This is a genomic window from Microbacterium kunmingense (assembly GCF_023155745.1).
GTDB classification, from domain to species: domain Bacteria; phylum Actinomycetota; class Actinomycetes; order Actinomycetales; family Microbacteriaceae; genus Microbacterium; species Microbacterium kunmingense.
In genome coordinates, this window is sequence record NZ_JAKNUS010000002.1 from 1 (window position 1) to 228,676 (window position 228,676).

Consider the following 228,676-nt stretch of genomic DNA (forward strand, 5'->3'; position numbering starts at 1 on the left):
TGACCACGCGTCGAAAGACACGCCGCACCCCCGGCCCCCGCCACCCGGACGAAGAAGCGCCGCCGAGCAGCCAGCCCGGCGGCGCTTCACCCTGCCCACTTGACAGAAAGCCCTACATATCAGTCGACGAGCGCGGCGGCGAAGACGTGCGGGGTGAAACCGGTCAGATCACCGATTCCCTCGCCCTGCCCGAGGAGCTTGACCGGGATGCCGGTGCGTTCCTGCACCGCGAGGACGAAACCGCCCTTGGCCGACCCGTCGAGCTTGGTCAGCACGAGACCGGTCACCCCGGCGTGCTGCAGGAACGCCTCGGCCTGCATGAGCCCGTTCTGCCCGGTCGTCGCATCCAGGACGAGGAGGACCTCGCTGATGGGCGCCTGCTTCTCGATGACGCGGCGGATCTTGCCCAGCTCATCCATCAGTCCGCCCTTGGTGTGCAGTCGCCCTGCGGTGTCCACCAGGACGATCTCGGTTCCCGTGCGCTTGGCGTAGTCGATGGTCTGGAAGGCCACGGATGCTGGGTCCTGTCCCTCCTGCTGCGGCCGCACGATCGCCGCGCCGCCGCGCTCGGCCCAGGTGGCGAGCTGGTCGACGGCCGCGGCACGGAAGGTGTCTGCGGCACCGACGACCACCGAACGGCCGTAGCGCTGGAGGAATTTGGCGAACTTGCCGATTGTGGTGGTCTTCCCGACGCCGTTCACGCCGACGACGAGGACGACGGCGGGCCGCTCGGTCAACCGCAGTGTCGTGTCGAAGCGCGCGAAGTGTTCCTCCAGCGTCTCCTTCAGCATGCGCTGCAGGTCGCGCGGATCGGTGGTGCGGTAGCGGTCGACCTTCTCCCGGAGCTCGTCCACGATGCGCTCTGTGATGTCAGGACCGAAGTCCGCGGTGAGAAGAGCGGTCTCCAGATCGTCCCACGTCTGCTCGTCGATCGTGGGCTTGACGAACATGCCGCGCAGCGCGCGACCCAACGACCAGGAGCTCTCCGCCATGACACCAGCCTACGTGCGCGGGCGCGCGGGTCTTCAGCCGGCGACCCGCGCGCCGCGCTCGTCGTCGGTCGCCCGCGCGAGCCGCTGTCCCACGACGGCCGACACTCCGTCCTGACGCATCGACACGCCGTAGAGGGCGTCGGCGATCTCCATCGTCCGCTTCTGGTGCGTGATGACGATCAGCTGGCTGCTCGCCCGAAGCTGCTCGAAGACTCCGAGGAGCCGGCCGAGATTGGCGTCGTCGAGCGCAGCCTCGACCTCGTCGAGGATGTAGAAGGGACTCGGCCGCGCCTTGAAGATCGCCACCAGCAGCGCCACGGCGGCCAGCGATCGCTCCCCGCCGGACAGCAGCGACAACCGCTCGATCTTCTTCCCCACCGGTCGCACGGTGACCTCGATGCCCGTCGTGAGCGCATCGTCTGGCTTGGTCAGCTCGATGCTCCCCGAGCCCCCGGGGAACAGCACCGGGAAGACCTCGTCGAAGGCTCGCTGGGTGTCGGCGAAGGCCTCCAGGAAGATCGTCCTCATGCGCTCGTCGAGCTCTTCGATGATCGTGAGCAGGTCTTTGCGGGTGCGGCTGAGGTCGTCAAGCTGCTCCGTCAGGAACGCGTGCCGCTGCTCGAGGGCCGAGAACTCCTCCAGCGCGAGCGGATTCACGCGGCCCAGTTGCGCGAGTGTGCGTTCGGCGTCGGCCAGTCGTCGCTGCTGCGCGGCACGATCGAAGGGAATCCCCGGGGCTTCGGGGTCGGACGGATCGGGTATCAACTGATCCGGACCATATTCCGAAATCAGAATGCTCTCGTCGAGGCTGAGTTCCGACAGCGCGCGATCGCGGAGAGAACCGGCCTGGAGGCGGCGCTCGTGAATGCGCAACTCCAGTCCGTGCACGTCCTCGGTGACCGCGGACAGGCGCTCCCGCACCCGCGCGTCCTCATGCCGCAGATCAGCCAGCTCCGCGGTCACCGCCGTTCGGGCCGCTTCGGCTGCGGTGAGCTCGGCACGGGCCCCGCCCAGGGAGCGATCGACGGCATCCAGAACAGGAGGAATGCGGCGGGCCACATCGACGGCGGCGTCGCGCTGATGCTGCCTGATCACCGCCCGGCGAGCGGCCTCCACGGCGGCCGCCTGCTCCCGCTCCCGCTGCTTCTCCATCTGCACGACGCGCGATTCCTGCGCCCTGATCCGCTCCTTCAGGGTCTCCACGTCCAGGCGGGCGCGCATTTCGGTCTCGCGTGCAGAATCCAGCGCGGCCAGCAATCCATCACGGGATGAGGCGTCCAGAATGGGGCGGGGCGCCTCCAGCGCTGCGGTCAACTGCTCATGGGCGACCCGGGAGGCGTCGGAAGCGTCATCGACACCGGCTCGGGCCTGCGCGAGCGCGGAGGCCAGGCGCTCGGACTCGGCGACCGCCGCCTCGAAGCGCACGGTCGCCCGATTGACCTCCTCCGCCCGCGCCGACACGGCGGCGTCGTGTGCACGCATCGCCTGCAGGGCCGACCGCGCACGACGGCGCTTGTCCTCGAGGTCGGCCGTGCCCTCCGACCGCGCCTCCCGCAGTGAGTCGACGATGACGGCGAGCTCGTCCCGGCGTGTGGCCGCGGCGTCGCGCTCGGCCACGAGCTCCAGGCGCGAGCGGGATGCGCCCGTCCCCGCTCGGAGGCGATCGACCCGGCAGACCTCGCCGGCGCGGGTGACGATCGTGGCCCGCGCGTGCACCGGATCGGACAGCAGCCGCTCCGCCTCCTCGAGGTCGGACGCGATGACCACCCCGGACAGCAGTGCGCGAACACCCTCCGGAGCCGACACCACCGACGCGGCGCTCACACCCGGTCCGGAATGGTCGGCGCCGTCGGTGACGTCGCCGAAGGGCGGATCGGCGATGACGATGTCCACAGCTCCGGCGTCGTCGGCGACGACGGTCGCTGCGAGCCCGAAGCCCGCGGGCAGATCGGTGACGAGAACCGCCTCCGCCAGGGGCCCGAGCGCCGCGGCGACAGCGGCTTCGTAGCCGGCCTCGACGCGGACGGCGTCCCCCACCAGTCCGCGGATCCCCGCCCCTCCCCGCGAAACGATGTCCGCGGCGGTCGAGCGGATGTCCAGCGCGCGGTCGATGGCCGCCACCTGCGCGCTCAGGGCATCGAGCTCGCGTTCGGCGGTGTGCAGCCGTTCGCGCAGCCCCGCGAGCTCCTCCTCGGCGGCCCCGGCGTCACGTTGAGCCCGCTCGTACTCCGCGGCGTGGTCGGCAGCCGGCTCATCGTCTCCCGGCTGAACGGCGGCAAGCGCCGCTTCGGCCTCGTCTCGCCGGATGATGGCCGCCTGCCACGCACGCTCCTGTCGCTCGACGGCGGCGCGGACCGCCGCGAGCGTCGAGTCTGCCGTCTCGGCAGCCCCTCGCAGGGCCGTGATCCGCATGTCATGCTCCGAGACCAGCGCGCTCTGCTCGGCGATGTCGACGTCGAGGGCGTCCAGCTCCGCGCGGGCACGGGTCACCTCCCGCGCGGCTGCCGCGGCGTCATCCTGCGCTCCCGCCAGCCCCGCCGCGATCGCATCGATCTCCGCACGTTCGTGAGCGATCGCCTCCGGCGTGACCGTCACGCCTCCGCGGTCGGCGTCGTGCTCGGCCGAATCGGCCAGGAGCGACATCCGCTGGCCGGCGAGGGCGTAGAGCGACCGCAGTCTCTCCTGCACGCGCTCGAGTCCGTGCACCACCCGCCGCGCCTGGTCGACCGCCTCGGCGCGCTGGTCGCCCTCGAGGGCCTCGATGCGACTGCGAACGCTCTGCGCCTGATCCTGCAGGACCATCCTCTCGGCCATGCGCTCCTGCTCGGTGCGCACGTGCGCCGCCAATTCCTGACGCAGTCGCAGCAGCTCGTCGGCGAGGAGTCGGGCGCGTGCGTCGCGCACGACGGCGGCGATCGTCGCCGCTTCGCGGGCGACCTCGGCCTGTCGGCCCAGCGGCTTGAGCTGTCGACGAAGCTCTCCGGCGAGATCGCTCAGTCGGGTGAGGTTGGCCTCCATCGCCTCGAGCTTGCGAAGCGTCTTCTCCTTGCGACGTCGATGCTTCAAGATGCCGGCGGCTTCTTCGATGAACCCGCGGCGGTCCTCCGGCGTGGCCTGCAGCACGGTGTCCAGCCGCCCCTGTCCGATGATCACGTGCATCTCCCGGCCGAGGCCGGAATCGCTCAGGAGCTCCTGGACATCCAGCAGTCGACAGGTCTCGCCGTTAATCGCGTACTCGCTGGCGCCGTTGCGGAACAGGGTTCGGCTGATCGACACCTCGGTGTAGTCGATGGGGAGGGCGCCGTCGCTGTTGTCGATCGTGAGACGCACTTCGGCTCGGCCGAGCGGTCCGCGCGTCGCGGTGCCGGCGAAGATGACGTCCTCCATCTTCCCGCCGCGCAGGGTCTTGGCCCCCTGCTCCCCCATAACCCATGCCAGCGCATCGACGACGTTGGACTTGCCGGAACCGTTCGGGCCGACGATGCATGTCACCCCCGGTTCGAACGCGAACGTCGTGGGTTGGGCGAAGGACTTGAACCCTTTGAGCGTCACGCTCTTCAGGTGCATCGTCCACCTCCGGCCCTGCACGCCCGCGGCCCGGAGCGGCGCCGCTCACGTTACCGAACTCCTCCGCCGATGCCGGTGAGGCAGGCGGACGGCCGACGAACGCAGGAACGACACGCCCGGAAAATCCTCATTTCTGGCAATTCGCTTGACGAGCAGTACAGGATCGCGCTAGTGTCACTGCTCGCGTCCGATGTCGAAAGGAGGTCACCGATGATGCACATGATCGAACCGCGCCGCACGGCGCGTCGCTTCTCAGGGCTCACTGCGTCGGTGACCGGATTCGCCGGCGCCGTCACCCCCACCGCCTGCTGACCGGCTGAGGGGACAGGTCTGCCCGTCGGGCACCTGTCCGCCCTCGCCGCGCCGGGTGGCTTCTCCGCCGGCATCCCTCTTCTGCGCGTCCTCGTGACGCCACGCGGCATCCACGTCCGCGCACTCCTCCTCCGCACCCTGTGCCCGCTGCCTCACGAAAGCGAAAACCGCCATGTCCGCTCCCTTCCTCTCCGATTCCTCTCTCGATCACGATCAACGTCACCGACTCCTCGCCGACGTCGATCTCCTCCCGAGCTCCGCCGCCCCTTCGCGCCTCGAGCGCTGGGAGTTGCGCCTCGGGCTCTGGCTGCTGCTGCGCGCGGCGCGGCGTCGGTCAGCCTCCCCCGGCGACCGGGTGCGCGCGGCCGCCTTCGCGGCCGCCCGAGCGCGTTCCGAGCGGGAGCACGCCGCATGGCGCGCACTCGCGCTCGGCACCGTTCGCGTCTGACCGGTCCGGAGCCGTCCCGTACGGCTCCGGACCCCTTCGAAAGGACCATCCATGAACGATCACGCACCGGTCGGTGTCGAGATCAGGCCCCTGACCATCCCGGCTCGCATCGACGCGGACGACGCCGACGACTTCATCGAGATGACCCGGGTACGAAACCAGGTGTACCGCGAGATCTCAGGACACGATGACGAGCGCATCACCGCGGCCGAACTGCTGCCGCACTATCAGCCCGACGACTACGAGACACGGCTGATCTGGACGGTGCGCTCAGGCGGACGCATCGTGGGTCGCTGCGGTATCGACCTCCCCCACGAAAAGAGTTCCACGCTCGCCTTCTGGCAGGTGGAGCTGCTGCGTGAGGTGTGGGGTCGCGGCATCGGTTCCGCGGCGTATCGACTTATCGAACAGACCGCGCGCGAACACGGCCGCACCGTTCTGCAGTCGTGGGCCGAGCACCCCGAAGCCCCGGGACCACGCCTCGCGGCGCCGACCGGATTCGGCGAGATCCCCGAGGACCACGCGGCGAGGTTCTACCTCCGTCACGGCTATGCGCTCCAGCAGGTCGAACGCGCCAGTGCGCTGGACCTCCGCGACTCCTTCGACGCTCTCGAAGAGCTGTATCGCGACGCCCAGCGGGCTGCCGCCGACTATCGCGTCGTGCAGTGGTTCGCCCCCACCCCGGCGAAGTGGGTCGACGGGTACGCCTGGATGAAATCGCGCATGTCGACCGATGCTCCTGCTGCCGATCTAGAGTTCGACGAGGAGAGCTGGGACGCGGCACGAATCGCGCTTCACGACGCCCGGTACACCGACAGTGGACGACTGCTCCAGGTGACGGCAGCGCAGCACAGGTCGACCGGGGAGCTCTGCGCCTTCAACGAACTGGTCATCGGCGCCGATCGGACGGAGGCCTCGCACCAGGAGGACACCCTCGTGTTGAAGGCCCACCGGGGGCACCGACTCGGGATGCTCGTCAAGTGCGCGGGCCTGCTGTCATGGCGACGGCTCGTGCCGGACTCCCCGCGCGTCCTCACCTACAACGCCGAGGAGAACCGTCCGATGCTCGACATCAACGAAGCGCTCGGTTTCCGCCCGATCGCCTACTCCGGCGCGTGGAAGAAGGTCCTCGATGCCGCGGGCTGACACCGCGGGCAGAAGTGACTCGAGCGGTTGGTGAAAGACACGCGCACGATCGGACGGCCGCACCGGGGGCAGGGTTCGCCGGTGCGGCCGTAGGCGTTGAGCGAATGCGCGAAGTAGCCCGCCTGCCCGTTGACGTTGACGTACTGCGCATCGAAGCTCGTCCCGCCCTCGGCCAGGGCCTTGTCCAACACCGTCCGCACCTCGGCGAGCAGACGGTTGACTCGGCGGGTGGACAGAGTGTCGGCGGGCGCCTCGGGATGCAGGCGTGCAGCCCACAGCGCCTCGTCGGCGTAGATGTTCCCGATCCCGCTGACCACGGTCTGGTCGAGGAGGACGCGCTTGATCGCCGACTTCTTCCGGCTCAGGATGTCGCGGAACCTCCGGTCCCGGAACGCCGGGTCGAGCGGGTCGCGCGCGATGTGCACCACCTGCTGCGGCACGCGGACGAGATCGGAGCCGATCCCGCCGGGCGCACCGTCGGATGTCGGGAGGAGGGGGTCCACGGCGAGCGAGCCGAAGGTCCGTTGATCGGCGAAGACGAGGACGAGCTCGCCGTGGACGGGATGACGCACCTCGAACCGCACACGCTCGTGTCGCTCGGCCGGCGCGCCGGGAGAGCGAAGCAGCATCTGGCCGCTCATGCCGAGGTGACCCACGAGCGCGTCGTGGGTGCCGGCGAGCGGGAACCACAGGAACTTGCCGCGTCGCACGGCCGCCTCGACGCGCCGACCCGCGAGGGTCGTCTCGAAATCCGCCGCGCCTCCGCGGTGACGTGTGAGGGCCCGGGCATCATGGACGACCACACCCTCGATGACGGCGCCGCGCAGCGCCGGATCCAGTCCGCGGCGGACGACCTCGACTTCGGGCAGCTCAGGCATCGACGCCGGGCGCGTCGGCGGACTCGGACAGCTCGCGCCAGGCCAGGAGCGCCGCCGCCATCTCGGCGTGCTTCTTGCTCGACCCGCTCCCCCGGGTCTCGGTGTCCCCCACCCTCACCCGAGCGGTGAACACGCGGTCGTGATCAGGCCCGGTCGCCGAGATCTCGTAGGAGGGCGGGGCGAACCCGCGTCGGGCGGCGAGCTCCTGCAGGCTCGTCTTCGGGTCCACCGCCGCACCGTAGCGCTCGGGGTCGGCCAGCAGCGGCTCGACCAGGCGGAGGACGAGGGCGGTGGCGGCATCCGGACCGGCGGACAGATAGGCGGCGCCGATGATCGCCTCGGTGGCGTCGGCGAGGATCGAGTCCTTCTTGCGTCCACCCGTCAGTTCCTCACCGCGGCCGAGCAGGACGTGATCTCCCAGTCGGATGCGACGCGCCACCTCGGCGAGGGCGACGGTCGAGACCACGCTCGCGCGTCGCTTGGCCAGCTGCCCCTCTTCGAGGTCGGGATGCCGGGTGTACAGGCGCACGGTCACGGCTTGACCGAGGATCGCGTCGCCGAGGAACTCGAGTCTCTCGTTGTGGGGAACCCCGCCGTGCTCGTACGCCCAGGAACGGTGAGTGAGAGCCAGCAACAGAAGCTCGGGGTCGATATCGACCCCGAGCTTCTGTGTCAGTGCGTCCAGCGGCGGGTGCGCCGGCGTGGCGTCGGTACGGCGGGTCACCGAATGCGCAACGCCGATCAGACGTCGGCGACCTTGCGGCCCTTGTACTCCAGGAACAGCTCCGTGCCCTGCGAGTCGGTCACGACCTTCGCCTGGTGGGGACGGCTGTAGACGACCTTGCCGTTCTCGATCGTCTTGACCAGCGTGGGGGCCTCGGCCTTCCACTGCGCGCGACGCGAACGGGTGTTGGAGCGGGAGACCTTCCGCTTCGGGGGGTTACCTGCCATGGCTAGCTCTTCTCTGTGTTCTCAGCGCGGGGCGCTGGGTTCTCGTCGCGGTCCCGGGGCCCGGGGGCGTTGACCGCGTCGTGGTCGATGTAGTCCTGGAGCGCTGCCCACCGTGGATCGATCGGCTCGGCACTCGGTTCGGCGTCTGCTGCCCGCCGGACACCCGTGACCGGATCGAGGCCGGGGCAGTCCGGCTGACACACCGGTTGGAAGGGAAGCGACAGGACGACCGCATCCCTGACCAGAGTTTCAAGATCCACGTGGTCGTCTTGAACCTCGAAGTCAGTTTCCTCCGACCCAGAATACGCGAAAAGCTCCTGGAACTCGACTTCGACGCCCTCGGAGATGTCGCGGAGGCATCTCCCGCACACACCGGAGAAGGTCGTGGAGACCTCACCCGACGCAAGGATGCCCTCGTGAACGGACTCCAGGCGCACGTCGAGCTCGAGAGCCTCCGACTCCGGGACGGAGACGAGTCCTTCGCCCCATTTCTCGGGCACGCGCAGATCGAGACGGAACTCGCGCATCTCGCCGGGCCGGCGGACGATGTCTCGCACCGGGATCACGAAGGGTCCGTTCAGCCGTCTGGTCACGGGCGACCATGTTACCCGCCTCGCGGGCCCGGAGCTCAGCCCGACAGATCGTGCGCCACGAGGAAGCGGGCGACGGCGGGCGGTACGAACGGCGACACATCGCCGCCGAGCGCCGCCACCTGGCGCACCAGGGAGCTCGAGACCATGGCGTGCGCAGGGTCGGGCAGGAGGAACACGGTCTCGACGTGTGCGAGATGGCGGTTCACGATCGCCATCGGGGTTTCGTAGGCCACATCGATCTGCGAGCGGATCCCCTTCACCAGCACGCTGGCATCGACATCGGCGGCGTAGTCGACGAGGAGGCCGACACTCCAGGACGCGATGATCACCTCGCTGTCGATGTCGCTCTCGGCGATCGACTGCTCGAGAAGTGACAATCGCTGAGCGATGGGCAGCATCGCCTCTTTGTCGGGGTTGTGGACCACCAGCACGTGCAGCTGGTCGTACAGGCGCGCCGCGCGGCGGATCACATCGAGGTGCCCGAGCGTCGGCGGGTCGAACGATCCGGGGACGACGGCGATCCTGCTGTTCATGCGACAACCCTATCGACGGCCCGCGAACTCACCGGCCCGGGCGACCGGGGACCGCCCGTCACGTTCGCGCCAGCGCCGCGCGCTCGACGTTTCCGATGCGCCGTTCGATCGCCGCGGACAAGGCCGGATGCCGCAGCAGAGGCGGGTCATCCGCGATCACCGCCTCAGCCGCGTGCCGCGCCGCGGAGATCACATCGGCATCGCGGGCGACGCGAAGCAGACGCAGCGACGACCGTGCGCCGGACTGCAGGTCGCCGAGCACATCGCCCTCGCCGCGGAGTTCGAGATCGACCTCCGCCAGCTCGAAGCCGTCGAGCGTGGCGGCGACCGCTTCCACCCGCTGGCGCGCGAGCGAACCCGGCTCCGCCTCGGTGACGAGCAGACACAGTCCCGGCACCTCGCCGCGGCCGACCCGACCTCTCAGCTGGTGCAGCTGCGACACCCCGAACCGGTCGGCTTCGAGGATGACCATGGTCGAGGCGTTGGCGACGTCGACACCCACTTCGACCACCGTGGTGGCCACGAGGACATCGATGTCGCCACGCGCGAAGGACTGCATGATGTCGTCCTTCTGCTCGGACGGGAGCTTGCCGTGCACCATCGCCACCCGGATGTCGCGGAAGGCGGGATGGCGGGAGAGGAGGTCGACGACCTGGACCACACCCCATCGGGTGCGGCCGGACCCGTTCACCCCGGTGCGGGGTGCGATCTCCTCCGTCGCCGGCGCCGTCTTCTCGACGTCGTCGGGGACGGGGGGCGCCTCGTCGTCGACGAGATCGGCGTCGGCGTCGATCGCCGCGGTGACGATGAAAGCCTGACGGCCCTGCGCGACCTCTTCGGCCACGCGCTCCCAGACCCTTCCGAACCACGACGGTCGCTCGGCGAGGGGTGCGACGTGCGTGGTGATCCCCGCGCGCCCGGCCGGCATCGAGCGGATGGTGGACACGTCGAGGTCGCCGAACACCGTCATCGCGACCGTGCGCGGGATGGGTGTGGCAGTGAGGACGAGCACGTGAGGCGCCGAGCCTTTGGCGCGCAGTGCCTCGCGCTGCTCGACGCCGAACCGGTGCTGCTCGTCGATGACCACCAGACCGAGGTCGGCGAAGGTGGTCGAATCGCTCAGCAGCGCGTGGGTGCCCACGACGATGCGCGCCTGACCGGACGCGGCGCGCAGAGCAGCCTTCCGGCGAACGGCTGCGGGCAGCTGCCCGGTCAGCAGCGTCGGCATGAGCTCGGGGGCCAGTACCGGACCCAGCATGCGGGCGATGGATCGCACGTGCTGTGCGGCCAGGACCTCGGTGGGCGCGATGAGAGCCGATTGACCCCCCGATTGCGCGACCTGCAGCATGGCACGGAGCGCGACGAGGGTCTTCCCCGAGCCGACCTCGCCCTGCACCAGCCGGTTCATGGGCCATCCGCCGACGAGGTCTCGCTCGATCTGCTCGCCCACGGCGGCCTGGTCGGGCGTGAGGGCGAACGGCAGCGCCGCGTCGAAGCGCTCGAGAAGATCGCCGGGTGGTCGCGCGGTGGCGGACATCGCTCGTACGAACTGCCTCTGCTGGAACAGCGCAGCCTGGAGCACGAAGGCTTCCTGCATGCGGAGCGTCTCGCGGGCGAGGTCGACCTGCTCGAGGAAGTCGGGGCGGTGGATCCGCTCCAGGGCCGTGCGGGCGTCGAGAAGTCCGTGCGCGCGGCGCAACGGCTCGGGCACCGGGTCATCGACGGGGCCGAGGACGTCGAGGACCACACCGACGGTCTTGGCGACCAGGAAGCTCGGCACGGTGGCGGTGGCGGGGTAGATGGGGATCGGCAGGTTCGCCGTCGCCTCCGCGGTCATCCTCGCCGTCACCTCGTCGTCGAAGAGCTCGTAGACGGGATGGGCGAGTTGGTACTGACCTCGATATTCGCCGACCTTCCCGGCGAAGATCCCCCGGCGGCCGGGGGTGAGGTCGCCGGTGCGCCACGCCTGGTTGAAGAAGGTGAGGGTGAGGGTGCCGTTGCCGTCGCTGATCGTGACCTCGACCAGGGAACCGCGCCGATTGCGCATCGACCGCGTGGTGACGCTCTGCACCTCGGCGACGATCGTGACCGGCTCGCCCAGCGGGAGTGAGTTGATCGGCGTCAGCTCCCCGCGGCGCGCGTATCGCCGCGGGTAGTGCGAGAGCAGGTGCTCGACCGTTCCGATTCCGAACGCCCGCGCGAAGATCTTGGCGGTCTTGCCGCCGACGACCGCGTCCAGACGGGACTCGAGGGCGATCGACGGCATACCTCGAGTGTAGGGATGGGCGCCGACAGCGTCCGTCCCACTCTCGCGCGACTCAGCCGAAGATCTGCGACGCGATGTCGGAGAGGAACGCGCGGCCGTTGCGGTTGACCGGCGCGTAGTAGATCCACACGTCGTCGCGGGCCACGACGAACTCCTCCGTATCGGGGCCCGACCCGGGAAGCTCGCAGAACTGCGCACCGAAATCGTCGGAGACCTGGCAGGTGTACCCCTCCTCGGGGAGGGTCGCCACCGCGGCGGTCACCGCATCGGGGGCGGCGGTGCTGATGAGGACGAGCAGGCCGGTGGCGTCGCCGACGATCCAGTCGCAGCCCAGGACGAGTGTCGATCCTTCCGGCGCCGGGCGGACGAAGCCCTGCCCATCGCTTTGGAGCGTCATGTCGCCGACCATCTCCTGTCGGGACGCCTCGCTGCCGAGGTCCGTGCACTCGGTGGGGATCGAGGCGGTGGAGGTCGGCGACGAGCTGGGCGACTCGCTCGGGGAGTCCGCGGGGGAAGCGCTCGGCTCCGTGCTCTGCGTCGGGGTGGTCGTCGGCGTCGGAGCAGGCTCCGGCGCGCAGGCCGACAGCAGGCCCAGAGCCAGCGCGGCCCCGGCGATCACGGTCAGGGAACGGTGGCGAGTGGACATCGACGACTCCTGGGACGAGACGGGACACCGGTGGAATCCCGCCGGCACGCGCCATCCTAGGGACAGCGCACCACCGGAGGCCGCAGGCGGATCGTCGTGTCGCGCTCGGTATCGTAGGCGCGTGACCCGCATCATCTCCGGACGAGCCGGCTCGCTCGGCCTCGCGGTTCCCGATGCCGGGACCCGGCCGACGAGCGATCGGGTCCGCGAGTCGCTCTTCGGGGCACTGGATGCCGCCGACCTCCTCCGCGGCGCCCGGGTGCTCGATCTCTACGCCGGGTCCGGGGCCCTGGGGCTCGAAGCCGCCAGCCGCGGGGCGGCGACGGTCGACCTCGTGGAGAAGTCGCCGCAGGCCGTGACCGTGATCCGCAGGAACGTCTCCCGGGTCCAGACGGCGCTGCGCGGCTCTCCCGACGCCGCGCGCCTGGCCGTGCACCGCGCCGGTGTCGAGGCGTATCTGCGGTCGGCGCCGGTCGGTGTCTTCGATCTGGTCTTCCTCGACCCGCCCTACGACCTCCCCGATGCGGAACTGCGCACCGTTCTGGATCTGCTCGTCCCCGCTCTGTCGCCGCAGGCGACCGTGATCGTCGAACGCGGAGCCCGATCGGCCTCGCCGGTGTGGCCGACGGCACTCCGAGCCGATCGTCACCGGCGTTACGGCGACACCGCCCTGTGGTGGGCCGTCCGCGACGGAGGTCAGCCCGACGCGGAGTCCCAGTCGCGATAGGGGTCCCAGCCGCTGCGCCCGCGGTAGGGCTCCCCATCGACGAGGAGCGGGTGATCCCCCCGGGCGTGGACTGCCCCGACCAGCCGGAAGCCGGGAGCGGGACCCCGGGCGGCCGGGAAGGTCGCGAGGAGGGCGTGATCCTCCCCACCCGCCAGCGCCGTCGCCGGGTCCTGTCCGAGCGCATCGGCACGCAGTTCGATCGTCACGCGTGAGGCACGGGCGATGCGACCGGCATCCAGGGCCAGCCCATCCGAGACATCCATCATCGCCGTGGCACCGTGCGCCGCCGCCACCGCGCCGAATGCGATCGGCGGGCGCGGGCGCAGCTGCGCGCCGACGAGCGCGACATCGGCCTCGGTGAGACCCGAGACGGGCACCGGTCGCCCGTCCACGCGGAAGCGCTCGAAGAGGAGGGAAAGGCCCCGGGCCGCCTCCCCCATCGCCCCGCAGACAGCCACGACATCGCCGGGCTGCGCCCCGCTGCGGGTCACCGGTTCGACCCCCTCCAACACACCCAGGGCGGTGACCGCGATCGTCAGCGTGTCGGACACCGTGAGGTCTCCGCCCTCGACGGTGGCGCCGGGTGCCAGCTCGTCGCACGCCGATCGCAGTCCGTCGGCGAGTCGGTGGACGAAGGAGACCGGGGTGGTGTCGGGCATCGCCAGCGCCACGAGGAGGGCTGTGGGACGCGCTCCCATCGCCGCAATGTCGGCGAGGTTCACCGCGGCCGCCTTCCATCCCAGATCCGTGGCCGACGACCACGCGAGGCGGAAATCCGGTCCGTGCACGAGAGTGTCGACGCTCGCGACGATGCGGCCGCCCGGCACGGCGAGGACCGCCGCATCGTCACCCGGGCCGAGGAGCGCTCTGGAGGGCGCGAGGCGATCGAGGATCCCGGCGAGGATCTCGCCCTCGGTCAGGTCGCCGACGACGGGGTCCGGGGTGCTCACCCTCTCACCGTACCCACCGGCGGCGCGGGTTAGCCTGGAGGGGTGCGCCTCGCCCGTCATCGTCACGTTCTCGCCGGGCTCGCCGTCGGCGCGGTGCTGACGCTGACCTCGTGCGCGGCCACGGTCTCCGTTCCCCCTGCGGACCACGCCGACGACCCGCTGTGCGCGGAGATCACGGTCCGCCTCCCCGCAGAGGTGGACGGGCAGGAACGGCGGTGGACCGACGCGCAGGCGACCGGCGCGTGGGGCGCACCGACCTCCGTCATCCTCACCTGCGGCGTGGAGCCCCCGGGCCCCACCGAGGCGCGCTGCATCACCATCGGCGGGGTGGACTGGATCGTCGAGGAGAGCGATCCGCCCCGCTACCTCATCCGCAGCTACGGGCGGACGCCGGCGGTCGAGGTGTACGCCGACAACAGCGTCGTCTCCCCCAACGAGGTGCTCGCCACCCTCGGACCGATCGTGTCGCAACTTCCCCGCGAATCCGAGTGCACCTCGACCGAGACGCTCCTGGACTGACGCCGCTCAGCCGCGTTCGAGCGCCGTGTCGACGAGCTCGCCGATCAGCTCCGGATAGGTCATGCCCGAGGCGATCCAGCACTTGGGGAACATCGAGATCGGAGTGAATCCCGGCATCGTGTTCAGCTCGTTGACGAACAGGCCGTCGGGGGTGAGGAAGAAGTCCACCCGCGCCAGCCCCCGGCCCCCGACCGCCTCGAAGGCCCGCACGCCGAGATCCTGGACGGCGCGGATCTCCGCGTCGGAAAGGACCGCGGGGCACACGACCTCGGCGCCGTCGCCACCGAGATACTTCCCCTCGAAGTCGTAGAACTCCCTCGTGGTGAGGACGATCTCGCCGGGCAGCGACGCCCGGGGCGCTCCCCCACCACGTCCCTCGAGGATCGCGACTTCGATCTCGCGCCCGACGATGCCCACTTCGATCAGCACCTTGTCATCCTCGGCGAAGGCCTTCTGAAGCGCCGACGCCAGCTCGGTGTCATCCGTCACCTTCGACACCCCGACGCTCGACCCCGCCCGCGCCGGCTTGACGAACACGGGGTAGCCGAGCGAGGCCGCCTCCCCGCGCACCGCCTGCTCCTCGCGCGCCCACCGGGCGGGGGTGACCGTCGACCACGGCGCCACCGGGATACCGGCGGCCTGCAGCACGATCTTCATGAAGTGCTTGTCCATGCACAGCGCGGAGTCCAGGACCCCGCCCCCGGCGTACGGCAGATCGAGGGTGTCGAGGAAGCCCTGCACCGTGCCATCCTCGCCGTGGACGCCGTGGAGGATCGGCAGGACGACGTCGACCTCGCCGAGGTCGTCGATGCTGTCGTCGGAGCGTCGCACCCGCAGTCGCCGGTCGCCCCCGGCCTCCGGCCACAGGATGCGGGTGCCGTTGTCCACGACCTCGGGGAGCCGCTCGGCGTCCAGGGCGAACCGCTGCGGGTCGTCCACCTCGAGGACGAACGCGCCGGACCGGGTGATCCCGACGGGGATCACCTGGTAGCGGTCACGATCGATCGCCCGCAGCACTCCCCCCGCCGTGGCGGAGCTGATCGAGTGCTCGCTGGATCGACCGCCAAACAGCACCACCACCGCGGGCTTGTCCATTCCTGGTCCTCTCCCCTTGGGGTTCGTCATCATCGTCGGTCGTCAGATGCGGCGCGATCTCGCGGGGGTCCATCGTGCCGTCGAGCACCCGCTTGACCTGCTCCACGATGGGCATGTCGACATCGGCCTCGCGGGCGAGCTGCAGGATGGGTGCCACCGAGGCGAGACCCTCCGCGGTCTGCTCCATCTGCTTCACCACGTCCTGGAAGCTGTACCCCTGACCGAGGAGCCTTCCCGCCGTGTTGTTCCTGCTGAGGGGGGACTGGCACGTGGCGATGAGGTCGCCGAGCCCGGCCAGTCCCTGCAGGGTCTCGGGGTGGGCGCCCTGGGCGACGGCGAAGTCGGTCATCTCGACCAGGCCGCGCGTGATGATCGAGGCCTTGGTGTTCTCGCCGTAGCCGACGCCGTCGACGATGCCGATCGCCACCGCGATCAGATTCTTCAGCACACCGCCGAATTCGGTCCCGATGACGTCGGTGTTCACGAACGACCGGAAGTAGCCGTTGCGCGCGCGCCGCGCGACCGCGTCCGCGGTCTCCTGGCTGAGCGAGGAGATCACCGCGGCGGTCGGCTGCTCGCGCGCGATCTCGAGGGCGAGATTGGGACCGGATGCCACGGCGATGCGTGCGGGGTCGCAGTGCAGCTCCTGCTGGATCACCTGGCTCATCCGCAGCCCCGTGCGTCGCTCGACTCCCTTCATGAGCGAGACCACTGGCGCATCACCCGAGGAGATGAGGGGCCGCACCGCCTTGAGGTTCTCGCGCAGGGCCTGGCTCGGGACCGACAGGAAGATCTGCTCGGCGCCCTCGAGAGCCTCCGACAGGTGAGGGGTGGCCATCATCGAGCGCGGCAGATTGATGCCGGGAAGGTACTGGCTGTTGCGCTTGGCCTCATTGATCTCGTGGGCGAGCTCGGGTCGGCGTGCCCACATCATGACGTTCGCGCCGCCGTCGGCCAGGATCTTCCCGAACGTGGTGCCCCAGCTGCCGGCGCCCACGACCGCGACCCGCGGACGGTCGGCGTCGTGCCTACGGCTCAAGACGCCCCGTCTCCTTCTGCCCGTGGGCGGACGGGTTCCACCTCTCCGCGGGCGCGGGCCGGCCCCGCAGTCCCGAGAGCAGCTCGGCCACTCGGCCCATGAGCACATCGGTGGCGGCGACGAGGGTCGACGGCTGGGTCTGGGTGGCCGAGGCGGCGGAGAGGTCGATCGGCTCGCCGAAGACGACGCGCACCCGGCGGCGAAGCGGCCAGAGCCGGAGTTTGCCGTAGCGCGGCAGGATCTCCTGGGCCCCCCAGTGCGCCACCGGGATGAGCGGGATGCCGCCGGCCAGCGCGAGCCGCACGGCGCCGGTCTTCCCCCGCATCGGCCACATGTCGGGGTCGCGGGTGAGCGAACCCTCGGGGTAGACGATCACGCCCCTGCCGTGCTCGACGAGCATGCGGGAGCTCTCGATGGTCTGGCGCGCCCCGCCGGCCGAGGAGGACCGTGCGACGGGCACCATCCCGGCGGCCCGCAGGACGGCGCCGAGGACCGGAACCCGGAACAGGCTCTCCTTCGCCATGAACCGCGGGGCCCGTCCCAGGCGCCACACCGCGACCGCGACCACGAGCGGATCGATCTCGCTGCAGTGGTTGGGCGCGACGACGTAGGCGCCGTTCTTGGGCAGGTTCTCCCCGCCCTCGATCTCGATGCGGGCGAGGAGGCCCATCGCGGGGACGATGATCGCCGCCAGCGGCCAGAAGACGCTCGGGCGCCGCTTCTCGTCGGCGCCGGATCCCGGGGCCTGGGGGGTGGGAGTGCTCACCGGCTCACCCGATGACGCGGAAGTCGGCGCCGAGGGCGTCGAGCTTGGCTAAGAACTTCTCGTAGCCGCGGCGGATGATGCCGACGTTGCGCACCGTCGACTCGCCCTCCGCTGCCAGCGCCGCGATCACGTAGCTGTAGCCGCCGCGAAGGTCGGGCACCACGACGTCGGCACCGTGGAGCGGGGTCGGGCCGTTGATGACGGCGGCCTGCTCGAGGGCACGGCGCGGCACACGGCGACCCGGCATGTCGAGACCCTGCGGGTGCACCTGGATGTCGGCGCCCATCTTGTTCAGCGCGGCGGTGAATCCCAGCCGGTTCTCGTACACCGTCTCGTGGACCACCGACTGGCCGTCGGCCTGGGTGAGGGCGACGATGAGCGGCTGCTGCCAGTCGGTCATGAACCCGGGGTGGACGTCCGTCTCGACCATGACCGGGCGCAGGGCCTCGCCACGGCGGAACCGGATGCCGTCCTCGCGCACGTGGAAGGATCCGCCCGCCTTGCGGAAGACATTGAGGAACGTGAGCATCTCCTGCTGGCGGGCGCCCGAGACGAAGATGTCGCCGTCGGTGGCGAGAGCCGCGCACGCCCAGGAGGCGGCCTCGTTGCGGTCGAAGATGCACCGGTGGTCGTAGCCGTCGAGATTCGGGACGCCCTCGATGAGGATGACGCGGTTGGGCTCGTAGGAGATGATCGCGCCCATCTTCTGCAGCACCGCGATGAGATCCATGATCTCCGGTTCGATCGCGGCGTTGCGAAGCTCTGTGACGCCGCGCGCGCGGACCGCCGTGAGCAGCACCTGCTCGGTCGCGCCGACACTCGGGTAGGGAAGCTCGATGTTGGCCCCGTGCAGCCCGTCGGGCGCCGAGAGCCGGATGCCGCTGGGGAGCTTCTCCACGACCGCGCCGAAATTGCGGAGCGCGTCGAGGTGGAAGTTGATCGGCCGATCTCCGATCCGGCAGCCGCCGAGGTCGGGGATGAAGGCCTGGCCGAGGAGGTGCAGGAGGGGCCCGCAGAACAGGATCGGGATGCGGGAGGCCCCGGCGTGCGCGTCGATCTCCTCCATGTGGGCCGACACCGCCTCACGGGGGTCCAGCAGCAGGGTCCCCGGCTCGTCTCCGTCGTCTACCCGGACGCCGTGCACCTCCAGGAGGGACCGGACCACCTTCACATCGCTGATGTCGGGGACGTCCCGCAGCACGCTGACGCTCTGGCCCAGGAGAGCGGCCACCATCGCCTTGGTCGCGAGGTTCTTCGCCCCCTTGACGTCGACGACGCCGCGCAGCGGCCGGCCGCCGCGGATGCTGAGGATCTCACCGGTCGCTTCGGTCACGGCGATCTCATGCTCTCCGGTGGGCGATCCGGCATCGCTGAGAAGGGTCTTCATCCGGTGGTCCTCACTTCGGTGTCATCGAGGGTGTGGCGAGGGCAGGCGGCGTCGTGCGCCGTCCTCCCGGCTTACCGGACGGGTAGTGTCCGTGGGCGCCACGCCTCCCGGCGGGCCTCGAACTGCGCGATCCGATCTGCGCTGCGCAGCGTGAGCCCGATGTCATCGAGCCCCTCGAGAAGCCGCCACCTAGTGTAATCGTCGATCTCGAAAGGCACCTGGAGGGGCTCGGCGTCCGCGTCCGCCGCATCGCCGAGGGACGCCGTGCACTCGACGAGATCGACGGTCATCGTCACGCCCGGCCGCGCATCGACGGCCTCCCAGATGCGGTGCAGGTCGTCCTCCGAGATCGCGGCCGTCAAGAGACCCTGCTTGCCGGCGTTGCCGCGGAAGATGTCGGCGAACTTCGGGCTCAGGATGACCGAGAAGCCGAAATCGCGCAGCGCCCAGACCGCGTGCTCGCGGCTGGATCCCGTGCCGAAGTCGGGTCCGGCGACAAGGATGGATGCACCCTGGAACACCGGCTGGTTGAGGACGAACGCGGGGTCCTGACGCCAGTTGGCGAAGAGGGCGTCCTCGAATCCGGTCTTGGTGACGCGCTTGAGGTAGACCGCGGGGATGATCTGGTCGGTGTCGACCGCGGAGCGCTTCAGCGGCGCGACGATCCCGGTGTGCGTGGTGAATTTCTCCATGTCAGGCCTCCGCCCGGCTCAGCGTGTCCACGCCCGGCGTGCGGGACGTGCCGTCTTCGCCCTCGAGATCGCCGGGGCTGGAGAGCGTGCCGCGCACCGCGGTGGCGGCGGCGACGAGCGGCGAGACGAGATGGGTGCGCCCGCCCTTCCCCTGCCGCCCTTCGAAATTGCGATTGGACGTCGAGGCGCACCGTTCCCCGGGCGCGAGCTGGTCGGGGTTCATCCCCAGGCACATCGAACATCCCGCGAAGCGCCACTCCGCGCCGAACTCGGTGAAGATCTTATCGAGCCCCTCGGCTTCGGCCTCGAGGCGGACGCGCGCCGAGCCCGGGACCACCATCACGCGCACCCCGTCGGCCTTCTTCCGGCCCTTGACGATGGATGCGAAGGCCCGCAGGTCCTCGATGCGACTGTTCGTGCACGATCCCATGAACACGGCGTCGACGGGGACGTCCTTCAGCCGCGTACCGGGCTCGAGGGCCATGTACTCCAGCGCGCGCTCCGCGGCGGCGCGCTCGTTCGGGTCGGCGAAGTCGTCGGGCGACGGCACGACATCCGACAGCGAGACGCCCTGACCGGGGTTGGTGCCCCAGGTCACGAACGGCTCGAGCTCGTTCGCGTCGAGGAAGACCTCGGCGTCGTAGACCGCGCCCTCGTCGCTGGGGAGCGTGCGCCAGTAGGCGACCGCGTCCTCCCAGTCCTGTCCCTGCGGGGCGTGGGGCTTGTCCTTGACGTACGCGAACGTCGTCTCATCGGGAGCGACCATGCCCGCGCGGGCGCCGGCTTCGATGGACATGTTGCAGATCGTCATCCGCCCCTCCATCGACAGCGACCGGATCGCCGATCCGCGGTACTCCAGCACATAGCCCTGGCCGCCGTTGGTGCCGATCTTCGCGATCACCGCCAGGATGATGTCCTTCGCGGTCACGCCGGGCTTCAACCGGCCCTCGACCGTGATCGCCATCGTCTTGAAGGGCTTCAGCGGCAGCGTCTGGGTCGCGAGGACGTGCTCGACCTCGCTGGTGCCGATGCCGAACGCCATCGCACCGAAGGCGCCGTGCGTGGAGGTGTGGCTGTCGCCGCAGACCACGGTGATCCCCGGCATGGTCAGGCCGAGCTGAGGTCCCACGACGTGGACGATCCCCTGCTCTTTGTCCCCCAGCGGATGCAGGCGGACGCCGAATTCCGCGGCATTGCGACGCAGGGTGTCGATCTGCGTGCGGCTGGTGAGATCGGCGATCGGCTTGTCGATGTCCAGCGTCGGGGTGTTGTGGTCCTCGGTGGCGATCGTCAGGTCCAACCGGCGGACGGGGCGCCCCTCGGCGCGCAACCCGTCGAAGGCCTGGGGGCTCGTCACCTCATGGACCAGGTGCAGGTCGATGTAGATGAGATCGGGCTCGCCGTTCTCCCCCTTGACCACGACGTGGTCCTCCCACACCTTCTCGGCGAGGGTCCGGGGCCGATCGGGGATCGTGACGGGACCGGAGGCGGACGAATCGATATCGGACGTGCTCATTGCGTTCTCCTCGGGAAAGGGATCAAGCCCGCGACGAACTCCGCGACGAGAGAGGCCTGGTTACGAGGTCTCGCCGCGGCCGCTAAGGAGAAGGCGAGCGATCCGCACCGGCTCAGAGTACCACCGGGTGCCGCTCATGCGACTACCGCCCGCGGTCCGACGTCGGCGGGTCGCCCGCACCGCCCCGCGGACCCTTCTCCTCCGCCACCGTCGCCGCGGCCGCCTCCGCCGGCGTTCGCCCCGAACCGTCGGGGAGGTCGGCGGCGGGTCGGTTCGCCGCATCCGGGGTGGTGATCGGCTCGCCCTCGCGACGGGCGGCGATGAGGCTCGCGACCGTCGCGACCGTCATCGCTGCGACGATCACCCCGAGGGAGACCCACGTGGAGATGTCGGGTGCCCACTCGACGTGCTCGCCGCCGTTGATGAAGGGCAGCTCGTTCTCGTGCAGGGCGTGGAGGAAGAGCTTCACGCCGATGAAGGCCAGGATGAAGGCGATTCCGTAGTGGAGGTACTTCAGGCGATCGAGCAGGCCGCCGAGCAGGAAGTAGAGCTGGCGCAGACCCATCAGGGCGAACAGGTTCGCGGTGAAGACGATGAACGGGCTCTGTGTGATGCCGAAGATCGCGGGGATCGAATCGATCGCGAAGACCAGGTCGGTGAACCCGATCGCGACGAAGACGAGGATCATCGGCGTGAAGATCTTCTTGCCGTTCACCACCGTGCGCAGCTTCGATCCGTCGTAGCCGTCGCTGATGTCGATGAAGCGCCGGAGGAAGCGCACGATTCCGGTCTCGGCCTGCGCGTCGTCATCGTGCTTGCCGGGGAAGGCCTGGCGCCACGCGGTGTAGACCAGGAACAGACCGAAGACGTAGAAGATCCAGCTGAGGTTCTCGATCAGCACCGCGCCGAGCATGATGAAGATCGCGCGGAGGATCAGCGCGATGATGATGCCCACCATCAGCACCTCCTGCTGGTAGCGGCGCGGCACCGAGAACTGACTCATCAGCAGCACGAAGACGAAGAGGTTGTCCACCGACAGGCTGTACTCGGTCAGCCACCCAGCGACGAACTCCCCCATCGCGTCTCCCGACCCGGTGACCAGGAGCAGCACGACGGCGAACACCAGGGCGAGGGCGACGTAGAACACCACCCACAGCGTCGCCTCCCTCATCGAGGGGATGTGGGGGCGCTTGAGGATGATGAGCAAATCCGCCAGGAGGATCAGCGACAGCACGACCAGCGCGGTGATCGCGAACCACGTCGGGATCTCATAGGTCATGGGCCCCCACGATACCCGCCGGGCGGGACGGCCCCGAGCTCTGGCAAGTAAAGAAATCAGGTGTGAGACGATCCGGTCGCTCACGACACTTCCCGGGTGAGAGACAATGCGGATGCCGCGACGCGGCGGAAGGGGGACCGGTGACCGAGTCCACGGATGCAGCGCTCGTCGCGCGGGCTGCGGCCGGGAGCGAGATGGCCTTCCGATCGCTCTACCGCGCGTACGTGCGACCGGTGTACTGGGTCGCCCATGGTCTGCTCCACGACGCCTCCGATGCCGAGGACGTCACGCAGGAGACCTTCCTCGTGGCCTGGCGCAAGCTCCCTTCGCTCCAGCTCGTCGGCGACTCCCTGCTGCCGTGGCTGGTGACGGTGTGCCGCCTGCAGTCGGCGAACCGGATGCGGCGGCAGATGCGCGATCGTACGCGCGAGGTCCACGGCGACCTGGACGAGACCATCCCGTCGACCGTCGATGTCGAGCAGCAGATCGTCGATGCCGATCTGGTCGAGCGCATCCTCGCCGAGGTGGACACGCTGAGCGAGCTGGACCGGAGGATCTTCCGGCTGTGCGCGGCCGAAGGCTACGGCTACCAGGCGGCGGCCGACGAGCTCGGCGTCGGCCACGGCGTCGTCCGAAACCGCCTCTCCCGCATCCGCACGCGCGTGCGGACAGCCCTGAAGGAGAGCACATGAACACCGTCCCGCGCACGCCGCTTCCCGAGCTCGGCGAGGATCGGATCGACCGCATCGAGCGCGGCCTGTTCGCCGACATCGACGCGGAGCGAGCTGTCCGTCGCCGCAGGCGCCGCACCGGGTGGATCTCCGCCGGCGCCGCGGCGGCGGTGATCGTCGTGGCCGCCGCGATCGCTCCGGCGGTCGGCGGCATCGTCACACCTCCGGCATCGGAGGAATCGGCCGTCGCACCCGCCGGCGCGGACAGCGCCTCGCTGCCGCAGGGTCAGGACGCGCTCAGCACCGAGGCCGGGGCGGCGGACGATTTCGCGAGCGCGGAGGGCGGCGCCGGAGCATCCTCCTCCGACACTCCCGCGAACCGCGACATCATCACCAGCGCCTCGGTGAACCTCACCGTGGACGATGTGGCCACCGCCGCCGACGACGTCGCGGACGCGGCGGATGCGGCGGGAGGGTACGTGCAGTCGCAGTCCGTGGGTCGAAGCGGCGCTCCCCTCCCCGTCGATCCTGGGATCGGCGGTCCGGATATCGGCTATCCCGCGCCGTACGTCAGCGGGGAGAGCGGCTGGATCACCGTGCGGGTGCCCGCGGATGAGCTGTCGGTCTTCGTCTCAGACCTGTCGGGGATCGGCGAGGTCACCCAGTCATCCATCGACCGGCAGGACGTCACCGATCAGACCATCGACCTCCGGGCACGGGTCGAGGCCACCCAGGCGTCCGTCGACCGGCTGCAGGAGCTTCTCGCCCAGGCCGGCGACCTCGGCGACCTCATCGCGGCCGAGAGCGCGCTGGCCGAGCGCCAGGCGACGCTGGAGTCCTACCAGCAGCAGCTGGAGTCGCTCGAGGGACAGGTGGAGCTCTCCACCGTCTCGGTGTCGCTCTCGCCCCGCGTGGAGCGGGTGAGCGCCGACCCCGCCGGTTTCGGTGACGGCGTCGCCGCGGGGTGGAACGGACTCATCGCCACGATGAACGGTCTCGTCATCGCCATCGGCTTCCTTCTCCCCTGGCTCGCCGTCCTCGGCGTCGTCGGCCTGATCGTCTGGGCGATCGTCGGGGTCCGCCGCGCGGGGCGCCGGCGGCGCGACACCACAGCGGCGGCGTCAGATCAGCAGGACGGCACGGTCTGACTCCACCGGTCGGACGGAGCTCGGCAGGGAGAAGCCCCGGTGATGGGGGTCACCGGGGCTTCTCCCTGCCAGGGGCGGGCGCGGATGCGGGAGCGGTTCAGACCGCGACCGGAACCTCCGTGCTCACCGGCGCGACGACGGGGACCTCGCGCCTGTGCACCCACTTCTTCAGGGCGATCACGGCGAACGCCGACACGAGCACCCCGGCGAGGATGGAGAGCACGAAGCCCCAGACCGGCTGGATGGCGAAGAAGACGAAGATGCCGCCGTGCGGTGCGAGCGAGGAGACCCCGATCGCCATGCTCAGTCCCCCGGTCACGGCCCCGCCCAGCATGGAGGCGGGGATGACGCGGAACAGGTCGGCCGCGGCGAAGGGGATCGCGCCCTCGGAGATGAACGCCGCACCCAGCAGCCAGGCCGCTTTGCCGTTCTCGCGCTCGACCGGCGTGAAGAGGTTGCGTGCCAGCACCGTCGAGGCGAGGGCCATCGCCAGCGGCGGCACCATCCCCGCTGCCATCACGGCCGCCATGATGAGGTACGGCGAGGAGAACGGCTGCGAGGCGGTCGCGGCGGCGAGGCCCGTGGTGGCGAAGGTGTAGGCGACCTTGTTGACCGGGCCGCCCAGGTCGAAGCACATCATGAGGCCGAGGATCACCCCGAGGATGACCGCGGACGCGCCGTTCAGGCTGTTCAGCCACTCGGTGAGCCAGGTCATCAGTTGCGCGATCGGACGCCCGAGGAAGAGGATCATCAGGCCCGAGGCGACGATCGACCCGACCAGAGGGATGATCACGACGGGCATGAGCCCGCGCAGCCACCGGGGCGCAGGGAGGCGTCCGAGCCACAGGGCGATGAAGCCCGCCAGCAGACCGCCGATGAGGCCGCCGATGAAGCCGGCGCTCATCAGCACCGCCACGGCTCCGGCGACGAATCCCGGTGCAATGCCCGGTCGATCGGCGATGGCGAAGGCGATGAAGCCCGCGAGGACCGGGACGAGGAAGCCCATCGACGTGGCACCGATCATGAAGGCGACCGACCCCAGGTACTGGCCGAGCCCCCCGGCGGGCAGGTCCCACAGCGAGTTCTCGACGATGACGGTCGCCGCGTCGTCGGTCACCTGGTAACCGCCGAGGAGGAACCCGAGCGCGATCAGGAGACCACCGCCGGCGACGAACGGGATCATGTAGCTGACCCCGGTGAGGAGCCAGCGCTTGATGCGGGCACCGACGGATTCCTGTGCGCCGGTCGCGGTCGATGCTGCGGCGGCGGATCCGGACACACGCTCGGCTCGGGGATCGGATGCCGCGGCGACCGCTTCGGCGATGAGCTTCTCGGGCTGCTCGATCCCGCGTTTCACGCTCGTGCGCACGACGGGCTTGCCGGCGAAGCGCTGCGGCTCGCGGACATCGACGTCGACGGCGAAGATGACGGCGTCGGCGTCGCGGATGACCTCGGCCGGCAGTGCCTGGTAGCCGCTGGATCCCTGGGGTTCGACGACCAGATCGACGTCGGCCTTCCGACCTGCCGCCGTGAGCGCGTCGGCAGCCATGAAGGTGTGGGCGATGCCCGTCGCGCACGCGGTGACGGCGACGATCCTGGTCCGGGCCGCCTCGATGTTCTCGGGCCGGGCGGGAGTGGATGCCGCGGCAGCGCGGGCGACGCCGCTCTCGCCGATCGCCTCGCGGACGATCGCGACGACCTCGTCGCCGGTGCCGGCGCTGCGAAGAGCCGACGTGAAGCCGTCGTCCATGAGGCTGCGGGCGAGCTTGGAGAGCACGGCGAGGTGGTCCTCGGCCGCGTCGGCGGGCGCGGCGATGAGGAACACCAGATCGGCGGGCCCGTCGTCTGCCCCGAAGTCCACTCCGGGGGCCAGCCGCGCGAAGGCCAGCGACGGCTGGGTGACCGCCGCGCTCTTGGCGTGCGGGATCGCGATCCCGCCGGGCAGACCGGTCTCGTCCTTCTGCTCCCGCGCCCAGGCGTCCGAGAACAGCGCCTCGGAGTCGGTCGCCCGTCCTTCGCGGACCACCCGCTCGGCCAGAGCACGGATGACCGCGGCCTTGTCGGAACCGAGTCCGACGTCCAGGCTCACAAGGCCGGCAGTGATGGTGTGCGACGTCGGTGAAGACATCTTCGAGACCTCCTCTGGTCTGCTCACGGGGCGACGCCCGCGGGGTTGTGACGCTCGGCGACGAGCGCGGTGGCTCGGACCTCCCCGGCGGGAAGATCGGCGGGGGTGGGGATCTGTGTGCCGGGGAGGGACACCGCGGCAGCGCCGTACCGCACGGCGTGCCCGAGGCGGTCGGCGGGACCTGCGCCGGTGACCGCGGCGAGCAGGTAACCGGCCAGCGAGCTGTCCCCTGCGCCGACGGTGCTCACGGCGCGGGTGGGCGGAGGGGCGGCGTGCCATGCTCCCTCCGCGGTGACGAGGACCGCTCCCCGGGAGCCCAGGGTGACCAGGGCCGCGCCGACGGCGGCGGGAACGAGATCGGCGCCCAGACGCACCACCTCCGCCACGGGGTCGTCGGCGTCCAGCGCAGTGGGCCCCCCGACGAGCTCGGCGAGCTCGTCGTCGTTCGGCTTGATCAGATCGGGCCGACCCCGCTCGACGACGGCGGCCAGGGCGGCGCCGGAGGTGTCCACGGCGATCAGGGGCGCGCCGGGCGCGTCCCTGACGGCGTCGATGACGTCGGCGTAGAAGTCGTCGCCCACACCCGGCGGCACCGAACCTGCCAGCACGAGCCATCGGGCCCCGCGGCTGGCGGCGACGGTGTCGGCGATGACGGCGCGGCGGTCGGCGATCGTCAGGCGCGCACCGGGCAGGTTGACCTTCGTCGTCGTGCCGGCCGGATCGGTCAGGGCGATGTTGGCACGGACACGTCCGCTGACGGCGGTCGTGCGGGTGGGCACACCGGTCTGGCGGAGCAGCTCGGCGTAGGGGTCGTGCGGGTTCAGGGGCACCACGGCCAGGGTCGGGACCCCTGCGGCGACGACCGCCCGGGCCACGTTGACGCCCTTGCCGCCTGCGTCCTCGCGGACGGCGACGGCCTGCTGCACCTCGCCGGCGCGCAGACCCGTGGCCAGCGCCACGGTGCGATCCAGCGACGGATGGACGGTGAGGGTGACGATCATGCGGTCCACACCTCCACGTCGGCGCTGCGCAGGGCGTCGGCGAGCTCTCCCGACGGTGCGGCGTCGGTGACGAGGACGTCGACGTCGTCGAGCCCGGCGAATCGCACCAGGTACTCCTCGTCGACCTTGCTCTGGTCAGCGAGGACGATGATCCGGCGCGCCGCCGCGACGATGGCCCGCTTGACCGCTGCCTCTTCCGGATCGGGCGTGCTGAGTCCGAACGCGGCGGAGATCCCGTTCGTTCCGATGACCGCCACATCCGGACGCAGCTGGGAGACGGCCTCGACCGCGGCGGAGCCGACGGCGGCCGCCGTCAACCCGCGGACGCGCCCGCCGACGAGGGTCAGGGGCAGATCGGCGCGGGCACCGAGCTCGAACGCGATGGGGACGGCATGGGTGACCAGCTCGAGCCGCGCGTCGCCGTCGGCGGGCGTGCGCAGCGCGAACTCGCGCGCGAACGCGGCAGTCGTCGTCCCCGCATCGATGAAGATCGACCCACCGAGCCCCGCCAGTGCCTCGGCCGCCCGGACCGCGATCCGCGTCTTCTCCTCGCCGTGCACCGCACCGCGGACCGATACGGCCGTCTCACTGGTCCCCCCGCGGGAGGCGGCGACCGCGCCGCCGTGGACTCGCCGCAGCGCGCCGGCGCGCTCCAGGGCATCGAGGTCGCGTCGGACGGTTTCGGTGGTGACGCCGAAGTCGCGGGCGAGATCCACCACCGACACGCGACCCACCGTCAGCAGCTGCCGTTCGATCGCATCGTGTCGCTCCGTCGCGTACATCCGTCCTCTTCCTCAAGGTTTCCCACACAGTACAACATGCACCAACACATATCAACACATTCTGACGATCAATCCCACATTTCATCCCGACCCGCCTCCCTGCTCGCAACCCCGCGCAGTAGGGTCGTGGAGACCGCTGTCGGCAGACCCGCGAAGGAAACGCCGTGCCCGCCTCCCCGCCCGAGCCGCTCCTGGACGGCCGCTACCGCCTCGCAGATCTCGTCGGTGAGGGCGGGATGGCACGGGTGTACCGGGCGGAGGACGTGGTCCTGGGGCGCACCGTGGCCGTGAAGCTCCTGCGCCCGGGCGTCGAGGGAACGGCCTCGCCGGAGCGTGCACGTGCAGAGGTGGCGGCGCTTGCCGCTCTCAGTCATCCGGCGCTGGTGATGCTGCTGGATGCGAGCCTGGAACCCGGCAAGCCCGAGTACCTGGTGATGGAGTTCATCGACGGGGAGACGCTCGCCACCGCCCTGAAAGCGGGCCCGCTCCCCGCCGCGGAGGTGGCCGCTCTGGCGGCCGAACTCGCCGAGGCGCTGCACGTGGTGCACAGCGCCGGTGTCGTGCACCGCGACCTCAAGCCCGCGAACATCCTCGTCACCCCCTCTCCCCTGCCGCGCCGCCGGTTCCGAGCCAAACTCGCCGACTTCGGCATCGCCTACCTTCTCGACAGTGCGCGGATCACGACCCCGGGCATGGTGATCGGCACCGCCTCGTATCTCGCGCCCGAACAGGTGCGGGGAGCCGACCCCGCGCCGCCGGCCGACATCTACGCGTTCGGACTCGTGCTGATCGAAGCCCTCACCGGCACTCGACCCTTCCCCGCCGCGTCGGCCGCCGAGGCGGCGCTCGCCCGGCTGGGGGCCCCGCCTGTCATTCCACCCACTGTCGGAACGGCGTGGCGGGGGCTTCTGGAGCGGATGACCGCCCTCGACCCCCTCGGGCGGCCCACAGCCCTGGAGGTTGCCGTCGCGGCGGGCGACATCGCCGGGGCCGCATCCCTCGACACGCCCACCGCCGTCCTTCCGCCGGTGGTCGCACCGTCGCCGCGATCAGGTGAGGAGCCGACGGTCGTCCTCGCCTCCGCCGGAGCGTCCGCCCCTCCCGCTCCGCGTCGCCGTGCCCGCGCGGTCCTGTGGACGGCGGCAGCCGGCGGAGCCCTGGCCGTCGGGCTCGGCGCCTGGGCCGTCGTCGGCGCCAGCACAGCGCAACCGGCACCGGCGGCCACGACACCGGCCGCGAACGATCCGATCGAGGATCCTGCCACGACCCCCACGCCGTCCGACCCCGGGGTCGCCCCGGCCGTCGAACAGCCCGCGGGTCCGGCCGCACCGGCGGATGACGACGCGCAGCGCGACGCCGAGAAGGCCCAGCGCGACGCGGAAAAGGAAGCGGAGAAGGCGCGCAAGGAGGCCGAGAAGGAGGCGGAGAAGGAGGCGGAGCGCGCTCGCGAGGAGGCAGAGGAGCGCGACGGCTGAGCGGCCACACGAACCGGAGGCGCACGAACGCGAGACGCACGAAAGCCCCCGGGGAACCGAGGGCTTTCGTGCTGTTGGTGACCCCAGCGGGATTCGAACCCGCGTTACCGCCGTGAGAGGGGAATCGGCTCCCCCGGAACTGCGTACCGGAGCCCGTTCTGCCCTGTGTTTACAGGGGTTCCGCGTGCGTCGAGTGCGTCGCGGAAAGTCCCGTCGTCAGCGTTCGTTGCCAAAATGTTGCCACGTTTGCGCCCCTCTGGAGGCGGGTAATCCTCGTGCCTCTGTGCAGTTGTCGAGTATGCCGAGTAGCGAACTCATGTTCCCGAGCCAGCCTGTGGGAGGATCTCCACATGTTTGACGGCAGGTACCTCGACCTCGTGAACGGAGCCGAACAGGCGGCGGACCGGGCTGCCCGCACGGCGTGTGCGTGAAGAAGGCCGCACGAGCCGGGGAATACCGGCAGTTGCCGCGGGTCGTCTCGTGGCTCGCATCCAACCCGCCTTTGCACGAGATCCGGGATCGTTTCCCGACAGCATGGTCGCAGGCGTCCGAAGCGGTGGGTCGGGCGAGCGCAGGCGGACCAGGCGCGGTCGAGCAGCTGGTCGGTCGACTCGTCCAGCCGAGCACCAGGCCGACCGACCACCTGTCGTCCGAACCAGACCGTGTCCACCGGCGGGTGCGAGACCACGTCATCCTTCGATTGATCCGGGCAGCAAGCGTCGCGGCCGAAAGCGGTGTCACCGACGGCGGCCGCGTCCGATTCGGCCTTGTCAACGGATGGCTCCTGCAACGGGTGTTCTTCGAACGAGGGCTACGGCGGAAGCCGGTCTCGATCTGGGCGTACAGGGTCGCTTGGCGAGTTGCCTGGCAACGGCGCAGGTTGATGCCGCTCGTACGCTCGAAGGGGATTTACTGCTTCTACTCGCGGCCGTTCATCCGCGCCCTCCGCGGGCTGGCACAGGGACGCGAAGTGCTGGAAATCGCGGCCGGTGACGGAACCCTGTCACGGTTCCTGTCAGCCGAAGGCGTGAGCGCCCGTGCGACAGACGACCACGGTTGGGACAGCGTAATCGACTACGGCACCGACGTCGAGCGATCCGATGCTCGCGCCGCACTCCGAAAGCACTCGCCCCGTGTCGTCATCTGTTCCTGGCCACCGCCCGGCAACCCGTTCGAGCGGGCAGTATTCGAGACACGATCTGTTGAAACCTACGTCGTGATCACGAGCATCACCGAGACCGGCGCGAGCGACTGGCGCGCGTACGACTCGCAGCGTTCCTTCGACATGCGACACGACAAGCGCCTCAGCGACCTCGTCCTTCCCCGCGGATCCAACCGCGTACTGGTCTTCCAGCGGTGCGCAGGCTGATCGATCTGTTGGTGAAGCGCCATGCGACGAGCGCGGGAACGGCTCGGTCCCTCAAGCGCCGCCCGCGGCCGGTCTCCGGGGCCGGCCCGCCCGCACAGTGCTGAAGAACGCAGCCCACTTGAGCAGGAGCAGGACGACCGCGAGGCCGAGCATCGGAAAGCGGAACCAATTCGCGTCCGGCACGGCGCGGTGGAACGAGGCCGTGTAATGCAGGAACAGGAAGTATGCGGAGTGAAGGACCGCCAGGTAGAACACCACATTCGCTCCACCGTGCAGCCACTTCCAGGAACGCCCGCCCAGCAGCCGCACGGCACGGTCGGATGAGGTCGCGAGCAGCACCAGGAGCCAGAGTACGGCGACGAGGCCGATGAGGTTCGCCAGACCGAACCCAGGCTCGAGCCGGACCTCCCGCCCGAGCTGCGGCACGAACTCGTATCCCAGGAAACGCTGCACGCTCCATTTCGCCCAGCCGTCGATCACGAGAACTGCATGCAGCACGCTTGCCAGACCGGCCCAGATCCCCACTTGACGCCGCCAGTGCAGCATCCCGGCCGCCACCGCGGAGAGCCGCGCGGCAGGCCCCATGGCGAGCGCTGCGAAGAGCAACACCACCGCTGAGTCGCCGACCGCACGCCAGAGCCGCATGTCGGGCGTCCACTCCATGCGGCTCCACCAGAACAGCGCAGTGAGCAGCACGGCGATGATGCCGACCGAGATGTGACGTACCACCGTCGTCCCCGCACCTCCTGCCGTCGCGCTTCCGGCATCGCGGGACACTGGGTTCGCCGTATCGACCCTCGGGCGACCGCTGTTTCGTGTCATGGAAATCCTCCGATCTCGCGGCGAGTCAACCATCGCCGTACAGCGCCGCTGCCTCGGAACGGCGACCCCTCGGACGGGCGCAAGCCGCGATCGCCGGGCGGCCAAGCATCATCCGGTGCCCGGAGCTGCATGAGCGGATGTGTCGACCGGCCCACTTCTTGCTTGCCAGCACGGCTCCGACGACCAGCAGGATGCCCGCCGTCGGATAGCCGGCGACGAGGTCCAGCCATCCCGGCGGCTGTCCGGGACCGAATGCCTCGAGGTGTGCGAGCCAGTGCGACACGGCGACCAGCGCGCCGACCACCATCAGCACCTGGCCGGTGCGGAGAAACCTCTGCCTGCGCCGGTATTTCAGCTGCGCCTCGTTCAGTTCGGGCTTCTTGTTCTCCCTGGCCTTGTTGCTGTCGAGGGGCTTGCCGGAGTTGGAGATGCTCTCACTCATTGGAGTTGCCTTTCGTGTCCGTTGCTGCGAGTGCGGTTGCTGCGGGTGGGGTCGCGGACGTGTCCGTCGCCTGGCCCGTTGGCGGAGCCATGGTCTCGGGGCCAACCGCGTTCGTTCCTCCGGCGGAGCCCGGTCCGGCGGCAAGCCGACGCACACGATCGCGTTTGGCCGAGATCAGGATGATCGCGACCCCGACGACGGCGGCCGCCAGGGCCGTGAGGATGTTGATTTTCAGACCGAACAGGACGAACTCGGTCGGGTCCAGCCGGAAGGATTCGAACCACGCCCGGCCGAGCCCGTACCAGATGAGGTATGCGCCGACCGCCCAGCCGCGCCGGAATCGGATGCGCCGCTCGAGCAGGAGGATGAGCGCGAAGCCGAGCAGGTTCCAGAGCAGCTCGTAGAGGAAGAGTGGATGGAACAGCGTGTCGGCCGGCAGGCCCGCAGGGAAGGCCGGCTGATCGGGGTCGATCTGCAGCCCCCACGGCAGTGTCGTCGGAGTTCCGAACAGCTCCTGATTGAAATAGTTGCCCAGCCGGCCGATGGCCTGCGCAAGCAGCATCGCGGGGGCCACCGCATCGGCGAAGTCCACGAAGGAGACGCCGGCCCGTCGGGCGCCGATCCACGCGCCGACCGCCCCGACCATCACGGCTCCGAAGATGGCCAGGCCCCCCTCCCAGACGTACAGGGTCCGCAGCAGATCGGCACCTTCGTAGAAGTAGTCGCCAGGATGGGTGACGACGTGATACGCCCGCCCCCCGACGATCCCGATCGGCACCGCCCAGACCGCAATGTCGAGTGCGGCTCCACCGGGAGCTCCACGCCGCCGCAGTCGGAGGCCTGCGACCGCGACCGCAGCGGCGATGCCGGCGAGGATGAACAGTGCATAGAAGTAGATCCGGAATGGCCCGATCTGGAGAAAGTTGATGTCTGGACTCGGTATTGCGAATGGCAGAAGCATGGTCGCCTGGTTCTTTCCTGGTCTGTTTGCCGTCGACGTCGCGTCGTCGCAGCGCGTGAGCCGACGGAAGTCATCGGCTGAGCGCGTGATCGCTCGCTGGGCCGACGCGGATACTGCGCGTCAGGGGCTGCCCACATGTCGCCGGTCAGTGCCGGGCGCAGAGCAGCGAATGCCGGATCAGGTTCGGCTGATGCAGAGGGTGCTGAGCGGGGAGGTGCCGGAAATGAACTCTTGGAAGCGGTTCGCATTCCAGCCGGCACCCGACCGACGGCGAGCGGCGAGCAAGAGCAGGATCCGCACCGGTGATGGGACTCGCAGAAGCACCGTCAGCACCGCCAGTGCGCAGAACGCCGCCAGCACCGTGACCGTGAGTTCGCATTCCGTGCCGCATTCCTCCGGGAGGACCGGCGGGGTCCCCGATTCAGCCAAGGAACTGCTGGACAGCATGGACACCGTCTCGGCACCCATCACCGTTGACGCGGGATCGCCGGCGGCATGGGCCACCGCCGGCGTTGTGGGCGGCGCCGCGGACGTCACGACCGCATGCATCGTCAGGAGCCCGATCACTGTGGCGAGAACCGCGAGGACCGTCATGAACGCCCTACGACGCAATTCATGGTGGGCGAACCTGCGCACAGCACCCGTCATCGCACCTCCCGGCGGAGACCACTGTACCCCACGGAACCAGGCTGTCGCGGCAAGCGACACCGGGGCAGCGATCGATTCATATGGATCACTACGGCGGGCGCCGGCACATCGGATCGCCGCGAGCGGAGTCGATCCGCACTCATCTGGACATACCGGCGCCGCACGCTTCGGCCGTCGATCACATGGTCGACGTGTGTGCCGTACCCGCCGGTGGATGTGCAGTTCGGCACCCACCAGCGCTTCGTGAGGGTGCTCCTCACCGACCTACCCTGGCATCAGCACGCAAAGTGCGGAAGAGTTCGAAGCAGACCATGTTGTGCGGGATCCGGAAAACCGGAGCCGACGGAGGAGGAGGTCGACCGCCATGACGGCTGTTGCGCAGACGGTGGTGCTCGAGGCCAAAGGGATGTACCGGGGGTCGTCAAAGGCGGTGGTCGAAGCGGCCCTCTCCCGTCGCCCGGGCGTGACCCGGGTCGAGGCGAACCCGGTGTCGCAGACGGCAACCGTGACCTTCGACCCTGCGCGGATCTCACTGGCGGATCTTCGCCGCTGGGTGGAGGACTGCGGCTACCACTGCAGCGGGATGTCCGTTCCCGATCACCTCTGCGACCCGATGGAGCACGTCGACCATGGCGGGCATGCAGCACCCGCTGGAACCGGAACGGCGGTGACGGACGAGGACCACACTGCGCACGGACAACCGGCCATCGCACGTGCCGGAGGGACACAGCCGCATGCCGGCCACCCATCGTCTCCGGCCGCCCCTGCAGCTGCGACGGCGGGCACATCTGCGCACGCCGATCACGCCGTGCAGCCGACGCCCGCAAGTAGCGCACAGGAGGTGATGGGGCACGGCGGCAACGGCGCCGGCACGTCGATGGCGGACATGGTGCGGGACATGCGGAATCGCTTCCTGGTCGCCGCCATCTTCTCGGTGGGGATCCTCCTGTGGTCTCCGATCGGTCGGGACGTCCTGGGCTTCACGGTCCCGGCACCGTTCGGCCTCCGCGACGACGTGTTCTCGCTTCTGCTGTCGCTGCCCGTGATCTTCTACTCGGCGTGGATCTTCTTCGACGGCGCGTACCGGGCGCTTCGGGCCCGCACGCTGGACATGATGGTGCTCGTCGCCGTCGGCGTCGGGGCGGGGTGGCTCTACAGCCTCGTCGTCACACTGACGGGGGGCGGCGAGGTGTTCTACGAGGCGGCGACCGTCCTCGCGAGCTTCGTCCTGCTCGGCCACTGGATCGAGATGCGGGCGAGGGGCGGCGCCAACGACGCGATCCGAACCCTGCTCGAGCTGGCCCCGCCGAAGGCACTCGTCATCCGCGACGGCGAGACGATCGAGGTGAGCACATCCGACATCGTCCCGGGGGATCTGATGCTCGTGAAGCCGGGGTCCAAGGTCCCGACCGACGGAACCGTCGAAGACGGAGAGTCGGAGATCGACGAGTCGATGGTCACCGGCGAGAGCCTTCCCGTCTCGAAAGGCCCGGGGTCAGGCGTCATCGGGGCCTCGGTCAACACGACCGGCACGCTGCGGGTCCGCGCGACGAAGGTCGGTGCCGACACCGCGCTCGCGCAGATCGTGGCGCTGGTGCAGGAGGCGCAGAACTCCAAGGCGCCCGGGCAGAAACTCGCCGACCGCGCAGCCTTCTGGCTCGTGTTCGTGGCGTTGATCGGCGGCAGCGGCACGTTCATCGTCTGGCTGCTCGCCGGCGCGACGGTGCAGAGCGCGCTGCTGTTCGCCATCACCGTCGTCGTGATCACCTGCCCCGACGCGTTGGGGCTCGCCACACCGACCGCGATCATGGTCGGCACAGGTCTCGGCGCGAAACGCGGGGTGCTGTTCAAGAACGCGACCGCGCTCGAGTCGGCGGCGTCCATCGACACGGTCGTCCTCGACAAGACCGGAACCCTCACCAAGGGCAAGCCCGAAGTCACGGACTTCGTGACCGCCGGAATCCCGGAACGCGAGCTGTTGTCGCTGGTCGCTGCAGTCGAACGGGAGTCGGAGCACCCGCTCGCCGGTGCCGTGGTCGCCTACGCCGACAAGATGGGGGCGCCGGTGCTCACCCCGTCCGGCTTCCGGAACGTGCCGGGCCACGGCGCCGGCGCCGAAGTCGACGGCCGGCAGGTCCTCGTCGGAAACCGCAAGCTCATGGTGGCGGAGGGGGTCGACATCAGTGAGATCGAAACCCGACGTGATGAACTCGCGACGACCGGTCGCACTGCGGTCCTGGTTGCCGTCGACGGCGTGGGGGCGGGGTTCGTCGGCCTCGCGGACGCGGCGCGCGAGACGGCGCCGGCGGCGATCGCGGCCCTCCACGAGGCGGGCGCAGAGGTGGTCATGCTCACCGGCGACAACGAGGCGACGGCCAAGCGGATCGCGGCGCAGCTGAAGATCGACACCGTGATCGCCGACGTGCTGCCACAGGACAAGTCGGCGAAGATCGCGGAGCTCCAAGCCGCGGGCAAGCGGGTCGCGATGGTCGGTGACGGCGTCAACGACGCTCCCGCCCTGGCCAAGGCCGATCTCGGCATCGCGATCGGAGCGGGCACCGACGTCGCGATCGAGACCGCGGACGTCGTGCTGATGCGCTCCGACCCGCTCGACGTGCCGATCGCACTCAAGATCGGCAAGGGCACGGTCCGCAAGATGCGGCAGAACCTGGGCTGGGCGATCGGCTACAACGTGATCGCACTGCCCATCGCCGCGGGCGTCTTCTACCCCGCGTTCGGGCTGATGCTCAGACCCGAGATCGCGGCGATCTCGATGTCCGGATCGAGCCTGATCGTTGCGGTGAACGCCCTGCTGCTGAAGCGTCTTCGTCTCCCCCGAGCCGTGGACGCTCCGGCTGAAACCGGGCTCCCGCAGCTCGCCACCACGAACGCCTGACCTTCGCGCCGGATTCGGCACGATCGATCGAGAGGACATTCATCATGCCCGGCACGGATAGGAACACCGCGGCTGCCCCTCCTGCCCTGAATCCCGGGACCCTGAACCCGGAGGAACTCGCCCACATCGATGCCTGGTGGCGCGCGGCGAACTACCTGTCGGTGGGTCAGATCTACCTGATGGACAACCCGCTGCTGCGGGAGCCGCTGCTGCCCGAGCACGTCAAGCCCCGGTTGCTCGGCCACTGGGGAACAACCCCCGGGCTGAACTTCATCTATGCCCACCTGAACCGCGCGATCTCGGCGCGGGACCTGGACATGATGTACGTGATGGGTCCGGGGCACGGAGGTCCCGGCCCGGTCGCGGCAGCCTGGCTGGAGGGGACGTACAGCGAGGTCTACCCGCACATCTCCCAGAACGAGGCCGGCATGAAGCGGCTGTTCACCCAGTTCTCCTTCCCCGGCGGTATTCCCAGCCACGTGGCGCCCGAGACACCGGGGTCGATCCATGAGGGCGGGGAACTCGGTTACGCACTTTCGCATGCCTATGGCGCCGCGTTCGACAACCCCGAGCTGATCGTCGCAGCCGTGGTCGGCGACGGTGAGGCGGAGACCGGTCCGCTCGCGGCCGCGTGGCACTCGAACAAGTTCGTCGACCCGATGCGCGACGGCGCCGTGCTGCCGATCCTGCACCTCAACGGCTACAAGATTGCCAACCCCACGGTGCTGTCGCGGATCGACGCTGATGAACTCGACTCGCTGCTGCGCGGATTCGGGCACGAACCGCACTACGTGGAGGGGGACGACCCGGCGCTGATGCATCAGCGGTTCGCGGAGGTGCTGGACTCGTGCCTCGACAGGATCCAGGAGATCCGGGAGCACGCGCGGTCGAGCGGGGACAGCACCCGCCCGCGCTGGCCGATGATCGTGCTCCGCTCCCCCAAGGGCTGGACCGGGCCGAAGACGGTGGACGGACTCCCCGTGGAGGGCACCTGGCGCTCGCACCAGGTGCCGTTCGCGGAAGCACGGGAGAACGACGACCATCGGGCGGTGCTGGAGCAGTGGCTGCGCAGCTACCGGCCGGAGGAGCTGTTCGACGAGTCCGGCTCCCCCGTGCCCGAGATCCGCGACCTGCACCCGCTCGGCGAGCGCCGGATGAGCGCCAACCCACACGCCAACGGCGGGCTGCTGCTGAAGAGCCTGCACATGCCGGACTTCCGCGACTACGCCGTGCCGGTGGAGGTGCCGGGTACCGGCCAGACCGAGTCGACACGCGTCCTCGGGACCCTCCTGCGCGACGTCATGGCAGCCAATGACAGCACCTTCCGGGTCTTCGCGCCCGACGAGAACAACTCGAACCGGCTCGGCGCGGTGCTGGAGGCGACCGATCGGGCCTGGAACGCCGAGATCCTCCCGGGTGACGACAAGCTGGCGCCGAACGGCCGGGTGATGGAGATCCTGTCGGAGCACACCTGTCAGGGCTGGTTGGAGGGGTACCTGCTCACCGGCCGGCACGGCTTCTTCTCCTGCTACGAGGCGTTCATCCACATCATCGACTCGATGTTCAACCAGCACGCGAAGTGGCTCACCACCACGAACGACATCGAGTGGCGCCGGCCGGTCGCGTCGCTGAACTACCTGCTGACGTCGCACGTCTGGCGGCAGGACCACAACGGGTTCTCCCACCAGGACCCCGGGTTCATCGACCACGTGGTGAACAAGAAGTCCGATGTGATCCGGGTGTATCTGCCGCCGGACGCGAACACCCTGCTGTCGGTGGCGGACCACTGCCTGCGCAGCCGCCAGTACGTGAACGTGATCGTGGCCGGCAAGCAGCCGCAGCTGCAGTACCTCGACATGCAGTCGGCGATCGAGCACTGCACGAAGGGCGTCGGGATCTGGGACTGGGCGAGTTCGGACCAGGATGCCGAGCCCGACGTCGTGATGGCCTGCGCCGGCGATGTGCCCACCATGGAGACGCTCGCGGCGGTGGAGCTGCTCACCGCGCGCTTCCCGGATTTGAAGATCCGGGTCGTCAACGTCGTGGATCTGATGCGCCTGCAGGATGACCGCACCCACCCGCACGGGCTCGCCGACGCCGACTTCGATGCCCTGTTCACGACGAACACCCCGGTGATCTTCGCGTACCACGGGTATCCGTGGCTGATCCACCGGCTCACCTACCGCCGGACGAACCACAAGAACTTCCACGTGCGCGGCTACATCGAGGAGGGCACGACGACCACCCCGTTCGACATGTGTGTGCTCAACTCGATCGACCGCTTCAGCCTCGCCAGCGACGTGCTGGACCGGGTTCCCCGGCTCCGCGACGTGGGTGCGCACGCCCGGGAGGAGTTCAAGAACGCCCTCATCCGCCACCGCCAGTACATCCGCACCCACGGGGAGGACCTGCCCGAGGTGCGGGAGTGGCAATGGTCCCCCGCTGCCGGGACGACGAACGCGGTGCCGAACGAGCCGTTGCGGGAGCCGGTCTGAGATGACGGTCGCGACGCCTGGCATCCGCACCGGGTACGGCGCGGTGCTGTTCGTCGTGGACGGCGGGGAGGCGGAGCCCGGGGGCGCCTCGGCCGGCCTCCCCCGAGGCGTTCCCGACATCCTCCCCCGGCTGCGTGCGGGCGGAATTCCCGTGGCGCTCGTTCCGGGAGGCGGCGCTCGGCCCGAAGGGGCAGGCATCGAAGCACTGTTCGATCTGGTTGCGGCCCCCGCCGCATCGTCCGGCGTTCCGCGCTCGGGTCTGGAGGCGGACGCGCTCATCGATGCCTCGCGACGACTGGGGGTCGCACCCACGCGGGCGGTGGTCGTGGCGGACTCCGCCGCTGGGGTGCAAGCCGGGCGTGCCGGGAACTTCGGCCTGGTGGTCGGCATCGACGGCGCATCGAGCCGCGCCGGCCTGGAGGACGCCGGCGCCCACCTGGTGCTCGGGACTGCGTCGGAACTCGACCTCGGCGCGGCGAGGACCGACCCCTGGCTGCTCGTGTACGAGGGGTTCGACCCGGCGCACGAAGGCCACCGCGAAGCGCTGACCGCGCTCGGGAACGGCTACCTCGGCAGCCGCGGTGCGCATCCCGAACGACACGACGACGGGGTGCACTACCCCGGCACGTACGTGGCGGGTCTCTTCAACCGCACCGTGGTCGAAGCGCACGGACGGCGCGTCGAGGAGGAGCACCTCGTCAACCTTCCGAACTGGCTGCCGTTCGACCTGCGGATCGGGGACGGCCCATGGTGGTCGTCCGGGGAGATCCCGGCGACTGGTGAGCGCCGTGCGCTCGACCTGCGAAGCGGCGTGCTGACCCGCACCGTGACCCTGAGCGGCCCGCACGGACCGCTCACGATCGTGCAACGCTCCTTCGCCTCCATGCACGACCCCCACCTGCTCGCCCTCGAGACCACCCTCACGGCGCAAGGGTGGAGCGGCCGCGTGCGCGTCCGCTCCGGAATCGATGCCGGGGTCCGCAACGCGAACGGCGGGGCGGACGCCGACGCCACGAATCTTGCCGCACCGGTCTTCCGGCACATCGACGGGGTCCTTCTCTGCGAGGTGGAGACCGCACAGAGCGGGGTGCGGATCGCCCTCGCCTCCCGCACTCGAGTCACCGGCGCCGACGGCGAGCCGGGACGACGACCGGTGCACGACGGCTTCTCCGCTGCCGACGAGATCGACGTGGACCTGGCGGCCGACCGCCCGGTGCGGGTCGACAAGACGGTCGCCCTCGTCACCTCACGCGATCCGGCGATCGCATCTCCCGCGCAGGGCGCACTCGACCGCTTGCGCTGGCACGGCGAAGACCTGGCGCCGCTCCTGCTGCGGCATGAGGACGCCTGGCGTCGGCTGTGGCATCTGTTCGAAGTGTCCATCGAGGCGGACACGCAGAGCCGGCTGGTGCTCAACCTGCACCTGTTCCACCTGGTGCAAGCCGTGTCGCCGCATACCGCCCTGGTCGACGCCGGCGTGCCGGCCCGCGGCCTGAACGGCGAGGGATACCGCGGCCACATCTTCTGGGACGAGCTGTTCGTGGTGCCGGTGATCGGACGGCGGATGCCGGAGGTCGCCGCCGCCCTGCTCGACTACCGGTGGCACCGGCTCGACGCGGCCCGCGCAGCTGCGCGGGAGGCCGGTCTCGCCGGCGCGATGTTCCCCTGGCAGAGCGGCAGCGACGGCCGCGAAGAGACCCCGACGGAGCTCTACAACTCCCGCTCGCAACGCTGGATGCCCGACAACTCCAGACGGCAGCGGCACGTCGGACTCGCCGTCGCATTCAACGCCTGGGAGCACTTCCAGACCACCGGCGACCGGGAGTGGCTGGCGAACCGCGGCGCGGACCTGATGGTGGAGGTCGCGAGACTCTTCGCCTCGCTCGCAGCGCTCGACCCCGCTGACGGCAGATTCCACATCGACGGTGTGATGGGTCCCGACGAGTTCCACGACGGATACCCCGGGCAGCCTGGGTCTGGCGTCCGTGACAGCGCGTACACGAACGTGCTCGCCGCGTGGCTGTTCGCGCGGCTGGGCGACCTGCAGGACGAGCTCGGCGGGCACGCCTGGGAGACGATCACGGACCGCCTCGGGGTCAGCCTCGACGAGATCAGGCGGTGGACCGAGCTCAGCCGGAGGCTTGCGGTGCCCTTCCTTCCCGACGGGGTGATCAGCCAGTTCGCCGGATACGAAGAGCTTGCCGAGCTGGACTGGGACCGCTACCGCCGCACGTACGGCAACATCGGCCGGCTCGACCTCATCCTGGAGGCGGAGGGCGACGCCACGAACCACTACCGGCTCTCGAAGCAGGCGGATGTGCTCATGCTCGTCTACCTCCTCGGCGTCGAGGGCTTGATCGACCAGCTGTCGCAGCTCGGCTACCCGGCCACGATGGATGATCTCCACCGGACCCTCGAGTTCTACAGCGCCCGGACGTCGCACGGGTCGACGCTCAGCCGGGTCGTCCACGCATCCGTGTGGGCGGCGTTCGACCCGTCACGCTCCTGGGAGCTGTTCCGGGAGGCGCTCGTCGCCGACCTCGATGACACGCAGGGCGGCACCACCCGCCAAGGGGTGCATCTGGGCGCCATGGCGGGCACCGCGGACATCGTGGTGCGGTCGTTCGCCGGACTCACGCTCCGCGCCGGGGAGCTGATCTTCACCCCGCGGCTGCCGCCCCGCCTGCGAAGCGTGAGCTTCACGATCCACCACCGGGGTCACGGAATCACCGTGTGGCTGACCCCGCAGGAGCTGCGGCTGGTGTGCGCACCGAGCTCCGCCGCCCCCGTCGTCGTCGACGTCCACGGGACGCGAATGCCGTTGAGCGGCGGCACCGAGCAGGTGTTCGCGCTCGATCGGAGATCCTCGAGAAAGGAAGCGAAATGACCACTGTGCGCGTCGCCGTCAACGGGTATGGCGTCATCGGGAAGCGGGTCGCCGACGCCGTCCTGGCGCAGCCTGACATGGAGTTGGCAGGCATCGCCGACGTCGCCACCGACTGGCGCATCAAGACCGCCATCGGTCGGGCGCCGATCTACGCGGCGACGGCCGAGACGGCCGCCGGCATGGCCGACGCCGGCGTGGAGGTGGCCGGAACCCTGCACGAGCTCCTCCACTCCGCCGATATCGTGGTGGACACGACCCCGAAGCACGTGGCCGCGGGGAACGTCGCCCACTACCGGGAGCACGGCGTCAAGTTCATCCTGCAGGGTGGCGAATCGCACAAGACCACGGGGCATTCCTTCGTCGCCCAGGCGAACTATGCCAGCGCGATCGGGCGGGACAGCACCCGCGTCGTCTCCTGCAACACGACGAGCATCGTGCGGGTGCTCGGCGCCCTCCGCGACGCCGGTCTGCTGCTGCGCGCCCGGGGCGTCCTCATCCGCCGGGCCACCGACCCGTGGGAGTCCCACGAGGGCGGCATCATGAACACGTTGGTCCCGGAGCCGGTCATCCCGTCTCACCAGGGACCCGACGCGCAGACCGTCGTGCCGGATCTGGACCTCGTCACCATCGCGGCGAAGGGCGCCCACACCCAGACCCACAGCCACTTCTGGACCATCCAGCTGACCCGCCAGGCGACGCGCGAGGAGGTGCTGGACGCCTTCCGGAAGGCGCCACGGATCGCGTTCATCCGCATGTCGGACGGCCTGGTCGCCCTCAACTCCACCATCGAGCTGATGCGCGATCTCGGACGCCCCCGCGGCGACATGTGGGAGGTGGCGCTGTGGGAGGACCTCGTCACGGTCCAGGGGGACGAGCTCTTCCTGACCTATCAGGTGTTCAACGAGGCCATCGTCGTCCCGGAGACCATCGACGCCATCCGCGCGCTCACCGGGCTCGCGCCGGACGCCGCGGCATCGATGACGATCACCGACGCCACCTTCGGTATGCGCAAGGAATTCCTCGCCGCCGGCGGGGGGACCGCGTGACCTCGAGCAGCCCGCACGGCGAGGGCTCCGTAGCGCACCAGGGCGATGGCGGCGGGTCTGCCGGCGGCCCCCGCCGCTCGCCGGCGATGTGGGCGGTGCTCGCGCTGGCGGTTGCCGGGATTCTCATCTACCTGGTCGTCGACCATTGGCCGCACGTGCTCGCCAGATAGCGCAGGGCATCCGAGCCGGTGCCCCGGAACGGGATGACGCCGCCCTTCATGGCTCGCCTCCTTCCTCAAATGACAGCTACCGTATCAGGTAGGATTTGGAGTCCGACCGTGCGCGGGCGGACGAGTATTACCTGGAGGCGGGGACCGCCCTGGCAGAGTTCACGGCGGTCGAAGCCGAGGGCCGAGTGATCGGCGAGCTCGGACTGACCGCCGAGGAATACCGCCAGTGGGTCGACTGGATCAACCCGCTCACCGGGGAGTCGATGGGCCGACCCCGGCTGCGGGGCGAGGGCGGCCGAGGGTCGCCCCGGTTCATGGAGATGGTCGTGAACGTCCCCAAGTCCCTGACCATCGCGGCCGCCCTGCACCCGGAGGTGTCCGAGGCCCTGGACGCCGCCCAGCGGGACGCGGTTGCGGAGATCCGCTCCTGGCTCGGCCAGCACTCGGTCACCCGCGTCGGCTCGCGCGGGAAGCAGGAGGTCGTGCCGATCGAGCAGCTCGAAACCGTCGCCGTCTCGCACAAGACCTCCCGCGCGGGCGATCCCCACCGGCACATCCACTTCCAGATCGGGACGCGCGTGTGGGCGGCCGGTCGCTGGCGCGGGCTCTACACCGCGGCGCTGTTCCGGCAGCAGGGCGCGATCCGCGCCCTCGGCACGGCGGTCATCGCCGCGCACCCGCAGCTCGCCGCGGTGCTCGACGCGCACGGCCTCACCCTTGACCCGGTGACCGGGGAGGTCGCGGAGCTGGTGCCGTGGAACGCGGTCATGTCCAAGCGCGGGCAGCAGGTGGCGCGCAACCTCGCCAAGTTCGAGGCCGAGTGGGAGGCGGCGCATCCCGGCCAGGAGCCGGGGCCGGTGGTGCGCGCCAGGTTGCACGCGAAGGCGTGGGATCACGAGCGGCCGAGCAAGAAGCCCAGCGTGCTCGGCTCCGAGGCCGGCTGGCTGCGCGAGTTGCAGGAGGCCGGCTACACGCCGGACCTGCCGCGCGCCGCCGTGCAACCCCTGCGCACGTTGGACGAGCTGGCCGTGCAACAGGTCGCCTCCCGTGCGCTCGACCGCTGCGCGGCTGCTGCATCCGCATGGACGGTGCATGAGGTGCAGGAGCAGGTGGCGCGCATCGTCACCGAGGCCGGTGTGCGCGCCACCCGCGAGGAGCTGCGCGAGTTCATCAGCATCACGACCCGGCTCGCGGCGGACGACTGCCTCTCGATCCTGCCGCCGGATGCGCCACGGCTGGACCATGTGGCGCACCTCACGACGCTGCACGTCGTCGCGGTCGAGACGGAGCTGCGCGACCGACTGGCCGCGCGCGCCACCCGGCCGGCGCACGGCGCAACCCCGCGCGTGCCGGAGCCGGGGCTGGATGCGGACCAGGCGCGGGCCGCCGCCGCGCTCGCCTCCACCCGGCCGCTCGTCGTGGTGGAGGGCGCGGCGGGCGCGGGCAAGACGACCATGCTCGGTGCTGCGATCCGCGCCGCCGGACAGGAGGGCCGTTCGGTGCGGGTGGTGACGCCGACGAAGAAGGCCGCCGACGTCGCCGCCGTCGAGCTGGGCGTGCCGACCGACTCGGTAGCCGCGCTCGTCTACGACCACGGGTTCCGGTGGAACGCCGATGGGGTCTGGACCCGGCTGGCCGTGGGCGACACGGACCCGGTGACGGGCGCGACCTACCGCGGCCCGGCGAAGGAGAACCGACTGGCCGCCGCCGAGCGGGTCGTGGTGGACGAGGCGGGGATGCTCGACCAGGACACCGCCCTCGCGCTCCTGACCGTCGCGGATGAGGCCGGCGCGACGCTCGCACTCGTCGGGGACCGGGCGCAGCTCCCCGCCGTGGGGCGCGGCGGGGTGCTCGACATCGCGGCCGCGCTCGTCCCCCGCGTCTACTCGCTGACGAGCCTGCACCGCTTCGCGGACCCCGACTACGCGCAGCTCACCCTCGACCTGCGCGCCGGCCGCGACCCGGCCGGGCTGTTCGACCGGCTCCATGCGCTCGGACTCGTGCGGCTCCACGAGGACGCCGAGGCGCTGCGCGCCGCGGTCGCCGCCGAGCGGATCGACGGAGCCGCGATCACTGCAGCGACCAACGACGAGGCGCGCGAGCTGAACGCCCTGATCCGAGAGGACCGGGTGCGCGCGGGCGCGGTCGACGGCGCCCGCACCATCGACGGCGCGGACGGCCTGAGCATCGGCGCCGGCGACCTGATCCAGACCCGCCGCAACGACTCGGAGGTGGGCGTGGCGAACCGGCAGACCTGGATAGTCCAGCATGTCAGCGGCGACGGCAGCCTATGGGTGCGCGACGCCGCGAGCCAGCGCAAGCAGCAGCGCACCGTGCATCTGCCCGCCGAGTACGTGGCCGAGCACGCGCACCTGGCCTACGCCGCGACCGCCTACGGCGTCCAGGGCATGACCGCCCCCGCGTCGCACACCGTCCTGTCCGACGCGCTGGATGCCGCCGGCGTCTACGTCGGCCTCACCCGCGGGCAGGAGGAGAACCGGCTGCACGTCGTCGCCGCGGACCTCGGGGACGCGCGGGAGCAGTTCCAGGCCGCGCTCGAGCGGGACCGCGCCGACCGCGGACTGCGCGAAGCCACCGAGCGGGCACAGGCCGCCGTCGCCGGCATCGTCGCGGACGGGCCGGTGCGCGTCGTGAACGCCGAGCGCGCCCGGCTGACGGAGCGGATCGAGCGCGCCGAGCGCGAAGCGGCGAAGTGGGAGCGGGCCGTGGCCGCACTGGACGGCCAGGCGCAGCAGCATCGGGCCGCAGCCGACACCCAGCAGACGATCCTCGCGGGGGCCGAAGCCGATGCCGAGCGCGTGCGCGCCGAGGTCGTCGGCCCGCTCATCGAGCAGGCCACCGCCGACGGGACCGCCTACCTCGACGCGCGGGCGCGCATGCGGGACGCGGCCGCCGCGCACCGCGCGGCGCGCGGCCTCCGCAAGCGCAGCGCCAGCCGCGCGCTGACGACCGCCAGCGACGAGTACCGCGGCATCGAGACGGGCGGGCGACGACGCTGGGGCCGTCTGCCGGAGACGCCCGAGAGCGTCGAGCCCTGGGCGGCGTCCGTTGCGCAGCAGGAGGCTGACAGCGACTCCCGCGTGACCGAGACACGCGAACGCGCCGACGACGCGCGTCAGGAGCAGCAGCGCCTCACCGCACGCCAGGCGCAGGAGCGCGGGAACCTCCGCAGGCGGCTGCTCGGCGACCGCGCACCGAGCCGGCCCGGAGCCGAAGCCGCCCGGTGGCGGGAACGCGCCGAGGCCGCGCGCCGCGACCTGACCGCGATCGAAGCTCTGCCGCCCGTCGAGGCGGCCGCCCTGATCCAAGCCCGCTCCGAGCAGGAGCAGGCTCAGCGCGAGGCCGCCGAGCGCGCCCTGGCCGCACGCGAGGCCCGCGCCGCCCAGCTCCACGACTTCACCCGTCGCCCTGGCGAAGCCGGGCCGACGCCACCCGACCGCGGGCTGAGCCGGTAGGCGAGCATCAGGGAGCCGGAGGCCCGCCGAACCCGCCGCCGCTTCCTGCGCCGTCGGGCTGGACCAGCCCGAGCACGATGTACGCAGCAGCACCGAGCATCAGTCCAGCGCCGAGCGCGAGGACAAGGAACCCCCATCGCTGACGGCGCAGCCACCCGAACACCCCGGCCAGCTCCGCGACGGCCGCGAACAGGAACACCGCCGCCATCGAGAACGCGGCCCCGAACAGGCCGACCGGGATCGCCACGACCGCGACGCCGACCATGCCGAGCGCGACAGCCGGGCTCGCCCGGAACCTCGGCGCGGGAACGGTGGTCATAGCCCCCAGGGTACGCGCCGCTCCCCCTTGGGCCTACCCGCGGCGGCCGGGCGGGAGCAGTCCGCGCGAGCGGGTGCGGACGAGCCAGCCCTGCGCCGTGGCGTGGGCGACGCCGTTGATCTTCGCCATCGTGACCGCCGGGGCCGCGTCGCCCTGCGCGGAGAGCTTGCCGTACTGGAGCGCGACCAGCTCGTAGAAGTCGGGGGTTCGCTTCGGGTTGCCGAGCGGCTTGAGCAGATCCCGCTCGCTGACCTTCCGGCCCGAGGGCAGCACGATCTTCCCGCCGGTGATGGTCACCGTGCGCTTCATGGCGAACAGGCGCTCGTTGATCGCCGCCTCGATGCGCGCGGTCGGCAGAGTACGGAGGTCTTGACTGGAGACGGGATCGCCCGGCCGCCACGGGAGGTAGACGACCCCGGTGATGCGCACCTCCTCGGGCACGGCGAACTGCTGGCGCTGGAGACGGATGAACACGCGGGTCGCGGTCGCCGTGTGCTCGATGTAGCGCCAGCGGCCGTCGATCGTCTCGTTCTGCTCCGAGTCGAGCTGCGCCTGCCGGTCGGCCTCGGTCGTCGCCTGATCGTTGTAGCCCAGGAGCGCGTCGATCTGCGCGCTGGCGTCGTCCTCTCGCTCGCCGGGGAACCGGCTCGGCAGATGCCAGCCGTCCGGCAGATCGGCCGAGACGATCAGGCCGTCATAGGACTGATCGCCGGGTCTGCGCGGGGCTGCGGTCACATCCCGAGTGTACCGAGCGACACGAGCAACTAAAACTCTTGCTGTGATTGGCGTGTTGTGGTCTAATCTAAGACAACAGCAGCAATCGCGGCTGTGATCGTAGATGCGAAGGAGGCCGTGATGGGTCAGAGCGCATCGCCCCTCGACGCTCGGGAGCCCGAGCGCCTGTTCTACTCCGAGGAGGAGACGGCGGCGCTGCTCGGCATCCACCGCACGACGCTGCGCACCCTCGCCCTGGCGGGCCAGGCCCCGGTGGAGCCGATTCGGCTCACCCGGCACAAGCGCGTCTACCGCCGCATCGACGTGCAGCGCCTCGCGGGGCTGGAGCAGTAGGAGCCAGTCATGGGAAGCGTCGAGTCCTACGACACGGCCAAGGGCCGCCGCTACCGGGCGGCTGTACCGACGCCCGGACAAGAAGCAGACGCAGAAGCGCGGCTTCACCACCAAGAAGTCGGCCGAGCTGTTCCTGGCGACCACGGAGGTCGACATCGCCCAGGGCCGCTACCTCGACCCGTCGCGGGCGCGGGTGACCGTGGCCGAATGGCTCCAGACCTGGATCGCCGCCCGCGGCGACCTCCGGGCGACCACCCGCAGCCGGGTCGAGAACATCATCGCCAAGCACATCGTCCCCGAGCTGGGGAAGATCCCGATCGGCGACCTCACCCGCCTGCGGGTGCAGGAGTGGGCCTCGGCCCTCCCCGGCGCCCCGGCGACCGTCCGCAAGATCTGAACGTCCTCTCCGGTTCGCTCCGATTCGCGGTCGAGGACGAGCGCCTGCCCTCCAACCCCGCCGCCCGGCTCAAGCTCCCCAAGCCCACCAAGTCCCGCGAGCGGTATCTGTCCCACAATCAGGTCGCCGCGCTCGCCCAGGCCATTGACGAGATGAAGGACGGGCGAGAGTACGGCTACGGCCTCGTCGTCCTCGTGCTCGCATACTGCGGCCTGCGCTGGGGCGAGCTGTCCGGGCTCCGCATCCGCGACCTCGACCTCGACGCGAAGCACCCGCGCCTCACCGTCGAGCAGACCGTCGTGACCGACAAGGGCTACCAGCGCATCGAGCCGCCGAAGGACTACGAGCACCGCAGCATCCCGATCCCGGCGTTCCTCGTCGGGCTGCTGCGCGCGCAGATCGCCGGACGCCCCGGCGACGCCCCGGTGTTCTACGGCATCCGCACCGGCACCTGGCTGCGCAACCACGTCTACCGGGTCGGCTGGTTCGACACCGCTGCCGAGGCGGTCGGGATCAAGGGCCTCACCCCGCACGAGCTGCGGCACACCGCGGCCTCGCTCGCCGTCAGCGCCGGCGCGAACGTGAAGGCCGTCCAGCGGATGCTCGGACACGCCTCGGCCGCGGTGACCCTCGACGTGTACGCCGACCTGTTCGATGACGACCTCGACGGTGTTGCCACGGCGCTGAACCTCGCGGCGATGCAATCAGATGTTGCCAATCTGTTGCCAAAAGCCGCATAGCGCCCGTTCGAGCCTTTCGGCAGGAACTAGAAAACCCCCGGCTGACCGGGGGTTTTCTGTTGGTGACCCCAGCGGGATTCGAACCCGCGTTACCGCCGTGAGAGGGCGGCGTACTAGGCCGCTATACGATGGGGCCGTCAGCCAACCGTTCGATTATGCCATGGCCACGACGCCACGGACAAATCGAGCCCGACCTCTCGGCGACGCTTGCCGACGCCCCCGCGCACCGGTTGACTCGGGACATGCGAGTCACCAAGCACGAACATGCGACGCTCACCCTCGAGGACTCCGGCTCGACGCTGGTGATCGATCCCGGAGCCTTCACCGACCCCCTTTTCGACCTGGGCGAGGTCGCGGGGATCGTCCTGACGCACGAGCACCCCGACCACTGGACCGCTGACCATCTCGACCGCATCCTGAAGATGTCGCCGGGGACGCCGATCTACGGCCCGGCGGGTGTGGCCGCGGCCGCGGCGGGGTTCGACGTGATCGTGGTCTCTCCCGGCGACACCCTCCAGCTCGGACCGTTCCGCCTGCGCTTCTTCGGCGGGCAGCACGCGATCATCCACTCCTCCCTCCCCGTGGTCGACAACGTCGGCGTCCTCGTCAACGACGCGTTCTACTACCCAGGCGACTCCTACACGGTGCCCGGCGGCGTGGACGTCCAGCTGCTGGCTGCTCCGCTCGGGGCTCCCTGGCTCAAGATCGGCGACGCGATCGACTTCGTCCTCGCCGTGAAGCCCCGCCAGGCCTTCGGCACGCACGACATGACCCTCTCGGTGCTCGGCCGCGACATGCACCGCGGGCGACTGCGCTGGGCGACCGAGCAGAACGGCGGCGAGTTCTTCGAACTCGATCCCGGCGACAGCCTCGAGCTCTGACCGCCCGGGGAAAGGCCGCAGCGATGCCCGGCATGCCGTCGGCGGACATCGAGATCACGGCGGAGCAGGTGCAGGGGCTTGTGCGACGCCACCTCCGCTCGCCGCTCATCGACGACGCCCCGCCCCGCCGCGCCGCCACGGGATGGGACTGCGAGACCTGGCGCGTGGGCGACACGGTCGCCCTGCGTCTTCCGCGCCGGGCCGCTGCGGCACACGGCCTCGCCCACGAGCAGGTCGTGATGCCAAGGCTGTCGCGAAACCTCGCCACCGCGGGTGTGGGCGCGCCTGACGTGGTGTTCGCCGGACGCCCCGACGAGACCTTCCCCTACCCCTGGTCGCTGGTCACCTGGCACGAGGGCACCGCCGGACTCGAGGTGCCCCGCGCCGAGCGTCGCGCCTGGGCTGCACCCCTTGCCCGCGCGGTCGCCGCGATCCACCGCACGTCGCCGGGCGACCTCCCCCCGAATCCGGTGCGCGGGGGCGCGCTCGTCACCCGAGCGGAGAGCATCTCCGCTCGCCTGGCAGACCTCCGTACGGAGGCGAGGATCCGTCCGAAGGACGTGGATCTGCTCGCACAGCTGTGGGATGCGGGGCTGGCAGCGCAGGGGTGGCGTGGCGCGCCCACGCTCATCCACGGCGACCTGCACCCGAGGAACCTCATCGCCCGAGGTCATCAGCTGGTGTCGGTGATCGACTTCATCGACGTCGCCCCCGGCGACCCCGCCTACGATCTCGCCGTCGCGTGGCTGTGCTTCGACGCCCGCGGTCGCCGCGCGTTCATCGCGGGCATGGGCGAGGCCTTCACCGCCGAGGACTGGATCCGCGCGCGAGCGTGGGCTGCCGCCTTTACCGTGATCCTGCTTGGGCACAGCGACGATACGCCCGCGTATGCGGCCCTCGCGCGGGAGACCCTTGCCGAATTGCGCCCGGAATGACGAAAACCCCCGATGATCGGGGGTTTTCCGTCTTGCTGGGGTACCTGGACTCGAACCAAGAACAACTGAACCAGAATCAGCCGTGTTGCCAATTACACCATACCCCACCAGCCTCAGCCGAAGCCGTGCCGAGGGTCGAGTCTAGTCGACCACGCACGGCTCACCAAACCGAGAGCCGATGCCGCGCGTCATCCTCCGATGTGCTCGACCAGCCGGCCCAGGCGACGCAGCGACTCGTCCTTCCCGAGGAGCTCCATCGACTCGAACAGCGGTGGTGAGACGCGACGCCCCGTTATCGCCACACGCGGCGGGCCGTACGCCACGCGGGGCTTGAGTCCGAGCTCGTCCACGAGAGCCCGCGAGAGGGCGTCCTGTACGGCCGCCGCGGTCCACTCCCCCGCCGGCACGAGCTCGAGGGCTCCGACGCACGCCACGAGCACCTCGCCCGCGGTGGCGGGCAGAGCGCTCAGCGCATCATCGTCGTACGCCACCTCGTCGACGAAGAGGAAGCCGAGCATTCCCGTGACGTCGCCCAGGAGCGGCATCCGCTCCTGCACGAGCGGAGCGGCACGGCGCAGCAGCGCCTCCTGATCCTCGGACGGCGGATCGGAGATCAGGCCCGCGCCGGCCAGGTACGGGACGATGCGCGTGGCGAAATCGTCGGGCTCCAGCATCCGGATGTGATCGCCGTTGATCGACTCCGCCTTCTTCTGGTCGAAGCGGGCGGGGTTCGGGTTGACATCGGCGATGTCGAAGGCTGCGATCAGCTCGTCGAGGGTGAAGACGTCACGATCGGCGGAGAGCGACCAGCCGAGCAGGGCGAGGTAGTTCAGCAGCCCCTCGGGGATGAAGCCCTTCTCGCGCTGGAGGAAGAGATCGGCACGCGGATCGCGCTTGGACAGCTTCTTGGTCCCGTCGCCGAGCACGAGCGGCATGTGGCCGAAGCGCGGGATGAACGTGGTCACGTCGGCGTCGATCAGCGCTCGGTAGAGCGCGAGCTGGCGAGCGGTGGAGGGCATGAGGTCTTCGCCGCGGAGGACGTGCGTGATCCCCATCAGCGCATCGTCGACCGGGTTGACGAAGGTGTAGAGCGGAATGCCGCCGGCACGGACGACGACGAAGTCGGGGAACGATCCCGCGGGGAAGGTCACCTCACCGCGGATGAGGTCGACGTAGGTGAGGTCCTCGTCGGGGACGCGCAGTCGCCAGGCGGGCTCGCGGCCCTCGGCGCGGTACGCCGCCTTCTGCTCGTCGGTCAGGTCGCGATCGAAGTTGTCGTATCCGAGCTGCTTCGCCCGCCCTGCCGCTTCATTGCGTGCGTCGATCTCCGCGGCCGTGGAGTAGCTCTCGTACACCGCGCCGGAGGCGATCAGCTTCTCGAGGACCCCGCGGTAGATCTCGTGCCGCTGCGACTGACGGTAGGGCGCGTGGGGACCTCCCACCTCGACGCCCTCATCCCAGTCGATGCGCAGCCACTGGAGCGCATCGAGGAGCTGTCGGTAGCTCTCCTCGCTGTCGCGTGCCGCATCGGTGTCCTCGATGCGGAACACCATCGTGCCGCCGTGATGGCGGGCGTAGGCCCAGTTGAACAGGGCGGTGCGGACGAGCCCCACGTGAGGCAGTCCCGTCGGGGAGGGGCAGAACCGGACGCGGACGTCGGAGCCGGTGGCGGTCGTGGTGCGGGGATCGGGCGTGGCAGGCATCCGTGCCAGTTTAGGCGTCCAGCCGGGCCCGTCCGCGAAGGGCCAGCGGGGCGAGGGCGGAGGTCGCGATCACCGCGACCGACACCGCCAGGGCGAGGCCGCCGTACCCCATCCAGCCGAGGACGACCCCGGCGAGGATCGCACCGGCCGCGCCGACGAGGCTCATGAGGAAGTCGCTCAGCCCTTGGCGTCGCGTGCGGCGCGATTCCGCGGAGGCCTCCGTGAGAAGCGCCGATCCCGCGACGGTGGATGCGCTCCATCCGAGACCCAGGAGGACGAGGCCGACGGTCACCCAGAAGGTCGAGTCCTGGCCGAAGGACGCCGTCACGAGGGATGCGGCGAGGATCGCCTGGCCGAGGAGGATCGTGGGGATGCGACCGAGGCGATCGGCGAGGACGCCGAAGATCGGCGCCGCCGCATACATTCCGGCGATGTGGAGACTGATGGTGAAGCCGATGACGGTGAGGGTCGCGCCCTGGTGGAGGAGGTGCACCGGTGTCATCGCCATGACCGAGACCATCACGCCGTGCGCAGCCGCGATGGCGAAGATCGCGTACCGGGCGAGGAGGGGACGATCCGCGCGCGGCGCGATCGCCCCGGCGCCGTCGGCGCTTCGCCGAGTGACGAGATGCTGCGCGGTGAGCAACGGGTCGGGCCGGAGAGCGAGAAGGTACAGCAGGATCGCGAGGGACTGTCCGAGCACGGTGAAGACGTACGGTCCGGTGAGGGCGGGGAGGCCGAGGAGGTCGCCGATGGCTTCGCCCGGGCCGGTGAGGTTGGGGCCGAGGACCGCGCCGATCGTCGTGGCCCACACCACGATCGACAGGTCCCGCCCGCGGGTGGCGTCAGTGGCGAGGTCGGCCGCGGCGAACCGGGACTGCAGGTTCGCCGCCTGGCCCGCGCCCACTAGGAGGAAGGCGGCGAGGAGGAGCGGGAAGGATTGCGCCCCCACGGCGGTGATCACCCCCGCGACGCCGACGAGGGCGATCGCCATCCCCGCTGCCAGTGAGAGGCGCCGCCCGCGACGTCGCGCCCACGCGGCGAGCGGGACGGCGGTGAACGCCGTCCCGAGCGTCACCGCCGCCGCGGCCAATCCCGACAGCGACTCCTCTCCCGAGACCTCACCGGCGAGGATCGCACCGAGCGAGATCGTCGCGCCGAAAGCGATGCCGCCGAGGACCTGTCCCGCCGAGAGCACCCACACGGTGCGGCGCTGGATGGCCGCGACGGATGCGAGATCGCCCCCGAACCCGGGCACCGATCGCAGAGCGGACGAGCCCGCGGCATCCGGTCCGCCGGTCATCACCCCTCGCCGGCGGCGCGAGCGGTGTTGCGGAGGGTACCGAGCCCCTCGATCTCGACATCCACGGTGTCGCCCGCGGCGATCGGTCCCACGCCCGCCGGGGTCCCGGTCAGCACGACGTCACCGGGCAGGAGCGTGAAAGCCGCCGAGGCGTAGGCGACGATGTCGGCGACGGAGAAGATCATGTCGGTCAGCTGCGCGCTCTGCACGGTCTCGCCGTTGCGCCGGGTGGTCAGACGCGCAGATGCCGTGGGGTCGAATTCGGTTTCGATCGCCGGCCCGAGCGGGCAGAAGGTGTCGAACCCCTTCGCGCGCGACCACTGCCCGTCGTTGCGCTGCAGGTCGCGTGCCGTGACATCGTTGCCGATCGTGTAGCCGAACACGTGATCCAGGGCGCGATCGGCGGGGACGTTCTTGGTCACGCGCCCGATCACGGCCGCGAGTTCTCCCTCGAAGTCCACCCGTGCCGACTGCGGCGGCAGCACGATCGCGTCGCCGGGACCGATGACGGACGTGTTGGGCTTGAAGAACAGCAGCGGCTCGGTCGGCACGTCGTTGCCGAGCTCGGCCGCGTGGTCCTGATAGTTGCGACCGACGCAGACGATCTTCGAACGCGGGATGACCGGCGCGAGCAGCGTCACCGCGCCGAGCGGCACCCGCTCCCCCGTCGTGTCGAAGCCTGCGAACATCGGGTCGCCGGCGAGGACGACGAGTTCGCCGTCGTCGACGATTCCGTAGCTGATCGTGTCGTTGTGGCTGAAGCGGGCGACTCTCACCCGCTCAGCCTAGCGATCACCCTCGCCGCCGGACGGTCAGCCGTCGAGGCGCAACAGCCAACCGTGGCGGTCTTCCCGCCGGCCGTACTGGATGTCGGTGAGCTCCTCGCGAAGCGACAGCGCGAGTTCGCCCACCGGCTGCTCGTCGAGGAAGTCCTTGCCCTTCAGCACCCCGATCGGGGTGACGACGGCCGCGGTGCCGCAGGCGAAGACCTCCACGATCTCGCCGGAGGCCACACCCTCGCGCCATTCGTCGATCGAGACCGCGCGACCTTCGACATGGTGGCCCCGGTCGATCGCGAGCTGGAGGATCGAGTCGCGCGTGATCCCCTCGAGGATCGACTCCGACTGGGGGGTGACGATCCGCCCGTCTTTGTAGACGAAGACGATGTTCATTCCGCCGAGCTCTTCGACGTTGCGGTGCTCGTCGAGGAACACCACCTGGTCGCACTCGTTCTCGTAGGCCTCGGACTGCGGCAGGAGGCTCGCGGCGTAGTTGCCGCCGGTCTTCGCCGCTCCGGTGCCGCCCTTGCCGGCGCGGGAATAATCCTCGCTCAACCAGATCGACACCGGCTGGACCCCGCCCTTGAAGTACGCCCCCGCGGGGCTCGCGATCACGTAGTAGTTGACCTTGTGAGCGGGCCGGACGCCGAGGAAGGCCTCTTTGGCGAACATGAACGGACGCAGGTACAGGCTCTGGTCCGCGCCGCCGGGTACCCACGAGCCGTCGACGGCGATGATCTCGCGCAGCGACTGGATGAAGTAGCTCACCGGGAGTTCCGGGAGGGCGAGGCGTCGCGCGGAGCGCTGCAGACGTCGGCCGTTCTGATCGGGCCGGAAGGTGTGGATCGAGCCGTCGGCGTGGCGATACGCCTTGATCCCCTCGAAGATCTCCTGCCCGTAGTGGAGGACGGCGGCGGCGGGGTCCATCGCGATCGGGCCGTAGGGCTGCACGCGCGGGCGGTGCCACCCGCCTCCGACCGACCAGCAGATGTCGACCATGTGGTCGGTGAAGTGCGTGCCGAAGCCGGGGTTGGCCAGGATCGCGTCGCGCTCGGCCGGCGTCTTGGCCGCGAGGTTCTTGGTGACCGCGAACTGCAGCGGTGCGAGGCCGGTGTCGGGATCTGAATCGATGAGCGTCATGGGGAATCCTGAAGTCTGGGGCGCGGAGGTGTCCAGGTTACGCCTGGAGGCGTCCGACGATGTCGTCGCCGATCTGCGAGGTCGTTCGCGCGGCGCCGCCGCGGGCGGCGATGTCCTCCTCGACCGCGCGGGTGACGCGATCGGCTTCGGTGGCCAGACCCAGATGGTCCAGCATCAGAGCGACCGACAGGATGGCCGCCGTCGGGTCGGCCTTCTGCTGCCCGGCGATGTCGGGTGCCGAGCCGTGGACGGGCTCGAACATCGAGGGGAAAGCCCCCGTGGGATTGATGTTCCCGGAGGCGGCGAGGCCGATGCCACCGGTGACGGCGCCGGCCAGGTCGGTCAGGATGTCGCCGAAGAGGTTGTCGGTGACGATGACGTCGAAGCGGCGGGGGTTCGTGACCAGGAAGATGGTGGCCGCATCGACGTGCAGGTAGTCTACGGCGACATCCGGATGCTCCGCCGCAACCTCGCGCACGATGCGCTGCCAGATCGCTCCGGCGTGGACCAGCACATTGGTCTTGTGCACCCACGTGAGCCGCCGCGAGCGACGCTCGGCGAGGTCGAACGCATATCGGACGACGCGCTCGACGCCGAAGGCGGTGTTGACCGAGGTCTCGTTGGCGATCTCGTGCGGGGTCCCCCGCCGGATCGCGCCGCCGTTTCCCACATAGGGCCCCTCGGTGCCCTCGCGCACCACGACGAAGTCGATGTCGCCGGGGTCCGCGAGCGGGGTGACCGATCCCGGGTAGGTCTTCGACGGCCGGAGGTTGACGTAGTGGTCGAGCTCGAAGCGGAGCTTCAGCAGCAGTCCGCGCTCGATGTTGGCGTCCTTCAGCCGCGGATCCCCCGGCACTCCCCCGACCGCGCCGAGGAGAATCGCGTCGTGCGCCGCGATCGCGGCGAGGTCGTCATCGGTGAGGGTGTCACCGGTGTCGAGGTAGCGCCCGGCGCCGAGCGAGAACCGCGTCTTGTCGACGGTGACACCGTCGGTCGTGACGGCGTCCAGCACCTTCTCCGCCTCGGCGACCACCTCCGGGCCGATTCCGTCTCCGGGGATGACGGCCAGCTTCACCACACGCGACATCGCACTCCTGTTCATCGGAAGCCTCGCCCGACGAACGGGTCGGTCACGAGGCGCGGGACCCCTTCAGAGTAGTGGCCGCCACCACCCCGGCGACGACGACCAGTCCCGCCCCGATGAGCGCGGTGACGCTCACCCCCGCGGAGAACGCCTGCGCCGCCGCCGCCTGCACGGCCTCTCCTGCGACGCCCCCCAGATCCGCCGCGGCCTGCACGGCGCCGGCGAGGGTCTCCTGGGCGTCGACGGTCACGGCGGCCGGGATACCGTCGGGCAGCACCAGATTCGCCCGGTAGAGAGCGGTCAGCAGACCGCCGAGCACCGTCGTCCCCAACACCGCGCCCAGCTCGTACGCCGTCTCGGACACCGCGCTCGCCGCACCGGCCTTGGCCGGCGGAGCGCTGGCGAGGATCAGCTCGTTGGAGACCGTCTCGGCCGCGCCGATTCCCATGCCGAGCGCGACGAAGGCGAGGATCAGAAGGCTCGGCCCGGTGTCGTCGCCGGCAGCGGCGATGAGGAGGTACCCCAGCACCGAGAAGGCCAGTGCTGCCGGCACGACCAGCCGGGGCGCGATGCGCTTGGCGATCGGCACGACCGTCAGCCCCGCCACGATCATGGCCGCCAGCCCCGGGACGAGCGCCAGCCCCGCTTCCAGCGGGGTGAGACCCAGAACGAGCTGAAGATGCTGGGCCACGAAGAACAGGAACCCCACGAGACCGACCACGCTCAGGAGGTTCACCGCCAGCGCACCGCTGAACGTCCCCACCCGGAACAGGCGCATGTCGAGCATCGGGTGCCGCACGCGGAGCTGGCGCCTGACGAACAGCACTCCGAAGCCGACACCCACGAGGATGAGCACGGGCGCGGGCCCCGCGATGCCGTGGACGGCGAGCTCCTTGATGCCGTACACCACCGGAACCATCGTCGCGAGGGACAGCGCGATGCTGATCGGATCGATCCGTCCGGGGTGGGGGTCGCGACTCTCCGGGACGAGCAGGGGCGCGAGGATCAGCAGCGGGATGAGCACGGGGACGGCCATCAGGAACACCGACCCCCAGGAGAAGTGCTCGAGGAGGATGCCGCCGACGATCGGCCCGAGCGCAGACCCGGCCGAGAACATCGAGGCCCACACGGCGATCGCGAAGCGCCGCTGATCGCGATCGGTGAAGATGCTGCGCAGCAGGGACAGCGTCGAGGGCATCAGCATCGCGCCGAAGACCCCCATGCCGGCGCGGGCCGCGATCAGCCACTCGGCGCTGGGGGCGAAGGCGGCGAGGGTCGACACGGTGGCGAATCCCGTGGCCCCGAGCAGCAGCATCCGCCGTCGACCGAATCGATCGCCGAGGGTTCCCATCGTCACCAGCAGCCCCGCGAGGACCAGCGGATACGCGTCGATGATCCACAGCTGCTGGGTGCTCGAAGGAGCCAGATCGGCCGAGATCGCGGGCAGCGCGAAGCTCAGGACCGTGTTGTCGACCGATACCAGCAGCACGGGCAGCATCAGCACGACCAGCGCCGCCCATCCGCGCCAGCCCACCCGCCGCCCGGCGGCGTCGGCGAGTTCGATCTCCTGGGTGAGTGTGATCATTTCTATACCGTCCGGTCGGTATAGTAACAGAACGACGTCGTCCCCGTCGATACGATCGAGGCCATGAGCAGACCACCCCTCGCCCGCGAGAAGGTGCTCGACGCATTCGAAGCGCTGCTCATCGGCGAGGGGGAACGCGGCTCGACCCTCGACGCCACAGCTCGCGCCGCGGGGGTGTCCAAGGGCGGGCTGTTGTATCACTTCGCCTCGAAAGAGGCCCTCGAGCAGGCGCTCCTCGATCGGCTCCACGTTCTCGTCGATGCCGACGTCGCCGCCACCGCGGCTGCGCCGGAGGGGCCGATCGCCTACTTCGTGCGCACCTCGGTGATGAACGACGACGCCCTGGACCGGGCCCTGCTCGCCGTCGCTCGTCTTGCACAGGGCGGCAATGCCGCGGCGAGCGAGGCCCTGCGCGACGTCCGCGCCAAATGGGCCGATGTGCTGCGGCCGCACACCCGCGACGCCGCCGCTTTGGACCTGGTGATGCTCGTCAGCGACGGGCTCTACTTCAACAACGCCCTCGGAGGCGGAAACGTCCCGGGCCCGACTCCCCGCGGAGGGGCCCTGGACGCGCTCATCGCCCTCGTCGAGCGCTCCGCGGGGGTCTGAACCGTCAGGCCGGCGTGATGTCGATCTGACGGAACAGGTCGGCGCCGGTCGCGCGGCGCATCTCGTCGAGGATCTCATCGGGCACCGGCGAGTCCACGGTGAGGACGCTCAACGCACGGCCCGTGCCGTCGGGCTGCGCCACCTGGAGCGCTTCGATGTTGATGTCGGCGTCGCCCAGGTGCTTGCCGTAGATCGCCACGATGCCCGGGCGGTCGGCGTAGCGCATGACGACGTGATGGCGGGCGATGGCCACCTCGATGTCGTAGCCGTTGATGGCGACCACCTTCGGGATCATCCTCGTCCCGGCGAGCGTTCCGGCCACCGTCAGCACCGTGCCGTCGGACAGGGTGCCGCGCAGGACCGTGATGTTGCGGTACAGCGGACTCTCGGCCTCGACGATCAGGCGCACTTCGATGCCGCGCTGTTCGGCGAACAGCGGCGCGTTGACGTACGACACGTTCTCGCTGACGATGTTGGTGAAGATGCCCTTCAGCGCCGCGAGCCGGTAGACGCTGACGTCGTAGGCCGCGAGTTCACCGCGCACCTCGATGTCAAGACTGGTCAGCGCGCCGTGCGCGAGCGCCGTGAAGAACTGGCCGAGCTGCTCCACCAGCGCGATGCCGGGACGCACGAACGGATCGATCACTCCCCCGGCGACATTGACCGCGTCGGGCACGAGGTCGCCCTCCAGAGCGAGCTTGACCGAGCGGGCGACCGAGACCCCCGCCTTCTCCTGCGCCTCCTCGGTGCTCGCGCCGAGGTGAGGGGTGCCCACGACGTTCGGGAGGGACACCAGGCGCGCGGCGACGGAATCCGCCGCCGGCGGCTCGGTGGTGAAGACGTCCAGCCCCGCACCGGCGATCACCCCCGTGGTGAGCGCCGTGTACAGGGCGTCTTCGTCGATGAGGCCGCCGCGGGCGACGTTGACGACATAGGCCGAGGGCTTCATCAGGGCGAGCTGGTCGGCACCGATCATCCCCGTCGTCTCGGGAGTCTTCGGCATGTGCACGGTGATCGCGTCGCTGTGTCGCAGCACCTCGTCGAAGGGCAGCAGCTCCACCCCCAGCTGCTGGGCGCGCGCCGGCGTGACATAGGGGTCGTAGCCGACCACCCGGACCCCGAATGCGCGTAGGCGCTCCGCCACCAGCGCACCGATACGGCCGAGTCCGAAGATGCCGACGGTCTTCTCGAACAGCTCGACGCCCGTGAAGGCGCTCCGCTTCCACTGGCCCGCTGCCAGCGACGCGTGCGCGGCGGGGATGTGACGGGCAAGGCTCAGGATGTGACCGACCGTCAGCTCGGCTGCGGAGATCACATTGGATGTGGGGGCGTTGACGACCATCACGCCCTGGGCGGTCGCGGCGGTGATGTCGACGTTGTCCAGGCCCACACCGGCTCGGGCGACGACCTTCAGGTCGGGCGCGGCCGACAGCGCCTCGGCGTCGATGCGCGTCGCCGAGCGGACGAGCACCGCTCGCGCGTCGGCGAGGGCGGCCAGGAGCGCGGGGCGATCGGTGCCGTCGACGTGTCGGACGTCGAAATCAGGCCCCAATGCGTCGATCGTGGCGGGAGAGAGCTGTTCGGCGATCAGGACGACGGGCTTCGACACAGGGGCAGACCTTCGGTGCGGGCGCGAGCGGCGACGAGCGGCTGTGGGATGTCCCGCCGCACACGGGGCGGGCAGGTGTCAGCCTATCGCGGGTGATCCGCGGCCTCTGACCGTGTGACGACGCGGCTCAGCCCAGGAGCTGGGCCCCGTACGTGTACGCGTACGCGAGGACGTTCACCCACAGCACGGCCACGACGGCGAGGCCGACAAGCATCACCAGGGCGAACGAGCCGAGGGAGCGCCGGTACCCGACCGCGAAGGCGACGCCGAAGGCCAGGATCGGGAAGACGATGGCGAAGCCGAGGACCGCCCATCCGAGGGCGTTCAGGCCGAGCGGGCCCGAGGCCTGCGCCACGAGCAGGGTCACCGCGTTCCACACCACGTAGGCGTAGAAGAGGCCGAACGCACCACTTGTGGCGACGGTGACCCAGACCGGGCGTCGGCGGACGGGGGCGGGGAGAGCGGTCATGATCCGAAGGCTCCCACGACGATGAACGGCCACGGAACGAGCAGGACGACGCCTGCGGCCAGGAGCACCCATCGCAGCCATGCAGCCGCACGGCGGGTGAGCGTGTACACAGCGGTGAACCACAGTGCGGGAGCCGCGACGGCGAGGCCGACGGCCGCGGCGTTGGCGGTGGTCCACACCGGTGGGGCGATGCCGTCGCCCGAGACGAGGAAGGACGCGATGCCGTGGACACGGAGTCCCCCGATCACCCATCCGATCGAGTAGAGCAGGTAGACGCCGCCGATGATGCCCAGGGCGATGAGCGAGGCGTTGCCCATTGCCCCACCGGTGTCGGCGGCGCCCGTGTCGGAGATGTCCGACTCGTCGGCGACCGTGTCGCCGACGGTCGTGCCGGTGTCCGAGGAGGCGGCAGCCGGTTCCGTGTCCGGCGCACTCCCCTTCCCCACCGCCCGGTATCCCGGCGGCAGGACGGGGGCCGATCCCCCCGTCGGAGCGGGCGGGTCGACCGCGACAGGGTCGTCGTCGCCTTCCCACCGGAAGGCATCCTCCTCGCGCGATGTCACCGTGTCAGGCTACCGGGCCGCAGGCCCTCGCCACGCGACCGCGCCGCCGGACACGGAACCGGCGGGTCGCGAGGAACGCGACCCGCCGGTTCGGATGCTCGGAGGGTTCGAGGTGCGGCTCAGCGGGCCGCAGACCCTTCCGTGTAGTCGGCGTCGGTCTGCTTCCAGGCGAAGAGCGACCGGAGGCCCCGGCCCACCTCCTCGATGGGATGCTGGGCCGCCTTCTCGCGCAGCGCCAGGAACTCCTGGCCGCCGTTGTCCTGGTCGTCGATGAAGCGCTTGGCGAAGGCTCCCGACTGGATGTCGGCGAGGACGCCCTGCATGTTCTCCTTCACGTGCGGGTCGATCACGCGGGGGCCCGAGACGTAGTCGCCGTATTCGGCGGTGTCCGACACCGACCACCGCTGCTTGGCGATGCCGCCCTCCCACATCAGGTCGACGATGAGCTTCAGCTCGTGCAGCACCTCGAAGTAGGCGATCTCGGGCTGGTAGCCGGCCTCGCTGAGCGTCTCGAAACCGTACTGGATCAGCTGCGACACGCCGCCGCAGAGAACGGCCTGCTCGCCGAAGAGGTCGGTCTCGGTCTCCTCGGTGAAGGTGGTCTTGATCACACCGGCGCGCGTGCCGCCGATGGCCTTGGCGTACGACTTCGCCACGTCCCACGCCTGCCCGGAGGCGTCGTTCTCCACAGCGATGATGTCGGGGATGCCGCGACCGGCGACGAACTCGCGGCGGACCGTGTGGCCCGGCGCCTTCGGCGCGACGAGGATCACGTCGACGCCCTCGGGGGCCTGGATGTATCCGAAGCGGATGTTGAAGCCGTGCGCGAAGGCGAGGGTCTTGCCGGGGGTGAGCTTGTCCTTGATGTGGTCGGTGAAGATCCCGCGCTGGTGCTGGTCGGGCGCGAGGATCATGATGAGGTCGGCCCACTCCGCGGCATCCGCGACGTTCTTGACCTCGAAGCCCTCCTCCTGGGCCTTCTCGGTCGACTTCGACCCGTCCTTCAGCGCGATGACGACCTCGACGCCCGAGTCGCGGAGGTTCAGCGCGTGGGCGTGCCCCTGCGAGCCGTAGCCGACGATCGCGACCTTCTTGCCCTGGATGAGCGAGAGGTCGGCGTCGTCGTCGTAGAAGATCTCAGCTGTCATGGATGTTTCTCCTTGTCGTGGTCGTTTCGTCTCGCTTCGCTCGCTCAACGACCGGCGCGAGGAAGCCGAATAATGGTCAGCCGCGGAGGACCCGCTCGGTGATGCTCTTGCCGCCGCGGCCGATGGCCAGCAGTCCCGACTGCGCGAGCTCCTTGATGCCGAAGGGCTCGACGGCACGCAGGAACGCCTCGATCTTGCCCTTGTCACCGGTGATCTCCACCACGACGGCGTCGGGGGCGTAGTCCACGACCGAGGCGCGGAAGAGGTTCACCACCTCCAGGACGTTGGACCGATTGGCGTTGTCGGCACGGACCTTGACGAGCATGTGCTCCCGCTGGACGGATGCCGTGGCATCCAGTTCGACGATCTTGATCACGTTCACCAGCTTGTTCAGCTGCTTCGTCACCTGCTCGAGGGGAAGCTCGTCGACATCGACCACGACCGTGATGCGGGAGAGGCCGGGGACCTCGGTCACCCCCACCGCCAGGGACTCGATGTTGAAGCCGCGGCGCGCGAACAGGCCCGCGACGCGGGTGAGCAGACCCGGCTTGTCCTCCACCAGGAGGCTCAACACGTGGCTCGACATCTCACATCTCCCGCTCGAAGGCCGGCGAGTGGTCGCGGGCGTACTGGATGTAGCTGTTGCTGACGCCCTGCGGAACCATGGGCCACACCATGGCGTCGGCGCTCACGACGAAGTCGATGACGACGGGACGGTCGTTGGTCTCCAGCGCCGTCTGGATCGCCGCGTCCACATCCTCCGCCCGCTCCACGCGGATCGCGAGGCACCCGTAGGCCTCGGCGAGCTTGACGAAATCGGGGATGCGGATGGTGTCGTGCCCGGTGTTCAGGTCGGTGTGCGAGTAGCGGCCGTCGTAGAACAGGGTCTGCCACTGACGGACCATGCCGAGCGAGGAGTTGTTGATGATCGCGACCTTGATCGGGATGTTGTTGATGGCACAGGTGGCGAGCTCCTGATTGGTCATCTGGAAGCATCCGTCGCCGTCGATCGCCCACACGACGCGGTCGGGCTCGGCGACCTTCGCACCCATCGCCGCCGGCACCGAGTAGCCCATCGTGCCCGCCCCGCCGGAGTTCAGCCAGGCGTTGGGACGCTCGTACTTGATGAACTGGGCAGCCCACATCTGGTGCTGACCCACACCCGCGGCGTAGACGCCCTCGGGGCCGGTCAGCTCGCCGATGCGCTGGATGACGTACTGCGGTGCGAGGAGTCCGTCGGTCGTCGGGGCGTACCCCAGCGGGAACTCGTCGCGCAGCCCGTCCAGGAACGACCACCACTGGGCGATGTCGGGCGTCGCCTCGGCGATCGCCGCGCGGAAGGCCGCCTCGAGATCGGGCAGGACCTCCTTGAGGTCGCCCACGATCGGTACATCGGCCGCGCGGATCTTCCCGATCTCGGCGGGGTCGATGTCCACGTGCACCACCTGGGCGTCGGGGGCGAACAGCGCAGCCTTCCCGGTGACGCGGTCGTCGAACCGCGAGCCGAGCGCGATCAGCAGATCGGATTCCTGCAGGGCCAGCACGGCGGGCACCGTCCCGTGCATCCCGGGCATGCCCAGGTGCTGCGGGTGGGAGTCGGGGAACGCGCCCCGCGCCATGAGCGTGGTCACGACCGGTGCGCCGGTCGCCTCCGCCAGCGATCGCAGCTCGGCTGCGGCGCGGGCGCGGATCACGCCGCCGCCGACGTAGAGGACGGGCTTCTTCGCCTGGGCGATCAGCTGGGCGGCCGCCTGGATCTGCTTGCCGTGGGCCTTCGTGACCGGGCGGTACCCCGGCAGATCGATCCTCGGCGGCCACTGGAAGGGCGCTTCGGCCTGCTGCGCGTCCTTGGTGATGTCCACCAGCACAGGGCCCGGGCGACCTGTCGCGGCGATCTCGAAGGCGGCGGCGATCGCCCCCGGGATGTCTTCGGCGCGCTTGACCAGGAACGAGTGCTTCGTGATCGGCATCGTGATGCCGACGATGTCGGCCTCCTGGAAGGCGTCGGTGCCCATGAGGTTGGAGAAGACCTGGCCGGTGATCGCGACGACGGGCACGGAGTCCATGTACGCGTCGGCGATGGCCGTGACGAGGTTGGTCGCGCCCGGACCCGAGGTGGCGATGGCCACCCCCACCCTGCCGGAGGCGGACGCGTAACCCTCGGCCGCGTGACCGGCGCCCTGCTCGTGGCGGACGAGGATGTGCCGGATCTCAGAGGTGTCCATCAGCGGGTCGTAGACCGGGAGGATGGCGCCCCCGGGGAGCCCGAAGACATCGGTGACGCCGAGCAGTTCGAGGGAGCGGACGACCGCCTGTGCGCCCGTGAGCACGGGCGCGGAGGGGGCCGCGGTGCGAGCGGGGGGCCGGGGAATGGCCGTGGCGGATTCGGCGGGCATGCGGAAGATCCTCACAGAAGGGGGTGGAACGGATGCGGGAAGCGGGCCTAACCGGTGACTGCGCCCTCCGCAGCGGAGCGCACGAGTCGCGAGTACTTGGCCAGAACGCCACGGGTATAGCGCGGGGGAAGGGGCTCCCAGCCCTCACGCCGGGAGTTCAGCTCTGCGTCATCGACGAGTAGGTCGAGAGTGCGAGCCGCGATATCGACCCGTATCAGATCACCATCGCGCACGAAGGCGATGGGACCTGCGTCCACCGCTTCGGGTGCTATGTGGCCGATGCACAGGCCGGTTGTGCCGCCGGAGAATCGACCGTCCGTCAAGAGTAGTACATCTTTTCCGAGCCCTGCGCCCTTGATGGCCGCGGTGATGGCCAGCATCTCGCGCATGCCGGGGCCGCCCTTAGGACCTTCGTAACGGATGACGACGACGTCGCCGGCGGAGATCTGTCCGGCCTCCAGCGCGTCCATCGCGGCGCGCTCGCGCTCGAAGACCCGGGCCGGGCCCTCGAAGACCGCGACGTCGAATCCCGCGGTCTTGACCACCGCTCCCTCCGGCGCGAACGAGCCGTGGAGGATCGTGATGCCGCCGGTGGCGTGGATCGGGTCGTCGAAGCGGTGGATGACGTCGCCGTCGACCGGATCGGGATCGAGGTCGCGGAGGTTCTCCGCCAGGGTCTTGCCGGTGACGGTGAGAGCATCTCCGTGCAGAAGACCCTCGTCGAGCATCGCTTTCATCACGACGGGGATGCCGCCGTGGCGGTCGACGTCGTTCATCACGTACTGGCCGAAGGGCTTCATGTCCGCGACGTGGGGGACCTTGTCGCCGATGCGGTTGAAGTCGTGGAGGTCGAGTTCGATCTCCGCCTCGTTGGCGATCGCGAGCAGGTGCAGCACCACGTTCGTCGACCCGCCGAGCGCCATCGCGAGGGCGATCGCGTTCTCGAAGGCCTCCTTGGTGAGGATGTCGCGGGTGGTGATCCCCTGCTTCAGCAGGTTGACCACGGCTTCTCCCGACCGGCGGGCGAAGTAGTCGCGGCGGCGGTCCGCCGACGGCGGCGCGGCCGAGCCGGGGAGGCTCAGACCGAGGGCCTCGGCGACCGAGGCCATCGTGTTGGCGGTGTACATGCCGCCGCAGGCACCCTCGCCGGGCGCGAACGCGCATTCGATGCGCTTGAGGTCGGCCTCCGACATCCGCCCCGCCAGGCACGCGCCCACACCCTCGAAGGAGTCGATGATCGTGATCTCCTTCTCGGTGCCGTCCGAGAGCTTGACCCATCCGGGGGCGATCGAGCCGGCATAGAGGAACACGCTGGACAGGTCGAGCCGGGCGGAGGCCATGAGCATGCCCGGAATCGACTTGTCGCATCCGGCCAGCAGCACCGAGCCGTCGAGGCGCTCGGCCATCATGACCGTCTCCACCGAGTCGGCGATCACCTCACGGGAGACGAGGGAGAAGTGCATGCCCTCGTGCCCCATCGAGATGCCGTCGGAGACGGAGATGGTTCCGAACTGCAGCGGATACCCGCCGCCGGCGTGGACGCCCTCCTTCGCACCCTGCGCGAGGCGATCGAGACTGAGGTTGCAGGGGGTGATCTCGTTCCAGCTCGACGCGATGCCGATCTGGGGCTTGTCCCAGTCCTCGTCGCCCATTCCGACGCCGCGGAGCATGCCGCGGGAGGTGGTGGCCTCGATCCCGTCGGTGACGACGCGGCTGCGGGGCTTGATGTCGACGGCGGAGGGGTCGGGGATGTCGGAGCGCACCATGCTCGCAGTCTATTCCCGTCCCGCGACCCGCCGTTCCGCGAACTGACGCAGGAGGCGGGCGAGCGCGGGGATGTCGGGCACGCTGATCGTCGCGGCCGTCTCGCCGGCGCCGACGTGCACGCCCAGATCGTCCGCGCCGAGGCTGCGCAGGGCGTCCTCGTCGGTCACGTCGTCACCCGCGAACAGCACGGCGGTCGCCCCGACCCGTTCCCGCAACGTCGCGACGGCGGTGTCCTTGCCCTCGTGCCGGAAGGCGTACTCGACGATGTTGTGTCCGGTGCGCCGGCGCCAGTGCGGCGCCTCGCGGACGACCATGCCGTCGATCGCATCGCGTGCCCGGTCGGCGTCTTCGGGCGTTGCGAGCCTGGTGTGCACACCGAACCCGAAGGTCTTCGGCTCGATCCAGACGCCGTCGATGTCGGCGGTGATGGACTCCGCCCGGAGGCGCATGCTGTCGCGGAGGGCGGTGTCGTCGGCATCGTCCGGGGTCGTCGTCACTCCGCCCTCCGGACTCCAGAACTCCGCGCCGTGCGACCCGGCGAGCAGGATCGGGGAGTCGTCGCCGTGCTCGCCGATGACCCGCAGGTCGTCCAGGCTCCGTCCCGAGACGAAGGCGACGACGGTCTCGGGGGCCGCCGTCAGGGCGAGGACGGCCGCTCGGGCGTCCGCGGTCATGCGCGCGTCCATCGGCTCGTCCTGGAGGGGTGCGAGGGTGCCGTCGAAATCCAGCGCGACGAGGAGGCGCGGTGTCTTCGCAAGACGGTCGACACGGGCATGGGCGGGATCGCGTGCGTCCGCGGGGGTCGAGGTCATCGGGCTGCCCGCCGGCGCGAGACGTCGGCGAGGGCGTCGAGGAACTCCCGAGACCAGTCCTCGACGTCGTGCTCGAGCACGCGCTTGCGCAGCGCCCGCATCCGTCGGCCCTGCTCCGCCCCGGGCATCTCGATCGCGCGGACGATCGCGTCCTTCAGTCCGTCGATGTCGTGGGGATTGATGCGGACGGCGGTGCCGAGTTCGTCGGCTGCTCCGGCGAACTCGCTCAGCACGAGCACGCCCCGGTTGTCGACGCGGCTGGCGACGTACTCCTTGGCGACGAGGTTCATGCCGTCCCGCAGCGCCGTGACGAGCATCACGTCCGACGCGAGGTACAGCGCGACCATCTCCTCACGCGGAAAGGACTGGTGCAGGTAGCGGATCGCCGTGCGGTCCATGGTGTCGTGGTCGCCGTTGATGCGACCGACCGTGAGCTCGATCTCGTCGCGGAGCTGGATGTAGGCCTCCACCCGCTCCCGGCTGGGGCTGGCGACCTGGACCAGGGTGACATCCTCCGTTCTGACCCGGCCGTCCTCGAGGAGTTCACCGAAGGCCTTCAGCCGGTGCCGGATGCCCTTGGTGTAATCGAGTCGATCGACGCCCAGCAGGATCTTCTTCGGGTTCCCCAGGCTCGCCCGGATCTCTGCCGCACGCGCCTGGATCTCCGGTCGACGAGCCATCTCGATGTAGAAGTCGGCATCGATGGAGATGGGGAATGCGCGTGCGAGCGCGACCCGCTCTCCTCCGTCGGGCAGGGGCACCGTGATCCCACTGGCCTTCGTGTCCACGCGCAGCTGCCGACGAACGGCGCGGGCGAAGTTGCCGGCGTCCTGGACGCGCTGGAAGCCGATGACGTCGGCTCCGAGGAGTCCCTCGAGCACTTGGCGACGCCACGGCAGCTGCGCGAACAGTCCGTATGCGGGGAACGGAATGTGGTGGAAGTAGCCGATGGTGAGGTCAGGGCGCCGCTCCCGGAGGAGGCGGGGAACGAGCTGGAGCTGGTAGTCCTGGACCCAGACGGTGGCTCCCTCGGCGGCGACCTGGGCGGCTGCGTCGGCGAAGCGCTCGTTGACGGCGACGTAGGCATCCCACCACACGCGGCGGTAGCGCGGTGCGGCGATGACGTCGTGATAGAGCGGCCAGATCGTGTCGTTGGAGAATCCCTCGTAGTAGTTCTCGACCTCGTCGGCCTCCAGCCGGACGGGATGAAGGTGCGTGCCGTCGAAGTCGAACGGCTCGATGTCCAGGCCGGGCTTGCCCGCCCAGCCGACCCAGGCCCCACGGGTGCGGCGCATCACCGGCTCGAGGGCGGTGACCAGACCGCCGGGCGACTGACGCCAGCCGCCATCGGGGTCTCGATCCACCGGAAGTCTGTTCGCGACGACGACGAGCGGGGCTTCGGACACACGGACTCCTCACGAGGCGGACGACGTGCGATCCAGGCTATCGGTCAGTTCCGGGCGACGCCGCGGGGGCCACCCGGGGTTGTGTCAAGGCCCGGGTTGTGGCAGGCGGGCGCGATAGCGTGGGGCCATGCGCTCCTACCTGTTCGGTTCCGGCATCATCAGCGCCATCACCGGCGGCCTCGCGCTCCTGCGGGGGCTCCGCAACGGCGAGGCGTTCACGTGGCGCATGGCCCTGGCCTGGGTCAGCTGGGGCATCAGCCTCGCCCTGGCGGTGGGGACGATCGTGGACACCCGCCGTGCAGCGCGCGGGAAGAACATCGATCTCGACTCCCCCGTCAGCGGCCGGGAGGACAAGCTGATGAAGAAGCGCGCACGCCGCGGTCGGTGAGCTCGTGGCGCAGCGTGAGCATCACCGAGTGAGGATCAACGCGTCCCCCTGACCGCCGCCGCCGCAGAGGCCGACCGCTGCCGCTCCCCCGCCGCGGCGCACCAGTTCGTGGACCGCGTGGACGACCAGCCGATTGCCCGAGGCACCGATCGGGTGGCCGATGGCGATGCCGCCCCCGTGCGGATTGACGACCTCGTCATTCAGACCCAGTTCCTGCTGGGAGCGGACGACGACGGCGCCGAACGCTTCGTTGATCTCGACGATGTCGAGCGCGTCGGGGGCGATCCCCTGCCGGCGACATGCCTCGGTGATGGCGCGGGAGGGCTGGGAGTGCAGCGAGTTGTCGGGGCCGGCGACCTGCCCGGCGGCACCCACGACGGCCAGCACCTGCCATCCGTTCTCGTCCGCGTGCGAGCGCGAGGTGAGGATGACCGCTGACGCCCCGTCGGAGATCTGCGAGGAATTCCCCGCCGTGATGGTGCCGTCCTTCGCGAACGCGGGTCGCAGCGAGCCGAGCGTCTCGACGGTCGTGTCGGGGCGGATACCCTCGTCCGCCTTGACGATAACCGGGGCCCCCCTGCGCTGCGGCACCTCCACCGGCACGATCTCCGCGTCGAAGATCCCCGCCCGCTGCGCCGCCGCCGCGCGCTGATGCGACCGCGCCGCCACGGCATCCTGTGCCTCGCGGGTGATGCCCAGAGCGCCGTTGTGGCGCTCCGTGGAGGCGCCCATGCTCTCGGCGTCGTAGGCGTCGGTCAGCCCGTCGTAGGCCATGTGGTCGAGCACCTCGACCGATCCGTAGGCGTACCCGTTCCGCGAGTTCATGAGCAGGTGGGGCGCACGGGTCATCGACTCCATTCCGGCCGCCACCATCACGCGCGCGTCGCCGAGGCGGATCATGCGCGCGGCGTCGATCACCGCGGTCAGGCCCGACAGGCAGACCTTGTTGATGCTTCCGGCGTGAACCCCCCAACCGATCCCCGCCCCGATCGCCGCCTGGCGCGCGGGGTTCTGGCCGGCTCCGGCGGCGAGCACCTGTCCGACGAGGACGGCGTCGACGGCATCTGCGGACACGCCGCCGCGCGCGAGGGCGCCGGCGATCGCGGCGCTGCCGAGCTGCACCGCGGTGAGAGGCGCCAGCTGACCCTTGAGCCGCCCCTGGGCGGTGCGGGCGGCCGCGACGATGACGACGTCGTCGTGATTCATGCGTGCTCCTTGAGATCCTTCGAGATGATGAGCGGCGGCTCGGTCTTCGAGCGCACTTCCTCCATGCTCACACCGGGTGCGAGCTCGGAGAGGACGAGTCCCTCGGGTGTGACGTCGATCACCGACAGATCGGTGATGATGCGGTCCACCACCCCTCGTCCCGTCAGCGGCAGGGTGCACTCGAGCACGATTTTGGGCGAACCGTCTTTGGCGACGTGCTCCATGAGGACGATCACCTTCGCGGCGCCGTGCACGAGGTCCATCGCACCACCCGGGCCCTTGACCATCTTGCCCGGGATCATCCAGTTCGCCAGGTCGCCATGTCGCGACACCTGCATGGCGCCGAGGATGGCGGCGTCGATCTTGCCTCCGCGGATCATCCCGAAGCTGGTCGCGGAGTCGAAGAACACCGCCCCCGGAAGCACCGTGACCGTCTCCTTGCCGGCGTTGATGAGATCCGGGTCCACCTCCGCCTCCGTCGGGTAAGGGCCGACACCGAGGATGCCGTTCTCGGACTGCAGCACCACCTTGACGCCCGCGGGCAGGTGATTGGGCACGAGGGTCGGCAGACCGATGCCGAGATTCACATAGGCGCCGTCCTGCAGCTCTCGGGCAGCGCGCGCGGCCATCTGGGTTCTCGTCAACGCCACGTCAGCGTCCTCCCTCTCCATCCGATGCCGCCACCGTGCGCTTCTCGATCCGCTTCTCGATCCGAGTGCCGACCTCGACGACACGATGGACGAAGATGCCCGGAAGATGGATCTGATCGGGATCGAGCTCTCCCGGCTCCACGAGCTCCTCGACCTGCGCGATGCAGATCCGGCCGGCCATCGCCGCCAGCGGATTGAAGTTTCGAGCGGCCTTGCTGAACACGAGGTTCCCGGCGGTGTCGCCCCGGAGCGCATGCACCAGGGAGAAGTCCGTGACGATCGCCTCCTCCAGCACGAACTCGCGTGCAGAGCCGTGGACATCGAAGACCCGGACATCCTTGGGTGGCGAGGCGACGGCGATCGAACCGTCCGGGTGATAGCGACGCGGCAGGCCGCCGTCGGCCACCTGCGTTCCCACTCCGGTCTGGGTGAAGAAGGCTGCGATGCCCGATCCTCCGGCACGGAGCTTCTCGGCCAGAGTGCCCTGCGGGGTGAGCTCGAGCTCGAGCTCACCCGAGAGGAACTGACGCTCGAACTCCTTGTTCTCCCCCACGTACGACGACGTCATCTTGCGGATGCGGCGCGCCTGCAGGAGAACCCCGAGCCCCCAGTCGTCGACGCCGCAGTTGTTGCTCACGACGCTCAGGTCTGTCGTCCCCTGCGTAAGGAGGGCCTCGATGAGGGCGATCGGATTGCCCGAGAGTCCGAAGCCGCCGACGGCCAGGCTCGCGCCGTCGGGGATGTCGGCCACGGCGGCGGCCGCCGACGGGTAGGTCTTGTCGATCATGCGCTCTCCCTGTCCCGGCGACCGGCTGTCGTCGGACGGTCGCCACGTCCATGGTGGGCGGGGTTGCCGAGAGGAGGCCACCGGCCGCTTGCCATGTGGAGGATCTCGCGGGTACCGTCCACATCATGGACACCGTCCACTCTCGGGGCGTACCCGGCACCCAGGCGATCGGCCGGGCCGCACGGCTGCTGCGCCTGGTGACTGCCGCAGGCGGAGAGGGCGCATCGGTGACCCGACTGGCCGAACGTGCGGGACTGACCCGGCCGACCGCCCATCGAATCCTGCAGGCCCTGCGCCAGGAGGGGCTGGTCGACGTCGACGAACAGGGTGCCCGCTGGCTGCCCGGCCCGGAGCTCTATCTGATGGGAACCGTCGCCGCCGCGCGGTACGACGTCACCGACCTCGCCCGCGATATCGTGCGCTCCCTCGCCGTTCGCACCGAGGAGAGTGCCTTCCTGTCCGTGCGGCGCGGCGACGAGACGGTGTGCCTGCTCCGGGAGGAGGGAAGCTTCCCCATCCGATCGTTCGTGCTGTCCGAGGGGGTGCGCTTCCCCCTGGGCGTGGCATCCGCGGGACTGGCCATCCTTTCGTTCCTTCCGTCGCACGATGTGGACGCGTATCTGGATCGTCACCCTGAGCTCGTCGAGCGGTGGGGCGCTTCCCACGCCCCGGCGCGTCTGCGCGCTCGGATCCGGGAGACGAAGGAGCGCGGCTACGCGGTCAATCCCGGCCTCATCGTCGAGGGAAGCTGGGGCCTCGGCGCCGCCGTCTTCGCTCGCGACGGCCACCCGCAGTGGGCGCTGAGCCTCACCGGCGTGCAGTTCCGGTTCTCCCCGGACCGGGTGGCCGACCTCGGCAAGACGCTCCTGGCCCACGCGCACCAGCTCACCGCACGGATCGCCGCAAGCGGGCGCTGAGCGGATCACGTCGGTAGCATCGGCCACGCCGTCCGACGCGGGCACCGCGCCGCATCCGCTCGAGAGGAACCGACAGATGCCCGACCGCCGATTCGCTCCGCGGGCACGGCGCTGTGCGATCGCCTTCCTCATCGTGGCTCTGGTGGCGCTGGGCCTGCTGGCGCCGGGTCCGACGGCTGCGGCGAGCGGGACACCTCTCGTCGCCGGGACGACCGGAGGTGCCGAGCTCGATCCGCTGCAGCCGGCGGCGGGGGCGTACTTCGGCGCGGCGATCGATTGGGGCACCGACACCGCCGCGATCCACGCCGAGCGACTGGGCCGGACGCCGGCGCTGCTGGAGCATGTGACGCGTTTTCCCGCGAGCGACCAGGAGCGCACGTATCTTGCGCAGTTCCTCGCTCAGACGGTCGAGGTGGGCGCCCTTCCCGTCATCACCATCGAGCCGGTCGGCGATCTCGAGCGCTTCACTCCCGAGGACGCGGCGGCCCTGGCGGATCTCCTCGACGAGGCGTTGGAAGGCCGGCCCGCCGCGGCGGCCCGCGTCCCCGCCTCGGTGCGCTTCGCGCCGCAGATGAATACGCCATGGGTACCGTGGGGCATGAACCCGGAGGCGTATGTCGCCGCCTTCCGGCTGGTCTCCGAGACTCTGTCCGATCGGGACACGGAGCTTGCGATGGTGTGGTCGCCCGCCTCGGGACTCGGCTACCCTTTCGGCGCCGCTTCCCAGAACCCGCTCCTCGACACCGACGGCGACGGCGAGGACGCGACCGGCGACGATCCCTACGGTCCCTTCTATCCCGGCGATCGGTTCGTCGACGGCGTGGGGCTTGTCGTCTACCACGATCCGAGCGCCGGCGGAGCAGCCGTGAACGCGCTTCCGGACGAGGCGGACCTGCTTTCGCAGATCGACGGTGAGGGCGACGCCTCCTTCGCGACGCGGTTCTCCACCGACCGACGACCGCTGATGCTCGAGACCGCCGCCTTCTACAGCGCCGGCGCCGGAGGAGCGGAGGAGATCGACATCAAGCGGGCGTGGTGGCGACAGATTCTCGCGGCCATCCCCGAGGTCTCGTCGCTGGGCGCCGTGATCTGGCGCGACCTGGCGGTGAATCCGACCGGCGCCGGACGCTCCTCCATCGACTGGAGCCTGAGCGGACGCCCGGAGATCGCGGCGGCGTTCCGCTCGGACGCCGACGCGGGCGCCCTCGTCTTCGGACCGGTGTACGACCCGGTCGCCGTCGATGTCGACGCGCTCGCACAGGGAGGGGAGATCGGCGGCGCAGCGGGGTGGCTCGTCGCCGCCGCGGTGTTCGCCGGCGGCATCGTCCTGCTCCTCTGGGGCCTGCGACAGCGTCCCGGTGCACGATTCTGGTACGACGGCTCAGCCGTCCGCGACCTCCGGATCGACCTCCTGCGCGGGGTGGCCATCGTCTTCGTGCTGGTCAACCATCTTCAGCTCACCTCCCTGCTACAGGGCGCCACGCAGGAGGCGGTCGGCATGGTCTCCGGCGCGGAGTTCTTCGTGCTTCTCTCCGGCCTCGTCCTGGCCATGGTCTACCGCCCCAAGATCGCTCGGGAGGGCATCGTTCCCGCCGGCCGTCTCATCCTCCGCCGAGCGGGGAAGATCTACCTGGCGGCCCTCGTGATCGTCATCACCCTCGGTCTTCTCGCGCTCATCCCGGGTCTGAATGTCACGCCGGCGACCACCTTCACGGACGAGGGGACGGGTGCCGCGGGGACCGCGGCCACGGGGCGTGTCTACGATCTCTACGCGGGATTCGATCGACTGTTCCAGTACCCGGTCGACGCCTCGGTGTTCGCCGACATCCTCCTGCTGCGGATGGGACCGTGGCAGGTCAACATCCTCGGGTTCTACGTCGTGATGCTGGTGGTGTCTCCGCTGATCCTCTGGGCGCTCGCACGACGGCTGTGGCCGCTGGTCCTCGCCGTGTCATGGGTGGTCTACAGCATCCAGTTCTTCACCCGGATCCGCGTGCTGCCGTCCCAGTTCGAGGATTCCTTCCCTCTCCTGACGTGGCAGGTGCTCTTCGTCACGGGTATGGTCGCGGGATTCCACCGGCACCGCGTCGTCGAGTGGTTCGGCACCAGGCTCGGACGCGCGCTCATCGCTGTGTGCGCCGTCACCGCGCTGCTGCTTGCCCTGTGGTCGTGGAACAATCCCTACCTGTCCAGCTCTCTCGACCTCCGGTTGGATCTCGTCCCCGAAGCCTCTTTCGGCGCGGTGTACTCCGCCGCCTTCGAGCGCACCTACCTCGATCCGGGACGCATCCTCAACGTCCTGGTCCTGCTCGTGACCGCATACGGGTTGCTCACCGTGCTCTGGCGACCGATCGACCGCGCCGTGGGATGGTTCTTCACCCCGCTCGGTCAGACCACCCTGTACGTCTTCATCGTGCAGCTCATCCTCGTCCTGATCGTCGCCAACATCCCGGTCCTCTCCCTCGGCGACGTGTGGATCAACACCGCGGCCAACATCGTCATCCTCGCGCTCGTCTGGATCATGGTGAGGAAGCGGGTGCTCTTCGGAGTCATCCCCCGGTGAGGCCACGGAGCCGGAGCGCCGCGAGCGTCTCTTCGGCGACGACCGCACCGCCCTCGGGGGTCAGCACGATCGTGTAGTGGTTGAATCCCGCGACGTGGCGGTGGGAGATCGTCGGTCGCCCCGCGAGGACCGCCGAAAGATGGTCTGGCGGATACAGCCCCGGCTCCTCGTCTCGAAGGCCGCGCGGAACGGTGAGCATCCGGGTCGGGTGACGCAGCGCCTCCAGCGCCACCGGCAACGCCGATCCCATGGTCAGATCGACGGTGTCCTCGATCGTGACGGCCTCGCTCGTCGCCGGCCGCAGCGAGCCGTCGCCGCTGTCCACGAGGTCGTAGCGGAAGTAGTCCTCGAGCTCGGGGGTCCACGGGCCGCCGAAAGCGGGGTGGGCCCGCCAGAACCGCAGATACGCCGCCTCGTCGTCGAACCGCATGCGCAGCCGCTCGGCGGTGGGGCCGAGGATCGCGGCCACCGTCTCCTCCGCAGACAGCCCCTCGGGTGCGCGGAGGGGGAGCCCGCCGTCGACGAGGAGCAGGGAGTCGACGAGCTCCGGATGCCGGTGGGCGAGCACCACCGAGACGAAGCCGCCCATCGAGTGACCGACGACGACCGGTGCCCGCCTCATGGTCGCCGCCAGAACGAGGGCGAGGTCGTCGGCGTGACGGTCCAGGCCCGCGGGCTGTCCCGCGGTGCTGCGGCCGCGCCCGCGCAGATCGGGTGCGACGATCCTGATGCCCCGGAGATGGGCGACGGTATGCGCCCAGACGCGGTGAGACGATGTCACGCCGTGGACGGCGAGGACCTCACCGCGGACGACGTCGATCGGATCCCACACCCCCACGCGGAGCGAACCACCGGGAACAGGAATGTCCCGGGTGGAGTATCGATGGGGCGCCGGGGCGGTCATCGCGCCGTCCAGCCGCCGTCCATGGTGTACGAGGCTCCGGTGACCATCCCCGCCGCGTCGCCGACGAGCCAGCCGACGAGCGAGGCGACCTCCTCCGGTTCGATGAGCCGTTTGATCGCGGTCTCGGTGAGCATGATCTTCTCGACCACCTCGTCTTCGCCGATGCCGTGGACGCGGGCCTGATCGGTGATCTGGCGTTCCACGAGCGGAGTCCTCACGTAGGCGGGGTTGACGCAGTTGCTCGTCACCCCGAAGCGGGCGCCTTCGAGGGCCGTCACCTTCGACAGTCCCTCTAACGCGTGCTTGGCGGTGACGTAGGCCGACTTGAACGCGCTCGCGCGCAGGCCGTGGACACTGGAGATGTTCACGATCCGCCCCCACCCCCGACGCGACATCCCCGGCAACGTCGCGCGGATCAACAGGAAGGGGCTCTCGACCATCAGCCGCTGGATGTGTCGGAAGTCCTCGGGCGAGAACTCGGCGATGGGACTGACCCGCTGCATGCCGACGTTGTTGACCAGGATGTCGACGTCGAGCCGGACGTCCTCGAGCGCGGCGGTGTCGGCGAGGTCGACGATCCAGGGTTCGGCGCCCAGTTCCTCGGCCACGGCTTCGGTCTGATACACGTGATGGTCGGCCACGATGACGTGGGCGCCCCGGCGGCGGAACTCCCGCACGCAGGCCAGCCCGATGCCGCTCGCGCCGCCGGTGACGATCGCGCGCTTTCCGTGCAGGTCGGTCTCCGCCACGACGGGCTCCTTCGCTCGCGGTGCCGACGAACGCGGCACACGACCTCAGCGTAGGACGTCGGCTGGGCCGTGATCATCCCCGGCCGGAACAGCAAACGCCCCGGCGAACCGGGGCGTCAGAGGAGTTGGTGCGCCCCCAGGGACTTGAACCCTGAACCCACTGATTAAGAGTCAGTTGCTCTGCCGATTGAGCTAGAGGCGCGAACGCGGCCCGGCGGACGGAGACCAGCGAACCGAGGGTCAACATTAGCATCACGATGTCATCACGGTGAAATCGACCTCCCTGCGCCGCTTATCCTTGGACGTGTGACCCTGCCGCCCGCGGACAGCGCTTTCGACAGCTCCCCTCACGAAGATCTCTCGGACGATCTCGCCCTCGCCCTGCGCCTGGCAGACGTCGCCGACGCCGTGTCGATGTCGCGCTTCGACGCCGCCGACCTTGATGTGCGCACCAAGCCCGACGCCAGTCACGTGACCGAGGCCGACCTCGCCACCGAGCGCGCGATCCGCGAGGTTCTCGCCGCGCAGCGACCCGAGGACGACGTCTTCGGGGAGGAGTTCGGCTCCTCGGGCGTCGGATCGCGCCGCTGGGTCATCGATCCCATCGACGGGACGGCGAACTACCTGCGGGGCATCCCGATGTGGGCGACCCTGATCGCCCTCACGATCGACGGCGTGCCACGCGTCGGCGTCGTCAGCCAGCCCGCGATCGCCCGGCGCTGGTGGGCCGCGAGCGGCCTCGGTGCCTGGACGAATTCGCCGGGGGGCGACGTCCGGCGTCTCGCCGTGTCATCCGTCGACACCCTCGCCGAGGCGAGCGTGAGCTTCCAGAGCATCGGACAGTGGCGGGATGCCGGTGAGTCGGCCGCCCTGGAGAGACTGACCGCATCGGTGTGGCGCGATCGCGGCTACGGCGATGCCTGGCCCTACATGCTGCTGGCCGAGGGGCGCCTGGAGTTCGTCGCCGAGTTCGGAGTGAAGGAGTACGACGTCGCCGCGCTCGTCCCGATCATCCACGAGGCCGGCGGACGATTCAGCGACTTCTCCGGCGCCGACGCTCTGACGACCGGCTCTTCGCTCGCCACGAACGGCCTGCTCCACCGGACCTTCCTCGACCTGCTCCACTCCCCCGCCTCGGAGATCGATCGATGACCTTCGCCCTTCGCCGCCTCTCGGCCGGCGCCGCGGTCGTCACCGCGCTCCTCGTCCTCACGGCGTGCGCGGCAGGGACCGCCGAGGCCGAGCCCTCGCAGGCCCCGTCGCCGGTGGCATCCTCCCCGACCGCGGAGTCGTCGGCCACTCCCACCGAGACCCCCTCGGCCGCGGGCGAACCCACGTGCGAGGCGATCATCCCCGAAACGACCGTGGCCGACTACAACAGCGTCGGGTGGAGCGCCCAAGCCGCACCCTTCACGATCACGGGCGAGGAGATCCCCGGCGGCATCGAGTGCGTGTGGGCGAATTTCGACGGACCGGCCAGCGACCAGCTGCACATCTACGGGTGGGCGCCGATCGAGCAGTCCAGGGCCGACGAGGCGCGTGAACGGCTCCAGGCCGAGGGATGGACGGTCGAGGACGCGCCGGAGGGGGTGTACGTCACCGAACCGGCGGAGACCGCCGTGGCCACCGACGAGAACGGCTACGGGATCACCTACCTCTTCGAAGCCGGCGCCGTGAAGATCGCCGACACCAAGCAGAGCCTCCTCCTGATCGAATGGGGATGAACCCGCCGGCGCCCGTGTCGACCGAGGTGTCCTCGGGCGCCGTGACGCAGTTCGCGGTCCTGGACGCGCTCCTGGCCGGTGTCTACGAAGCGGGGCTGCCGGTGGGGACGGCGCTCGGGCACGGCGACTTCGGCATCGGGTGCTGCGATCGCCTGGGCGGCGAGGTCGTCATCCTCGACGGGGTCGCGTACGCCTGCACGGTCGACGCACCCCCGCATGTGATGGCGGACACCGACATCCTGCCGTTCGCGGACGTGTGCGTCGAGCCGTCGGCGGCTCCGACGCCGACGGGACCGGCCGACCTCACGGGACTGACCTCGCTCGTCGAGGCTGCCGTCGTCAGCCGGAACCTGTTCCACTCCGTGCGGGTGGACGGTCTCTTCCGTTCGGTGCGCGTGCGCGCGACCCGGCGGGAGCACTTTCCCCTGCGGCCCCTCGCGGATGTCGCCGGCGAGCAGGTCGAGACCGTCCTCACCGACGTCGTCGGCACGCTCGTCGGATTCTGGGCACCGTCGATCTATCAGGGCATCGCCGTTGCCGGACTGCACGTGCACTTCCTCTCCGCCGATCGGCGCGCGGGTGGGCATGTGCTCGATCTGGCGGTGCAGGATGCCGCCCTGCGAGTCGGCGCCTTCGCACGATTCACCCTCCTCCTGCCCACCGACCCCGCGTTCCTCGCCACGGAGCTCACGCACGACGATGATCACCGCATCGTCGCCGTCGAGGGGGGCGCAGCACCCGAACCCGAGGCTCAGCGGTAGGGGTTCGGCGGGTCGGCGACGCCCGCACCGCTCGCCGCCGCATCCTGACCCGCCGCGAATCCCCGGTCCCACGCGTCCCCGCGCTCCTCGAGATCGCGCGAGAGGGCATCGAGCCGGAGGACGCGCTGCGCGAAGCGCACCCACTCGCCCCAGGTCGCCTCGCACGGATCCTGCGGCGCGCCCGTCATCGTCAGTCGCCATCGTTCGGGCGCCTCCGAAGGCGCGAACTCCAGACGACCGACGCGACTCGGGTCTCGGCGGGGATCGGGCACGGTTGCCTCCTTGGGGCTGTGTCGAGGATGACCTAGTGAGGATCCCGGGGGCCGGATGGCCGGGGCTCGTCGATGAGGTCGGCCAGCGCGATCTCGGGGAGGGCGATCCACCCTTCGACGCGAGCGAGGTGCGCCAGGTGCGGGGGCACCGGCGTGGTGGCGCCGAGGGCATGGGCGCGGGCGTTCAGCCCCGCGACCACCGCGTCGAACGCATCGGCCGACCGCCGCATGGCGGCCTCGGCCGATGCGGGCAGGCGCAGCCACGGCGCCTGCGACATCAGCGCATCGAGGGCATCGCCGCGTGCCGCGGCGTCCACCTTGTATCCCGGCACCGCGATCCGCCAGAGGCGCAGCGCGGCCGCGGGATACACCTCCACGATGGCCCCCGCCCCCGATCGATCCACGGGCACGCCGGCATCCGCGAAGCGGGCGGTCAGCTCGGCGCACCGCATCGCGGTCAGCCCGAGCCGATCCGTCGCCACGCTCAGGGGCCAGCGTCCGGTGCGCTCGCGCACGACGCGGTCGGTGTGCCGGAACGCCAGGCGGCGACGCCACGGCAGTCCCGACTCGTCGACGGAGGGCGCTTCTCCCCGCGCGTGACTGCCGACGAAATCGACGAAGGCCATCGGCCAGCCCAGAGCGCAGTCGATGCCGATCGACCGCGCGTCGCGCGACGCACTGACGATCTCGGGGTCGTCGACGCCGACCTCGATCGCCGCGACCTCGGCGACGTCGCCCTGCCACTCGATCACGGCCATGGCTGTGCCTCGGGGGGATGCCGCGAGGTCCACTCCGACGGTCTGCACACGCCCACGGTACCGACCGAGTTCGCCGCCTCCGCGCCACGGGTGCCCGAAGGCGCGCTACGGTTTCCTCACACGCCCGGCTCGGCGATTCGGGAGGCATGAGACGGATGGGTTTCGACCACGCCATCGTCATCGGCGCAGGAATCGGCGGTCTGCTCTCCGCTGCCGCTCTGTCGCGTCGGTACGGCCGCGTCACCGTGATCGAGCGGGACAGGCTCCCCGAGGTGCCGCTGCATCGACGCGGCGTCCCCCAGGACGAGCAGATGCACGCGATCCTGGCGATCGGGCAGGAATCCTTCGAAGACCTCGTTCCCGGCGTCGCGGGTGAATTCTTGCGCGCCGGCGCAGCCTGGTACGACTCCCCGCGCGGGATCGCGAGCCTGAGCTCACAGGGATGGGCGGCCCGCGGGCCGAGCGAAGCGTGGATCTACGGCATCCGCCGGGTCGTGCTCGAAGACGCCCTCCGCCGCAAGGTCACCGAGATCCCCGAGGTGCAGATCGTCGAAGGGCAGGTCGTCGGGCTCCACGGGGGCACCTCCGAGCGGGTGGGGGGCATCGTCCTGAAGGGCATCGGGAGACCGCATCTCGAGGCGGATCTCGTCGTCGACGCCTCCGGGCGCACCTCTCACGCACCGGACTGGCTGGTCGAGCTCGGCTTCACCCCGCCCGCGGAGCAGGAGATCGTCAACACGGTCAGCTACTCCACCGCTCTGGTCCGGCTGCCCCAGGGGACGCTGCGCGACGACATCCAGGGGTATCTCATCCCTCCCCTGCCCGACAGCCCGAACGGCGCGGTTCTCCTGCCCTGTGACAACGGGCTCCACCAGATCGTGGCCCTCACCCAATCCGATTCGCCGCCGCCGGCGACCCGCGACGAGCTCATCGTCCATCTCGAGGATGTGCGCTCCCCCGTCGTCGCCGAGGTCGCCCGGGTCGCCGATTTCCTCGGCGACCCCAAACCGTTCCGCATCCGCGGGTCGCGGCGGCGCCGATTCGAGGACATGCCTGCGCATCCAGACGGGTTCCTCGCCGTCGGCGACGCGGTCCTGGCCCTGAATCCGATCTACGGACAGGGGATGTCGGTCGCCGCGGTCGAGGCCCGGATCATGCGCGACATGGTGGTCGAGGCGACGGATGCCGCGGGGCTGGCCGGTCGCATCCAGGAGGCCTTCCGTCCCACCCTCGATTTCGTGTTCGGCTCCGTGGTCCGAAGCGACGGCGCCTTTCCGAGCGCCATGCTCCGGGGCCTAGAGCGCCCCGTCCCCCCGACCTCGAAGGTGATCACGGCTCTCGCCACGGAGGACTGGAAGACCGCTGTGGCGCTGCGGTACGCCGGTCACTACTTCACCGCCGAGCCGTTGCAGGCCCCCGAGATCCGCCGTCGGGCGCGGGCCTGGGTGGCCAGCGGCCGGAAGCCGCGGAGGGCGGATCCCCGCGACATCCCGCGGGCCTTCGACGGCACGCCGCTGCCGCGATAGCGTCGGAGCCCAGAGCCCGGCACGGCGGACAGGAGGCGGCGGTGGAGCGGATCGATACGGTCGTGGTGGGCGCCGGGGTCGCCGGCCTGACGACGGCGAGACTGCTGCAGGCCTTCGGGCAGCGGGTGGTGGTGCTCGAGGCTCGCGATCGCGTGGGGGGCCGCGTCCATACCGTCCGCACCGCGGGACGCGTCACGGATCTCGGCGCGTCCTGGATCCACGGCGTCACCGATTCCCCGGTCGCCGCCGCTGCCGAGGCCTTCGGGATGCGGACGGTGGAATTCACCGTCGGAAGCTTCCAACCCGACGGCCGCCCGATCGCCTCCTACGCGCCCGACGGGACGCGATCCAACGACGCGGCGGCGGCAGCCTTCGCCGAGGACGTACGCGCCGTGGACCGCGCCCTCCTGGGCGTCATCGCCGCCTCGGGGCCCGGGGAGTCGTACCGGGACGTGACGGAGCGGGCGATCGCCGCTCGGGGATGGGACGCCGAGAGGGCGCAGCGTGTGAGGGAGTTCCTCGAACACCGGGCCGAGGAGCAGTACGGGGTGTGGATCGAGGATCTTGCGGCGCACGGGCTGGACGATGATCAGGTCGAGGGCGACGAGGTGGTCTTCCCCGACGGATACGATCGCCTGCCCGCCCACCTCGCGGAGGGACTCGACATCCGTCTCGAACACGTCGTGTCCCGGGTCCACTGGCACGGGGCCGGGGTCGAGGTGACGGTCGATGGGACCACGGACCGGTCGACCCTTTCGGCGGCCGCTGCGGTGGTCACAGTCCCCGTGGGCGTGCTGCACTCCGAGGCGTTCACGATCGATCCGCCCCTTCCTCCCGCCGTGGCCGCACCACTCGGGCGGCTGCGGATGAACGCGTTCGAGAAGGTCTTCCTCCGTTTCCCGACGCGCTTCTGGGACGACGGCGTGTACGCCATCCGTCAGCAGGGTGCGGAGGGTCGCCGGTGGCACTCCTGGTACGACCTGACGTCGCTGGACGGCGAACCGACGCTGCTCACCTTCGCAGCGGGGCCCACGGCCCGCGAGACGCGCACCTGGAGCCGCGAGGAGGTCGCGACGTCGGTGATGGCGCAGCTGCGTCGGCTCTTTCCCGGGGCTCCGGACCCGGTCGACGTGCAGATCACCGGCTGGCAGGACGATCCCTTCAGCCGCGGCTCCTACGCCTATATGACCGTCGGATCGGTCACGAGCGATCACGACGACCTGGCCACTCCGATCGGCAGCGTCCTGCACCTCGCCGGGGAGGCGACCTGGACCGATGACCCGGCGACCGTGACCGCGGCGATGTGCTCCGGACATCGCGCCGCCGAACGGGTCTTCGGCGGCGAGATCCCGATCGAGCGCCTCTGGAGCAGTCCGCGCTGATCGGGGCGCCGGTTCCTCAGGCCGGCTGGGCGAAGCGGGGCAGATCGAGGATCCCGAGTCGTGCCTCCTGGACCGCGGCGCACACCGCCCCGAGCGAGACGATATCCGCGCCCAGCGCGGACGCGACGATCTCGGGAGCAGGCAGGTGCAGCGTGTCGGCGACCGCACGTCGAGCGGCCTCGATGAGCGGCGCCGCGCCGTCGGCGACGGCCCCCGAGACGACCAGCAGGCGGGTGTCGAACAGACTCCCGAAGACACCGGCGATCACGGCGAGCGATCCGCCGATCTCATCGGTGATCCGGCGCGCGCCGGGGTCGCCGAGAGCGGCCGCGGCGAAGACATCCTTCCCCTGGATATCGGCGGGCGCCATGCTCCGCAGGACGCTCTCGGCCGGCAGGGTGCCCGCCGCTCTCGCCTCCCGCGCGAGCTCGACAGCGCGGTGACCGAATCCCCAGGCGCTGTCGACGCCTCGGACATGGTCGAAGGCCACCATCTCACCGGCGCCGCCGTGGGCTCCGGTGAGGAGACGCCCGTCCACCCAGACGCCGGCGCCCAGACGTTCGCCGGCCAGGAGGACCACGAAGTCATCACAGCCTCGGGCGGCCCCGAGCGTCCGCTCGGCGACCGAGGCGAGGGATGCGTCGTTGGCCACCTTCACCAGGGGGACCCACTCGCGGAACAGCCTGGCGAAGCCGGGGTTCATCCGCGTCCAGAACTCGGCCCGGTCGGTGGGCGAATCTCCGCGGGAGTCCACCGGCGCGGGAAGCCCCACACCCATCGCCGCGACCTCGGTGCGCGAGACGCCGGCGATCTCGAGTGCGCTGTCCACGACCTCGACCGCCGCCCGGCGCCTGCGGTCGGGTGCGTCGTCCTCGGCGTCCACGACGAGGTGCTCGACCGCCCGGGTCTGCCCCCGCAGATCCGACACCGTCGCGGTCAGATGACTGCGCCCCGCATCGAGCCCGACGACGAACGCGGCGTCGGCGCGGAACGCGAATCGACGGGCCGGACGCCCCTTGCGGTAGTCGCCCACCGCTCGCGCGTTGGGAAGTTCGGTGATCAGCCCGCGGGACACCAGCTCGTCGATCACGTCGATCGCCGTCGACCGGGTCACGGCCACGCTCTCCATGACATCGGTCGCGGTGAAGACGTCGGCGTCCCAGGCGTAGCCGATCACGCCGAGCAGGCTCGCACGGCGCGGCGGGACGGGGACCAGACCCGGGTAGGACAAGGGGTTGACCTTTCTGACGTTCCTTTGCATTATGGATGCCAGGAACTTGATTCGCGGCATAAATTTAATGCGGTGAGCAAGTGGCTGCCAACTCTGACGAAGGACGAAGACGTGCCTCCACGAAGCCCTGCCCGTCGCGCCGCCGCGACGATCTCCCTCCTCGCCCTCGCCGGCGCCCTCCTCGCCGGATGCTCGGCCGACGGCCGCGAGACCATCCGCTTCACCTTCAGCAAGCGTGAAGCCCTCGACTTCATGAATCAGCTGGTCTCGGACTACAACGCCTCGCAGGACCGCGTCCGGGTGGAGATGGACACGTCGGGTGTCGACGTGGTCTCCGCGAGCTTCGTCCGCGGGAACCCGCCGGACATCATGCTGGCCAACTACAACTACGAAGTCGCCCGGTTCGTCGACCGCTGCGCGCTCTCCGACCTCTCCGACACCGAGGCCGCCTCGACGATCCGCGACGACCTCGACGTGCTGATGGCGCAGTACGGCTCGTGCGAGGGTCGGACCAGCGCCCTCCCGTACTCGGTCATGGCGTCGTCGGTCATCTACAACCGCACGATCTTCGAGGAGAACGGCCTCGAGGTCCCGCAGACCTGGGATGAGCTCCTCGCGGTGTGCGACGCGCTCGAAGCGGCAGGTGTCACGCCGTTCTACGCGACCTTCAAGGACGACTGGACCGTCGCCCAGGGTTGGTACGACTACGCCATCGGCGGTTCGGTCGACGTCGTGGACTTCTTCAACCAGCTGGCCGAGGAGGGCGCCGATGTCGGCGCCGGATCGGCGGTCTCCTTCGAGGACCAGTTCGCCGAGCCGCTGGAGAAGATGGCGGAGCTCACCGCCTACACGAACGCGGACGCCGACTCACGCGCCTACAACGACGGGAATCTGGCCTTCGCGCGCGGGGAGGCGGCGATGTATCTGCAGGGGCCGTGGGCCCTCGCCGAGATCGCCAAGACCGATCCCGACCTCGACCTCGGCACCTTCCCCCTGCCGATGACCGATGACCCCGCAGACCTCAAGGTCCGCGTGAACACCGACCTCGCCGCGATGATCCCCGAGGAGTCGCGCCACCAGGACGCCGCGCGGGACTTCCTGGAGTTCCTCTTCCAGCCCGAGAACATCGAGGCGTACAACGAGTCCCAGCTGGGATTCACCCCGACCGAGGGGTCGCCACCGCCGAGTGATCCGCGCGTGGAGGGGATGACCACCTACTACGAGGAGGGGCGGTTCTACCAGGGACCCTCCGTGCTCGTTCCCAAGACCATCCCGGTCTTCAGCTACGCACAGGCTCTGGCTCTCGGCGCCGACACCGAGGCGACGCTGCGGACGATGGACACCGACTGGGCCCGACTGGCCTTCCGCTCGCCCCTTCCCTCGAGCGAGACCGACGCGCAGGGCGAGGAGGCCACGCAATGACCGCCACCGAGACGATCGTCGCAGGATCGGCGGCGACCCGCCGCTCCCGGCGGCGCGTGGAACCCATCTACTACCTCTTCCTCCTGCCGAGCCTGGTGCTGTTCACCCTCGCCATCACCGTGCCCGGGATCGTCGGGATCTTCTTCAGCTTCACCGACTCCATCGGCATCGGGTCGTGGAACTTCATCGGTCTGACCAACTACATCGCCCTCTTCAGCGACCCGGCGATCCTCCAGAGCTATCTGTTCACGTTCGGCTTCGCCACCGCGACGGTGATCGTGGTCAACGTCGTGGCGTTCCTTCTGGCGGTGGGGCTGACCTCCCGCATCCGTTTCCGCACGGGACTGCGCACGATCTTCGTCATCCCGATGGTGATCTCGGGCATCATCATCGCGTACGTCTTCAACTTCCTGTTCTCCAACTCGGTGCCCTCGCTCGGGCAGGCCACGGGGATCGGATGGCTGCAGGAGAGCCTGCTGGCCAATCCCGACCTCGCATGGGTGGCGATCGTGATCGTGACCGCGTGGCAGGCGATCCCCGGCACGCTCCTGATCTACATCGCCGGGCTCCTGTCGGTTCCCGGCGACGTCTACGAGGCGGCCGACATCGACGGGGCGAACAAGCGCCAGCAGCTCCTGCGGATCACGGTGCCCCTCGTGGCGGGATACGTCGTCATCAACGTCATCCTCGGCTTCAAGAACTTCCTCAACGCCTACGACGTCATCGTCGGCCTCACCAACGGTGGGCCGGGGACTGCGACGCGAAGCATCGCGATGAGCATCATCTTCGGGTTCAACAGCGGCGATTACGCCTACCAGATGGCCAATGCCACCATCTTCTTCCTCGTCGCCGTCCTCATCTCCATCCTCCAACTCTCCCTCACGCGCGGAAGGAAGGTCTTCCGATGACCACGCAACCCGCCCTGTCCGCCGAAACCGCCGAGGGCGAGCTCATCGCCGACCGCGAGAACCGTCGGAACCGTTCCGCCGATGAGCGCCCGAGCACGAAGACCCGCGGCCGCGTCGGTCAGGAACGCGTCAACTGGTCGACCACCGTCATCCTGATCCTCTGCGCCGTCACGGTTCTCCTCCCGCTGTACGTCACCATCTCGATGTCGCTGAAGACGACGGGACAGGCCGTCGACGGCAACGCCTTCTCCCTTCCGGCTCCGTTCAGCGTCGACGGCTTCGTCGAGGCATGGACCCTGACCCGGTTCCCCGTCGGCGCCGCGGTGTCGCTCTTCGTCACGGCGGGAACGGTGATCCTCACCATCATCCTCGCCGCCTTCGCGTCCTACGCGATCGTGCGCAACTGGGATCGCCGGCTCTTCCGCTACTCGTTCTTCTACCTGCTCGCGGCAATGTTCATCCCGTTCCCGGTCGTCGCGCTCCCCCAGATCCAGCTGACCGGTCGCGTAGGGCTGGACAATCCCGTCGGTGTCATCCTGCTCGCCACGATGTTCCAGCTGAGCTTCAGTGTGCTGCTGTTCACCGCGTTCCTGCGCTCGATCCCCTACGAGCTCGAGGAGAGCGCCCGCATCGACGGAGCCAGCACCTGGCAGACATTCTGGAAGCTCATCTTCCCGCTCCTGGCGCCGATGAGCGCGACGGTGGGCATCTTCGCGTTCCTCTACGCGTGGAATGACTTCATGATGCCCTCGCTGATCATCTCCGACCCCAACCTGCAGACCCTGCCGGTGAGGCAGAACCTCTTCCAGAGCCAGTTCAGCAACAACTACAACGTCGCCTTCGCGTCCTACCTCATGGCCATGGCGCCGGCGATCATCGCCTACCTCTTCACTCAGCGCTGGGTCATGGCGGGCGTCACGCAGGGCGCCGTCAAGGGCTGAGCCTCACCCCACCCATCACCCGAAAGGAACACCGTCCCCGTGACAACCGCCGGCACCCCCGCCCTCCAGACCGCCGACCCCCAGCAGATCGAGCTGCCCGAGTGGTGGCGCCAGGCCGTGGTCTACCAGGTCTACCCGCGCAGCTTCGCCGACGCCGACGGGGACGGCATCGGCGACCTGCCGGGGATCCTCTCGCGGATCGACCACCTGCGCGAACTGGGCGTCGATGCGGTCTGGCTGAGTCCGTTCTATCCGTCCGAACTGGCCGACGGGGGCTACGACGTCGCCGACTACCGCGACGTCGATCCGCGCCTCGGGACGCTCGAGGACTTCGACCGTCTGGTCGATGCGCTCCACGCCGCGGGCATCCGCATCGTCGTCGACATCGTCCCCAACCACACCTCCGATCAGCACGCCTGGTTCCAGGAGGCCCTTGCCGCGGGTCGCGGCTCAGCGGCCCGCGAGCGCTACATCTTCCGCGACGGCACGGGTCCGGACGGCTCAGAGCCGCCGACCGACTGGGTCTCGGTCTTCGGCGGACCCGCCTGGGAACGGGTCGCCGACGGGCAGTGGTACTTCCACAACTTCGCCGTGGAGCAGCCCGACCTCAACTGGGACAACCCCGAGGTGCGGGCCGACTTCGTCCGCACGCTCCGGTTCTGGGCCGACCGCGGCGTCGACGGATTCCGCATCGACGTCGCCCATATGCTGACCAAGGACCTCACCGAGCCGCTGCCCTCCCGCGCTGAGCTGGAGTCGCTCCCCCGCGACGGACATCATCCGCTCATCGACCGCGATGACGTGCACGAGGTCTACGCCGAATGGCGGGCGGTGTTCGACTCGTACGACCCGCCCCGGGCGGCGGTCGCCGAGGCGTGGGTGGATCCGGCGCGCATCCCGCTGTACGCCCGCGCGGAGAGCCTCGGTCAGGCGTTCAACTTCGATCTGCTCGAGGCTGATTTCAACGCCGGCCAGTTCAGCCGGATCGTGGGCTCGAACCTGTTGCTCGCGGCGGAATCGGGCTCATCGACCACCTGGGTGCTCTCCAACCACGACGTCGTCCGCCACGCCACTCGGTACGGGCTCCCCGACGCCGAGCGGGGCGAAGACGGGCGGCCGGTGCGCAAGCACGGCAACGAGTGGCTGCTCTCGGGCGGGACTACTCCGCAGCTCGACCGCGCACGCGGACTTCGACGGGCACGCGCGGCCAGCCTCTTCGTGCTGGGACTTCCCGGCTCGGCGTACATCTATCAGGGCGAGGAGCTCGGTCTGCACGAGGTGGCGGAGATCCCGGACGCCCAGCGCCAGGACCCGACCTTCTTCCGCAGCCCCGGCGAGGACATGGGCCGGGACGGATGCCGCGTGCCCCTGCCGTGGTCGGCGGACGAGCCTTTCTTCGGCTTCGGCAGCGGTGCCCCGCACCTTCCGCAGCCGTCCTGGTTCGCCGAGGCGTCGGCGTCCGCGCAGGCGGGCGACCCGACCTCCACGCTCACCCTGTACCGCGACGCGCTCGCGCTGCGCCGTCGCCTGCAGACGGCTGAGACCCTGGAGTGGATCGAGACGGGGCGGGAGGACGTGCTCCGATTCCGCCGGCCGAGCGGCTGGACGGTCATCACGAACTTCGGCACCGAGCCGTTCGACCTCCCCGAGGGCGCGGCACCCGTGTTGACGTCGGCCCCGTTGGACGGCGGACGGCTCCCGGGTGAGGCGACCGCCTGGTTCGACGCGCTCTGACCCGGAAGCGACGAAGGGCTCGGACACCGCGTCATCCGCGGTGCCCGGGCCCTTCGTGTGCGACAGCGGAACTGGTGGAGATGGGGGGAATCGAAAGAGGCTTTGGGCATGTGAACGACCCGCATTCGACGCCGAAAACCGCGGAATCCTGCCGCTGTCGAGGGCATGCGCCGACAGGAACATGCAAGAAGAATCGCCCACATTCACGGCAAATGCGGGCGATATGTGGGCGATCCGACGGAGGAGATTCTCAACATCGAATCTGTGGAGATCGGGGAGTCAACCGGGCCGCAAACGCCGCCGCGTGGCTGTTCCTCGCTCAGTCAAGGCTACGCCGCTCACGCTCGTGGATCCAGCAGGTCGCCGCGACGCAGAGGTCACATGCCCATCGAGGGGCCAGAGGAACGCGAGGGACTCGAGCCCGGCACGCGGTGGGGTCCCGTCATCCGTCGCTGCTCGTCCTGCTGCATGCGGTTGTAGGTCTCACGGGTGATCAGATCTGCAGCCAGCCCCTGCTGGCGCGCCCGAGCCATCATCCGGGTCGCAGTGCTGACGCTCACGTTGAGGTAGTCCGAGACGAACTTGAGCGGAGCGAGATTGATGGTGGATGCAATCCGGTAGAGGACGATCGCCTGGTCGCGAGCTTCGGTCGGCGTGCGATCGCTGTGTGCTCTCACGTCTGCGAGATAGGACGACAGCGGTTGGAACTCGCCGCCCTCTCGTGCGACCGTGACAATCCGGAACGCGGATGCCGCGACGAGCCACTGGACCCGCGCTTCGCGCAGCACCTGCGCCGTGACCTCATCGCCCTCGCCGACGCGGTCGACACGAACTGTCGCGGCTACCGCGCGACGCAGGGCGTCGTCATATTCGCCGTGGAGTCGGATGGCGCCAGGCACGCCGGGCTCACCCGTCACGATGACGTCCCAGGCAGTCGGGATGCTGATGCCATCGCCCACCTCGACTCTCTCGGGCGCGATCGACTCGACGACAAGTTCGGTCATGCGGCGAGTCTGCCATGCACAATTCTGGAGGGCAATGCGTGACGTGAAGAATTCATGTCGCGCATTGCTCAGTTTGGGTGTACGGTGTGCGCAAGTGCTGTCACACACTGCGCACAACCATGGGAGATGGAACGATAACCAGACATCGACGTCGCTCGCGTTGACGATGAAGGCTGCTGCAGAACTCGTCGGCGTGGACTACCGCACGATCAAGCTCGGCATCGACAGCGGGACGATCCCGACTGTCCAGCTGGGTCCCCGACGGATGATCCCGAGAGCCGCGCTGCTGCGGATCTTCGGCGTCGAGCCCTGACTACTTGGGTCAGCCTTCGCCGGCGAGCATACTCACCAGAAGGGCGATCATCAGTTCCTTCTCTTTCGGGTCGCTCATCGCGACCATGAGCGTGATCGCTGCCAGCGCGTTGTTGGAGATCCGCGCCACGCCGCGCGCGTCGTCGAGCACCTGGTTGCGGGCAAGGAAGTGCACGAACAGCGCCGCCGCGCTGCGCTTGTTCCCGTCGGTGAGCGGGTGGTCCTTCACGACGAGGTAGAGCAGATTCGCCGCCTTCTCCTGCACCGTCGGGTATAGGTCCACTCCCCCGAATCCCTGATAGATCGTCGCCACCACACCGCGCAACGCGTCGCCCCGTTCGCCGCCGAACAGCGCGTCGGCCGGAAACTCCGCCCCGACTTCGTCGATCACCGCCCGCGCCTCGTCATAGGTCAGCGTCCAGGTCGGCACATCGCCGTCAACAACGGGTATCTCGCCCTCGTCGTAGTCGCGGAGCGCGCGCAGGCTCGGCAGGTAACGCGCGACGACTTCTGCGACGCCAGCAACAAGCTGGTCCGTCGAGCGTGACAGCACCTTCACAAGCGAGTCGAGCTCCAGGAGCCGGCGCTCGTTGGTCGCGATTCCCTTCAGCATGTACCGCTTGAGCACATCGGTCGACCAGCGACGAAACTCGACAGCTCGCGCCGAGTTCGCCCGGTACCCGACGGCCAGCACCACGTCGAGGCTGTACAGCGTCACGGGACGGTCGGAGGAAGCAATTTGCACTTTCTGCAAATTGCTTTCGGCATCGACCTCGGCATCGCGGATGATGTTGCTGATGTGACGTGAGACGCTCGATCGCGCGATCCCGAACAGCTGCTCGATATCGGCCTGCGAAGCCCACACGGTCTCGCCCTCCGTGCGCAGCTCGAGGGACACCACACCATCCGTGGACTCGAAGATCTCGATCGCCGACCTCATTCGCCTAGTTCACCACGAGCGGCCGACAACGCAGAACGATCGCACCGGGTCTGTCGCTCCGACATCTGACGCCCCGTGGTCGGCGTCAGCGCGACAATCAGGACCAGCACCGTCAGATCGACATCCCGCGCCCCGCGCTCGGCGCAACCTGAGGCCCGCGCGCGAAGGCATCGTGTCGATCTCGAACCTGCGCAGCCCGTTGCATCTCTGCCCGGGCTGCACGCACGGCATCCTGCATCGTCAACTCCGTGCTGCCGCGCAGCATGCAAGTCGCGACGTTCGCGCGCGCGGCGCGGCCGGTGTGTGCGACAGCGACCACCTCGTTGTGCTCGCGTCCACGGGTAAGGCCGACGTAGAGGCCGGCGGCGTCCACGTCAGGGCCGACGATCGAAGCATCCACCGTCTCGCCCTGTATGCCGTGCACGGTCGACGCGTACGCGAGTTGCACGTGCTCGAACGCGTAGTCGCGTGTGACCTTGCGCACATCCCCGCTGTCGTTGACCGATCGCAGCAGTAGCGAGTCATCGGTGATCTTGCTGACGACCCAGGTGGCGCGATTCTCCACCCCCGTGCGGCGATCGTTGCGGCGCGTCTGCACGGTGTCGCCGACGAGGATGCGCTGCTCCCCCATGCCCCACGCGAGAACGGTCGGGTCCAGTTCCCCGCGATCGACCCGCCGCTGCTGAATCTCGTCGTTGAGCGCGCCGGCGTCGCTATTGGCGCCGGTAACGAGCGCGACACGCTTGCCGCGCGCCTGCCATGCGAAGTAGGCGTCGATCATCTGCCGATGGGCATCCTCCGCATGGTCGACTCGTGTCAGGTGCCCGCGTTCGTCCAGTCGGCTCGCGATACGCGCCGCGTGCTCGGCATCGTCGGGATGCCGCAGCTCGAGCGTGAGGGCCGCGTACTCGGCATCCGCGAATCGGTGCACCGCGTCGAGCTCGACCGCAGCGCCGGCGTGCCGGACGGCGGCAGCCATGGCGCCCACGTGCCCGACGGGAAGGGCTTGATAAGGGTCACCGACCATCGCGACGCCGACACCGCGCTCGTGGGCGAGCTCGGCGAGCGCGTTGACGACCTGCAGGTCGACCATGCCGGCCTCGTCGACGACGATGCGGTCCCGCGGGCGCAGGACGAAGTTCGTCGGGCCCCCGTAGTTCGATCCGGTGTCCGCATCCACGTCGCCGATCGATAGCCGATGCCACGTCGTGGCGCCCGCGGCATCCGTGCCCCAGCGGAATCCGTGATCCGCGAGGAGCGCGTGGATGCTGGTTGCGGCCGCGCCGACCTCGCGCGCTGCAACCGAAGCCGCCTTGCGCGTGGGCGCGACGACGAGCATCCGCCGCCGCTGCGCGCTCAGCGCGCGAAAGGCGATCCGCAGCATGGTCGTCTTGCCGGCACCAGCCGGCCCGGTGATGGCGACCAGTCCGTCGCTTCCGGCGATCGCGGCTGCGGCGACGAACTGCGCCGAGTCCAGTTGGTCGCACTCCGCGCCGGCCTGCTTTCGCAGTTCGGTGGGGAGGAGGGATCGTCCGGCCGTTGCGATTCGATCGAGCCGGTGCGAGAGGAAGATCTTCGACTTCATCGCTTCCGTCGCCATGAAGACCTTGACGTGCGCGGGGGCGTCGGCCCCGCCTCCGAGGTCGACCGACTCGCGCAGCGCTCGTGCGGTGACGTCGTCGATCACGTGATCGAGGTCGGCACGCGCGGCGACGATTCCACTTCGTGAGAGCGCGCGGATGGCACCGGCGCGCACGTCGAAAGCACTGAATCGCCCACCGGAAGCAACAGAGCGCCCATCCGCGTCGACGATCGCCATCGCCGCGAGCAGGTCCCGATCAAGCACCGCGGGGTCGACGTGATCGAGTTCGACCGTGTCGCGTTCCTGGAGCAGGGTCCGATCGATGTCGGCGATCTCGTCGCGCACGACGGCTTCCCACGAGCCTTCATCGAGGCCCTCGGGCTTATTCGGCCTCGACACCGCCCACGCGCGCCGATCGATCTGCGTCAGCACCTCCATACTGGGCGCGGATCCTCCGTGAGCCGACGTCCATTCAGCGATCAGGCGTGCGCGGTTGGCTTCGATCTGCGCGGACCGACGAGACAGCGGGCGCACGGCAGCGGCCAGCTCGGCGATCTCTCCATCGATCCCGATCGTGTAGCCGTGGCGGGCCAGCGCTGCGATCCAGTCAGGATCGGTGCGCGCCGCAAGCTCACCTTCGGCATTCACCACGGTGTGCAGCTTCATCGCAACCCGGGAGTCGACGTTCGACCACCTGCCGTCGGCGCCGAGCACCTTCACGTTAAGCCAGAGATGGCGATGAATGTGCGGGTCAAGCGCGCGCGAACGGCGGTGCTGCAACTCGACGACCTCGAGCCGGGTGAGGTCTTCGCGGATGAGCCCGTTGTGCCCGCGTCGGGCGTTGAGTTGCCGCTGCCAGGTGAGGAGGACTTGGTCTCTGAGCCGGCCCTGCAGCGCTTCGAACTCTCGTGCGAGCGCAGGATGCAGAAGCGCGGCGATGCTGTAGGACTTCGGGTGATTGATCGTTCCGTCGAGCACCAGGTCAGCGTCGGGACTCAATCGCTGACGGCCTCGTTCCTCCCCCGTGATCGGATCGTGGCCGGTCAGCCAGACGCGGAGTCCACCGGCGGTCAACTCGTCGCTCGAGATAGCACCGTTCTCCACGATGAATCTCGACACGGTCGCACCTGAGACATCGCTGTAGTTCTCGAGCGCTTCGACAGCGTGAAGGTGTGGGAGGTGAGCATCGCAGGTGCCCTCCATCGCGTACGCGATCGCGTGGCGGACCCCGCGGGAATCAGCACCCCGCTTCCAACGCTCCAGGCCACCTCTCATGGCGCCAGGGTACGACTCGTTTTCGCGATTATCCGGGCATTTTTGTGGGTTGTAGCCAAGTGGCGGTAGATGCAGATTTGTGCGTGCGGACCGGTAGCCCTCGTCCGTGATGCCTGCGTGCATCGTCATTCGCCAGGTGATCAGTTCGATGCTCGTCTTCGCCGTTCGGTCACCTCGTCGCGGCACTGCGTCGCGATGTGTCGGAGCCCCCTGTCTCGCAGCGGCGAGTCCGTTCGGAAGCCTAGAGCGATCATCTCGCGGTCGCGTTCGGTAGCTCGGCAGCGGGGAGGCCCACTCATTGCTCCAGCGAGGTGCCCGCAGTCGCCCGGAGCAGGGCGGGCACTCCATCGGCCGGGCTAGCAACGCGGCACTGGGACGACGCGGATTCGAACGGTGATTCGATGTCGCCGCGCCAGGCCTCGATTCCCTCGCGCATCGCGAGCGCAGCGATGATCAGTGCGGCGATCGAGTCGGCCCACGTCCAGCCGAAGAGCGAGTTCAGCAGCAGGCCGATCAGCACGGTGCCGGACAGGTAGATGCACAGCAGCAGTTGCTTGGCGTCTGCCTGGACGCTCTTGGACCCGAGTTCGCGGCCGGTCCGGAATTGGAACCACGCGAGTGCGGGCATGACGACAAGGCTCGCGACCGCGATACCGATGCCAAGCGGGCTGTGCTCAACCGGTTCGACGCCGGCGAGGGCGATGATCGCGTCGACGGTGACGTACACGGCAAGCGCGAAGAACGCGATGCCGATCGCCCGGACGGTCGGCTTCTCCCACCGTTCGGGATTCTTCCGGGTGAACTGCCATGCCACCGCCACGGCCGAGAGGACCTCGATGAATGAGTCCAGACCGAACCCGATCAGCGCAGCCGACGACGCGGCCGCACCCGCAGCGACCGCGATAATGCCCTCGAGGATGTTGTAGGTGATCGTGAACGCGACGATCAGTCGCACCCGCCGGTGCAGCGTCACGCGGCGATCAGCCGTGATCGCCGCGCTCATTGGACATCCTGCACACAGCAGCCAGGAACGGTACAGGCCGGGTCGATACACGGTGCGCTCTCGTCCACCGCGAGCGTCACTTCGAGCAACGAGGTCAGCGCGTGGGAAAGATGCGGATCGGCGATCTCGTACCGGGTCTGCCGGCCCTCAGGTTCGGCGACCACGATGCCACAGTCACGCAAACACACCAGGTGGTTGGACACATTTGACCGGGTCAGCTCAAGCTCCCGCGCAAGCACAGCCGTGTAGCTTGGCCCATTCAGCAGAGTCATCAGGATCCGTGAACGCGTCGGGTCCGCCATGGCCCTGCCGAGCCGGTTCATCACATCCACTCGCGTGGCAATAGTCAGCACGCGATGACTATACAGTTTGTGCTGACCTATCACGTAGTCGCACTTCAGCCGGCTGGCAGAGTGAATCGGCTGCACTTTCGTTCCGTTCTGCAAGCAAGGATGGAACTCGATGAACAGGAAGTACTCGCCGGAGATGCGTGAGCGTGCGTTGCGGGTGTTCGCGGAGGCGCGGCCGGAGCACCCGAACATGATGAGCGCGGTCCGTCATGTCGCCGGTCTGCTCGGGATGAGCCCGGAGACGCTGCGCCTCTGGCGGCGCCGCTACGAGGTCGACGCCGGCACCAAGGCAGGCGTCTCGACCGACGCCGCTCAACGGATCAAGCAGCTGGAGAAGGAAGTCTCGGAGTTGCGGAAGGTGAACGAGATCCTAAAGGCTGCGAGCGTGTTTTTCGCGAAGGAGCTCGACCGCCCCTGACCGAGATGATCCGGTTCATCGACGAGTACCGGGATCGCTTCGGGGTCGAGCTCATCTGCCGTGTCCTGCGACCGGCAGTGCAGGGCTTCCTCACCTCCCGCGGCTACCGCGCGGCGCGAAAGACCGCGCCCCGTCGGCCCGACAGCTGAAGGACGAACTGCTGGTGCCGGAGGTCGGAGGCTGCATGCGGAGAACTACGGCGTCTATGGGCGCCGTTCACCACGCGCTCCGACAAGACGACGCCGCTGCCGAGTGATCTCGTGAACCGAGGGTCCAGACACCTCCGTCTCCAGCTCTTCCCAAACTCGTCCCAAGCGGCCGCTGGAACAGCAAGAACTGCGGAATCTCGCGGGAGAGCTCCCGATTGAGAAGCGCGATCCCTCCGTCTTTGAAATCTCAAACGGCCAGATTAGCGCTAGTTTCCGTCGTCGAGCGTGACCGAGCAAAGCTCTGAAATGTCGGAAAGGGCTTTCATGGCGGAGACGGAAGGATTTGAACCCTCGGTCCCCGTGAGGGGACTCCACCTTAGCAGGGTCACCCGGCTCGAACCCCGGCAGCGCTTCGCATGACCCGTGCTACCGCGTAATCACGCGGATTTCCTGGCTTGATCGGGATCTTTCTGGCGGCGACTCGACCGCTCGCCACGCACTCAACACACCCGGCACTCAGGAGACCACACGACCCTCGGCATGCTCGGGGTCACCTGGGGGTCACCCGGCGCGAAACGCGACAGATCCGCCGAGGAAGCATATCTCCAGCATCGCGGGCGAGTTGCGAACCCCAACCACGCGGTCGATGACCGCCCCAACGATCCGCCGCCTGCGCCAGCAGGAGCGTAGCGCCACCCTGATGTAGCACCGATGGGTAGAACCGAGAACCTGTTCAGGGATAGATGCTGAGATGCACTCAAGGGTCGACGACGGGAGCCAACTGTGCCGATCACGTTCACCGCAGCACTCGTGCTGATCCCAGCACTTCTCTTCGCCGCGCGCTTCCTCAGCAAGAAACTGCCATGGGGGAAGTATGCGCGGCGCTCCTCGCGGGTCGACGTCACACTGCTGGTGATCGGCGTGATCGGGCTCATTCTGCACTGCGTCGCGATGTTCTACCGCAGCATCCTCGCCGTGATCCCAGGGACGGACGGCTACATCGCCGCCGTGAACGCCATGGGGCCTGCGAGCGTCGTCCTCTACGTCGTTCCCGCCCTGCTCGTGCCGATCGGACTCCGCCGACAGCACCCCGTGGCCCTCGTCATCGTCGCGGTCACCCTGGTCGCGGTGGGCGTGACGATGTACAACGGCGGGCCGCTCAGCATCCATCTCGTCACGATCGCCGCGGCCACCGTTGCCATCGCCGGCACTGCCGCGCTGCTGGTGAAGCGTCCGCCCGATCGACGCACGCCTGCGGTCGCTTAGGCCTTCGGCATCGTCAGCGGTCGGAGCGCAGCAGGCTGAGTCCGCTGTCGTCGACGACGAGGATGTCTCCGTTGTCGGCGATCGTGATGGCCTGCGCCGCGCCGTGCACGGCTCCGGTGCTCTGCCAGGCACTGCCGGCGGTGCTGGTCCAGATCGCGCCGTCGGTGTCCACGCCGACGAGTCGTTGGTGGTCGGGAGACGCGGAGATGGCATAGAGCTTCGGCGCGTCCGTGAGCGTTGCGAACGAAGCACCGCCGTCGGTGCTGAGCTGCAGCCCGTCGGGGGTGACGGCGAGGATTCCGCCGGTCGCGTCGACCGCGAGCCCGAAAGTGAAGAGGGTGGCGCCGGTCGGATGCCACGTGACGCCGGAGTCGGTGCTGGAGAGCAGTTCGCCGCTGTCGGTGGCCTGCCCGTACAGTGTGCCGTCCGCCGCGGCGGTGAGGGCGTGGAAGTCCTTCTCGCCCGTGAACGCCACCGGATCCCAGGTGATGCCGCCATCGTCGCTGCGGATGATGCCGAGGTTTCCCGCCCCCAGTCCTTCCGACGTGTCGCGGCCCGGGTGGCCGGAGGCGATGAGGTCCTCCCCCGACACCGTCAGCCCCATCGCGTCGAAGTCTTCGTCGCCGACCCGGTCACCGAGTTGTCCGTCGGGTGTCGCGGCATAGATTCCTTCGTGGGTTCCCAGCAAGTAGCCGTCGCCGCCCGGGGTGGTGACGATCGCGTGCACGTGGAGCATGTCGGTGGCGTGCTCGTCGCCGGTGGACGGCGGGTCGGCGGCCGCACAGCCGGTGAGAGCGACTGCGATGAGCGCGACGGCGGTGGCGGTCGCGTGAGGGCGGGTGATCATAGGCATCCTTTCGGGCCTCGAAGGCCGACGCGGGTTCAGCGGTCGATGACCACATCCGGGCTGAGGTCGAGACGGCGCAGCAGCTGGGCGTTGAGGGCCACGACGATCGTGGAGAGCGACATGAGGATCGCTCCCACGGACATCGGCAGCACGAAGCCGATCGGCGCGAGAATGCCCGCCGCCAGCGGCACCGAGATCAGGTTGTATCCGGCCGCCCACCACAGGTTCTGCTTCATCTTGCGGTAGCTGGCCCGTGACAGCTCGATCACCGAGAGCACCGAGCGGGGGTCGTCGCTGGCGAGGATGACACCGGCCGAGGCGATCGCCACATCGGTGCCCGCGCCGATCGCGATGCCGACGTCGGCCTGAGCGAGCGCGGGAGCGTCGTTGACGCCATCCCCGACCATCGCGACCTTACCGCCCTCGTCTTGCAGCTGCTTGACCTTCGACGCCTTGTCTTCCGGCCGCACACCGGCGAAGTATCTATCGATCCCCAGCTCAGCAGCAACCTACGCCGCGACGGCCTCGGCGTCGCCGGTGATCATTACGACCTCCACGTCGCGGGCGTGCAGCGCGTGGACCGTCTGGCGCGACTCGGGCCGGATCTCATCGGCCAGCCGCAGCGCGCCGGCGACCTCGCCGTCGATCAGGACGTGCAGGATGATGGCGCCCTCGTCGCGCCAGTGGTCTGCGACCGGCAGCTCCTCGCCGCCCTCCTGATCGAGCAGGTGCGGCCCGCCGACCTGCACGATGTGCCCGTCGACGGTCGCGCGCACGCCGACGGCCGGCGAGGACTCGAAGTCGGAGGATGCCGGCACGGAGAGGCTCTTGTCGCGGGCCGCAGTAACGATCGCCCGCGCGAGCGGATGCTCGGAGTCGGCCTCCGCCGCGGCGGCGAGGGCGATCAGCCGGTCTTCGTCGGTTCCCGCGGTGGGCTCGACGCCGGTGACGGCGGGTGCGCCTTTGGTGAGGGTTCCCGTCTTGTCGAACAGCACGGCATCGACCGTGCGCATGTTCTCGAGTGCGAGGCGGTCCTTGACAAGCACTCCGGCGCGAGCCGCGCGCTCCGTGGCGATGGACACGACGAGCGGGATCGCCAGACCCAGTGCGTGGGGGCACGCGATCACGAGCACGGTGATGGTGCGGATGACGGCGGCATCGGGCATCCCGATCATGCTCCACACCGCAGCGGTGATCGCGGCGGCGCCGAGGGCGAACCAGAAGAGCCATCCGGCGGCACGGTCGGCGAGGCGCTGCGCCCGTGACGACGAGTTCTGCGCTTCCGTCACGAGCCGCTGGATGCCGGCGAGCGCGGTGTCGTCGCCGATTGCGGTGATCTCCACCCGCAGGCCGGAGTCGGTGGCCACGGTCCCGGCGACCACCGGATCGCCGTCGCCACGGCGCACGGGGCGGGATTCGCCGGTGATCATCGACTCGTCCATGCTCGCCGACCCCTGGACCACGCGGCCATCGGCGGGCACCCGTCCGCCTGGGCGGACCACGACGAGATCGCCGACGACGAGGTCGGCCGGTGCGACGGTGACGGTGGAGTCGCCGTCGATCTTCTCGGCCTCGTCGGGCAGCAGTGCCGCGAGGGAATCGAGTGCGGAGGTGGTCTGCGCCAACGACCGCATCTCGATCCAGTGCCCGAGCAGCATGATGACGATCAGCAGCGCCAGCTCCCACCAGAAGTCGAGCTCATGGTGCAGCAGACCGAGGCTTGCACCACAGGATGCGAGGAAGGCGACGGTGATCGCCAGCGCGATCAGCAGCATCATGCCGGGCTTGCGGGCACGCAGCTCGCTGACGGCACCGGTCAGGAACGGCGCGCCGCCCCACACGTACATGACGGTGCCCAGAATCGGCGAGATCCATCCGACCCACGGGGCATCCGGCAACGGGTAGCCGAGCAGCATCGAGAACATGCCCTAGAACGCCACGACCGGGATCGCGAGGACGAGCATGATCCAGAACAGTCGGCGGAACTGGCCGACGTGGTCGCCGTGCCCGGAGTGGCCGCCGTGGCCGGAGTGACCGACGTGCTCCGAGTGCTCGCCACGCCCGGCATGGTCGTCGTGCGCGGGATGGTCGCCCTCGTGGTGGAGCTCGTCGACGCCGGCGGCGTGCTCGCTCTGAGCGGACGCATGGCCAGAGTCATGTTGACTCATGGGAATGTCCTTCCAGGAGTGCTTCGGTGGCCTCGGCTAGAGCCGAGCGGGGGTCCGCGCATCGTCGGCGACGGCCGACGAGCTCGACGGAATGGGACGGAACCCGCGCAGCCGCAGGCTGTTGGTGACGACGAAGACCGACGAGAGCGCCATCGCGGCGGCGGCGACCAGCGGGTTGAGCAGGCCCGCCATGGCGACGGGAATGGCTGCGACGTTGTACGCGAACGCCCAGAACAGGTTGCCCTTGATGGTGCGCAGGGTGCGCCGGGCCAGCCGCACCGCGTCGGCGACGACCAGCAGATCGCCCGAGACGACGGTGATGTCGCTGGCCGCGATCGCGGCATCCGTGCCTCCGCCCATGGCGATGCCCAGGTCTGCCGCGGCGAGGGCTGCGGCGTCGTTGACCCCGTCGCCGACCATCGCGACCGTGTGCCCCTGCTCCTGCAGCCGGCGCACCGCGTCGAGCTTGCCGGCCGGGGTGACGCCGGATCGCACCTCGTCGATGCCGACCTGGGCGGCGATGTGCCGGGCGGCACCATCGTTGTCGCCGGTGAGCAGCACCGGCGTCATGCCCAGCGCGCGGAAGCGGGCGATGGCCTCGACGCTGGTGGGCTTGACGGTGTCGGCCACCGCGATGAGGCCCAGCGGGCTCCCATCGCGGCCGACGGCGACGACGGTCGCACCGCCGTCTGCGAGGGCGCCGGCCTCCTGCTGCAGGTTGTCGTCGACGCGGATGCCCCACTGTTCCTGCAGCCAAGATGGGCGGCCGGCCACGACGAGCGAGCCGCCGACCATCCCCTGCACGCCGAGCCCGGCACGCGAGTCGAACGTGTCGGCGGGCGCAACCGCACCGACTTCGGCCACGACGGCCCGGGCGACGGGATGCTCTGATCCGGATTCGACCGCCGCCGCCGCCGAGGCGAGCAGCTCTTCGCCGCTGACACCGGGCGCGGGGCGAACGGCAGATACCGCCATGGTGCCGGTGGTCACCGTGCCGGTCTTGTCCAAGACGATGACGTCGACGTCGTGGGTCTGCTCCAGCACCTGCGGCCCGCGGATGAGGATACCCATCTGCGAGCCGCGTCCAGTGCCGACCAGCAGCGCGGTCGGGGTCGCGAGCCCCAGCGCGCACGGGCAGGCGATGATGAGGGTCGCCACGGCGGCGGTGAATGCGAGCTCCAGGCTGCCGCCGGCGATCATCCAGCCGACGAACGCGGCGATGGACAGCAGGATCACGACCGGCACGAACACCGCCGAGACGCGGTCGGCGAGGCGTTGCACCCGGGCCTTCCCGGTCTGCGCGTCTTCCATGAGCCGCCGCATCCGGGCCAACTCCGTGTCGGCACCGACCCGGGTGATCTCCACGACCAGGCGCCCGCCGACGTTGACCGTCGCCCCGACGACGCGGGAGCCCACCCCCACCTCGACCGGCACGGACTCGCCCGTCAGCATGCTCGCGTCGACGGCCGAGGACCCGTCGACGACCAGACCGTCCGACGGGATCTTCTCGCCGGGACGCACCAGCACGGTGTCACCAACGGCGAGCTGATCGACCGGGATGCACTGCTCCACGCCGTCGACCAGGCGCACGGCGTCTCGCGCCCCCAGCTCGAGCAGCGCTCGCAGCGCCTCCGACGACGACTTCCGGGCCCGCGCTTCCGCGTAGCGCCCCGCCAGGAGGAACACCGTCACCAGCGCGGCGACCTCGAGGTAGATCTCGTCACCCCCGGCCTGGGGAGCGCCGATCAGAGTGAAGGTCATCGTCATGCCCGGGACCCCCGCGCCGCCGAAGAACAGCGCGAACAGCGACCACCCGAACGCCGCGGTCACGCCGACGCTGATCAGGGTGTCCATCGTCGCCGCACCGTGTCGGGCGTTGATCGCGGCGGCGCGGTGGAACGGCCACGCGCCCCACACCGCCACGGGAGCAGTGAGCGTCAGCGCCAGCCACTGCCAGTACTCGAACTGCAGCGCCGGGATCATCGACATGAGAGCGACCGGCACCGACAGCGCGGCGCTGATCAGCAGACGCCGACGCAGCGAGACGAGCTCGAGATCCACCGGCTCGGTGCCGTCATCGGGGGCGTCGGCCACCGGCGGCGCGGGAAGCGCAGCCTGGTAGCCGGCCGACTCGACCGTCGCGATCAGCGCGGCTGGGTCGACGTCATCGCCGCGCACCCGAGCCTTCCCGGTTGCGTAATTGACGGTCGCCTCCACCCCGGGGAGCCTGTTGAGCTTGCGCTCGATGCGCGTCGCGCACGACGCGCACGTCATCCCGGTGATGTCGAGCTCGACATCACCCATGGTCATGACGTCACGCGCGCCAGGGTGTACCCGGCCTCTTCGACGGCTGACTGGATCTCGGCGTCGGCGATCGGCGCCGAACTGCGGATCTCGACCCGGGAGGCGCCACCGGCGTTCAGCTTCACCGAGACGTCGTCGACGCCCTCGATCGCCGAGAGCTCCTCGGTCACGCTGCTGACACAGTGCGAGCAGGTCATCCCCGACACGAACACCTCGGACGTCACTGCGCCGTCCATCGGCTTCGTCTCAGCGGATGCGGCGGCGGAGGGTGCGCAGCAGGCGCATCCCCCGCCGGCATCCTTCAGTCCCAGATCGATGCGGTTGTCGGTGGTCATGGTGTCTCCTTCATCGTCGGGGGTCTCAGGAACGCACAAGGCGGGCGATGGCATCGTTGGCCTCACGGATCTTCTCCGCCGCGACCGGGCCACCCTCGGCACTGGCTTCCGCCACGCAGTGGCTCAGGTGATCACCGAGAAGACTGAGAGCCACCGTCTCGAGCGCCCTGGTCGCCGCCGACACCTGCGTGAGGATGTCGATGCAGTACTTGTCTTCCTCGACCATCCGCGCGATGCCCCGCACCTGCCCTTCGGCACGTCGCAGCCTCTTGAGCAGGTCATCCTTGTTTGCCACGTAGCCGTTCAGATGGGCGACTATACCCCCCGTGGGTATGCACGTCAATGCTCCTTTACTCTACCCCGGCACGGTATGGCAAGGCCCGTGTGCCGATCAGCCGCCGAGAGGTAGCGTGCTGGCTTCATACATGGGCCAGCCTCCCTACTCGAAAGGACGCGTCATGCCGGAAGAACCGCAGCACACCGACCAGCAGGACCGGAGCGAGACCCGCAAGTCACGCGCGATGTACATCCGATTCGGCGCCATGATCCTCACCGCGGTCGTCGTGATGTACTTCGTCATGTTCGCCGGCTCGTGGGAATGGGGCCACATCCGTCTCAGCGAGAGCCGCATCTTCATGGCGATCACCATGGGCGGGACGATGGTGCTCATCATGCTCGCCTGGATGCTCGACATGTACAAGAACACCAAGGCGAACATCGCGATCATCGTCGCCGGAGTTCTGCTGGTCGGCGGTGGCATCTATCTGGATCGCAGCCAGATCACGGTCGACGACATCGGATTCATGCAGGGCATGATCCCCCACCACTCTCTCGCGATCACCCGATCGGAACGGGCTCAGATACAAGACGTGCGCGTCTGCGAACTCGCCGTCGCGATCAGTGAGGCGCAGAAGCGCGAGATCCTCGAGATGGATTGGCTCACCGCAGACATCCGGGAGAATGGCCTGGCTCTGACATCGGAAGACGCCCAGGCGCGCCCCGTGCCGACATTCGACGAACCAGCTGATCGCCAGTGCGCTGATCGCTGACTGGCCGGGCGTGTCCGCGCTGGCGACCGAGAGGCGTCGCGCAACGTCGGCATGGCCGGACTCAGCCCCGGTCGTGTCGACTCCGGACGTGAGAGTCGGCGCCCGTCGGCGATGATGTCGATCGCCCTTGCAGCGCCGTGCGATTACTCTGAACGCGAGGGGAGGTGAGATCTCGGTGATCGCTATCTCACAGCATCCGCGCCGCTCCGTTTTCGGGGCGGGCCGTTCTGTGTTCCTGCTCATCGTCCTCACTGCCGCGCTCGCGTTCGGACTGATGGCGATGCACGCGCTGAACACCCCCACCACTCATACCGAGCCTGCCGCGATATCGATGCCCGACGCGGGCTCCCCCTCGGATCCTCACGCATCATCGACCGACGCGGGCTGTGCGGACTGCGGCGGGCACGAGGCCATGCTGGCAATGGCGTGCGTGTTCGCCCTCCTGGCCGCGACGCTCCTGATTCTGCTTCCCCGCGTCGGCGTCAGTTGGGGTGTCGCGTTCGGCCGAGCCGGACCAGTCCCGATCACCGGCCGGATCCCGTCGACGCGGCCGCCGTCGCTTCTCGTTCTCTGCATCAGTCGTACGTGATCTCAGCCCGCTGATCTATAGGTCAGCCGAGCTTCCGCGTGCGATCGCCCCGATCGTGCGCATCACACACGACTGAGGAAAACCCCAATTGAAGAACCGCATTGCGGCGACCGCCGCAACCGCCCTTACCGCCATACTCGCCCTCGCCGGTTGCGCCAGCACCGCAACCGGACCGGGTGATATGCCCGGAACGGACTCATCGACATCCGCGGACGCCGACGCGAACAGCGCCGATGTGCAGTTCGCGATGATGATGATCCCTCACCACGAACAAGCTGTCGAGATGGCCGAGATGGTCCTCGCGAAGGACGACATCGACGAGCGCGTCGTGGCCCTGGCCGAACAGATCAAGGCCGCCCAAGGCCCGGAGATCGAGCTGATGGAGTCATGGCTCGATGACTGGGGCACCCCGATGGGGGACATGGACGGAATGGATCACGGAGGGATGATGTCGGACACGGACATGCGCGCCCTTCAGGATGCCACCGGCGTGGAGGCGTCGCGTCTCTTCCTGGAGCAGATGATCGTGCACCACGAGGGCGCGATCCAGATGGCGCAGACCGAGGTGGAACACGGTCAGAACGCTGATGTGATCGCCCTCGCCGAGAACATCATCGCCTCGCAAACCACGGAGATCACCACGATGGAGGAGATTCTCGCCACCCTTTGATTGTACTGGGCCGGTCAGACCTGGCCGGCCCAGTACATGGACAAGGGACTGCTGCCCGGATAGGTGACAGGTCAAAGCGTCACCTACTCGTGCAGTATTCCCGATTGCGGCCTTCTGACTTCCGGCGGAGTCACCTGCGGGTCGCCCAGCTCGATTCAGCACAAGAAAGCCCAGGCCAGCAGCCGGTGCGACACCTCACCAGATGGCCGCAGGGTGTTGCGCTCCGGGGTCACCTGGGCGGTCACTTGGCGCAATCGGCATGCGTTTCCGCCACGTTCTACATGTGGAATGCATCCGCGATAATGGCGCCTGACCAGGGATTTTTCTGCGGAGACGGAAGGATTTGAACTCTGAAGGTTCGACATTTCCAACATTTCGACGGCCACAGTCCCGCATGATTCCGCGGAATCACTGCTTTCCACGCTGTGCTCAGTGACGGTCGTTTGCGGTCGATTCTTCCCAAACGTTTCCCACGTGCCGGAGCCGTTCGGGCGAGCGATCCCGGGGATCTGCGGCCCGGCTACCACCCGCGTCGATCACGTCTCCGGCCACTCAGTGTTAGCCCGTGCGCGGCCGCAGGTCGGGACGTTCGTCCCGACCTGCGCCGTCCGTATCGGACGTAGGGTGGACGTGTCCTCGACACCCACCCAGGGTATGCGCGAGGTCATCGCAGGTCTTGGTGACCTGTCCAGAAGGAGTGGTGTTCTGATGATGTGGGATGACGGCGACGGCGGCTACGACATGGGCTTCGGGATGGGCATGGGCTGGGGCTGGGGTTGGCTGTGGGTCATCCTCATCCTGATCGGGATCGGGCTGCTGGTGTTCGTGGCGATCCGGCTGAGCACGCGCACGAACGCGGCCCCGCCCGCCGCCGCACCTCCCGCGGTCGGCACGCCGGCCCCAGGGGCTGAGGTGTCGTCGGCGCGGCGGATCCTCGAGGAGCGGTACGCGCGCGGTGAGATCGACACGGATGAGTTCAACGAACGTATGCGTACTCTCAACGGCGCATGAGCGGGGGGATCACACGCCGGCAGGCTCTGACGATCGGCGCTCTCGGTGTGGGCGCGCTCGGCATCGGCGCGACCGGGTTGGTGTGGACGACGGTCGGATCACAGACCTCCGGGAGCGGAACGGCGACCGCGACGTCGGGGGCGGCCGGGTGGGTCGAGCCGTCGGTGCTGGAGTCGGTCGACGGTGTGCTCGATGTCACGTTGCAGGCGGCCGAGCGGGAGGTGGAGGTCGGTGGCGCGTCGGTGCGGATGCTGACCTACAACGGCACCGTTCCCGGACCCACGCTTCACCTCCGTCCCGGTGATCTCCTGCGGGTGCGGCTGCAGAACGACCTCACCGACCCGACGAATCTGCACACGCACGGTCTGCTGGTGTCGGCATCCGACAACAGCGACAACCCGTTCCTGCGCATCGGTGCCGGGGAGAGCTTCGACTACGAGATCCAGCTCCCGGACGATCACCCGGCCGGAGTGTTCTGGTACCACCCGCATCATCACGAGCTGGTCGCCGATCAGGTGTTCGCCGGCCTGTACGGTGCGATCATCGTGGACGAGGAGGACTGGTCCCAGGCGCCGCCGCGGGTCGTGGTCGTCTCGGACGTGACGATCACAGATGGTGCGGTCGCGTCGGTGTCGGGAGTCGAGCGGATGCTGGGACGCACCGGCGAGGTGCTGCTGGTCAACGGCCAGCCCTCCCCGACGCTTCCCGCGCCCGCGGAATCGGAGCAGCGACTCCTGATCGTCAACGCGTGCACGAGCCGCTACCTCGACCTGCGACTGGGCGACCTGGACGCCCGGGTGCGCGGGATCGACTCACACCGCCGCACCCCACAGTCCGCGGATCGGCTGGTCCTCGCCCCGGGGAACCGCGCCGATGTCGTGATCACCACTCCCACAGCGGCGACGGACCTGGTGGCTGCCGCCTACGACCGAGGACAGGCGGGGATGGGGATGATGGGCGGCGGTTCCACGACGTCGCCCGAGGCTGTCGTGCTCACCGTGGTCCCGGATGCCGGAGCGACGCCCCCCGTGGTCGCCGACCCGGTCGTGAGTACCCGCCGCGACCTTCGCGAGACTGCGGTCGACGGCACGCGGACGCTCACGATGAGCATGGGCATGGGCGGCGGCGCGGGCATGCGGTTCCTGATCGACGGGCGCGCGTTCGATGCGGGCCGGACCGATCAGAGTGTGACGATCGGGACCGTCGAGGACTGGACGATCGTGAACGTGTCGCCGATGGACCACCCGTTCCACCTGCACGTCTGGCCGATGCAGGTCCTCCGCGCGGGAAGCGCCGACGTTACCGGTGTGGACGTCCGAGACGTCGTCGACGTGCCCGCGGGGACGTCGGTCACGGTGCGGATCGCGTTCGACCGGTTCCCCGGCCAGACCGTCTACCACTGCCACATCCTCGACCACGAAGACCTCGGCATGATGGGTGTCGTCGACGCCGCGTAACCCCGCGCTCGCCCCGCGGGCTCGCCCGCCGGGCGAGCCCGGCTACGATGGCTGGGTGCCGAAGGGGCAGCGGATGAACGAGCGGTCGAACGCAGCGGGTGGCGGCAGCGCCTCCCGCCGGTGGTTCGCCGTGATCGTGGTGTCGCTGCTGATGGCCGGGCTGGTCGGCATGCACGCATTGTGGACCGGGTCCTCGACAGCACACACCGAAACGACGTCGACGCTGATCGCGGCCGACTCGACAGGGGGAGGCCATGACGCCGCTGCCGTGTCGGCATCCGTGGCCGCGTCGGCACCGTTGTCGGCGCCGGCCGATCTCAGCGCCGACTGCGCGGGGTGTGCGACGGTCGGCAGCCATGATGTCGCGGCGATGTGCGTGACCGCGCTGATCCTCATCGTTCTGCTCGCCGTTCGAGCTCTGCCCAGAGAGGTGCGCATCGGCGTCGCTGCGATGGCCCTCAGCCGACTTGTGGGCGCGATGCGCGCGAGTGCGCGCCCCTCCTCGCCGGATCTGACGGCGCTTTCGATCAGTCGCACGTGAGGGGTGCGCCCGACTTGTCGGGCTCGCCTGGTCTTCGCCGTTTCGGCGCCACCCCTTCACCTTGATCAAGAGAACCCTCATGCACTTCCGCGTTCGCGCGGCGGTGGCCATTGCCGCTGTCGCCACCCTCAGCCTCACCGCCTGCACCGCACAGACCACCACCGCGGGCGACGACCACTCGTCCGCCCTGTCCACCCACGTCCACGCGATCATCACCGACCCGGCAACCGGCACCACGATCCTCGGCACCCACGACGGTCTCCTCCCGGTCGATGCCGACGGCGGCATCGGGGACCCGATCGGCGGGTACGAATTCGACGCGATGGGGCTCGCCGTCACCGGCGACGCCTTCGTCGCGTCCGGCCACCCCGGCGCGAACACCCCCGCAGAGTGGGGATCCCCGCACCTCGGCATCATCCGCAGCGACGACGCCGGCCAGACCTGGTCCCCCATCGCGTACACGAGCGAGAAGGACTTCCACGCCCTGACCGCCGGACCCGACGGCACCCTGTACGGGCTCTCGACCGACGAGCCGGCCGTTCTGACCAGCACAGACGGCGGTTCGACCTGGACAGCAGCGGGCGCGAACATTTCCGCGTACGCGCTCACCGTCGACGACACCGGCACCGTCTACGCCACCACCCCCGGCGGGGTTCTGTTCAGCGTGGACGGCGCAGTCACCTTCGCGCCCGTCCCGGATGCGCCGACACTTTATCTACTGTCGGCATCCCCCGACCACTCGACGCTGGTCGGAGTCGACGTCGAAGGCACGATCTGGACGAGCGCGGACGCCGCCGTATCGTGGGTCGAAGCGGGCAGCGCGGACGGCCAGGCGCAGGCGATCGCTCTCACCTCGTCGGGAGAGATCGCCGTGGCCGACGACAGCGGGCTCCGGCTCCTCGGCGGCGACCAGTGATCCGGGGCCTGCGATTCGGGAGGTGCACGTGAGCGAGCAGGACACGAAGATCAGTCTCGTCGGCTCGGTGGCGCTGGGCACCGGGGTGATGATCGGCGCGGGCATCTTCGCGCTGGTCGGGCAGGTCGCCGGACTCGCCGGCGACTGGTTCCCGGTGGCGTTCATCGCCGGCGCCGCCGTAGCCGGTGTCAGCTCGTACGCCTACGCGCGGTACTCGAGCGTGAACCCGTCAGCGGGCGGCATCGCCATGCTGCTGAAAGACGCCTACGGCCCGGGCGTGGTCGCGGGGTCGTTCTCGCTGTTCATGTACGTGTCGATGGTGGTCGCCGAGAGCCTCCTCGCCCGCACCTTCGGCACCTACCTGCTGCGACCCTTCGGGCTCCAGGACTCCGTCGTGCTGGTGCCGCTGCTGGGGGTCATCGCGATCGCGGCCGCGGCGGTGGTCAACCTCGTCGGCAACCAGCTCGTCGAACGCTCCGCGCTGGTCACCGCTGTCCTGAAGATCGTCGGGATCGCAGTACTCGCGGCGGCCGGGCTCATCGGCGCAGCCGCCACCGGCGCGGGGTTCTTCTCGGACGGCTCGGACAGCGGAGACGGCTTGCTCGGGGTGGTGGCTGCCGTCGCGCTGTGTGTCCTCGCATACAAGGGCTTCACGACGATCACCAATCAGGGCGATGACGTAAAGGACGCCAAACGGAACATCGCCCGGTCCATCATGATCTCGATCGCGATCTGCGCGGTGCTGTACCTGCTGATCACCCTGTCGGTCGGGGCAAGCATCGGAGCATCCGGCGCGATCGATGCCCGCGACTACGCCCTCGCCGAAGCAGCCCACCCGCTGTTCGGCGCGTGGGGCGTCGGCATCACCGTGGCCGTCGCCGTGATCGCGACCCTCTCCGGACTGCTCGCCAGCCTGTTCTCCGTGTCGCGCCTGTACGGGATGCTGCAGGACATGAAGCAGGCACCCGCGCTTCCCGCGCGGGTGCCCCACCAGCCCCTGCTGATCACTGCCGGGGCCGCGATCGTCCTCACCGCGGTGTTCGACCTAGGCCGTATCGCAGCGCTGGGCGTGTTCCTCTACCTCACGATGGACATCGCCGTGCAGTGGGGAGTGCTGCGACGGCTCCGCGACAAGATCATTGCGCACCGCTGGCTGCCCATCGCCACCATCGTGCTGGACGTCGCGATCCTCGCCGCGTTCACGATCAGCAAGGTGCAGTCCGACCTGCTCACCGTCGGCGTCGCGGCGGGCCTCGCCGCGGTGATCTTCGCCGCACAGGCATGGGTCGTCACCCGTCGGCACCGAACCGAGACGAGCGGCCGATGACCCGACGCACAACGACGACACTGCGGCGTCTCACCGCCGCCAGCGCTGCCCTCGTCCTCACAGCCTCCCTGGCATCCTGCTCCGACAACCCCCTCTCCGACCAGTACCGGGCGGGCGACAACAAGGGGTTCATCGCCGCCGACGGCTTCCGAGTCGTCGAGATCCCCACAGCAGACCGCAGTCGACCCGTCACGTTCCAGGGAGTGCTCGACACCGGCGACACCGTCACCAGCGACGAGTACGCCGGCGATGTCGTGGTCGTGAACTTCTGGTACGCCGCATGCGCGCCGTGCCGTTTCGAGGCGCCGGAGCTCGAAGCCGCGCACGAGGCGTTCGCAGACGATGACGTGTCCTTCCTCGGCGTGAACATCTACGACAGCGCCGCCGCCGCGACCGCGTTCGCCGACACCTACGGCATCACCTACCCCAGCGCCCTCGCGACCGTGGATGGGTCCGTGAAACTCGCATTCGCGGAAGAGACACCGTTGAACGCCGTCCCGACGACGATCGTGCTGGACCGCAAGGGCAGGGTCGCCGCCCGCATCATCGGCCAGCTCAGCAGCGCCTCGATCCTCAAAACGCTCATCTCCGAGACACTGGACGAATCGTGACCCTCGTCGACTCCGTCGCCGGCGGATCCCTGCTCGTCGCCATCCCGATCGCCGTGCTCGCCGGACTGGTGTCCTTCCTCTCCCCCTGCGTCCTTCCCCTGGTGCCCGGCTACCTCGGCTACATCGGCGCCGCCGCAGCACCCCGCACGACACACACACCCGCGCCTCGAGCACACCTCGACGAGCCGGACAGCACCACCGACGCGGAGTGCCACGACCCGACCGCGGCCGCCCCGGTATCCGCCGCTCCGACCCCGACCGCGACTCTCACGACCGGTCGGCACCGTGTTGTGATCGGCGTGGTGCTGTTCATCGCCGGATTCACCGTCGTGTTCATCAGCGTGGCTATGCTCGGCGGCACCGCCGGAAGGCTCCTCCTGGAATACGCCGACCCGATCACCCGCGTCCTCGGCGCGTTCATCATCATCATGGGCGTGGTCTTCATCGGCGGCCTCCGGTTCGCGCAACGCACCATGCGGCCACGCGTGCGCGGAAGGATCGGATTGGCGGGAGCCCCCCTGCTGGGCATCGCTCTCGGCATAGGTTGGACACCCTGCATCGGACCCACCCTCGCCGTCATCCTCGGGATGTCCTTCGATCAGGCATCCGCTGCACGCGGCGCGCTCCTCGGCCTCGCATACTCGCTCGGTCTCGGCATCCCGTTCATCCTCCTCACCTTCGGATTCGGCTGGGCGACCCGATCCGTCGGAGTGATGCGCCGCCACATCCGCCTGATCAACATCATCGGCGGCACACTCCTCATCGCGCTCGGCACGCTCATGGTCACGGGCCTGTGGACCGCGCTGATGTCGAACCTGCAAGGCGTGTTCTTGAGCGTCCCCCTCCCCATCTGACGACACAGCAGTCCCCGCACCCGACGTGGATCCCCTCCCGAGGGAATACCCCTAGGGGGTATCGTGGTTGGGGTGAGCAAGTCTTGTGAGGGACGAGTGGGCATCACCCATCCCACTCCACAGCGAGGGAGCACACCATGATCGACCCACACGCGCACCACCACCACGCGCGCACCACCACCGACCACCCAGACCCGGCGGCCAAGCCGACCGACGCGGCCGTCCACGACGAGCACGCCCGACACGGCGGCCATGAGGCGCACGCCGACCACGGTGCGCACGCCGACCACGACGCGCACGCCGACCACGGTGCACATGACAGCCACGGGGAGCATGCCGGTCATGACAGCCACGCCGACCACGGGGAGCATGCGGGCCATGGCGGGCACGCCGGACATGGCGCACATCATGTCGCCCAGTTCCGGCGGCTGTTCTGGATCAACCTGATCCTCGCCGTCCCGGTCGTGGCGTTCTCCGGCATGTTCGGGATGGTCCTGGGCTACTCGGTTCCCTCGTTCCCCGGAGCACAGCTGATCTCTCCCGTGCTGGGCACCGTGATGTACTTCTGGGGCGGCTGGCCGTTCCTCAGCGGCGCGGTCAGCGAACTCCGAGCCCGCAAACCCGCGATGATGCTCCTCATCGGTCTCGCGATCTCCGTCGCATTCTTCGCATCCTGGGGCGCCACCCTCGGACTCCTCCACCGTGAGCTCGAGTTCTGGTGGGAGCTCGCGCTGCTGATCGTGATCATGCTGCTCGGCCACTGGATCGAGATGCGGTCCCTCGCGCAGACCACCTCCGCACTGGACTCCCTCGCCGCGCTCCTGCCCGACGAAGCGGAACGCGTCGAAGGCGACCAGGTCGTCACCGTCTCCCCCGCCGACCTCCGACTCGGCGATGTGGTCGTCGTCCGCCCCGGCGGCAGCGTCCCCGCGGACGGCAGGGTCGTGGAGGGCCGCGCCGACATGGACGAATCCATTGGTCACCGGCGAATCCCGCCCCGTCAGCCGGACCGCGGGCGACACGGTGACCGCCGGAACCGTCGCAACAGATTCAGGCTTGCGGGTCGAGGTCACCGCTACGGGCGATGACACCACCCTCGCCGGCATCCAGCGGTTGGTCGCCGACGCGCAGAACTCGACCTCGAGGGCGCAGCGGATCGCCGACCGCGCCGCCGGCTGGCTGTTCTGGTTCGCGCTGGGTGCCGCCGCACTCACCGCGCTCGTCTGGACGCTCGTCGGAGACCCGGACACCGCGGTGATCCGGACGATCACCGTGCTGGTGATCGCGTGCCCCCACGCGCGGGGTCTGGCCATCCCCCTGGTCGTGTCGATCGCCACCGAGCGCGCGGCCCGCGGCGGTGTTCTCGTCAAGGACCGCCTCGCCCTGGAGAGCATGCGGACCATCGACGCGGTCCTGTTCGACAAGACCGGCACCCTCACCAAGGGCGAGCCGACCGTCACCGGCATCTCCACCGCCGATTCCGACTCCGCCGAGACCGTTCTGGCACTCGCGGCCGCCGCCGAAGCCGACAGCGAACACCCCCTCGCCAAGGCCATCGTGCGAGCTGCCCGCGAGAAGGATCTGACCATCCCGTCCGCTGCCGGCTTCACCTCGTCCCCCGCGGTCGGGGTGACCGCGACCGTCGAGAACCATGAAGTCCGCGTCGGCGGCCCCGCTCTCCTCGAAGAGCTCGGCCTCAACGAGATCGAGGATGCCGACGCGTGGCGAGCGGAAGGCGCGATCATCCTCCACGTCGTCCGAGACGGTCGGGCCATCGGCGGCCTCAAGCTCGCCGACGAGGTCCGTCCCGAGTCGCGCGATGCCGTCGACGCGCTCCATGCCCTCGGCATCGAGGTCGTGATGATCACCGGCGACGCCGAAGCCGTCGCCCACGCGGTCGGCGAGGACCTCGGCGTCGACCGGGTGTTCGCGCGCGTGCGCCCCGAGGACAAGTCCGCCAAGATCGCCGAGCTGCAGGCCGAAGGCAAGCGCGTCGCGATGGTCGGAGACGGCGTCAACGACGCGCCCGCCCTCGCCCGAGCGGACGTCGGCATCGCGATCGGCGCCGGCACCGACGTCGCCATCGCCTCCGCGGGCGTGATCCTCGCCAGCGACGATCCCCGGTCCGTGCTGTCGGTGATCGAGCTGTCCCGAGCGAGCTACCGGAAGATGAAGCAGAACCTGTGGTGGGCGGCCGGCTACAACCTCATCTCCGTGCCCCTCGCCGCCGGCGTCCTCGCTCCCATCGGATTCGTCCTCCCCGTGTCCGTCGGGGCGATCCTGATGTCGCTGTCCACGGTGGTGGTCGCCCTCAACGCGCAGCTGCTGCGGAGCCTCGACCTCACCCCGGCGAACAGCGCCCGCACGATCCTCGGCCGCTGACGCCACCCGGCGAATCACCACGCAGACGGCAACAGCGCTCCCCTCAGGCAAAGATCCCGGGGGGAGCGCCGTTCGTCGAGTCAGCCCGTGGTCGCCATCACTGAACAGCCCGCGGAGTCACCCCGTTGCTGTGGAGACCGCATCACCGACCCGTGCTCATGACGTGGACGCAAGGCTGTACCCGGCCTCCTCGACCGCATGCCGCACCTGCACCGCATCCACCGGCGCCGTGCTGGTCACGGTCACCGTCGATACGCCGCCCGCCTTCAGATCGACGTCGACACCGGAGACACCATCGATCGCGGACACCTCCTCGGTGACGCTGCGCACGCAGTGCGAGCAGGTCATGCCCTCGACCAGGAACTGAGCCGACACCTCGTCGCCCTCGATCGGCTCCGCAACGAGGGCGGCCGCGTCCTTGGTCGCAGTGCTGTGGGAGGTGGGGCTGCAGCACGCGCAGCCGCCACCGTTGGTCGACCGCAGTCCGAGGTCCCGCAATCCCTGTCCGGCCATGATGTGCTCCCTTCGCGAGCGTTGAGTGAATGTGAAATGCGCGCTTCTATGAGCGCACCAGGCGCGCGATGGCCGCGTTCGCCTCACGCAGCTTCTCCTGCGCGACCGGCCCGCCTTCGCCGACGGCTTCCGCGACGCAATGTCCGAGGTGGTCTTCCAGCAGAGTCAGCGCAACCGACTCCAACGCCTTCGTGACCGCGGAGACCTGGGTGAGGACGTCGATACAGTAGGCCTCCTCGTCGACCATTCGCGCGATCCCGCGCACCTGGCCCTCGGCCCGACGCAACCTCATCAGCAGCGCCTGCTTGTCGCCCGAATATCCGTGTGCCATCCCGCACCTCCGTCGCACCATCCAATATACCCGCTAGGGGTATGGGGTATAAAGAGGCGCGATTGGGCGGATCCGAGTCAGTGCCTGTTGTCGACGGAAACAGCCATTGCCGCATCCCACCCACGATGTGGGTATATCTAGATAGGTAGATATACATATGCCCTTGAGGAGCACACTGTGACGATGAAGACGACGCCCGTTCGCGGGAACGAGCCGATGGCGGCGGGCCAGGCGTCCGCCCTGGCCGAGTTCCTGCGCACCCTGGGCGACGCGACCCGGTTGCGGATCCTGACCGCCTTGGACGGCGTGTGCGTGCCGGTCACCGCGATCGTCGAGGCCACCGGGGAACGCCAGCCGACCGTGTCTCACCACCTGCGCATCCTGCGCGACCGCGGTCTCGTGGTCGGGGAGCGGCGCGGCGGCTACGTCTACTACTGCCTCGCGACCGAGGGCATCCGCGACGCTCTTGACGTCCTCCAAGGTCTGGCCGGCGGCGAGCCAGCCGAGTGATCTCGATCTCCCCCACCGCCGACCCCGAACACCAGCCGAAAGGGAACCATCCGATGACCGCCCAGATCTCGCCGACTGCTCTCACCGTCGACGGAGGCGTCGACCTGCTCCTCCCCCGTGAGACACCGCTGGAGGTACTGGACGCGTTCGTGGCCTCGTGCAACGTCGGCGCGTGCGGGTGCGGCGACACCTTCGTCTCGCGCATCACCAATGTGGAACTGCACGACGAACCCGGACGCCGCAGGGTTCGGATCAGCGGCGACATCACCCCCGACGAGGTCCTCAGCGAGCTTGCCACCACCTCGCTGTCGCAACAGTCCTGACGACCCGACTGCGACTCGAGACCACCCCTCAGAAGCAACCCACGAGGCCCCCCTTGTTCGACTACGCCCAGCCTCCCCGCACAACAGGCGCCTCCCCCGCCGCATCCCGCTCCGCAGCTGACTGCTCGCCCATCATGGCGGACTCCGCGCGCCGAGCACCCAGCGGGAAGCCCGCGGGCAGACGAGTGCCGCGACGAATCGCATGACCGCCGCTACGCCGCCGCCGCGCCTCGGATTGCGGGAGAACGCTCCGCAGTTCGCGCTGCTCGTCGCCGTGAACGCACTCGTCGGGGGCATGGTCGGTCAAGAGCAGACCGTCCTGCCGTTGCTCGCGCGCGACGTGTTCGGGATCACCGGATACACCATGGTGCTCAGCTACGTCGCCGTGTTCGGAGTCACCAAGGCGATCTCGAACTGGTTCGCCGGCACCCTCTCGGACAGATTCGGACGCAAACCGGTGCTCCTGGCCGGGTGGCTCGTCGCAGTGCCCGTCCCGCTGATGCTGATCTGGGCACCCGACTGGGGATGGGTCGTCGCCGCGAACGCGCTCCTCGGGGTGAGCCAGGGCCTGACCTGGTCCACGCGACCGTGGTCATGAAGATCGACCTCGTCGGCCCCCGCCAGCGCGGTCTCGCGATGGGACTGAACGAAGCCGCCGGCTACGGCGCCGTCGCCGTCTCATCCCTCCTGGCCGGGTACCTCGCCACCGAATACGGGCTGCGCCCCGCACCGTTCCTGCTCGGCATCGCCTACACCGCCCTCGCGCTCATCATCACCGGCATCTTCGTACGGGAAACCCACGGACACGCCCACGCCGAGGCCGCACAACTCACACCCGCCACCACCCGGCCCAGCCAGGACGCCGGCCTGACGCACCGGCGGACCTGGTTCCTCGCGAGCATCGGCGAACCCGCGCTCGCCTCGGCCAGCCTCGCCGGGCTCGTGAACAACCTGAACTTCGGCCTCTCATGGGGACTGTTCCCCCTGCTGTTCGCCACCCGCGACCTCCCCACCGCGCAGATCGCGATCCTGTTCGCGCTGTACCCGGGCGTGTGGGGCATCGGGCAGCTGTTCACCGGAGCCCTGTCGGACCGCATCGGCCGCAAGCACCTCGTCACCGGCGGCATGGCCCTCCAGGCCATCGCCCTGGTCATCATCGGCGCCGGCAGCAGCCTCACCGTCTGGGCGACCGGGACGATCCTTCTCGGCCTGGGCACCGCGATGTCTACCCCACCCTCCTCGCCGTCGTCGGAGACGTCGCCCACCCCACCTGGCGTGCACGTGCCGTCGGGGTCTACCGCGTCTGGCGGGACCTCGGCTACGCCGTCGGCGCAATCATCGGCGGAATCGTCGCCGACCTCCTCGGCCTGCAGGCCGCGCTGTGGGTCGCCGCAGCGATCTCCGCGGTCGTCGCCGCGATCGTCGCCGGGAGGATGTACGAGACTCTCTCCACACAACACCGCAACGGAGCATCGGCCACCTGAGCCCTCTGCGGTGCTCCCAACGCGCCCTCTCCGACGCCGATCCGAGCGCGCACGACGGAGCCTCAATCGTGCACCATCCTGGTCGTACCCCACCCACCTCTTCCGGGCACTACCCGAGGTCACCGGTCGCCCATCATGCAAATACCGACAGTTGTCCGCAAGACACGCTGGTGCAGCTCGAGCGCACCCGCCAGCGTCCGCGGTCGGCGCTACCCTGACCCCGAGGTCACCCATGGGAAGCATCACGGCGTACGAGATCGCGGCGGGCAAGCGCTACCGCGTGCGCTGGCGCGATGACCAGCAGAAGCAGGTCGAGAAGAAGGGCTTCCGCACCAAGAAGGACGCCGAGCTCTACCTCGCGCACACCGAGGTCTCGCGCTCGAACGGCTCCTATACCGACCCCGGTGAGGCGCGTATCACTGTCGGAGCGCTGGGCGTCGAGTGGCTGCGCAACAAGAAGCACGCACTCAAGGCTTCCTCGTTCAGCTCCTTGAACACGTCGTGGCGGGTGTATGTCCTCCCCCGCTGGGGCGACGTTCGGATCGGAGACATTCGCGCGTCGCACGTGGAGCAATGGATCCGAGAGCTGTCGGAGGGCACCGCGACGACGACGCGGACGAAGAGCGCGAAGGCCGGCGCAAGCCCCCGGTCTGCAAGCGTCGTCTATCGCGCGCTCGGCGTGCTCGCCGGCATCCTTGACACAGCTGTGCGCGACGGACGCATCCCTCGAAACGTCGCTCGCGGCGCTCAGAATCTGCCCCCGAAACAGTCCCAGAAGCCGCGTCGCTACCTGACCCACAGCGAGGTCGTTCGCCTCGCCGAGGCGACCAACAACGACACGCATAGGACGCTGATCCTTCTGCTCTCGTACTGCGGCCTCCGGTGGAGCGAAGCGATCGGCATGCACGTGAGCGACATCATCTTCCCGAGACACCGAATTCAGGTGCAGCGAGCGGCGGTCGAGGTCGAAGGCAAGATCGTGCTCGGCACACCGAAGAACTGGGAGCGCCGGCTGGTGCCATTCCCGGCCTTCCTGGAAGAGCCGCTGGAGCAGCTGTGTCGCGGCAAGCGCGCCGACGATCTGGTCTTCACCGATCTGCAGGGCAAGCATCTGCGCCGCGCGAAGACGCAGCACGGCGTGAACTCGTGGTTCACCACGGCGCTCGACCTCGCCGACATCGAGCGGCTGACTCCGCACGACCTGCGTCACACCGCCGCGAGCCTCGCGATCTCGTCGGGTGCGAACGTCAAGGCCGTGCAGCGGATGCTGGGACACAAGTCGGCGGCGATGACGCTCGACACCTACGCCGACCTTTTCGACGACGACCTCGCCGACGTGGCCGAACGGATGAATCAGGGTGGGCTCAACGCGAACGTCGCGCGGCTCTGGGAGACCTGACGGGGCGTTTCGTCTCGCTGCGCTCGCTCAACGACCGACGGCGCATGAACTGCAACTAGCGGCTTTCGGACACGCTTTTCGACCTATATGCGCCAGAAGCTTGTGGGCGATTTGTGGGCGACTCGGTATCGCGCCGCTCATCCACGGGCGAAGAAAAGCCCCGCGATCCCTACTCTCGTAAGGGATCGCGGGGCTTCAACTCCGTGACAGCGGCAGTGGAGATGGGGGGAATCGAACCCCCGTCCATCGCTGGGATACTGCGTCTTCTCCGGGCGCAGTCTGTGGAGACGTTCTACTCGGCCCCGACCTTTGTCACAGACACCTAAGTCGACAGGCCCAGCCTGGGAAGAGTCCCGCGTGACGTCCAGGCGCCGTCACGCAGCAAGTCCCCTAGATGACGCCAGAATCCGTAGCGGGAACACCTACGGTCTGACGGAGTTCAGGCTCGCTTAGGCAGCGAGGGCGAACTCAGTGCGCTTAGGTTCGGCACTTATTGGTTCGCAGAGATCGTTAACGAGATAACTCTGCATCCTCGGCCCGCTTCCCGCAGATTCACAGGCGATGTCGAAACCGATCATCCCCATGAACCCCTCGAGAGGGAGCCGCTGTCGCGCTGTGGAATTGTGATGCCCGGCCGTGTGCCGGCCGAGCACATCAGGATACAACGGATGACCGCGCCGCGCCATTCCGCCAGGATGGCGGCGCACCGGGTGCCTCTCCCCGGCGCACCGCCACCACGTCAGGCGAAGTCCAGCGCTCCACGGACGATCGAATCGCCCGAGTGGGTCGGGTCGCCGTCCACCGGCTCATCCGAGACGTCCACTAGGACGAACTCGCGCAGATCGACGGCGTCGGGCACGACGAACTCGCCGGTCTGTCCCTCCAGCATGCCGAGGCTGATGATCTCGGTGGCGTCTTCGGTGATCAGCCACACTTCGCGGTTGCTGTCGGGATCGACGTCGGCCTCCAGGGTCACCTCGATGACCCGCTCGTCGCCGCGTTCGACCACCACGGCGGATCCCACCGCGCCCGGGTGGTCGGGGAACGCCGTGAGCTCCGCAGAGGCCAGCTCGACGACCGTTGCCTGCCGGGTCAGCGCCCACCCGCCCACGACGACGCCCAGGACAGCGACGCTCGCGGCCAGGACGAACAGACCCCTGATGAGCCCGCTGCGTCGCCGCCGCGGCACCGGCGTCTGCGCCGTGCCGCCCGTAGACCGGGGCGCTCCTACGTCCGCGGGGTTCATCCGGGCGGTCTCGGCGGCGGGGTCGATCTCCGCGGCGGCAGCCGCACCGGAGGTCGCGGCGGGGGCGGAAAAGCCGAGTTCTTCAGAGATACGTGACCAGACGCGCTCGGGTGGGGACTCCAGGTCTTCCAGAAGGACTGTCGAGCGGCCTGCGACGACGGTGCGGGTCAGAGCGGAGAGCTCCACTGCGCAGCGCGGGCAGCTGCTGAGGTGATCCTGTTCGGCAGGGGTTGCCACTGGCTCTCCGATCGCGAGGAGCGTCAGGACTTCGGGATCGAGGTGCGACTCAAGATGCGGCATGGCTCACCTCCAATCGGGATCGCAGACGGGTAAGGCTTCGGCGGATATGGCTCTTGACGGTGCCGAGGGGCATGTTCAGGCGTGAGGCGATCTGCTGGTGGGTCAGATCGTCGTAGAAGGCGAGCTTGACCACTTCTCGGGCGTCGGGTTCCAAGCGGCTTATCTCATCGGCGAGAAGGATCGTATCGCCGATGTCCACCTCGGGGGCGTCACGACCTGTCGGCTCGGCATACCTCTCCAGCTCGCGCTGCAGGGCTCCGATCCGCGCGCGCGCCTCGTGGGTGTCGGCGATGCGGCGCCGGGCGATGGCGATGAGCCAGGTGGACACCCGCGCCTTGGCGGGATCGAAGCTCGCGCGCGAACCCCACGCGGAGACGAAGGTCTTCTGAGTGACGTCTTCCGCGTCGGTGCGGTCGCCGAGCGAGCGCAGCGCCAGGGTGAACACCACGGGCGACCAGCGCCGGTAGATCTCCTCGAGCGCCCTCTCATCCCCGTCGCGGAAGCGTTCGCCGACGCCCTCGTCGGCTGATCCCGGCGGGGAGACCGCCGAATTGTCGATGGTCATCGTGGCGCTCACTCCTGTACGGGGGTGGCGAGGGCCACCACATTGTCCTCGTAGCGACCGATCGAGGCGTCGAACGGTCCGCCACAGGTGATGAGCACCAGCATGGGGGAACCCGACCTGGCGAACAAGTCATCGACAGGCAGGTCCGCCTTCTTGTAGTAGGTGACGGAGTCCAGTCGGTACCGGGTGAGGTTGCCCGTGTCGTCGGTCACTTCGATGAGCGTTCCCTGCGCCAGGTCGCGGATGCGACTGAACGGGCCGATTCCGTAGCCCGGCATATCGACGTGGGCCGAGACGACCGTGCGCCCCTCCGGGGACTGCGGGCCGGGACCGAAGCGGTACCACCCGGCCACGGCGGGATCCTCAGGAAGCTCCATCGCCTGGTTCGCATCGACGCCGACCGGGATCACCGGGACGTCGATTCCCGCGTCGGCGACCGACACCCGCACCGGGGCCGGTACGACGGCGGCCGGTGCGGGTGTGGCCGGCGCCACGGGGATCTCAACAGAGGGGGTAGGCGCCGGGACCGAGATCTCCGGGGCGGGAAGCGAGGTGGCCGGCTGCGGCGCCGATTCGACCGACGCGGTGCCGCAGCCGGTGAGGGCGAGGACGAGCAGTGCCACCAGCGGTACCGCTCGCCTCGCCCTCATCATCCTTCTATCCTCGCTGATCAGCGTCCGCTGCGAGCACGGACGGCGACCACGGTGCCACCGGCGACACCGAGGGCGACCAGGAGGCCGGCGGCAAGCCACGCACCCTGCACGAGCGTGTCCTGCGCGGCCAGCTGGCCACCGGCACCCGACGGGACACCACCCGAGGGGCCACCGTGCAGTCCGTCGATCGTCTGGACGGCCAGCGCGAGGTTGCCGGCCTCAGCCGAGCCCCACGCGTAGACGATCGTGAGCGTTCCTTCGGCGACGTTGACGTCTGCCGGGCCGATGACCGGGTCGGTCGTTCCCTCCAGGGCGACCGCGGCCGACACGGTGCCGGCGGGCAGGTTCAGCGTGTCCTCGTTCGGGTTGGTGAGCCCGGTGATGACGGCGGTGCCGCCGGCGAGGATGTCGACGGCCGGAGCCGCGGCGACGTGGCGGACGGTGAGGCGGCCTTCGCCCGCAGCGGTCTGCGCGGTGTCGTTGACGAAGGGCGTCAGCGTCGGAGTGCCCTCTGCGCTGAGGTGGGCCACCGCCGTGTAGTTGACGCCGGCTTCCAAGGTGACGTCAGCTGCGAGGCCCTCGATCGGGGAGCTCGCGTCAGTCGCGTCAGGAGCCGTGATGGCCACCGCGTAGGTGCCAGCCGGCAGCGGCAGAGGACCGGCGAGGTCGCCGGGCTGGAAGTCGTCCAGGGTCAGCTCACCGTCGACCCAGACGTCGACGGGGGTGTCGGGGATGCCGTGCAGCACCGAAAGCTGAGCTTCGCCGCTCGTGCTCGCGTTGGCGGGAAGGGCAAGGCCCAGTGCCGCGACAAGGCCGACCGTGAGGCCGGCAACCATGGTCTTGCGCATGAAGATCCTCCTGGGGTGAGTGGCAGTGAAGGTCACCGCCTTTCATGAAGTACTTCCCCGCACCGCGCACGTTTGGATGCAGCAGCATGAGATTTTTCTGATTCCGCGTCGTAGAGTCACCCTCATGAGCGAGGTCGTGGTGACGGTGCACGGGGAACATGTGGCCCGGGTGGCCCCCGAGGAGGCCGTAGCCACCCTGGTGGTCCGCGCCGAAGGAGCGGCCCGGGAGCGCGTCGTTCATGACGTGTCGGCGTGGACGGCGCCGCTGCGGGATGAGCTCGCGACGGCCGAAGCCGAGGGGCGTGTCGCCCAGTGGTCGAGCGACGGCATGTCGGTGTGGGCGGAGCGGCCCTGGAACGCCGAAGGCAAGCGTCTCGCGCCCGTCTTCCACGCCGCCGTCACGGTGACCGCGACCTTCACCGACTTCGACGCCCTCTCGGCCTGGGCGAGCGAGGTCATCGCCCGGGAGGGGGTGCAGTTCTCCGGCCTCGAGTGGCGCCTCTCGCCGCTGACCAAGGCCGCACTCGAACGGTCCGTCGCCGCCGAGGCCGTCACCGTCGCCGTCGAACGCGCGACCGCCTACGCCCGCGCGCTCGGGCTGAGCGCCGTCAGCGCCGTCGAGATCGCCGATGCCGGGATGCTCAGCGACGATCGCGGCGGGCGGGGTGAGTCGGCGCGGCCGCTCATGGCGCGCGCGGCGTTCAGCGGCGACGCCGGCGGTGCCGACATCCGGCTGCAGCCGGCGGACGTGGTCGTCAGCGCCACCGTCGACGCGCGATTCATCGCGCGCTGAAGATCAGTCGCCGAGTCGATTGCGGGTGCGCATCGCCCGCTCCGCCTCGCGGCGATCCTGACGTTCCCGCAGGGTCTGCCGTTTGTCGAACTCGCGCTTGCCCTTCGCCACCGCGATCTCCACCTTCGCCCGACCGTCGGAGAAGTACAGACGCAGCGGCACGAGGGTGTACCCCCCGGCCGAGACCGCGTGGGAGAGCTTGACGATCTCGTCCTTGTGGAGGAGGAGCTTGCGGGTGCGCTTGGCCGCGTGGTTGGTCCAGTGCCCCTGCGAGTACTCCGGGATGTGAACGGCATCGAGGAAGGCCTCCCCGCCGTCGATGTAGGCGTAGCCGTCGGTGAGGTTCGCCCGCCCCTGGCGCAGCGACTTCACCTCGGTACCGGTGAGGACCAGCCCCGCCTCATAGGTCTTGTCGATGAGGTAGTCGTGGCGCGCGCGACGATTCGTCGCGATGACCTTCTCACCGCGTTCGCGTGCCATGCTCGCTCTCCTCCTTCAGGGCCGCGCGGCAGCATCCGATCATCCGGGTCGCGCACGGCAGCCCGCCAGTTTAGCAAGCTTCAGGTGCGAAGCCAGCGGCGGATGGCGAAGCTGGCCGACAGCGCTGCCAGAACGACCCCGATCGTGACGATGACGGGGATCACCACGGCGACGTCGCCGCCGTCGACCCAGGTCGTGACGAACTGGACCCGGCCGCGGAGCTCTTCGACGCCGAAATGCAGTCCCACGATGACCGTCACACTGGCGAGGACCGAGCCGATCAGGGCGGCGAAGACGCCCTCCAGGACGAACGGGGTCTGGATGAATCGGTTCGACGCGCCCACCATGCGCATGATCCCGAGCTCGCGGCGCCGGGCGAATGCCGAGAGCCGGATCGTCGTGGCGATGAGCAGGACCGCGGCGATGAGCATGAGCGCGGCGATGCCCACGGCGATGTAGGTCGCCACGGTCAGCGCCGAGAACAGCGGATCGAGGTACTGCAGCTGATCCTCGACGACTTCGACGCCCTCCATGCCCTGGAAGGCCTCGATGATGACGTCGGAGCGTCGATGATCGACGAGGTTGATCCGGAAGGTCTCGTTCAGCTGGTCGGGGGTGATGACGCTGGCGTAGTCCTCGCCGAGGAGGTCGATGACGTTCTGGTAGGCCTCGTCCCGGTTCTCGAAGCGCACCGCGTCGATGAGGGGCGCGATGGCGGGGCTGTCGAGCTGGCTCTGCACGGCGGCGATCTGGTCCTCGGTGGCCACCCCGCCGGCACACGTCCCCTCCTGGGTCGACACCGAGGTGCACATGCTGATCGCCACCTGCGCGCGGTCGGCCCAGAAGCTCTCCATCTTGCCGATCTGCATCTGCATGAGGATGGCCGCTCCCACGAAGGTCAGGGAGACGAAGGTGACGAGCACCACCGAGATGACCATCGACGCGTTGCGGCGAAGCCCCGTGAAGGCCTCGGCCAGCACCAGACCGACCCTCATGAGGTCGGTCCCACTTCATCGTCGCGATCGCGGCGGCCGAGCCCCAAGCGGTCGGCGACGCCGAGCTCGGCGACCTCCACCTCCGGGATGTCCTGGACGGGCACCGGTTGCGTCTGCGGCCGCGTGATCTCGCGCGGCGGGGCGGCGTCGGGCTGCCGGTCTGCGTCGGCCCGAGCGGCCGGAACCGCCACGGGCTCGGGTGTCAGGTCTCGGCCCTCCCCCGCCCAGGGCGGGGCGACGGAGTCGACCGGCAGACTCGTGCCGGCCATCGCCGCAGCTTCCCGCTGCAGTTCGAGCACCGCCGTCAGGGCCGCCACCGCCGCGGCGCCGCGCTCGGGTTCGGGGGCGAGACTCGGAATCGCCGAGGTGTCGCCGTACCCGCCATGGCGCTCGTCACGGACCATCTCGCCGTTCTTCAGCTCGATCACACGCCGCTTCATCTGGTCGACGAAACCCGCCTCGTGGGTGGCCATCACGACCGTGGTGCCGTTGGCGTTGATGCGGGCGAGCAGCTGCATGATGTCCACCGAGGTGGCCGGGTCGAGGTTCCCGGTCGGTTCGTCGGCGAGGAGCACCTGGGGCCGGTTCGCCAGGGCGCGCGCGATGGCGACACGCTGCTGCTCCCCGCCGGAGAGTTCGTGCGGGAACCGCTTCTCCTTGCCGGCCAGGCCCACCAGCGCCAGCACCTCGGGAACGGCCTGCTGGATGAAGGCGCGGGATGACCCGATCACCTGCAGTGTGAACGCGACGTTCTGGAAGACCGTCTTCGACGGCAAGAGGCGGAAGTCCTGGAACACCGCCCCGATGTGGCGGCGGAAGTACGGAACCTTGCGATTGGAGAGCGTTCGGACGTCGCGGCCGAGCACGACCACCCGCCCGTCGCTGGGAACGTCCTCTCGCAGGATCAAGCGCAGGCACGAGGACTTCCCCGACCCCGACGCCCCGACGAGGAAGACGAATTCGCCGCGGAGCACCTCGAAGTCCACCTTGTTCAGGGCAGGGCGGGAGGTGCCGCGATAGTGCTTCGTGACGTTCTCGAACCGGATCATGGCGTCACGAGCCTAAGCGGCGGTTCGCGCAAGGCGCCCAGCGACACCCGGCGCGGCGTCATCCGTCAGGCGTCGTCGTCCTTGCGCTTGCGCCACCGAATGCCGGCGGCGATGAAGCCGTCGATGTCGCCGTCGAAGACCGGTGCGGGGTTTCCCACCTCGTGGCCGGTGCGGAGGTCCTTGACGAGCTGCTGCCCGTACAGGAAGTAGGAGCGCATCTGATCGCCCCAGCTCGCCGTGATGGTGCCGGCGAGCTCCTTCTTCTTCGCCGCCTCCTCCTCGCGCTTGAGCAGGAGCAGGCGCGTCTGCAGGACGCGCATCGCGGCGGCTCGGTTCTGGATCTGCGACTTCTCGTTCTGCATCGACACCACGATCCCGGTGGGGAGGTGGGTGATCCGCACCGCCGAGTCGGTGGTGTTGACCGACTGCCCCCCGGGACCGGACGAGCGGAACACGTCGACGCGGATGTCACCCTCGGGGATGTCGACCTCGACGGCCTCCTCCATCACCGGGATCACCTCGACCGCGGCGAACGAGGTCTGACGCTTGTCGGCGGCGCCGAACGGGCTGATCCGGGCGAGGCGATGAGTCCCCGCCTCCACCGAGAGCGTGCCGTAGGCGTACGGCGCATCGATCTCGAACGTGGCCGACTTGATGCCGGCGCCCTCGGCGTAAGAGGTGTCCATCACCTTTACGGGATATTTGTGCCGCTCGGCCCACCGCAGGTACATGCGCATCAGCATCTCGGCGAAGTCTGTCGCATCGTCGCCGCCGGCGCCGGAGCGGATCGTGACGACGGCGGAGCGATCGTCGTACTCGCCGTCGAGCAGCGTCTGCACCTCGAGCTGACCGATGACGTCTTCCAGCTCGGCGATCTCGTGGCGGGCCTCTTCGGCCGAATCCTCGTCGTCCATCTCGTTGGCGAGCTCTACGAGGACCTCGAGGTCGTCGAGGCGCTGCTCGATGTCGGTGATGCGCTTCAGCTCGCTCTGGCGGTGGCTGAGGGCGCTGGTGACCTTCTGCGCCTTGTCCACGTCGTCCCAGAGGTCGGGGGCGCCGGCTTCTTCGCTGAGGCGCGCGATCTCGGACTCCAGGGCGTCGACGTCCACGACGGCCTTGATGTCGGAGAACGTGGACCGGAGGGCCTTGATGTCGTCGGACGGATCGAATTCGAGCATGACACTCCAGACTAACGTGGATGACCGTGCCAGATCTTCCGCCCCGCTCCCCCGGCGCGGCGGCGGTGCTCGGCCGCTTCGCGCCGATGATCTACGGGCCGACCCTGCTCTTCGCGCTGGGCGAGGGTGCGATCCTGCCGCTCATCCCGGTCATCGCCGCACGGCTGGGCGCCGACGTGGCCACGGCGGCGCTCGTCGCATCCGCCCTCGTCGTCGGGCAGCTCTGCGGCAACATCCCCGCCGGATACGCCGTCGCGCGCATCGGAGAACGTCTCACGATGGTCATCGCGGGCCTGCTCTCCCTCGCGGGCGTGGTGGGGATGGCGCTCGCGCCGGGGCTCGGTGTCTTCGCCACCTCGGTCTTCCTCATCGGCTTCTGTGCCGCGGCCTTCGGCCTCGCGCGCCACTCGTTCATGACCACCCGGGTGCCGCTGTCGTTCCGCGCGCGGGCCCTGTCGCTCCTGGGCGGCACCTTCCGGCTCGGGATGTTCGTGGGTCCCTTCGTCTCCGCCGGTCTCATCGCCCTCTTCGGCGGCGAGGCGGCGAGCATCTGGTTCTTCGGCGTGTGTCTCGCCGCCGTCATCGCGCTCGTCCTCCTCGGCCCCGACCCCGAGCGTGCACTCGTCATCGCCGACGCGCGCGCCGATGCGTCGCGTCCGGCCCCCCGCGCCGGCGATGGGGGCGGCGGTGAGACCGACACCGGTGAGCCGGTCGCCACGGGACCGGTGCCCGTACGGGGCGCCCACGGGCCGCGTGAGGGGGTGTTCCGCACGATGTGGCGCCACCGCGCCGTGCTGTCGCGGCTCGGCGTCGCCGCGGCATCCCTCTCCGCCGTCCGGTCGGCGCGGCAGGTCGTGCTCCCGCTGTGGGGGGTCTCGATCGGCCTGGATGCCCAGACGATCGCGCTGGTCGTGGGGGTCTCGGGCGCGATCGATTTCGCCCTCTTCTACGCCAGCGGCCAGGTGATGGACCGCTTCGGCAGACTGTGGGCGGCCCTCCCCGCGATGCTCCTCATGGGGGCGGGGTTCCTCGCCCTGTCCTTCACGCACGACCTCGCCTCCGCCGATATGTGGTTCGCGATGTTCGGGGCGGTGCTCGGGGTCGGCAACGGCCTGTCCAGCGGGATCCTGCTGACCCTGGGCGCGGACGCGGCGCCACCGGAGGATCCCGCACCGTTCCTGGGCTCGTGGCGCACACTCACGGACGCCGGTGGTGCGCTCGCACCCCTCGCCGTCTCGGCGATCGCAGCGGCGGCGTCGCTGTCGGTGGCGGCAGCGGTCATCGGGGTCGTCGGCTTCGTGGGAGCGGGGGCGTTCGCGCGCTGGGTGCCGCGGTTCGTGCCGCGTCCCTGACCTCCGGCGCGGTGGGCGTACCCTCGGGACATGGTCGTCGCAGGTCTCGTCTTCGCAGCTGTCGCTGCGCTCATCCACCTCTACATCTTCGTGATGGAGTCGCTGACCTGGACCAGCGCCCGCACGCGCGCGACCTTCGGCATCCGCAGCCTCGAGGAGGCGCAGACGACGAAGGCGATGGCGTTCAACCAGGGCTTCTACAACCTGTTCCTCGCCGTCGCGGCGCTTCTGGGCATCGTGCTCGTCGCCGCCGGCATCACCGTCGTCGGGGCGACGCTGGTCTTCGTCGGCACCGGATCGATGGTCGCGGCGGGCCTCGTGCTGCTGCTGTCGAATCGTCGGATGCTGCGACCCGCCGCCATCCAGGCGGTGCCGCCGCTGATCGCGATCATCCTGCTCGCCCTCGGGCTCGCCGTCTGACGGCGCGGCGCCGCGCGGGTCAGCGCAGCGCGGTGCGACTGGTCGCGGTCGCCTCGAGGGCGACCCCGTCGGGGACGAAGAGCGTCGCGACCGGGGGGCGCCACGTACCCGCGACCCGCACCCGGGCCGATGTGCCGTCGGGCGTGCCTGCCGAGACGATCCGCAGATCACCGCCCCACTGATCGATCAGGGACGTGGCGAGTTCCGCGACCTCGTCATCGGTGAGGAGGGCGCGCGGCTCGCCGTCGTCGACGACCAGCTCGAAGCCGTCGGCGCCCGCGAGGGCGGCCGCGTCGGCAGCGGCATCGACCCGCTTCTGCGCGAGGTAGAGACTCGTCGCGTCCACGCAGACGAGGACGACCACCAGCGCCAGGATCGCGTAGCCGAGCGTCAGGAGCAGGACGCTGCCGGTGTCGTCCGAGGACTCGGCAGAGCCGCCGGCGATCCGTCGCGCCTTCGCGATCATCCGCCCTCCCAGAAGCGCGAGACCCGCTGGGCGGCCGTCGCCTCGACGGGGACGGCGGCGACGCGGTCGAGCCCGAAGACAGGGGGAACGAGGGGAAGCGGGACGGTGCTGCGCAGGCGCACGAGGAGCGTCGCACCCGCCCGTGGGCACGCCGCGCCGGAGGGCGCGCACTCGACGGAGAGGTCGATCCGGCTGGGATCGATGCCGTACTCGTCGGAGACCGACGCCAGGACGCGCTCGGCGCGCCGGTCGGCGTCCTCGGGGTCGCTCGCGCCCGCGACGGCGCGGGCGACGTGACGAGCGCCTGCTTCCGCTCCGAGAGCTTGACTCTGGATGAGCCCGAGGGTGACCACGACATAGACGAGCGGAACGAGGAGGAGCAGACCGATCACGATGAACTCCAGCGCCGCGGAGCCCCGGTCGTCGGGGTCGTCGTCTCGTGTCCGTTCAGTCGAAGGACTCCACCGGAGCATGCGCGCTCACCTCCATCGCGCCGGGAAGACCGAGGAGGCCGATCACCGGAAGAGGCGCCCGCACGGTGACCTCGACCGCCGGGTACCCGAGGGCGGAGGTCTCGGCGACGGCGATGTCGCCCGCGTAGGCGGCGCCGACGGTGCGGGTGACGATCTGCGAGGTGCGGTCGACGCCGTCGCGCAGCGACGTATCCGCTAGGGCGGCGTGATACGCGCCCTCGACGGCGGCGTCGTGGACGACGTTTCTGACGTAGATGCCGAGCCCGAGCTGCAGGACGGCCAGCGTGAGCGCGGTCAGCATCACCCCGACCAGCACGAACTCCACCGGCGCGGAGCCGCGTTCGTCCGTGTCATCCGTCCTCGGGGAATCGATCCCCCGACGGATGCCGCGCGTCACCGCGATCACGTCAGAAGCCTGAGACCCGCTCGATGGCCTGCTCGAACAGTCCTGCGAGCGCCGGACCGGCGAGGGCCCAGATCACCACGACCAGCCCTGCGGTCATGAGCGTGATCAGCACCCAGCCGGGGACGTCGCCGCGCTCATCCCCCGTGAGCTCGCCGAACGCGGTTCGCGCGCGGGTCCAGCTTCGGCGTGCGAGCTCGCGCATACCGTTCTCCTTTCGTCGTGGGCGTCCCCGCCCTGTGATTCCGGGCGCGTGTCGGGTCGGGGTCATCCGATCCCCAACCGCAGGAGGAAGATCCCGGGGAACACCGCGAACAGCACGCTCAGCGGCAGGATGAGGAAGACCAGCGGCACGAGCACTTGGTATAGATTCTCCCTATGACCTCAACGCAGACACAGATGGCGGTGATCTACTGCCGCATCAGCGACGACCCCACCGGCCGCGCAGCTGGCGTCGATCGCCAGCGGGATGAATGCGCAGCGCTCGCCAATGCCAAGGGCGTCGAGGTCATCGACACGCTGGTCGACAACGACCTCAGCGCCACGACCGGGAAACGTCGCCCCGGGTTCGAGCGGGTCCTCGAGATGATCCGCGCCGGCCGCATCGACACCATCGTCGTCTGGCACACCGACCGCCTCTACCGGCTCCCCCGCGACCTCGAGCCGATCATCGACCTCGCCGAGGGGCGACGCCTCCGGTTCCTCACCGTCGAAGCGTCAGAGATCGACCTGAACACCCCCGCCGGGCGCATGGCTGCGCGCATCCTCGCCGCAGTATCGGCGAACGAGGTCGAGCACAAGGCGCAACGCCAACGGTCCGCAGGTGATCAGCGGGCGGCGCGTGGGATGCCCACCTCACGCCCCGGGTACGGGTACCGCCGTGTTGACGGTCGCGACGTGATCAACGAAGACGAAGCCGCGGTCATCACCGAGGCAGCACGCCGGGTGTTGAACGGCGAATCCCTCCGCTCGATCGCCGCCGACTGCAACATGCGCAAGATCCCCTCCCCCGCCGGCGCACCGTGGCAGCCCGTCACGCTCCGACAGCTCATTCAACGCCCGAGCCTCGCAGGGCTACGCACACACCGCGGGAAGGTTGTCGGAGACTTCGACCCCACCCTGCACCCAGCGATCCTTGACCGTGATACCCACGACCGTCTCGTTGCGTTCCTCACCGACCCGACACGGAGGACGGCAAACGTGGGCCACCCACCGAAGCACTTGCTGTCGGGCATCGCGATGTGTGGCCTGTGCGGTGACTCTCTGGGCGGGAAGATGAAGCGACTACCGCCGTGGACGCCGAAGCCGGGGCAGAAGTCGAAGCCGGTGAAGGCGGCGTACGCGTGCGACACCTGCCACAAGGTGAGGCGCCTGCAGGAACCTGTCGACGAGTTCGTGACCGAGGTGCTGCTGCGCAGGCTCGAGCGGGTCGACGCCGCGGAACTGTTCAGCACCGGCGACGCCGACGCAGCGAGGGAAGCACGCGACGCGATCGCCGCTGTCAACGCACGCCTGGCGTCCGCTGCGGACTTGTTCGCTGACGGTTCGATCGACGCGGCCCAGCTGGAGCGCATTACCGCGCGTGGTCGTGCAGACCGGGAGCAGCTCGAGAGAGAGCTCGCCGCGGCGATGCCGCCGGCCATCCCGATGGAGGCGGTCGGTGAACGTGCCCGGGAGGTGTGGGCCGTGCTGGACGCTGAGAGACGAAGAGCGATCGTGTCCGCGCTGATGCGGGTGACGATCATGCCGGCCGGGTCCGGCACCAGTTTCAACCCCGAACTCGTCCACATCGAGTGGGTGTCGGACGGGCCGTAGAGACTTGCGCTGTCGTCATTCGGAGATTCCGAATCAGCGACGGTGCTTGAGGAGGAGACACCTGTCTCCTCCAGACGTCGGAAAGAGTTTCCGACGTCAACAGAAAATGCCCCCGCCGACTGGACCTCGGCGAGGGCGGGCGATCACATCGAAAGGGAAATGATCATGAGCGACATTACCGAAGCAGAACTGCTGGAGGAGTACTTCCGCGAGAAGGCGGTCGACGACGCCAAGGAAGCCGCGTACGTCGCGGCGAACCCGGAGATCCTGGCAGCCAAGCCGCACTGGGCGGAGAGCTACTGGCTCGAGGTGTCCGCGGACGACCGGTCCGCGGCGGGTGAGTGGACAATCGAGTTCGGTGTTGGGTGGCTGCACCAGGACTTCACCTACGCTGACGGCGCGGTCACGACGTCCGGGGAAATTCGGGTGACGTTCGAGGACAAGCAGACCGGGGTTACGGCCGCGATGGTCCGGGAGTGGGCGACGGGGCTGACACGTGTGGCCGACCGTCTCGAAGAAGGTGCGGGGCGATGATCACCGCCGACATCGCCTCTTCAGCGGCTGAAAAGCTCGCCGAGATCAAGTCGGAGATCAACGATCTCGTGCGGCGCCGAGAGCAGCTGTTGGCGTCCGCGCTCGCCGAGCTCATTGCTCACCAGGTGCCCGCGCGGGTGATCAGCATGAAGGGCTGGACCGGGAACGCGTCGGCTGGTGACCGCGTCTACGTGCTGGATGCGTACGACAACGTCGGCCCACGACTGCGGACGCACACGAACCTGTTCAGCGTCGACTCGGCATACCGGAGGAACTGGGGTCCGGAGGCGTACAACCTCGGCGTCCTCGTTCACCGTGGCCTGCACGAGGTGCTCCTCGTCGACGGCACCGACATCCTCGCGGTCGCGATCGAAGAAGTCAGCGACGCCGACCACCGACGCGCGGTGCAACGACTCCGAACCGCCGCGCGCTACGACGGCATCCGTGTCCACGTCCGCGACCGCGAGGTGACGCTCGACGACGGGATGGGCAACACCCTGCACACGGGCGACGTCGAGTCCGCCTTCCACTGGTTGTTCAACATCGACCCGAACGAGAGGTGACCGACCCGGGTGCAGGTGTCCAATCTGGACAGGTGGAAAGACTTTCCACCTGGTGCGATGCACCACCTGTTCAAGACTGAACACCTGCATCCCCCTCCCCCGTGTAGCTCAACGGATAGAGCAAGGATCTTCTACATCCTTTGTGCTGGTTCGAATCCAGCCGCGGGGACTTGGCGACACGCCGTAAGTGGTGTGCTGCTCCAAAACGGAACACCACAACACTTAGACCGAGACCAGACCACAACACTTACGGAGGTCACCATGTCGAGAGGACCAGGCATCTGGCAACGACAGATCCTCGACCGGATAGACGCCGGGAAGGTCGTCATCCTCACCAGCCCCGACCACACCCACGCGGAACAGAACGCCATCCGTCGCGCAGCGAACACGCTCGAGGCCAAGGGTGCGCTCAAGATCATCGCTGAGCGGGTCGACGGTCGGTCACGTCTCGTCGCCTGCCCGGTCGATATGAAGACGCCGCCATTCCGGACCCTGACGGGTTTAGACGGCAAGAAGTACAGGACGAAATGACTCGCACGCCTGGCGCGACGAAGGCGCGCCTCCACCGATATCAGCAGAACCTTCCGAGCAGCCTGCAGAACAGCCCGCCGCTCGTGACATGGCGCCACGACGCATGCAACAGCCGCATCCTCCGCCTCTACCTCCTCCCGGCAGGATGGCTCCTCGTCAGCGACGACGTCCGCGTTCCCCTTGCTGAGTGGATCGAGCGCGCCGGCGTGGACTACACCGTCGACGACTTCCGAGAAGGTCGCGTCGCTGCGTTCAACAAGCGGGAGGTGAAGGGGCACGAACGCCTACTCCCCCATGACGTGGACGAGTGGCCCGCCGGTGTCTTCGAGATCGGATGCCGAAAGCACGGCTTAGGGACTTACCAGCTGAGCGATCTGGCAACCGACGCGCGGGAGGCTCGTGAGACACGCCGACGAGTTGAGCGGGCGAAGAGTCCGTCCCCCGTGTAACTTGTACTCCAAGACGTAGTGCCGCAAGGCCAACCACTCCGACGGGTTAGAGCGGAGAAAGCCCCAAGAAGGGCTGGTTGGTCATGTCCGAAGTTCTACAGGCCCGCTCCCGCAAAGCCGTCGCCGTTCGTCTCGGCGACGCACGCGCGGTCGAGGAAGCCTCACGGAATCTCGCTGCCGCAAAGATCGAGCAGTACATCCAGAAGGTCGTCGCCGAGGCGCCGCCGCTGAGCGCTGAACAGCGCGACCGGCTCGCGGGCCTCCTCCGCACCGCGGAACCCGCGGCCAAGGTGCTGCGCCGCCCCACCACCGTCAACGAGCGAATCATCTCGGGCGGTGACGTCGAGTGAGCCCAAATGAAAATCGCCCCGCGGCCAACGAGGCGATCTCCGAAAACAACAACCTCCCTCAGGATACGGCTGCTCATGGCGCGGTGAAGGAACTTTCTGCCTGGCTCCGCGGACGCATCTACGACGCCGTCAGGGCATGGCAGGACGCGGGATTCCCGGCGCGTATCGTCGCCACTCTCGGTGACTCCCCCGACAGCTGCTGCAGGTGCGGCGCTGCTTCACGGCGTCCCCTCCTCGTCACAGCGTCCACACCGGCCGGTCAGCTGCTGGTGTGCGGGATGCTCTGCCAGGCCTGCCACGAGCTCGAGGCGGTGACCCTGTGAGCGCGCCTTTCGACACCGCCTGGAAGGCGTACCACGGCGCCGGGTGGCCCGTACTCCCACTCCCTGCGGGGCAGAAGACTCCCCCCCCGACCGGGACCACCGGAACAGGTGGCCTCCGCCTCACCACCCAGCAGCTTGAGCAGCACGTCGGTCGTGGGCTCAACATCGGGGTGCGGATGCCGAAACACATCATCGGCATCGACGTCGACCAGTACGGCAACAAGCACGGCTGGGACAACCTCGAAGCGTTCCGAATCGTGCACGACCTCCCTCCGCTGCCCGCGACATGGCGGTCGACCTCGCGAGGCGTCGACAACCCGTCCGGGATCCGCTGGTATCGCGTGCCCGCCGGGTTCGTCACGTCCGGCGAGATCGTCGCCGGGGTCGAGACCATCCAGAATCACCACCGGTACGCGGTCGCCCCGCCGAGCGTCCACCCCGAGGGCCGCGCGTATCAGTGGGTCGACGACTCCGACACCGTCATCGAGGGCATGGTGCCGCCGTTCGCACTCCTCGCCGTCCTCCCCGACGAGTGGGTGCAGACACTCGACCCGCGCACCGCGGAGCAACGCGAGGAGACAGCGGCGCGAGAGAACAGTCCGCGGGCGCGAGCACTCCCCCACGAGCTCGCGGAGGCGTACCGGTCATGGGTCGACGGGCTCGATGACGACGAACCGTGCGGGCTGGTGGCGGGCATCACCAAGAAGGCCACCCGCGGGCTCAGCAGCGACGACGGACGGTCACGCCACGACCAAGCCCTCGCCGCAACGGCAGCCCTCGTCAAATGCGCCTCAGAAGGCCACCACGGCGTCAAACGTGCCCTCGCCGACCTCCGGGAAGCGTTCGTCCTCACAGTCACGGAGGACGGCTCACGAGAGCCCCAGGAGGCGGAAGCTGAATGGTTGCGGCTCTTTGCGAACGACGACTATCGAACGGCGATCGCGGGCGATCTGCCCGACCCGTGCGACGAAGACCTCCGGGAGCTGATCGGCAATCCCCCCACCTCTTCGGCCCCGGGTAGTTCGTCGCGTGACGACGATCTACGGACCTCCGCAGACGACGACCTCGAGGCAGACATCGCCGAACAGGTCCGCCGGCTCCTCGTCAACGCGGAAGCACGCACACGGTTCGACCAAATCAACGCCGGACGCAAACAGGCCGACCCGCCGCACGTGCAACGCCTCGACGCGTTCCTCGCCGAACCAGACGAAGACACCGCCTACCGGATCGACGGATGCTTCCCCACCGGCGGGAACCTCGTCCTCGCCGCCCAATACAAAGCGGGCAAATCCACCCTCGTCGGGAACCTGCTGCACTCCCTCGCGGACGGCACAGACTTCCTCGGCACCTGGGCAACCAACCCTGCCGCGCGGATCGTGCTGCTCGACAACGAGCTCGACCCCCGCACCCTCCGCCGATGGTTGCGCGCCCACCAGATCCAGCACCCCGAACGCATCGACGTCGTCTCACTCCGCGGCGCCCTCTCCACGTTCGACATCCTGGACGCCACCACACGGGCAACATGGGCGGAACGCATCGGTCACGCCGACGTCCTCATCCTCGACTGCCTACGCCCCGTCCTCGACGCGCTCGGTCTCGACGAGAACCACGACGCCGGGCGGTTCCTCGTCGCGTTCGACGAACTCCGCGCCGCCGCCGGTATCGACGAGTCCGTCATCGTCCACCACATGGGGCACAGCGGGGAACGCTCACGAGGTGACTCCCGCATCCTCGACTGGCCCGACGCCACCTGGAGGATCGTCCGCGAATCCGAAGACCCCGCCTCGCCGCGGTACTTCTCCGCCCTCGGACGCGACGTCAACGTGACAGAGGGGCTCCTGCAGTACGACCACGACACTCGGACGCTCACCTATGTCGGCGGCACGCGGCACCAGACGCGCGACGAGGGCGCCACGCTGCGAGCTGTCGACGCGGTCGCCGAGTTCGTGCGCAAGAGCCCCGGGTCATCAGGTGAAGCGATCAGGGCCGGAGTCGAGGGATTCGCGCGTAACATCCTCACCCGCGCACGAGAGATCGCCACCGAGCGAGGCCTCATCGAGAAGCGGGCAAGGGAAGGTCGCGGCGGCGGATTCGCCTACTACCCCCCAACCCCGCCTAACCCCGCCGCAACCCCGCCCGGCGGAGTTCCAAACCCCGCCAACCCCGTATATAAGGCGGGGTTGGGGTTGGAGAAGTTCGAACACGAACCCCGCCCGGACGAAAACGAGGCGGAAGCATGAACCAAGGCGACCGCGCATACCGAGCCCTGCACCTCGCGCTCGCGGACGCTGACGCACCCGAGTGCAGCGGCGACCCGCGCTTCATCCTCGAGCACCGCCAGCTCGCCCCTGACGAGGTCAAACACCTCAGGCTCACAGTCTGCGGACCCTGCCCCCTCCGGACCCTCTGCCGCGAGTACGGAGACGCCGCACGCCCACAGGCAGGCATCTGGGGCGGAAAGGTCTACCCGCCACCAAAACCCCGCACACGGTCGGAGGTCGACCAGTGAGCCGCCTCATCCCCAACGGCGCCGTCATCCTCACCCCCGACGACGCCCGCGTCCTGTTCCAGATCGCCAACCTCGGCGAACTCCGCAGCCGCTACCGCGTCGGCAACACACACGCCTACCAGCTGCTCACCGACATCACCCTCGCCGCCTTCACCCCTGCCGCACCCGGCAACGAACCGCGGCAAGAGACGGCATCCGAGAAGGCTGGATACATGACAGTCCCCCAGGTAGCGAGAGCAGCACGGCAAGCAGCCCGCACGGTCCGCCTCGCCTGCCAGAACGGGGACCTCCCCGCAGAGAAGACCGGCGGCGCCTGGATCATCCGCACCACCGACGCCCACACCTACATCACCGCCCACACCTGAGAGGAACCAACACCATGGCGACCATCACCGTCATCGAGAACCGGATCGACGAGATCCGCAACAAGGCCACCCAGATCCGGAACACCACCGCCCAGACGATCCGGGAGGTACGCGCCGACGCCCGCACCACGGCAGACGCGAAGAACGACGCCGTCGCCGAGCTCTCGGCCCGAGCGAACACCGCCATCCAGGCCGCTCACGACGAAGAGCTCGCGCTCCTCGACACCGAGATCACCTCGAGAGAGTGGGCTCTGTTCCGTGGCCTCGGCACCACCTCGGCCGACATCATCGCCCAGCGCGACGCGGAAGACCGTGCGCGCCGCATCGACACCGAACGGGAAGCCCGCGAGATCCTCGACACCGCGGTCGCATCCGCCGACCACAGCATGGCCCTCGCCGTGTTCCGCGCAGCCATCCGACAGGGCTGGGGCAACGTCATCACCGCGTTCACCAAGCGCTACCCCGACAAGGCCACCGCCGCCGACGAACTCGCGAACCTCACCCACTTCCGCGACAACAACGACTTCGAACGCATGGGCATCTACTTCCCCTTCAGCGCACCCAACGACGCATCATCGTTCGCCGACCGTGGCGAGACCAGCAGCATCGGCTCGACCCCGTTCGCGTGACGATGACACCCCTGGCACCCACCCCCCAGCCCCTAGCGCTGAGAACCTCCGGGCTTAGCCGGAATCCCTCCCCGACTCGTACGCCGTGACCATCAGGAAGGTGTGATGTGACCATTCAGGGCAGGTTGCTGCACGCGGTGGAACCCCCGCCGCCCCAGGAGTCGCGCGGGAAGCCGCATTACTCGGACGTCTTCAAGTCGAGCGCGGTCGCGCGGGTGCGGAGTGGTCAGAAGATCGCGCAGGTCGCTCGTGATCTCGGGATTGCTCGGAACACGTTGAAGGCGTGGATGGGTGACCCGGACACCGTTGCGCCGCCTGTCCCGTCGCCGACGTCGGAGACGTTGCTTGAGGCTGCTCGGTCGGGCTCCCGGTTGGCGGTTCTGATCGCGCTGCGGGACGAGGTCGCTGGGAAGATCGCCGCCGGCATCGCTGCGCGGGAACTGCCCACGAACGCACGGTTGCTCGACGAGCTCATGCGGGAGATCGAAGCGCTCGAGCGGGATGACGACCCGTACGACGCGGCGCTGATCCCCGATGAGGACTTCGACCCGAGCATGGTCTGAGGCTCTGATGACAGATACCGAAAAGACGATGGTCGAACTCATCGACGGTTCACTCGATCGGCTGGGGGTGCCAGCCGCGTGCGACTTGCGGACCGCGGCTATCGCACTGGCCCGGGTGTTCGACGGTGACGATCGCGCGGGCCACATGGCGCCCGCGTCTGCTGCGCTCCTCGATCTGATGCGGGGCACGCGGGAGATATACGGGTCGCTGTCGCTGGAGGAAGCGCTCGAGATGTGGCTGACCCCCCTGACTGATGAAGGAGACACTGATGGCTGAACTGTCCGTCGACATCGACGTGAACACCGGCTCCGCCGTCTCGAACGTGGAGAAGCTGGGGCAGTCGTTCAGCGACGCTGCTAGGGAACTCCTTGAGATCGTCGACGCTGGCAAGCGTGCCGGGAAATCGACCGAGGACATCGCCCGTGACATCTCGAAGAAGTACGACGTCGCTTTCGATGATGCGAAGCGTGGCGTCGAGAAGCTCGAGAACGCACTCGAGGATGTCGGCCGGGAAGGCGGCCGCGCCGGCGACAAGCTCCAGGACGCCCTGAAGGACGTGGAGCGCCGCGCCGAGGACACCGGCGACGGGATCAAGAAGGGAATCGGGGACGGGCTCAGAGAGGCCGGCGACGAAGCGAAGCAGTCGGGTCGGGAAGCGGCAGCGTCGTTCAGTGGCGAGTGGACCGACGTCGGCGACTTCATCCAGGAGACTGTCGCGAACGGGCTCGGAGGGTTCGGGCCCCTCGGTGTCGCTGCCGGCATCGCGGGCGCCGCGGGGATCGGCCTCGTTACAAACGAGATCATCAAGCAGCAGGAAGAAGCGACACGTCTCAAGGAGTACTTCGCCGACGCCTATAAGAGCGCCGCCGAGGAAGGCCGAAAGTACCTCGACACCGCGACCATCCTGGCCGAGGCCAACAGCATCATTTTCGACGACGACCGCGCCAACGAGTACAAGGAGATCCTCGAGGAGAGCAACAAGCTCAACATCGACGCGAACACCCTCGTCCTCGCCCGCGCCGGCGACCAGGAGTCCCTGAACGTCGTGCTGCAGGCCACCGCCGACAAGGAACGTGAGGTGAAGGCCGCGGCGGAGGAGGCAGGCTCCACTGCGATCCGCCTCGCCGGTAACGAGGTTCGCGAGCTCGAGAAGATCCAGGGGCGCTATGAGAACATCGGGCAGCTGCACGGCGAGAACGCTGGGAAGCTCGCGAATGCGACCGGGATCGCGGCTCAGTTGCACCAGCAGGAGCGGGATCAGATCAACCGCACGGCTGACACCGCCGCGGCTCGCTATGACGGGCTCGCTCGCCAGTATGGTGTTCCGCTCCGAGGGAAGGTAGTGATGGATGTGGACGACTCAGCCGTTCGCAACTACAAGCCCCCGTCCATCCGAGGCACCGTGCGGCTCTCGCCCGGTGTCGACCAGATCGGCTGACCCGAGGCGACAATGGCACCCATGACCAGCAACCCCGCAGACCTGGATAGGCTCATGCTTCTAGTCCTCGATTACGCGCGCGCGAATGTCACAAAGGACTTCGAGCACACGCCGGACGAAGTCCGATTCACGCTTCCCGGTGGTGATGTGCAACCTCTCGTGACGGCGGCGGGTCTGCTCGTCGCCCAGTTCGCGGCGGAGCTTGCTCTGGCGCACGACACGACCCCTGAGCACATCATCGACATCATCCGCGGGACGCACGAGACACCCGACGAGGCCATCGAGAAGTTCCAACGCGACCTCGACGAGTTCGGCACCGGCCCCGATACGGTGACCCCATGAACGCTCACGAGCAAAGCCGGAACCCATTCACAACATTCCTCACCGTGGCCGGCGCTCTAGCGCTCACGGCTGGTGTTCTGCTCGCCGTGTACGCCTCAAGCGAGGCGAACAGGTACTCCAGCACGATGAGCACGGTCGAGGTCGCCGCGATGGGCGCGTGGAGCGACTTCCTCCTCCTCGTCGGCATCGTCGCCCTCATCGGCGCGACGGTCCTCGCGGGCGTTAGGTGGCTGCTCAGCGTGCCGGAAGCGCAGAAGGCCCCCGCGACCGGCGCCACGGATCACACCGCAGCAGACGGGCTGTGAGCGCAGTGGACGAGTTCGCCCAACCCATTTGCCCCCGCTGCCATACAGTCCTCCGCGATGACCCGCGCGGGTTCGAGTGCATGACTTGCGGGATCGTCTACCAGCGCGACGGTAAGACCCTGCAGCGCGTCGTCGACGCCGGGTAGAATCGACGCCTCTCGGCCGGAGGAAGGAACCCCGGCACTTGGGCACCAACCGCAGATACGCGGACACCGTCGACCGTCAGATGAGCGACCGGGTCCTCGAGCGCACCGCCGCACAAGGCCCTCTGCAGACCCTCACGCGGGCGGAACTGCAGCTTGACGAGCTCCCCTGTACCACCGACCCGAAACCCCGCACAGTGCGCGCCTGGGTCAGGTTCGGGACGACACCGGTTCAGGTCGACGCGGAAGCGTGCATGTGGACACCCCGCGCCGTCGCGCTACGGTTCCGGGTCGCCCGGCAACGAATACCGATGCTGGGTGTGGTCGAGCGCTGTCGAGACCGCGTGGTCCGACTAGCTCGGGCCGCTCACGTTGGCCTTGAACCGCAACGTGGTTGGCTCAACCCCCTCGACCCGAAATTCAAGGTCGTAGACGCCTCCTGCGGGGAGCCCATACTCGAGGGGGAACGCAATCGGAAGATACGTAGGGGTATCGAGTTCAGGTGGTCCGTTGAACTCACCTGCGATATCGCCCCCGAGCATGGCGATCTGCTCACCGGCCGAGTTGGTCACCCTTATCGTGAATGACAACGAGATCGCCGTAGTCGACCCGTCGAGCTCCAGGTCCACGAGAACCGCCAAGTAGCATCCCATCGGCGCTGGGTATGCGGGCCGGTGGAGTTGAGTAACGCCGGCCGAGACGATGGTTAGGAGTCCATCTCGGACGCTCGCAAAGTCAGCGATTGTCGCGGTGGCAATCTTCACGCGGCGACCCGGCGGTCTGCAAGCCGCACCCTTCGGAGCCCGCCGCGGGATGACCCATGGAACTGGACATGCATCTGAGACCCAGAAGTCCGGGGTTGCACCGATGCGTGAGTCGAAAAGCCGTCCCAGTCAACGCTAAGAAAAATCAGGCGGTTCCCGTAGTCGACGTGCTCCACACGACCGGTAGAGAGGAAGTCTCCGTCGTCGTCGGGCTGCATTGCGGTTACGAGTTCACCGACGTGGGGGACCTCGGAGACCTCTTCGAACCCCACAACAGCCCACGAGGGGTTTCGTCTGCTCACTCGGTTCGGATTCACTGGCACGCGCTTGATCGACGAGGATACGCGTGGGCGAAGTGTATCGACGATGCGAGCGCCATCGGTGATGATGGCGCCGTCCAGGAGGGCATTGCCAATGATCACAGCATTAGTCACGGCACCTTTGATTGCAACGTTTGTCAGGGCACCGTTGAACAGGGTACCGGCGATACTCATGAGAGCCTCTCTCTTGTCCTGGTCTCAAAGATTTGCTCTAACCTCACCATAGCGGCGTCGCTGGCTTGGCGTCCAAGGATCAGGTCGTGGTGATCTGGAGGCGGTTCCGATCTCACAAGGCGGAAACCCGCATTCGACAATTCCTTCTCGGTTACTACAGCCAGCCACCGAGCGTTGCGCGACTTCCGGATGGAGTTCTTTAGCTCATGGAGAGTGCGCTCGACGTCGCCGCCGTCGTGTGTCACGGCGAAAACCGAGATCGAGGCGGGCGGATCTGTGTCGCCTTCTGCGAGTCGGGAACGACGATCGATCTCCACGTCCTTTTCGATCTGTTCCTTCGTCCATCTCCACGCACGACCCACCAGCAACTCACCGGCGGCCAACTCCATGATTCGAGACTGTATCTCAGGACACGTAGGTAACTGGGCAGTTCGACGCTGGAAAGATCAGAACTGAGTGTTGCGCGGTACGAGCATGGCGATCTCGTTCCGCCCCGCGCGTTCGATGAGGGCGCGTTTGGCCTCCTCGCGGGCGTCGAGTGCCTGCGCGTGGAGGACCTGGGCCAGCGGTGCGCCGCGGTCGATGGCGGCGACGAGATGATCGACGGCGCGGGAGACAGCGGGCGAGTCCACCCGTGAACCCAGATCGATGAGGGCATCGGAGAGGGAGGAGCCCGTTCCGACGGCGACGACCGCGGCGCGCACTTCCGCCGTCACCTCGCCTCCCTCCAGATTACCGACGCGACGCAGAGCGTCGAGCATGCCCTCACCGGCCGAGAGGCAGAGGGCGAGGAACTCCAGCACGGTGGGCAGTTCGTCCTCGATGCGGGCCCGGCGCTGCCGGGCGGCGCGCGACAGTCGCAGATCGCAGGCCATCGCTCCCCCCACCGCGAGCAGCGGAGGGAGCACGGCCAGCGCCGCGGATCCGCGACCGGCGAGGACGAGAACGACGACGATCACGGCGCCCACGACGAGGCCCGCGAGGGCGAGCGCCAGCTGGCGTCCGCGGAAGGTCGTGACGTCGCTCGCCCACCCCGCTTGGCGGAGGCGTCGCTCGATCGCGGTCGACCCGCCCAGGCGAGCGGTGAGCGCTTCCTTCGCCTGCTGCCAAAGGGCGGCGACATCGTCGCCGAACCCTATCGTCGCGGGTGTGACGCCGATCGGATCGGTGATGTCGCGGATGTAGGGGGCGATGCGTTGACTCAGCGACGCCGAGCGCCACCGGGGAACGCGCGAGAGCAGGAGCAGAAGTCCCGCGCCGAAGGCGACGCCCAGGACGATCGCGAGCGACGCGTCGGTGAGGGCGAGGGTCATCGCGCCCACCTCCGGGGTTCGGGAAGGCGCCCGATGCGCAGCATGATGCGAAACGCCACCACCGAGACGACGGCCCCTCCCACAATGAGGACCATGCCTTCGCCGGTGGCGTACGCGGCGGCACCCTCGGGGCGGAGGGCGAGGAGCGCGAGGATGACCCAGGGCGCGGCGGCGCCGAGGACGGCCGCACCGCGGACCCACGACTGACGCGCGTCGACCTCCGCACGAATGGCCGCATCGGAACGAACCGACGCGGAAAGGGCGCGGAGGACCGTGGTCAGCTCCGTGCCGCCCACCTGGCGCGCCATCCGCAGCGTCTCGATGACCCGATCAGCCACGGGGTCGGCCAGGCTGTCCTTCAGCGCCAGGATCGCGGAATCGACGTGACCCGACGCCGCGAGGTCGGCGGCGAACCGCCGGAAGCTCGGCCGGAGCGGGAGCGGTGCCGACTGCCCGAGGCTCGCCACCGCATCGGGAAGCGACATCCCCGCCCGAACCGAGGCCACGAGGAGATCGCACACGTCGGGCCAGAGCGACCGCCGGGTCCTCCTCATCCGGTCGCGGCGCGCCCGCACCCACCAGTACGGGGCGACGGCCGCCCCGGCGAGGGCGACGAGCGCGAGGGGAAGCACGGAGGTGACGAGGAACGTGACCGCGGCGACGACGACGGACATCATCAGCGAGAGCGCCGCGAGGGCCATCGGCGTGATGCGCGCGAGGCCCGCTTCCCGGAGGAGCTTCATCGTCCTGCCGTCCCGTCGCGAGACCATGGGCTTCACCCCGGTCGCCGGCCAGAGCCAGGGAGACAGGGCGAGCAGGACCCCTGCGGCGAGCGTGCCGCCCCAGAGGAGCGTCATCGCTCCCCCGCCCGATACAGCGATCGGGACTCGATCGCGCCATCGCGCACACCGTTGGGCTCGATGATCTCTCCCACCCGGCGACGACCGTCGACCGCGCGTTCGCAGTGGACGACGAGATCGACGCCCTGCGCGACCGCCGGAACGACGAAGCCGGCATCGATGTTGCGCCCCGCCAGCAACGGCAGGGTGGCGAGCTTCACCAGCGCCTCCCGCGCCGAGTTGGCGTGGATGGTCGCCGCACCCGGCACGCCGGTGTTGAGCGCGAGGAGGAGGTCGAGCGCCTCGGCGTCGCGCACCTCGCCGACGACGATGCGATCGGGCCGCATGCGCAGGGCCTCCTTCACCAGCCGCCGCAGGCTCACCTCGCCCGTGCCCTCGAGGCTCGGCTGGCGGCCCTGCATCGACACCAGGTCCGGCGCCACCACCGCCAGCTCGAAGGTCTCCTCGACGGTCACGATGCGGTGCGCTCGGGGGCTCGCGGCGACCAGCGCGCCCAATAACGTCGTCTTGCCGGCGTGGGTGGCTCCCGACACCAGCACGCTCCGCCCCTCGCCCATCGCCCGGGTGAGCAGGTCGGCGGCACCGGGCGCGAGGGAGCCCACCTCGACCAGCGCGTTCAGATCGCGGTAGGCCGGCAGGAACTTCCGGATGTTCACGGCCCAGTGTCGTCGCGTGATGTCGGGGATGACCACGTGGAGGCGACTGCCGTCGGGAAGCGAGGCATCGACGAACGGCTGGCTGAGGTCGACCCGTCGACCGGTCGCGTGCAGCATCCGCTCGACCAGGTCGCGAACAGCGGTATCGGTCAGCTGGAGCGGCACCCGCTCGGGAACGCCGCCCCGGGCGACGAACACCCGGTCGGGCGCGTTGATCCAGAGTTCCTCCACGCCCGGATCGTCGAGGTAGGCCTGGAGCGGGCCATAGCCGGTGACCTGTGCGACCACATCCCGTACGGCACCGGACTCGTCATCGATCGTCTGGAGCCCTCGCGCGAGGGCGTAGTCGTTGTGACGACGCACCTCGTCAGCCGCGATGCGGGCCGCCGCATCCGGATCCCTGGTCGGATCCTCACTCCGAGCGCGCAGTCGATCGCGTACGCGCGCCGCGACCGCGGCGGTGGGCGCGACGTCGAGACGGGCGGCGGAAGTCACCGGAGCATCCTTACAAAGCCACGCCGACCGCCACGGATGTTATCCACAGCCGGCTCGTTCTCGAAAGACGGTGCGCACAGCACCGGGACCGGGCAGGATGGGCCTGAGCGACCATCGCCCGAAGGGATGATCATGACGCACACGACCGATGCGAACAGCACCACGCGTTCTCTGAAGGACTCCCCCGCGGCCAAGGCCGCCAAGACCGCGGTCGCCGCCGCGCCGGCGGCGCGCGCCGCCCTCGGGCTCCTCGGTATCGTGCAGGCAGCCTTCGCCTTCCTGGCGTTCTGGGACCTCGCGCACCGCGACAGCCGGCAGGTCACCGGACCGAAGCCGGTATGGATTCCCGTCATCCTGGTCAACTGGATCGGGCCTGCCGCCTACTTCCTCTTCGGCATCAAGCGCTGACCCGAGCGCGGCAGCTCTCGGGTTATCCCCATGCTCGCCCGGGAACCGCTCGCCTAGACTGAAGCCACCCGCGGGAGTGGTGAAACTGGCAGACACGCAGGATTTAGGTTCCTGTGCCTCCGGGCGTGTGGGTTCAAGTCCCACCTTCCGCACGCGCATCACGCTCGTCCAACGCCGAGATGCCGCATCCCTGCCGCCGCGACCACCCGACGGGACTTCCGTGTACACCGTTCCCACCGCCCTCATCCCCTGGCTCGATCCCGCAGCGATCATCGCGGCCGCAGGACCCTGGGCCCTCGCCGTGGTGTGCTTCATCGTCTTCGCCGAGACGGGACTGCTCGTCGGGTTCCTGCTCCCCGGCGACACCCTGCTGATCATGGCGGGCCTGCTCTCCCACCCCTCCGAGGTGGCACCGAACGGGGTCTTCGGCATCAGTGCCTGGTGGGTGGCGCTCCTGATCGGTCTCGCCGCCTTCGTGGGCGGTGAAGTCGGGTACCTGATCGGACACAAGGGCGGGCCGGCGGTGTTCGAACGGAAGGAATCCGGCGTCTTCAGCCGCCGCAACGTCGAGCGGACCAACGCGTTCTTCGAGCGGTGGGGCGGGCTCACGATCATCCTCGCCCGCTTCGTGCCGATCGTGCGCACCTTCGCTCCGGTGGCAGCCGGCGTGGGACACATGCCCTGGCACCGCTACACGCTCTACAACTTCATCGGCGCGGTCATCTGGGGCTTCGGGTTGACGATGATCGGGTACGGCATCGGTTTCATCCCCGGGGTCGGGCAGTTCGTGACCGACTACATCGACGTCATCCTGCTGGTCGCGGTCGGCGGCACGGTCGTGTTCATCGTCTGGCACTACCTCGCCGAGCGCCGGAAGGCCAAGAAGGCCGCAGCGGCCGGCGAGGACACCGACACCGACGCGGTCGAGGCGCGACAGCTCGTGCTGGACCCCGACGTCTTCCAGCGCGGTCCCGAGCACCGTCCGGGCACGACCCCCGACGCCTGAGCGCCAACGGCGGCCCTCCCTTCCGGGCGCGGGAACGAAAGCGTACCCTCGGGCGCATGACCGCCATCCACACCCCCTCCGAGGCCGAGGTCGACGGCGCCGCGGCCCGGCTGTACGCCGCCGATCGCGAGAGTCTCGGCTACGTGGCGAGCCACACCCGGGTCACGGCGCTCAATCCTGACGCTGTCGCCGCCTTCGAGCAGCTCATCCGCTCCGTCGTCCCGAGCCTCGGGATGCGCCGGTACGAGCTCGTCACGTTGGCGGCGACCGGTGCCCTGGGCTCCACCGCGTGCCGCGCCCACCATGGGCTCAAGGCGCTGGGGTTCATCGACGCGGACGAGCTGGAGCGCATCGCCCGCGACTACCGGACCGCCGGGCTTCCGCCCGAGGAAGTGGCGATGATGGCGTTCGCCGAGAGACTGAGCGGCGACTCCGCCGCGATGACCCAGGCGGATGCCGCCGAGCTGCAGCGTCTGGGATTCAGCGATCGCGAGATCGTCGACATCGCCTTCGCCGCCGCGGCGCGGAACTTCTACAGCCGATCCCTGCATGCCCTCGGCGTCGAACCCGACATCCCGCCCGCCCTGCCCACGCCGTTGCGTGACGCGCTCCTGGCGGGGATGGCCACCCGCGAGACGTGACGGCGGACGGCGCTAGGACGCTTTGGCGGCCTTCTTCCGCGGCGTCTTCTTCTTCGCGGGGCCGCTCGATGCGGCGGAGCCGCTCGCTTTTCCCGACGGCGCGGCATCCTTCTTCTCCGATCGTTCCGCGCGCGAGCGCTCGACACTGGCGCGCAGCGCCTCCATCAGGTCGATGACCTCGCCGCCGCCGTCCTCCTCGTCCTCGGTACCGAAGGTCTCGGCCGTGTCGATCGCGTCGCCCTGCTCGATCTTGGCCTTGATGAGGGTGCGCAGCTCCTCCTGGTAGTCGTCGGTGAACTCGGCCGGATCGAAGTCGCTGGCGAAGCTGTCGACGAGCGCCGCGGACAGCTCCAGTTCCTTGCCCGAGATCTTCACGTCCTCCTCCAGCGACGGGAACGCCGCCTCGCGCACCTCGTCCGACCACAGCAGGGTCTGCAGCACCAGGACATCGCCACGCACCCGCAGCGCCGCGAGCCGTGTCTTCTGCCGGAGCGAGAATCGCACGATCGCGGTGCGATCGGTCTGCTCGAGAGTCCGCCGCAGCAGCACATAGGCCTTGGGCGACGCCGAGTCCGGCTCGAGGTAGTAGGCCTTGTCGAACAGCAGCGGGTCGACCTGATCGCTCGGTACGAATTCGACCACGTCGATCTCACGGCTCTTCTCCGCCGGCAGGGCGTCGAAGTCGTCCTTGGTGAGGATGACCGTCTGTTGGCCGTCATCGTAGGCACGGTCGATGTCGCTGTACGGGACGACCTCCCCGTCGATCTCGCAGACGCGCTGGTAGCGGATGCGACCGCCGTCCTTGTTGTGCACCTGGTGGAGCGACACATCGTGGTCCTCGGTGGCGGAATAGACCTTCACCGGAACGTTGACCAGCCCGAACGTCAGCGCGCCCTTCCAGATCGACCTCATCACACCAGTGAACACCTGTCACACCGCTCGCGGCTACCCTTGCGTCATGCCCGGCGATGAGCAACTGGTCCGCATCGGCGGTCGGCGGCTGCGCCTGACGAACCTCGACAAAGTGCTGTATCCCGAGACGGGCACCACCAAGGGCGAGGTCATCTCCTACTACACGCGCATCGCCCCGGTGCTGCTGCCGCACGTCGCCGGTCGACCGGTGACCCGCAAGCGGTGGCCCGACGGCGTCGGCACCGATGCCCACCCGGAGATGTCGTTCTTCGCCAAGGACCTCGAACCGGGTGCCCCTGAATGGGTTCGGCGGGTGCCGATCCCCCACTCCTCCGGCACCAAGGCGTATCCGCTCGTCGAGGATCTGCCGACTCTCGTCTACCTCGCCCAGGTGGCCAGTCTCGAACTGCACGTGCCGCAGTGGCGCTTCACGGCCGACGGCGAGCGCGGCGATGCCGACCGTCTCGTGCTCGACCTCGACCCCGGTCCGGGCGTCGGCCTCGTCGAATGCGCCGAGGTCGCACGGTGGGCGCGCGACATCCTCTCCCCGATGGGACTCGAACCCCACCCGGTGACCAGCGGCAGTAAGGGACTTCAGCTGTACTGCGCGCTGCCGCCGGGCCAGACGAGCGACAGCGCATCGCGGCTCGCCCATGAACTCGCCCGGGCGATCGAGGCCGACCACCCCGACCTCGTCGTCAGCAGCATGAAGAAGGCCGTCCGCGACGGCCGCGTGCTCATCGACTGGAGCCAGAACAACGGCTCCAAGACCACCATCGCGCCCTACTCCCTGCGCGGTCGCTCGCATCCCACGGTGGCGACGCCGCGCACGTGGGAGGAGCTGGACGACCCGGACCTGCATCACCTCCGATTCGATGAGGTCCTCGACCGTGTCGCGGAGTCCGGCGACCCCCTCGCCGCCTTGGACGCACGGGCCGCGGACCCGGCACCCGAGAGCGGTCGCCCGCTCACGGCGTACATCGCCAAACGCACCGCCGGCGCCACCCCCGAACCCGTGCCGACGGTCCCGACACCCGCGTCGTCGACTGCCGGCGCGCCCCCCCTCTTCGTCATCCAGGAGCACCACGCCTCGCGTCTGCACTGGGACCTTCGCCTCGAACACGAGGGCGTGCTCGTCAGCTGGGCGGTGCCCCGCGGCATCCCGCACTCCACCGCCCGCAACACCCTCGCCGTCATGACCGAGGACCACCCGATGGAGTACGCGACCTTCGAGGGCACGATCCCTCCCGGCCAGTACGGCGCCGGGACGATGACGATCTGGGACACCGGTCGCTACGAGCCGGAGAAGTGGCGCGAGGATGAGGTCATCTTCACCGCCGAGGGTCGTCCGGGCGGCCCGCTCGGTCGCGTGCGGCTGGCCCTGATCCGCACGGGCGGCGAGGGTGAGAGATCCAGTTGGCTTCTCCACCGCATGAAGACGGATGCCGCGGGCCGCCCGCAGGCCGATGCCCAGCCGGTCACGGCGTCGCCTCCTGCGCCCGCGTCCCCACCGGCCGGATCGGAGGAGATGCCCGTAGCCGGGGAGCACGACCTCGACGCTCTCCTCGTCGCCGCGCCCGACGCGGCGTGGCCGCCCCGTCCGAAGGACCTGGCGCCCATGCTCTCGACCTCTGCCACCCCGGCCCGCGCCCGCTCCGACGCCGCGCGCTGGGGCTCGGCATGGGCCGAGGCGAAGTGGGATGGGATCCGCGCCGTCGGCGTCTGGGACGGTCGGCGCCTGCGCCTGTGGGCCCGCAGCGGCAACGAGTTGACGGCGCGCTATCCCGAGATCAGCGGTGAGGACGCCGGGCTCGGCTCGACCCCGGCGATCGTCGACGGCGAGCTGGTCGCCCTCGACCACGGCCGGCCGAGCTTCCCGCTCCTCCAGACGCGCATGAACCTCGTCCGCGAGGGCGACATCGCCCGCGCGGCGGCCCTCACCCCCGTCCACTACTACCTGTTCGACGTGCTCGTGGCCGAGGGGAAGGATGTCACGAGCCTGCCTCTCCGGCAGCGGCGGGCGATCCTGGAGCGCCTCGCCGCGGCATCCCTTCCCGCCCTCGTCACGCCACCGGTGTTCGAAGACGTCGACATCGCGCTGGAGACGAGCGGGCGACTTCGCCTGGAGGGCGTCGTGGTGAAGGATCCCGGGTCGCCCTATCGGCGCGGCGTGCGGTCGGAGTCGTGGCTGAAGGTCAAGCTCACCCGGACGCAGGAGGTCGTCATCGCGGGGATCCGGCCCGGCCAGGGCGGACGGGCGCACACCTTCGGCTCGCTTCTCCTCGGGATCCCCGGTGAGGACGGCCTTCGCTACGCGGGGCGTGTGGGAACGGGCTTCAGTGACCGAGAACTCCGCGCGCTTCAGGAGCGCCTTGCCCCCCTGGCGACGGATCGGAACCCGCTCGTCGGCGTGCCTGCCGCCGATACCCGCGGTGTGCAATGGGTGCGACCGGAGCTCGTGGCCGAGGTCGAGTTCGGCGAATTCACGCCGACGGGAATCCTGCGGCACTCCCGCTGGCGGGGGCTGCGGCCCGACAAGGCCCCGGAAGACGTGGTCCGGGAGGACTGATCAGGCGTGCGCGTCGTGCTCGACGTGCCCCGCGCCCTCGACCTGGAACGTCGAGTGCGCGACGTCGAAGTGCTCCGACAGGCAGCCCTGCAGCTCCCGCAGCACAGCGTCCGAGCGCCCCTCGGCGATCACGTCTGCGGACACGACGACGTGGGCGCTGAAGACGGGCGCGCCCCGCGTGAGCTGCCAGACGTGGACGTCGTGCACGTCGACGACGCCGGGCGTGCCGAGGATGTGCGCCCGGATGTCGCGGACCTCCATGCCCCGCGGGGCGGCCTCGCTGAGCACGGACGCGACCTCCCGGAGAAGCGCCACCGCCCGAGGCACGATCATCGCCGCGATCGCGAGCGACGCGATCGCGTCGGCGGGCGCCCACCCGGTCAGTAGGATCACCACGGCGGCGATGATCACCGCGATCGAGCCGAGGAGGTCGCCGAGGACCTCGAGATAGGCACCGCGGACGTTGAGGTTCGTCTTCTGGGCGGCGCTCAGCAGCCACATCGCGGCACCGTTGGCGATGAGACCGATCACCGCGACGAGGAGCATCACACCACCTGCGACCTCGACCTCCGCGGGGTTCACCAGTCGGGAGACGGCCTCGACGCCGACCCACACCGCGAGGACGACGAGGATGACACCGTTGGCGAGGGCGCCGAAGACCTCCGCCCGCTGATAGCCGAAGGTGCGACGGTCGGTGGCGGGACGCGCGGCGACGACGGCGGCGAGGAGGGCGATGACGAGGCCCGCCGCGTCGGTGAACATGTGCGCCGCATCGGCGATGAGGGCGAGGGATCCCGAGAGGATCGCTCCGACGACCTGGACCACCATGACCGTCGCGGTGATCCCGAGCGAGATGGTCAGGAGCCGGCGGCTCGAGGCGCTGCGCCAGCCGCCGGCGGGCTCGGGGTGAGTGTGCACCGTTCCAGGCTAGATCCGCGGGGGTTCCCCGTGAGCCGGGCACGCCTGTCGGGAATGAGACTCCTTTTCAGCGGATACCGGCCACGTCGTTCGGACTCAGAGGGCCGACAGCAGCGGCGCCAGACGCTCAAAAGCGCGAGCCCGATGGGAGTGCGCGTTCTTCTCCCGCGCATCCCACTCGCCGACGGTCCGCTCGGTCGCCGCGGGCTGACCGTCCGGGACGAAGATCGGATCGTAGCCGAAGCCGCCCGTCCCCCGCTCGGCCGTGGCGAGCCGCCCGGGCCAGATCCCCTCCACCGTGTGCTCCCTCCCGCTCGGCTGAACGAGGGCGATCACCGAGACGAACTGCGCTGCGCGGTTCGGGTCGCGGATGTCGGAGAGCTGGTCGAGCAGGAGCGCGCGGTTCGCGGCGTCATCCTTCCGGTGTCCCGCCCAATAGGCGGAGAACACCCCGGGGGCGCCGCCGAGCACGTCCACGCGGATGCCGGAGTCGTCGGCGAGCGCGGGGAGACCGGTGTGCGCAGCGGCCGTCCGCGCCTTGATCAGCGCGTTCGCCGCGAAAGTCACCCCGTCCTCCACGGGCTCGGGCCCGTCGTAGCCGGTGACGACGAGGTCGGGACGAACCCGGGCCACGATCGCCTGGAACTCGGCGACCTTGTGCGCATTGTGGGTGGCGAGGACGATCGGCCGCGGCATCCTCAGTCCTTGCCGGCGCTCAAGGCTGCGGCCTGGATCTCACGGAGGTCGGCGCAGCCGGCCAGGGCGAGTTCGAGCAGGGCGTCGAGCTCGCGCTTGTCGAAGGGTGCACCCTCGGCCGTTCCCTGCACTTCGACGAAGAGCCCACGGCCGGTGACGACGACGTTCATGTCGGTCTCCGCGCGCACGTCCTCCACGTACGCGAGGTCGAGCAGCGGCTCCCCGTCGACGATGCCCACCGACACGGCGGACACCGAGTCGATCAGGGGGGTCGCGCGCTGCGCGATGAACTTCTTCTCGCGTCCCCATTCGATCGCGTCGGCCAGGGCGACGTAGGCACCGGTGATCGCGGCCGTGCGGGTGCCGCCGTCTGCCTGGAGCACGTCGCAGTCGATGACGATCGTGTTCTCGCCGAGGGCCATGGTGTCGACGACCGCGCGCAACCCCCGCCCGATGAGACGGGAGATCTCGTGAGTGCGGCCGCCGATCCGACCCTTGACGCTCTCCCGGTCATTGCGATCGTTCGTCGCCCGGGGCAGCATGGCGTACTCGGCGGTGACCCAGCCCCTGCCTTTCCCCGTGAGCCACCGCGGGACGCCGTTGGTGAACGAGGCGGTGCACAGCACCCGCGTTCCGCCGAAGGAGATCAGCGCCGAGCCCTCGGCCTGTGTGCTCCACCCCCGTTCGATCGTGATCGGGCGGAGGTCGCCGGGGCTGCGGCCGTCGGCACGGGTGATGTCGGACATGTGTCTCCTTCAGGCCCGGGATGCGGGCAGGTCGATGGCGCCGGTCTGGACGAGACGGACGTCGCGCACCTCGCGTCCCATCAGTCGGTGGGCGAGGCGGACGAAGTCGTCCGCCGATGCCCCGGTGGCCTCGTAGACATGCCGCGCGACCGCATCGGGGCCGGCGAGCAGGTCACGGCTGACCAGCTGGCGGTAGACATCCTTCGCCGTCTCGGTGTCACTGGAGACCAGGCTCACGCCCTGTCCCATGACGTAGCTGATCGCGCCCTCGAGGAAGGGGTAGTGCGTGCACCCGAGCACCAGCGTGTCCACACCGGCGTGGCGGAGCGGTGCGAGGTACTCCTCGGCGGTCGCGAGGACCCGCGGCGTGTCGGTCTCCCCCGCTTCGACGAAGTCGACGAACGCGGGGCATGCCTGCGCGAACACCTCGAGCCGCGCGTTGACCTCGAGCATGTCCTGGTAGGCGCCGGACCCGATCGTGCCCGCCGTGCCGATGACACCGATCCGGCCGTTGCGCGTCGTGGACATCGCCGTCCGAACGGCGGGTCCGATCACCTCGACGACCGGGACGTCGTAGCGTTCCCGCGCGTCGCGCAGCATCGCCGCCGAGGCGGTGTTGCACGCGATGACGAGCATCTTCACACCCTCCTCGACGAGGGTGTCGAGGATCTCCAGGGCGTAGCGGCGCACATCGGCGATCGGCTTGGGCCCGTAGGGCGAGCGGGCGGTGTCGCCGATGTAGAGGATCGACTCGCGCGGCAGCTGTGCCGACACCGCGCGGGCGACGGTGAGACCGCCGACCCCCGAGTCGAAGATTCCGATCGGCGCATCGTTCACGGTCATCCAGCCTACGCCGCGCCACCCGGGCCCCGTGCGCGTCGATAGAGTGACCGCCATGAGCGCTTCCGCCGCGCCGTCCAGCGCGCTTCTGACCGATCGCTACGAGCTGACCATGCTCGACGCGGCCCTGCGCGACGGGACCGCCGAGAGGCGATGCGTCTTCGAGCTCTTCGGCCGGCGTCTTCCCGGCGCACGCCGATTCGGCGTCGTCGCCGGCACCGGACGCTTCCTGCAGTTGCTGGCCGATTACCGCTTCGGCGACGACGAGCTGCGGTTCCTGCGAGATCACCGCGTGGTGGATGCCACGACCCTCCGCTTCCTCGAGGAGTACCGGTTCACCGGCACGATCCACGGCTATCGCGAGGGTGAGGCCTACTTCCCGGGTTCGCCGATCCTCGTGGTCGAGGGCACCTTCGCCGAAGCGGTCGTCCTGGAAACCCTCGCGCTGAGCGTGATGAACCACGACTCCGCGGTGGCGACCGCAGCGGCCCGCATGAGCGTCGCCGCGGGTGACCGGCCCCTGGCCGAGATGGGTTCACGTCGGGCGCAGGAGCGATCGGCCGTCGCCGCGGCACGCGCCGCCTACATCGCGGGCTTCGCCGCGACGAGCAACCTCCAGGCCGGCCGCGAATGGGGGGTTCCGACGATGGGGACGGCCGCCCACGCCTGGACCCTCCTGCACGACACGGAGGAGGATGCCTTCCGCTCCCAGGTCGATGCCCTCGGCGTGGGCACCACCCTCCTCGTGGACACGTATGACATCGAGGCCGGGGTCGAGACGGCGATCCGGGTCGCCGGCTCCGAACTGGGTGGCGTGCGGATCGATTCGGGCGATCTGCCCACGGTCGCCGCGGCGGTGCGGGATCAGCTGGACCGGCTCGGCGCGACACGGACGAAGATCACGGTCACGAGCGACCTCGATGAATTCGCGATCGCCGCTCTCGCCGCCTCGCCGGTGGATTCCTACGGCGTCGGAACCTCCGTGGTGACCGGCTCGGGATCCCCGACCGCTGGGATGGTCTACAAGCTCGTCGCCCGGCAGGATGCGGCGGGCGCCTGGGTTCCCGTGGCGAAGGCTTCGACCGACAAGGCCTCCCGCGGTGGCCGCAAGGCCGCCTTCCGCACGCTGGAGGCGGGCACCGCGACATCCGAACTGATCGCGGTATCCGACGGGTTCGAGCGGATGGCGACCGAGGTCGATCATCCCGATGCCCGGCCGCTGCAGGTGGCATTGGTCGAGGCAGGCGAGACCGACGCGACGGCCCTCGGCCCCGAAGGCGTGGCCCGAGCTCGAGAGCACCACGCCCGCGTGCGGGAGGAGCTTCCCGTCACGGCCCTCGCGCTCAGCCGGTCCGACCCGGCACTTCCGACCGTCTTCGTCGACGTGGCGTGACGGGTTGCACGTGGGGTCGGCTCAGACCATCGAGTCGTAGATCTCCTTGCACGTGGGGCACACCGGGAACTTCTCCGGATCACGCCCGGGTGTCCACTTCTTCCCGCACAGGGCCCGGACGGGCTTGCCGGTCATGGCCGACTCGAGGATCTTGTCCTTCTTGACGTAGTGCGAGAACCGCTCGTGGTCTCCGGGCTCGAGGCTCTCCTCGCGAATGAGCTCTTCGAGCTCGCGGTCGAGGGTGGCGAGGCCGCCCTGGTCAGGGCTGTCGAGGGGCGTGCTCATGAGGTGAAAGTGTACCCGCGCGGTCGGACGCGGGGCAGGCGCCGACGCTCAGGACGACTCGGCGAACTCCATGATCCGGCTTCCCCGACGCTCGAAGACCGCGGCACCCACCGCGATGCCGGAGATCGCCGTGAACGCGCCGATCGCCAGACCACCCCAGAGCGCGAGGGTCGTCGCGTCCTCGTCTCGACCGAGCGAGAGCCACCCCCACCAGGCCACCGGGGCGCTCAGCAGGATCGCACCGATCATGACGAACGCCTGCGCCAGCGCTCCCCCCGACCCGGTGCGCTGCGGCTGCTGGAAGGGGCTGTCGCCGGGGCGCGTGACCGGATACGGCCACATCGCCGAGCTGATGCTCGAAAGCCCCAGGCCGCAGAGGAAGAGCGCGGCGCAGAGTCCTGTCATCGCCGGGAGCGCCGACCACCGGCCGTGCATCGAGATGCTGATCGGGACGGCGACCGCCAGGAGGACGACGCCGATGAGGATGATGGGGACGAGGCGCCCGACGCGGTCGGAGGCGCCACGGACACCGCTGCCGATGTGCATCCAGACCGCTGTGGAGTCGTACGCGAGATCGTTGTGGGGCAGCCATCCGAAGAAGAGCGCCGCCACGGGAACGGGAACGAGCACGGCGATCTCCAGCGGCACGCCCGCGACGAGCAGCGGCACGACGGTGAGCGCGGCGGCGATCGGGATCACGAGCACGTTGACGAGATACCGGCGGTCGGTCAGCCAATAGAGAAGGCTCCGCGCCGCGATCGCACCCCCCGGGGTGCCGGGAGCGACGGCGAACCAGCCGAGACCGCCCCGTTCGCGTCCGGTGAGCGGGCGCTCGGAGGTGGTCAGGAGAACCCGGACCAGAAGGAACCACAACCCGGTGAGGGCTGCAACGGTGAGGAAGGCCACCAGGAATGCCAGGGGCGCGGCCTCGGCGCCGGTCATGACGAGACCAGGGAAGGCCCACGCGGCGCCGAGAGGGGTGAGCGCGAGGATCTCGATCGCCTCGGACAGCTGCGGGGGAACCGTTCCGCGCCACTCGAGCGAGGCGAGGAACACCCCGACGGGCACGACGACGACGAGCACGGCGAGGATGAACAGTCCGGTGAGCTCGCGAGAACGACGGTCGCGCAGGAAGAGGGAGGTGATGGCCATTCCGACCCGCGCGAGCAGTCCGCACGTGGTGACGGCCAGCAGGATGCCGAGCGTGACAGCCCACCACGGCGCTCCGAGCTCGCTCCAGCTGATGCCGGCTGCCACGGTCACCGCGGCGAGCGCCGCGATCGGCACGCTCACGAGTCCCGCCACCGCGAGCGTCGCGGCCAACGGCGTCGGGGCGAGTCCGAGGACGGCGAATCGGCGAGGGTCGAGCGGATCGGATACCGAGGCGACCACGGGTGCGAGCGCGAAGCCGAGGGTGACGCCGGCGCCGCCGAGGACGGTCACGGCGAGCACGACCGGTGGCCGGGCATCGGCGAGGGTCAGCAGGGCCCAGCAGGCGGCGGCGACAGCCGCGACGAGCACGATCACTCCGAGGATAATCCGGGTGGTGTGGCGCCGGTCGCCACGCAGAGCCCCGACGACGAGGGCGAGCCTCAGTCGGAGAACGTGTGCAACCACTCCAGGCCTTCCACGTCGCTCAGTCCCCCGGCGAGCTCGATGAAGCGCTGCTCCAGCGTCAGCTCGCCACGCACCTCGTCGATGGTGCCCTCGGTCAGCACCTGACCGGCGACGATGACCGCGACGCGCGAGCAGACCCGCTCGACGAACTCCATGCCGTGGCTGGACAGGATGACGGTTCCTCCGTGCGAGACGTAGGCCGACAGGATGTCGAGGATCACGGCGCTCGACACCGGGTCGACCGACTCGAACGGCTCATCCAGAACCAGCAGTCTCGGCGAGTGGATCAGCGCGCCGGCGAGCATGATCTTCTTGACCATTCCTGCCGAGTAGTCCGACACCACCCGGTGCAGCGCGTCGGTCAGATCGAACGCACGAGCCAGATCCGCACTGCGCGCCTCGACCACCGACGAGGGGACCCCGCGCAGCACACCGTAGTAGTAGAGGAGTTGGCGACCGGTCAGGCGATCGAAGGTGCGGAGCCGATCGGGGAGGACGCCCATGAGCTTCTTGGCCTGGAGCGGTTTGGCTCCCGCGTCGACATCACCGACCCGGATGGTCCCCCTGTCGGGGCGGAGCAGGCCCGCGATCATCGACAGCGTCGTCGTCTTCCCCGCACCGTTCGGACCGACGAGCCCGTAGAACGTGCCCGCCGGAATGGTGAGGTCGATGCCGTCGACCGCCCGCGTCCCGCCGAATGACTTGGACACACCGCGCACGGTGAGGGCGGCGTGGTCGATGTCGGGCTCGGGCAGGTCGAGACTGTCGGCGAAGGTGACCGAGAGCGGTGCACTTTCCGCGTCGTCTCCGGAGGACAGGTCGACGTCGACGGCCCCCTCCGGCGTCGCCTCGACCGGCGCGTCGTCGAGCGAGGCCTCTCCCGCCGGGATGTCACCTGCGGTGGTGTCCTCGACAGTGGTTTCCTCGACAGTGGTCGCTTCGACCGGGGCCGCCTCGACAGTCGGCGCGTCGACCGGCGTCACCTCGGCCGGCGTGGTGTCGATCGGCGTTTCCTGCTGCGCGACGCTCTGAGCGGGAAGCGGCGGCAGCGGCGGACGCGGCGGGATGACGATCGCGTCGTCGGAGACGGCGGGAAGGGGAGGAATCGGCGGGATGACGACCGTGACGGCCGCCGGGGCCTGCGACTCCGGGGCCGGTTCGGCGATGCTCTGTCCGGACGGGACGGCTGCGGAGGACGTCGGCTCCGGGCGGGACGTCCGCGGCGGGGCCGGGGTCTTCCGCGCAGGGCTCTTCCGCGGCGTGGTCTTGCGCGGGGTACGCGGCGCGCGCGGTGCGCGCGGCGCGGCTTTCTCGACCTTCGCCTCACTGGTCGTGCCCGCTGACGGACGCGGATCCGTGTCATCCTCTGGCGGGGATGACACGAGGGGAGGCACCAGTCTGATCTCGACCTCACGCGCCACGACGCCGTGGTTGTCGCCGTCGGCGAGAGCCGGATCAGCGTCGTCGGGCATCGGAAGTGAGGGAGTCACTGCATCACGCTATCAAGCGCAACCGATTCGGCGAACGGGTTGTGAGCGAACCGTCATCGTTCGATATATCACAAAGCTGCAACGACGGGAAGGTATTATGCCCTCTCCCAGGGGACATGGCTACCATCAGATGGGCACAACGGAGTGTCCAGTCGGTTAACCGACAGTGAATCGCACACTCCAGGAGCAGATCTTGACCGTTCAGACCGTTATTCTCGCCGCGGGCATGGGCTCGCGACTCGGCCGCAGCCTGCCCAAGCCCCTCACGGAGTTGAACGACGGCCGCAGCATCATGCAGCAGCAGCATGACAACATCCGCGCTGCCTTCGGCACCGACGCGCGCATCACCACGGTCGTCGGGTACCGCGCCGAAGCCATCGTCGATGCCTTCCCCGACGTGGATTACGTGCACAACGATCGCTACGACCAGACCAACACGTCGAAGTCGCTCCTGCGCGCCCTCACCGCGACCGGTAAGGGCGGGGTGCTCTGGATGAACGGCGATGTCGTCTTCGATCCTCGTGTCCTCGGCCGCGCCATCGAGTTCATCGAGAACGATCGCTCCTTCGTCACGGTCAACACCGCCAAGGTGTCGGACGAGGAAGTCAAGTACACGCTGGACGAGGCGGGTTTTGTGAAGGAGCTGTCCAAGACGGTCACGGGCGGCATCGGCGAAGCCGTCGGCATCAACTACATCTCCAGCCGCGACAAGCGCGCCTTCATCCGCCAGCTGAATCGCGTCGCGGATCAGGATTACTTCGAGCGTGCCCTCGAACTGGCGATCCTCGAGGACGGGTTGCAGCTGCGCGTTATGGACATCTCCGACCTGTACGCCGTGGAAGTGGATTTCGCCGAGGACCTGGAGCGCGCGAACCTCTTCGTGTGAGTCCGCGGGAGCTGTGAGGCACCCGCTCCCCTTCGCCACAGGCGTCAACACTCAGAACGTGCGGGGCGTCGAGACGGAGGATCGCCGACATGGCTGAGAAGGTGCATCGCATCCACTCGATGACGGATGACGCGCCCTGGCGAGGGGGACTCCCCCCGGTGGGCTCCGAGGAGCATCCGCATGTCGTCCGGCTCCTGGACCGCGTTCTCGCTATTCAGCGTCCCGTGGTCCTTGCGCATCTGCGCAGCATCCGCCTTCGTCACCCGGATGCGACACCTGCCCAGATCATCCGGGTGCTCGAGCGGCGCTATTTGGCCGCCGTCACGACCGGCGGAGCAGCCGTCGGCGCGACCGCTGTCATACCCGGTGTCGGCACCGGCGTCACGCTCGCCCTGAGCGGCGTGGAAACGGTCGGTTTTCTCGAGGCGACGACGTTGTTCGCTCAGTCCGTCGCGGAGGTGCACGGGATCGCGGTGACGGACCCGGACCGGGCCCGCGCCCTCGTTCTCACCCTCATGCTCGGCACAGAGGGCGTCGATCTTCTGCGGCAGCTCGCGCAGCAGGCGGGCGGCAAAGGTCCCGGCCGCGATTCGTACTGGGGAGAGATCATCACCAAGACACTCCCCCGCGCCGCGGTCGGGCCGCTGGTCGATCGGCTGAAGTCGACATTCGTCAGACAGTTCGCCACCCGTGGCGGCGCGAGCTGGCTGGGCAAGGCGTTGCCGTTCGGCATCGGCGCCGCCGTCGGCGGAGCCGGGAACCACATCCTCGGCCGACGCGTCCTCGTGGGCTCACGCCGCGCCTTCGGGCTTCCGCCGGCGAGCGTTCCGCCGGACGTCGAGCCCAAGCCCGGAGCGCAGCGATGGGAATCTGCGGCGACCCGTGGCGTTCGACGTGCGGGCGCGGTCGTCGCCGGCGCGACCGGAGCCGTTGCGCGGACGATCTCCCCCGTGCACCGGACTCGGCGCGACGGGCGTGAAGAGGTCGCACACGATCCGAGCGGCCGCGCCTCCCTCGATTGAGGGCGCTACGTCTCGCCTTGATTCGGGTTCAACCTCTGGTTGAGGGTTTCGGGTGTGGATGTCGGAGGGTGGTGGGATGCTTCATACATGCGTTCGAACCCGCGGCTCACCCTCCTCAGCGACGAGGACCGCTCGGAGCTGAGCGGGGTGCTCACCCGGGTGGAGGCCGCGCAGGTGGCGCTCGCGGCTGCCGAAGCTGAGCAGGCGCGGGCGCTGGCTGAGGCGGGTGCGTTCGCGGCGCGGTTGGCGGAGGGGTCGTCCGCGGTCGTGCGGGACCGGGATATGGCGTTGCGGGGTGTGGCGGCGGAGATCGCGGCGGCGGTGCGGGTGTCCGACCGTGCGGTGCAACGCCAGATCGACTCCGCCTACACGCTGGTCAACGACTATCCCGCGACGGTGCACTGCCTGGAGAAGGGGTTGCTCACTAGGGCGCATGTGGCGGTGGTGGAGGACATCGGCCGACGTATCCCCACCGGGCTGAAGGGTGAGTTCGATCAGCTCGCCGCGGAGATCTGCCTCGACGAGACACCGGGCCGTGCCCGGGCGGAGTTGGAGATCCTCGCCGAGCGGATGAACCCGCGCACCCTCACCGAACGGCACGAGGAGGCGTTTCGGGGGCGGAAGATCGTCCGGTACACAATCGGGGAGGGGATGTCGGAGCTGCGGTCTGCGCACTCCTCGGTGTTGATCGAGGGGATCTTCCAACGCGTCACCGAGCAGGCCAACGCCGTCATCGCCGTTCGGGAACCGGGATCGGGTGACACCCGGTCCCTGGACGAGGTCCGTGCCGACCTGTTCGCCGACATGCTCCTCACCGCCATCCCCACCATCGACCCCACCGGTGACCCCGTCGGTCCCGGTGGACGGCCGGGCGGGCTCGGCGCGATCAAAGCGAAGGTGCAGGTCGTGATCCCCGTCATGGCCCTCATGGGTCAGAGCGATGTCCCCTGCGACCTCGCCGGGGTGGGCCCGATCGATGCGGGAACCGCGAGGCTGCTGGCGGGGAACAGTTACGACACGTGGGAGCGGCTCCTCGTCCACCCGATCACCGGGTTGACGATGGCGGTGGACACCTACCAGCGCACCACAGCCATGGACCGGTTCCTCAAAGGTCGCGACAGGCACTGCCGGTGGCCCGGATGCCGCATGCCCGCCCGCAAGTGCGAGGTCGACCACAACCACGACGCCGCGCTGGGTGGGAAGACGGAGATCTGCAACCTGTGCTGCCTGTGTCAACGACACCACAGCATGAAACAGTTCACCGCCTGGAAAGTGAAACAACTCGACGGCGGGGTGATCGAGTGGACCTCCCCGACCGGGCGGGTCTACATCGACAACCCACCCGGACACGGGGTCCACTTCACCCCGGAAGAAGACCTCCCCGACGACCTTTGGGCGACATGGACGAACCCGGGCATCAAGTTCCGCATCACCCGCGAACACCCCGACGACCCCCGAAAACCCCCACCCTTCTGACGACCCGCATGCCTCTAGGAGGAATGCGGCGACCACCCTTCGGCGTGAGCCCTAGTCGAGTTCGTCCTCGCCCTCGCGGTCCGGTGAGTCCTGCACATCGTCCTCGTCGTCGTCCACATCCGCCGAGCGCAGATGCCACTCCTCCCACGACGCCATGAGGTCGGCCACAGCGGTGTGGAAGCGCGCCGTCGCCGCGCCCGGGGTCGTATCGCCGAAGTAGTGGTGCACCCAGTGCTGGAGACGCGACACCGCCTCGGGATCCCGCAGCACGCGATCGGTCTCGGCGACGACGTCGGACGCGCGGTCGGCGTCGAGCCACTCGCAGGCCGAGAGGTATCCATGCGGGTCCACGGCGGCGGCCGGATCGGCCGGTCGAGTGATCAGGAGGGGCTTTCCGGCAGCAAGTCGGTCGTACACCATCGCGGAGATGTCGACGATGGCGATGTCGGATGCCGCGAGCTGCCACCCCAATTCGGGTCGATCGTCGTGGACGTGGTGGGCGGACGGGTCCGCGGCGTTGGCCGCGCCGAGAGCCGCGACGATACGCCGATGGGCCGCGCCGTATTCAGGATCGACGACGCCCGACCGGGGATGGGGGCGGTACACGATGCGGTGGCGTCCGGTGTCCAGCAGCGCGGTGACGAGAGCCTCCCCGTGGGTACGTATCGACCCGTAGTGCGCGGAGGGACGATCGCCCTCCCAGGTCGGCGCGTAGAGCACCACGGTGCGGTCGTCGGAGGGATAGGGCACCGAACCCGAGTAGTGATCAGCCTGTGGCCTGCCGATCTGCCGCGTGCGTCGGTCGAGGTCGTAGTCCCACAGCACCCGCGACAGCCGGTCGCGGGCGGCGTCGCCCGCGATGAATGCCACGTCGTACGCCTTGTACTGGTTGGTGGTCATGTACATCTTGTCGGACTCGCCGTGGTTGATGAACACGTGCCAGCGCCGGCCGTAGCGGAACATCTGGAAGTTCCTCGTGTTCTGGTTGACGTAGAACACGATCCGGATGTCCTCCGCGATGAGGAACTGCTCCAGATCACGCACGGTGGGAACGAAGGCCACCGGCAGGGCGTCATCCTCCAGCAGCGCCCGCGCACCGGTGACCGCCCGGCTGAGGACGACGACGGGCCAGGTGCGCGCCAGCTCCTGCAGCGGGCGGTACCACTGCCGCATCTGATACATGTTCACCGCGCCGTCGGCGAAGTACACCGCGATCCGGTAATGATCCGTGGGATGCGGCGCAGAGGCCGCCAGCCGTCGCCGGACATCTGCCACGGCGGCTCGATTGTCCAGAGCTCGCCGCACCAGGGCGAGCGCCTTCCCCGCGTCGGACACCCACTTCACCCACCCAGACTAGCCAGCGGTCGCGTGACATGATCGACGGGTGCAGGCTGACGAGCGGAAGCGACGGGAAGCGCCCGCCGTCCCCTCCGGCGCCGGAGTGTCCTTCGTCATGCCGGTTCTGAACGAGCGGGACTATCTCGCACGCGCGGTCGACACGGTTCTGACGCAGGACGTCGACGCGCCGATCGAATTGATCATCGCCCTCGCGCCGTCGAGCGACGGCACCACCGAGCTCGCTACGGAGCTCGCCGCCCGCGACCCACGCATCGTGCTGGTCGACAACCCGGCGGCAGACATCCCGGTTGGCTTGAACATCGCCATCCGCGCGAGTCGCTACCCCACCATCGTGCGGGTCGACGCGCACTCCGAACTCGAACGCGGCTACACCCGTCGTGCTCTGGAGACGCTGACGCGGGTGGGAGCGGCGAACGTCGGCGGCGTGATGCGGGCCGACGGCCGTACCCCGTTTCAGCGCGCCGTCGCGCGGGCCTACAACTCCCGGATCGGCCTCGGCGGCGGAGCGTACCACGGCGGAGCCGACGAGGGCGATGCCGAGTCGGCGTACCTCGGGGTCATGCGCCGCGCGGTCCTCGAGGAGGTGGGGCTGTTCGACGAATCCATCCGACGCGGCGAGGACTGGGAGCTGAACCTCCGCATCCGTCGCGCCGGATACCGGGTGTGGTTCGATCCGACCCTGTCGGTGACCTACTGGCCGCGCGAAAGCTGGACCCGCCTCGCGCGGCAGTTCTTCGCCACCGGACGATGGCGCGGCGAGCTCGTGCGGCGCTACGGCCTCGTGAATTCTCTCCGCTTCTTCGCACCGCCCGCACTCGTCATCGACACGGTCGCCGCCCTGGTGGTCGCCGTCCTCCAGCTCACCGCTGTCCTCAGCGGCATCCCTGCTCTCGTCGCCTCTCTCGTGCACCTGCCCGTGCTGGCCTACGTGGCGCTTATCGTGGTCGTGGCGGCGGGCCCCGGCGGCGGCGCGGGATGGCGCGACAAACTGTGGACGCTGGCCGTGCTGCCGACGATGCACTTCTCCTGGGGCACGGGATTCCTCATCGGCCTCATCCGCGGCGCCGACGACACCGTCGACACCTCACGCATCGGTGATCGCAACACGCCGCTCCCCTGAGCGACGGCGGCGTCACTCACGCGCGTGCGATGAGACCCTGATCCAGGATGCGGTGGACGACGCGTTCGGCGGCATGCCCGTCGTCGCGGGCGTTGAAGGTCCGCCGCCACGCCTCGTACTTCTCGGCGTAGACGGCCGCATCCTCCGCCGTGATCGCCGTGATCAGCTCCTGCTGCGTGCGCACCACCGGCCCGGGCGCGCGCGCCGCGAGGTCGAAATAGAAGCCGCGCAGGGTCCCGCGATAGTGGTCCATATCGGGCACGAGAAAGTACATCGGCTTGCCGGTGACACTGAAGTCGAACATCACCGACGAGTAGTCGGTGACGAGGGCATCCGCCGCCAGCAGAAGCGCCGAGGTGTCGGGGAACCCGGTGACATCGATCACCCGGGGGCCGGCGAGATCGTGACCGGGCTGAAGGGTGCGGGAGTGCCCGCGGACCAGCACGACGGAGCCGGTGTCGGCGGCCAGGCTCGCGGGATCGACGAAGTCGACGATCTCTTCCCGATCGTCCCGCCACGTGGGGGCGTAGAGGATGACGCGCTCATCGGCGGCGATGCCCAGCGCCTCACGTGTGGCGGCGCCGTCCCCCGTGACGAGGACGTCGTTGCGCGGATATCCCTCGACCCAGACGGGCCGACGCAGGAACGCGTAGGCCTTCCGCAGCACCCGTGCGGCATAAGGGTTCTGGGCGAGCAGGATGTCCCAGCGGAACGATTCGCGGACGACCGCCGCCGCCCGCCGCGGGTCGAAGCCCGGGCGGTGAAGGGCGAGGCGTTTGAGCGGTGTGCCGTGCCATGTCTGGAGGACGACCTGCCCGCCTCGGCGTGAGAAGCGGCGGCGGAGCCAGTCGTTGACGATCAGCAGGCGCGAGACGCCGCGGGCGCGCCACCACTCCGGGCTTCCCTCCACCACCGCGACGGCGCCGTCGGGCACGACCACGGACAGATCCGCGACGCTCCAATACCGCGTCACCCCCGGAACCTGCCGCGCGAGCTCGCGATCGATCGCCAGCGGGTTGCAGCTGGCGTTTCGCCCGTAGAAGCTCTCGAAGAACACCGCGTTCTCGAGTTCCCCCGCTCGGGTGGCGTATCGACGTTCGAGGGCGGCCTGACCTTCGCCGGAGTCGTACACCGGATCGATCGGCGGGCCGACGATGACCGCACCGCCGCGCAGTTCCGCGCGGAGGCTGCCGAGGAGACTCAGCGCGACATCCGGAACCTCGTCCTCCGCCCCCGCTCCGCCGGTCAGACGCAACGCATACGACCCACGAGGCAGCGGGAGGTCCGGACCACCCCAGCGTGCGACGTGCAGCGGCACCTCGACCTTCCAGCCCTGGTCGTCCACCATGACGTCCGCGGTGACACGCGCTCGCGGCCCGTCCAGACGCGCACGCTGCGGTGCGGGTCCGGTACCGGAGAGAACGAGCGAAGGCGCGGGGTCGGCATGGAATCGGGCGTCGGTCATCTGCGTCCTCTCGTGCGGCCGTCGGTCATGGCGGCGCCCGTGGCGTTCAGGATGGCACGGTGGACCCGTGCGGTGTTGCCTCCATCACGGAAGGCGTGAACCCGGGCGCTGCGCGCCGCGGAGCGATCGGCGAGGCGGGCGCGCTCGGGACCCTCGGTCAGCGCCCCGCCGAGTCGCTCGCTGATGTCCGCCCAACTCGACGCGACATCGCCTCGGGCGATCTCGTCGAACGAGCCGTAGAAGCCGCGTCGGGCGGCGTAGTCCTCGACATCCGGCGCGAGGAAGAGGACGGGTGTGCCGTTCAGGCCGGCGTCGAACACCAGCGATGAGTAGTCGGTGATGAGCAGGTCCACTCCGGGGAGGGCCGGGGTGACGTCCCGCAGGACGTCGCTGCCGAGCATCCGGATGCGCGCGCTCGGACGCGGCGGCGTGTACTCCCCCGCGCCGAGCGGGTGGGAGCGGACGAGCAGGATGGCGTCCTGCGCCTCGAGGGTGTCGCCGATCCTCCGCCAGTCCGCCGCCGTCGGCACCGCCGGATCGGGCGCACCGTCACGCCAGGTCGGTGCGTAGAGGATCACCCGCGCCGAATCCCCGATCGCCCCTGTCGTGGATGACAGCAGAGCGCGGGCCCGAGCACGACGCTCCTCGGCCGAACCCCGCGACAGCACGTCGACGCGCGGCTCTCCGGTCACCGGGACCCGCTCGTCGGGGAGGGAGAACGCCGACTCCAGGCGACCTCGCACCACGTGCGACGCGGCGGGGATCAGGCCGATCCGGCGGGTCGCGCCGCGGTACATGGCTCGGATGAGGGCGCGCATGGCGCGAGAGTGGGGAAGGATGCTGCTGCGCAGCGTCTCGGGTGAATCCAGGCCGATGCGCTTGAGCGGAATGCCGTGCCACAGCTGCACGGTGAATGCGCCGCCGGTGGCGTACCGGTTCACATCGCCGAAGCCGTGGGTGACCACGAGGACGCCCGCGCGAGCGGTGAGCCAGAGGCCGCGGAGCGAGGACTTCCTCGCCGTCGGGATGCCTCTCGCCGCGGCATCCCGATCCTCGTCCGGCGACGCGGTCAGCCACACGGCGGATCGGCCGTGCGTCGCCGCTTCCTCCCAGAGCGCGAGCGCCCCGTCGGCGATGCCGACCGCGCACCCGAACACCCAGAGATCGCGGCGCCGCGGGACCACGAGCGTCAGCACGCGACCGAGCGCGTACAGCGGAATGCTCGCGACCTTGCGTGCATTCCCCGCGCCGAACGAGAAGGACGCCATCCCGCGAGCCTATCGCGGGATGGCGTCCGAACCCGGGAGTCCCTACTGCTGCAGCTCTCCCAGAGTCACATCGGCGGTTTCGTTCTGACCGTCGCGCACGTAGGTCAGCGAGACCTCGCTGCCCGCAGCGAGCGCACGCACCTGGGCCGTGAGGTCGACCGAATCGGTGATCGGCACCCCGTTGAACTCGGTGACGATGTCGCCCGCCCGAAGCCCGGCAGCCTCGGCCGCACCGCCCGAGGTCACCTCGGCGATGTAGGCGCCGGTGATGTCGGCATCCTCGACATAGGCCGCCGACTGGACGTTGGCGCCGAGCAGCCCGTGCGTCGCCGATCCGTTCTCGATCAGCTCGTCGGTGACCCGCTGGACGATATCGGAGGGGATCGCGAAGCCGACGCCGATGTTCCCCTGGGTCGACGAGCTCCCGCCCGCTGAGGCGATGGCGACGTTGACGCCGATGAGGCGGCCCTGCGAATCGACCAGCGCACCTCCGGAGTTCCCGGGGTTGATCGCCGCATCCGTCTGGATGACCGCGATCTTGATCGATTCCGCCGGCTGACCGGACTGCTGGCCCTGGCCGAAGTCGAACGAGAACGGCGGCGCCTCGCCCTGGTTCTCCTCCGTGTCGCCCTCGTCGGGAGCGGCGGACGAGGCGATCTCGATCGAACGGTTCAACGCGCTGACGATGCCGGTGGTGACGGTGTTGGACAGTCCCAGGGGCGCACCGACGGCGGTGGTCTCGTCACCGACGTTCAGCTGGGACGAATCGGCGAACTCGATCGGAGTGAGGCCCTCGGCGTCCTGGAGCTTGATCACGGCGAGGTCGTAGAGCGGATCGGTGCCGACGATCTCGGCATCGAAGACCCGCCCGTCGGAGGTGGTCACCCGGATGGCGGCGTCCGCGGTGGCGCCGTCGAGGGTGACGACGTGGGTGTTGGTCACGACGTACCCGTCGCTGGAGAGGATGACGCCCGATCCGGTGCCGCTGCCGGCGCCGCCTGCCGCCTCGATGGTCACCACGCTCGGGACCACCTTCGCGGCGATCGCCGTGGTCTGGTTGACCTCATCGGTGTCGTTGACGGTCACGCTGGTGGGGCCGGTCGCCGTGGTCGCCGTCGAGGTCGGCTGGAACAGCGACACACCGGCGTAGGCGCCACCGAGCCCCGCGGCGCCTCCGACGACGGCGGCGGCCACGAGGAGGCCGGCCACACGTGCGGCACCGGACGTGCGCTTCGCCGGCGGCGAGGCGGGTGCGGGCTCGCCGAGGGGAAGCGTGGGCTGGGTCGCGTGTGCGGACGTGGGGTACGCCGCCGCCACGGTCGGGGGTGCGGGTCGCGGCGGGACGTGCCACCCCGCCGGCGGGGTGTGCTGGGCCGCCGGGACGGCGGGCTTCTCCGGCACAGGCGGCATCGCCGGGGTCTCCTCCGCGGGGCGGTCGCTGTTGTTCTCGCTCATCTTCGTTCCTCCTCGGGCCGCAGGCCCCTTGAAACCGTCGATCGCGTCTCTGGCCGATCTGTGAACAAGCGTGGTCACCGATCCTGTGGGTTTCTTATGATCCGCCCGCGATGCGCCTATGCAATGCTGAGGAACCCGTGCAGGAGGGATGCCACGACCGATGCCCCGAACGATTCCCGGCCCCTGGCGGCGTGTCGCCGACGGCGCCGGGCTGCTGTCCGCCGACGGGACGACCCGCCCCACCATCTTCGCCGACATGTCGGCCCTTGCGGCCCGCACCGGCGCGATCAATCTCGGTCAGGGATTCCCCGACGAAGACGGACCTGCTGTCGTTCTCGACACGGCCCGGGACGCGATCGCCCACGGTGTCAACCAGTATCCGCCCGGCCGCGGCGTCGCCGAACTGCGCGAGGCGATCGCCGCCCACCAGCAGCGGTTCTACGGTCTCCACCTCGATCCCGATCGTCATGTCCTGGTGACCGCCGGCGCGACCGAGGCCCTGGCCGCTTCCCTGTTGGCACTGGTCGACGGCCCCGACGATGAGGTCGTCGTCTTCGAGCCCTATTACGACGCGTACGCGGCGCTCGTCGCCCTGGCGGGTGCACGCCTCGTCACCGTTCCCCTCCGCTTCCCCGATTTCCAGCCCGACCCGCAGGCGCTCCGTGACGCGGTGAGCGCTCGCACCCGCGTCATCCTTGTGAACGATCCGCACAATCCCACCGGGTCGGTGTTCTCCGAGGAACTCCGCACCGAGGTGGTGCGCCTGGCCCACGAGCACGACGCCTGGATCGTGACGGACGAGGTCTACGAGCACCTCGTCTTCCAAGGGCGGCACGAGCCCATCGCGGCGATGCCGGGAGCGTGGGAGCGCACCGTGTCGATCTCATCGGGGGGCAAGACGTTCTCGACCACCGGGTGGAAAGTGGGCTGGGCGACCGGGCCGGCCGATCTCATCGAGGCCGTCCTCGCCGTCAAGCAGTACCTGACATACACCGGCGGCGCGCCCTTCCAGCCGGCCATCGCCGCGGGACTGGCCCTCACCGACGACTGGTTCGCCTCGCTGTCTGACACCCTTCGCGTCAAACGCGATCTGCTGGGTCGAGGATTGCGCGCCGCGGGCTTCGACGTGTCGGTTCCCGCCGCGACGTACTTCACGGTCGTCGACGCGAGGGCGGTCGACGTCGTCGACGCCGACCGCTTCTGTCGCGAGATGGCGGAGAGCGTCGGCGTCGTCGGCGTGCCCCTCACCGCGTTCGTGCGTCCCGAGGAACGTCCCGCCGTCGCGAGTCTCATCCGGTTCGCCGCCTGCAAGCGGGCGCCCGTCCTCGAGGAGGCCGTGGGCCGCCTGTCGCAGCTGCAGCCTCGAGACTAGGAGTCTGCGACAACCCGGAAACGGCGCAGCCGAAGAGCGGGGTTCTGCTCGCGGACCCGATCGATGACGTCCGCATCCAGGTCCGCCAGGGCGAGACCCGTTCCCGAGCCGACACCGGCGAGGATGACGCCCTGCGGATCGATGACCGCGGACAGTCCCACTCCCAGGGGCGGCGGGTGATCGGCCGCGACGACATAGGCGGTGTTCTCGATGGCGCGTGCCTGCAGGAGCGTCTGCCAGTGATGATCCTTGAGCGGACCGCGGACCCACTCCGCGGGGACGAGGATGGCGGTCGCCCCGGCGTCGGCGAGCACGCGGCCGATCTCGGGGAATCTCAGGTCGTAGCAGGTCATCAGACCGAAACGGATGCCGCCGACGGCGAACGTCTCCGGTGGCGAGGTCTCGCCCCGCTGGATCCAATCGGACTCCCGCTGGCCGAAGGCGTCGTACAGATGCAGCTTGCGGTAGACCGCGACGGGCCCGGTGTCGGTCACCGCCACGACGGTGTTGCGCACGCGACCCTCCTCGCCCCGCTCGAGCATCCCGGCGACGATGTGGGTCCCGGTCTGGGCGGCGAGGCTCTGGAGTGCCGCGACGAAGGGCCCGTCGAGGGTCTCGGCGTGCACTCCCACCGATGCGTCGAAGGGGTCGACGAAGTAGTTGGAGTACTCGGGGAGGACGACGACCCGCGCCCCTCGCCCCGCCGCGGTGCGCACGAGTCCGTCCACGGCTAGACGATTGGCCTCGGGATCGGCGCGGGGGCGGAACTGCGCCGCCGCGATGGTGAGGGGGACGATGGTCACTGCGGAAGACCTTCCGGACTCGGCTCGGTACCGTCGCGCTTGCGGAGGCGCACGACCGCCGGCACCACGACCCAGAGCACGACGACGAGAAGGACCAGCCCTCCGGCGGAAAGGAGGGCACCGGTGGTGCCGATGACGACATCGAACACGAATGCGACGACCCCGGACAGCAGCAGCGCGACGATGGTGAGGGCCGTCAGCAGCGCGACATGCCCGAAACGGACGACCGTCGCCTTGCGCCCCCGGCCGAAGAGCACACGGTGCAGCGCGACAGGCGCGAGAGCGATGATGGCGCTCAGCGCCGAGAGCACGACGAGCACGAGATAGAACCCGCGTTGCGCGGCGCTGAGCTCGGCGAAGGCGGGCTGGAAGGCCAGAGCGAGCAGGAAGCCGGTGAGGATCTGCGTGCCGGTCTGCAGGACGCGAAGCTCCTGCAGAACCTCGTTCCAGTTGCGATCGGCGCGCTCGGTGGGAGACTCGTCGCGCCCGTCGGGCCTGTCGTCTACGGCGTTCTCGGGCGGCGCGGGCATGGAGCTACCCTGCCCGGCAGGAGGGCCTGTCGGCAACCGATGCCCACGCCGGTTCGACGTCGCGAACCACGCATGCTAGGCTTTTCTCTTGTGCCGCGGGGTGGAGCAGTTCGGTAGCTCGCTGGGCTCATAACCCAGAGGTCGTAGGTTCAAATCCTGCCCCCGCAACCAAGAAGAAGGCGTCCCGGAAGGGGCGCCTTCTTGCTTTCGCCGCACCGGGTGTCCGTCCCCCACCGTGCGACACGCCTGGTCCTGTTCCGCTTACGCGTCCCGCGCCGTCGTTCCAGGGCAACATGGAAAGCGCGGACGTCTGGGGCGTCCGCGGCCGCCGCGCCCGCGGGGGTGCCGGAGCAGCGAGGGTGCCGTGTAGACACCCTCACAGCCTCCCTGTATCATCGACCAACCGATATCGCTAGGAAAACTAGCGAACTGCTCAGGAGGTGCCATGACGGAGATCGACCACGTCGTCCTTCTCGACGAGGCCGGCCGCGCCATCGGCACCGCCCCGAAGTCGAGTGTGCACGGCAGTGACACCGCACTTCACCTGGCCTTCTCCTGCCACGTCGTCAATGACGCCGGCGAGGTGCTCGTCACCCGTCGCGCCCTGACGAAGAAGACCTGGCCGGGCGTCTGGACCAACTCCTTCTGCGGCCACCCCCGGCCTGCCGAGCCGGTGCTGTCCGCCGTCCGGCGCCACGCTGAATCGGAGCTCGGGCTCGTCCTGAGCGACATCCAGCTCGCACTGCCCCTGTTCCGCTATCGCGCCACCGATGCCAGCGGCGTGGTGGAGTACGAGGTCTGCCCGGTCTACACCGCGCGCGCCGAACGCGAACCCGTGCTCAACCCCGCCGAGGTGATGGATGCCCGCTGGGTCGACCCCGCAGATCTCGCGTCGTCCCTCGTGAGCACACCGTGGGCCTTCAGCCCCTGGCTCGTGCTCCAGGCGCAGCAGCTTCACCTTTTCGACGCCGCAGAACCTCGACGACGAGCCTCATGATCCCCGCCGCCACCAGTGCCGAGATCGACCTCGCCATCGACTCGGCGGTGCAGCGCATCAGCGACCGCGCCGCGCGCCTGGGTGACGGTTTCTGCGTCCTCGGCGAAGCCATCGCCCGGGCGGCCTCGGGCGGGAAGCGGCTGCGCCCCACGCTCGTCGTGGCGTCCTTCCACGCCTTCGACGGTGACGACGCCCAGTTGCCGACCGTCTACCGCGTCGCCGCGGCGTTCGAGCTGCTGCACACCGCATTCGTCGTCCACGACGATGTGATCGACCACGACCTCATCCGCCGCGGCATCCCCAACGTCGGCGGGGAGTTCCGACTGCGCGCGCTCACCGCGGGCGCGAGCCCCGGTGGAGCGGCGACCCTCGGAGATGCGGCGGGAATCCTCGCCGGCGACCTTCTGCTCCACGAAGCCGGGCGACTCATCGCCACCTCCGATGCGACCTCGCAGGCGCGCGAGGCGCTGTTCGGCCTCCTCGACGACGCCGTCTTCGTCTCGGCAGCCGGGGAGCTCGCCGACGTCGAGAACGCGGTGGTCCCCGATCTCGCCGAGGACGCGGCGCTGATCGCCGCTGCGCGCGACAAGACCGCTGTCTACTCCTTCAGCGCCCCCCTGCAGGCCGGGGCTGTTCTCGCGGGAGCCGACGAGGCCTCGATCGCCGCTCTGGGCGATGCCGGTGCACGTATCGGCTTGGCGTTCCAGCTCGTCGACGACCTGATCGGCGCGTTCGGGACCGCCGATCAGGCGGGGAAGGAGGAGGGCGGCGACCTTCGGGAGGCGAAGCGCACCCCGCTCATCGCCTTCGCCCGACAGACCGCCGCATGGTCTCGGGTCAACGACGCCCTCGCCGTGGCCCACACCGGACCGATCGCCATCCGCGAGGCCCAGGAGGCCCTGGAGGCCAGCGGAGCGCGTACCCGGCTGCGCGAGCTGATCGACGACACGCTCGCCGGTGCGGGAAAGCACTCCGCCGCCCGAGAGCTCCCCGTCGCTGCGAGAATGCTGTTGCAGGACCTCTGCGTCCGCATTCAGGAGAGGATTCCGTGACCGCATCCGGCGATCGTCCCACCGGGCTCGCACAGTACGACCGCACGGCTGAGGACGCGTCCGCTGCCGTCATCGCCGCGTATTCCACCTCCTTCGGCCTTGCGACCCGGCTCCTGGGCCCCCGACCGCGCCCGCACGTGCGCAACGTCTACGCGCTGGTGCGCGTGGCCGACGAGATCGTCGACGGCCCCGCCCACGAGGCAGGTCTGGATCCCGAGGCGGAGCGCGCTGTGCTGGACGATCTCGAAGCGGAGACGATGGCCGCGATCGACCGCGGCTTCAGCTCGAACCTCGTCGTCCATGCCTTCGCCCGCACCGCGCGGGAATGCCTCATCGGCGCCGACCTCATCGCTCCCTTCTTCCAGTCGATGCGCACCGACCTCACCGTCGCCAATCACGACGACGCGTCGCACGACTCCTACGTCTACGGCTCGGCGGAGGTGGTGGGTCTGATGTGCCTCCACGTGTTCGTCAACGCCGACAACCCCCGACCCGCCCTTCCCGACCCGTCGCTCGTCGAAGGGGCCAGGCGTCTGGGTGCGGCGTTCCAGGACGTCAACTTCCTTCGCGACCTCTTCCACGACGAAGGCGCGCTGGGTCGCGATTACCTCGGCGTCACCACCGGCCGGCGCAGCCGCACCGACGTCCTCGACCGGATCGACGCCGACCTCGCGGCCGCCGCCGCGACCATCCCGTCCCTTCCCGCCGACTGCCGGCGCGCCGTAACGGTCGCACACGACCTGTTCGCCGAGCTCTCCCGGCGACTCCGCCGCGAGGGTGACGACAGCCGCACCCGGGTCCGCGTACCCGACACCGTGAAAGCCGCCCTCGCCGCGCGCGCGATGCTGGGGCTGCACCCGAGAGGAGCTCGTGCATGACCGCCGAACGAACCGTGGTGATCGGCGGCGGCATCGCCGGACTCGCCACCGCGGCACTGCTCGCCGTCGAGGGACACGAGGTCACCGTCCTGGAGGCCCGGGGCGACGTCGGGGGCCGAGCCGGATCGTGGGAGAGCGACGGCTTCCGCTTCGACACCGGCCCGAGCTGGTACCTCATGCCCGAGGTGTTCGACCACTTCTTCCGGCTCGTGGGAACCACCGCCGACGCAGAGCTCGACCTGATCAAACTCGACCCCGCATATCGCGTCTACCGCGAGCCGGCGTCCTCCGGCGCCGCCGGCGAGTCGGTCGATGTCCGCTCCGGGCGTGCGGAGGCGACGGCCCTGTTCGAATCCCTCGAGCCGGGCGCAGGGGAAAAGCTCGCCACCTATCTCGATTCGGCCGGCAACGCCTACGACCTCGCGGTCTCGCGATTCCTGTACGACACGTACGAGACCACGGCGGGCTTGCGCGATCCGGCACTGCTGAAGCGTCTGCCTCAGCTGCTGCCGCTGCTGACAACGACCCTCGCCCGATTCGTCGACCAGCGGTTCCGCGAGCCGATGCTGCGGCAGATCCTGGAGTACCCCGCGGTGTTCCTCGGCGGCTCACCCTACGGCGTGCCGAGTCTCTACCACCTCATGAGCCACCTCGATCTCGACGACCGCGTCCTCTACCCCCGGGGTGGGTTCACCGAGGTCATCCGCGCTGTCGAGCGGGTCGCCCGGCGTCACGGTGTGACGATCCGCACCGACGCCGAGGTCTCGGCCATCGTCACCGCGGACGATGCCGGCCCGGTCCGGGCGACCGGCGTGCGCCTGCAGGACGGCGAAGTGATCCACGCCGACCTGGTGGTGTCGGCTGCGGATCTGCACCACACCGAGACCGCACTGCTCCCCCGGGAGCTGCAGACCTACCCCGAGGAGTGGTGGACCCGCAAGCAGCCGAGTCCCGGTGCGCTCCTCCTCCTTCTCGGCGTCGAGGGCGAACTCCCCGAGCTCGCCCACCACACGCTGATGTTCGTCGACCGGTGGAAGGCGAACTTCGAGGCCATCTTCGGCACCGACGCCCACATCCCCGATCCCGCGTCCATCTACATCTGCCGACCGAGCGCCACCGATGAGACCGTGGCTCCCGCCGGTCACGAGAATCTGTTCGTGCTCGTTCCCATTCCCGCCGACCCCTCCCTCGGACGTGGCGGGATCGAAGGCGACGGCGACCCGCGCATCGAGGCGGCCGCCGATCAGGTCATCGCGCAGATCTCCGAGTGGGCGGGGATCCCCGATCTCGCCGACCGTATCGTCGTGCGTCGCACGATCACCCCCGGCGACTTCCTCCACGATCTCCACGCCTGGCGCGGGAACTCGCTCGGGCTCGCGCACACCCTCAACCAGAGCGCGGTCTTCCGGCCGCGCAACGCATCCAAGAAGGTGCGCGGACTGGTCTACGCGGGGGCATCCACGCTTCCGGGTATCGGTCTGCCGATGTGCCTCATCTCGGCCGAGCTGGTGCTCAAGCGGCTGCGCGGCGATCGCAGCCCGGGGCCGCTCCCCGAGCCTGCGAGGGTGTGAGGTGCCCGGGCTCTACCTCCTGGCGATCGTTTTCTCCGGCGCGGGAATGGCCGTGATCGACGCGCGCTATCGTCTCGCCCTGTGGCGCACTCCCCTGGCCACCATCGTCTCGGTCGCCGTGGGCGTGATCTTCTTCCTCGCCTGGGACGTCGTCGGCATCATCACGGGGGTGTTCTTCCAGGGGGACAGTCCGCTGTTCATCGGGATCTCGGTCGCGCCCGAGCTGCCGCTGGAGGAGGTCTTCTTCCTCACCTTCCTCTGCTATCTTGCGGTGCTCTTCTACAGCGCGGCGCTGCGCCTGGGAGAGCACCGGGCCAGGCGTCGCCGCACACGGGAAGACGAGGCACGATCGTGACCTACGTGCTGATCAACATCCCGTTCCTCCTCGTCGCCGCCGCAGTGACGCTGGCCACCGTGCGACTGCCGCGATTCCGCGAGAGGATGGTCGCATCCCTCGCCGGTGCGGTGGTGCTCGTCATCCTCACCGCGATCTTCGACAACGTCATCATCGGAACAGGACTCGTGGCCTACGACGAAGAACATCGCAGCGGCATTCTCATCGGGCTGGCCCCCATCGAGGACTTCGCGTACGCGGTGGCCGCCGCCTTCCTGGTCCCCGCCGTCCACACCCTGGTGACGAGCGGTCGCCACCGCCGGGAGCAGACCTCATGACCACCCCGACTCCGCTGCGCACGGGTCGCGTGATCCGACAGCTCTTCGTCTCCTCCCGTCCGGTCAGCTGGATCAACACGGCCTATCCGTTCGCCGCGGCGTATCTGCTGGCCACGCGTCAGGTCGATCTCACCCTCATCCTGGGTGCTCTGTTCTTCCTCATCCCCTACAACGTCGCGATGTACGGCATCAACGACGTCTTCGACTACGAATCCGACCTGCGCAACCCCCGGAAGGGCGGCGCGCACGGCGCGGTGCTCGATCAACGGCTCCACGCCCTCACCCTGTGGGTGTCGGGGTTGCTGTGCCTGCCGTTCGTGGCCTACCTGGTGTGGGTCGGCTCACCGGCCTCCTGGCTGGTGCTGGCGGCGAGCCTGTTCTTCGTGGTGTTCTACAGCGCCCCGCCGCTGCGGTTGAAGGAGCGGCCGTTCGCCGACTCGCTCACCAGCAGCATCCACTTCTTCTCCCCCGCCGTGTACGCGCTCGTCCTGGCCGGGGTCGCCTGGACCTGGCAGCTCGTCGCCGTCATCGTCGCCTTCGCCCTCTGGGGGATCGCCTCCCACGCCTTCGGCGCCGTCCAGGACGTCCTCGCCGACCGAGCGGCGGGCATCAGCTCCATCGCGACGGCACGCGGTGCGCGGTGGACCGTCCGGTTCGCCCTCGCCTGCTACTTCGCCGCGGGCCTGGTGATCCTCGCGACAGCGTGGCCGGGTCCGTTGGCGGTGATCGCCGTGCTGCCCTACATCGCGATCGTGTGGCCGTACCGTTCGGTCACTGATGAGACCGCGGAAAAGGCGACGATCGGCTGGCGCCGTTTCCTGTGGATCAACCAGATCGCGGGCTTCATCGTCACGGTGCTGCTGATCTCCTACGGACTCCTCGCTGCCGCCTGACCAGCGCATGGTAGAGCCGCCCGCAACGGGCGACACATGACGGATGCCCCGGACCGGCGCCCCTCGGAAGGGACGCGGTGCCGGGGCATTCGCGTGTGGTGCGTCGCCAGTGGCGCGCTACTGCTGGTCGCCGAGCTCGATGAGCCGCTCCACCGCTGCCGTCAGCCGCGCATCGGCTTCGCCGTACGCCGCCCAGTCCGCCGCCTGGAGAGCCGCCTGACGATCCATCATCGCGTCCTGCGCCTCCTGCAGCGCCGCCTGGTATTCATCGGCGGGCGGAACGGTGGGCGCGGGCGTCTCGCCGGCATCTCCAGTCTCGGACGGCGTGGGCGTCGGAGTCGGGCTCGGCGCAGGGTTCGCGTCCGGCGGCACGTCCGTGTCACCGGCCGTGGCCCCCGAGTCACCGCCGAACAGGGTGTCCAGCGCTTCGTTGAGGGTGTTCTCGAACGCGATCCGGTCACCGAAGGCGACGAGCACGCGCTGCAGTGTCGGCAGCTGCGTGCCACCGGAGGACTGCACGAACACCGGCTGGACGTAGAGCAGACCGCCGCCGACGGGGAGCGTCAGGAGGTTGCCGTTGAGCACGTCGGACTGTCCCTGCGAGAGGATGTTGATCTGCGCCGAGACGGTGGGGTCGGCGTCGAAGGTGTTCTGCACCTGGCCGGGGCCGGGCACGGGGGTCTCCGCGTCGATCTCCAGCATCCGAAGCTTGCCGTAGTCCTCGCTCTTCACGCCCGCCTCGGATCCGGCATTGGAGTCGACCGCGAGATACCCCATCAGGACATTCCGGCTCGCCCCGCCCTCGGACGAGGGGATGAAGGTCGTGAACATCGAGTAGCTCGGCGCCGCCTGGCCCGGCATCTGGATCGTGGAGTAGTACGGCGGCTGGAAGCTGCCGGGATCCTGGGGGTCCTCCGGGGTCGCCCAGGCGTTGTCGCGCTGGTAGAAGGCCCGCGCGTCGTCCACGTGGTAGACACCGAGCATGGCGCGCTGGATCTTGAACAGATCGGTCGGGTAGCGCACGTGGCTCATCAGGTCTGCGGACATCTCGCTGATCGGCTGCACGGTGGAGGGGTAGACCTTCTGCCAGGCCTGCAGGATCGGGTCCTCGTCGTCCCACGCATAGAGCGTGACGGAACCGTCGTACGCGTCGACGGTGGCCTTGACGGAGTTGCGCACGTAGTTGATGTCGTCGATGGCGAATCGCGGCTGGACGTTGTTGGCATCGGCGATCGCCTGCTGCAGGCTCACCGTCGTGGAGTAGGGGTAGTTCGCACTCAGGGTGTACCCGTCGACGATCCACACGATCCGGCCGTCCACGACGCTCGGGTAGGGGTCGCTGTCGAGCGTGAGGTACGGCGCGACCTTCTCCACCCGGGTGAGCGGATCGCGGTCGTAGAGGATCTGCGATTCCTCGTTGACGAAGTCGGAGAAGAGGATCTGCTCCGACTGGAACTTCAGTGCGTAGATGAGGCGGTTGAAGACGTTGCCGACGCTCGGCCCACCGTCGCCGGTGAAGGTGTACCGGGTCTCGCTCTCGCCGTCCCCACCGGACGGGTAGTCGAGCTCGAACGGCTCCGTTCCCTCCGGAGCGCCGACGATCGAGTAGGGCGGGGAGTTCTCGCCGAAGTAGATCCTCGGCTGATACTCCTCTTCCTCGGTGAGGACACCGGAGACCGGGATCCCACGCTCGATGAATTCGGGGAAGCCCTCGACGGTCCGCGCGTTACCGCGCGCTGCGACCATGCCGTAGCCGTGGGTGTACACCACCGTGGTGTTCTGCCAGGTCGAAGCCTGGCCGAGACGGTCCACGTCCAACTCGCGTACCGAGACGATGGTGTCCTGGGACTGCCCGTCGATCTCGTACCGGTCCACGTCCAGCGTCTCGGGGAACTGATAGAACGCGCGGTACTGCTCCTGCTGCCGTACGGTCGGACTGATGATGGCGGGGTCCATGATGCGGATGGATGCGGTCGTCTCCGCATCCTCGCGCAGCTGACCGGGCTCGACGTCGGTGACGGCGGAGAAGTCGGTCTTCTCCAGCCCGTCGATGCCGTAGGCCATCTTCGTCATGTCGATGTTGCGCTGGTAGTACTCGCTCTCGAGTGTGAGCTGGTTCGGCCGAACCTGGAAGGTGTTGAGCACCCACGGGTACCCGACGCCGACCACGATGGCGGAGATCACCAGGAGCGCCGTGGCGATGAGGGGGTAGCGCCAGCGTCCGATGACGGCTGTGACGAAGAAGAGGATGGCGACGATCGCCGCGACGATGGCGAGGATCGTCTGACCGGGGATGATCGCGTTGACACCGGTGTACCCGGGGCCGGTGATGCGGTCGTACGGTTCGACGAGCGTCCGGTAGCGGTCCAGCCACAGGCTTCCCGCCTGAACCAGGATGTACAGTCCCGCGATGACCGCGAGCTGGATGCGCGCGGCCTTGGAGATGCGCAGCTCCCGCTGCCCGACCCGGACCGAGCCGTAGAGGTAGGACACCAGTCCCGAGACGAGCAGGCACACCAGGAGGACCGCGGAGGCGAAGCCGAGGACCGAGCCGTAGAACGGCATGGCGAACATGTAGAACCCGGTGTCCAGGCCGAACTCGGGGTCGGTCACCGTGGTCTGCACGCCGTTGAACCACAGCCAGGTCGTCTCCCACTGGGTCGAGGCGGCGAACCCGGCGAAGAAGCCGAAGAACACCGGGATCCCCCACATCGCCAGACGGCGCAGCGGCTCGACGACCTCCTGGTAGCGGTCGAGCTGGGAGCTCAGGCGCGCATACACCGGCCGGAGCCGATAGGCGAGCTGGATCGCGAGCCAGACCGGGATGCCCATCGCGAAGAAGCCGACGGCGAACATCACCACGCGCGCGACCCACTGGGTCACGAGCACCGAGGTGAATTCGAGCTGCTCGTACCAGAGCCAGTCGGCGTAGAGGTTGGCGAAGATGAAGAAGGCCGCCACGAGTGCCGCGATCACGGCAAGGGTGATGGCGATCGCCCGTCGGGATCGGGAGGGTGCGGCCTGCGGCGCGGGGGTCGTGGTCACGGTCTCAATCCTAAGAGGGCGTTTCCCGGCGCACGCGCGGGCCGGGTGTGGTCAGGGCGAACGCTCAGCCCGCTGTCGGTCAGCCAGCCGCGGTCGCCGTCGCGGTGCAGGTGGGAAGCGTGTCGAGATCGCCGCCTTCGGCGAGGGTCTCCACGGCGGTCAGCGCGTCGTCGAGATCCTCGACGGCGAAGACGCGCAGGCCGTCCGGGACGTGCCCGACCACCTCGTCGCAGTTCGCCTGCGGCGCGAGGAACCACTCCGCACCGGCCCCCACCGCGCCCCACATCTTCTGACGGATGCCGCCGATCGGCCCGACCACGCCGTCGGCCGTGATGGTCCCGGTTCCGGCGACGTCCTCTCCGCCGGTCAGGTCCCCGGGGCTGAGCAGGTCGACGATGCCCAGTGCGAACATCATTCCGGCGCTCGGACCGCCGACGTTGTTCAACTGGATCTCCACGTCGATGGGGAAGTCGAACCGTCTCTGCAGGACCACGCCGATCACCCACGACGTCGTCCCGTCCTCCGCGACCGTCTCGGTGGGTGAGACCGACACGGTCTCCTCCTCGCCGTCCCGCAGGATCGTCAGCTCCACGTCGTCGCCCTCGCCGTCGTTGATGATGCGACGCAGATCGTCCACGCCCTCGATCGGAGTGCCGTTCGCGGCGAGGATCATGTCATCGACCTGAAGGACCCCTTCGGAGGCGGAGTCGGGCGAGAACTCGTAGACCACGATGTCGGAGGGCACGTCGAACCCCGCCTCGGTGAGGGCGGCGGCGGTAGCGTCCTGCTGCGAGTTGACCATCAACGTGGTGCTCTGCGTCCGGCGCTCCTCGGTGGTCTGTCCCGCGGGGAAGACCGACTCGAGGGGAAGGACCGCCCGCGTACGGTCGAACCACGCACCGGCGAGCTCGAGCCACGACGGTGTCCGCTGCGGATTGCCGACCACCTGCACGGTGAGGAGGTCCAGCGATCCGTCGGTGGCGTAGGTCTCCGCGCCGTCGATCGTGATGAGCGGCACATCCTCGCCGTCGGCGTTCTGCGCGGTGCCGAGGGTGTTGTAGACCGGACCCGGCTGCTGGATCACGTAGGCGGTCGGCAGGAAGGTGAGCACGAGCAGAACGACGAGTGCGACCACAAGCGCCCAGATGCCCGCCAGCGCGGCGCGGCTCATCGGCCGCCGCGGCGGCGGCGTGACCGTCACCTTCTCGTCGAACAGCACCACCGGTGTCCCTGCTTCCTGCCTGATCCTCGTGCCGATGTCGCTGTTCGTTCGCGACCGGCGTAAGGGTGCGCCCGGTCTGTTCGGAGAGTGCGATCATCCGTGGCACTAGCGTAGACACCACGTCTTTGACCCGGCTGAGAGGGCGATTCACGTGCCAGACGACGACCGCAGCCCCGAGGATGAGTTCCAGGAGCTCATGCGTCAACTGTTCGGCGGGGGTGGCGGCGCTCCCGATCCCGAGGCGCTCGCGCGCCTGTCGGGGATGAACATCGACCCCGCCATGATGCAGACCATCATGTCTCAGCTCCAGGGCGCCTTCGCCGCCGGGAGCGAGGGGATTCCCTGGGAGACGACCAGACGCGGAGCCCTCCACATCGCCAATCAGGACGGGCTGAGCGTCACCGGCGGTCAGCGCTCCGATCTGGATCAGGCATTCTCCCTCGCGAACCTCTGGCTCGGGGAGGCCACGGCGGTGTCGGACCTTGCGACCACGCCGAAGGTGATCACGCGCGGAGCCTGGGTCGAGTCCACCCTGCCGGTGTGGCAGGAACTGGCCGAGCCGGTGGCATCGAGCATCACCGACGCGCTCACCCGAGCCCTCAGCGAGCAGGCTCCCGAAGAGATGAGGGCGCTCGTCGAGGGCGCCGGCCGACTCATGCGGACCGTCGGCGGATCGCTGTTCGCCTCGCAGCTCGGCCAGGTCGTCGGCAACCTCTCCAAGGAGGTCGTCAGCGGCGGCGATGTGGGAATCCCGCTCATGCCCGACGGGGAAGCGGCGATCCTCCCCCAGAACTTCGCCGACTTCGGACGGGACCTCGAGATCCCCGACGACCAGCTCGCGCTGTACGTCGCCGCCCGGGAGCTCGCGCACGCGCGCCTGTTCCGCCACGCCCGCTGGCTGCGCCTGCACGTCATCTCACAGGTCACCGAGTTCGCCCGCGCGATCCACGTCGACACCGATGCGCTCGAAGACCTGGCGACCCGATTCGACCCCTCCGAACCGGAGGAGCTTCGACGCGCTCTCGAGAGCGGCGCGCTCCTCCCCCCGCGCACCGAGGCCCAGAACGCGGCGCTGGCGCGCCTGGAGAACCTCCTGGCGACCGTCGAGGGGTGGGTGGATGTCGTGACCGAGGACGCCACCTCTCGCCTGCCTTCCGCGGCCCGGATCGCCGAGGCGGTTCGTCGCCGCCGTGCGGTCGGGGGGCCGGCCGAGCGTGCACTCGGTTCGCTCGTCGGACTGGAGCTGCGCCCCCGGCGCATGCGCGAAGCCGCGGCGATGTGGCGTGCGGTGACGGACGCGGTCGGGATCGCGGGTCGGGACGCCCTGTGGGACTACCCCGATCTGATGCCGGGAGCCGACGACATCGACGACCCCTCGGCACTTGTCTCCCGACTGCAGGCGCGCGCGCGGGGCGAGGAACCGGTGCGCGACGAGATGGATGACGCGCTGGAGCGCCTGCTGTCTGGTGAGGCGGGCGACGGTGAGGCGGGCGACGGCGACGCCGTCGAGGCGGACGATGACGACACCGACGGACCGGAGGGACCCCGGCCGGTGTGACGCGCGGCCTCTCCTGCACAGGGGAGGATGATCCCCCGAGGCGGCACCCGGCCTGTGGACAGCCACCACGGAGAGGTCTCGGCGACGAGGATCGGGGCATGCTCCGATTGGACCCGGCCTATCCCCCGCTCTGGCGCTCCCCCTGGGATCTGCAATTCGGGCTGGAGCCGGTCGTGACCCTGACCGCCCCGAGCGTCTGGCAGGAGCGGCTGATCACCGAGCTGGGAACCGGGCTCCCCGCGGCGGCGATCCCCCTCGTCGCCGCGTCGTGGGGCGCACCCGTCGGGGCCTGCGACGACCTCCTGGATGTCCTCTCCCCCGCGCTCCTGCGCGAATCACAGGCGCTGCCTCGCCGGGCCGTCCTCCAGGTCGCGGATGACGTCGCTCCCGCGGTCGTCGAGACGATCATCGGCGCAATGGCCTGCGCAGGCCTCAGGCTCGAGCGATCGGTCTGGCCCGCGCAGTCGACGGGTGATCCCGGAGCGCCGGTGATCGCGCTCGCCGCACACCTCGTCCACCCCGCGCGTGCCGCAGCGCTGATGGCGTCCGACCTGGTCCATCTGCCGTTCGTGGTGGCAGGCAGCCGCGTGCGGGTCGGCCCCCTCGTCGTTCCGGGCGCCACCGCATGCCTGAGCTGCCTCGCCCTCACCGCTACCGATGCGGACAGCGGATGGCCGCTCCTGGCGGCGCAGCTGTGCGGGAGAACGGTGTCGGCGGTCCCGGGGGCGCTCCTCGTCGAGGCTGCGGCGCACGCGGTGCGCCTGCTCAGCGGCGAGGGGAGGGAACGGTCGACGACGACGGAGATCGTCCTGTCTGCGGCGCCCGCCCCCCGGGTGCTCCGGCACGACCCGCACGAACGCTGCGGGTGCCGATCTCCTGCAGGAACCGCGACGGACGTCGGTCGCGCGAGCCGCGCGACCAGCTGAGGTCCAGGGTCCGCACGGCCCGGGTGACGCCGACGTAGGTCAGTCGTCGCTCCTCGTCGATCGCGTCGAACGTCTGCGCCCACGAGATCGGCAGCAGTCCCTCGGCCAGGCCGATGAGGTGGACGTGGTCCCATTCCAGACCCTTCGCCGCGTGCAGGGTGGCCAGGGTCACCGTCCGCAGGGTCGGCTCCTCGTGTCCCTTCGCGCGCCGGAGCAGCTCGTCGGCGAACTCGCGCAGGGTCGTGCCCTCCGGCGCCTCTTCCGCCAGGCGCAGCAGAGCGGCCCGAGCCTCCCATGCGTCCCGCACGGCCCCGCCGGCCGGCGGCGGGTCGTCGGTCAGTCCGAGCGAGCGCAGCACGTCTCGAACCGCCTCGACGAAAGTACCCGTCTGGGGGGCCACGGCGGCCGCGCGCAAGGCCATCACCGCCTGCCGGACCTCCGGGACGTCGAAGAACCGTCGGCCGCCGAGCACATTCGCGGCGATCCCCTCATCCGCGAGCGCTCGCAGCAGTTCGGCCGATTGGGCATGAGCTCGGTAGAGCACGGCGATCGCGGCGGGGTCGATCCCCTCATCGATGCGGGCACGGATCCGTGCGGCCACCCCGCGAGCCTCGTCCCGCTCGTCGTCGTAGGCGGTGACAGTCGAAAGACCGGCGTCGACCGGCGGCGCGTCCACCCTTTCGACGCGTGCGGGGACGAGCCGCAGAGCGCCGGGACGATCTCGCATCAGCGCGTTGGCGACATCGAGGATCGGGGGCGCCGAGCGATAGTTGCGCTCCAGACGGACGACGCGCGCATCGGCGTGGCGCCGTTCGAATTCGAGGAGGAACCGCGGGTCGGCGCCCGCGAAGGAATAGATGGTCTGACTGGCGTCGCCGACGACGCACAGATCCTTTCGGTCTCCGAGCCACAGCTCGAGCAGGCGAGCCTGGAGCGGTGAGACGTCCTGGTACTCATCGACCGTGAAGTGGCGGTACTGCTCGTGGATGGTCGCCGCGACCCGCGGCTCGGCCTCGATCATTCCCGCGCAGGCCAGGAGCACATCTTCGAAGTCGATCTGCCGGCGCTGATCCTTCAGGTCCTCGTAGGCGCGCTGGAGACGGATGACGCGCTCGACGTCCAAGCCTCCCGCGCCCTGCGGCCGGTCACGGGCGTACTCCTCGATCGATCGCAGGGAGACCTTGCGCCACTCGATCTCCGACGCGATGTCCCGGAGGGTCGCCGTGTCGGGCTCGAGCCCGATTCCGTCGGCGGCGTGGGCGAGGAGGCGCACCTTGTTGTCGACGATCGACGGCATGGCGTCACCCGCGAGCGTCGGCCAGAAGTAGTTCAGCTGCGCGAGCGCGGTGGCGTGGAACGTGCGCGCCGAGACCCCGTCCACGCCGAGGGCGCGCAGGCGCGCCCGCATCTCCCCGGCTGCCTTCGTGGTGAAGGTGACGGCCATCACCCGACCCGGTGAGTACGCGCCGGTGTCGACACCGTGCGCGATGCGGTGGGTGATGACGCGCGTCTTCCCCGTTCCCGCTCCTGCGAGGACGACGACGGGTCCGCGCAGCGCCGTGACCGCCGCGCGCTGCTGTTCGTCGAGGTTCTCCAGAGGACCGATCACGACGCTCCCCCCGCATACCAGCCGCTGATGAGGCGATGCGCGATGGATGCGGGTCCGGGAAGGAGGAGGTCGCCACGGCCGGCGAGCCCCTCTCCGATCTCATCGCGACCGAACCACCGCACGCTGAGGATCTCCTCGCCGTCGGGCCGGGCCGCGCCGGCGTCGACGGCCTGGGCGGTGAACCCCACCATGAGCGAACGCGGATACGGCCAGGCCTGCGAGGCCTGGTAGCGCACCTCGTCGACCTCGACGCCGGCTTCTTCGCGCACCTCCCGACGGACGGTGTTCTCGAGCGACTCGCCCGCCTCGACGAATCCCGCGAAGCACGAATAGCGTCCGTCGGCCCATGCCGCGTTCGAGCCCAGCAGCAGGCGGTCCGGGTCGTGGCGGTGGGTGACGGCGACGATCACCGCCGGGTCGGTGCGCGGGAAGTGCTCCCGCCCGCAGGAGGGGCAGCGACGCGACCAGCCGGCGTCGCGGGTCTCGGTGCGGGCCCCGCAGGCAGGACAGAACGGTGCCTCGCTGAGCCAGCGCGCCAGACTGACGGCGGTGACCGCCACGTCCGCCTCGACCGCAGGCAGATCAGGAGACGCCACCCGAAGCGGCTGCGTTGCCACCGATGCCTCCCCTGGCCACGGGGGCTGCGCGTCGGAATCCAGGACCGCGAGGACTACGGGGACACCCTCGTCGTCTCTGCCGAGGAACGCCCAGTCCGTGACGTGCCTCGCGGCCATCCTGGTCCAGCGGTCGGGGGAACTCCACGCCACGCGACCGTCCGCGACAGGGACACGATCTCCCGCGATCGCGAGAACCCGCGTGCGGGGATCGGTCAGCGCGGAGTCGATCACCCCGTCGCGGGACCGGTCCTCAGCCGCGCGATGCCACCTGGTCATCCGATCCGCACCCGCCCGGCGAGGTGCCCGTCGGGCGCTGTCGGATGATGTCATCGAGACCTTCCCGCGTTGGTCGACGAGCCAGGGCGTGGCGCGAAGGCCCGGACGCGTGCCCGACCTACCCTGGGCACATGGCTCGCTCACCCCTCACTCTAGCCGCGTCGGTGACCTCGGCTCTGCCCGGCGCCGGCGTCGTCGGCGTCGCCGCGCTGACGGAGAACAGCGCCGGACGCTACGACTCGGCTCTGGTCGATCTCGATGACGGACGCCGCGTGGTGGTGCGTGCCCCCGTTGACGATTCGGCAGCCGCCGAGACGGCCTCCGAAGTGCGCGCGCTGAGCGTTCTGACCTCCGGAGTCCGCGGCCTGCTGCCGTTCCGGGTGCCGACGGTACTCGGCCAGACCGCCCTCGTCGGCGGCCGCGCCGTCGTGGCGGACTTCCTGCCGGGCTACCGTGTGGATCCCCCGCACCTGCCCGCCGGACGAGGGGCCGCGACATCGCTCGGCGAGGCCATCGCAGCCATCCACGCCCTCCCCGTCTCCGTCGTCCGCGACGAGGGATTGCCCGCCCGCACCACCCGCCAGCTCCGCGACGACATCGAGCGGACGGTGGAGCGCGCCGTGGCGACCCGTCGACTCCCCCCAAGCCTGGACGTGCGGTGGAGTCAGGCCGTGACCGCGGAGGACCTCTGGCGGTTCGAGACCACGGTCGTCCTCGGCGGAGCGGGCGCGTCATCCTTCCTCTTCGAGGATTTCGCCGGAGAGCCGCGGGTGACCGGCGTTCTCGACTGGCACGGCCTGAGCGTGGGTGACCCCGCCGGCGACTTCATGTGGCTGGCCTCCGCCCCCGACGCCGCCGACGATGTCTTCGCGTCGTACCTCGCCCGCAGCGTCCACGCCCCCGACGCCCTGTTGCGTGAGCGGGCGCGTCTGTATGCCGAACTGGAGTTCGCCCGGTGGCTCGTGCACGGTCACGAGACAGGCCGCTCGGACATCGTCGACGACGCGGTCGAGCTGCTCGAATCCCTGGCCGCCGGCGTGGCAGGGGATGACATCGTCCCCCAGGACCGCGCCGACGTCGATGATGCCATCGCCCTGCTCGACCGCCTGCCCGGTCCCACCGCGACACCGGTGAACACCTCGATGCAGACCGACGCCTACGATCCCGCGGAGGTCTCGGCGTGGTTCGGCGACGAGGCCGACGACACGGACGGGAACGAATCGGACGCCGGAGAAGCGGACGCCGGTGACCCGGCGGCTCCTCGCGCAGGACGGGATCTCGGCCGGGAGGACACGGCGCCCCTCGACCTCGCACCGATCCGCGAACGGCTGGACGACGTCGGGGAGGCCGAGCGGGCCTCGCAGGCGGCCCTGCGGCGTTGGGCCGTGCCGGAGGAGGCGCCCGCGGGTCAGCCGCGGAGAACGAGATCGTCGGCGACGTAGTACAGCGTCACGTCGATCTGCGACACCGGCACGCCGTGCTTGGCGTGGTACGCCCGCCGGTACAGCTCGAGCTGGACCATGCGGTCCTGACGTTCCCGCGCGTTCTTCGGCGGCGATCCGGTCTTCCAGTCGACGATCTCCACCCGGTCGCCACGTCGGTAGACGGCGTCCAGCTTGCAGATGATCACGTGCGGACGGCCGTCGGGGCCGGTCATCGTGAAGTCGATCTCGGTCTCGACCTCGACGGGCTTGAGATCCGCCCACTCGGAGGCCAGGAAGCGCCGCTGAAGCAGATCGAGGTCCGCGGTGGCGTCGGGCCGCTCGTTCGCCTCGGTCGCCTCGTCCCCGTCGTCCCAGAGCGCGTCATCCAGGGAGGCCGCCCTCCCGGCGATCCCTGAGCGCCGCTCCACCCATTCGTGGAAGAGGGTGCCGATGCGGGTCTGACGATAGGGCCGCTCCGGGAGCGGCCGCGCGAGCACGTCGGCGGGCGTGCCGTCCCGCAAGGCGACATCCTTGTATCTGGATGCCGGGATGCGCGTGGGAAGCGGCGCGGTGCGGTGGCGTTCCCGGGCGCGACGTTCAGCCAGCAGCATCCGCACCTCGTCATCCGGCGCTGCCGGTGGGCCGTCCAGTGCGTCGCGGACCTGCCGGGCCGCGGCCTCGACCCGTGGGCGACGCGACCCGAGCGGATCCATCGGCCACGACAGGATCCGTCTCTCACCTTCGAACGGGTTGGTATCGAGGTCGGGCTCGTCGAGACGGATGCCCAGGGTGTCGGCGATGTCGCGGAGGAAGACCCCGGTGGGCCGCGGCCGCTTCGTTCCCGCCCAGGGTGACGCGGTCAGCAGCAGGTGCTCCCGAGCGCGGGTCACGGCCACGTAGGCCAGCCGTCGATCCTCGTCGAGCTGACGGGCGCGGTGTGCGGCGACGAAGGCGTCGATCTCGCGCTTGAGGTCCTGCTGCGTGGGGGCCAGCTCCTCCTGCCAGGGCAGGGGCGGAAGCCACGCCGCGTCCCCGCGGAACTCGTACGGCAGGACTCCGAACCCCAGCCAGCCCTTGGTGTCCTTCGCCGCGGAGGGGAGCTCATCGGTGACCATCCGGACGACGGCGACGGCGTCCCATTCCAATCCTTTCGATCCGTGGATCGTCAGCAGCTGAACGACATCGTCTTCGGGGGGCTCTGTGCGCGGGGCGAACTCGTCGAGCTTCTCGGCGTGGTCGAGCCACGCCAGCAGGCTTCCCAGGGAACCGGTGTCGTCCGCGGCGAGGAAGGCGTGCACCTCGTCGAGGAACGCCCGCAGCTGCGCCGACGCGATCCGCATGGGCCCACGCGTCTCGTTCGCCGCCAGCTCGATGTCCAGCTGCAGCTCCGCTTCGATCAGCCGGATGAGCTCGGGCAGGGGCGCACCGACCGAATGGCGCAGGCCCGCGAAGACGGCACCCGCCTCCTTCAGCCGCACGCGCGCCTCGGGTGTGAACGGTGCCAGCCAGCCGTGATCGGGCGCCGAGCGCACCACGAAGTCCAGCGCGTCGACAAGCGATGCGCGGTCTTCCCCCGCGCCGGCGCGGACGCGAGCGGCGACCGCCTCGTCAAGGGGCCGCAGGGCGGCATCGTGTGTCGCCAGCCGCCGGGCGAGCTCGGCGAGTGCCCGCAGATCGGCCAACCCGATACCCCACCGCGGGCCTGCGAGCAGGCGGATGAGGGACGAGCCGGCGGTGGGGTCGCTGATCACCCGGAGGGCGCTGACGACATCGACCACCTCCGGCGTGGAGAGCAGGCCACCCAGACCCAGGATGCGGTGGGCGACGCCGCGTCGGCCCAGCGCGTCGCCGAATCGCACCATGTGCTTCTTGCTGCGGAAGAGGATGGCGCCGGTGGTGGGCAGGCCGCCGCGGCGCCTCTCGGCGCGCACACGTGCGAACCATTCCGCGACACGGTCGGCCTCGGCATCGATATCGGCCTCCACCGCGATCTCGACCACTCCCCGGGGCGCATCCGGGCGCGGGCGGAGTTCGGCCACCGCCACCGGGGAACGGGGGGCGAGCGGTGCGAGCACCGCACCCGCTGCGCGCAGGACGTCTCGGCTGTTGCGCCAGCTGGTCATGAGCGCGTAGGTGCCGCAGCCCGCCCCTCCGGAGAAGGCGGCGGAGAACCCGCCCAGATTGCCGGCGCTCGCCCCGCGCCATCCGTAGATCGCCTGATGCGGGTCGCCCACCGCCATCACGCCGGTGCCGGAGAACAGGGCGGCGAGGAGGTCGGACTGGATCACCGATGTGTCCTGATACTCGTCCAGCAGCACGACGCGGAACCGGTCGCGCAGCTCGGCGGCCACGCTCGGGTGATGACGGACCACTTCCAGCGCGCCGGCGACCTGATCGGAGAAGTCGATCACGCCCCGGCGACGCTTGGCGCCTTCGTACTCCTGGGCGAGGTCTGCCAGGAGGGAGAGCGCCGAGACCCGCGCGTGCGCATCGGAGACGTCCTTGTACACCGAGACGGAGCTCTTCTCGGAGGGACGATCCAGAACCCCGGCGAACCGGTCGGGGAACTCCCGCAGCCTCTCGACGTCGACGAGGTTGTCGGCGCCGTCCCGCGCGATGCGCAGCGCTGCGTCGACGATGGTGCGCAGCGCCTCGGGGCGGTCCTCCAGGCGAGGATCGTCGGAGTCGAGCACGACCCGCCGCATCAGAAGCCACGCCGCCGAGTCCGAGAGCACCGCGGTGTCGGTGTCGCGACCGATCCGGATCGCATGCTCCCGGACGATCTGGTCGGCGAAGCTGTTGTACGTCGCGATGACCGGCCGCTCCAGGAGGTCGTCTCCGGCCCCGGACTCCCCCGTGCCGGCGGAGCGGTCGGCACGCCCGAAGCGCTCGGCGAGGGACTGGAGGTAGCGCAGACGGGTCTGATCGTGCTGCGCACTCTCGGAGCCGAAGAAGGCCAGCGCACCGCTCGCGTGCAGCTCGGGGAGGAGGGACAGCAGGCCCGCCCGTTCGAACTCGCCCAGACGACGCAGGCGTCGCTGCACGCGCTCGGCCAGCTCACCCGCCGCCTTACGGGTGAAGGTCAGCCCGAGCACCTCGTCCCGACGCACGAACCCGTTCGCGACGAGCCACACCACCCGCCCTGCCATCGTCTCGGTCTTCCCGCTCCCCGCGCCGGCGACGACCAGGGCCGGGCGCAGCGGGGATTGGATGACCGCTGCCTGCTCGTCGGTAGGCGGGAACTGTCCGAGCGCGGCGGCGATGACAGCCGCGGACAGACGCGCCGGTGCGGGCTCGGTCATGAGGCGCTCACCGCCCCGATGGTGTGGATACGGCACAGTCCGTGACTGTGCTCGTCGCGGCAGTGCTCCTCGTACGGAGCGCGGAACGACTCGCCGGTCATCACTCCGACCGCAGCGCGGATGCGGGCGAGGAACGCTGCCCGGCGCTCGGTGTCGAAGGGCGGCTGGGTCGGGGTGACGAAGTCCCGTTGCGAGGTCGGCAGGAGCACGAGAAGGCGCGCCCCGCCGGAGCGCAGCCCCGCCGTCCCCGCGATGGCCCCGGACTCGAAGGCGAGCTGATACGCGGCCAACTGGGGGTGCTCGAGCACCTTCGCGTCGGTCTGCGGCTCGCTCTTGCCGGTCTTGAGGTCGACGATGACCACGTCCCCCTCCCCCGTGAGCTCGACCCGGTCGATGTAGCCCGACAGCACCGCCGGAGCCGATGTCGTGTCCGCGGCGGCCTGGCCCACAACGAGCCCTTCGGAGTGATCCGGATCGAGGAACAGGGGGACTTCGAAGTGCGGCTCGGCGTCGAGGAGTCGGCCTCCGTCCGCCTCGAAGCGGTCGAGGTAACGTGCCAGTCGTCGGACGAGATCCCGCGCGCGGGTCCGCTCCGCGCGGGCCTGCCAGGATGCGTCGAACACCAGCTCGTGCCAGCGCCCCTCGACCACCTGCCAGAGGCTCTCCTCGTGGGCGCCGGCCACCGCGACCTCCAGCGCGGCGTGGATGATCGTCCCGACCCCTGCGGTCGTGCTTCCCGGATCACCGCCGAGCTCGCCGATGAGCCAGTTCACCTCGCACTCCTCGAGGGTGTGGAGCCGCGAGGGCGAGACCCTGATCCGCTCACGCGACGGATCCCGCAACGGTCCGCTCGAGCTCGGTGGACGCACCCCGTACCACTCCTCGGGTGCCGCGCCCGGGACCGCTGCCGCCGCGAGCAGGGCCAGCTGCCCCGCCGCGTTCTGCACCGTCGCCGGGTCGGTCGCATCCTCGCCGGTGGTCAGAGTGCGCCGGTGAAGCGCGACCACGCCGCGCAGGCTCAGCGGATGCGTCGACGTCGACGCCGGGGCCTCGGGTTCGGGAAGGAGGTCGAACAAGACGCTGGGACCGCGGTCGTCGTCATCGACGGCGGTGACGACCGTCACCGCCCGCGATCGCGACATGGCGCGGGCGAAGAGCCGCAACTCGTCATGGAGTGCCGCGCGACGCCGGTCCAGTCCCGCGCTTCCCGCGTCCCTTCGCGCCGGCGCACGGGCGGCCTCGGCGAGCCGCCAGGTCTCCAGGAGGCTGCCGCGGTTGCGCGTGTTGGGCCAGACACCGTCCTGGACGCCGGCGACGACGACGGTGTCGACATCGAGCCCGAGGGCCGAGGCCGGTGTCAGCACGGCCACCACGTCGTGCGGGAGCCCCGCGTCGAGTCGGTCGTCCGCGACGTCGCTGTCGAGGATGCCGCGGATGAAGGCGCGCGCATCGGCGTCCCCGGGACGCTCGACGAAGCGCTTGGCCGCCTGGAAAAGCGCCACCATGGCGTCCAGGTCACGACCCGCCTGGTCGGCCAGGGGACCATGCCCCTTCGCCTGCTCGACCCACGCCCGCTCCAGGCGGCTGTGCTCCCACGCCGTCCACAGCAGCTCGTGGATGGTGGCATCCTGCGTCGTCTGTTCCCGCAGCCGCGCGAGCGTCGCAGCCACCGCGGCCGCTCGACGCGCCTCACGCGTGTCGATCAGCTCCCACTCGAGGGGATGGATCATCGCGGACAGGAGGAGATCGCGTCCTGACCGATCGCCGCCCTCGGCGATCTCTCGATGCCGGAGGGCCGTGCGCACCCTCCGCAGCTCGATCGCGTCGAGCCGGCCGCACACCCCTTCCAGGGCGGCGGCGACATCGTCGACCGACCACTCCTCCACGGGCCGGTGGGCCAACTCCACGAGTCGGAGGATGTCTCGGACGGCGCGCACCTCGCCGAGGGCTCGACCTGCTCCCTGGGATCGCGCGGGCACCTCGCGGGCGGTCAGCTCCCTTTCAAGCGCGGCCACCTGACGACTGTCGTGCGCGATCACCGCCAGTTGCCCCCAGGGCACCCCATCCAACAGGTGGTGTTCCCGAAGGATCCGGGCCACGGCGTCGAACTCCTCTGCCGGCGAGCGCAGGATGAGTGCCCGCACCGAGGAGTCTGCGGCGGTCGGGTCGGGCGCCGGGCGGTGCGCCACCACCCCGACCGCCCCGATCCGCTCGACGATCCGCCGAACCGTCTCCCGCTGCGCCCGCGTCCCGCGGTGCCCGTGCGAGAGCACGTGAACGGCCCGCAGCGACGCGGCCAGCCGGGCGAAGTTCTCCGGCGACGCGCCGCGGAACGCCCCCGCCCCGACATCCGGGTCGCCGAACGCGAGCACCGCGATCCCTCGGGAGGCGCAGGCCTCCAGGAGTTCGATCGCACCCAGCGTGAGCTCCTGTGCGTCGTCGACGAGCAGGATGCGCACGCCGCCCGCGGCGGCAGACGCACCCGCCGTGTCGCCTGCCGCACGAACGAACCCTGCCGCCTCCCGGATGAGTCCCGCAACGTCCCGGTGCGCGCCGCGCATGGCCGCGCGCACCTCGAGGTATTCCCCGAAGAAGGACGCGAGGGGATGCCACACCTCCACCCCGTCCCTACGGGCGAGCCGCGCCAGCGTCGCCGGCTCGATCCCCTGTGTCGTGCACTCGGCGAGGAAGGTCCTCACCTCCGTGCGGAACCCCGCCGTGGCGCGGATGTCGGGACCGAGCCACGACGGCCAGCCGCGGGACGCACCCGCGGCCTCGTCCTCGGCGTCACCCTCGAGCAGCTCGCGCAGCAGCTGATCCTCCTCGCCGCCGGTCAGCAGCTGCGGCGGGGCTCCGCCCGCGGTCACCTCCGCCGCTCGGACGATCTGGAAAGCGAAGGACGGGACGGAGCGGGCGGGCGCACCGGAGGTGGCCCGGCCCGCGGCGAGCGAAAGCCGGTCGCGCAGGGCTGTCGCCGTCTGACGCGTCGGGGTCAGCACCAGGATCTCGTCGGGGTGGACGCCCGCGTCGACGAGGCGTCGGAACCGCTCCACGACGGTGAGGGTCTTGCCCGATCCCGGAGCACCCACCACGACGCCCGAGGCGTCCGCAGGCAGGGTGACCACCGCCGACTGATCGCCATCCAGGTCCGCGTGCGGCCTGTCCGGCGCCTGCGCCGGGACCCTCCCGGGGATCAGCGCAGGTGGTTCGGTCGAGGTCACCCTTCGACGCTAACCCGAGCCTCCGACAACGCCCGACGCCACGACGGTGTCGTAGAGTTGCCATGCGCATCGAGGTCCGAGCGCGAGAGGAAGGCAGACACGTGGAGATCCGTATCGGTATCGCGAACACCGGCCGCGAGCTCAACTTCGAAACGAGCGAGTCGGCGGCGGACGTGAAGGCGTCGGTGGCAGCCGCGCTGGATGCCGGAGCGACCCACGTGAGCTTCGCCGACAGCAAGGGCAACACGTACATCGTCCCCACCTCGGGCCTGGCCTACATCGAGATCGGCACCGAGGAGTCCCGTCGCGTCGGCTTCGTCGCCTGAGGATCCGCGCGTGCAGATCCTCCTCGCCTTCATCGCCGGAGCGGCGATCGGGATCGCCCTGCATTTCGGCCTCCCCGGCCGCGGCAGTCGCGGTGTCGTGCTCGCGCCGATGATCGGTGCCGCGGCATCCGGAATCGTCTGGTCGGCCCTGACCTGGGCAGGCGTCGGAATCGACAACCCGTGGATCTGGTTGAGCGCCCTCGTCGCACCGGCCGTCGTCACCGCCCCGATGCTCGCGGTCATCACCCGCGCGCGGGTGAACGCCGATCAGCGCGAGCGCGAGCGACTCGGCATCGCCTGAGGGCGACTCCCCGGCACGGGAGGGCTTCCCCGGCGGGCTCAGGCGGCCAGGCCCATGTCCTCCATGCGCCGCGAGTGCGCGGCCATCAGCGCCGTGAAGACCGGCTCCACGCGCTTCTCGTCCGAGGCGGCGAGCGTGGGCGGCCGCAGGGCCGCCCGAGCGATGAGAAGGGTGTCGCCGACGAGCCGCCGACCCCACATGGCCAGGAGTGAACGCCACTCGGGATCGCTCTGGATCGTCTCCCCGACCAGGTCGACGATCGCCTGACGGTCGTCGTCGGCGCGGAGGATGCGTGCGACCCGTCGACCCGTCTCCCCGAAGCTGGCCGAGAGGGCCAGATAGAAGTCGTCGAGCATCCCGGCGATGATGTGCACCGAGAGCATCGTCTCCTCGGGCCTTATCCCGTGCGTCGCCCGGCGGAAGGCGTCCAGCGGCTCTCGGAAGGGGAGCATGAGCGAGGTCGGGTCCTCACCGCGCTCCCGGATCAGCGCGACGAGCTCCTCGTGCTTGGTCAGCGCGGCGCCCGCCGCGCGGGAGAGGGATTCCTTCTCGGCCAGCGAAGGGGTCATCGCGATCAGCTCGGAAAGGGTCTCGAAGAAGCCGAGCTGCAGGTACGCCGCCTGCCCGAGGAACGTGTTGACGTCGGGGGCCAGCTCCGCGAAGTCCACGCGACGCGCGTCGCCGAAATCTCCGCGCGACCGCAACGAGAGGGTCCGAGCGGTGCCTCGCTGCCTGCGCCAGAACCAGTTCACCACGCACGTCACCTTACCCTCGCGGCTCGCCGGAGGAGGATGCGCAGCGGGCGCGCGGGCGACGGCGGGTATCCTGGAACGCGTTCCGGCATCGGATCGGAACCCCCGCGCCTGCGGTCGACGAAGGGCGTGGATCCATCACTCGGCCCGCCTGCCACCATCCGGGCCCCTTCGACAGACAGGCATGACATCGTGACGACTTTCGCCGAACTCGGCGTCGATCAGGACATCGTCGACGCGCTCGCCGCGCGCGGCATCATCGACTCCTTCCCCATCCAGGAGCAGACCATCCCCCTCGGCCTCCCCGGTCAGGACATCATCGGACAGGCGAAGACCGGCACCGGAAAGACCTTCGGCTTCGGCATCCCGGTCGTCCAGCGTCTGGGCCTGGACCCCGCCCCGGGCGTGAAGGCACTCATCGTGGTGCCGACCCGCGAGTTGGCGGTGCAGGTGTACGAGGACATCGACATGCTCACCCGGAATCGTTCCACCTCCGTCGTGGCGATCTACGGCGGGAAGGCCTACGAGGGCCAGATCGAGCAGCTCCAGGCGGGTGCGCAGATCGTCGTGGGCACCCCCGGTCGACTGATCGACCTGGCGGGTCAGCGGCTGCTCGACCTCTCCGGCGCGATCGAGGTCGTCCTCGACGAGGCCGACAAGATGCTCGACCTCGGTTTCCTCCCCGACATCGAGAAGATCTTCCAGAAGCTTCCGGCCGTCCGTCACACCCAGCTCTTCTCCGCCACCATGCCCGGCCCGATCGTGACCCTGGCCCGCCGGTTCATGTCCAACCCGATCCACATCCGCGCCAACGACCCCGACGAGGGTCTCACGCAGGCCAACATCAACCACCTCGTCTACCGCGCGCACTCGCTCGACAAGGACGAGGTCATCGCCCGGATCCTGCAGGCCGAGGGGCGGGGCAAGACCGTCATCTTCACGCGTACCAAGCGCGCCGCCCAGAAGCTCGTCGACGAACTCGGCGACCGCGGCTTCTCCGTTGTGGCCGTGCACGGCGACATGAGCCAGGAGGCGCGGGAGCGCTCGATGGCCGCCTTCAAAGCGGGCAAGAAGGAGATCCTCATCGCCACCGATGTGGCCGCCCGAGGCATCGATGTGGACGACGTCACACACGTCATCAACCACACGATCCCCGACGACGAGAAGACGTACCTCCACCGTGCGGGCCGCACCGGCCGCGCCGGGAAGACCGGCATCGCGGTCACCTTCGTCGATTGGGAAGACCTGCACAAGTGGGCGCTGATCAACCGTGCGCTGGAGTTCGGTCAGCCCGAGCCGCGTGAGACGTACTCCTCCAGCCCTCACCTGTTCGAAGACCTCGGCATCCCCGCGGGAGTGCGCGGACGGCTCACGACCGCACCGCGCACCGAGGCCGTCAAGACCACCGGCGCCTCGTCGGATCGTCCGGCACGCTCGGAGGCACCGCGCCGTCGCCGTCGGCGCGGTGAGGGTTCCGCGGCCGCGGACACCGTCACCGTGCCCGCCGAGCACGGCGCGGAGCGACCGGCCGAGACCGACGGGCAGGGCACGCACGACGGCAGCGGCAAGGGCCATCACGACGGCAATGCGGCACCCGCCCGCCGCCGCCGACGTCGCCGCGCGCCTCGCACCGGAGGAGCTCCCACCGTCGGCTGACATCCTCCGGACAGCGGGGCAGGTCGACCGATATGGTGAGCGGTGACGGCGCAGGATGCGCCGTCGTACCTCGCGACGAAAGGCACGACCGTGCGCTTCACCGACACCATCGAGTACCAGGGATTCTGGGGATCGTTCTGGGACCTCATCTGGTGGTTCCTTTGGGCTTTCGCCTTCATCGCCTACCTGTTCGCGCTCTTCGCGATCATCGGCGACCTCTTCCGTGACCACAAGATGAAGGGGTGGGCCAAGGCGATCTGGATCGTCTTCCTGATCTTCGTCCCGTTCCTCACGGCGCTGGTCTACCTCATCGCACGCGGCGGCGGGATGGCCGAGCGCAGTGCCGCCCAGGTCCGTGCCATGCAGAAGGCGCAGGACGACTACATCAAATCGGTCGCCGGCGCCTCGGCGCACCCGAGTCCTGCGGATGAGATCGCCAAGGCGAAGGCGCTGCTGGATGCCGGCACGATCACTCCCGAAGAGTACGAACGCCTGAAGGCACGCGTCATCTCCTGAGGCGGAGCGCGGCCTCGTCCGGCTCAGGCCAGGACGGGGCTGCTTCCTCTCCCCCGTCGGACGATCCGCTCGATCATCATCGTCTCGGTGCTGTTCTCCCCGGGCACGTTGGGCTTCCCCTGCCCGTGGTAGTCGCTGGAACCCGTGACGATGAGATCGCGCTCGTCCGCGACGCGGCGCAGCTGCCGCACCTGGTCGGCGATGTTTTCCCGATGGCGCAGCTCGAGGCCCGCCAGACCCGCGTCCAGCATCCGCTGCATCACCCCGTGCGGCAGCATGCCGCGCCCGGCGGGATGGGCCACGACGGCCACACCGCCCGCTCCCGTGATGCGCTCGACCGCCGTGACGGGATCAGGCGCATAGAGCGCGACGTAGTAGTCACCACCGGGGTGGAGGATGCGCGAGAAGGCCTCGGTCCGGTCGCGCACGTAGCCTCGAGCGATGAGCGCGTCGGCGATGTGCGGTCGACCGACCGTCGCACCGTCGGTGGTCTGGGCGAGGATGTCGGCCCAGTTCAGATCGAAGTCGGCGCTGATGCGTTCTGCCATCTCCTGCGCCCGGTCCATGCGCGAGGAACGGATCCGATCGGTGAGGGCGCGAAGCGGAGCGTCGTCCGGGTCGAAGAGGTAGGCCAGGATGTGGACGCTGCGCCACTGGTACTTCGCCGACAGCTCCATTCCGGGAAGGAACGACAGCCCGAGCCGCGACGCGGCATCGGCGGCCTCACCCCAGCCCGCCGTGGTGTCGTGGTCGGTGAGCGCCGCGGTGCGCATTCCGTGGCGATGGGCCGCCGCCATGACCTCGGCCGGCGTCTCGGTGCCGTCGGAGTAGACGGAGTGAAGGTGCAGATCCCCCGGGCCCTGGGGTCCGGGGGATCGGTGCATACCTCCACGCTACCGCCGGCCGCAGGCAGACGGATCTTTCAGACTCGTCGCATAGTGTCTCGATGTGCTTCGCCTCGTCGGGATCCTGTGTGCCGTGGTGGCGGCGGTCGTGGCGGCGGTTCTGACCTGGCCGTCCTTGTTCCGTCTCGAACGCACCTTCCCGGTGGCGCAGATCGTGTCGTTCCGCCCCGTCCTGGTCGTGGTGTTCGCCGCCGCGGCGATCGTCTTCCTCCTCGTCGCCGTCATCCGGCCCGTTCGCGCCCTGGCGCTGTGTCTTGCGCTGATCTGCGTCGGAGCCTCGGCGGTGGGTCTGACCACGGTCCTCGGCCGCGGGATCGGAACGCAGACCCTCCCGGAAAAGGCTGAGGGCAGCATCCGCGTGATGACATGGAACACCGCCGGGGAGGCGACGTCGGCGGACAGCATCGCACGCGTCGCCGTGGCGATGGATGCCGATGTCGTCACCCTGCCCGAGACGACGATCGAGACCGGCGAGCAGGTCGCGATCGCCATGCGCGAGCTCGGCCACCCGATGTGGGCCCATCACACGGAGTACTTCCCGGGCGAGGGGTGGGACGCGCACTCCACCACTCTCCTGATCACCCCCGAGCTCGGCGACTACAGCGTGATCGAGTCGTCGGTCAACGGCACGACGAACACCTCCACCCTCCCGAGCGCGGTCGCGATGCCCGTGGACGGGGAGGGCCCGATCGTGGTCGCCGCGCACGCCGTGGCACCGCGCCAGGAGTACATGGACCAGTGGCGCACCGACCTGCAGTGGCTCGCCGACCAGTGCGCCGACCAGAACGTCATCATGGCGGGTGATTTCAACGCCACCCTCGACCACATGAGCGGACTGGGCGTGGACGGCGGCGACATGGGGCGGTGCCGCGACGTCGCCAGCCGCACGGGGAACGGATCGGTCGGCACGTGGTCGACCTCCGTGCCGGCGCTGCTGGGAACGGCGATCGACCACGTCATGGTGTCACCCCAGTGGACGCCGACGGCCTCGGTGGTGCTTCGGACGATGGACGATTCCGGCAGCGATCACCGTCCGCTGATCGTGCAGCTCGATCCTGTCCGCTGATGGCCGGTCGGATGCGACGGCGGGGTGCGACACTGGAGGGATGAGCACCTCCGGCGACACCTCCCCCAACACGACGACCAATCGCCGTCAGCCGTTCCCCCAGGGCTTCCTCGACAGCATCTCCTCGGGGTGGGCCGCACGGCCCGAGTCGCTGCCACCGCAGCGCCCCGAGGCGTCGTACGCGGCCGCGCGCCGGGCGCGCCTGTCGTCCGCCTTCCCGGGACGGCGGCTCGTGATCCCCGCCGGGGAGATGAAGCAGCGCAGCAACGACACCGACTTCCCGTTCCGCGCCCACTCGGCGTTCTCCCACCTCACCGGCTGGGGCTCGGACTCCGAGCCGGGCGCCGTCCTCGTGATGGACCCCGCGCCTGAGGGCGGGCACCGCGCCACCCTGTACTTCCGCGAGCGTGCCGACCGTACGACGCCGGAGTTCTACGCCGACGCCTCGATCGGGGAATTCTGGATCGGGCCGCGTCCGGCCCTGCCCGGGGTCGCCGCGGACCTGGGACTGGACACCCGTCACGTCGACGCGTTCTCCGCCATGGACGGCGACCTCGTCGTCGACGTCGATGCCGAGCTCACCCGCGCGGTCTCCGAGCTCCGCCTGGTCAAGGACGCCTACGAGATCGAGCAGATGCGCCTGGCCGTGGATGTCACCGCCCGGGGCTTCGACGACATCGTCGCCGAACTCCCCCGCGTACTGGCCCATCCTCGTGGTGAGCGCGTCGTGGAGGGGGTCTTCCACCTCCGTGCCCGCACGGACGGCAACCGCGAGGGATACGACACGATCGCGGCCTCCGGCCCCCACGCGTGCTACCTGCACTGGACGCGCAACGACGGAACGGTCGCGCCCGGCGACCTCATCCTCGTCGACGCCGGTGTCGAGGTCGACAGCCTCTACACCGCCGACATCACCCGCACGATCCCGGTGAGCGGTCGCTTCACCGAGGTGCAGCGTCGGGTGTACGAGACGGTTCGCGAGGCCGCCGACGCCGCGTTCGCGGCGGCCCGCCCGGGAGTGACGTTCCGCTCCGTGCACGAGGCCGCGATGCGCGTGATCGCCGAGCGCACGGCTGAGTGGGGCCTGCTGCCGGTGACCGCCGAGGAGGCCCTGGACGCCGATCGCGGTGGACAGCACCGCCGCTACATGGTCCACGGCACCAGCCACCACCTGGGAATCGACGTCCACGACTGCGCTCAGGCGCGACGGGAGATGTACTACGACGGCATCCTCGAGCCCGGAATGGTCTTCACGATCGAACCGGGGCTGTACTTTCAGATCGACGATCTGACCGTGCCGGAGGAGTACCGCGGCATCGGCGTGCGGATCGAGGACGACGTGCTGATGACCTCGGACGGTCCCGAGAACCTCTCCGCATCGATCCCGCGCACGGCCGACGAGGTCGAGGCCTGGGTCGCACGCCACTCCTCGACCGCGTCGACGGCGTCGTGAGCTTCACCCCACCGGCCACGTTCACCACTCGTCCGACGCTGGCGGGCACCTTCGGGATGGCCGCCTCGACGCACTGGATCGCCACCGCCTCCGCGCAGGCCGTGCTCGAGCGCGGCGGCAACGCCTTCGACGCCGCCACCGCCGGGGCCTTCGTGCTGCACGTGGTGGAACCGCACCTCAACGGACCGGGCGGCGATCTGGTCGGTGTCTTCGCCACCGCGGAGGATCCGACCCCGGTGGTGCTGATGGGCCAGGGGCCGGCGCCCGCGCGCGCCAGCATCGCCCACTACATCGCGCAGGGACTGGACCTCGTCCCCGGGGCGGGCGGCCTTGCCGCCGCCGTTCCCGGAGCTGTCGATGCCTGGCTGGTGCTGCTGCGCGACCACGGCACCTGGGAGCTCGCCGACGTGCTGGCGTACGCCATCGGCTACGCCCGCGACGGGCATCCGCTGGTCGCCCAGGCGGCCGCCACGATCGCCCGGGTCGCAGAGCTCTTCCGTGACGACTGGACGAGCTCGGCTGATCTGTGGATGCCGGAGGGCCGGCCCCCGCGTGCGGGCGAGGTCGTGCGCAATCCCGCCTACGCCTCCGTGCTCGAGCAACTGGTGCACGCCGCGGGCAGTGCGGGCGAGGAGGGGCCGGGCGGTCGCAGGGCACGGATCGACGCCGCGCGCCGCGAATGGCGGGAGGGCTTCGTCGCCGCCGAGGCCACGGCCTTCCTGCGGGCACCCCACCGGCACTCCGGCGGGGGCATGCACTCCGCCGTCATCGAGGCATCCGATTTCGCCGCTTTCGAGGCGGGGTACGAAGCTGCCCTCACCCGGGATTTCCGGGGCGTCACCATCGCCAAAGCGGGGGCGTGGACGCAGGGTCCGGCACTGCTTCAGACGCTGGCGCTCCTCGAACCCCTCGGCGACGACCTGCTCGATCCCGCCACCGAGCGCGGCGCGCACACCATTCTGGAGGTGCAGAAGCTCGCGTACGCCGATCGCGAGGCGTGGTTCGGCGATGCCTCCGCCGCCGCGGCGATCGCCGGTCTGTTCGACGAGGACTATCTCGCCGAACGGCGGGATCTCCTCGGAGACGAGGCCGCAACGGCGTTCCGGCCGGGCCGCCTCGACGGATCAGACCCCTGGATCCCGCCGCTGCGGACGGTGTCGGGTCACGCCGGCGGCGCGGGGACCGGTGAGCCCACCGTCGACCGACGCGGTCAGACCCGGGGCGACACCTGTCACATCGACGTCGCCGATCGCTGGGGCAACATCATCTCTGTGACGCCATCCGGTGGATGGCTGCAGTCCTCCCCCACGATTCCCGCCCTGGGGTTCTGCCTGGGCACGCGCCTCCAGATGACCTGGCTCGCGCCGGGGCATCCGTCCTCGCTCGAACCGGGGCGGCGTCCGCGGACCACCCTGACCCCCACCCTGACGCTGCGCGACGGACGGCCGTGGTTCGCGATGGGCTCCCCCGGCGGCGATCAGCAGGACCAGTGGCAGCTCCTCGCGCTGCTGCGCATGATCGTCGGCGGCTACCGCGCACAGGAGGCCATCGACGCGCCCGGGCTGCATTCCACCGCCCTGCCCGAGTCGTTCTGGCCCCGCACGTGGACTCCCGCGGGAGCGGTGGTCGAGGACCGGCTCGGCGAGGAGGTCATCCGCGGGCTGGAACGGCGCGGGCACGTCGTCACCCGGGCAGGGGACTGGTCGCTCGGCCGCGTCTCAGCCGTGGGTCGGGAGCCGTCCGCCGACGGGAGCGCCGACGTGCTGTGGGCGGCCGCGAACCCGCGGGGAATGCAGGGCTACGCCTCCGGGCGCTGAGGAGAGGGCCGGTCCAGCCACTCCGCGACGATGTCGCCGATCCCGCCCCCGACCTCGTCGGCAGGACGCGCTCTCCCGGCGACCTCGAACGAGTGGTTGCCGTCCGGCACCCACCGCAGGGTGGCGTCGGGGCATGAGGCGACGACCCGCTCGAGGGCATCGTGCGGCTCCACGAAGGGGTCGCGGGTCCCCGAGAGGAACAGCTGCGGCTGCACAATGGCCGGGAGGTGATCGGCGCGCTCCTTCTCCGGTTCACCGGGGGGATGCAGCGGGTACCCCAGGTAGACCAGGGCGGCGGGGTCGATCAGTCCGGAGGAGACCGCCAGTGACGCCATCCGACCCCCGTACGACTTGCCCGCGGCGAAGTTCGGCATCGCGGGGCACCAGTCCGCCAGCGCCGCCAGTGCCGCCCGCCACGTCGCGGTCGCATGGGAGGCGGGACCGGGCATCCGGCGTCCCGCCTCACGGTAGGGGAAGGCGAAGCGCAGCACGGCGAGGTCCCGACGGGTCAAAGCGTCGGTAACGCCCACGAGGAAGGGATGCTCCGGGCCCGCCCCGGCACCGTGCGCCAAGGCCACGGCGCCCCGGGGCGCATCGGGGAGGGTGAGGAAGGCGGTCACTTCGACCGTCCCCCGCGGAAGCTCGACCGTGATGCGCTCCGTGCGCAGGGAGGTCATCGCGAGAGGGACTCGTCCGGCGGCGTGCCGGGGGGCGCGCCCGCATCCGACTCGGCGGGCTCCGGCGGTGCCACGCGTTCGCCGTAGCGGGGCGGCGCGCTGTCATCGGGTCGAGCCGCGCTCGTCACGCCCTCGTCCGCCCGCTCCGGTGATCCGGCGGCGACCGGTTCGACGACGGGCGCGGGAGAGTGCGCCCGCGGACCGAGGACCCTTCGTGCTTTGGCGACGTCGGAGGCGCTGACAGTGACGTCGTACCGTTCGGCCACGACCTGCATCACCGAGGCGAAGTCGCGACGGCGGCGCACGAGCGAGTAGGTGATGAGGCTCAGGAGCATGCCGATGGCGATGCCGACGAACAGGACGCCGACGAAGGCCTGGATCGGCACCGACGGGGAACCGAGGACCAGGATGGCGGAGAACAGCATGCCGAGCAGCAGACCGTTGATCGCACCGGAACGGGCCGCCTCGGCGTACCCGAGTCGTCCGGTCACGCGTTCGACCGAGCGGAGGTCGTGGCCGACGATGGCGATGTCGCGGGCGGGGATCTCGGCCGCGATCAGCGTCGACACGGCCTTCTGGGCGGCCTCATACGTCGGGAAGCTCGCGATCGCCTGGCCCGGCTCGGCCGACCCCTGCGGCAGACGTCCCCCACCCATCATGCTCATCTCATCATCCTCCCATGCGCGACTACGCTTGACCCGTGAGCACGCAGAGGGTTTTCGTCGCGCGCCTGGCGGGGTGCTCCGTCTTCGACCCCACCGGCGATCGTCTCGGCAAGGTGCGCGACGTCGTGGTGATCTACCGAAAAGACGACCCGCCTCGCGTCATCGGCCTCGTGGTGGAGATCCCCGGGCGACGCAACGTCTTCCTCTCCATCAATCGTGTCACCTCCATCGCCACCGGACAGGTCATCACGACCGGCCTGATCAACGTGCGGAAGTTCCAGCAGCGCGGCGGCGAGGTGAGGGTGATGTCGGAGATGCTGGGCAGGAAGGTGTACTTCCGCGACGGCTCCGGCCACGCCGTCATCGAGGACGTCGCGATCGAGCGCAATCGCCTCGGCGAGTGGGACGTCGGTCAGCTGTTCCTCCGCAAGCCCAAGACCAGTGCCTCGCCGTTCGCCAAGGGCCCGACCACGTTCGCGACCTGGGACGACGTGCGCGAGGACCACACTCCCGGGGAAGCGCAGTCGGCCGAGCAGCTCGTGGCGACCTATTCGGAGCTGAAACCCGCAGACCTCGCCAACACGCTGCTCGATCTCCCCGACGACCGACTGCTCGAGGTCGCCGAGGAGCTCTCCGACGAGCGCCTCGCGGACGCCCTCGAGGAGATGCCCGAGGACGAGCAGGTGCACATCCTCGAGCAGCTCGGAGACGAGCGCGCCGCCCACATCCTCGACGCCATGGAGCCCGACGACGCCGCCGACCTGCTCGGCCAGCTCCCCGAGGAGCGGCTGGAGGAGCTCCTCGACCTGATGGAGCCCGAGGAGGCCGAGGACGTCCGCGAGCTGCTGAAGTACCTCCCCGATTCCGCGGGAGGTCTCATGACCAGCGAGCCCATCGTTCTCTCCGCCGACGCCACGGTCGCCGAAGCCCTCGCCCTCATCCGCCGCCACGAGCTGCATCCCGCCCTGGCGGCCGCGGTGTTCGTCACCCTGCCGCCCTACGAGACCCCGACGGGACGGCTCCTCGGGACCGTTCATTTCCAGAGGATGCTGCGCTATCCGCCGCACGAGAGACTCGGCACCATCATCGACGACACCCTGGATCCCGTGCCGGTGACCGCGTCGGCAGCCGAGGTCGCCCGGATGCTCGCCAGCTACAACCTCGTCTCCCTCCCCGTCGTCGATCGTGCGCACCGCCTGGTCGGGGCGGTCAGCGTCGACGACGTGCTGGACTATCTCCTCCCCGAGGACTGGCGATCCCATGACGGCGACGACGGCGCCCGCACTCCGGTCCCGGCCACGGCGCCGGCGCCGCAGACGGGGAGGCGCTGATGGCCCGCGGCAATCGAAGCGCCGTGTCGCTGGACGCGCCGCGGGGACGGTCGGGCGTCCTCAGCCGGACCCCCCAGCCCTCGCGCGACCGGTTCGGACGATTCACCGAGTGGATCGCGCGCAACATGGGGACGCCCGTGTTCCTCTTGGGCCTGACGCTCTTCTGTGCGAGCTGGATCGCGTGGAACACCCTCATGCCCATCTGGCTGCGCTTCGACTCGGCCGAGTTCGGCTTCACGGCGCTGACCCTGGTGCTGTCCCTGCAGGCCTCGTACGCCGCGCCCCTCATCCTGCTCGCGCAGAACCGGCAGGACGATCGCGACCGCGTGCAGATCGAGCAGGACCGTCAGCGCGCCGAGCGCAATCTCGCCGACACCGAATACCTCGCGCGCGAGATCGTCGCCCTGCGGATGGCCCTGCGCGACTTCTCCGACGAGGTGGTCACGAAGGACACCCTCCGCAGCGAACTGCGGGGCCTGCTGGAAGATCTCGACGAGCGTCGGGACGCCCCGGACCCGCGATCGTGACCGACGCCGAACTCACCTCCGCCGTCCTCACCGCGGTGGGCGCCGTCACCGATCCCGAGCTTCGCCGGCCCCTGTCGGAACTGCAGATGGTCTCAGACGTGCGTGCGCAGGACGGCGTCGCGCGCGTCGCCGTCGCCCTGACGATCGTGGGCTGTCCCGCGTCGGACCGCATCGAAGCCGACGTCCGCCGCGCCGCGGCCTCCGTCCCCGGAATCCGCGAGGTGGAGATCACGCTCGGGGTCATGACGCCTGAGGAGCGCGCGGCGCTCACCGAGCGTCTGCGCGGCGGACGCGCTCGCCGTGAGATGCCCTTCGGCCCCGGGTCGCTGACAAGGGTGATCGCGGTCACGAGCGGGAAGGGAGGGGTCGGCAAGTCGACGCTGACGGCCAACCTCGCCGTCGCGCTCGCGGCCACGGGGCTGTCGGTCGGTCTCGTCGACGCCGACGTCCACGGCTTCTCCATCCCGGGCCTTCTGGGGCTCATCGGCCCGGACGGCACGGTGCCGCAGCCCACCCGCATCGACGACCTCATGATCCCCCCGGTGGCGCACGGGGTGAAGGTCGTCTCGATCGGGATGTTCCTGCGCCGGGGCCGGGACGATGCACCGCTCGGCGCGGTCGCCTGGCGCGGTCCGATGCTGCATCGCACGGTGCAGCAGTTCCTCACCGACGTCTGGTTCGGCGATCTCGACATCCTGCTGCTGGACATGCCGCCGGGTACCGGTGACATCGCCATCTCGGTCGGTCAGCTCCTCCCCGACGCCGAGGTGCTCGTGACCACCACTCCGCAGTCGGCCGCCGCCGACGTCGCGATCCGCAGCGGACTGGTCGCCCGACAGACCGGGCAGCGCGTGATGGGCGTGGTCGAAACGATGGCCCCCATGACCCTTCCCGATGGAACGACGCTCGACCTGTTCGGCACCGGGGGCGGGGAGGCCGTGGCCCGGACCCTGTCGACGCCGGACGAGACGGTCGAGCTCCTCGCCTCGGTTCCGCTCAGTCCGGCCCTTCGGGCCGACGGCGACGCGGGGACGCCGGTCGTCCTCGCCCACCCCGACGATCCCGCCGCGCGGGCCATCCGCGACCTCGCCGCGACCCTGGCGCGCTCCCCGCGCGGCCTGTCGGGTCGCTCGTTGCCCCTGCGTCCCCGCTGACCGATCGGCGAGGCGACGCCTCAGGTGGCCTCGCTGTCGAACGGCGGCCGCTCCCCTGCCGTCAGCGAGGTCTTCCGCGCGGGCGCGGCCTCCATCGCCGACACGACCGACGCGGCCTGAGCGGCGCGGACCGTCGCCACCGGCGCGTCGTCCAGGAGGGCTTCGCGGATGATGCGGCGGGGGTCGTACTGACGCGGATCCAGCGAACGCCAGTCGACGTCGTCGAAATCCGAGCCCATCTCCTCGCGAACGCGGGTCTTGGCCCCCTGCAGGAAGTCGCGAGTGCGGCGTGTGAACCGCGCAAGGGACTCGGCGTACCGCGGCAGTCGCTCGGGACCGATCAGCAGGGCGGCGATCACGCCGATCAGCAGAAGCTTCTCGATCGTGATCCCGAAGAACATGCGTCCAGATTACCGCCGCGCCTGAGGAGGCAGCCCCGAGGATCACCGTAGGCTGAGGCGGCAGGCCGGAAGGAAGGACGCGCGCATGGGCGAGCACGATGCCAATCACCGTTTCGCCGATGAAGCGACCCCCGAACCCGACCACATCGCACGGGCGAGGGCCCACGCCCTCGAACTCGGGGCCGCTCCGATCAGCGCCGTCGTCGGGGCGCAATGCGCCCTCATCGCCGCGTCATCGCGCGCGGCGAACATCGTCGAGATCGGCACCGGCGGCGGAGTGTCGGGCCTGTGGCTGCTCCATGGGGCGCCGCGGGCGACCCTGACCACCATCGACAATGAGCCGGAGCACCTGGGCGCTGCACGCCAGGCGTTCGCCGACGCGAGGATCCCCGCCGCCCGCGCGCGCTTCATCACGGGGCGTGCCTCCGAGGTCCTGCCTCGGATGAACGAGGCCTCCTACGACATCGTGCTCATCGACGCCGACCCCGAGGGCGTCCTCGAGTACGTCGAGCACGGATTGCGTCTGGCCCGCATCGGCGGCACCGTGCTGGTCCCGCGGGTGCTGCGGGGCGGGGCGGTCGCCGACCCGGTGCGCCGCGACGCCGTGACCACCGCCTACCGCTCGCTCATCCAGGAGACGCTGGCATCCTCCGCGGTGATCGGTGCCCTGTCCATCGTCGGGGAGAGCCTGCTGCAGCTCACCACCGTCGGCGCGGACACCTGACGCAGGAACGACCGGTCCGAAGACCGGCCGTTCCGCGTGCAGAGTCTGTGGTGCGGGCTCAGGCGCCGACGACCTCGCCGAGGACGTCGTAGAGCTCCTTCGCCTCCGCGTCGTTGACGGAGACCACCAGGCGGCCACCGCCTTCGAGCGGAACGCGCACGATGATGAGGCGTCCTTCCTTCACGGCCTCCATCGGCCCATCCCCGGTTCGCGGCTTCATGGCTGCCATCGCGGCTCCTTTTCGTCGTCGGTATACCGGTCAAGTTTATCGGGTGCGTCGCGCGGCGCGGCATCACCGGCCCACGGCGGCGCGCATCGATCAGGGGATCTGCCAGAAGGAGGTCCCGAGCCCGTACATGTTCCAGATCCACCACCACTGGCCCAGGACGCACAGGATCAGGATCGATGCGCGCCAGACCGGATGACGCGGCGCCGCGAACGCCCCCCAGAGCGGTGACAGGGGGAAGAGCAGTCGGAAGACGCTGGACTGCGGGAAGAAGACCGCCAGGAGGTACACCAGGTAGCTCACCGTCCACAGCCGCACCTCGACTCCCAGCCGGGCGATGTGCGGTTCGAACAGCAGCAGCGCCCCGATGAGCGCGATCCCCGCCCCGAGGACGACGAAGCCCAGCCACGCCGGGAGTCCCCAGAGCCCAAACCAGAACTGCGCAGCCTGCACCCAGCCCTCGAACGGCAGGAATCCGCCGGTGTCCCCCACCCACATCCGCCGCCACGCCAGCTCGGTGTCCAGGTACGCGGTCGGGTCGTCGGTGACCGCGCCGGCGACGACGGTCCAGGAGAATCCGGTGGCCGTGGCCAGCGCACCGAGCGCCAGGATGTGCGCCACCTCGCCCGCGCGCAGCGGATCGGTGCGCCGCGCGATGAAGCGCCAGATGCCGTAGAGACCGAACATCAACGCGACGGCCAGAACACCGGGTCTGGTGTAGGCCATCAGGATGACCGCGGGATAAAGCCAGCCGTACCGCCGCGTCTGCAGGCACCGGAGGATCCACAGCAGCAGGAGAAGGAACAGGGTCTCGGCGTAGGCGACCTGGAACATCGCCGCCATCGGTGCGAACGCGAAGAAGGCCACGCCCCACATCGCCGCGATCCGCCCGATGTGCTCGCGCAGCAGCATCCACAGCAGGATGCAGCATCCGTACCCGGCGGCGAGCGCGACCAGGACCCCGCCCGCGCCCCACGCACCGAGCGGCACGCCCACCGCTCGCGCCAGCAGGGGGAAGACCGGCATGAAGGCCCAGGCGTTCTCCCCCACCATGCCCGCCGCGTCACGCGGCAGGTCGGCGGGGTATCCCTCGACGGCGATCAACCAGTACCACTGCGCGTCCCAGCCCACGATGTAGTCGGCAAGGCTCGCGCCGGGACCGAAGCGGCTGCTCGCCGGCGCCCACGCCGAGGTGAGGAGGAACAGCCCGGTGGTCACCGCGCGCGCAGCGACGTAGATGACGAGGATGAGCAGGGCGGGATGGCGGAACAGCACCGCCCGCGCAGGGTGAGCGGTGAGCGACGAGGTCAGCCCGCCAGCCACGCGCGAAGTCCGCGCTCGACGTCTTCGATTTCGGCGAGCGCGACCCGCTCGTCATCGTGGTGCGCCAGATGAGGATCGCCGGGGCCGTAATTGACCGCGGGGACACCAAGAGCCGAGAAGCGTGCGACATCCGTCCAGCCGTACTTCGGGCGGGGCTCACCGCCCACGGCGTCGACGAATTCCCGTGCGAGCGGGGCGTCCAGGCCCGGGCGAGCGCCCTCGGCGAGATCGACGACCTCGACGTCGAAGCCCGCGAAGACGTCGCGCACGTGTCGCTCGGCCTCCTCGCCGCTGCGGCTCGGAGCGAAGCGGTAATTCACCTCGATCTCGCACGAGTCGGGGATGACGTTGCCCGCGACACCGCCGGTGATGCGCACGGCGTTGAGCCCCTCGCGGTAGACCAGACCGTCGACGCTGACATCGCGCGGACGGTATTCGGCCAGTCGCGCGAGCGCGGGTGCGGCGGCATGGATGGCATTGACCCCCACCCACGCCCGCGCACTGTGGGCACGGACGCCCGAGGTGCGCACGATGGCACGGAGGTTTCCGTTGCAGCCTCCCTCGACCGTCCCGTGCGAGGGCTCGCCGAGGATGGCGAAGTCGCCGGCGAAGAGATCGGGGCGCGTCCGGGCGAGTCGGGTCAGGCCGTTGAGGTCGGCGTCGACCTCCTCGTGGTCGTACCACATCCAGGTGAGGTCCACACGGGGCGCCGACAGCTCGGCGGCGAGTTTGAGCTGCACCGCGACGCCCGCCTTCATGTCGACGGTTCCCCGGCCCCAGAGGAACGCCTCACCGTCGATGTCGACGTCGCGGGTGGGGACGTTGGCGTTGATGGGCACGGTGTCGATGTGCCCTGCGATCACGACGCGCTGGGCGCGACCGAGATCGGTGCGCGCCACGATCGTGTCGCCGTCGCGGTACACCTCGAGGTGCGGGAGGGCGCTGATCGCCGCGAAGATCGCGTCAGCCAGTGGCGTCTCCTCACCCGACACGCTGGGGATGTCGCAGATGGTGCGGGTGAGATGCACGGAGGGAGCGGACAGATCGAGCGCAGGCACGTCCTGGAGTCTACCCAGCGTGCGCACGCCGGCCCTTCGAGGGGAGCGAGCACGGTTCGCTACCGTGGGGGTATGAGTGAAGACCGCTGGGTGTGGGGTGTAGGACTCTCGACGATCGCCGAGGACGGTGTGATCCTCGACGCGTGGTTCCCCGAGCCGCGAACAGGACGGATGCCGGCCGGCTTCGACCCCGCCCTGGCCCCCGCCGAGATCGAGCGCCACGCCGTTCCCGATCCTCGACGGGCCGTCGCCATCGAGGTCGTCGCTCTCGAGATCGATCTGGACCATCCCCCGGCTTCCACCCCGGACGCCTACCTCCGCCTGCACGCCCTGTCCCACCGCCTCGTCGCTCCCAACGGGCTGAACCTCGAGGGGATCTTCGGCCAGCTCCCGAACGTCGCCTGGACGACGGCGGGGCCGATGCACCCCGACGCCCTGACCCGCTTGCGCCCCTTCCTGGCCCGCGACGGCATCCAGGTGCAGGGCCTCGACAAGTTCCCGCGTCTGCTGGACTACGTCACCCCGCCGGGCGTCCGCATCGCCGACGCGTCGCGGGTGCGCCTGGGCGCCCACCTCTCCCCCGGGACGACCGTGATGCACGAGGGCTTCGTCAACTTCAACGCCGGCACCCTCGGCGCCTCCATGGTCGAGGGCCGGATCTCGCAGGGCGTGGTCGTCGGCGACGGCAGCGACATCGGCGGTGGAGCCTCGATCATGGGCACGCTGTCGGGCGGTGGTTCGCACCGCATCTCCATCGGCAGACGCACGCTCCTGGGAGCCAATGCCGGCATCGGCATCTCCCTCGGCGACGACTGCGTCGTCGAGGCCGGTCTGTACGTCACCGCGGGATCGAAGATCGTGCTCGCAGACGAGGCACCGGGCGCCGACGGCGCCGTGCGCGTGGTCAAGGGCGCCGAGCTGTCGGGCCGCGACGGCCTGCTCTACCGTCGGAACTCCGTCACCGGGGCGATCGAAGCGGTGCGCCGCGCCGGGGTGGGTGTCACACTCAACGAGGCGCTGCACGCCTAGGTGCACCCGGAGAGGAACCGACATGGCTCGCAGGATTCCGCGGGATCTGTACGAGACCGAGCTCGCCCGGTTGCAGGCGCAGCTGGTGGAGATGCAGGCGTGGGTGCAGGCCACCGGCGCCCGCATCGTGGTGATCTTCGAGGGCCGGGATGCGGCGGGGAAGGGCTCCACGATCAAGCGCGTGTCGGAGTACCTCAATCCCCGCGTCACACGCATCGTCGCTCTGCCTGCTCCCACCGACCGCGAGAAGACGCAGTGGTACTTCCAGCGGTACATCCCCCACCTGCCCGCCGCCGGCGAGATCGTGCTGATGGACCGTTCGTGGTACAACCGGGCCGGCGTGGAGCACGTGATGGGCTACTGCACCAACGCGGAGTATCACCGGTTCCTGCATCAGGCACCCATCTTCGAGCGGATGCTGGTGGAAGACGGCGTGCTGCTGCTGAAGTACTGGTTCAGCGTCTCCGACGTGGAGCAGGAGCGCCGCTACCGCTCGCGGGCGACCGATCCGATGCGGCGCTGGAAGCTCAGCCCCAACGACGTGCTGTCGATCACCAAGTGGGAGGACTACTCCCGTGCGAAGGACACGATGTTCGTGCACACCGACATCCCCGAGGCGCCGTGGTTCGAGATCGACAACGAGGACAAGCGCCGCGGGCGGCTCAACATGATCGCGCACCTGCTCTCACGCGTGCCATACCGCCAGATCGAGCGACCCGTCATCGAGATTCCCGAGCGCCCCGCCTCGGGCGGCTACGAGCGCTCCCCGCGCAACGAGGAGAACCACGTGCCCGACTTCGCGGGAGAGCTGCTGCGGCGCAGCCACGCCGGGGAGAAGCGTCCGCCGCTGCCGCTCGTGGAGTGACCCGCCCGGATCAGGCGACGCCGGGGTAGTCGCGGGCCGTCGCGCCGACGTACAGCTGCTGCGGCCGACCGATCTTGGTCTGCGGGTCCTGCTGCATCTCGCGCCAGTGCGCCAGCCAGCCCGGCAGGCGCCCGATCGCGAACAGCACGGTGAACATGCGCGTGGGAAAGCCCATCGCCTTGTAGATCACGCCGGTGTAGAAGTCCACGTTCGGGTAGAGGCGGCGCTCCTTGAAGTAGTCGTCCTCGAGCGCGATCGTCTCGAGCTCCTTCGCCAGGTCCAGCAGCGGATCGCTGACGCCGAGCGCCTCGAGGACCTCGTCGGCGGATTCCTTCACGAGCTTGGCGCGCGGGTCGTAGTTCTTGTAGACCCGGTGCCCGAAGCCCATGAGCTTCACACCGTCTTCCTTGTTCTTCACCCGCTCGACGAAGCGGCGCACGCCCTCGCCCGAGTCGCGGATGCGCCCGAGCATCTCCAGCACGGCCTCGTTGGCGCCGCCGTGCAGCGGCCCGTACAGCGCGTTGATACCGGCGGAGATCGAGGAGAACTGGTTGGCGCCGGTCGACCCGACCAGGCGCACGGTCGAGGTCGAGGCGTTCTGCTCGTGGTCCTCGTGAAGGATGAGCAGACGCTCCAGGGCACGGGTCATCACGGGGTTGACGTCGTAAATCTCCGAGAGCACCCCGAAGTTCAGCTTCAGGAAGTTGTCGACGAAGCTCAGAGAGTTGTCGGGGTAGAGGAAGGCCTGTCCGACGCTCTTCTTGTGGGCGTACGCGGCGATGACGGGAAGCTTCGCCAGCATCCGGATGGTGTTCAGCTCGACGTGCTCGGGGTTGTTGGGATCGGACTCCCTCTCGTAGTAGGTCGAGAGGGCGGCGGTGGCCGCCGAGAGCACCGACATCGGGTGCGCCGTGTGGGGCAGTGCGGAGAAGAACCGCTTGAGATCCTCGTGCAGCAGGGTGTGGCGACGGATTCGGTTGTCGAACTCCGCGAGCTGATCGGCGGTGGGGAGCTCACCGTAGATGAGCAGCCACGCGACCTCGAGGTAGGTGCTGTTCTTCGCCAGCTGCTCGATCGGGTACCCGCGGTAGCGCAGGATCCCCTTGTCGCCGTCGATGAAGGTGATGGCCGACTTCGTCGCCGACGTGTTCACGAATCCGTAGTCGAGCGTGGTGTGCCCGGTCTGGCGCATGAACGTGGAGATGTCGACGCTGGGAATGCCGTCCGTGCCCGCCAGAACCGGGAATTCCGCGGTGCGTTCCCCGATCGTGAGGGTGGCCTTCTCCTGCTGGGTTCCGTCGCTCACGGCGCCTCCTCGCGATTCCTGGTCGTGCCGGGGGTGTCGTCCAACCCGGGCGTCGAGAATGCCTGCCCAGGCGATGCGGCCCACGACGCGTGTCGCGGCGCCGTCTACAGCCTATCCGCCCTCGGCGCCTACTGTTGTCATCACCAAAGCTCGACGAAAGCGACTGGAGGAATCAGACGATTCACCGCGCGCGCAACCGCGCGGCCGCGATCGCGATCCGCTCGTCCGACGCGGTGAGGGACAGGCGGACATGCTGAGGATGGTGGGGGCCGTAGAAGGTGCCGGGACCGACGAGGATGCCGATCTCGGCGAGATCGGCGAGGGTCTCCCACGCGTCGCGTCCCTCGGTCGCCCACAGGTACAGCCCCGCTTCGCTGCGGTCGATGCGGAATCCGGCATCGAGGAGGGCAGGACGCAGGATGTCGCGACGACGGCGATAGCGCTCCCGCTGCCGATCGACGTGCTCATCGTCGCCGAGCGCGGCGACCATCGCGGCCTGGACCGGCGCCGGCGGGATCAGGCCGAGGTGTTTGCGGGCGGTGTGGATGCCCGCGAGGAGCGCGGCATCCCCGGCGACGAAGGCCGCCCGGTAGCCGGCGAGGTTGGACTGCTTGCTCAGCGAATACACCGACAGCACCCCGGTGCGATCCCCCTCGGTCACGCGCGGGTCCAGCGCGGACGGCACCGGCTCCCGATCCCACGGGGCGTCCCAGCCGAGTTCGGCGTAGCACTCGTCCGAGGCGAGGATCGCGCCGATCTCCCGTGCGCGTGCGCGCGCGGCACGCAGCGCCGCGACATCCGATACCGCACCGTCGGGGTTCCCCGGCGAGTTCAGCCAGACCAGTCGCGTGCCCTCGGGCCACTTGGCCGGATCGTCGGCGGCGACCGGGGTGGCACCGACCAGCCGCGCTCCCACCTCGTACGTGGGGTACGCGGCCCGCGGGTGCACGACCACATCACCCGGTCCGAGACCGGCGAGCAGCGGCAGGAGGGCGACGAACTCCTTCGACCCTACGGTGGGCAGCACCTCGTCCACGGTGAGCCCGGGAACACCGCGCCGGCGTGCGTACCACCCGGCGATCGCCTCACGCAGCGCGGGCGTCCCCGCCGTCTGCGGGTAGGCGTGCGCATCAGTGGATCCCCGCAGCGCCGCGGCGATCACCTCGGGCGTGGGGTCGACCGGCGACCCGACGGAAAGGTCGACGATCCCGTCCGGATGCTGCTGCGCGCGGACCGCGAAGGGTCGGACGGCGTCCCAGGGATAGTCGGCGAGGTCGGCGACCCCCACGGTCAGTGTTCCTGGGGAGGAAGGGCGGCGATGATCGGGTGGTCCTTCGCGATGACGCCGACCTTGGCGGCTCCGCCGGGGGATCCCACGTCGGTGAAGAACTCGACATTGGCGGTGTAGTAGTCCTGCCACTCCTCGGGCAGGTCGTCCTCGTAGTAGATCGCCTCGACGGGGCAGACCGGCTCGCATGCGCCGCAGTCCACGCACTCGTCGGGATGGATGTACAAGGAGCGTTCACCCTCGTAGATGCAGTCGACCGGGCACTCGTCGATGCAGGCGCGATCCTTGACATCGACGCACGGGAGGGCGATCACATACGTCACGAGATCAGTCTATGGTCTCCGACCGTGCCGGCCTCGCCGCCGCCGACATCCGTTCGGGCCAGGCCACCACCACGGCGACGATGAGGGGCACCGAGAATGTCCAGATGACCCCGAGACTCGTCTGCGGGACGATCACACTGCCCCCCGGGCCCTCGCCCGAGAAGACGAGCGTGGCCGCGAGCATCCCGAGTCCGGCGGCCAGCGTCGCCCATCGATCGCCGGTGAGGAGGCGGATCGCGATCAGCAGCGCCGTCGAGCCGATGATCGCCAGCGTCAAGCCGACGGGGAGGACCCAGAGCATGAAGGGGTGCGCGATGGTCCCCGCCAGCCCGTAGGCGCCGCCGATCACGACCGCCACGATCCAGGTCAGGATGCGGGCGAGGGTCGACGTGCGCATCAGACCAGCGTACGCGCTGCGGCGAGGGCGGCGCCGGTCAGGCCGCCCATCCCGCCCACCGCAGCAGAGCGGCGGTGAGGGCGGCTGCAGCGACGACGACCAGGAAGGGGGCGCGAAGCAGCAGCAGACCGGCGGCGACGAGCACCGCCGGCACACGCGCGTCGACGACGATCGCCTGCCCGGCACCCAGCGTCTGCACCGCCACCAGGGCCGCCAGGAGGGCCACGGTGAGCAGATCCGCGATCCGAGCCGGGCGCGGCGCCTCCAGCACCTTCGGGGGGATGAGGTAGCCGACGGCCTTCAGGGCCACGCAGATGATCGAGGCGACCAGCACCGCCGTCCACAGCGTCACGAGGCCCCCTCGTTCGATGCCGTGGCGACCGGCGCACGACCCAGGAGGTTCCCCCAGCCGATGATGACGGCGACCAGCGCCGCCACCAGCACCGGCAGGCCCGGCATGAGCATCGGGGTGAGGACGGTGGCGACGACCGCCGCGGCGATCCCGGTCGCGATCGCCTGTCGTTCGCGCAGGCGCGGCCACAGGAGGGCCAGGAAGGCCGCCGCAGCGGCGGCGTCGAGACCCCACGCGCGGGGATCGCCCAGCACGTCGCCGAGGAGGGCCCCGGCGAGGGTGGAGAGGTTCCACCCGAGGTAGATGCCGAAGCCCGTCACCCAGAAGCCGATGGTTCGGCCCCGGGAGGTGCGGCGAGCGAGGGAGACGGCGGTGGATTCGTCGATCGTGACGTGGGCTGCCGCGAGCCGCTTCACCGGGCCGGGACCGATGATCGCCGACATGCGCATCCCGTACGCGATGTTGCGCACACCGAGAAGGGCGGCGGAGGCGATCGCTGCCGGAGCGGCCGCCACTCCCCCGGCTCCGATGATCCCCACGAAGGCGAACTGCGATCCGCCGGTGAACATCAGCAGACTCAGCACGCAGGTCTGCCACACATCCAGCCCCGCCGCCACGGCCAGGGCACCGAACGAGACCCCGTAGGCGCTCGTGGCCAGCGATACGCCGAGGGCGTCACGCCAGGCCTGCCGCGCGTCGGCGTGTTCGGTCATCGTGACAGCTCCTGTCCGGTGGCGGATGCTTCGGACGAAGATCCGGAATCATCCTGGGGGACACGAATCCGTCAGTCAAGCGAACGAACGTTTGGCATACTGAACGCATGGAGTCGCTCGGTGCCCGTATCGCCACCTCCGTCCGGCGTGAACGCGAGGCCGCAGGCCTGTCGGTGTCCGAGCTTGCGCGACGCGCCGGGATCTCGAAGGCAACGGTGTCGCAGTTGGAGGGCGGAGCGGGAAACCCCAGCGTGGAGACCCTGTGGGCGATCGCGACGGCGCTCGGGATCCCCTTCTCCGTCTTCGTGGACGACCCGGCGCCGGTCACCCGCCTCGTCCGCTCGAGTCAGATGCCGGCGGTCCCCTCAGCCCTCGCCCCGTACGCGGCGGCGCTGCTGTCGGCCTGTCCCCCGGGCGCTCGTCGCGACCTCTACGTCATCCGGGCCGATCCGGGAGGCGCACGGCGATCGGCCCCCCATCCGCGAGGCACCGTCGAGTACGTCGTCCTGGTTCAGGGGCGCGCGCTCGTGGGCCCCGAGGATGACCCCGTGACTCTCGAGCCCGGCGACTTCCTCACCTACGCCGGCGACGCGCCGCACGTGTTCGAGGCGCTCGCACCCGCGACATCCGCCGTCCTGCTCTCCGAAGCGCGCTGACCGAACGCCCGCACGGCGTCCGATCAGACGTTGGCGTCCTGGCGCTTCAGGCGCGAGGCGGCACGGCCGCGCTCTGTCGCATCCAGGATCACCTTCCGGATGCGGACCTTCTCGGGCGTCACCTCGACGCACTCGTCCTCGCGGGCGAACTCCAGGCTCTCCTCGAGCGAGAGCTGTCGGGGCGGCGTCAGACGCTCGAGCTCATCGGCGGTCGAGGACCGCATGTTGGTGAGCTTCTTCTCCTTGGTGATGTTGACGTCCATGTCGTCGGCGCGGGTGTTCTCACCGACGACCATGCCCTCGTACACCTCTTCGGTGGGCTGGACGAAGAAGCTCATGCGCTCCTGCAGCGCCATCATCGCGAAGGGGGTCACGACGCCCGCGCGGTCGGCGACGATCGAGCCGTTCTGGCGCGACTGGATGTGCCCCGCCCAGTCGTCGTAGCCGTGCGAGATCGCGTTGGCGATGCCGGTGCCGCGGGTGACCGAGAGGAACTCGGTGCGAAAGCCGATGAGGCCGCGCGAGGGCACGACGAACTCCATCCGCACCCAGCCGGTGCCGTGGTTGACCATCGTCTCCATGCGGCCCTTGCGCGCCGCGAGGAGCTGGGTGATGGCGCCGAGATACTCCTCGGGGGCGTCGATCGTGAGGTGCTCGAACGGCTCCTTGACCTTGCCGTCCTCGCCCTTGCGGGTGACGACCTGGGGCTTGCCGACGGTGAGCTCGAAGCCCTCGCGCCGCATGTTCTCCACCAGGATCGCCAGGGCCAGCTCGCCGCGGCCCTGCACCTCCCACGCATCCGGACGGCCGATGTCGACGACCTTCAGCGACACGTTTCCGATGAGCTCGCGGTCGAGGCGGTCCTTCACCATCCGCGCGGTGACCTTGTGCCCCTTGACCTTGCCCACCAGCGGGGAGGTGTTGGTGCCGATCGTCATCGAGATCGCCGGGTCGTCGACGGTGATCGCGGGGAGCGGCCGGACGTCCTCGGGGTCGGCGATGGTCTCGCCGATCGTGATGTCCTCGAAGCCGGCGATGGCGACGATGTCGCCCGGGCCCGCCTCTTCGGCGGGGTAGCGCTCCAGCGCACGGGTCTTCAGCAGCTCGGTGATGCGCGCCGTCGAGTGCGAGCCGTCGTGGCGCACCCAGGCGACGGTCTGACCCTTCCTCAGCGTGCCGTTGAACACGCGCAGCAGCGCCAGGCGTCCGAGGAACGGGCTGGAGTCGAGGTTCGTCACCCACGCCTGCAGCGGCGCCTCGTCGTCGTAGGAGGGAGCGGGCACGTGCTGGAGGATCGCCTCGAAAAGCGGCTCGAGGTCATCGTTGTCGGGAAGCTCGCCGTTGGCGGGACGCGTGCGCGACGCCGCGCCCGCGCGACCGGACGCGTAGACCACCGGCACGTCGAGGAGGGCGTCGACGTCGAGGTCGGGCACGTCGTCCTGCAGGTCGGAGGCGAGCCCCAGCAGAAGGTCGTGCGCCTCCTCCTCGACCTCGGCGATGCGCGCGTCGGGCCGGTCGGTCTTGTTCACCAGGAGGATGACGGGAAGCTTGGCCTCCAGGGCCTTGCGCAGCACGAAGCGCGTCTGCGGGAGCGGACCCTCGCTCGCGTCGACCAGCAGCACCACGCCGTCGACCATCGACAGACCGCGCTCGACCTCGCCGCCGAAGTCGGCGTGACCCGGGGTGTCGATCACGTTGATGGTCACGGGCACGTCGGTGTGGACGCCGTTGTAGGTGATGGCGGTGTTCTTCGCGAGGATCGTGATGCCCTTCTCGCGCTCCAGGTCGTTCGAGTCCATCGCCCGCTCTTCGACGTGTGCGTGCTCGCCGAACGAGCCGGTCTGTCGCAGCATCGCGTCCACGAGCGTGGTCTTGCCGTGGTCGACGTGCGCGACGATCGCGACGTTGCGGAGGTCGGGACGGAGGGCGCGCGCCATGAGGGAATCCTTGAAGCTGTGGGGAGTGCCCGGAATCGGGCGGACCCCATCCTACCGCCCGCGCCTGCGCAAACCCTGCGCCGCCGTTCGCCCGCTCATCCGTCACAGATGTACGCCGAAGAACGCTCGGGGCGTACATCTGCGACGGATGAACGGCGCCCACGGCCCCGGGCGAGAGCGCCGGGGACGGGTGAAGCAGGTCGGGTCAGCTCGCGGAGCGTCCGAGGAGCGCCGCCCGCGCCTCGCGACGCTCGCGCTGCGCCTCGGGGTCGGGCACCGGAACCGCGGCGATGAGCCGCTGGGTGTAGGGGTCCTTCGCACCGCGCAGGATCTCGTCGCGAGTGCCGGTCTCGACGAGCTTGCCCAGGTGCATCACGCTGATGCGGTGGGCGAGGATGTCGACGACGGCGAGGTCGTGGCTGATGAACAGGCACGCGAACTGCAGCTCCTGCTGCAGCTCCTGGAGGAGATCCAGGAAGCGCGCCTGCACCGAGACATCCAGGGCAGAGGTCGGCTCGTCGGCGACGAGCAGCTCGGGCGCGAGGGCCAGGGCGCGGGCGATTCCGACGCGCTGGCGCTGACCGCCCGACAGCTCGTGCGGGAAGCGGTTGCGGTACGACCGGGGAAGCTCGACCTGGTCGAGCAGGTCCTCGACCCGGCGGTCGAGGTCTTTGCCCTTGGCCTCGCCGGCGAGGAGGATCGGCTCTCCGATCGACTGACCGATCGGCATCCGGGGGTTCAGCGACGAGGCGGGGTCCTGGAAGACGATGCCGGTGCGCCGGCGGATCGCGAAGAGATCCTTCTGCGTCGCGTGGGAGATGTCGGTGCCCACGGTGGTGAGCGTGCCCTCCGCGATCGGGATGAGCCCGATCGCCGCGCGGCCGATCGTGGTCTTCCCCGAGCCCGACTCCCCCACGAGGCCCATGATCTCGCCGGGGTAGATCTTCAGATCGATGTGCTCGGCGGCGCGGAACGCGGGGATCCGTCCGCGCTTGGGGTACTCGATCGCGACATCCTCGAACGACAGCACCGGCTCGCGCGTCTCGGTGACCCGCTGGGTGTTGGCGTGCTCGCGGATGGAGGCCATCGTCGGAACCGTGGACGTTTCGCTTGCCACCTCCTCGGGGGCCGTCTCGTCGATGGGCTCCAGCACGCCGAGACCGAGGTGGGGCACCGAGGCCAGCAGCTGCTGGGTGTAGGGGTGGGTTGGCTTGTGGAAGATGTCTTCCACGGAGCCCGCCTCCACGACGATGCCGTTCTTCATCACCATGATGCGGTCGGCGAGGTCGGCGACGACCCCCATGTCGTGGGTGATGAGGATGATCGCCGAGTCCAGCCGCTTGTGGAGGTTGCGGAGCAGGTCGAGGATCTCGGCCTGCACCGTGACATCGAGGGCGGTGGTCGGCTCGTCGGCGATGAGGAGGAGCGGGTCGCACGAGATCGACTGTGCAATCATCGCGCGCTGGCGCTGACCGCCCGAGAGCTGGTGCGGGTACTTGTGGAACGACTGCTCGGGGTTGGGCATCTCCACCAGGCGCAGCAGCTCGATCGCGCGCTCCTTCGCCGCCGAGGGGGCCAGCGCACGGTCGTGGGAGCGCAGCGCCTCGGTGATCTGGAATCCGATCGTGTAGACCGGGTTCAGCGCCGTCATCGGCTCCTGGAAGATCACGGCGATCTCGTTGCCGCGCAGCGACCGGATGGTGGCCTGGTCGACACCGCGCAGCTCGCGCCCGAGGAGCTTGATCGAACCGGTGACCCGGGCGTTCTCGGGCAGGAGCCCGAGGAGCGACATGGAGCTCGTGGACTTCCCCGACCCCGACTCGCCCACGATCGCGAGGACCTCGCCGCGGCGGACGGTGTAGTTCATGTCGACGGCGGCGGGGTAGAACTCCCCGTCCACCCAGAAGTCGACGTTCAGTCCGTCGACCTCGAGGATCGTCTCGGGGGCGCCGGTGTTGGCGGTGGTGTCAGTCATGCGGTGGCATCCCATCTGAGAAGCTTGAGGTCATGGCGTTCCAGGAGGTCGACTACAGGCCGGTGTTCGGCCGCATCCTCGCTGTCGTGACCGTGGTGTTGTGCGCGGGGGGCATCATCGCGCTGTGGGTGGATGACCCGGGGTCGGGGCTGCGCTACTCGTGGCCCCTGGTGTTCATCGCCGTGCTGGCGTGGACCTTCTTCTGGCGTCCTCGCCTGAAGGTCGAGCCGCACGGGGTGACGGTCGTCAACGTGCTGCGTACGCACTTCGTGCCGTGGCCGGCGATCCGCGACATCGACACGCGCTTCGCGCTGACACTGCGGACCGGGCGCGGAAAGGTGCCGGTGTGGGCGGCGCCGGCGCCAGGCCGGCACCGCGCACTCGGACTCGCCGAGAAGGACTTCGACGGGGTCGGCGGGAGCGCCCGCGGCCAGTTCGGCTCGCTCCGCCCGAGCGACGCCGTCTCGACGCCGACCGGAAACCTCGCCCAGCTCATCCGCGGCCAGTGGGAGGCGCTGCGCGCCCAGGGCCTCCTCGCCCCCGGGGAGGACCCCGAGGCCGAGAAGGTCACCTGGCACGTGGGCACGGTCGCCGCGCTCGTGATCAGCGGCGCGGCGACCGTCCTCGGACTCGCGCTGTAGGGGCGCCACGTCAGCGCTCCGGATCGAACCGGCCGTGACCGGCATCGCCGGGCTCTTCGGGGCGGGGGTCGTGATAGTTCTCGACATCGCCGGTGTAGACCGCCTCGCCGGCGACCGTCACCGAGGCAGGGTCTCGCGGGTCGACCCGGTCGACGATCGGCCCCGAAGGCGTCTTCGCGCGGCCGGCGCGGGCCATCGCGCGCTCGCTGGGCATCTTCTTCTGACGCGGGTCGAAGGCATCGCGGAGGCCATCGCCGATGAAGTTCACGCACAGCGCGATCGCGATGATGAAGATACCCGGCCACCAGAACAGCCACGGGCGGGTGGAGAACGCCGCTTGGTTGTCCGAGACGATCTTTCCGAGCGAGGTGTCGGGTGACTGCACGCCGAAGCCCAGGAAGCTCAGCGCCGACTCGAGCAGGATCGCGCCCGCCATGAGGAGCGTCGCGTTGACGACGATGACGCCGACGGCGTTGGGGAGGATGTGGCGGAAGATGATGCGTCGGTCGCGTGCACCCGACACCCTCGCGGCATCCACGAATTCGCGTTCGCGGAGCGTCAAGAACTCACCGCGCACGAGTCGCGCCAGGGTCGTCCAGGCGAAGAGGCCGATGACGACGCCGAGGACAGCGGCTCCGAGGTTGCCCAGCGCATTTCCGAGCACCGCACCGATGACGATGAGCGGGATCGTGATGATGATGTCGGTGAAGCGCATGAGCACCGAGTCCGCCCACTTGCGGTAATACCCCGCGATGGCACCGATGACGACGCCGATGATCGTCGCGACGACACCGGCGATGACCATCACCATGAGCGACTGCTGGGCGCCGCGCATGACGACCGCGAAGGTGTCGCGACCGACCTCATCCTGGCCGAACGGGTGGTTGCCGAAGGCGATCCCGGCGCCGCCGAGGAATTCGGGGATGAGGCTGAGGGTCGGCGCACCGCGGTTCTCGACGGTCGGGATCTCCCGCCAGTCGTACTGCCACCAGCCCGGGATGCGGAGACTTCCGATCTCGATGCCCACCGAAGTGAAGGACAGGACCACGATGAACGCCAGCACGATCATCGAGGTCACGGCCGCGCGATGCCGGAAGAACCGGCGGCGGACGATCTGGCCCTGGCTGAGGCCCTCGGTCTCGCGCTGCTCGATCGAGATCTCCGCGGTGGCCTCGGCCTCGCGGTTGTCAGGTCCTTGTGTGACGGTGCTCATCAGCCCACCTTGATTCTCGGGTCGAGCGCGGCGTAGACGAGGTCCGCGATGAGATTGAACAACACGGCCAGCGTCCCGGTGACGACGAAGAACGCCATGATCGGGTTCGGATCGGACACACGGAGCGCGTCGACGAACAGGCGCCCCATTCCGGTCCAGCCGAAGATCGTCTCCGTGACCACCGCGCCGCCGACGAGGGCGCCGACGTCGAACGCGATGATCGTCGTGATCGGGATGAGAGCGTTGCGGAACGCGTGACGCACCACGACCGTGCGTTCGGTGAGACCCTTCGACCGTGCCGTGCGGATGTAGTCCTGGTTCATCACCTCGAGCAGGCTCGCCCGGGAGTACCGGGTGTACGAGGCGAACGAGATCAGCACGATCGCGATCGTCGGGAGCAGCAGGTGGGTGTAGAGGTCGATGCCCTGCACCCAGAAGTTGCCCCCGAGTCCCGGTGTCGACGCGCCCACGGTGGCGATCGGCCGACCCCGGATGCGGCTGGAGTTGGCGTAGGCCTCCCAGTACGACATGTACTTGTCGAGGGCGATGAGTCCCGCGGCGAAGACGCCGACGAGGATCGCGGTGCGGATGACCGGGCCCCGGTCGGGAGCGCCGAAGAACCACCCGATAGCGCCGGTCACCACGATCGTGAGGACGATCAGCAGCACGAAGAAGCCCAGCGTCATCCCGTTCAGGATGTAGTTCATCATCGGGAAGTACAGCGCGATGCCGAGCGCCGCCACCGCCAGGGAAGCGTAGAGCGCCTTGCGGTTGCGGAGGCCCGTGGAGATGGCGGTGATGCCGAAGGCGATGCCGATGACCAGTGCCGCGTAGACGACGATGCCGATGCTCGGGTCGGCGAACCACTGGGTTGCCGACAGGTAGGCGAGGACTCCCGCGGTGGCGAGGGTCGCCGCGCCGAACACGATGAGGCGCCGCTTCCAGTGGCCGCCGATCAGCGACATCCACAGCACACCCGCGATCAGCGCTATCAGCACGATTGCGGGTATCGCGATCGTCGGATCGCCGAGCCACGAGTTGAGCTGGATCGCGCCGTACTGCTTCAGCAGCACCGCCACCCAGAAGATCGGAAGGGAGAAGAAGAGGAACGCGATGAGCGTGACCGCGTAGTCGAAGCCGGTGTACTGGCGAAGCGCCGAGATGATGCCGACCGTGATGCCAAGGACGATCGCCACGACCGTCGCCGTCGTCACCAGCGTCAGCGTCGACGTCAGTGCGTTGGAGAGGAGGGCGTTGACCGACTGGTTCTGAATGCTGATGCCGAGGTCGCCGCGGAAGAGGCCGCCGAGCCACAGGAAGTAGCGCAGCGGTGCGGGGACATCCAGGTTGAGAAGCCGCGTGCGGGCTTCCATGAGCTCCGCCTTGTTGGGAGCGTTGGACTGTCTGAGCTCCTCGAGGGGGTCACCCGAGAGCGAGACCAGGATGTACATCAAGAACGTGGCGGCGAAGAGCACGAAGATCGACGCGATCAACCGCCGGATGATGAATGAAGCCATGGTGAGGCTGCCTGCCTATCGATGAGTCGGCACGGCGCGCGCGGGAGCGGGGGATGCAGCTCGGGCGTGCGGCTGCCGCGGGGAGAAGTCTAACAAGCGGGAGGGGTGCAGATTCCCGAGGGAATCTGCACCCCTCGACCTTGGTGCGGGTTCAGGCGGCGTGCGCCTGAGTCAGACCGTGGTCTCGCTTACTCCTCCGAGCCGGCGTCCGTGACTTCCCAGTCCCACGCGTTCCAGAAGATGGTCGGCGCGAGGATCGACGGGTCGATGTTCGTCACGCGGTCGCTGAAGGCAGTGACCTCGGGGAACTGGTAGATCGTCACGCCGTAGAAGTCCTCCCACAGCAGACGGTCCATCTCGACCTGGAGCTCGATCTGAGTCTCCTCGTCGAAGGTGGTGTTCAGCTCGGTGATGATCTCGTCAACCCGCTCGTTCGAGTAGAAGTTGAGGTTGTTGATACCACCGGTGACGAAGGTCGGCAGCGAGTTGGTGACACCCAGGCTCGTCGACTGCCATCCGAACAGCGAGGCGTCGTAGGCGCCGGGGGTGCCGAGCAGGCCACCCCAGTCCTCGGAGCCACAGTCGGTGACGTTGAAGCCGGCCTCGTTGGCCGACTGCTGGATGAGCGCGAACTCGTTGACACGACGCGGGTTGTTCGAGGCGTACAGGATGCAGACCTCGGTGTTGGTGACGCCCGACTCCTGCAGGAGCTGGCGAGCGCCCTCGATGTCGACCTCGGCGTAGTCGGCGGAGGTGTTGGTCGAGGCGGCCTCGTCGTAGCCCGCGGCACCGGGGACGAACAGCTGCGAGTCACGGAGGATCGCGTCGTCGCCGATGATCGGCTTGATGAGGGTGTCGACGATCTCCTGGCGCGGGATGGTCTTCATGAAGGCCTCACGCACGAGGGGGTTGGAGAAGATGTTCTCCGGGTTGCGACCCTGGTCGAACTGCAGGTCGACGTGCTCGTACGTGCCACCGAGACCGGTGTTCACGGTGATGCCGTCGATGCCCTCGAGCGCCGTGGTGATGTCGGCGGTCGCCTGCGGCTGGATGATGTCGACCTCGCCGTTCTCCAGCGCCTGAACCGCAGCGAGCGGGTCGGGGATGAAGCGGACGGTGATCTCCTCGATGTTCGCGGTGTTGTCACCGGAGTACTCGGGGTTGGCCGTCAGGGTGATGTACTCGTCGGCGACGAAGTCGCTGATCAT

220 protein-coding genes, 6 tRNA genes, 1 other RNA gene and 3 pseudogenes (1 of these 230 cut by a window edge) are annotated in these 228,676 nt (G+C 69.5%); 106 read left to right on the forward strand and 124 right to left on the reverse strand.

Annotation, left to right across the window (positions count from 1 at the left end; all coding sequences use genetic code 11):
- Positions 1-119: 119 nt before the first annotated feature.
- The 3 genes from ftsY to MA875_RS02655 form a co-directional block, all read right to left on the reverse strand.
- Positions 120-992: a signal recognition particle-docking protein FtsY gene (gene ftsY / locus MA875_RS02645; RefSeq protein ID WP_179560253.1), complete on the reverse strand. Its 873-nt coding sequence runs from the start codon at positions 990-992 to the stop codon at positions 120-122.
- 33 nt (positions 993-1,025) lie between these two features.
- Positions 1,026-4,559 (reverse strand): chromosome segregation protein SMC, encoded by a 3,534-nt coding sequence (smc, locus tag MA875_RS02650; RefSeq protein ID WP_248240124.1) that lies wholly within the window; start codon positions 4,557-4,559, stop codon positions 1,026-1,028.
- A gap of 252 nt (positions 4,560-4,811) precedes the next feature.
- On the reverse strand, positions 4,812-5,045 hold the full coding sequence (locus MA875_RS02655; RefSeq protein ID WP_248240125.1) for a hypothetical protein: 234 nt from the start codon (positions 5,043-5,045) through the stop codon (positions 4,812-4,814).
- Between MA875_RS02655 and MA875_RS02660 the strand changes: the two genes are divergently transcribed.
- Both MA875_RS02660 and MA875_RS02665 read left to right on the forward strand, forming a co-directional pair.
- Positions 5,044-5,319, forward strand: coding sequence for a hypothetical protein (locus MA875_RS02660; protein ID WP_248240126.1), 276 nt, complete (start codon positions 5,044-5,046; stop codon positions 5,317-5,319). The two genes, MA875_RS02655 and MA875_RS02660, sit on opposite strands and share 2 nt — an antisense overlap.
- Positions 5,320-5,370: 51 nt before the next feature.
- The gene (locus MA875_RS02665) at positions 5,371-6,465 is read left to right on the forward strand and encodes a GNAT family N-acetyltransferase (RefSeq protein ID WP_248240127.1); all 1,095 of its coding nucleotides are present in this window, start codon (positions 5,371-5,373) and stop codon (positions 6,463-6,465) included.
- On the opposite strand, the gene mutM is transcribed toward MA875_RS02665, so the two are convergent.
- The 7 genes from mutM to MA875_RS02700 are packed head-to-tail and all read right to left on the reverse strand — an operon-like array spanning position 6,423 to position 12,332.
- Complete coding sequence (gene mutM, locus MA875_RS02670) at positions 6,423-7,343, reverse strand: bifunctional DNA-formamidopyrimidine glycosylase/DNA-(apurinic or apyrimidinic site) lyase (protein ID WP_248240129.1); 921 nt, start codon at positions 7,341-7,343, stop codon at positions 6,423-6,425. The genes MA875_RS02665 and mutM overlap by 43 nt on opposite strands.
- A complete protein-coding gene (gene rnc, locus MA875_RS02675) occupies positions 7,336-8,067 on the reverse strand; it encodes a ribonuclease III (RefSeq protein WP_248240131.1) in 732 nt (243 codons plus the stop codon). The genes mutM and rnc overlap by 8 nt, the downstream gene beginning before the upstream one ends.
- 17 nt (positions 8,068-8,084) lie before the next feature.
- Entirely contained in the window at positions 8,085-8,294 is a 210-nt protein-coding gene (rpmF, locus tag MA875_RS02680) for a 50S ribosomal protein L32 (protein ID WP_019179169.1), read from the reverse strand.
- Positions 8,295-8,296: 2 nt separating this feature from the next.
- Positions 8,297-8,875, reverse strand: coding sequence for a YceD family protein (locus tag MA875_RS02685; protein WP_248240648.1), 579 nt, complete (start codon positions 8,873-8,875; stop codon positions 8,297-8,299).
- A 47-nt stretch (positions 8,876-8,922) separates the two neighbouring features.
- Positions 8,923-9,420, reverse strand: a complete 498-nt coding sequence (gene coaD, locus MA875_RS02690; RefSeq protein ID WP_248240133.1) for a pantetheine-phosphate adenylyltransferase — start codon at positions 9,418-9,420, stop codon at positions 8,923-8,925.
- Positions 9,421-9,478: 58 nt separating this feature from the next.
- Positions 9,479-11,686, reverse strand: coding sequence for an ATP-dependent DNA helicase RecG (locus tag MA875_RS02695; RefSeq protein WP_248240135.1), 2,208 nt, complete (start codon positions 11,684-11,686; stop codon positions 9,479-9,481).
- A gap of 52 nt (positions 11,687-11,738) precedes the next feature.
- On the reverse strand, positions 11,739-12,332 hold the full coding sequence (locus tag MA875_RS02700) for a hypothetical protein (RefSeq protein WP_248240137.1): 594 nt from the start codon (positions 12,330-12,332) through the stop codon (positions 11,739-11,741).
- A gap of 121 nt (positions 12,333-12,453) precedes the next feature.
- On the opposite strand from MA875_RS02700, the gene MA875_RS02705 reads away from it, so the two are divergent.
- Entirely contained in the window at positions 12,454-13,059 is a 606-nt protein-coding gene (locus MA875_RS02705) for an RsmD family RNA methyltransferase (protein ID WP_248240138.1), read from the forward strand.
- On the opposite strand, the gene thiL is transcribed toward MA875_RS02705, so the two are convergent.
- Positions 13,029-14,009, reverse strand: a complete 981-nt coding sequence (thiL, locus tag MA875_RS02710) for a thiamine-phosphate kinase (protein WP_248240139.1) — start codon at positions 14,007-14,009, stop codon at positions 13,029-13,031. The two genes, MA875_RS02705 and thiL, sit on opposite strands and share 31 nt — an antisense overlap.
- A 42-nt stretch (positions 14,010-14,051) precedes the next feature.
- Between thiL and MA875_RS02715 the strand changes: the two genes are divergently transcribed.
- Positions 14,052-14,528 carry a DUF3515 family protein gene (locus MA875_RS02715; RefSeq protein WP_248240140.1) on the forward strand — a complete coding sequence of 159 codons (477 nt, stop codon included), beginning with the start codon at positions 14,052-14,054 and terminating at the stop codon, positions 14,526-14,528.
- Between the two features lie 6 nt (positions 14,529-14,534).
- Here the strand turns inward: MA875_RS02715 and MA875_RS02720 are convergent, their stop codons facing one another.
- From MA875_RS02720 to MA875_RS02750, 7 genes are all read right to left on the reverse strand, one after another.
- On the reverse strand, positions 14,535-15,623 hold the full coding sequence (locus MA875_RS02720; RefSeq protein ID WP_248240141.1) for a D-alanine--D-alanine ligase family protein: 1,089 nt from the start codon (positions 15,621-15,623) through the stop codon (positions 14,535-14,537).
- On the reverse strand, positions 15,523-16,662 hold the full coding sequence (locus MA875_RS02725) for an NAD(P)H-dependent glycerol-3-phosphate dehydrogenase (protein WP_248240143.1): 1,140 nt from the start codon (positions 16,660-16,662) through the stop codon (positions 15,523-15,525). Before MA875_RS02725 ends, MA875_RS02720 begins: the two co-directional genes overlap by 101 nt.
- The gene (locus tag MA875_RS02730; protein WP_248240145.1) at positions 16,652-17,428 is read right to left on the reverse strand and encodes a lysophospholipid acyltransferase family protein; all 777 of its coding nucleotides are present in this window, start codon (positions 17,426-17,428) and stop codon (positions 16,652-16,654) included. The genes MA875_RS02725 and MA875_RS02730 overlap by 11 nt, the downstream gene beginning before the upstream one ends.
- Positions 17,429-17,432: 4 nt before the next feature.
- Entirely contained in the window at positions 17,433-18,815 is a 1,383-nt protein-coding gene (gene murA, locus MA875_RS02735) for a UDP-N-acetylglucosamine 1-carboxyvinyltransferase (protein ID WP_248240147.1), read from the reverse strand.
- A 71-nt stretch (positions 18,816-18,886) separates the two neighbouring features.
- A complete protein-coding gene (leuD, locus tag MA875_RS02740; protein ID WP_248240148.1) occupies positions 18,887-19,507 on the reverse strand; it encodes a 3-isopropylmalate dehydratase small subunit in 621 nt (206 codons plus the stop codon).
- Position 19,508: 1 nt separating this feature from the next.
- Positions 19,509-21,023, reverse strand: coding sequence for a 3-isopropylmalate dehydratase large subunit (leuC, locus tag MA875_RS02745; RefSeq protein ID WP_248240149.1), 1,515 nt, complete (start codon positions 21,021-21,023; stop codon positions 19,509-19,511).
- Between the two features lie 142 nt (positions 21,024-21,165).
- On the reverse strand, positions 21,166-22,302 hold the full coding sequence (locus MA875_RS02750; RefSeq protein ID WP_248240150.1) for a TerC/Alx family metal homeostasis membrane protein: 1,137 nt from the start codon (positions 22,300-22,302) through the stop codon (positions 21,166-21,168).
- 194 nt (positions 22,303-22,496) lie between these two features.
- Between MA875_RS02750 and MA875_RS02755 the strand changes: the two genes are divergently transcribed.
- Positions 22,497-22,994 (forward strand): RNA polymerase sigma factor, encoded by a 498-nt coding sequence (locus MA875_RS02755; protein WP_248240649.1) that lies wholly within the window; start codon positions 22,497-22,499, stop codon positions 22,992-22,994.
- A complete protein-coding gene (locus MA875_RS02760; protein WP_248240151.1) occupies positions 22,991-24,121 on the forward strand; it encodes a DUF4349 domain-containing protein in 1,131 nt (376 codons plus the stop codon). Before MA875_RS02755 ends, MA875_RS02760 begins: the two co-directional genes overlap by 4 nt.
- Positions 24,122-24,218: 97 nt before the next feature.
- On the opposite strand, the gene MA875_RS02765 is transcribed toward MA875_RS02760, so the two are convergent.
- Genes MA875_RS02765 through MA875_RS02775 form a run of 3 tightly spaced genes read right to left on the reverse strand, consistent with a single transcriptional unit; the run spans position 24,219 to position 28,032 of the window.
- Positions 24,219-26,249, reverse strand: a complete 2,031-nt coding sequence (locus MA875_RS02765; RefSeq protein ID WP_248240152.1) for a PTS fructose transporter subunit IIABC — start codon at positions 26,247-26,249, stop codon at positions 24,219-24,221.
- Positions 26,250-26,272: 23 nt separating this feature from the next.
- Positions 26,273-27,250: a 1-phosphofructokinase family hexose kinase gene (locus tag MA875_RS02770; RefSeq protein WP_248240650.1), complete on the reverse strand. Its 978-nt coding sequence runs from the start codon at positions 27,248-27,250 to the stop codon at positions 26,273-26,275.
- On the reverse strand, positions 27,247-28,032 hold the full coding sequence (locus MA875_RS02775) for a DeoR/GlpR family DNA-binding transcription regulator (protein WP_248240153.1): 786 nt from the start codon (positions 28,030-28,032) through the stop codon (positions 27,247-27,249). Before MA875_RS02775 ends, MA875_RS02770 begins: the two co-directional genes overlap by 4 nt.
- Before the next feature lie 164 nt (positions 28,033-28,196).
- Between MA875_RS02775 and MA875_RS02780 the strand changes: the two genes are divergently transcribed.
- On the forward strand, positions 28,197-29,507 hold the full coding sequence (locus MA875_RS02780) for a serine/threonine-protein kinase (RefSeq protein ID WP_248240155.1): 1,311 nt from the start codon (positions 28,197-28,199) through the stop codon (positions 29,505-29,507).
- Positions 29,508-29,934: 427 nt separating this feature from the next.
- A complete protein-coding gene (locus MA875_RS02785; protein ID WP_248240157.1) occupies positions 29,935-30,876 on the forward strand; it encodes a hypothetical protein in 942 nt (313 codons plus the stop codon).
- Positions 30,877-30,927: 51 nt separating this feature from the next.
- Here MA875_RS02785 and MA875_RS02790 read toward each other — a convergent pair whose 3' ends face one another.
- From MA875_RS02790 to MA875_RS02805, 4 genes are all read right to left on the reverse strand, one after another.
- Positions 30,928-31,605, reverse strand: a complete 678-nt coding sequence (locus MA875_RS02790) for a ferric reductase-like transmembrane domain-containing protein (protein WP_248240158.1) — start codon at positions 31,603-31,605, stop codon at positions 30,928-30,930.
- A 118-nt stretch (positions 31,606-31,723) separates the two neighbouring features.
- On the reverse strand, positions 31,724-32,140 hold the full coding sequence (locus MA875_RS02795) for a hypothetical protein (RefSeq protein ID WP_248240159.1): 417 nt from the start codon (positions 32,138-32,140) through the stop codon (positions 31,724-31,726).
- Positions 32,133-33,101, reverse strand: a complete 969-nt coding sequence (gene lgt, locus MA875_RS02800) for a prolipoprotein diacylglyceryl transferase (RefSeq protein ID WP_248240160.1) — start codon at positions 33,099-33,101, stop codon at positions 32,133-32,135. The genes MA875_RS02795 and lgt overlap by 8 nt, the downstream gene beginning before the upstream one ends.
- Positions 33,102-33,278: 177 nt before the next feature.
- Positions 33,279-33,749 (reverse strand): hypothetical protein, encoded by a 471-nt coding sequence (locus MA875_RS02805; RefSeq protein WP_248240161.1) that lies wholly within the window; start codon positions 33,747-33,749, stop codon positions 33,279-33,281.
- A gap of 364 nt (positions 33,750-34,113) precedes the next feature.
- Between MA875_RS02805 and MA875_RS02810 the strand changes: the two genes are divergently transcribed.
- The 5 genes from MA875_RS02810 (at position 34,114) to mobF (ending at position 46,719) form a co-directional block, all read left to right on the forward strand.
- Positions 34,114-36,645, forward strand: a complete 2,532-nt coding sequence (locus MA875_RS02810) for a heavy metal translocating P-type ATPase (protein ID WP_248240163.1) — start codon at positions 34,114-34,116, stop codon at positions 36,643-36,645.
- A 44-nt stretch (positions 36,646-36,689) separates the two neighbouring features.
- Positions 36,690-39,140, forward strand: coding sequence for a phosphoketolase family protein (locus tag MA875_RS02815; RefSeq protein ID WP_206494826.1), 2,451 nt, complete (start codon positions 36,690-36,692; stop codon positions 39,138-39,140).
- Between the two features lies 1 nt (position 39,141).
- The gene (locus tag MA875_RS02820) at positions 39,142-42,027 is read left to right on the forward strand and encodes a glycosyl hydrolase family 65 domain-containing protein (RefSeq protein WP_206494825.1); all 2,886 of its coding nucleotides are present in this window, start codon (positions 39,142-39,144) and stop codon (positions 42,025-42,027) included.
- Positions 42,024-43,073 carry a type II glyceraldehyde-3-phosphate dehydrogenase gene (locus tag MA875_RS02825; RefSeq protein WP_206494824.1) on the forward strand — a complete coding sequence of 350 codons (1,050 nt, stop codon included), beginning with the start codon at positions 42,024-42,026 and terminating at the stop codon, positions 43,071-43,073. Before MA875_RS02820 ends, MA875_RS02825 begins: the two co-directional genes overlap by 4 nt.
- 265 nt (positions 43,074-43,338) lie before the next feature.
- Positions 43,339-46,719 (forward strand): MobF family relaxase, encoded by a 3,381-nt coding sequence (gene mobF / locus MA875_RS02830; RefSeq protein WP_248240164.1) that lies wholly within the window; start codon positions 43,339-43,341, stop codon positions 46,717-46,719.
- 7 nt (positions 46,720-46,726) lie between these two features.
- Here mobF and MA875_RS02835 read toward each other — a convergent pair whose 3' ends face one another.
- Entirely contained in the window at positions 46,727-47,038 is a 312-nt protein-coding gene (locus MA875_RS02835; RefSeq protein WP_248240165.1) for a hypothetical protein, read from the reverse strand.
- A gap of 33 nt (positions 47,039-47,071) precedes the next feature.
- Complete coding sequence (locus tag MA875_RS02840) at positions 47,072-47,773, reverse strand: hypothetical protein (protein ID WP_206494817.1); 702 nt, start codon at positions 47,771-47,773, stop codon at positions 47,072-47,074.
- Positions 47,774-47,893: 120 nt separating this feature from the next.
- On the opposite strand from MA875_RS02840, the gene MA875_RS02845 reads away from it, so the two are divergent.
- From MA875_RS02845 to MA875_RS02855, 3 genes are all read left to right on the forward strand, one after another.
- Complete coding sequence (locus MA875_RS02845) at positions 47,894-48,106, forward strand: helix-turn-helix transcriptional regulator (protein WP_146318766.1); 213 nt, start codon at positions 47,894-47,896, stop codon at positions 48,104-48,106.
- A 193-nt stretch (positions 48,107-48,299) separates the two neighbouring features.
- Complete coding sequence (locus MA875_RS02850) at positions 48,300-48,503, forward strand: N-terminal phage integrase SAM-like domain-containing protein (RefSeq protein WP_248240166.1); 204 nt, start codon at positions 48,300-48,302, stop codon at positions 48,501-48,503.
- On the forward strand, positions 48,455-49,243 hold the full coding sequence (locus tag MA875_RS02855; protein WP_248240167.1) for a tyrosine-type recombinase/integrase: 789 nt from the start codon (positions 48,455-48,457) through the stop codon (positions 49,241-49,243). The genes MA875_RS02850 and MA875_RS02855 overlap by 49 nt, the downstream gene beginning before the upstream one ends.
- A 60-nt stretch (positions 49,244-49,303) precedes the next feature.
- On the opposite strand, the gene MA875_RS02860 is transcribed toward MA875_RS02855, so the two are convergent.
- A tRNA-Glu gene (locus MA875_RS02860) sits at positions 49,304-49,379 on the reverse strand.
- Positions 49,380-49,485: 106 nt separating this feature from the next.
- Between MA875_RS02860 and MA875_RS02865 the strand changes: the two genes are divergently transcribed.
- Both MA875_RS02865 and MA875_RS02870 read left to right on the forward strand, forming a co-directional pair.
- Entirely contained in the window at positions 49,486-50,124 is a 639-nt protein-coding gene (locus MA875_RS02865) for an MBL fold metallo-hydrolase (RefSeq protein ID WP_248240168.1), read from the forward strand.
- Positions 50,125-50,147: 23 nt separating this feature from the next.
- On the forward strand, positions 50,148-51,059 hold the full coding sequence (locus tag MA875_RS02870; RefSeq protein WP_248240169.1) for a phosphotransferase: 912 nt from the start codon (positions 50,148-50,150) through the stop codon (positions 51,057-51,059).
- A 35-nt stretch (positions 51,060-51,094) separates the two neighbouring features.
- Here MA875_RS02870 and MA875_RS02875 read toward each other — a convergent pair.
- The 7 genes from MA875_RS02875 to MA875_RS02905 form a co-directional block, all read right to left on the reverse strand.
- A tRNA-Gln gene (locus tag MA875_RS02875) sits at positions 51,095-51,166 on the reverse strand.
- Positions 51,167-51,247: 81 nt separating this feature from the next.
- Positions 51,248-52,762, reverse strand: coding sequence for a glutamate--tRNA ligase (gltX, locus tag MA875_RS02880; protein ID WP_248240170.1), 1,515 nt, complete (start codon positions 52,760-52,762; stop codon positions 51,248-51,250).
- A gap of 10 nt (positions 52,763-52,772) precedes the next feature.
- Positions 52,773-54,065 (reverse strand): MFS transporter, encoded by a 1,293-nt coding sequence (locus MA875_RS02885; protein WP_248240171.1) that lies wholly within the window; start codon positions 54,063-54,065, stop codon positions 52,773-52,775.
- Entirely contained in the window at positions 54,065-54,841 is a 777-nt protein-coding gene (locus tag MA875_RS02890; RefSeq protein ID WP_248240172.1) for a fumarylacetoacetate hydrolase family protein, read from the reverse strand. The genes MA875_RS02885 and MA875_RS02890 overlap by 1 nt, the downstream gene beginning before the upstream one ends.
- Positions 54,842-54,877: 36 nt before the next feature.
- Positions 54,878-55,984, reverse strand: a complete 1,107-nt coding sequence (locus MA875_RS02895; RefSeq protein ID WP_248240174.1) for a branched-chain amino acid aminotransferase — start codon at positions 55,982-55,984, stop codon at positions 54,878-54,880.
- 37 nt (positions 55,985-56,021) lie between these two features.
- Positions 56,022-57,071, reverse strand: a complete 1,050-nt coding sequence (locus MA875_RS02900) for a 3-isopropylmalate dehydrogenase (RefSeq protein ID WP_248240176.1) — start codon at positions 57,069-57,071, stop codon at positions 56,022-56,024.
- A 43-nt stretch (positions 57,072-57,114) separates the two neighbouring features.
- Positions 57,115-58,653: an MFS transporter gene (locus MA875_RS02905; RefSeq protein WP_248240179.1), complete on the reverse strand. Its 1,539-nt coding sequence runs from the start codon at positions 58,651-58,653 to the stop codon at positions 57,115-57,117.
- A gap of 63 nt (positions 58,654-58,716) precedes the next feature.
- Between MA875_RS02905 and MA875_RS02910 the strand changes: the two genes are divergently transcribed.
- Positions 58,717-59,262: a TetR/AcrR family transcriptional regulator gene (locus MA875_RS02910; protein WP_248240181.1), complete on the forward strand. Its 546-nt coding sequence runs from the start codon at positions 58,717-58,719 to the stop codon at positions 59,260-59,262.
- 4 nt (positions 59,263-59,266) lie between these two features.
- Here MA875_RS02910 and serA read toward each other — a convergent pair whose 3' ends face one another.
- The 9 genes from serA to MA875_RS02955 form a co-directional block, all read right to left on the reverse strand.
- Entirely contained in the window at positions 59,267-60,871 is a 1,605-nt protein-coding gene (gene serA / locus MA875_RS02915; protein WP_248240182.1) for a phosphoglycerate dehydrogenase, read from the reverse strand.
- 127 nt (positions 60,872-60,998) lie between these two features.
- Positions 60,999-61,340 (reverse strand): bacitracin resistance protein, encoded by a 342-nt coding sequence (locus MA875_RS02920; protein WP_248240183.1) that lies wholly within the window; start codon positions 61,338-61,340, stop codon positions 60,999-61,001.
- A complete protein-coding gene (locus tag MA875_RS02925; RefSeq protein ID WP_248240184.1) occupies positions 61,337-61,903 on the reverse strand; it encodes a DNA polymerase III subunit gamma/tau in 567 nt (188 codons plus the stop codon). Before MA875_RS02925 ends, MA875_RS02920 begins: the two co-directional genes overlap by 4 nt.
- Positions 61,904-62,022: 119 nt before the next feature.
- Entirely contained in the window at positions 62,023-63,099 is a 1,077-nt protein-coding gene (gene ilvC, locus MA875_RS02930) for a ketol-acid reductoisomerase (RefSeq protein WP_282448639.1), read from the reverse strand.
- Positions 63,100-63,127: 28 nt separating this feature from the next.
- Positions 63,128-63,637, reverse strand: coding sequence for an acetolactate synthase small subunit (gene ilvN, locus MA875_RS02935; RefSeq protein ID WP_124293464.1), 510 nt, complete (start codon positions 63,635-63,637; stop codon positions 63,128-63,130).
- A 1-nt stretch (position 63,638) separates the two neighbouring features.
- On the reverse strand, positions 63,639-65,447 hold the full coding sequence (locus MA875_RS02940) for an acetolactate synthase large subunit (protein WP_248240186.1): 1,809 nt from the start codon (positions 65,445-65,447) through the stop codon (positions 63,639-63,641).
- 47 nt (positions 65,448-65,494) lie between these two features.
- Positions 65,495-67,213, reverse strand: coding sequence for a dihydroxy-acid dehydratase (ilvD, locus tag MA875_RS02945; RefSeq protein ID WP_248240187.1), 1,719 nt, complete (start codon positions 67,211-67,213; stop codon positions 65,495-65,497).
- Between the two features lie 9 nt (positions 67,214-67,222).
- Complete coding sequence (gene otsB, locus MA875_RS02950; protein ID WP_248240188.1) at positions 67,223-68,026, reverse strand: trehalose-phosphatase; 804 nt, start codon at positions 68,024-68,026, stop codon at positions 67,223-67,225.
- The gene (locus tag MA875_RS02955) at positions 68,023-69,432 is read right to left on the reverse strand and encodes an alpha,alpha-trehalose-phosphate synthase (UDP-forming) (protein WP_248240189.1); all 1,410 of its coding nucleotides are present in this window, start codon (positions 69,430-69,432) and stop codon (positions 68,023-68,025) included. Before MA875_RS02955 ends, otsB begins: the two co-directional genes overlap by 4 nt.
- A 127-nt stretch (positions 69,433-69,559) precedes the next feature.
- On the opposite strand from MA875_RS02955, the gene MA875_RS02960 reads away from it, so the two are divergent.
- A complete protein-coding gene (locus MA875_RS02960; protein WP_248240190.1) occupies positions 69,560-69,820 on the forward strand; it encodes a hypothetical protein in 261 nt (86 codons plus the stop codon).
- 21 nt (positions 69,821-69,841) lie between these two features.
- Here MA875_RS02960 and MA875_RS02965 read toward each other — a convergent pair whose 3' ends face one another.
- Genes MA875_RS02965 through MA875_RS02975 form a run of 3 tightly spaced genes read right to left on the reverse strand, consistent with a single transcriptional unit; the run spans position 69,842 to position 72,463 of the window.
- Positions 69,842-71,026 (reverse strand): acetyl-CoA C-acyltransferase, encoded by a 1,185-nt coding sequence (locus tag MA875_RS02965; protein WP_248240193.1) that lies wholly within the window; start codon positions 71,024-71,026, stop codon positions 69,842-69,844.
- Positions 71,023-71,676, reverse strand: coding sequence for a CoA transferase subunit B (locus MA875_RS02970; RefSeq protein ID WP_308221493.1), 654 nt, complete (start codon positions 71,674-71,676; stop codon positions 71,023-71,025). Before MA875_RS02970 ends, MA875_RS02965 begins: the two co-directional genes overlap by 4 nt.
- A gap of 1 nt (position 71,677) precedes the next feature.
- Positions 71,678-72,463 (reverse strand): CoA transferase subunit A, encoded by a 786-nt coding sequence (locus MA875_RS02975; RefSeq protein WP_248240195.1) that lies wholly within the window; start codon positions 72,461-72,463, stop codon positions 71,678-71,680.
- Positions 72,464-72,588: 125 nt separating this feature from the next.
- Here MA875_RS02975 and MA875_RS02980 point away from each other — a divergent pair, with 125 nt between their 5' ends.
- Positions 72,589-73,380: an IclR family transcriptional regulator gene (locus tag MA875_RS02980; protein ID WP_248240196.1), complete on the forward strand. Its 792-nt coding sequence runs from the start codon at positions 72,589-72,591 to the stop codon at positions 73,378-73,380.
- 76 nt (positions 73,381-73,456) lie between these two features.
- The gene (locus MA875_RS02985; RefSeq protein WP_248240197.1) at positions 73,457-75,943 is read left to right on the forward strand and encodes an OpgC family protein; all 2,487 of its coding nucleotides are present in this window, start codon (positions 73,457-73,459) and stop codon (positions 75,941-75,943) included.
- Here the strand turns inward: MA875_RS02985 and MA875_RS02990 are convergent.
- The 3 genes from MA875_RS02990 to MA875_RS03000 all read right to left on the reverse strand — a co-directional run bounded on the left by MA875_RS02990 (position 75,930) and on the right by MA875_RS03000 (position 77,798).
- Positions 75,930-76,847, reverse strand: a complete 918-nt coding sequence (locus MA875_RS02990) for an alpha/beta fold hydrolase (RefSeq protein WP_248240198.1) — start codon at positions 76,845-76,847, stop codon at positions 75,930-75,932. The genes MA875_RS02985 and MA875_RS02990 overlap by 14 nt on opposite strands.
- Entirely contained in the window at positions 76,844-77,596 is a 753-nt protein-coding gene (locus tag MA875_RS02995; protein WP_248240199.1) for an SDR family NAD(P)-dependent oxidoreductase, read from the reverse strand. Before MA875_RS02995 ends, MA875_RS02990 begins: the two co-directional genes overlap by 4 nt.
- A gap of 126 nt (positions 77,597-77,722) precedes the next feature.
- Positions 77,723-77,798, reverse strand: a tRNA-Lys gene (locus MA875_RS03000).
- A gap of 104 nt (positions 77,799-77,902) precedes the next feature.
- On the opposite strand from MA875_RS03000, the gene MA875_RS03005 reads away from it, so the two are divergent.
- From MA875_RS03005 to MA875_RS03015, 3 genes are read left to right on the forward strand one after another with little or no spacing between them, the layout of a single operon-like run.
- Complete coding sequence (locus tag MA875_RS03005; protein ID WP_248240200.1) at positions 77,903-78,748, forward strand: inositol monophosphatase family protein; 846 nt, start codon at positions 77,903-77,905, stop codon at positions 78,746-78,748.
- Entirely contained in the window at positions 78,745-79,320 is a 576-nt protein-coding gene (locus MA875_RS03010; protein WP_248240201.1) for a hypothetical protein, read from the forward strand. The genes MA875_RS03005 and MA875_RS03010 overlap by 4 nt, the downstream gene beginning before the upstream one ends.
- Complete coding sequence (locus MA875_RS03015) at positions 79,317-80,081, forward strand: acetolactate decarboxylase (protein WP_248240202.1); 765 nt, start codon at positions 79,317-79,319, stop codon at positions 80,079-80,081. The genes MA875_RS03010 and MA875_RS03015 overlap by 4 nt, the downstream gene beginning before the upstream one ends.
- Here MA875_RS03015 and MA875_RS03020 read toward each other — a convergent pair.
- The gene (locus MA875_RS03020; protein ID WP_248240203.1) at positions 80,072-80,353 is read right to left on the reverse strand and encodes a hypothetical protein; all 282 of its coding nucleotides are present in this window, start codon (positions 80,351-80,353) and stop codon (positions 80,072-80,074) included. The genes MA875_RS03015 and MA875_RS03020 overlap by 10 nt on opposite strands.
- Before the next feature lie 32 nt (positions 80,354-80,385).
- A complete protein-coding gene (locus MA875_RS03025; protein ID WP_248240204.1) occupies positions 80,386-81,159 on the reverse strand; it encodes a DUF429 domain-containing protein in 774 nt (257 codons plus the stop codon).
- 107 nt (positions 81,160-81,266) lie between these two features.
- Between MA875_RS03025 and MA875_RS03030 the strand changes: the two genes are divergently transcribed.
- Positions 81,267-82,637: an FAD-dependent monooxygenase gene (locus tag MA875_RS03030; RefSeq protein WP_248240205.1), complete on the forward strand. Its 1,371-nt coding sequence runs from the start codon at positions 81,267-81,269 to the stop codon at positions 82,635-82,637.
- Between the two features lie 41 nt (positions 82,638-82,678).
- A complete protein-coding gene (locus MA875_RS03035; protein ID WP_248240206.1) occupies positions 82,679-84,019 on the forward strand; it encodes a flavin monoamine oxidase family protein in 1,341 nt (446 codons plus the stop codon).
- A 16-nt stretch (positions 84,020-84,035) separates the two neighbouring features.
- Here the strand turns inward: MA875_RS03035 and MA875_RS03040 are convergent, their stop codons facing one another.
- Complete coding sequence (locus MA875_RS03040) at positions 84,036-85,250, reverse strand: ROK family protein (RefSeq protein ID WP_248240208.1); 1,215 nt, start codon at positions 85,248-85,250, stop codon at positions 84,036-84,038.
- 111 nt (positions 85,251-85,361) lie between these two features.
- Between MA875_RS03040 and MA875_RS03045 the strand changes: the two genes are divergently transcribed.
- From MA875_RS03045 to MA875_RS03060, 4 genes are read left to right on the forward strand one after another with little or no spacing between them, the layout of a single operon-like run.
- Positions 85,362-86,672, forward strand: a complete 1,311-nt coding sequence (locus MA875_RS03045; protein ID WP_372492518.1) for an ABC transporter substrate-binding protein — start codon at positions 85,362-85,364, stop codon at positions 86,670-86,672.
- Positions 86,669-87,580, forward strand: coding sequence for a carbohydrate ABC transporter permease (locus MA875_RS03050; protein ID WP_248240209.1), 912 nt, complete (start codon positions 86,669-86,671; stop codon positions 87,578-87,580). Before MA875_RS03045 ends, MA875_RS03050 begins: the two co-directional genes overlap by 4 nt.
- Positions 87,577-88,521, forward strand: a complete 945-nt coding sequence (locus MA875_RS03055; RefSeq protein ID WP_248240210.1) for a carbohydrate ABC transporter permease — start codon at positions 87,577-87,579, stop codon at positions 88,519-88,521. Before MA875_RS03050 ends, MA875_RS03055 begins: the two co-directional genes overlap by 4 nt.
- Positions 88,522-88,560: 39 nt before the next feature.
- Positions 88,561-90,255, forward strand: coding sequence for a glycoside hydrolase family 13 protein (locus MA875_RS03060; protein WP_248240211.1), 1,695 nt, complete (start codon positions 88,561-88,563; stop codon positions 90,253-90,255).
- Between the two features lie 377 nt (positions 90,256-90,632).
- Here the strand turns inward: MA875_RS03060 and MA875_RS03065 are convergent, their stop codons facing one another.
- Positions 90,633-91,259, reverse strand: a complete 627-nt coding sequence (locus MA875_RS03065) for a hypothetical protein (RefSeq protein ID WP_228178050.1) — start codon at positions 91,257-91,259, stop codon at positions 90,633-90,635.
- 166 nt (positions 91,260-91,425) lie between these two features.
- On the opposite strand from MA875_RS03065, the gene MA875_RS03070 reads away from it, so the two are divergent.
- Complete coding sequence (locus MA875_RS03070; protein ID WP_194385479.1) at positions 91,426-91,572, forward strand: helix-turn-helix domain-containing protein; 147 nt, start codon at positions 91,426-91,428, stop codon at positions 91,570-91,572.
- Between the two features lie 9 nt (positions 91,573-91,581).
- Here MA875_RS03070 and MA875_RS03075 read toward each other — a convergent pair whose 3' ends face one another.
- From MA875_RS03075 to cmtR, 4 genes are all read right to left on the reverse strand, one after another.
- The gene (locus MA875_RS03075) at positions 91,582-92,469 is read right to left on the reverse strand and encodes a type II toxin-antitoxin system death-on-curing family toxin (RefSeq protein ID WP_248240213.1); all 888 of its coding nucleotides are present in this window, start codon (positions 92,467-92,469) and stop codon (positions 91,582-91,584) included.
- A gap of 154 nt (positions 92,470-92,623) precedes the next feature.
- Positions 92,624-95,212 (reverse strand): AAA family ATPase, encoded by a 2,589-nt coding sequence (locus MA875_RS03080; RefSeq protein ID WP_308221494.1) that lies wholly within the window; start codon positions 95,210-95,212, stop codon positions 92,624-92,626.
- Positions 95,213-95,663: 451 nt separating this feature from the next.
- The gene (locus MA875_RS03085) at positions 95,664-96,371 is read right to left on the reverse strand and encodes a cation efflux transmembrane domain-containing protein (RefSeq protein ID WP_248240215.1); all 708 of its coding nucleotides are present in this window, start codon (positions 96,369-96,371) and stop codon (positions 95,664-95,666) included.
- A complete protein-coding gene (cmtR, locus tag MA875_RS03090; RefSeq protein ID WP_248240216.1) occupies positions 96,368-96,724 on the reverse strand; it encodes a Cd(II)/Pb(II)-sensing metalloregulatory transcriptional regulator CmtR in 357 nt (118 codons plus the stop codon). The genes MA875_RS03085 and cmtR overlap by 4 nt, the downstream gene beginning before the upstream one ends.
- A gap of 109 nt (positions 96,725-96,833) precedes the next feature.
- On the opposite strand from cmtR, the gene MA875_RS03095 reads away from it, so the two are divergent.
- The 3 genes from MA875_RS03095 to MA875_RS03105 all read left to right on the forward strand — a co-directional run bounded on the left by MA875_RS03095 (position 96,834) and on the right by MA875_RS03105 (position 98,554).
- Positions 96,834-97,139 carry a transposase gene (locus MA875_RS03095; RefSeq protein ID WP_248240217.1) on the forward strand — a complete coding sequence of 102 codons (306 nt, stop codon included), beginning with the start codon at positions 96,834-96,836 and terminating at the stop codon, positions 97,137-97,139.
- A gap of 5 nt (positions 97,140-97,144) precedes the next feature.
- Positions 97,145-97,288, forward strand: a complete 144-nt coding sequence (locus tag MA875_RS03100) for a hypothetical protein (protein WP_248240219.1) — start codon at positions 97,145-97,147, stop codon at positions 97,286-97,288.
- 783 nt (positions 97,289-98,071) lie between these two features.
- Positions 98,072-98,554, forward strand: coding sequence for a hypothetical protein (locus MA875_RS03105; protein WP_248240221.1), 483 nt, complete (start codon positions 98,072-98,074; stop codon positions 98,552-98,554).
- A gap of 13 nt (positions 98,555-98,567) precedes the next feature.
- Here the strand turns inward: MA875_RS03105 and MA875_RS03110 are convergent, their stop codons facing one another.
- The 6 genes and pseudogenes from MA875_RS03110 to MA875_RS03135 all read right to left on the reverse strand — a co-directional run bounded on the left by MA875_RS03110 (position 98,568) and on the right by MA875_RS03135 (position 104,515).
- On the reverse strand, positions 98,568-99,401 hold the full coding sequence (locus MA875_RS03110) for a F510_1955 family glycosylhydrolase (protein WP_248240223.1): 834 nt from the start codon (positions 99,399-99,401) through the stop codon (positions 98,568-98,570).
- A gap of 35 nt (positions 99,402-99,436) precedes the next feature.
- A pseudogene (locus tag MA875_RS03115) lies at positions 99,437-101,326 on the reverse strand (heavy metal translocating P-type ATPase).
- Between the two features lie 3 nt (positions 101,327-101,329).
- Complete coding sequence (locus MA875_RS03120) at positions 101,330-101,569, reverse strand: hypothetical protein (protein ID WP_248240224.1); 240 nt, start codon at positions 101,567-101,569, stop codon at positions 101,330-101,332.
- A gap of 36 nt (positions 101,570-101,605) precedes the next feature.
- Entirely contained in the window at positions 101,606-103,879 is a 2,274-nt protein-coding gene (locus MA875_RS03125) for a heavy metal translocating P-type ATPase (protein WP_248240225.1), read from the reverse strand.
- Positions 103,876-104,208, reverse strand: a complete 333-nt coding sequence (locus MA875_RS03130) for a heavy-metal-associated domain-containing protein (RefSeq protein ID WP_248240226.1) — start codon at positions 104,206-104,208, stop codon at positions 103,876-103,878. Before MA875_RS03130 ends, MA875_RS03125 begins: the two co-directional genes overlap by 4 nt.
- A gap of 25 nt (positions 104,209-104,233) precedes the next feature.
- Positions 104,234-104,515 carry a metal-sensitive transcriptional regulator gene (locus MA875_RS03135; RefSeq protein ID WP_248240652.1) on the reverse strand — a complete coding sequence of 94 codons (282 nt, stop codon included), beginning with the start codon at positions 104,513-104,515 and terminating at the stop codon, positions 104,234-104,236.
- Between the two features lie 151 nt (positions 104,516-104,666).
- Here MA875_RS03135 and MA875_RS03140 point away from each other — a divergent pair, with 151 nt between their 5' ends.
- The 11 genes and pseudogenes from MA875_RS03140 (at position 104,667) to MA875_RS03190 (ending at position 115,615) form a co-directional block, all read left to right on the forward strand.
- The gene (locus MA875_RS03140; RefSeq protein ID WP_248240227.1) at positions 104,667-105,257 is read left to right on the forward strand and encodes a DUF305 domain-containing protein; all 591 of its coding nucleotides are present in this window, start codon (positions 104,667-104,669) and stop codon (positions 105,255-105,257) included.
- 229 nt (positions 105,258-105,486) lie between these two features.
- Positions 105,487-105,846, forward strand: coding sequence for a DUF6153 family protein (locus MA875_RS03145; protein WP_248240228.1), 360 nt, complete (start codon positions 105,487-105,489; stop codon positions 105,844-105,846).
- Between the two features lie 88 nt (positions 105,847-105,934).
- Positions 105,935-106,516 (forward strand): DUF305 domain-containing protein, encoded by a 582-nt coding sequence (locus MA875_RS03150; protein ID WP_248240229.1) that lies wholly within the window; start codon positions 105,935-105,937, stop codon positions 106,514-106,516.
- A gap of 654 nt (positions 106,517-107,170) precedes the next feature.
- On the forward strand, positions 107,171-107,527 hold the full coding sequence (locus MA875_RS03155; protein WP_248240230.1) for an SHOCT domain-containing protein: 357 nt from the start codon (positions 107,171-107,173) through the stop codon (positions 107,525-107,527).
- Positions 107,524-108,984, forward strand: coding sequence for a multicopper oxidase family protein (locus tag MA875_RS03160; RefSeq protein WP_228178043.1), 1,461 nt, complete (start codon positions 107,524-107,526; stop codon positions 108,982-108,984). The genes MA875_RS03155 and MA875_RS03160 overlap by 4 nt, the downstream gene beginning before the upstream one ends.
- A 55-nt stretch (positions 108,985-109,039) precedes the next feature.
- A complete protein-coding gene (locus MA875_RS03165) occupies positions 109,040-109,525 on the forward strand; it encodes a DUF6153 family protein (protein WP_248240231.1) in 486 nt (161 codons plus the stop codon).
- A gap of 79 nt (positions 109,526-109,604) precedes the next feature.
- Positions 109,605-110,441 (forward strand): F510_1955 family glycosylhydrolase, encoded by an 837-nt coding sequence (locus tag MA875_RS03170; RefSeq protein WP_228178041.1) that lies wholly within the window; start codon positions 109,605-109,607, stop codon positions 110,439-110,441.
- 28 nt (positions 110,442-110,469) lie between these two features.
- Positions 110,470-111,768: an APC family permease gene (locus MA875_RS03175; RefSeq protein WP_248240232.1), complete on the forward strand. Its 1,299-nt coding sequence runs from the start codon at positions 110,470-110,472 to the stop codon at positions 111,766-111,768.
- Positions 111,765-112,379, forward strand: coding sequence for a TlpA family protein disulfide reductase (locus tag MA875_RS03180; RefSeq protein WP_248240233.1), 615 nt, complete (start codon positions 111,765-111,767; stop codon positions 112,377-112,379). The genes MA875_RS03175 and MA875_RS03180 overlap by 4 nt, the downstream gene beginning before the upstream one ends.
- A 29-nt stretch (positions 112,380-112,408) precedes the next feature.
- Positions 112,409-113,233, forward strand: a complete 825-nt coding sequence (locus MA875_RS03185) for a cytochrome c biogenesis CcdA family protein (RefSeq protein ID WP_248240653.1) — start codon at positions 112,409-112,411, stop codon at positions 113,231-113,233.
- Between the two features lie 137 nt (positions 113,234-113,370).
- Positions 113,371-115,615: pseudogene (locus MA875_RS03190) on the forward strand (heavy metal translocating P-type ATPase).
- Positions 115,616-115,771: 156 nt separating this feature from the next.
- Here the strand turns inward: MA875_RS03190 and MA875_RS03195 are convergent.
- Both MA875_RS03195 and MA875_RS03200 read right to left on the reverse strand, forming a co-directional pair.
- Positions 115,772-116,128, reverse strand: coding sequence for a heavy-metal-associated domain-containing protein (locus MA875_RS03195; protein ID WP_195691743.1), 357 nt, complete (start codon positions 116,126-116,128; stop codon positions 115,772-115,774).
- 46 nt (positions 116,129-116,174) lie between these two features.
- Positions 116,175-116,459 (reverse strand): metal-sensitive transcriptional regulator, encoded by a 285-nt coding sequence (locus MA875_RS03200; protein ID WP_228178038.1) that lies wholly within the window; start codon positions 116,457-116,459, stop codon positions 116,175-116,177.
- 183 nt (positions 116,460-116,642) lie between these two features.
- Between MA875_RS03200 and MA875_RS03205 the strand changes: the two genes are divergently transcribed.
- From MA875_RS03205 to MA875_RS03220, 4 genes and pseudogenes are all read left to right on the forward strand, one after another.
- A complete protein-coding gene (locus tag MA875_RS03205; protein WP_194385022.1) occupies positions 116,643-116,969 on the forward strand; it encodes an ArsR/SmtB family transcription factor in 327 nt (108 codons plus the stop codon).
- A 53-nt stretch (positions 116,970-117,022) separates the two neighbouring features.
- Entirely contained in the window at positions 117,023-117,292 is a 270-nt protein-coding gene (locus MA875_RS03210) for a hypothetical protein (RefSeq protein ID WP_194385021.1), read from the forward strand.
- A 202-nt stretch (positions 117,293-117,494) separates the two neighbouring features.
- Positions 117,495-118,776 (forward strand): annotated as a pseudogene (locus tag MA875_RS03215) (MFS transporter).
- Between the two features lie 232 nt (positions 118,777-119,008).
- Complete coding sequence (locus MA875_RS03220) at positions 119,009-120,175, forward strand: site-specific integrase (protein WP_194385019.1); 1,167 nt, start codon at positions 119,009-119,011, stop codon at positions 120,173-120,175.
- Positions 120,176-120,388: 213 nt separating this feature from the next.
- Here the strand turns inward: MA875_RS03220 and ssrA are convergent.
- From ssrA to MA875_RS03245, 5 genes are all read right to left on the reverse strand, one after another.
- Positions 120,389-120,757: a transfer-messenger RNA gene (ssrA, locus tag MA875_RS03225) on the reverse strand.
- Between the two features lie 157 nt (positions 120,758-120,914).
- Positions 120,915-121,721 carry an anti-sigma factor gene (locus MA875_RS03230; RefSeq protein WP_248240234.1) on the reverse strand — a complete coding sequence of 269 codons (807 nt, stop codon included), beginning with the start codon at positions 121,719-121,721 and terminating at the stop codon, positions 120,915-120,917.
- Positions 121,708-122,286, reverse strand: a complete 579-nt coding sequence (locus tag MA875_RS03235) for an RNA polymerase sigma factor (RefSeq protein ID WP_248240235.1) — start codon at positions 122,284-122,286, stop codon at positions 121,708-121,710. The genes MA875_RS03230 and MA875_RS03235 overlap by 14 nt, the downstream gene beginning before the upstream one ends.
- An 8-nt stretch (positions 122,287-122,294) precedes the next feature.
- Positions 122,295-122,909 carry a class F sortase gene (locus MA875_RS03240; RefSeq protein ID WP_248240236.1) on the reverse strand — a complete coding sequence of 205 codons (615 nt, stop codon included), beginning with the start codon at positions 122,907-122,909 and terminating at the stop codon, positions 122,295-122,297.
- 47 nt (positions 122,910-122,956) lie between these two features.
- Positions 122,957-123,787, reverse strand: a complete 831-nt coding sequence (locus tag MA875_RS03245) for a DUF4397 domain-containing protein (protein WP_248240237.1) — start codon at positions 123,785-123,787, stop codon at positions 122,957-122,959.
- 124 nt (positions 123,788-123,911) lie between these two features.
- Here MA875_RS03245 and MA875_RS03250 point away from each other — a divergent pair, with 124 nt between their 5' ends.
- The gene (locus MA875_RS03250; protein WP_248240239.1) at positions 123,912-124,580 is read left to right on the forward strand and encodes an SIMPL domain-containing protein; all 669 of its coding nucleotides are present in this window, start codon (positions 123,912-123,914) and stop codon (positions 124,578-124,580) included.
- Positions 124,581-124,583: 3 nt separating this feature from the next.
- Here MA875_RS03250 and smpB read toward each other — a convergent pair whose 3' ends face one another.
- The 4 genes from smpB to prfB form a co-directional block, all read right to left on the reverse strand.
- The gene (gene smpB, locus MA875_RS03255; protein WP_141938912.1) at positions 124,584-125,060 is read right to left on the reverse strand and encodes an SsrA-binding protein SmpB; all 477 of its coding nucleotides are present in this window, start codon (positions 125,058-125,060) and stop codon (positions 124,584-124,586) included.
- Between the two features lie 80 nt (positions 125,061-125,140).
- Entirely contained in the window at positions 125,141-126,055 is a 915-nt protein-coding gene (gene ftsX, locus MA875_RS03260) for a permease-like cell division protein FtsX (RefSeq protein WP_248240241.1), read from the reverse strand.
- On the reverse strand, positions 126,052-127,104 hold the full coding sequence (gene ftsE, locus MA875_RS03265; protein ID WP_248240243.1) for a cell division ATP-binding protein FtsE: 1,053 nt from the start codon (positions 127,102-127,104) through the stop codon (positions 126,052-126,054). The genes ftsX and ftsE overlap by 4 nt, the downstream gene beginning before the upstream one ends.
- Positions 127,105-127,169: 65 nt before the next feature.
- A complete protein-coding gene (gene prfB, locus MA875_RS03270) occupies positions 127,170-128,282 on the reverse strand; it encodes a peptide chain release factor 2 (protein WP_248240244.1) in 1,113 nt (370 codons plus the stop codon).
- A 20-nt stretch (positions 128,283-128,302) separates the two neighbouring features.
- Between prfB and MA875_RS03275 the strand changes: the two genes are divergently transcribed.
- Positions 128,303-129,634 carry an MFS transporter gene (locus MA875_RS03275; RefSeq protein WP_248240246.1) on the forward strand — a complete coding sequence of 444 codons (1,332 nt, stop codon included), beginning with the start codon at positions 128,303-128,305 and terminating at the stop codon, positions 129,632-129,634.
- A 30-nt stretch (positions 129,635-129,664) separates the two neighbouring features.
- Entirely contained in the window at positions 129,665-130,054 is a 390-nt protein-coding gene (locus MA875_RS03280) for a DUF1304 domain-containing protein (protein ID WP_248240248.1), read from the forward strand.
- 19 nt (positions 130,055-130,073) lie between these two features.
- Here the strand turns inward: MA875_RS03280 and MA875_RS03285 are convergent, their stop codons facing one another.
- The 4 genes from MA875_RS03285 to MA875_RS03300 form a co-directional block, all read right to left on the reverse strand.
- On the reverse strand, positions 130,074-130,520 hold the full coding sequence (locus MA875_RS03285) for a pilus assembly protein TadG-related protein (protein WP_248240250.1): 447 nt from the start codon (positions 130,518-130,520) through the stop codon (positions 130,074-130,076).
- Positions 130,517-130,993, reverse strand: coding sequence for a TadE family protein (locus MA875_RS03290; protein ID WP_248240252.1), 477 nt, complete (start codon positions 130,991-130,993; stop codon positions 130,517-130,519). The genes MA875_RS03285 and MA875_RS03290 overlap by 4 nt, the downstream gene beginning before the upstream one ends.
- The gene (locus MA875_RS03295; RefSeq protein ID WP_248240654.1) at positions 130,968-131,294 is read right to left on the reverse strand and encodes a TadE family protein; all 327 of its coding nucleotides are present in this window, start codon (positions 131,292-131,294) and stop codon (positions 130,968-130,970) included. Before MA875_RS03295 ends, MA875_RS03290 begins: the two co-directional genes overlap by 26 nt.
- 106 nt (positions 131,295-131,400) lie before the next feature.
- A complete protein-coding gene (locus MA875_RS03300) occupies positions 131,401-131,601 on the reverse strand; it encodes a hypothetical protein (RefSeq protein ID WP_248240253.1) in 201 nt (66 codons plus the stop codon).
- 173 nt (positions 131,602-131,774) lie between these two features.
- Between MA875_RS03300 and MA875_RS03305 the strand changes: the two genes are divergently transcribed.
- The 17 genes from MA875_RS03305 to MA875_RS03380 all read left to right on the forward strand — a co-directional run bounded on the left by MA875_RS03305 (position 131,775) and on the right by MA875_RS03380 (position 142,113).
- Complete coding sequence (locus tag MA875_RS03305; RefSeq protein WP_248240255.1) at positions 131,775-133,211, forward strand: recombinase family protein; 1,437 nt, start codon at positions 131,775-131,777, stop codon at positions 133,209-133,211.
- A gap of 42 nt (positions 133,212-133,253) precedes the next feature.
- A complete protein-coding gene (locus tag MA875_RS03310; RefSeq protein WP_248240257.1) occupies positions 133,254-133,745 on the forward strand; it encodes a hypothetical protein in 492 nt (163 codons plus the stop codon).
- On the forward strand, positions 133,742-134,308 hold the full coding sequence (locus MA875_RS03315) for a hypothetical protein (protein ID WP_248240259.1): 567 nt from the start codon (positions 133,742-133,744) through the stop codon (positions 134,306-134,308). The genes MA875_RS03310 and MA875_RS03315 overlap by 4 nt, the downstream gene beginning before the upstream one ends.
- A gap of 97 nt (positions 134,309-134,405) precedes the next feature.
- A tRNA-Arg gene (locus MA875_RS03320) sits at positions 134,406-134,477 on the forward strand.
- Positions 134,478-134,569: 92 nt separating this feature from the next.
- Positions 134,570-134,839 carry a hypothetical protein gene (locus MA875_RS03325; RefSeq protein WP_248240261.1) on the forward strand — a complete coding sequence of 90 codons (270 nt, stop codon included), beginning with the start codon at positions 134,570-134,572 and terminating at the stop codon, positions 134,837-134,839.
- Positions 134,836-135,288 carry a hypothetical protein gene (locus MA875_RS03330; RefSeq protein WP_248240263.1) on the forward strand — a complete coding sequence of 151 codons (453 nt, stop codon included), beginning with the start codon at positions 134,836-134,838 and terminating at the stop codon, positions 135,286-135,288. The genes MA875_RS03325 and MA875_RS03330 overlap by 4 nt, the downstream gene beginning before the upstream one ends.
- Before the next feature lie 83 nt (positions 135,289-135,371).
- A complete protein-coding gene (locus MA875_RS03335; RefSeq protein ID WP_248240265.1) occupies positions 135,372-135,638 on the forward strand; it encodes a hypothetical protein in 267 nt (88 codons plus the stop codon).
- Positions 135,639-135,721: 83 nt separating this feature from the next.
- Positions 135,722-135,961 (forward strand): hypothetical protein, encoded by a 240-nt coding sequence (locus MA875_RS03340; protein WP_248240267.1) that lies wholly within the window; start codon positions 135,722-135,724, stop codon positions 135,959-135,961.
- Complete coding sequence (locus MA875_RS03345) at positions 135,958-138,201, forward strand: AAA family ATPase (protein ID WP_248240269.1); 2,244 nt, start codon at positions 135,958-135,960, stop codon at positions 138,199-138,201. The genes MA875_RS03340 and MA875_RS03345 overlap by 4 nt, the downstream gene beginning before the upstream one ends.
- Entirely contained in the window at positions 138,198-138,470 is a 273-nt protein-coding gene (locus MA875_RS17905; protein WP_372492504.1) for a WhiB family transcriptional regulator, read from the forward strand. The genes MA875_RS03345 and MA875_RS17905 overlap by 4 nt, the downstream gene beginning before the upstream one ends.
- Positions 138,467-138,835: a hypothetical protein gene (locus MA875_RS03350; protein ID WP_248240270.1), complete on the forward strand. Its 369-nt coding sequence runs from the start codon at positions 138,467-138,469 to the stop codon at positions 138,833-138,835. Before MA875_RS17905 ends, MA875_RS03350 begins: the two co-directional genes overlap by 4 nt.
- Before the next feature lie 14 nt (positions 138,836-138,849).
- Entirely contained in the window at positions 138,850-139,464 is a 615-nt protein-coding gene (locus tag MA875_RS03355; protein WP_248240271.1) for a hypothetical protein, read from the forward strand.
- Between the two features lie 137 nt (positions 139,465-139,601).
- The gene (locus MA875_RS17965; RefSeq protein ID WP_504915091.1) at positions 139,602-140,027 is read left to right on the forward strand and encodes a transposase; all 426 of its coding nucleotides are present in this window, start codon (positions 139,602-139,604) and stop codon (positions 140,025-140,027) included.
- A gap of 28 nt (positions 140,028-140,055) precedes the next feature.
- Complete coding sequence (locus tag MA875_RS03365; RefSeq protein ID WP_248240273.1) at positions 140,056-140,304, forward strand: hypothetical protein; 249 nt, start codon at positions 140,056-140,058, stop codon at positions 140,302-140,304.
- A complete protein-coding gene (locus tag MA875_RS03370; protein WP_248240274.1) occupies positions 140,297-141,466 on the forward strand; it encodes a hypothetical protein in 1,170 nt (389 codons plus the stop codon). The genes MA875_RS03365 and MA875_RS03370 overlap by 8 nt, the downstream gene beginning before the upstream one ends.
- Positions 141,467-141,487: 21 nt before the next feature.
- Complete coding sequence (locus MA875_RS03375) at positions 141,488-141,808, forward strand: hypothetical protein (RefSeq protein ID WP_248240275.1); 321 nt, start codon at positions 141,488-141,490, stop codon at positions 141,806-141,808.
- 125 nt (positions 141,809-141,933) lie between these two features.
- The gene (locus MA875_RS03380; RefSeq protein ID WP_248240277.1) at positions 141,934-142,113 is read left to right on the forward strand and encodes a hypothetical protein; all 180 of its coding nucleotides are present in this window, start codon (positions 141,934-141,936) and stop codon (positions 142,111-142,113) included.
- A 496-nt stretch (positions 142,114-142,609) separates the two neighbouring features.
- Here the strand turns inward: MA875_RS03380 and MA875_RS03385 are convergent, their stop codons facing one another.
- Genes MA875_RS03385 through MA875_RS03410 form a run of 6 tightly spaced genes read right to left on the reverse strand, consistent with a single transcriptional unit; the run spans position 142,610 to position 146,838 of the window.
- Complete coding sequence (locus tag MA875_RS03385) at positions 142,610-143,020, reverse strand: DUF6941 family protein (RefSeq protein ID WP_248240279.1); 411 nt, start codon at positions 143,018-143,020, stop codon at positions 142,610-142,612.
- A complete protein-coding gene (locus MA875_RS03390; RefSeq protein WP_248240281.1) occupies positions 143,017-143,514 on the reverse strand; it encodes a hypothetical protein in 498 nt (165 codons plus the stop codon). The genes MA875_RS03385 and MA875_RS03390 overlap by 4 nt, the downstream gene beginning before the upstream one ends.
- On the reverse strand, positions 143,511-143,903 hold the full coding sequence (locus MA875_RS03395; protein ID WP_248240283.1) for a hypothetical protein: 393 nt from the start codon (positions 143,901-143,903) through the stop codon (positions 143,511-143,513). The genes MA875_RS03390 and MA875_RS03395 overlap by 4 nt, the downstream gene beginning before the upstream one ends.
- 57 nt (positions 143,904-143,960) lie before the next feature.
- Entirely contained in the window at positions 143,961-144,827 is an 867-nt protein-coding gene (locus MA875_RS03400; protein ID WP_248240285.1) for a type II secretion system F family protein, read from the reverse strand.
- Positions 144,824-145,684 carry a type II secretion system F family protein gene (locus MA875_RS03405; protein WP_248240286.1) on the reverse strand — a complete coding sequence of 287 codons (861 nt, stop codon included), beginning with the start codon at positions 145,682-145,684 and terminating at the stop codon, positions 144,824-144,826. The genes MA875_RS03400 and MA875_RS03405 overlap by 4 nt, the downstream gene beginning before the upstream one ends.
- Positions 145,681-146,838, reverse strand: coding sequence for a TadA family conjugal transfer-associated ATPase (locus tag MA875_RS03410; protein ID WP_248240287.1), 1,158 nt, complete (start codon positions 146,836-146,838; stop codon positions 145,681-145,683). The genes MA875_RS03405 and MA875_RS03410 overlap by 4 nt, the downstream gene beginning before the upstream one ends.
- Positions 146,839-146,970: 132 nt before the next feature.
- On the opposite strand from MA875_RS03410, the gene MA875_RS03415 reads away from it, so the two are divergent.
- The 4 genes from MA875_RS03415 (at position 146,971) to MA875_RS03430 (ending at position 148,893) form a co-directional block, all read left to right on the forward strand.
- Positions 146,971-147,246 carry a PLDc N-terminal domain-containing protein gene (locus MA875_RS03415; protein WP_248240288.1) on the forward strand — a complete coding sequence of 92 codons (276 nt, stop codon included), beginning with the start codon at positions 146,971-146,973 and terminating at the stop codon, positions 147,244-147,246.
- A 70-nt stretch (positions 147,247-147,316) separates the two neighbouring features.
- Positions 147,317-147,398: transfer RNA gene (locus tag MA875_RS03420), tRNA-Leu, on the forward strand.
- Positions 147,399-147,466: 68 nt separating this feature from the next.
- A complete protein-coding gene (locus MA875_RS03425) occupies positions 147,467-148,252 on the forward strand; it encodes a DedA family protein (protein WP_248240289.1) in 786 nt (261 codons plus the stop codon).
- Positions 148,253-148,308: 56 nt separating this feature from the next.
- Entirely contained in the window at positions 148,309-148,893 is a 585-nt protein-coding gene (locus MA875_RS03430; RefSeq protein WP_248240290.1) for a carboxymuconolactone decarboxylase family protein, read from the forward strand.
- Positions 148,894-148,905: 12 nt separating this feature from the next.
- On the opposite strand, the gene ku is transcribed toward MA875_RS03430, so the two are convergent.
- A complete protein-coding gene (gene ku, locus MA875_RS03435; RefSeq protein WP_248240292.1) occupies positions 148,906-149,805 on the reverse strand; it encodes a non-homologous end joining protein Ku in 900 nt (299 codons plus the stop codon).
- A 46-nt stretch (positions 149,806-149,851) separates the two neighbouring features.
- On the opposite strand from ku, the gene MA875_RS03440 reads away from it, so the two are divergent.
- Positions 149,852-152,374, forward strand: a complete 2,523-nt coding sequence (locus MA875_RS03440) for an ATP-dependent DNA ligase (RefSeq protein ID WP_248240293.1) — start codon at positions 149,852-149,854, stop codon at positions 152,372-152,374.
- Here MA875_RS03440 and MA875_RS03445 read toward each other — a convergent pair whose 3' ends face one another.
- From MA875_RS03445 to murI, 4 genes are all read right to left on the reverse strand, one after another.
- The gene (locus tag MA875_RS03445) at positions 152,375-153,292 is read right to left on the reverse strand and encodes a cation diffusion facilitator family transporter (protein ID WP_248240294.1); all 918 of its coding nucleotides are present in this window, start codon (positions 153,290-153,292) and stop codon (positions 152,375-152,377) included. It abuts the gene before it with no gap.
- Between the two features lie 96 nt (positions 153,293-153,388).
- Complete coding sequence (gene rdgB, locus MA875_RS03450; RefSeq protein WP_248240295.1) at positions 153,389-153,988, reverse strand: RdgB/HAM1 family non-canonical purine NTP pyrophosphatase; 600 nt, start codon at positions 153,986-153,988, stop codon at positions 153,389-153,391.
- Between the two features lie 2 nt (positions 153,989-153,990).
- Positions 153,991-154,734, reverse strand: coding sequence for a ribonuclease PH (gene rph, locus MA875_RS03455; protein WP_248240296.1), 744 nt, complete (start codon positions 154,732-154,734; stop codon positions 153,991-153,993).
- Between the two features lie 9 nt (positions 154,735-154,743).
- Positions 154,744-155,571 (reverse strand): glutamate racemase, encoded by an 828-nt coding sequence (murI, locus tag MA875_RS03460; protein ID WP_248240297.1) that lies wholly within the window; start codon positions 155,569-155,571, stop codon positions 154,744-154,746.
- 58 nt (positions 155,572-155,629) lie between these two features.
- Between murI and MA875_RS03465 the strand changes: the two genes are divergently transcribed.
- Positions 155,630-156,967, forward strand: coding sequence for a nicotinate phosphoribosyltransferase (locus tag MA875_RS03465; protein WP_248240298.1), 1,338 nt, complete (start codon positions 155,630-155,632; stop codon positions 156,965-156,967).
- 21 nt (positions 156,968-156,988) lie between these two features.
- On the opposite strand, the gene MA875_RS03470 is transcribed toward MA875_RS03465, so the two are convergent.
- The 3 genes from MA875_RS03470 to MA875_RS03480 are packed head-to-tail and all read right to left on the reverse strand — an operon-like array spanning position 156,989 to position 160,359.
- Entirely contained in the window at positions 156,989-157,252 is a 264-nt protein-coding gene (locus MA875_RS03470) for a DUF3039 domain-containing protein (protein ID WP_248240299.1), read from the reverse strand.
- A 48-nt stretch (positions 157,253-157,300) separates the two neighbouring features.
- Positions 157,301-158,869 (reverse strand): hypothetical protein, encoded by a 1,569-nt coding sequence (locus MA875_RS03475; RefSeq protein WP_248240301.1) that lies wholly within the window; start codon positions 158,867-158,869, stop codon positions 157,301-157,303.
- The gene (locus MA875_RS03480; protein WP_248240303.1) at positions 158,845-160,359 is read right to left on the reverse strand and encodes an ATP-binding cassette domain-containing protein; all 1,515 of its coding nucleotides are present in this window, start codon (positions 160,357-160,359) and stop codon (positions 158,845-158,847) included. The genes MA875_RS03475 and MA875_RS03480 overlap by 25 nt, the downstream gene beginning before the upstream one ends.
- Positions 160,360-160,552: 193 nt before the next feature.
- Between MA875_RS03480 and MA875_RS03485 the strand changes: the two genes are divergently transcribed.
- The 3 genes from MA875_RS03485 to MA875_RS03495 all read left to right on the forward strand — a co-directional run bounded on the left by MA875_RS03485 (position 160,553) and on the right by MA875_RS03495 (position 163,743).
- On the forward strand, positions 160,553-161,245 hold the full coding sequence (locus tag MA875_RS03485) for a phosphocholine cytidylyltransferase family protein (protein ID WP_248240305.1): 693 nt from the start codon (positions 160,553-160,555) through the stop codon (positions 161,243-161,245).
- Between the two features lie 89 nt (positions 161,246-161,334).
- Positions 161,335-162,267 carry a hypothetical protein gene (locus MA875_RS03490; RefSeq protein ID WP_248240306.1) on the forward strand — a complete coding sequence of 311 codons (933 nt, stop codon included), beginning with the start codon at positions 161,335-161,337 and terminating at the stop codon, positions 162,265-162,267.
- 87 nt (positions 162,268-162,354) lie between these two features.
- The gene (locus MA875_RS03495; RefSeq protein WP_248240307.1) at positions 162,355-163,743 is read left to right on the forward strand and encodes an HNH endonuclease signature motif containing protein; all 1,389 of its coding nucleotides are present in this window, start codon (positions 162,355-162,357) and stop codon (positions 163,741-163,743) included.
- Positions 163,744-163,794: 51 nt separating this feature from the next.
- Here MA875_RS03495 and MA875_RS03500 read toward each other — a convergent pair whose 3' ends face one another.
- On the reverse strand, positions 163,795-165,087 hold the full coding sequence (locus tag MA875_RS03500) for a CDP-glycerol glycerophosphotransferase family protein (RefSeq protein WP_248240308.1): 1,293 nt from the start codon (positions 165,085-165,087) through the stop codon (positions 163,795-163,797).
- Positions 165,088-165,127: 40 nt separating this feature from the next.
- Between MA875_RS03500 and MA875_RS03505 the strand changes: the two genes are divergently transcribed.
- Positions 165,128-166,222, forward strand: coding sequence for a glycosyltransferase family 2 protein (locus MA875_RS03505; RefSeq protein WP_504915090.1), 1,095 nt, complete (start codon positions 165,128-165,130; stop codon positions 166,220-166,222).
- Between the two features lie 16 nt (positions 166,223-166,238).
- On the opposite strand, the gene MA875_RS03510 is transcribed toward MA875_RS03505, so the two are convergent.
- From MA875_RS03510 to MA875_RS03520, 3 genes are read right to left on the reverse strand one after another with little or no spacing between them, the layout of a single operon-like run.
- Positions 166,239-167,687 carry a CDP-glycerol glycerophosphotransferase family protein gene (locus MA875_RS03510; RefSeq protein WP_248240309.1) on the reverse strand — a complete coding sequence of 483 codons (1,449 nt, stop codon included), beginning with the start codon at positions 167,685-167,687 and terminating at the stop codon, positions 166,239-166,241.
- Positions 167,684-168,955 (reverse strand): CDP-glycerol glycerophosphotransferase family protein, encoded by a 1,272-nt coding sequence (locus tag MA875_RS03515; RefSeq protein ID WP_248240310.1) that lies wholly within the window; start codon positions 168,953-168,955, stop codon positions 167,684-167,686. Before MA875_RS03515 ends, MA875_RS03510 begins: the two co-directional genes overlap by 4 nt.
- 42 nt (positions 168,956-168,997) lie before the next feature.
- Positions 168,998-170,410 carry a trypsin-like peptidase domain-containing protein gene (locus tag MA875_RS03520; protein ID WP_248240311.1) on the reverse strand — a complete coding sequence of 471 codons (1,413 nt, stop codon included), beginning with the start codon at positions 170,408-170,410 and terminating at the stop codon, positions 168,998-169,000.
- Positions 170,411-170,570: 160 nt separating this feature from the next.
- Here MA875_RS03520 and MA875_RS03525 point away from each other — a divergent pair, with 160 nt between their 5' ends.
- The gene (locus MA875_RS03525; protein ID WP_248240313.1) at positions 170,571-171,782 is read left to right on the forward strand and encodes an aminotransferase class I/II-fold pyridoxal phosphate-dependent enzyme; all 1,212 of its coding nucleotides are present in this window, start codon (positions 170,571-170,573) and stop codon (positions 171,780-171,782) included.
- On the opposite strand, the gene MA875_RS03530 is transcribed toward MA875_RS03525, so the two are convergent.
- Together MA875_RS03530 and MA875_RS03535 are read right to left on the reverse strand one after the other, a co-directional pair.
- Entirely contained in the window at positions 171,779-172,585 is an 807-nt protein-coding gene (locus tag MA875_RS03530; RefSeq protein ID WP_248240315.1) for a carbon-nitrogen hydrolase family protein, read from the reverse strand. The two genes, MA875_RS03525 and MA875_RS03530, sit on opposite strands and share 4 nt — an antisense overlap.
- Positions 172,582-173,115: a DUF6328 family protein gene (locus MA875_RS03535; protein ID WP_248240317.1), complete on the reverse strand. Its 534-nt coding sequence runs from the start codon at positions 173,113-173,115 to the stop codon at positions 172,582-172,584. The genes MA875_RS03530 and MA875_RS03535 overlap by 4 nt, the downstream gene beginning before the upstream one ends.
- Positions 173,116-173,209: 94 nt before the next feature.
- On the opposite strand from MA875_RS03535, the gene MA875_RS03540 reads away from it, so the two are divergent.
- The 8 genes from MA875_RS03540 to MA875_RS03575 all read left to right on the forward strand — a co-directional run bounded on the left by MA875_RS03540 (position 173,210) and on the right by MA875_RS03575 (position 179,178).
- Positions 173,210-173,286 (forward strand) — tRNA-Met (locus MA875_RS03540).
- 274 nt (positions 173,287-173,560) lie between these two features.
- Entirely contained in the window at positions 173,561-174,112 is a 552-nt protein-coding gene (idi, locus tag MA875_RS03545) for an isopentenyl-diphosphate Delta-isomerase (RefSeq protein ID WP_248240319.1), read from the forward strand.
- A complete protein-coding gene (locus MA875_RS03550) occupies positions 174,109-175,164 on the forward strand; it encodes a polyprenyl synthetase family protein (protein ID WP_248240320.1) in 1,056 nt (351 codons plus the stop codon). Before idi ends, MA875_RS03550 begins: the two co-directional genes overlap by 4 nt.
- The gene (locus tag MA875_RS03555; protein WP_248240321.1) at positions 175,161-176,042 is read left to right on the forward strand and encodes a phytoene/squalene synthase family protein; all 882 of its coding nucleotides are present in this window, start codon (positions 175,161-175,163) and stop codon (positions 176,040-176,042) included. The genes MA875_RS03550 and MA875_RS03555 overlap by 4 nt, the downstream gene beginning before the upstream one ends.
- Entirely contained in the window at positions 176,039-177,613 is a 1,575-nt protein-coding gene (gene crtI, locus MA875_RS03560) for a phytoene desaturase family protein (protein WP_248240322.1), read from the forward strand. The genes MA875_RS03555 and crtI overlap by 4 nt, the downstream gene beginning before the upstream one ends.
- A gap of 1 nt (position 177,614) precedes the next feature.
- The gene (locus tag MA875_RS03565; RefSeq protein WP_248240323.1) at positions 177,615-177,968 is read left to right on the forward strand and encodes a lycopene cyclase domain-containing protein; all 354 of its coding nucleotides are present in this window, start codon (positions 177,615-177,617) and stop codon (positions 177,966-177,968) included.
- Complete coding sequence (locus MA875_RS03570; RefSeq protein ID WP_248240324.1) at positions 177,965-178,285, forward strand: lycopene cyclase domain-containing protein; 321 nt, start codon at positions 177,965-177,967, stop codon at positions 178,283-178,285. Before MA875_RS03565 ends, MA875_RS03570 begins: the two co-directional genes overlap by 4 nt.
- Complete coding sequence (locus MA875_RS03575) at positions 178,282-179,178, forward strand: prenyltransferase (protein ID WP_248240326.1); 897 nt, start codon at positions 178,282-178,284, stop codon at positions 179,176-179,178. Before MA875_RS03570 ends, MA875_RS03575 begins: the two co-directional genes overlap by 4 nt.
- Before the next feature lie 117 nt (positions 179,179-179,295).
- Here the strand turns inward: MA875_RS03575 and MA875_RS03580 are convergent, their stop codons facing one another.
- Together MA875_RS03580 and MA875_RS03585 are read right to left on the reverse strand one after the other, a co-directional pair.
- Positions 179,296-182,223, reverse strand: coding sequence for a UPF0182 family membrane protein (locus MA875_RS03580; protein WP_248240327.1), 2,928 nt, complete (start codon positions 182,221-182,223; stop codon positions 179,296-179,298).
- Positions 182,224-182,302: 79 nt separating this feature from the next.
- Entirely contained in the window at positions 182,303-183,445 is a 1,143-nt protein-coding gene (locus MA875_RS03585; RefSeq protein WP_248240328.1) for a YlbL family protein, read from the reverse strand.
- A 196-nt stretch (positions 183,446-183,641) separates the two neighbouring features.
- Between MA875_RS03585 and MA875_RS03590 the strand changes: the two genes are divergently transcribed.
- Positions 183,642-185,003, forward strand: coding sequence for a zinc-dependent metalloprotease (locus tag MA875_RS03590; RefSeq protein WP_248240657.1), 1,362 nt, complete (start codon positions 183,642-183,644; stop codon positions 185,001-185,003).
- Positions 185,004-185,768: 765 nt separating this feature from the next.
- On the opposite strand, the gene MA875_RS03595 is transcribed toward MA875_RS03590, so the two are convergent.
- Both MA875_RS03595 and nudC read right to left on the reverse strand, forming a co-directional pair.
- Positions 185,769-187,535, reverse strand: a complete 1,767-nt coding sequence (locus MA875_RS03595; protein ID WP_248240658.1) for an ATP-dependent helicase — start codon at positions 187,533-187,535, stop codon at positions 185,769-185,771.
- Positions 187,535-188,431: an NAD(+) diphosphatase gene (gene nudC / locus MA875_RS03600; RefSeq protein WP_248240329.1), complete on the reverse strand. Its 897-nt coding sequence runs from the start codon at positions 188,429-188,431 to the stop codon at positions 187,535-187,537. The genes MA875_RS03595 and nudC overlap by 1 nt, the downstream gene beginning before the upstream one ends.
- A 131-nt stretch (positions 188,432-188,562) precedes the next feature.
- On the opposite strand from nudC, the gene MA875_RS03605 reads away from it, so the two are divergent.
- Positions 188,563-189,873 carry a phosphotransferase gene (locus tag MA875_RS03605; protein WP_248240330.1) on the forward strand — a complete coding sequence of 437 codons (1,311 nt, stop codon included), beginning with the start codon at positions 188,563-188,565 and terminating at the stop codon, positions 189,871-189,873.
- Here the strand turns inward: MA875_RS03605 and MA875_RS03610 are convergent.
- Entirely contained in the window at positions 189,840-193,157 is a 3,318-nt protein-coding gene (locus MA875_RS03610) for an ATP-dependent helicase (RefSeq protein ID WP_248240331.1), read from the reverse strand. The two genes, MA875_RS03605 and MA875_RS03610, sit on opposite strands and share 34 nt — an antisense overlap.
- A complete protein-coding gene (locus MA875_RS03615; RefSeq protein ID WP_248240332.1) occupies positions 193,154-196,378 on the reverse strand; it encodes a PD-(D/E)XK nuclease family protein in 3,225 nt (1,074 codons plus the stop codon). The genes MA875_RS03610 and MA875_RS03615 overlap by 4 nt, the downstream gene beginning before the upstream one ends.
- Positions 196,379-196,479: 101 nt before the next feature.
- On the opposite strand from MA875_RS03615, the gene MA875_RS03620 reads away from it, so the two are divergent.
- Together MA875_RS03620 and MA875_RS03625 are read left to right on the forward strand one after the other, a co-directional pair.
- Positions 196,480-196,704: a DUF3107 domain-containing protein gene (locus MA875_RS03620; RefSeq protein ID WP_248240333.1), complete on the forward strand. Its 225-nt coding sequence runs from the start codon at positions 196,480-196,482 to the stop codon at positions 196,702-196,704.
- Between the two features lie 10 nt (positions 196,705-196,714).
- Positions 196,715-197,005: a hypothetical protein gene (locus MA875_RS03625; RefSeq protein ID WP_248240334.1), complete on the forward strand. Its 291-nt coding sequence runs from the start codon at positions 196,715-196,717 to the stop codon at positions 197,003-197,005.
- A 38-nt stretch (positions 197,006-197,043) separates the two neighbouring features.
- On the opposite strand, the gene MA875_RS03630 is transcribed toward MA875_RS03625, so the two are convergent.
- Positions 197,044-197,760: a ferritin-like fold-containing protein gene (locus MA875_RS03630; RefSeq protein ID WP_248240335.1), complete on the reverse strand. Its 717-nt coding sequence runs from the start codon at positions 197,758-197,760 to the stop codon at positions 197,044-197,046.
- Between the two features lie 189 nt (positions 197,761-197,949).
- Here MA875_RS03630 and MA875_RS03635 point away from each other — a divergent pair, with 189 nt between their 5' ends.
- Positions 197,950-199,413, forward strand: a complete 1,464-nt coding sequence (locus tag MA875_RS03635) for a DEAD/DEAH box helicase (RefSeq protein ID WP_248240336.1) — start codon at positions 197,950-197,952, stop codon at positions 199,411-199,413.
- A 90-nt stretch (positions 199,414-199,503) separates the two neighbouring features.
- Entirely contained in the window at positions 199,504-199,929 is a 426-nt protein-coding gene (locus MA875_RS03640; protein ID WP_372492519.1) for an SHOCT domain-containing protein, read from the forward strand.
- A 23-nt stretch (positions 199,930-199,952) separates the two neighbouring features.
- Here MA875_RS03640 and MA875_RS03645 read toward each other — a convergent pair whose 3' ends face one another.
- Positions 199,953-200,813, reverse strand: coding sequence for a PHP domain-containing protein (locus MA875_RS03645; protein WP_248240337.1), 861 nt, complete (start codon positions 200,811-200,813; stop codon positions 199,953-199,955).
- A gap of 64 nt (positions 200,814-200,877) precedes the next feature.
- On the opposite strand from MA875_RS03645, the gene MA875_RS03650 reads away from it, so the two are divergent.
- The 3 genes from MA875_RS03650 to MA875_RS03660 are packed head-to-tail and all read left to right on the forward strand — an operon-like array spanning position 200,878 to position 205,170.
- Positions 200,878-201,900, forward strand: a complete 1,023-nt coding sequence (locus MA875_RS03650) for an endonuclease/exonuclease/phosphatase family protein (RefSeq protein WP_248240339.1) — start codon at positions 200,878-200,880, stop codon at positions 201,898-201,900.
- Between the two features lie 40 nt (positions 201,901-201,940).
- On the forward strand, positions 201,941-203,353 hold the full coding sequence (locus tag MA875_RS03655; RefSeq protein ID WP_248240341.1) for an aminopeptidase P family protein: 1,413 nt from the start codon (positions 201,941-201,943) through the stop codon (positions 203,351-203,353).
- Entirely contained in the window at positions 203,350-205,170 is a 1,821-nt protein-coding gene (locus MA875_RS03660) for a gamma-glutamyltransferase family protein (protein WP_248240343.1), read from the forward strand. Before MA875_RS03655 ends, MA875_RS03660 begins: the two co-directional genes overlap by 4 nt.
- On the opposite strand, the gene MA875_RS03665 is transcribed toward MA875_RS03660, so the two are convergent.
- A complete protein-coding gene (locus MA875_RS03665; RefSeq protein WP_248240345.1) occupies positions 205,152-205,847 on the reverse strand; it encodes an alpha/beta hydrolase family protein in 696 nt (231 codons plus the stop codon). The two genes, MA875_RS03660 and MA875_RS03665, sit on opposite strands and share 19 nt — an antisense overlap.
- Positions 205,844-206,512 carry a YflT domain-containing protein gene (locus tag MA875_RS03670; RefSeq protein WP_248240347.1) on the reverse strand — a complete coding sequence of 223 codons (669 nt, stop codon included), beginning with the start codon at positions 206,510-206,512 and terminating at the stop codon, positions 205,844-205,846. Before MA875_RS03670 ends, MA875_RS03665 begins: the two co-directional genes overlap by 4 nt.
- A 35-nt stretch (positions 206,513-206,547) precedes the next feature.
- On the opposite strand from MA875_RS03670, the gene MA875_RS03675 reads away from it, so the two are divergent.
- From MA875_RS03675 to MA875_RS03685, 3 genes are read left to right on the forward strand one after another with little or no spacing between them, the layout of a single operon-like run.
- On the forward strand, positions 206,548-207,843 hold the full coding sequence (locus MA875_RS03675) for a magnesium transporter MgtE N-terminal domain-containing protein (RefSeq protein WP_248240348.1): 1,296 nt from the start codon (positions 206,548-206,550) through the stop codon (positions 207,841-207,843).
- Positions 207,843-208,370, forward strand: coding sequence for a DUF1003 domain-containing protein (locus tag MA875_RS03680; RefSeq protein WP_248240350.1), 528 nt, complete (start codon positions 207,843-207,845; stop codon positions 208,368-208,370). Before MA875_RS03675 ends, MA875_RS03680 begins: the two co-directional genes overlap by 1 nt.
- Positions 208,367-209,524: an Mrp/NBP35 family ATP-binding protein gene (locus MA875_RS03685; RefSeq protein WP_248240352.1), complete on the forward strand. Its 1,158-nt coding sequence runs from the start codon at positions 208,367-208,369 to the stop codon at positions 209,522-209,524. The genes MA875_RS03680 and MA875_RS03685 overlap by 4 nt, the downstream gene beginning before the upstream one ends.
- A gap of 20 nt (positions 209,525-209,544) precedes the next feature.
- Here the strand turns inward: MA875_RS03685 and MA875_RS03690 are convergent, their stop codons facing one another.
- Positions 209,545-209,925 carry a twin-arginine translocase TatA/TatE family subunit gene (locus MA875_RS03690; RefSeq protein ID WP_248240353.1) on the reverse strand — a complete coding sequence of 127 codons (381 nt, stop codon included), beginning with the start codon at positions 209,923-209,925 and terminating at the stop codon, positions 209,545-209,547.
- An 85-nt stretch (positions 209,926-210,010) separates the two neighbouring features.
- Between MA875_RS03690 and MA875_RS03695 the strand changes: the two genes are divergently transcribed.
- Entirely contained in the window at positions 210,011-210,649 is a 639-nt protein-coding gene (locus tag MA875_RS03695; protein ID WP_248240355.1) for an O-methyltransferase, read from the forward strand.
- 58 nt (positions 210,650-210,707) lie between these two features.
- Here the strand turns inward: MA875_RS03695 and MA875_RS03700 are convergent, their stop codons facing one another.
- From MA875_RS03700 to dapE, 3 genes are all read right to left on the reverse strand, one after another.
- Positions 210,708-210,878, reverse strand: a complete 171-nt coding sequence (locus MA875_RS03700) for a DUF3117 domain-containing protein (RefSeq protein WP_124293549.1) — start codon at positions 210,876-210,878, stop codon at positions 210,708-210,710.
- 90 nt (positions 210,879-210,968) lie between these two features.
- Entirely contained in the window at positions 210,969-212,198 is a 1,230-nt protein-coding gene (locus tag MA875_RS03705; RefSeq protein WP_248240356.1) for a hypothetical protein, read from the reverse strand.
- Positions 212,183-213,256, reverse strand: a complete 1,074-nt coding sequence (gene dapE / locus MA875_RS03710) for a succinyl-diaminopimelate desuccinylase (RefSeq protein WP_248240357.1) — start codon at positions 213,254-213,256, stop codon at positions 212,183-212,185. The genes MA875_RS03705 and dapE overlap by 16 nt, the downstream gene beginning before the upstream one ends.
- Positions 213,257-213,328: 72 nt before the next feature.
- On the opposite strand from dapE, the gene dapD reads away from it, so the two are divergent.
- Entirely contained in the window at positions 213,329-214,285 is a 957-nt protein-coding gene (gene dapD / locus MA875_RS03715; RefSeq protein ID WP_248240358.1) for a 2,3,4,5-tetrahydropyridine-2,6-dicarboxylate N-succinyltransferase, read from the forward strand.
- 22 nt (positions 214,286-214,307) lie between these two features.
- Entirely contained in the window at positions 214,308-215,150 is an 843-nt protein-coding gene (gene ppk2, locus MA875_RS03720) for a polyphosphate kinase 2 (RefSeq protein ID WP_248240359.1), read from the forward strand.
- Between the two features lie 10 nt (positions 215,151-215,160).
- On the opposite strand, the gene MA875_RS03725 is transcribed toward ppk2, so the two are convergent.
- The 6 genes from MA875_RS03725 to MA875_RS03750 all read right to left on the reverse strand — a co-directional run bounded on the left by MA875_RS03725 (position 215,161) and on the right by MA875_RS03750 (position 219,529).
- Entirely contained in the window at positions 215,161-216,456 is a 1,296-nt protein-coding gene (locus tag MA875_RS03725; protein ID WP_248240360.1) for a citrate synthase, read from the reverse strand.
- 181 nt (positions 216,457-216,637) lie between these two features.
- Entirely contained in the window at positions 216,638-217,744 is a 1,107-nt protein-coding gene (gene dapC / locus MA875_RS03730; protein ID WP_248240361.1) for a succinyldiaminopimelate transaminase, read from the reverse strand.
- 2 nt (positions 217,745-217,746) lie between these two features.
- Positions 217,747-218,067, reverse strand: a complete 321-nt coding sequence (fdxA, locus tag MA875_RS03735; protein ID WP_141939021.1) for a ferredoxin — start codon at positions 218,065-218,067, stop codon at positions 217,747-217,749.
- Positions 218,068-218,071: 4 nt separating this feature from the next.
- Positions 218,072-218,464: a histidinol dehydrogenase gene (locus MA875_RS03740; RefSeq protein ID WP_248240362.1), complete on the reverse strand. Its 393-nt coding sequence runs from the start codon at positions 218,462-218,464 to the stop codon at positions 218,072-218,074.
- A 37-nt stretch (positions 218,465-218,501) separates the two neighbouring features.
- Positions 218,502-218,816: an AzlD domain-containing protein gene (locus MA875_RS03745; protein WP_248240364.1), complete on the reverse strand. Its 315-nt coding sequence runs from the start codon at positions 218,814-218,816 to the stop codon at positions 218,502-218,504.
- Entirely contained in the window at positions 218,813-219,529 is a 717-nt protein-coding gene (locus MA875_RS03750) for an AzlC family ABC transporter permease (protein WP_248240365.1), read from the reverse strand. Before MA875_RS03750 ends, MA875_RS03745 begins: the two co-directional genes overlap by 4 nt.
- A 107-nt stretch (positions 219,530-219,636) precedes the next feature.
- On the opposite strand from MA875_RS03750, the gene MA875_RS03755 reads away from it, so the two are divergent.
- Complete coding sequence (locus MA875_RS03755; protein WP_248240367.1) at positions 219,637-220,185, forward strand: helix-turn-helix domain-containing protein; 549 nt, start codon at positions 219,637-219,639, stop codon at positions 220,183-220,185.
- Between the two features lie 23 nt (positions 220,186-220,208).
- Here MA875_RS03755 and typA read toward each other — a convergent pair whose 3' ends face one another.
- Together typA and MA875_RS03765 are read right to left on the reverse strand one after the other, a co-directional pair.
- The gene (gene typA, locus MA875_RS03760) at positions 220,209-222,122 is read right to left on the reverse strand and encodes a translational GTPase TypA (RefSeq protein WP_248240368.1); all 1,914 of its coding nucleotides are present in this window, start codon (positions 222,120-222,122) and stop codon (positions 220,209-220,211) included.
- A 205-nt stretch (positions 222,123-222,327) separates the two neighbouring features.
- Positions 222,328-224,097 carry a dipeptide ABC transporter ATP-binding protein gene (locus tag MA875_RS03765; protein WP_248240370.1) on the reverse strand — a complete coding sequence of 590 codons (1,770 nt, stop codon included), beginning with the start codon at positions 224,095-224,097 and terminating at the stop codon, positions 222,328-222,330.
- Between the two features lie 32 nt (positions 224,098-224,129).
- On the opposite strand from MA875_RS03765, the gene MA875_RS03770 reads away from it, so the two are divergent.
- A complete protein-coding gene (locus tag MA875_RS03770; RefSeq protein WP_248240371.1) occupies positions 224,130-224,738 on the forward strand; it encodes a PH domain-containing protein in 609 nt (202 codons plus the stop codon).
- 10 nt (positions 224,739-224,748) lie between these two features.
- On the opposite strand, the gene MA875_RS03775 is transcribed toward MA875_RS03770, so the two are convergent.
- From MA875_RS03775 to MA875_RS03785, 3 genes are all read right to left on the reverse strand, one after another.
- A complete protein-coding gene (locus MA875_RS03775; protein WP_248240373.1) occupies positions 224,749-225,951 on the reverse strand; it encodes an ABC transporter permease in 1,203 nt (400 codons plus the stop codon).
- Positions 225,951-227,468, reverse strand: coding sequence for an ABC transporter permease (locus MA875_RS03780; RefSeq protein WP_248240374.1), 1,518 nt, complete (start codon positions 227,466-227,468; stop codon positions 225,951-225,953). Before MA875_RS03780 ends, MA875_RS03775 begins: the two co-directional genes overlap by 1 nt.
- Positions 227,469-227,656: 188 nt before the next feature.
- A protein-coding gene (locus MA875_RS03785) for an ABC transporter family substrate-binding protein (protein WP_248240660.1) crosses the window boundary here: on the reverse strand, positions 227,657-228,676 show its 3' portion. 816 nt of this gene lie beyond the right edge of the window; the window shows 1,020 of its 1,836 coding nt (coding positions 817-1,836); its start codon lies beyond the right edge, outside the window — the gene reads right to left on this strand; its stop codon occupies positions 227,657-227,659.

Bases quoted from the DNA above. Each gene is read 5' to 3' on its own strand.
- ftsY (WP_179560253.1), bottom strand. From the start codon at position 992: ATGGCGGAGAGCTCCTGGTCGTTGGGTCGCGCGCTGCGCGGCATGTTC.
- smc (WP_248240124.1), bottom strand. From the start codon at position 4,559: ATGCACCTGAAGAGCGTGACGCTCAAAGGGTTCAAGTCCTTCGCCCAA.
- MA875_RS02660 (WP_248240126.1), top strand. From the start codon at position 5,044: ATGTCCGCTCCCTTCCTCTCCGATTCCTCTCTCGATCACGATCAACGT.
- MA875_RS02655 (WP_248240125.1), bottom strand. From the start codon at position 5,045: ATGGCGGTTTTCGCTTTCGTGAGGCAGCGGGCACAGGGTGCGGAGGAG.
- MA875_RS02665 (WP_248240127.1), top strand. From the start codon at position 5,371: ATGAACGATCACGCACCGGTCGGTGTCGAGATCAGGCCCCTGACCATC.
- mutM (WP_248240129.1), bottom strand. From the start codon at position 7,343: ATGCCTGAGCTGCCCGAAGTCGAGGTCGTCCGCCGCGGACTGGATCCG.
- rpmF (WP_019179169.1), bottom strand. From the start codon at position 8,294: ATGGCAGGTAACCCCCCGAAGCGGAAGGTCTCCCGCTCCAACACCCGT.
- coaD (WP_248240133.1), bottom strand. From the start codon at position 9,420: ATGAACAGCAGGATCGCCGTCGTCCCCGGATCGTTCGACCCGCCGACG.
- MA875_RS02695 (WP_248240135.1), bottom strand. From the start codon at position 11,686: ATGCCGTCGATCGCCCTCGAGTCCCGTCTGGACGCGGTCGTCGGCGGC.
- MA875_RS02700 (WP_248240137.1), bottom strand. From the start codon at position 12,332: ATGTCCACTCGCCACCGTTCCCTGACCGTGATCGCCGGGGCCGCGCTG.
- MA875_RS02720 (WP_248240141.1), bottom strand. From the start codon at position 15,623: ATGGACAAGCCCGCGGTGGTGGTGCTGTTTGGCGGTCGATCCAGCGAG.
- murA (WP_248240147.1), bottom strand. From the start codon at position 18,815: ATGAAGACCCTTCTCAGCGATGCCGGATCGCCCACCGGAGAGCATGAG.
- leuD (WP_248240148.1), bottom strand. From the start codon at position 19,507: ATGGAGAAATTCACCACGCACACCGGGATCGTCGCGCCGCTGAAGCGC.
- leuC (WP_248240149.1), bottom strand. From the start codon at position 21,023: ATGAGCACGTCCGATATCGATTCGTCCGCCTCCGGTCCCGTCACGATC.
- MA875_RS02750 (WP_248240150.1), bottom strand. From the start codon at position 22,302: ATGACCTATGAGATCCCGACGTGGTTCGCGATCACCGCGCTGGTCGTG.
- MA875_RS02755 (WP_248240649.1), top strand. From the start codon at position 22,497: ATGGCCTTCCGATCGCTCTACCGCGCGTACGTGCGACCGGTGTACTGG.
- MA875_RS02760 (WP_248240151.1), top strand. From the start codon at position 22,991: ATGAACACCGTCCCGCGCACGCCGCTTCCCGAGCTCGGCGAGGATCGG.
- MA875_RS02765 (WP_248240152.1), bottom strand. From the start codon at position 26,249: ATGTCTTCACCGACGTCGCACACCATCACTGCCGGCCTTGTGAGCCTG.
- MA875_RS02770 (WP_248240650.1), bottom strand. From the start codon at position 27,250: ATGATCGTCACCCTCACCGTCCATCCGTCGCTGGATCGCACCGTGGCG.
- MA875_RS02775 (WP_248240153.1), bottom strand. From the start codon at position 28,032: ATGTACGCGACGGAGCGACACGATGCGATCGAACGGCAGCTGCTGACG.
- MA875_RS02795 (WP_248240159.1), bottom strand. From the start codon at position 32,140: ATGAGTGAGAGCATCTCCAACTCCGGCAAGCCCCTCGACAGCAACAAG.
- lgt (WP_248240160.1), bottom strand. From the start codon at position 33,101: ATGCTTCTGCCATTCGCAATACCGAGTCCAGACATCAACTTTCTCCAG.
- MA875_RS02805 (WP_248240161.1), bottom strand. From the start codon at position 33,749: ATGACGGGTGCTGTGCGCAGGTTCGCCCACCATGAATTGCGTCGTAGG.
- MA875_RS02810 (WP_248240163.1), top strand. From the start codon at position 34,114: ATGACGGCTGTTGCGCAGACGGTGGTGCTCGAGGCCAAAGGGATGTAC.
- MA875_RS02815 (WP_206494826.1), top strand. From the start codon at position 36,690: ATGCCCGGCACGGATAGGAACACCGCGGCTGCCCCTCCTGCCCTGAAT.
- MA875_RS02820 (WP_206494825.1), top strand. From the start codon at position 39,142: ATGACGGTCGCGACGCCTGGCATCCGCACCGGGTACGGCGCGGTGCTG.
- MA875_RS02825 (WP_206494824.1), top strand. From the start codon at position 42,024: ATGACCACTGTGCGCGTCGCCGTCAACGGGTATGGCGTCATCGGGAAG.
- MA875_RS02835 (WP_248240165.1), bottom strand. From the start codon at position 47,038: ATGACCACCGTTCCCGCGCCGAGGTTCCGGGCGAGCCCGGCTGTCGCG.
- MA875_RS02845 (WP_146318766.1), top strand. From the start codon at position 47,894: ATGGGTCAGAGCGCATCGCCCCTCGACGCTCGGGAGCCCGAGCGCCTG.
- MA875_RS02865 (WP_248240168.1), top strand. From the start codon at position 49,486: ATGCGAGTCACCAAGCACGAACATGCGACGCTCACCCTCGAGGACTCC.
- MA875_RS02870 (WP_248240169.1), top strand. From the start codon at position 50,148: ATGCCCGGCATGCCGTCGGCGGACATCGAGATCACGGCGGAGCAGGTG.
- gltX (WP_248240170.1), bottom strand. From the start codon at position 52,762: ATGCCTGCCACGCCCGATCCCCGCACCACGACCGCCACCGGCTCCGAC.
- MA875_RS02885 (WP_248240171.1), bottom strand. From the start codon at position 54,065: ATGACCGGCGGACCGGATGCCGCGGGCTCGTCCGCTCTGCGATCGGTG.
- MA875_RS02895 (WP_248240174.1), bottom strand. From the start codon at position 55,984: ATGACGCTCATCGATTCAGATCCCGACACCGGCCTCGCACCGCTGCAG.
- MA875_RS02900 (WP_248240176.1), bottom strand. From the start codon at position 57,071: ATGTCGCGTGTGGTGAAGCTGGCCGTCATCCCCGGAGACGGAATCGGC.
- MA875_RS02905 (WP_248240179.1), bottom strand. From the start codon at position 58,653: ATGATCACACTCACCCAGGAGATCGAACTCGCCGACGCCGCCGGGCGG.
- MA875_RS02910 (WP_248240181.1), top strand. From the start codon at position 58,717: ATGAGCAGACCACCCCTCGCCCGCGAGAAGGTGCTCGACGCATTCGAA.
- MA875_RS02920 (WP_248240183.1), bottom strand. From the start codon at position 61,340: ATGACCGCTCTCCCCGCCCCCGTCCGCCGACGCCCGGTCTGGGTCACC.
- ilvN (WP_124293464.1), bottom strand. From the start codon at position 63,637: ATGTCGAGCCACGTGTTGAGCCTCCTGGTGGAGGACAAGCCGGGTCTG.
- MA875_RS02940 (WP_248240186.1), bottom strand. From the start codon at position 65,447: ATGCCCGCCGAATCCGCCACGGCCATTCCCCGGCCCCCCGCTCGCACC.
- ilvD (WP_248240187.1), bottom strand. From the start codon at position 67,213: ATGGTGCGCTCCGACATCCCCGACCCCTCCGCCGTCGACATCAAGCCC.
- otsB (WP_248240188.1), bottom strand. From the start codon at position 68,026: ATGACCTCGACCCCCGCGGACGCACGCGATCCCGCCCATGCCCGTGTC.
- MA875_RS02960 (WP_248240190.1), top strand. From the start codon at position 69,560: ATGCGCTCCTACCTGTTCGGTTCCGGCATCATCAGCGCCATCACCGGC.
- MA875_RS02965 (WP_248240193.1), bottom strand. From the start codon at position 71,026: ATGAATCACGACGACGTCGTCATCGTCGCGGCCGCCCGCACCGCCCAG.
- MA875_RS02975 (WP_248240195.1), bottom strand. From the start codon at position 72,463: ATGATCGACAAGACCTACCCGTCGGCGGCCGCCGCCGTGGCCGACATC.
- MA875_RS02980 (WP_248240196.1), top strand. From the start codon at position 72,589: ATGGACACCGTCCACTCTCGGGGCGTACCCGGCACCCAGGCGATCGGC.
- MA875_RS02985 (WP_248240197.1), top strand. From the start codon at position 73,457: ATGCCCGACCGCCGATTCGCTCCGCGGGCACGGCGCTGTGCGATCGCC.
- MA875_RS02990 (WP_248240198.1), bottom strand. From the start codon at position 76,847: ATGACCGCCCCGGCGCCCCATCGATACTCCACCCGGGACATTCCTGTT.
- MA875_RS03010 (WP_248240201.1), top strand. From the start codon at position 78,745: ATGACCTTCGCCCTTCGCCGCCTCTCGGCCGGCGCCGCGGTCGTCACC.
- MA875_RS03015 (WP_248240202.1), top strand. From the start codon at position 79,317: ATGAACCCGCCGGCGCCCGTGTCGACCGAGGTGTCCTCGGGCGCCGTG.
- MA875_RS03030 (WP_248240205.1), top strand. From the start codon at position 81,267: ATGGGTTTCGACCACGCCATCGTCATCGGCGCAGGAATCGGCGGTCTG.
- MA875_RS03050 (WP_248240209.1), top strand. From the start codon at position 86,669: ATGACCGCCACCGAGACGATCGTCGCAGGATCGGCGGCGACCCGCCGC.
- MA875_RS03055 (WP_248240210.1), top strand. From the start codon at position 87,577: ATGACCACGCAACCCGCCCTGTCCGCCGAAACCGCCGAGGGCGAGCTC.
- MA875_RS03065 (WP_228178050.1), bottom strand. From the start codon at position 91,259: ATGACCGAACTTGTCGTCGAGTCGATCGCGCCCGAGAGAGTCGAGGTG.
- MA875_RS03070 (WP_194385479.1), top strand. From the start codon at position 91,426: ATGAAGGCTGCTGCAGAACTCGTCGGCGTGGACTACCGCACGATCAAG.
- MA875_RS03085 (WP_248240215.1), bottom strand. From the start codon at position 96,371: ATGAGCGCGGCGATCACGGCTGATCGCCGCGTGACGCTGCACCGGCGG.
- MA875_RS03095 (WP_248240217.1), top strand. From the start codon at position 96,834: ATGAACAGGAAGTACTCGCCGGAGATGCGTGAGCGTGCGTTGCGGGTG.
- MA875_RS03100 (WP_248240219.1), top strand. From the start codon at position 97,145: ATGATCCGGTTCATCGACGAGTACCGGGATCGCTTCGGGGTCGAGCTC.
- MA875_RS03110 (WP_248240223.1), bottom strand. From the start codon at position 99,401: ATGATCACCCGCCCTCACGCGACCGCCACCGCCGTCGCGCTCATCGCA.
- MA875_RS03120 (WP_248240224.1), bottom strand. From the start codon at position 101,569: ATGAGTCAACATGACTCTGGCCATGCGTCCGCTCAGAGCGAGCACGCC.
- MA875_RS03125 (WP_248240225.1), bottom strand. From the start codon at position 103,879: ATGACCATGGGTGATGTCGAGCTCGACATCACCGGGATGACGTGCGCG.
- MA875_RS03130 (WP_248240226.1), bottom strand. From the start codon at position 104,208: ATGACCACCGACAACCGCATCGATCTGGGACTGAAGGATGCCGGCGGG.
- MA875_RS03140 (WP_248240227.1), top strand. From the start codon at position 104,667: ATGCCGGAAGAACCGCAGCACACCGACCAGCAGGACCGGAGCGAGACC.
- MA875_RS03155 (WP_248240230.1), top strand. From the start codon at position 107,171: ATGCGCGAGGTCATCGCAGGTCTTGGTGACCTGTCCAGAAGGAGTGGT.
- MA875_RS03160 (WP_228178043.1), top strand. From the start codon at position 107,524: ATGAGCGGGGGGATCACACGCCGGCAGGCTCTGACGATCGGCGCTCTC.
- MA875_RS03170 (WP_228178041.1), top strand. From the start codon at position 109,605: ATGCACTTCCGCGTTCGCGCGGCGGTGGCCATTGCCGCTGTCGCCACC.
- MA875_RS03180 (WP_248240233.1), top strand. From the start codon at position 111,765: ATGACCCGACGCACAACGACGACACTGCGGCGTCTCACCGCCGCCAGC.
- MA875_RS03195 (WP_195691743.1), bottom strand. From the start codon at position 116,128: ATGGCCGGACAGGGATTGCGGGACCTCGGACTGCGGTCGACCAACGGT.
- MA875_RS03200 (WP_228178038.1), bottom strand. From the start codon at position 116,459: ATGGCACACGGATATTCGGGCGACAAGCAGGCGCTGCTGATGAGGTTG.
- MA875_RS03205 (WP_194385022.1), top strand. From the start codon at position 116,643: ATGAAGACGACGCCCGTTCGCGGGAACGAGCCGATGGCGGCGGGCCAG.
- MA875_RS03210 (WP_194385021.1), top strand. From the start codon at position 117,023: ATGACCGCCCAGATCTCGCCGACTGCTCTCACCGTCGACGGAGGCGTC.
- MA875_RS03220 (WP_194385019.1), top strand. From the start codon at position 119,009: ATGGGAAGCATCACGGCGTACGAGATCGCGGCGGGCAAGCGCTACCGC.
- MA875_RS03230 (WP_248240234.1), bottom strand. From the start codon at position 121,721: ATGCCGCATCTTGAGTCGCACCTCGATCCCGAAGTCCTGACGCTCCTC.
- MA875_RS03235 (WP_248240235.1), bottom strand. From the start codon at position 122,286: ATGACCATCGACAATTCGGCGGTCTCCCCGCCGGGATCAGCCGACGAG.
- MA875_RS03245 (WP_248240237.1), bottom strand. From the start codon at position 123,787: ATGCGCAAGACCATGGTTGCCGGCCTCACGGTCGGCCTTGTCGCGGCA.
- MA875_RS03250 (WP_248240239.1), top strand. From the start codon at position 123,912: ATGAGCGAGGTCGTGGTGACGGTGCACGGGGAACATGTGGCCCGGGTG.
- smpB (WP_141938912.1), bottom strand. From the start codon at position 125,060: ATGGCACGCGAACGCGGTGAGAAGGTCATCGCGACGAATCGTCGCGCG.
- ftsX (WP_248240241.1), bottom strand. From the start codon at position 126,055: ATGAGGGTCGGTCTGGTGCTGGCCGAGGCCTTCACGGGGCTTCGCCGC.
- ftsE (WP_248240243.1), bottom strand. From the start codon at position 127,104: ATGATCCGGTTCGAGAACGTCACGAAGCACTATCGCGGCACCTCCCGC.
- prfB (WP_248240244.1), bottom strand. From the start codon at position 128,282: ATGCTCGAATTCGATCCGTCCGACGACATCAAGGCCCTCCGGTCCACG.
- MA875_RS03275 (WP_248240246.1), top strand. From the start codon at position 128,303: ATGACCGTGCCAGATCTTCCGCCCCGCTCCCCCGGCGCGGCGGCGGTG.
- MA875_RS03280 (WP_248240248.1), top strand. From the start codon at position 129,665: ATGGTCGTCGCAGGTCTCGTCTTCGCAGCTGTCGCTGCGCTCATCCAC.
- MA875_RS03285 (WP_248240250.1), bottom strand. From the start codon at position 130,520: ATGATCGCGAAGGCGCGACGGATCGCCGGCGGCTCTGCCGAGTCCTCG.
- MA875_RS03290 (WP_248240252.1), bottom strand. From the start codon at position 130,993: ATGCTCCGGTGGAGTCCTTCGACTGAACGGACACGAGACGACGACCCC.
- MA875_RS03295 (WP_248240654.1), bottom strand. From the start codon at position 131,294: ATGCTGACCGCGCTCACGCTGGCCGTCCTGCAGCTCGGGCTCGGCATC.
- MA875_RS03300 (WP_248240253.1), bottom strand. From the start codon at position 131,601: ATGCGCGAGCTCGCACGCCGAAGCTGGACCCGCGCGCGAACCGCGTTC.
- MA875_RS03305 (WP_248240255.1), top strand. From the start codon at position 131,775: ATGACCTCAACGCAGACACAGATGGCGGTGATCTACTGCCGCATCAGC.
- MA875_RS03315 (WP_248240259.1), top strand. From the start codon at position 133,742: ATGATCACCGCCGACATCGCCTCTTCAGCGGCTGAAAAGCTCGCCGAG.
- MA875_RS03325 (WP_248240261.1), top strand. From the start codon at position 134,570: ATGTCGAGAGGACCAGGCATCTGGCAACGACAGATCCTCGACCGGATA.
- MA875_RS03330 (WP_248240263.1), top strand. From the start codon at position 134,836: ATGACTCGCACGCCTGGCGCGACGAAGGCGCGCCTCCACCGATATCAG.
- MA875_RS03335 (WP_248240265.1), top strand. From the start codon at position 135,372: ATGTCCGAAGTTCTACAGGCCCGCTCCCGCAAAGCCGTCGCCGTTCGT.
- MA875_RS17905 (WP_372492504.1), top strand. From the start codon at position 138,198: ATGAACCAAGGCGACCGCGCATACCGAGCCCTGCACCTCGCGCTCGCG.
- MA875_RS03355 (WP_248240271.1), top strand. From the start codon at position 138,850: ATGGCGACCATCACCGTCATCGAGAACCGGATCGACGAGATCCGCAAC.
- MA875_RS03365 (WP_248240273.1), top strand. From the start codon at position 140,056: ATGGTCGAACTCATCGACGGTTCACTCGATCGGCTGGGGGTGCCAGCC.
- MA875_RS03370 (WP_248240274.1), top strand. From the start codon at position 140,297: ATGGCTGAACTGTCCGTCGACATCGACGTGAACACCGGCTCCGCCGTC.
- MA875_RS03375 (WP_248240275.1), top strand. From the start codon at position 141,488: ATGACCAGCAACCCCGCAGACCTGGATAGGCTCATGCTTCTAGTCCTC.
- MA875_RS03380 (WP_248240277.1), top strand. From the start codon at position 141,934: ATGAGCACGGTCGAGGTCGCCGCGATGGGCGCGTGGAGCGACTTCCTC.
- MA875_RS03390 (WP_248240281.1), bottom strand. From the start codon at position 143,514: ATGAGTATCGCCGGTACCCTGTTCAACGGTGCCCTGACAAACGTTGCA.
- MA875_RS03395 (WP_248240283.1), bottom strand. From the start codon at position 143,903: ATGGAGTTGGCCGCCGGTGAGTTGCTGGTGGGTCGTGCGTGGAGATGG.
- MA875_RS03400 (WP_248240285.1), bottom strand. From the start codon at position 144,827: ATGACCCTCGCCCTCACCGACGCGTCGCTCGCGATCGTCCTGGGCGTC.
- MA875_RS03405 (WP_248240286.1), bottom strand. From the start codon at position 145,684: ATGACGCTCCTCTGGGGCGGCACGCTCGCCGCAGGGGTCCTGCTCGCC.
- MA875_RS03415 (WP_248240288.1), top strand. From the start codon at position 146,971: ATGACGCACACGACCGATGCGAACAGCACCACGCGTTCTCTGAAGGAC.
- MA875_RS03430 (WP_248240290.1), top strand. From the start codon at position 148,309: ATGACCGCCATCCACACCCCCTCCGAGGCCGAGGTCGACGGCGCCGCG.
- ku (WP_248240292.1), bottom strand. From the start codon at position 149,805: ATGAGGTCGATCTGGAAGGGCGCGCTGACGTTCGGGCTGGTCAACGTT.
- MA875_RS03440 (WP_248240293.1), top strand. From the start codon at position 149,852: ATGCCCGGCGATGAGCAACTGGTCCGCATCGGCGGTCGGCGGCTGCGC.
- rdgB (WP_248240295.1), bottom strand. From the start codon at position 153,988: ATGCCGCGGCCGATCGTCCTCGCCACCCACAATGCGCACAAGGTCGCC.
- rph (WP_248240296.1), bottom strand. From the start codon at position 154,734: ATGTCCGACATCACCCGTGCCGACGGCCGCAGCCCCGGCGACCTCCGC.
- MA875_RS03465 (WP_248240298.1), top strand. From the start codon at position 155,630: ATGAGCGCTTCCGCCGCGCCGTCCAGCGCGCTTCTGACCGATCGCTAC.
- MA875_RS03470 (WP_248240299.1), bottom strand. From the start codon at position 157,252: ATGAGCACGCCCCTCGACAGCCCTGACCAGGGCGGCCTCGCCACCCTC.
- MA875_RS03490 (WP_248240306.1), top strand. From the start codon at position 161,335: ATGGCTGAGAAGGTGCATCGCATCCACTCGATGACGGATGACGCGCCC.
- MA875_RS03495 (WP_248240307.1), top strand. From the start codon at position 162,355: ATGCGTTCGAACCCGCGGCTCACCCTCCTCAGCGACGAGGACCGCTCG.
- MA875_RS03510 (WP_248240309.1), bottom strand. From the start codon at position 167,687: ATGACCGACGCCCGATTCCATGCCGACCCCGCGCCTTCGCTCGTTCTC.
- MA875_RS03515 (WP_248240310.1), bottom strand. From the start codon at position 168,955: ATGGCGTCCTTCTCGTTCGGCGCGGGGAATGCACGCAAGGTCGCGAGC.
- MA875_RS03520 (WP_248240311.1), bottom strand. From the start codon at position 170,410: ATGAGCGAGAACAACAGCGACCGCCCCGCGGAGGAGACCCCGGCGATG.
- MA875_RS03525 (WP_248240313.1), top strand. From the start codon at position 170,571: ATGCCCCGAACGATTCCCGGCCCCTGGCGGCGTGTCGCCGACGGCGCC.
- MA875_RS03535 (WP_248240317.1), bottom strand. From the start codon at position 173,115: ATGCCCGCGCCGCCCGAGAACGCCGTAGACGACAGGCCCGACGGGCGC.
- idi (WP_248240319.1), top strand. From the start codon at position 173,561: ATGACGGAGATCGACCACGTCGTCCTTCTCGACGAGGCCGGCCGCGCC.
- MA875_RS03550 (WP_248240320.1), top strand. From the start codon at position 174,109: ATGATCCCCGCCGCCACCAGTGCCGAGATCGACCTCGCCATCGACTCG.
- crtI (WP_248240322.1), top strand. From the start codon at position 176,039: ATGACCGCCGAACGAACCGTGGTGATCGGCGGCGGCATCGCCGGACTC.
- MA875_RS03575 (WP_248240326.1), top strand. From the start codon at position 178,282: ATGACCACCCCGACTCCGCTGCGCACGGGTCGCGTGATCCGACAGCTC.
- MA875_RS03590 (WP_248240657.1), top strand. From the start codon at position 183,642: ATGCGTCAACTGTTCGGCGGGGGTGGCGGCGCTCCCGATCCCGAGGCG.
- nudC (WP_248240329.1), bottom strand. From the start codon at position 188,431: ATGACCAGGTGGCATCGCGCGGCTGAGGACCGGTCCCGCGACGGGGTG.
- MA875_RS03605 (WP_248240330.1), top strand. From the start codon at position 188,563: ATGGCTCGCTCACCCCTCACTCTAGCCGCGTCGGTGACCTCGGCTCTG.
- MA875_RS03610 (WP_248240331.1), bottom strand. From the start codon at position 193,157: ATGACCGAGCCCGCACCGGCGCGTCTGTCCGCGGCTGTCATCGCCGCC.
- MA875_RS03645 (WP_248240337.1), bottom strand. From the start codon at position 200,813: ATGCACCGATCCCCCGGACCCCAGGGCCCGGGGGATCTGCACCTTCAC.
- MA875_RS03655 (WP_248240341.1), top strand. From the start codon at position 201,941: ATGAGCACCTCCGGCGACACCTCCCCCAACACGACGACCAATCGCCGT.
- MA875_RS03665 (WP_248240345.1), bottom strand. From the start codon at position 205,847: ATGACCTCCCTGCGCACGGAGCGCATCACGGTCGAGCTTCCGCGGGGG.
- MA875_RS03670 (WP_248240347.1), bottom strand. From the start codon at position 206,512: ATGAGCATGATGGGTGGGGGACGTCTGCCGCAGGGGTCGGCCGAGCCG.
- MA875_RS03680 (WP_248240350.1), top strand. From the start codon at position 207,843: ATGGCCCGCGGCAATCGAAGCGCCGTGTCGCTGGACGCGCCGCGGGGA.
- MA875_RS03690 (WP_248240353.1), bottom strand. From the start codon at position 209,925: ATGTTCTTCGGGATCACGATCGAGAAGCTTCTGCTGATCGGCGTGATC.
- MA875_RS03695 (WP_248240355.1), top strand. From the start codon at position 210,011: ATGGGCGAGCACGATGCCAATCACCGTTTCGCCGATGAAGCGACCCCC.
- MA875_RS03700 (WP_124293549.1), bottom strand. From the start codon at position 210,878: ATGGCAGCCATGAAGCCGCGAACCGGGGATGGGCCGATGGAGGCCGTG.
- dapD (WP_248240358.1), top strand. From the start codon at position 213,329: ATGAGTGAAGACCGCTGGGTGTGGGGTGTAGGACTCTCGACGATCGCC.
- ppk2 (WP_248240359.1), top strand. From the start codon at position 214,308: ATGGCTCGCAGGATTCCGCGGGATCTGTACGAGACCGAGCTCGCCCGG.
- MA875_RS03740 (WP_248240362.1), bottom strand. From the start codon at position 218,464: ATGCGCACGTCGACCCTCGCCCGCATCCTGACCTGGATCGTGGCGGTC.
- MA875_RS03750 (WP_248240365.1), bottom strand. From the start codon at position 219,529: ATGACCGAACACGCCGACGCGCGGCAGGCCTGGCGTGACGCCCTCGGC.
- MA875_RS03755 (WP_248240367.1), top strand. From the start codon at position 219,637: ATGGAGTCGCTCGGTGCCCGTATCGCCACCTCCGTCCGGCGTGAACGC.
- typA (WP_248240368.1), bottom strand. From the start codon at position 222,122: ATGGCGCGCGCCCTCCGTCCCGACCTCCGCAACGTCGCGATCGTCGCG.
- MA875_RS03765 (WP_248240370.1), bottom strand. From the start codon at position 224,097: ATGACTGACACCACCGCCAACACCGGCGCCCCCGAGACGATCCTCGAG.
- MA875_RS03770 (WP_248240371.1), top strand. From the start codon at position 224,130: ATGGCGTTCCAGGAGGTCGACTACAGGCCGGTGTTCGGCCGCATCCTC.
- MA875_RS03775 (WP_248240373.1), bottom strand. From the start codon at position 225,951: ATGAGCACCGTCACACAAGGACCTGACAACCGCGAGGCCGAGGCCACC.
- MA875_RS03780 (WP_248240374.1), bottom strand. From the start codon at position 227,468: ATGGCTTCATTCATCATCCGGCGGTTGATCGCGTCGATCTTCGTGCTC.